This window comes from Spongiibacter sp. UBA1325 (assembly GCF_002306875.1).
Lineage (GTDB): Bacteria > Pseudomonadota > Gammaproteobacteria > Pseudomonadales > Spongiibacteraceae > Spongiibacter > Spongiibacter marinus.
In genome coordinates this window covers 226,274-455,477 of record NZ_DBTD01000006.1, presented here as the reverse complement: position 1 = coordinate 455,477, position 229,204 = coordinate 226,274, and the positions used below count along the sequence as shown (strand labels likewise).

The following is a 229,204-nucleotide window of genomic DNA, read 5'->3' as shown; positions in this document are numbered from 1 at the left end:
CTCATCGGAAATTGGCACCGCTAAGGTATTCACGCGGCCGCTCCGGCTGCTTTGTCATAACCTTCAACTTCGGCGACCAGTTCATCAACGGTCTCTAGATAACGGCGATTGTCGTGATCCCAGGGGTGAAAGCCTGGCTTAAAGAAATCGAGCCAATCCGGAATAACCCGACGCAATGTACCCGGCGAGCCCCACAGAAAATTAAATGCACCCAGCCAGCCCGTCAGGCTAAATAGCTTGCCCTCTCGGGCCACCATGCCAATGTGGATAGGAATCACCATCACCCAGAACACCAGCGTAGCAACGATCAAGGCGAGGCAGCGACGAAAATACGCCAACGGTCCCTTGCCGACCACTTGCTGATAAACATCGAAGGCAACGGCCTTATGCTCGGTTTCTTCCAGGGCGTGCCAGCGCCACATAGCGGCAAAGCGCGGCTCTGAACCCGCCAGTGTGCGCGGCTCTCGCAAGACAATATCAGCTAAGATTGCGGTTAGGTGTTCCAGGGCAATTGTGATTGCCAACTGCCCGGCGCGCCCTTCAATCTTTCGGGTAATGTTTAGCAGGCCAAGCACAATCCGTGAGTTGCGCTTTGCCGGCATGCCCCGCTGCTCCAGGGCATCGTTATAGTCTTCATGTTCGCGGCCGTGCATCGCTTCCTGGCCAATGAAGCCGCGCACTGCCTCTTTCAGTTCCGGGTCGGTCACCTCATCACGATACGCACGCACGCTGTCGATAAAGAAGCGCTCACCGTCGGGAAAAAACAGCGACATCGCATTAAAGAAATGACTGACATGAACCCCTTTGGCATGCCAATCGCCAACCCGGTCTGCGGGGAGATTAAATTCTAAATTACGTCTTACGGGCATCACTGTTGTTTTCATAGTTTGCGCCTCCTGATGAGCCATCAATTTATGTTACACCGATTGATGTATAATTAATGTTACATCAATCTATGTCAAATTAATTTTGACTTATTTTTTGTCTGGCCCGCTGGGCTAGAACGGATTGAAATTCTGGTATTGCGCTTGCTGAACGACAACGCGCAATTGCTTTAAGGTCTCGAACGGATTGTCCACAATCAGGCTATTAACCAGGCCAGAGGGCAAGCCGCCGGCAGGATCCAGATGCAGCTGAAACACCACGTTTGTTGTGCCATCTTCTTGCGGCGTTAACTCAAAGTACCCACGCAACGCGGTAACCCGCTTAACACCTTTGGCCTTTGGAACAGCGTCCCGACTGCTCGCCGGCAGCTCATTCTCGGCGACACTTTCCAGGCTAATTCGCGTCACTCTGGTTGCCGGGTCCTGACTAATTTGATTGCGAATCAGCATTTCGCGATCAGCGGCAGGCCAAGGGAAATCATTTAATAAGTACTGATAGCGATCCAACAGCGACGACTTATGGAGTAATACCGCCTGCCGGCAGTTGTACATCCACTCGGTAAAGGCCTCCGTGTCATCGAGCACTGCCATAATCTGGTTAATCTCCGCGTCCACCTTTGCCTCACCGCGAAATTCCCTGAAAGCGGAGTTCGCCACCTCACGGGTAAATACCGCGATCCCCTGCTCGCGCTTCTCTTCGCGCCACTCTGCGGCGTGGCTGAATGTAGCCAGCATCATCAAACACACTGCGGCCAGCCACTCGGCGCCGGTAAACTTCTTCATCAACGTCATCATTATCTGTCCTCTTTCAGCGTGCGCCGCTCGGCGCTCACAGGCGGTAACTGAATTGCAGGGCAACTGAACGCGGAGCCTCAATAAACCCTGTGTGACTGGTCGTGCCAAACAGTGTCTTGGCAAGTGGGGTATCGGCGGCATAGACGACAATCACCTCATCCGTCAGGTTTTTGCCAACCAGCGCCAGCTCCCAGCTTTGGTCAATGGCCCCCACGCCCAAACGGCCATTGAATTTGTAGAAACCCTCTTGCTCAACGCGCGGGTCAAGGTTGCTGGAAGGGTTGTATTTATCGGTGAAAATGACATCCAGCGAAGCGCCAATGCCGATGGTGGGACTGATAGGTCGAACGTAACCCACAATAAAGGTACCCGACCAATCCGCCACATACTGGTTCGACCACCCGGTATAATCGCAGTCGCGGCCATTGGGTGCGTCGGGCGCTTGGTCCTGGCGACACTGACCATTTTGGAAATCTTTGAATTCAAAATCGAGCAAGGCCAGCGCTCCCCCGAGAGTGAGATAGTCTGTAACCTGCCAGCGACCGTCCATCTCGATACCCATGGTCACAGCTTCCTTGGCATTCCCCACTTGGAAGCCGATGCTGCCATCAAAAATACTGATCTGCAGGTCGCTGTATTCGGTGTAGAACGCGGCAATATTAAACTCTGCCGCACCGTCAAACAGGCCGGTTTTCAGGCCCAACTCATAACTCAGGGCCTCCTCTTCATCGTATTCGAAGGTGCCCTCGAGAATGGTTTGATTCGGTGCAAGTGCGTTGGGGTTGCGATAGGTCAATTCAGCTTCTGGCGTTTGGTTAGAGCGCGCATCAAAGCCCCCTGCCTTGAAGCCTTTTGTCGCCGTGAAATATGCCATGCCCTCATCGGAATAGTCCCACTGCACATTTATCAGCGGCGAAAACTGGCTTTCGCTGCGCTCGCCCTGTAAGTCATGGCGCTCCATCGCAAAGGTGATTGCTGCCACCGTGTCGACCTCACCCTGCGGCAATTCATTGCCATCAAGATCCGTAATAGTCAGCTTTCTGCTTCCCTTCTTGTTTTCATAGGTATAACGGCCACCCAGGGTTAGCCGCAAGGTATCGTGCAGATTGACGGTTGCCTGCAGGAACGCCGAGGCAATTTTGGATTTACTGGTAAATTCCCGGGGGCCTTTAATGTCTCTAATGGCATTGCCCGCATCACCAAAACCCAGGATTTCGTAGGGGTCTGCAGCCAGTGTTAAGGGGTCAAGATCGCCCCTAGCACCGCCCTCTATGAAGTCGGCGGCATTTAACAGCTCTACCACCAGGTTCGAGTCTTGAATTAACTCATCATTGAACAGCAAGTCATTCTGCTGGAAATACACCCCGGCGATATAATCCACAAACTCCCCACCGGGAGAGACCCAACGAAATTCCTGGCTGACCTGACGGTAGTCCTCCTCCATCTCAAACTTAAACAACTCTGCGGCAGTGGCATCGCAGTCGCACAAGTCGTTGTACTGGTAATCGAGAATCCCTGTGATAGACCGAAATTCATGACCATCCGGGCTAACCCAGCTGACATTCAGCGTCAGGTTATTGGTGTCGTTATTGCTGTAATTCCCGTTGGAGTGCCCCTTGTAGTCGAGATAGTTATTTCGAACCGAGTCGTCGGTATCAACGTCCAAAAAAGGAGGATAAAAGCTGCGATCAAGAATTTCCGATTGTGTGCGCCCCGCCAAGACAAAATTGCTCGACGTCGAAGGTTCATCGTTGATGATCTCAGCGTGACGCCCCACGGTGTCAAACTTGCCCCGCTCGTATTTTAATTCGGCGCGCAGCTGGTCAGTCACATCCCAGGTGCCCTTCAAGCGAAACGTGGCCTGGTCGTACTGAGGTCCCTCAATATCTAAATTGAGGTCTTCCATGTAGCCACCAAACTCCCGCAAGCGCGCAGAAAACCGCAAACCAAAATTGTCGGTAATTGGCCCCGACAACATCACATCAACCACTTTCTCATCAAATTCTGGTTCGTAAAGCGCGGAAAACAGCCCCTCAAGCTCATCGCCGGGCGACGCTGTAATAATATTGATCGCCCCGGCAATACTGTTCTTGCCCTGCAGAATATTTTGCGGGCCGCGCAACACCTCAACGCGCGCAAGGTCGAGAAAAGGCGCGCGGGCTAACTGGGCGCGCCCATAATAAATACCGTCTACATACATCCCCACCGACTGCTCGAACCCCTGGTTCATGCCGGTGCCGATACCACGCACGTAGATATCGGTGCTGATACCACTTTCAGTGACGGTAAGATTGGGTACGTAGGCCTGCAGGTCTTCCATGCGGTTGATGCCCGCTTCGAGCATTTTTTCGCCGCCGATGGCGCTCACGGAAACGGGCACATCTTGCAAGCTTTGCTCGCGATGCTGGGCAGTGACTAGCACCTCCTCAAGTTTCGCCGCAAACGAAGACACCGGAACGGCGCAGGCCAGCGCTATGCCGCCCGCGCGTAATATGCTAAAACTACCCATTATGACACGCCCTTATGTTGCAATTTATTATGTTACATTATTTGATGAAACATAAATGGCGGCCGTCGCCTTGTCAACACAGTGACGGTATTTTTGTGCAGTACCGACATGCACCCGGGGCTGAAATTACTCAAGCCTTTGATTAGAATAGATTTTCATGGCAGCTCATGTACGCCTGCCAAGCCTTCAACCCAGTCCGAGCAGCAAAAAGCCAATGCATTTCCCCGAAGACACCATGAACAACATCGCTCAATACCTGCCCCAAGGGGCAGAGGCCAATGCCACAAGCGACAGTGAGCAACGTGAATACAGTGTTGAGGAGTTGGCTTTGGCGGCGAACACCACCGTTCGCAACATCCGCGCCTATCAGGACCGCGGTGTCCTGCCACCACCGGCGCTGCGCGGCCGCAAAGGCATTTACAACAACCAGCACCTCTCGCGACTGCGACTAATTAGTAACCTGTTGGAGCGTGGCTATACCCTCTCCTCAATCAGGGAACTGCTCTCGGCAATGGAGCAAGGCATTGGCCTGAGTGAAGTACTGGGAATGGAGTCGGCGATAAATTCGCCCTGGGGGAAGGAAGACCCAATCAACCTGCCAATGACCGAAATGGTAAAAATGTTTGGCACCAAACTGACGCCGACAGCAATAAAAAAAGCGGCTGAGTTGGACTTATTTTCGGTCAACGGCGCGCAACTGCGGGTGACCAGTATGAACACCCTTAAGGTCGCCCAGGAGTTGTGTAAAACCGGTATTCCACTCGAGGATCTGCTGGAGATCCTCACCCTAATGCGGGGCAAGGTTCAGCCCGTCGCAGACTCCTTTGTAAAACTGGTCACTCAGCATGTGCTCGAGCCCTACGGTGAACAGCCCCTTCCGCCCAAAGAGGAGTTTCCGCAAATTGCCGAGTTAGTATGGCGCCTGCGCCCCCTCGCTCAAATTGTAGTAGATGCGGAACTAGGTCGGGCCATGGACTACGCGGCAAGCCGCTTTTTGGCAGACAAGCTCGAGTCCATATTAAAACAACTACCCAAAGAAGATTGAGCCGCCACGGCGTGGGTTAAAAACAGTACTCACTGGTGGGCTGAACATCGATTTCGTTAAAGTCGATGAACTTCGCGCAACTCTCCAGCATGGCTTGCATACGCTGCTGGCAGAGCTCGGGCTGGCCATCTGCGTTGTAGAACGCCTCTGCACTGGTCATTGCCTCAGCAGGAAAGCACTCTTCGACGATCGCCTGATAGGCGCCACCGTCCTCGTTCAGCCCCGACACCACACGATTTTGCACGTAGCGAAAGGTGGACTGTGTGTCGATGGCAATTTGGGTGTGGGTATTTTTCCAGTAGCCCAACCACTGCTCGTATGTCAGAAATTCGGGACAACGCAGCAGTGCCACCTGACTAAAACCCGGGGTGCGCTGCCCAGCTGCAACCGGATACCGGGTATTTCGTAGAGGCTCTTCTGCCTCCACCTGATACACCGCAACCTTAGCCGCCACGTTTGCGAGCACCGCTATGGCTTGATCAAGCGTTTCATCAGCCTCGCAATAAAAACTACACATTGCATCAAATAGTGCCACGCCGTCGCTGGCGATACGCTTTTCAGCGGCCGCCGCAACGTCGCCATCGGCAAGGTTTAGTTGCAGGCGGCAAAGCCCCTCCAGCGCCAGCAGCGCGGGCGGAACATCCGCCAATACACGGTCAAAAAAGTCCTCGGCAGACCCAGAGGCCCACAAAAAAATTTGTATCTTGCGCATTGGCAGAGAGCCCCTTGCTAAATTAAATACCGATGGGTGGCGTTGCCGTAGCGGCGTTGTCGATCAGCATTTCTGCGGCGTTGACAAAACGAGACTCATCCGAGGCCAGGTAAGTTACCAACGCGGCAATATCCTCGGGCTCACACATTGGGTTTGCCTCGGTAGACAAGGACTCAATCTCCTCGCGGCTAGCGGTCTCAGCACCGGTGGCAACTTTGAATACCATCGGGGTTTTCACGCCATCGGGATGAATGGAGTTACAACGAATACCGTTACGTTTTTCTCGGCAATACAGCGCCACTGCCTTAGTCAATGCGGCCACAGCGCCTTTACTGGCACTGTAGGCGGCAACGAAAGACATACCGTGCAGTGCCGCCACGGAAGACATATTAATAATCGAACCGCCATTGCCGCTGGCTTCCATAGCGGGAATCGCCGTTTTACAACCGAGGAATACCCCTTCGCTATTTACCGAGTTTACCCGGCGATAGTCTTCCAAACTGCACTCTACAATGTTGCCCAGAGCCATCATGCCAGCGTTATTTACCAACACGTCCAAGCGGCCGAACGTCTCCACAGCGGTATTCACAACATTTTGCCAATCCGCTTCACTGCTCACATCGTGCTTGATAAATATCGCTTTCTCACCGATCTGTTCGGCCACTGCTTGGCCATCTTTTTCATTGAGATCGGTCAGCACGACATTCGCGCCCTCAGCGGCCAGCATGATTGCGTCAGCTTTACCCATTCCACTTGCAGCGCCTGTCACAATGCAGACTTTCCCGGCGACTCTACCCATCGTAAAAACCTCTTTCTTCTTAAATTAGTCTCGCCAGTGGAGCGGCCCACTGGCGATGAGTTACACATCTATAACCAGAGCAGTAAATCACGCTATCGTGAAAAAACATAGCGCGACGCAATTACGCTTTGGTAAGAATTCAGTGGCAAAAACACCGCCTGCAAGTCATTTTAATTATCCTTTGTATCGACTACGCTCAGCGTGCTAGCCACCTATTCTGCGACACGGGAGACACAATGCGCATCGTCTATCTGGCCGAGAAGCTCGCCTATTTATCACTGATCATGCTGGTAGCAAGCGCCGTTACCGTGCGCGCCGACCTCGCCCATTTTAGAGTGGGGCTGCTGATTTTTGCCGCTTCGGCACTTTTCTCGCTAAGCGCCATCACACTATCCGCCCTATTTAGCCGTCGCTGCAAAGATGCAAATGATCAAAAAAGGCTTAGCCGCGCCGCCGTTATTGCGCTACCCGCCATCGGTTTTATGGCCTTCAATATCCTTTCCGGCAGTAATCGCCCTCTGATCCACAACATCAGTACTGACCTGGTTTCACCGCCGAGCTTCATTGCAGCAGCGTCGTTACGCAAGCCGGGCGACAACCCGCTGCGCTACACCCAAGAGGTCGCTGACATACAGCGCGCGGCCTACCCAGATCTCGCAGGTATTACCACTGCCTTGCCGCTGGATCGCGCTCAGCAGCTCTGCATCATCACCGCGCAGGACATGGGCTGGGAAATACACTACCAACAACCCGGCCACATAGAGGCGACAAGCCGAAGTTTCTGGTTTGGCTTTACCGACGACATCGTCATCCGGCTGCAAGAAACCGAGGGTGGCAGCAAAATCGACCTGCGCTCCGTATCACGCGTTGGCAAGGGTGATCTCGGCGCGAACGCCGAGAGAATCATGCGCTTCAATGCACAGCTGGCCCAGCGCTTAGACACCATGCAACAACCGTAGTTGCGGTCTATAGTAGGTGGACGAAGGACGTTTATTTCGGTTTACCCTAACAGACGTCCTCGCGAGAATGAGTAACCATCTCCGAAACCGAAATACTCGTGCATGAAGCCAAGGGTCGATGATTCCTCTCCTTAATCGACCCTAACTAATACGGAGGCCACAGCACTGTGGGCATAGGGTCACTGAATCGCCCCCGCTGGCTTGTAGCAACCTTGCTGCTGTGGTCTTTCCTCGCCTGCAACTTTTCATCGGCGGGCACCCCCGTCACGCTCATCGCACACGAAAGCGTGAATCTCGACAAGCTCAACACCAGCACCCTGCGGGCGATATTCTCCTTGCGAAAGCGTAGCTGGGAAAACCAAACACCTATCAAGGTTTTTGTACTACCCGACAACCATCCATTGCATAAAAACTTCTGCAAAACGGTACTGAAAATCTACCCCTATGTTCTTAGAGACCAGTGGGATCGTGTGATTTTCAGCGGCGTGGGGACACCGCCAACCACAGTAAAAGATATTGAGGAGCTGCGGAGGGTTGTTACCTCTACTCCTGGTGCCATTGGATATGCGCCTGGCGAATTATCGGTAAATAAGCAGCAGTACTACGCCATCGTGCCCACCGGACTACAGCCATGAATAAATTTGCAATTGTCTCGCTACTCGCCCTTATTCCAGCTGCGACACAAGCGCTGGAAATCCCGGGTGGGCAAATTCACGGCTTTGCGTCACAAGGTTACTTGCTCAGTGATAGCAACAATTTTTACGGCGACAGCCAACGCGGGTCTACCGAACTGACCGAAATTGGTCTGAACGCGAATTGGCGGCTTAACAACTCTCTCAATTTTGCCGGGCAATTACTTAGCAGAGATGCCGGCGCCACCGACAACGGCAGCCTTCGCGTGGATTTTCTTTTTGCTGACTATAAAGCAATAGAAAATGATGTCACCGGACTGGGTATCCGTGTGGGGCGCGTTCGCAATGCCTACGGTTTTTACAATGAAACAAGGGATGTCTTATTTACCCGGCCCAGCATTCTTATGCCGCAAGCGATCTACTACGAGGGCAACGGCTTAAGAGAGCTGTTGTTTTCATCTGATGGCGCCCAACTCTATAGCTATTGGGACGCCGAAGACTCTACGACCAGCTTTTCGCTGACTGCAGGGCGGAATAAACGCCTGTCGAAAGATGTTATTAAGAACTTGCTCGGCACATCAACCTCTCAGTTAATTGCACAGGGTAGTCTCGATCACCCCATTTTTGCGCAGTTTTCTCACGCGATGTCAGGTGGACGCAGCCGCTTCGCTCTGTCGATGTACAATGTTGGCTTAGACTTCGACACCAACTTTATGGGCGCTGACGGTCTAAATCTTTACGCCAGTGGTTACGTGCTGTCAGCGCAGCACAACCTGCAGGACTGGTCATTTACTGCGGAATACAGCCTCACCACCGTCAAATATGAAGCCGGGCGCTTGGGCAATGCCAAGAACGATATTGAAGCGACCTACCTTCAGGCTGAATACCGGCTTTCACCGAAAATCAGCTTACATAGCCGCGTAGAATACAGCGTGAACGATCGTGATAACCGCAACGCGACGGATACACAACACCTCGTGGTCGGTACCAAATGGTCACCATCGCGAAACTGGACGATTGCTGCCGACCTGTTAGGCATGCGCGGCACCGGAGGCATTCCCGACATAGACAACCCAAATGGCACCCGTGAGCGAACCGAAATGCTCGCGGTCATGGTCGGCTACCGTTTCTAATGAACTCAAAATTGCCGCACTCCGCACAACTGCGGGAGACTGTGAAGGGGCTGAGCCTATTTCAAAAACTGTGCGCCATCATTTTCGTTATGATCACGCTGATCATGTTTGGTCGGGGGGCGCTCACCTACTACAACACCCTAAATGACTATGAAGCCGGTGTGCACAAGCGCCTGCAGCGGCTGGAATCCACTTTTAAAACCCTTGTTGAGCGCTCAAGCCGCGAGCTATTTCGCAGCGCCGATCACTACCAGCTCCCCAGTATCGAAGCAATTAGCAACAACAATGTACCGCCGCCGTCGTTAATGTCGGGCATCGATTCTGTGGTATTCATATCGATAAACGGGGCCATCTTAGCCTCAGCACACCTTGAAGGCACAAGCTACCAGCCCAGTGCGCAGGACATTCAGCTCGCGGTAGCGAGTATTACTGAAAACCAGCGACCGCACGCCTCGATAATCTGTAACCCAAGCTGTACGCAAAGCGTTTTTATTCCACTAATAAACGATGATGGCAACGAATTAATTGTAAACATCAATCGCTCAGCCTCGCTGTTGGTTGAAGATTTTTTTGATATTACTGGCGCTGAACTGGTTATTTTTTCATCGGCAGAAAGCGATGATGTCGCCCAACAAACACTACTCTCCAGTCACGGCAACAAAAGCGCCCAGATGTTGGCGGGCATACTGGCAACGAGCGGCTCAACCCTCCTTTCGAAGGGCACATTCTTTGGGTCGACAAATGGTGCCTACCTTGGGGCACGCTATTTTGAAATGCCGAGTGGCAACCTGCATCTGGCCATTATCTCTGACGAATCAAATATTTCCTCGCTAGCGAGAGCAACGCTGCGCGAGATACTCATTGCCGCCCTCTCCACGTCGGTACTCGTTATTATCGTCGTCTACTTAACGCTGCGGCCTCCTCTGAGCAAGCTCAATACGATTACTGAAACCCTGCCTCTTTTATCTGCATCGCGATTTGACGAGGCACGCAAGGCTCTCAGCACCGTCCCACGACATCGCCACTATGCCGACGAAATTGACCTCTTACACGACACAGCAGAACAGGTAACCGATGCGCTGGAACTGCTCAACAAGGATATCGCCCGCCACCAGTATGAACTTCAAGACAAGGTTCACGCCCTAACAGAAGCCAAGCAGTTTAATGAAATGCTGCTGGAAAACTCGCCGATGGTCGTCGTTACACACCGCTTAGATGGCACGATTCAGAACATCAACGCGATGGGACGCATGCTCAGCGGTTTAAACAGCAACCTACCCGTCAATGCCAATATTAATCAGTGGGTTCGCGATCCGGAGCGCGATGTCACGCTCAGCAATTCACTGCGAAATATGGCCGATAAAAATCAGCGCAAATTTCAAAATGAACTGCCCTTCCTCGCGGCTGACGGGCAAATTCACGACTTCCTTTGGACTCACTCAATTGTTGAGTTAGACAGTACAAAGCTGATCCTGTCTCTGGGCGTAGACATTACCGAAACCCGACGTGCCGAGGAAAGCCTACGTTGGTTAGGCGAACACGACCGAGTCACCGGACTGCTTAACCGAAGTACCTTTATTGAAGAGGCCGACCGTCGAATTCACCTGCTTGAGGACGAGCAAGCCATAAGCCTGATCATGGTCGATATCGACAATTTCTCTGAGTTCAACGACCGCTTCGGCTTTGACTGCGGTGACGACCTACTACGCAAATTCGCGAACCATATTAGTCAGATCCTCGATAACTCGTGCTTGCTAGCGCGCACCGGATCGGGGGAATACTGTGTATTGCTTGCCTCACAGCCTCCGGCCTCACCGCAGCAGCTCGATGCCATCAGTCACTTTGAAATAACCCTCGGCAATCATACCGAGTCTATTAACGCGACGGTCATCGTCGACAAGTACGAACGCGATGCCTGCACTGTGGACGAATTACTCTCCAATGCCACGTCCTTGATGCAAAGAATGAAAAATAAGGCCAAGGGTCATGTCTACTATGCTGATGAAGAGGACAGCCGTGAAAACCGGCAGGAAAAATACTTACTGAAAGAGCAGCTTGTACAAGCACTGAACAATAACCGCCTCGTCCTTTTTTACCAGCCGATCATCGATCTAAAAAGCCAGCGCATTAGTCATTGTGAGAGCTTAGTCAGAATGCTCGATGACGAAGGCAGCTTTATCGCCCCTGCCAAATTCCTGGGCATTGCTACTGAGTCAGGCTTGATGCCACAAATCGACTACTTGGTTATCGAGAAAGCCCTGCGCCAGCTGGCAGCGTGGCAACAAGCGGGGGTAAGTATTCAACTGAGCATCAATATAACGGCGCCAACACTGGAACAGCCCGACTTTTCAGAACGGCTCACGCAAATTATTGATGACACGGGCGTCACACCTGATGCCGTGATTTTCGAGCTCGTTGAGACTGATGCACTGGAAAACATCGACAATGCTCGCACCCTGCTCGAGCAGATCAAGTCGAGCGGTGCACAAATCGCTCTGGACGACTTCGGGGTCGGCTTCACCTCGTTCGAATATGTAAGGGAGTTGCCGGTGGACTACATCAAAATTGATCAGGCGTTTATTCGGTTTATCCATGAGCGGGAAAACGATCAGGCGCTGGTACGGTCCATCATCGAAATGAGCCACAGCCTCGGTAAGAAAGTCATCGCTGAGGGCGTTGAAGAAAAAGCCGCCATGGACGTGTTAAGCAGCATGCAAGTGGATTACATCCAAGGCTACTACATCAGCCGCCCTGTGCCGATAAGCGCCTTGGATCTGAGTATCCGCGTTTAACTGCGAACCCGAGCGACGGCTTTCTTCCAACCGTGATAACGAGTCTCTCGGTCGATCTCGCTCATGGCCGGCATAAAGCTGCGTTCCTCGCGCCACATATCCGCAATTTCATCCAATGAGGCGTACAAGCCTAGCTGTAAGCCAGCCAGGTATGCCGCGCCGAGGGCGGTTGTCTCTGTCACGGCAGGGCGCTGGCAATGACAGGCCAAGGTATCGGATAAGCGCTGCACCAGCCAATCATTCACAACCATGCCGCCATCCACACGCAGGTGCTGAATATCAGCGCCGTCGCCTGCCATTGCCTCAAGTAAGTCGCGCGTTTGATAGCAGACGGATTCGAGTGTCGCTCTGGCAATATGCGCAATACCCGTGTCCCTGGTCAGTCCGAGAATAGCCCCGCGTGCATCGGGGTCCCAATACGGTGCGCCCAGCCCGGTAAATGCCGGCACCATGAACACGCCATTCGCGCTGTCAACGCTCTCAGCAAGCGCCTGGGTTTCAGCTGCCGAACCGATTAATTTCAGACCGTCGCGCAACCACTGCACCGCCGCGCCGGCCATAAATATACTGCCTTCGAGGGCATAGCAGACTTCATTGTTAATGCGGTATGCCACCGTCGTCAGCAGGCGGTTTGTCGAGGTTAATGCGCGGTTGCCTGTATTGAGCATGACAAAGCACCCCGTACCATAGGTGCTTTTTGCCATGCCCGGTTTAAAGCAAGCCTGCCCGACGGTCGCGGCCTGTTGATCACCGATCAACGACGCAATGGGAAGTTCAGCGCCGAGCAGTGAGGCGTCGGCAACGCCAAAGTCGTCGCAGCTGTTTTTCACCGCAGGCAACAGCGACGCAGGAATATTGAACATTTCCAGAAGATCTTCATCCCAGCACTGACGATGAATATTAAACAGTAGAGTCCGCGAGGCATTGCTGGCATCGGTTGCGTGCTCTCGCCCACCGGTCAGACGCCACAGCAGATAACAGTCAACCGTGCCAAAGGCCAACTCGCCGGCATCGGCACGCTGGCGCGCCCCCGGAACATTATCGAGTATCCAGGCAAGCTTACTGCCAGAAAAATAAGGGTCTAACAGCAGGCCTGTGCGCTTGTTTACAGTTCCCTCTAGGCCCTGCTCCTTAAGCTGAGAAATCCAGTCGGCGGTTCGCCGGTCCTGCCAAACGATTGCTGGATAAACGGGTTCACCCGTTTTTCGATCCCATACCAGCGTCGTTTCGCGCTGATTAGTAATACCAATACCGGCAATTTGATCAGCCGTGATTGCCGCTGCGGTGATCGCCGCTTTACAGCTCGCCAGCGTGGTTTGCCAGATTTCCTCGGGATCGTGCTCTACCCAGCCATCCTTTGGGTAATGTTGGGTAAACTCTTGCTGCCCAACACCGCAGATCTTGCCACGATTATCAAAAACAATAGCCCGGGAACTGGTCGTCCCTTGATCAATGGCAAGAAGGTAGGTCGCCATACGTCACTCCGCTGAAGTCATCTACTAAACGCAGCAAGACTAAACAGCAGCGGCCCACCACACAAGGCGATTTGTCGGCAAAATCACGCAAGAATACCGCCATCTACCCGTATTTCTTCACCGGTAATATGAATACCGTCATCACTGGCCAACAATGCGATAGCGCCAGCCACCACTTCCGGCCCCTTCGCGCCGCTCAGCGAGGTAATTCGGTTCAGGAGGTCAAAGTCGGCATCCTCGGGGAAGCTCAGGCCTTCCACCATCCCCGTGTTAATGTCACCGGGGCACACACAGTTCGCCCTGACACCGCGCTTTGCATACTCCACAGCAATACTGCGGGTCATCGCCAGCACGCCGCCTTTGCTTGCACCGTAGGCAACGCCCCAGGGCAACCCCTGCAGCGACGCCGTTGAGGCGGCATTCACAATCGCCCCCTTCGTTTTGAGCAACTCAGGCAATACCGCTTTGCACAGCATAAAGGTCCCGGTCAGGTTTACCGCGATGATTTTCTGCCACACCTCCAGGGGCGTCTCGTGGGCATTACAAAAACGCAAAATACCGGCCATATTAACCAGTGCATCCAGCCTTCCCCATTGCGCGATCAAACTGGCGAGGCAGTCCTCGGCGGCGCCCTCGGCGGAAATATCAAACCGCTGTGCGATGGCTTCCCCGCCCTGTTGTTGAATGTCCGCTACCAGTTCTTCCAAGGCTTCTTCGTTAATATCCGTACAAAAGACCTTGCCGCCCTCCGATGCCACCCTGAGGGCTGCCGCACGGCCAATCCCCGACGCCGCACCAGTCACCATTACCACCTTGTTCTCAAATCGAGTCATAGCTATTCCTAATTATTTTCAATGAACTCGCCGCTCAGTATCGCTGCGCCAACGGCTAACCGACAAGCATCGGCAACTGTCGCGTTGGCGTAAACACCCAAAAGTAGGAGAAGCAAATGAAATTAGTGACCCAATATGTCAGTCGGCATGACGCGTTTGGCTCTTGCCTTGCGCCTGCCTTTCGCTAAGCTGAGCAACCATTGAAACCGCCCGGCACGGCTGCCGCGGCACTGCCATATTCCCAATAAAATAGGAGAGCGACGTGGCCGATCTCGACCAATTCCGCCTCGAAGTCAGACAGTGGCTGGAGGACAACTGTCCCGCCTCACAGCGCCTGCCAATTACCCGCGAAGAACAAGTGTGGGCGGGCAAAAACAAACAGTTCCCCAGCGACGATGCAAAGCTGTGGTTTGAGCGCATGCGCGACAAAGGCTGGACAGTACCCGAATGGCCCAGCGAATTGGGCGGTGGCGGCCTCGATGAGCGCCAAGCCAAAGTCCTGAAAGAAGAAATGAAGGCACTGGGTTGCCGCACCCCGCTTTTTGACCTCGGCATTTGGATGCTTGGGCCCGCCGTACTCGAGTTTGGTAACGACGAGCAAAAGCAGGAACACATTCCCAAAATTGCGCGCGGCGACGTGCGCTGGTGCCAGGGCTACTCAGAACCCGGCGCTGGCTCCGATTTGGCCAGCCTGCAAACCCGCGCCGAAGATATGGGCGACCACTTTTTGGTCAACGGCTCGAAAATCTGGACAACCAATGCCGACAAAGCAGACTGGATTTTCTGCCTGGTCCGCACAGACCCAGACGCAAAAAAACAAGAAGGCATCAGCTTCCTACTCATCGACATGGATGATCCGGGTGTCACCACAACACCGATTGAGTTGATCAGCGGCGAATCCGAGTTTTGCCAAACCTTCTTTGACAATGTGAAAGTGCCCAAGGCCAACTTGATTGGCGAACTGAACAAGGGCTGGTCGGTTGCCAAAGCGCTGCTCAAGCACGAGCGCAAGCTGATGTCAGAAATCGGTGGCGATACCCCTGGCCCCAGCTTTGGCCCCGTTCAAGCGGCTCTGGAATATGTCGGCACAGATGAAAACGGCAAGCTCAAAGATGCGGCGCTACGCGACCAGCTGGTGCGCCATGAAATGGCTTACCGCGCCATTGGCCTGACGCATTTCCGCACCTTTGAAGAGCGCATGAGCGGCCAGGCCGACAGCAATGTACCGCTCATTATGAAGTACGTGGGTACGGAAGAAGGTAAGCGCAAAGAAGAACTGTTACTCGCGCTGCTTGGTCACCAGGCACTCGGTTGGGACGGCGACGGCTTTAACGAAGACGAAAAGCTGACGACGCGCGGCTGGCTGTTCTCAAAAGCACTCTCTATTGCCGGTGGCACATCAGAAGTGCAACTCAATATTATTGCCAAGCGTGTCCTTGGCTTGCCTCAGCAGTAATTAAGGGAGCCCAACATGGCACTGGTACTTAATGAAGAACAACGCCTGCTCAAGGACACCGCCAAGGATTTTTTGAGCGAAAACATGCCGGTAGAAGCGCTGCGCACGTTGCGCGACAGTGACGATCCAACCGGCTACTCCCAGCAGCAATGGCAGCAAATGTGTGAACTCGGCTGGGCCAGCATTGTCCTGCCCGAGCAGTACGATGGCCTGGATTTTGGCTTTATGGGCCTGGGCGCAATCATCGAAGAAAGTGGCCGTACGCTGGCCGCATCCCCCCTGCTAAGCACCGTTGTGCTCGGCGCGTCGGCAATTCTGCTGGGCGGCAATGAAGAGCAAAAATCCTCGTTGCTTCCCAAGGTTGCCAGCGGCGAGCTCACCCTCGCTCTCGCCCTCGAAGAGGGGCACCACCACGCACCACTCGATACCGCAATGGCGGCAGAAGCCCACGACGGCGGTTTCCGCCTGAATGGCAATAAAAGTTTCGTTGTCGACGGGCACAGTGCAGATAAGCTGGTCGTGGTTGCGCGCACCAGCGGAACAGCCGGTAGCGCTGATGGCTTGAGCCTGTTTCTCGTAGACGGCGATGCCAAAGGGCTAACTCGTCAGCGCCGTAAAATGGTCGATAGCCGCGGCGCTGCTGCCCTCAGTTTCGATAACGTGGACGTCTCAGCCGATGCGCTTATCGGCGAGCTGGGCCAGGCCTGGCCAGTTCTGGAGGCGGTACTTGATCGCGGCCGCGTTTGCCTAGCAGCAGAGATGCTCGGTGGCGCGCTCGAATGCTTTGAGCGCACCGTGGAGTATTTAAAAGAGCGTGACCAGTTCGGCGTAAAAATTGGCAGTTTTCAAGCCCTGCAGCATCGCGCATCGCTGATGTATATCGAGCTTGAATTGGCAAAATCGGTGCTCTTTGATGCCTTCTCTGCCATTGATGACAAGCGTGCGGACTTGCCTCAGCTTGCCAGCTTAGCCAAAGCGCGTATGAATGACGTTTTCGAGCTGGTAACAAACGAGGCTGTGCAGATGCACGGTGGCATCGGTGTGACGGACGAGCTCGAAATCGGCTTTTTCCTGAAACGCTCTCGCGTAGCGACCCAACTATTGGGGCACAGCGGCTTCCATCGCGACCGCTATGCCTCACTGTGTGGCTACTAAGGCGCGAAGCAAAAAGGGCATCGAGAGATGCCCTTATCACTACTTAGTCGCCGCAAGCCCTCGTCTTTCCATTCGCCGTAAAAACACCCCAATAACTGCCGCGTAAAGCGAGTCGCCGAGTAGCTTATCCTCTACCCCGCTGTCTATGCTGGGATTATCATTGACCTCAATGACCACCACCCGACTTCCCTGCTGCTTGATATCCACACCATAAAAACTGTTGCCAATAAGCTGACAGGCACTGACCGCTGCACGCAATACGTCGGCTGGGACATCACTGATCGGCACCGCATCAAATCCACCTGATTGGCTTCGCTTGCCGTGACGGTAAATCTGCCAGTGTTTTTTCACCATGTAATAACGACAAGCAAATAACGGTTGGCCGTCTAATACCCCAATACGCCAGTCGTATTCGGTATACATAAACTCCTGCGCAAGAAGCAGCGCCGACTTATCCAGTAGTCGCTGCGCTTCCGCACACAGCGCTGCCAGGCTGTCGACTTTAACCACCCCTTTAGAGAACGCACCATCGGGCACCTTTAACACCAGGGGTAAGCCAAGTGCGTCTATCAAGCGCTGCGCTTCCGACTCACTGCCACTTCGCAAATACTCCGTCTTCGGTACAGCAACCGCGTTCCGCTTTAGTAAATCAGCAATATAGATCTTGTTCGTGCATCGTAAGATCGACTGAGAGTCATCGATAACCACTAGGCCTTCCGCTTCCGCGCGTTTGGCAAAGCGGTAACTGATGTTCGCTACCGACGTTGTGGTGCGGATAAACAAACCGTCGTACTCTGCCAGCCGCGAATAATCCGCTCTTCCAATCAGCTCCGCACAGATACCGTATTTTTCCGCGACACGGATAAATTTCCGCAGGGCGGCGCCGTCGCTAGGCGGCATCGCCTCCTCGGTATCGACCAGAATCGCCAGGTCATAGCGGAAACGCTTTTGCGCGGGTGCCGGCCGCCATAGTTTTTGACTAAAGCGCTCAAAGCACGCCGCGAAGCTGTCTTGCTCAGTGCTCGACGACAAGGCCCGCAGCGACGCGGCCTGTAATTTATCCATACGCCAACCCTGGCGATACACCATGCGCAGCTCAAGAATCGGGCAGGGAAAATGTTGGAATGCCGAGCGCGCAAGGTCGGCATATTCTGGCTCCAAAGTCTCGCCGAACCAGCATCGCAACTGTTTCACCTCGCCCGGCTGCCCCGGTGCAAGCGCGGCAAGCGTCGGCAACATGCCCTGCCACTGAATAGACGACAGCGGCTTTGCCGACAATTCCGTCAGGGTTTTCAGCGATGGAATAACATGATGCCCGCGGGCTTCAGCCAACAGCGAGCAATAGTAGCCGCTACCGAGATAGCGGTAGTTCCGGCACAGATTAACGACCCTGACGCGCTCGCGAGTCGTTCCAAGACAAAGATAATCATCGAAACTGATGACCGAATGGCTGGGATAATAAGGCCCCCAGTCGCGCACATCATCGACAACAATAACTAAACGGGACATCGGCTCCATGCTCCCAAAATGCTCTCCCCATGCGGGATCAGCGACCGTCTATGCGGTGGCAAAAGCTGCGGCATTCTGCGACCAGTGCAACAGCGAAACAAGCACTATTTTATGTTGTAGACGGCAAATAATGCGCAGTATGATCCGCACATGCGCCGCCATCTGCGGTATTTGTCGAGTCTGCCCCATGTCGCCGTGTATTCGCCCCGCTAGCCCCATAGATTTGCCGGCACTGGTCGAGCTGGAACGACACTGCTTTAGTAGTGACCGGATCTCCCAGCGCAGCTTTAAAGCGTTCATCCGCCACGGCGCCCACCAATTGCTCGTCTGTCGTGAAGCTGACAAACTGTTGGGCTATGCATTGCTACTGTTTCGCCGTGGCACCCTTCTGTCCCGGCTTTACTCACTCGCCGTCGCCCCCGACCAACGCGGTAAAGGCGTCGCGATGTTATTACTCGACGCAGCAGAACAACTCGCCCGCGACAGGCAAAGTGTTTTTCTTCGCCTTGAAGTCAGAGAGGACAATGCCGCCGCAATTTCCCTGTACAACCGCCGTGGCTACCGCACTTTTGGCCATGTCAGTGACTACTACGCCGATGGTTGCAGTGCCGTACGTATGGAAAAGCGACTGCTAACACCCGCGCAGCGCCGCGCGCACTCACCCCACTACTACCGGCAGACCACGGGTTTTACCTGCGGCCCCGCCAGCTTGATGATGGCCATGCGAGACCTGGATCCGGCATCGCCCTTTTCCCGGCGCGAGGAGCTGCAAATCTGGCGGGAAGCCACCAGCATCTATATGGGTAGCGGTCACGGTGGCTGCACACCACAAGGCTTAATGTTGGCGGCGCTGCGCCGAAAATTTAACGCCACGCTCTTTATTAGCGATACGGCCCCCGCCTTCATCGACAGCGTTCGCTCGCCCTCCAAGCGCCAGCTTATGCAGCTGGTTCACGACGATTTTATGGCGCAGTTGACGGACTATAAGGCGGATATTCGGGTCAATAAGCTCGACACACCGGCCCTGCAGTCGCTATTGATTGAAAACCGTCACGTTATCGCACTGATCAGCACGTGGGCACTCGACCGCCAACGCATGCCTCACTGGGTATATGTGTACCGAGGAGAGGAAAATACGGTGTATATCAATGACCCCGACAGCAACACCTGTCGTGGCCAATCCTTAGACAGCAGCAAGGGCCACTGGCAGTCTGAGATTGAATACCACCGCGTGCCAATATCACTTGAACAATTCAGCAACATGGCAAGCTTTGGCAAACGTCGTCTACGCTGCATATTAACGCTACAAAAATGAGGCTGTGATGACATCAGACGCCACAAGTTATAAAACAGCGCTGCGCGCGCGCTCGGATGAGCTGATCCGCATTCAAAAGCCAATATTGATACTCGATGCGATCAAGTGGCCCCATGATGTGGAGAAACGTTTTTTTGAGAACGGCGCCAACGCGCTGCCGACCGTGTGCCGTGAAGACTACCTGCGCAACAACCCTCTCAGTTTTAACGCGGCAGAGATTGATGCACAACTGAAAAACTTCCAACAACGGCTCGATAGTGCCCTGGGACACGGCGATGCCCTCGGCCAAATTCTTTGGCAAACCGCCGAACAGTACCGCAGCGTGGTTGACCTACTGGAGCACCGTGGCCAAAAGGCATTCCTGACCGCCAGCCGGCGGCTTTATGGCTCCGCACGCGATCGTCTGCGGGGTGACAGCCTGCCGCTTATCGACATGGGTAAGCGCTTGTGCAGCATTTTTTCCCTTCCCGCCGCCCACCATCTTGCATCCCCCTACCCCAAGGTCATCGATGCGACTGGCGCAGTGGAAATGCTCTCCCAACGACTCAAGCCCTTTTTTCCAGATACCGCTTTCACCGTTCGGGAAACAGATGGCATCGTGTCTGATGCCTCAGCCGGGGGCGACTGCATCAAAATCAATCGCCACGCGCAGTTCTCCCTTCTCGATATACAAGTTTTGGAGGTTCACGAAGGTTGGGTGCATGTCGGCACCACGTTAAATGGTCGCCGCCAGCCATGGGCCAGCTGGCTCAGCGTCGGCTCTCCCCGTATTACTGCCCTCCAAGAGGGCTTAGCAGTGCTTATCGAGACACTGACGTTTAGCTCTTTTCCCGGGCGCGCGCGAAAAATCAGCGACCGTGTAGTGGCCATCGATATCGCAGAACAAGGGGGCGACTTTCTCGATGTATATCGGCACTTTGTTAGCCAGGGCCTCAGCAACAAGGAAAGCTACAAAATTGCCCAGCGGGTATTCCGCGGTGGAATGGTGGAAGGCGGCGCCTGTTTCACCAAAGATTTGAGCTACGTCAGGGGCTTTGTCGAAACGGTAAACTTTATTCGCAGCGCGATCCTCAGTGACGTGCCGGAAATACTACCGATGCTGTTTGTAGGCAAGGTGTCCCTGGAGGACGTCCCCCGTCTCTACCCCTATTGCCAGGAAGGCATCATTGAAGCGCCGCATTATCTGCCGCCTATGTTTCGAGACCTAAATGGCTTGTACGTGTGGTTTGGCTTATCTAGCGGGCTGGCGGATATCAATATTCACAGTGTCCAGGAGCACTTTCAAACACTTTTCGAGCACTTGAAAGCCGCTCCGGACGCTATACATAGCACCAAGTGCGATTAGCCATAAAAACACGCGTAGGCACTGGTCTCTTCCACTTTCAAATCAAACGCGCTGTTGGCCGGTACATCGAAAGATTGCCCGGCGCTAAAGCGCTGCCAATCGCTGGAACCCGGAAGCAATACAACCAGCGCGCCAGTAATGACTTGCATGCGCTCCGCCGCTTCGGTGCCAAAGCGGTATTCACCGGCTTCCATAACACCCACCGAGACCGGCTGGGATTTTCCTTCAAAACCCAATGACTGAACTTTTTCGTCAAAATAGCTGTTGTGCTTGATCACGACACACCCTCTTTTTCAATTAAGGCGCGATCATACCCGTCGCGCCCCGCTTCGGCCAGTACGCCACCCTCAGCGGAAGACGTGGCGCGGTGGTCTCGCCCTATGTAGTGGTACATGGCCGGCACAACGAACAAGGTAAACAGCGTGCCGATGCTCATTCCCGAGGCGATAACCATACCTAGCGAAAAACGCGATGCCGCACCGGCACCACTGGCAACCAGCAGTGGCAACATCGCCATCACCAGCGCCGCCGTGGTCATCAGAATAGGACGCAAACGAATCGACGCGGCCTCTTCTATGGCTTCGCGCTTGGACACGCCCTGCTCCTGCAACCTGTTTGCAAAATCCACCATCAAGATACCGTGTTTGGAGATCACCCCAATCAGGGTGACTAGGCCAACCTGGGTATAGATATTCAGGGTCATACCGGGGAACGTTGTCAGCTGCATACCGTTAGTCAGTGCAAAAATATTAATGCACAGCAACGCGCCACATACCGACATAGGCACGGTCACCAGAATGATCAGCGGGTCCCGGAAAGACTCGAATTGCGCCGCCAAGACGAGGTAAATAATCAGCAGGGCAAAGGCAAAGGTTCCCACCAATGCTCCGCCCTCTTGCTTGAACTGCCGAGAGCTCCCCGCGTAGTCCAGTTGAAAGTTGGCGGGCATAATATCGTTGGCAATACCTTCAAGCAGGGCCAGCGCCTCGCCCTGTGAAACATCGGGGCGCGGCACAGCAATAATCGTATTCGCATTTAATTGCTGGGCATGGGGTATTGATCTTGGCTTGGTTCGCTGCACAACCTCGACGAGTGTGGAGATTGGAATCAGGTCGCCGCTTGCCGCACGCGTGTAGTACCCGGTCAATTGCTGAGGATTCAGGCGCTCCTCGCGCTCAACCTGGGCAATGACTTTGTACGAGCGCCCCATGTACGAAAAACGATTCACCTCTGCACCCGCCATCATCGCACTCAGATCTAAGCTCAGGCTTTGCATGTCAACGCCAAGTAGACCGGCCTTGTCTCTGTCGACGATAATTTCGGCCTCGGGGCGATCGAAATTTAACTGCGAGGCCACGTAGAAAAAGCGCTTACTGGCCATCGCACGCTTAACCAGCTCATCGCCCACTTCCGCCATCAGCTGCGGCTCAGCCGTCGACTTGAGAATAAACTCCACGGGATAGCCCTGCCCTGGAGTTGGCAGCGGTGGCGGCTGGAATGTCGCCAGGCGTAGCGGCGCCACTGACTCCATGCTCATACTCAAGTCGTTAGCGACATCCCCCATTGTCTTGGTCCGAGCGTCCCAGGGTGTGCCAATCAAGCCGATAAAGCCTTTATTGCTTTCACCACTTTCTGAGATGGTGAAGGCAAACGTATGATCCACATTGGGGTGCTCCAACGCCAAATTCTGAGCGGCCAAAAAGGCATTGGTAAAGTACTCTGGCGATGCATAGCCGTCGCCCTCAGCAATGACGCCAGCAAAGCCTAAGTCTTCGGCCGGCGCCAATTCGTTATCACTGCTCTGGTAGAGGAAATAACACGATACCAGCACCACCAAACCGAATACGCCAATCACATTGACCTGATCCATCGCGGAGTGGAGTCGTTGCTTATAGCCCTGGCGCCAGTACTCGAACTTCTCATCTAGGAAACGCTCCAGACGACTGCTACCCGATTCATCGTGCGACTGCAGTATTTTTGCGCACATCATCGGTGTTAACGTCAGGGCAATAACGCCGGAAATCAATACCGCGCCCGCCAGGGTAAAGGCGAACTCGGTAAACAGTTTTCCCGTCATTCCGGTTAAGAAACCAATCGGTGCATACACTGCCACCAGGGTAATTGTCATCGCAATCACCGGCCCCAGAAGCTCGCGCGCGCCGACCAAGGCAGCCTTAGATGGCTCCATGCCCTCTTCAATATGACGATGGATATTTTCCAGCACGATAATCGCATCATCGACCACCATGCCGATGGCCAAGACCATCGCCAATAGCGTTAGCAGATTGATCGAGAAACCCATCGAGTACATCAAAAATAGGGCGCCTACCAGCGACAGCGGTACAGTCACCGCCGGGATCATTGAGCTGCGCAGTGAACCCAGGAACAAGAAGATGACCAGAATAACGATAATGACCGCTTCGATCAGTGTTGCCTGTACATCGCTGATTGCCGCGTTGACATAGACCGTGCTGTCATAGGAAATATTCGCCTCAATACTCTCCGGCAAAGCGCGGTGAATACGCGGCCACATTTCGCGTATCTCCGCAGTCACGTCGAGCAAGTTCGCATCCGGGCGCACCTCAATACCGATAAACAGGCCTGGCTCGGCATCCCAGTGCGCCACATAGTCGTAGCTCTCATCGCCGAACACCACATCGGCGACATCGCGCAAGCGCACTAGCTGCGTTCCTTCACTGCGCAGCACAAGGTCTCTAAATGCCTCTACTGTGCTCAAATCTGTATCTGCAGAAATGCCGACTTTAACGTACTGCCCTTTCGTTTCTCCCACGGCTGATAGAACGTTTTGCCGCTTAACTGCTGAAAAGGCCTCGCCCGGTGTCATGTTGTGCGCCGCAAGACGTTCCGGGTCAAACCAGATCCGCATGGCGTAATTCCTGCCGCCGAGTATCACTGCACGCTCTACACCGCTAAGAGCAGATAGCTCCGGTTCAACAACCCGCGCCACATAATCAGTAATTTGCGCTTTGCTCAGCGTCTCGGAATAAAACGACAGGTACATCGCCGCGTTGTCACCGGCACCCGCTAACTGAATAACAGGGTCCTCACTGCCTTCCGGTAGCTGGCTGCGCAGCTTATTCACTTTTGCGGATATTTCGGTCAGCGCCTCATTGGGGTCCTTGTCAATTTTCAGGTTCGCCGAGATGCTGGACAATCCCTGAGCAGAATTGGAGGTAAGAAAATCAATACCATCTGCTGACGCTATCTCTCGCTCCAGCGGCGTGGTGATGAAACCTTCGACAAGCTCTGGGTCTGCCCCCGGATAAACCACCGAGATACTGATCCGCGCATTTTGAATTTCAGGGTATTCACGCACGGTCAAATCCTGTGCTGCGCGCAAGCCCAGTAGAAAGATCACCAAGCTGACCACAATGGCCAACACGGGTCGTTTAACAAAGATATCTGTGAAATGCATGACGCCTGTCCTTGTTAGTGGCGTGGGAGAGTCATCAACTTCTTTAGAGGCCATCAACCTATTTTATGGCCATCAAGCTATTTATCGCCGATCACCCCTGCGGGGGGGCAGGCATCAAGCTAGGCTCGGGACGAAGCGTGTTATCAATCGTAACCGGCTGACCACTGCGCAGCTTTAACAACCCAGTACTGGCGACTTCGTCGCCTTCTTTAACCCCTGAAATGACTTCAATAAAATCACCGCGAGCCTCTCCCAAGGTAACGAAGCGTTGAATGACATCCAGGGCCTCGGCGTCGCCACCTTCCTGTTGACGAATAACGAAAACGGAATCGCCGTAAGAGCTGTATTGAATAGCGGTTTTTGGCAAAACCAGTACCTGCGTCGGCTCTCCCAGGTTCACCGTAACTTTTGCAAACAAGCCCGGTTTCAGCACTTTTTCAGGATTGGCGAATCGCGCACGCACATCAAAGTTACGCGTTTGTGCATCAATTTTGGGTTCCACGGCGATAATCTCGCCACTGAACTGGCGGCCACCCAACGCGTCGACAACGATCTCGATCGTTCTGCCAGGGTTCACCTTGCCCAACTGCTTTTCAGGCAGTGAAAAATCCAGCTCGATGGGGTCTAAAGATTGCAGGGTAACGATCTTGTCACCAGCGCGGAGGTATTGACCTAATGCAACTCGACGAATACCCAGCTCGCCAGCAAAAGGCGCCCGCAGAGTTTTTAAATTCAAACGTCCGCGCTGCGCCTCGACAGCCGCCTTGGCCACATTCGTTTCTGCCAGCGCGGTATCGTATTCAGACTTAGAAATCGTTCCGCGCTTGTAGAGTTTTTCGCGCCGGCGCTGCTCAATCTCGGCAAGCTTTGCCTGCGCTTCCAAGCGAGCGAGCTCACCGCGCTCGGCGACCGATTCCAAACTCAGTAGTTCGGTGCCCGCCTCAACGCTTTGCCCCGATTCAAAACTAATTTTAGTGATCGTACCGTCAACTTCAGCCGTTAGGTCGGCGCCCTTCACCGCCACCAAACTACCCACCGCGTTCAGACGAGCAGCCCACTGCTGCGGGGTAACCGTAGTGCTTGAAATAGTCACCGGCGGAGTCGGCATATTATCGATGAAGTCATTCATCATCTGGTTGCCAAACCACTTCATACCAAACACGCCACCAAAAACAACGCCGCTGATTGCCAGCATTACGACCATACGCTTAGTCATTTGTATTCCTTGTCGACCATCCAGTAGCTGCGAATCGATATAGCAATGTGCCGAACTCGACAAATGTGCCAAGCTCAACAGCTTCCCTATCGCGAAATCACCGCTGTTACCCCTAGAAACAGTAGTACGAATTTTACACAGAGATAGTAACAGGGATGAGAATGAGAATGCATCAACAATTTAACTGTTTACATTGCGTAAACCATTAATTTTAAAGGGGTTATTGGGAATAACTTTGTTCACAAACTAACGCATAAGTAAAGTCTTAGCGCGGCCAACCACTACGGAGTTGTGAGTTAACGAGGTTATTGGCACCGAATATAAGCGGGATTAACCGGGACTAGACGGGGCTGAATGGGACGGATGGCGCGGGGTTACAGCGTTTCAGCCATTTTTGATAGCCGAAACACTGCTTGCGTTACCTTGCCCGCGCCGCTAAAGAATTGGCGCAATTATTGGCACATTTAGTCGAGCCAGCTTGCTGACCACACTGCCCGGCCGATAACTTCCAGGTCATTTAAACGATCACGCGGCACACTAATTGTGCTGTAAACCTTGTTAGCGCTGATGATATTCACGCCGTCGAGCGTTTTTTGCAGGTGTTTAACATAGAGGTGATCATCCAAGCGCAGCACGTACAGCCCCTCTCGGCTGACATCCCGGCGGGAATGATCCACCAGCACCGTGTCGCCGTCGGCCACCACACCCAGCATTGAATCCCCGGAAACCTGCACCGCCGAAAGGTTGCCAGCGCTCAGACCGGCCTCCTGAAGCCAGTCCTGCCGAAAAGCCAGATGCGACAGCACCCTGGCATTTTCCATTGACGCCCCATGCCCAGCGCTAACCTGCGCATCGTAGAGCGGTATATACGCGAACTCGTCGTCCCCTGGCTGGTAGTCGTCTGCACAGTTTCGCGTGCCTTGTGGCGCCTCCTGGGCCACGGCGTCGCCCAACAACATGGCGCCGTCGCCTGAAAGCAGCCAGTTGGCGTTAATTCCGGCCTCCACCAGCTTCGCTATCATCTCTGACTTTGCCGTGCCGCGCTGCTCTGTATCCTGATACCCCCGGCGTTTCATGCCCACTAGGGCAGCCATTTCCTCCTGACTGAGACCCAGATGGTCGCGGACTAACTTTAGGCGCTCTGACAAACCATTCATTTATGCAAACCTTATATGGCACGTTCTTTTGCGCAACGCGCATCTTTGCGTGCTTATAGATGACTCAGAAAATCCTTTTCTTATCAATTAGATACGTATTTCTGCGCACTTTTCCTTAGTTTTGCACGCTTTCTCGGTTGTATTGCACGTATTTCTGCGCTAAATTTCCTGACAACTCAGCGTGACAACGCATCACGACAACTCAGTAAATTCAGGGCCAAAAAAATGCGCAAGTCTCAACCCAGCACACCTCGCGACATGAACCGCCACGACATACTTGCGGCAATCCGAAAACAAGGCACCTCACTGGCTGCGATTGCGCGGCACCATGGCTACGAGAATGACCGCAGCCTACACACCGTATTCCGGGCACCCTACCCCAAGGCCGAAGGCATCATTGCCGACTTTCTCGGCATGAAACCCGAAGACATATGGCCTACCCGTTACGGGGAGAAACGCGGGTTTAAGTCTATCACCGAAATTACCCCTCGTCGTAACTGCGCCTGACATGACACCAGCCTATCGCCCCCAGTCCTGCTCGCATAGCGGCACAGCGCACATTTTTTTAGATGGACACCGTTCAGGGAACACCCAATGACCAAACGCAATTGGAAACGGCAACGCGGCCAGAGCATTCGGCACGCCATGGAACTGTGCATTCGGTACGCCCGCGACATCCACAACCTGTCCGTTGAACGCATCGCCGAACTCATGGGCCTGGAAAGCCACTACACCCTCTACAAATGGTTAGAAACCGGCCGCATGCCAGCCGTCATGATTCGCCCATTCGAGCACGCCTGCCAGTGCGACTTTCTCTCCATCTACATTGCCCACAGCGCCAACAAACTCGCCCTCGACATGCCCACAGGTCGGCGCGCTGAACACAAAGAACTGAACGAACTCAGCGTCTACACCCACACCGTTATCGGCCAGCTTATTGCCTTCTACCACGGCAAAAGCGAACAGCAAGACGTCATAACCGCCCTCACCACCTTAATAGAAGACCTCGCCCACCAGCGCGGCAACGTCACCAAAGACCAACAACCCGAACTCAGCCTGGAGGCGGCAGAATGAAACAATGGTTCACCGCCCACGACATCGCCGATGCACTCGGCGTTGCCCACTCCACCATCACCCGGCGCGCCCAAAAAGAAGGCTGGGAGCAACAAAAACGCCTTGGCCGAGGCGGCGGTAGCGAATTCAACATCGCCTGCCTGCCCGCAAACGCCCAAAAAGCTCTGGAAGCCAAAGTCGCCCGCGACCTCCTGGCCACCAACCAGCAGCGCGTTATCAAACACGCGCCCGCCCTACCCGAGCAAAACCTTACCCAGCGCCAGCGCCAAGCCGCCGACGCAAGAGCCACCGTTATACACGCCATCGAAGCCATGAACGCCCAAGGCATTACCAAAGAAGCCGCAATGACCACCCTACTTTCACAAGCCACACTTGGCAGCCTCGCTGAGCAAAACCCCGTGCTCGACAAAGCCCTGCGGCTCGCCAAAGACGGACGCGGCCGAGGCAACAGCCCCTACCCCAGCGTAAGGAGCCTAAAGCGCTGGCTCTCGCCCAGCACCAAAAGCCTTGCCCCCAAAAGCAAACAACCGCTCAGCATTCCCGACTGGGCCAACGACTTCCTGCCCCACTGGCAGCTACCCGAAAAACCCAGCGTCGAACACGCCTACCGCAACTTCATAGCCCAATGGCCACACAACGACGCGCCGCCCAGCATCCACGCCGTGCGCCGCCTGCTCAAAAAACTCGGCACCGTCACCCGCGAGCGTGGCCGCATGGGGCCGCGTGAAATTAAAAACATCATGCCCTTCGTGCGGCGCTCCTTCGACCAACTGCAACCCGGCGACATCTACAGTGCCGACGGCCACACCTTCGACACCGAAGTCAGCCACCCCCTGCACGGCCGCCCGTTTAAGCCCGAAATCACCACCTTTATCGACATCGCCACCCGTCGCGCCGTCGGCTACAGCGTCGACCTCGCCGAAAGCAGCCTAGCCGTGCTCGACGCCCTCATCGACAGCTGCAAAAAAGCCATACCCGCCATCCTCTATGTCGACAACGGCTCCGGCTACTGCAACGCCCTGCTTAAAGACCAATCCACCGGCGTACTCGCCCGGCTCGGCGCCAACGTCACCCACAGCCTGCCCTACAACTCACAAGCGCGCGGCGTCATCGAACGCGTGCACCAAACCCTTTGGGTCGACGGCGCCAAAGCCCTGCCTGGCTACCTCGGCAAAGACATGGATCGCGAAGCAGCCCTCATGCACCACAAACTCTCGCGCAAAGCCCTAAAAGAAAACGGCAAAACCCACCTGCTCGCCTGGGACACCTTCATCGCCTTCTGCGACAGCCGCATCAACTACTACAACAGCAAGCCCCACGCCTCGCTGCCAAAATTCACCGACCCCCAAGGCCGCCGTCGCAACATGACCCCAGACGAATGCTGGCAATGGCACCAACACCAAGGCTGGGAAGCGCAAACCCTTACCCAGGAACAAGCCGCACACGTATTCCGCCCCCAAGTCACACGCACCGTGCGGCGCGGCGAAGTGCGCCTGATGAACAACATCTACTTCAGCCACGACCTAACCGAATTCCACGACGAAGAAGTCGCCGTCGCCTTCGACATCCACGACCCCCAATGGGTATGGATCTACGACATTGCCGACCAACGCCTCATCAGTAAAGCCGAATGGAACGCCAACCGTACCGACTACATGCCCATGAGCTACGTCGAACAATCGCGCGACAAGCGCGCCGCAGCCCGCGCCAAACGCCTCGAAAACAAACTCGAAGAAGTCCACGCAGAACGTCGCGGCAACCTCGCCATGCAACACACCAGCGACACCACCATTCCCCTGGTGGGCAACATACAGCAACTGCGTCAGCGCGCTCCCCAGCCCCTTGTCGCCGAGCCACCCGCAGGCCAGCACACCGTATTCAGCACCATGCAACCCAGCCAGCGCTACGCCCTGCACCAGCAATATGCAAACGGTACCCAAGCCATCCCCGACGACCACCAAAGCTGGTACCAGCGCTACCCAAGCACCCGCGAATACCGCGCCATGCAACAACGAGAAAACGAACGCTACGGCTAATTAAACCGGCGTTAAACCGCCACCCACAACGAAAGGAAGCACCAATATGACCCACACCGCCAACGGCATCGCCGACACCGCAAACCTCAGCATTTGCGACGTCGCCCTGGAGCGAGCCATCACCCGCACCCACTCACTGCCCGGCCTCGTATGCATGTTCGGCCCCAGCGGCTTTGGCAAAACCGTTGCCGCCATCTACGCCGCCAACCGTCACCGCGCCTTCTACGTGCAGGCCAAATCCGTGTGGTCAAAAAAAGCCACACTCAAAGCCATCCTCTTTGAAATGGGCATCAAACCCGCCTACACCATCCCCGAAATGCTCGACCAAGTCGCCCAAGAGCTGGCCCAGTCAGGCCGCCCCCTAATGATCGACGAAATGGATCACATCGTAGAGCGCAACAACGTCGAACTCATCCGCGACATCTACGAAGCCAGCCAAGCCCCCATCCTGCTTATTGGCGAAGAACAACTACCCACCAAACTCAAAAAATGGGAACGCTTCCACGGCCGCGTACTCGCCTGGGTGCCCGCCCAACCCGTCACCCTCGACGACGCCCGCAAACTCGTCAGCATCTACGCGCCCGCCATCAACGTCACCGACGACCTCCTCGACATGCTCGTAGACCTTAGCGCTGGCAGCGTGCGGCGCATTGCCGTCAACCTCGAACTCATCAACGAAACCGCCATCGCCGAAGGCATCGACGAAGCCAGCCGCGACACCTGGGGCCGCCGCGAACTCTACACCGGCGAAGCCCCCAAGCGGAGGCTCTAAACCATGCCTGCCATTAACACCCAAATACGCGACGCCAACTTCGGCGAAAAAGTGCTGCTAAGCGAACCCGGCAAACCCTACGCCGTGGAAGTCATCGTCACCAACGAATACTTCCACCACCCCGGCCTAGACCCAGCCCTATACCGCCGCGTCATCTCACCCCTGCCCAACGCAGAAGGCAAATTCGACTTCGGCATTCGCGTCTACCAAAACATCGCCGAGTACTACCGCACAACAAGAGGCCACGCATGAACAAGCCAACCACCAAGCGCGGACGCCGCAAACCCATCCAAATGGAACTCATTGGCGGCAAACCCGCACGCCAACGCATTTGGGAACAAATCCGTGAGCACCGCGACAACTTCACCATCTACACCATCGCACGCCGAGCCGACGCCGACGACGAAACCGTTAAAACCTACCTGCACGCCCTGCTAAAAGGTGGCTACATCGTCCAGCTAACCAACCAACAATTTGTTGAAAACCAATACTCACTCATCAAAGACACCGGCGCCGAAGCCCCCCGGCTAGACCGCCAAGGCAACCCCGTACTCAAAGGCCGAGGCCAGGAAAACATGTGGCGCTGCCTGCGCACCCTCGGCCCCATGGACGCTCGACAACTTGCCGAAAAAGCCACCACCCCAGAAGTGCGTGTTAAAGAAAGCAGCGCCGTTAGCTACGTGCGCTCGCTCAAACGCGCCAAATACCTCCAAGTCGTCGAACCCTGCGACCGCAACCGCGGCCGCCGCGAAGTGATCTGCCTCATCCCCCACATGAACACCGGCCCGCGCCCACCCCAGGTACAGCGCGTTAAAACCGTCTACGACCCCAACCTCAACAAAGTCATGTGCGCCGACGACCCACAGGAGCTGCTATGAAACCCACCATCAACCTAAGCGCCTGGGGCCAAACGCCCCCGCACTTCATCACCGTACTCGCCAACGAAGTACAAGAAAGCAACCAAGCCACCGTTGCCCGGCGCCTTGGCGTGTCGCGCACCGCCATCAGCCTGCTGCTGCGCAACAAATACCCCACGCCCTCACACGCCAACATGGAAAGCCGCATCCTCAGCACCCTCGGTGCCGTGCACTGCCCCAAGCTCGGCGAAATTTCACAAGCCGAGTGCCAAAAACACCGCAACGCCAAATTCATCGGCAGCAACCCCTCGCGCATCGCCCTCTATCGCGCCTGCCAAACCTGCCCAAACAACCAACGCCCAACCCGTAACGGAGTCAAAGCATGACCCTCTACAACGTTAACTACCTCGAACACTACGCCGACCGTTTTATCGAGCTGGGCCTGCGTGCCTATGGCCTAAGCCTGGAACAATACCTGCCCAACCCCCAGCTCATAGAACAACTCTACCTACAGCAAGACCACCGGCCCCTGCTGCCCCAACAACGCCAGGTACAACAACAACTCGACGCCCACCAACCCCAGCGCCAAGTCGAACACCTGCCCCAGCGCAACGGCAGCGTTATCGAACCCCTGCACCACAAACGCCGCAACAAACGTTCACACCACAAAAGCGACTTCAGAAGGAAACTGTCATGTCGATAACCCACAGCCCACAACTGCATGCCCAACGCAAACGCTACCAACAGCGCCTGCAAGGCTGCCAGCAAGAAAACGTAGCCACCGCCACCTACAACTGCCCGCGCTGTCGGCAGCAACTCCATGCCGTGCAACCACCGGCCGACATCGGCCCCTGGCACAGCACCCTCAACTGCCCCTACTGCGGGCAGCCGCACGAGCGCCTCGTTTACAACAACGGCCAAGTACTCCAACGCACACAGAGCCAAACACCATGAGCCAACACAGCCAACAACAGCTAGAGGCACTCGCCCAACGCACCGTCGAATACCTCGCCTTTCACAACCGCCGCATTGGTAGCCACGGCGTGGCGCAGCAGTTCGACATTCCCTACCACACCGCGCAATCCGTTATTTGCAAACTCATCATGCAAAACCGCATTCACTCATCCGGGCGCTGCACTCGCGGCCGCCCCCTTTACCAACTCAGCCAACCCGCCCAAGGAGCCAACCATGAATAAGCCCCCCAACGGCTACCTACTCAACGCCGCAGGTCACCTCGTACCACAAGAGCAAGTGCGCGATCACGACAAACTCCGCGACGCCGTCGCCCGCGACCTCGCCACCGAAGCACAAGAACTCAACCAGCGCCTGCGCGACTTCAAAGCCCGCGCCCTCGCCGATGTTGCCGACGTCGTCAGCATTGCCGCCGAGCGATACAACGTCAAAATGGGAGGCAAAAAAGGCAACGTCACCCTCACCACCTACGACGGCCAATACAAAATTACCCGCACCTATGCCGAGCGGCTCACCTTCACCGAAGAACTCGAAGCCGCCCGCGAACTCATCAACCAATGCATCCTCCGCTGGAGCGAAGGCGCCAACGCCCACATAAAAGCCCTCGTAGACCGCGCCTTCCGCACCGACGGCCAAGGCAAAATCAAAACCGCCGCCGTGCTCGACCTACTCCGCCTCGACATCGACGACGACGGCTGGCGCAGCGCCATGGAAGCCCTCAAAGACTCCATACAAATCATCGGCACCACCGCCTACCTGCGCATCTATAAACGCATCGGCCAAACCGACAACTACCAACCCATTCCACTGGACATCGCCGCACTATGAACGCCATCACCAAAGACCAATGGACAGCCATTGAAAAAAACCTATCCGGCTTGTTCGGGCAGCAAAAATTCCAACTCGGCCCGCATGAAATCAGCGTCGTTAAAAGCCGCGTTTCAGAAAGCAAACTCGCCCTCATCGTCTACATCGACGGCAGCTGGAAAGGTAAATGGATGCTTCCAGAAAACGACGACATCTACAGCCCCATCGTCAAACAGGTATGGCGCAAACGAAGCAGAGCGCTCTACCCGCCCAAAAAGCGCGCCTCCATCGTAAAAAACCTAGGGGTACGCCAAGCCAAAAAACTCATCCCCAAGCTAGACCAAAAAATCGAGCACTACGTGCCCGACTTCAACACCGCCAAAAGCCTCATCCGCCAATTTAAAAAGGTAGAAGGGTTAACACTGCTAGAAGAGGCCAACCATGAGCACTAAACCCCCACGCCAGCGCCTGCTGGCGCAAATCCACATTGCCCGCAAACAGCTCGCACTGGACGACGACACCTACCGGCAGGCCCTAAAAACCCTCACCGGCAAAACCAGCGCCAAGCACCTCTCCCTACCAGAACTCCGCTGCGTAATGGACGACTTCACGCGCAAAGGTTTTGTGCCCAAAAAAGGCGGCAAGCGCCCACGCCCCGCCAAAAACCGCACCGCCCTTATGAACAAAATAGAAGCCCTACTCGCCGACAAAAACCAAAGCTGGCAGTACGCCCACAGCATGGCCGAGCACATGTTCGGCCTAAAACGGGTGGACTGGCTCAACGCCGACCAACTCTGGCGGCTTGTTGCCGCACTCGAAATACAGCGCCGCCGCGACACCCAACGCCAACCCAAGCAGGCCCCACAATGAACCCACTCGCCTCAGCAAACCTGCCCAGCAGCCTTACCGACGTTGTCCATGCCATCGGCCTAAACGCCACCCTCACCCTGGTAGAGCACCTCGGTGGCACCCGCGTTTACGTACCCGAGCAACTGCCCGACAGCCACCTGCTTGCCCGCCTGCTGGGCCACCGCGCCGCCCACGCGTTGGCGGCCACCTTCCCCGGCGAAGCGCTCGACCTTCCCCGCTGCACCCAAGCCCTGCGCCACGCTCGCGACCAACTCATTCGCCAAGCCCGCGCCGGTGGCGCCAGCGTGCGCTCGTTAGCGTTAAAACACGGTTTAACCGAACGACAAATTTACGTCATACTAGCCGCAGGCGAACAGGAAGCGTCGCCCCAGCAACGCCTGCTGTAAACCAACAAGGAAGTCCCATGCTCATTGCACTGCTGCTACTCATCGCCCTTACCCTGCTGCTAGGTGCCAACGCCCTCTTTGCCTTTCTCGGCGCAACCATCAAAGCCCTGCTTACCGCTGCCCTGCTGAGCCTGGCCGTATACACCTTCAACAGCTACCCCATGGCCGTTACCGCACTGCTAGGCCTGAGTGCCCTTGCCCTGCTCGCCACCGCCCTGTACGAACACACCCGTCCTGCCAAAGAACGCCAGCGCCGCAAAGCCCAAAAGCTCGCCGCGCGCCTCGGTGTAGAAGAAAGCGAAAATGGTGGGTACCAACTTCAGGAATGAACCATGATCTCAGACGCCATCGCCCTGTTTGAACTGCTCAGCAAAGCCCGTTCTAGCCTCACCACCAAATCAGCGCTGTTCGACGCCCAAGGCAACCGCCTGCAAGGCGATCCAGACATACAGGTCGAAGCTCATAGCTGGGATAATCAAAAGAGCATCTACTACCGCATTACCCCAATAGAGGGCTACGAATTTCTGCGCTTTCCCGTTAACCCCGGCGGCGTACAAGAACACCTGGCCGCCGACGGCCTGGGCAACCACGACAGCTTTTTTAAATACGTTGCCACCTCGCACCACCCACTGCGGCCAACCCAAACCGCACCACAAGTAATGGTTAAATTCATCGTAGTCGGCTATAAAACAAGTGACCTGCTCGGTTTAATGGAAGGCCAGGCCCCACACTAAGCCCACCCAAAAACACCAGGTCACACCGGGCAGGCAGGACGCCACACCCCAAAAAAATCAGCCAGCACAAGGAACGTGCCATGCTAACCGCCAGCGTAATTACCCTCGTTTGTCTTATTGTTGGGCTAGGTATAAGTGGCCCACGCGAAATATTCAAAAGCCTTGGCATCACCGGCCTTGCCCTGCTGTTAATCGCCGCCCAAAAACACGGCGAGCGCCAGCACACCTTTACCCCGGTGCAGCTGTGTTATGCCGCTGTCGCCACCGTTTACGACCTGCCCCTTAGCAAAGTTAGCCTGCAAGCCAGCAGCGCCGCGCAGCCCCCACCGCAGCGCTTTCAACTACGCACCGGCTCCGCCCACAACGGCACCCTCCAGCTCACCGGCTGCCGGGTACACCGCAACCGCATTACCCTAAGCATACCCACCATGCCCAACCCCAGGCAGCACATCACCTATACCACCGTCAGCCGCATGCTGGAAATCACCCACACCCACAACGGCAAATTCATCGCCAGCGAATCGTTTCACCCCATCGACTTCAACGCCCTCGCCAACCATTAACAGCGCCGCCGTATTGCGCCATACTTACCCAACAGGGAATGGCACAGCGCCACACCGCGCAACAACAAGGAACACGGCAAATGAAGGTTTTTATTAGTTGGTCGGGCGAACGTAGTGGTGCAGTCGCCGAATTGATAAAAGAGTGGATCGAAGGCGTGATTCAAGCCACGCAACCGTGGATGTCAAAATACGACATTGAAAAAGGGTCGTCATGGAACGTCGAAATTCGTAAAGCGTTACACGAATCTTCCATAGGGATAATTTGTTTATCCAAAGAGAACAAAGACAAACCCTGGATACTTTTTGAGTCAGGCGCAATCGCGAAACACCTAAGTGATAGCTTCGCGTGCACCTTTCTCATTGATCTCAAGCCGGAGGAGGTTGTGGGGCCATTGGCTCAAATCAATCACACAATCCCAGTGCGCGAAGATATGTTGAAACTGGTGAAGACCATCAATAATGCGATGGGTGAAGAAGCCTTAAGCGAAAAAAAATTAGAGAAAGCCTTCGATACGTACTGGCCAGATTTTCAAGAGCGCTTTCACCGCATATTAGAAGAAAACCCAACCGACCTGAATACACAGCCATCTAGAACAACTGACGATATTTTATCTGAGTTGTTAAACCTCACCAGAAGTATGGCCAAACGAATAACGCTGCTAGAAAAGCAACAAAACCTTTATTTAAATATGGCAATCGACAACCCATACATCACAAAGAGAAAAATGGGTTTACTCTCAACAGGCGGGTTGCTGGGTAACCTCTCAGATGACGAAAAAGAAATTTTAGATATGTTCAAGGATGAGAAATCTGCGGCAGCAGCTGCCCGCAAATATGGGTTAGGAAACTTTGACCCAAGTGATGATGCAGAGCAAGACTAAGTGGGGAACGCCCCACCCCTGAACCCCTTCACCTAACCCCAGCTCCCTGCCTCCCCTAACCTCTAGTCTCCATACCATCAAACGGAGACAGAGGTGGCCACACAACAACACGACTCCCTTCGCGTTTGGCCCTGGCTGCTAAGCGCTTTACTGGCCACGTGCGTCGTGGCCGTTATCGCCCCTTACCAACTCGGCGTATTAGTCTGGTCGCTATCCAAGCTGTCGCTGGGCGCCTACCTCGGCTACTGGATCGACCGCAGCATTTTTCACTATGCCCGCCCCCATCAACTCGCCATTGAAATCGACGGCGAGCTAATCATTGCCGCCGCACTCGTTCGCCGTGCGTTGCTGGTGGCCGCTGCCATTCTCGCCCTGGGGCTGGGGGTCTAAGCATGCGCTGGCTACTGCTTGCCGTCACCCTGCTCAGCACCGCTGCCGTGGCGCAGATCCCCGCCGCCGCAAAGGGCTACCAACGCCCTCTTACCCGGCTTGCTCAGCAAGAATTTGGCCTGCAGGCGCCGGTTGCATTATTCGCCGCGCAAATCCACCAGGAAAGTAGCTGGCAAGCCACCGCCCAAAGTCCCTACGCCCAGGGCCTTAGCCAATTTACCCCTGCCACCGCGCAGTGGATCACCAGCCGCTACCCCGACCTCGGCCACGCGGCCCCGTACACCCCCGGCTGGGCCATGCGGGCGCTGCTGCGCTACAACCGCCACATTCACCAGCGCGTTAAGCCGTGGCACGCGCGCGACGTTCCACCCTGCGAGCATTGGGCCTTCACCCTCAGTGGCTACAACGGTGGCCCAGGGTGGATCACCCGCGACCGGCGCCTGGCCGAGGCCGCCGGTCAACACCCCGACCGCTGGTGGCACCACACCCAGCACTACTCCGCGCGCAGCCCCGCCGCCATGCAGGAAAACCGCCACTACGTGCAACGCATTATGCGCACCCTGGAACCGCGCTACCGCGCTGCAGGCTGGCAGGGAGGCCCCACATGCTTCGCGCACTAACTACCGCATTGGCTGTTGCCGTTGCGCTGCTTATCGCCACCCTGCTCTACCACGCCTGGCGCACCGGCCAACTGCAACACCTACTGCAAACCAGCCTAAGCGAACGCAGCCAGTGGCAGCAGCTCGCCACCGCCGAAAAAGCCCGTGCCGACCGGCTAGCCAAACAACAGCAGGCCGCCAACGCCGCCGTACAGACTCTGCAAGCCGAACTGGCCAACACCGACGCCCGCTACCGCAGCCTGCAACAGCGCATTGCCAACGCCCCAGCCAGCGACAACGGCGCCGTAGCCCCAGTGCTGCGGCAAGCATTGGAGGGCCTGCCGTAATGCACCGCCTATGCCTGCTGCTAATGCTGCTGAGTGGCTGCGCCGCTGCCCCCGTGCCACCGCCCACCCCCACGGTGCTCTGCCAAGTGCCCGCCGGGTTACTCGCCACACAGCCGCCACCACAACGCCCCCAGGGCAACTACCAGCAACGCGAAGTGGCCCACTACCTCGTTGCCCTACACCAATGGGGCAAACAAGGCTGGGCACGCCTTATCGCCGTTAAACAATGGACACAACAACACTGTGAATGAACGCGACTTCGAACGCGCCGCCGAACTCACCGAGCGCGAGCGCCAACACGCCCTGGCCACCCACCAGCGCCACCAGGCACAGCGCCGCAGCGCCACCGAATGTGAAGACTGCGGCCAGCCCATACCCAAAGCGCGCCAGCTCGCCGTGGTGTCACCGTACTGTGTGGAATGCCAAAGCATTAACGAAGAGTTAAACCGCCATGAACGCCGTTAACTGGGACGGCTACCGCTTCGTCTTCGACCTATTGCAAACCCTGTTCATGGGCGCACTGGGTATCTACGCCTGGTGGACATCACGCACCCGCGCCACCAACAGTGCCATTGCCAAAGTCGAAACCACCACCGAACAACTCAGCCGCCGCATCGAAAAGCTGGAGCATGAAATAGAGCACCTGCCCGACCACGACGACATTGGCGACATACACGAAAAGGTCAACCAAGTGGCCACCGCCATGAGCAACATGCAAGGCGAACTGGTGGGCATCAACCGCACACTAGGGCTGATTAACGAATACCTGTTAAATCAGGGAGGGAAAAAGTGAGCTACGCGAATCTGGTGCAACAGGATATGCGCCTGTCCATATTGCTGGTGCTGGAGCAAGACGCCGGCTACAGCCAAAACGAACACCTGCTGCGGCGCATCCTCGGCCAGGTCGGCCACGAAATGGGCTTCGACCGCCTGCGCACCGAGCTGGCCTGGCTTCAGGAGCAAGGCCTGGTCACCCTGGCTAAACACGGCGACCTGCAAATCGTGAAGCTCACCAACCGGGGCGAAGACGTTGCCCTGGGCCGCAGCACCGTGCCCGGCGTACAGCGCCCAAGGCCCCAGTAATGGCTCGCAACCGCCCCAGCACCATCGAGCAACTGCCGCCCGACATCTTGCAACAGTTACAGGCGCTGCTGCGCGACCCCCGCGTTACCCAACTGGCCGCCACCCACCAGATCAACGCCATTCTGGAGGCAGAGGGCCACCAAGACCGCGTATCCAAAAGCGCTGTTAACCGCTACGCCGTGCGCATGGAACAGGTGGGCGAGCGCCTGCGCCAGTCCCGCCAGGTGTCCGAAATGTGGATCAACCGGCTTGGCGCACAACCCCAGGGCCAGCTTGGCAACCTCGTTAACGAAATGCTGCGCACCCTGTCGTTCGAGCTGGCCGACAAGCTGATGGAAAGCGAGCTGTCGGAGGAGTCTATCCCCGGCGTTATCGACCTGCTCAAAGACCTCTCCCTCACCGCCATGCGGCTCGAAAAAGCCGCCAGCGAGAACGTGAAACGCGAGGCAGAAATACGCAAAGCCTTCGCTGAAGAAGCTGCCGCTGCCACCGAAAGCGTGGGGCGCGAAGCCGGGCTAAGTGCTGAAGGGGTTCAGGCGATCAAAGACAAAATTCTGGGAATCGCGAAATGACCGAGCTGAGCATCGCACAAGCCATCGTAGAAGCCAGCGAAAACCTTGCAACAGGCATCGTAATAGCGGCGTTTATTCAGAGGTTACTTAACAAATGACCACCGACATCGGCTTAGGCAAACTGCTGGGCGGCAGCACCGTTAACAGCCCGGACTGGTACAAGGACTTCGACGCAAACGACGTCCTTTTGCCCTATCAACGCAACTGGGTAGGCGACGAATCCGACCTCAAAATAGCCGAAAAATCTCGCCGTACCGGCCTCACCTGGGCCGAGGCTGCCGACGCCACCCTGTGCGCCGGTGCCCAAAAATCTGCCGGTGGCTGCAACCACTTTTACGTGGGCTCCAACAAAGAAATGGCCCGCGAATTTATCGACGCCGTGGCCATGTGGGCCAAACTGTTTGACCAGGCCGCAGGGGCTATTCAAGAAGACGTCCTGCAAGACGAAGACAAAGACATCCTCACCTTCGTCGTCAACTTTTCCAGCGGCTTCAAAGTGCAGGCGCTCAGCTCACGCCCCTCTAACCTGCGGGGCATGCAAGGCAACGTCACCATCGACGAAGCCGCCTTCCACGAACACCTCGCCGAAGTACTCAAAGCCGCCCTGGCCCTTACCATGTGGGGCAGTAAAGTACGCCTAATTAGCACCCACAACGGCGTTGAAAACCTGTTTAACGAACTCATACAAGACAGCCGCGCCGGTAAAAAAGACTACAGCGTTCACCGCATCACCCTGGAGGACGCTTGCCAGCAGGGGCTGTACAAGCGCATATGCCAAATCACCCGCAAAACCTGGTCACCAGAAGCCGAGGCCAAATGGGTGGCAGGCCTACTTAAAAACACCGCCAGCACCGAAGACGCCCAAGAAGAATACTTCTGCGTGCCCAAGGCCGGTGGCGGCGCCTACCTGTCTCGCGCACTTATCGAATCGCGCATGGCCGCCGCGCCCATCTTCCGCTTTGAGGGCAGCGCCGCCTTTAACGCCCTGCCCGAGCCACAGCGCTACGCCCACATTGCCCACTGGTGCAACCAACACCTGCTGCCCGAGCTAAACAAACTGCACCCCAACACCCCGCACTGCTTCGGCGAAGACTTTGCTCGCTCCGGCGACTTCACCGTGTTCGCCCCAATGGCCATTACCGCCTCGCTTAAACGGGTAGTGCCGTTCCTGGTGGAGCTGCGCAATGTGCCCTTCAAGCAGCAAGAACAAATCATGAAGTTCATCATCGACCGCCTGCCCCGTTTTCAGGCCGGTGCGTTTGATGCGCGGGGCAACGGCCAGTACCTGGCCGAGGCCGCCGTGGATGAATACGGCGCGGGCCGCATTGAATGCGTCATGCTCAGCCAAAGCTGGTATTTGGACAACATGCCCAAGTTCAAAGCCGCCTTCGAAGACGACGACATCCTCATACCCAAAGACCGCGACGTACTCGACGACCTGCGCGCCCTGCAAGTGATTAAAGGCATACCCAAACTGCCCGACGGCAAAACCGGCGACGACAAAACCCGCCACGGCGACGCCGCCATTGCCCTGGCCATGGCCTACTACGCCAGCTTAATGGACGCCGTCGCCATCGACTTTACCCCCATCCCCGCCGCCAAAAGCCACTGGCATGGCAGCACCGACGACCCCGACCAAGACCTAAGCCTGGGCTTGGGCGGCGGCGCGTTTTAACAGAGAGCACCCCATGGCCAAAAAAAAGCGTAAGTCCAAAAAAGGCATCGACACCCGCTCCCCCGCCCTACACGACACCCAAGTTGCTGCCAGTGCCGGTAACGCACAAAGCGCGCAACTCATGCGCGAATTTGCCGAGCACCCCAGCAAGGGCTTAACCCCCGCGCGGCTCTACCAAATATTAGAGGGCGCTGAACAAGGCAACCTAAAAGCCCAGTCCGAACTCTTCGACGACATGGAAGAAAAAGACCCACAAATCGGCAGCGACATGGCCAAACGCCGCCAGCTTGCCGCCGAACTGGAATGGCAAATCAAGCCACCCGAGGGCGCCAGCCGCAAAGAAAAAATGGCCGCCGAACAAGCCGCCGAAGCCTTCGACGGCCTGGAAGTGGAAGACCTCATCATCGACCTCGGCGCTGGGCTGGGGCATGGCTGGGCCAACCTGGAACTAAGCTGGGCACAAGACAACAGCCTGCGCTTTATAGAACAACCCACCCTCCAGCCACACAGCTGGTTTAGGCTCCACCCCGACGACCAACACACCATTACCCTGCGCGACAACAGCAACACCGGCGCCGAGCTATGGCCACTGGGCTGGGCGCAACACCGCCACCGCGCCAAACCCGGCTACGTGGCGCGCAGCGGCCTGTGCCGCATGCTTGCCTGGCCCTACCTGTTTCAAAACTACGCCCTGGGCGACCTCGCCCAACTGCTGGAAATTTACGGCATGCCCGCCCGCGTTGGCCAATACCCCAAAAACGCCAGCGACGCCGAAAAAGCCACCCTGCTACGGGCCGTGGTTAGCCTGGGTAGCAATGCGGCTGGCATCATTCCCGACGGCATGAAAATCGACTACCTCAACGCCGCCAGCGGCGACGAAGGCGTATTCGAAAGCATGATCAACTGGTGCGAGCGCGCCAAAGCCCGCGTTATATTAGGCGGCACCCTCACCAGTGGCACAGGCGAAGGCACCAACACCAACGCCCTGGGCAACGTGCACGAGCGCAGCCTAATGAGCCTGCTACGCAGCGACGTTAGGCAATACGCCAGCACCATAAAACGCGACATCCTCTGGCCCATGGCCGCCATGAACTACGGCGTAGACGACCTGCGCCGTGCGCCGGTGTTCTTCCTCGACACCAGCGAACCCGAAGACTACGAAACCCTCGCCAACTCCCTGCCGGTAATGGTTAACATGGGCATGCGCATACCCATGTGGTGGGCGCACGAAAAAAGCGGCATTCCCCAAGCCAGCAAACAAGAAGACATACTGCAAAGCCCCACTGCTGCACCCGCGCCTGCACCCGCGCCTGCAGCCGCACCCAACACCGACAACGCCGCCCTGCGCGCCAACCTCGCCGCGCTAAAATCGGCCCCGCCAGCCACCGATGCCACCAACGCCCAGCTTAACCGCCTGCAAACCGACGGCGACCTTGCTATAGAAGGCTGGGTGGAGAAAATACGTACCGCCGTTGAGCAAGCCCAAAGCCTTGAAGCGCTTCAGGTCACACTGCTGCAACAACTGCCCAACCTCTCTACCGAACAGTTCGCTCAAGCCATGGGCGACGCCCTGGCCGCTGCACAGCTGGCCGGGCGCTATGACATTTTAGAGGGGGTTTGATTTTGCACGAGCTAATTAGTCCCATACAAAACCATGGCGAAAATAGCGACGAACATTGCGGCCAAAGCATAGCGATACCACTTAAGCCAATAGCGTCTGTGGTACTCGGGGTTCAATGCTTTACCAGGGAGATAAACCCCTTCCACATTAAACTCGAAAGCCTCATTAAGGTTTTGAATGGTGCGAGTAACTTCCTGACGCCGTTCATGCTGATGCCCCAAAATTTTATAGGCAATAAGTGTGATGCTGAAGTCGATGACCAACAGCGAATAGCTTGAACTCACATCGTACAAAACCTCGGAGGAAACCAACCATGCCCCCAGAACCATTTGTAAGCTGGAATAGGCAACAAATATCTTCCAAACATTGTTTGTAAGCATCCTATGCAGCTCAACTTGATCCTGATAGCGCAGGGTAAGCGCCTGAAATTTCTGGTCACTCGACAATTCCATTTTCATTCTCCTTAACGTGAATAGGTACACGATATAACTCATGACCAGCGCCCGCTACGGCTCCCTGCCTTTTCAGCAACAAATCGACATCTACCGATCCAAGGTGCCCATGCCCACCCGCGCCTGGACAGACCTCTACGGTGCCGAGCACGACCACGCTGCCGTGGTGGCCGGGGCCAACCGCATGGCCATTATCGAAGACTTCCAGCAAGCCATTGCCAGCTTTATCGAAGAAGGCAAAACCCTTGCTGATTTTCGCCAGGCGTTTGACGACATCGTTAAACGCCACGGCTGGGCCTACAACGGTGGCCGCAACTGGCGCACCCGCATCATCTACGAAACCAACCTGCGCCAAAGCTACCAGGCAGGCCGGGAGCAACAGATGGCCGATCCAGCGCTGCGCAAGGCGCGACCCTACGGCTTGTATCGCCACGGCGGCAGCAGCGACCCCCGCGAAGACCACCTTAAGCTCAACAACACCGTCGTTCTATTAGACAACCCCTGGTGGGAGGTATGGACGCCACAGAATGGCTGGGGCTGTACCTGCAAGAAGTTCATGGTGTCCGAGCGCGATGTACAACGCCTTGGGCTGAAAGTGTTAGATACACCCCCAGCCATTGAATACGAAACCCGCACCGTTGGCGTGAACGGCCCCAACCCGCGTACCGTGCGCGTACCCAAAGGCATCGACCCCGGCTTTGAATACCGCCCCGGCGCCAGCCGCCTGCGCAGCACCACCGCCACCCCGCTCGATGAACCCGTGCGGGGCTTACCAGAGCGCCTGTTCCCCCCCAACCAAACACCCGAGCCACTGCCAGCGCCGCGCCCTTACCACGGCCAGCTGCTGCCAGCCGGGCAACCCGAGCAAGACTACGCGCGCGCTTTTCTGCAAGAGTTTAACGCCGACCTAAACGCCCCCCGCACGTTTACCGACGTTACCGGCGAACCGTTAATGATCTCGGAAGAGCTGTTTAAAACCCGCAAAGGCACATGGAAAATAGTAAAGCAGGGCCGCGAGCGCTACCTGCCCCTGCTCGCCATGGCCCTGAAAGACCCCGACGAAATCTGGGTAGCCGCCGAATGGCACGGCGCCACAGCAAAGCCCGTGTTGCGGCGGCGCTACGTTGCAGAGTTTGACATTGCCGGGCAAGAACAACCCGGCGTGGCCGTATTTGAATGGGGGCGCGACGGCTGGGCAGGCATTACCACCTACCAGGCAGACCAAAACAGAAAAGACGAACTCGCCCAATTTCGGCAAGGGGTTCGCCTGTATCGGCGAACGCCATAAACACAAAAACCACAGCGCCGTCCTCACCGTGGTCTCTCTGCGCGTAGGATCGGTCGCTAAGGCGGTAGCTGCTCGCGCAATGAGTTACCCCAAGTATAGGAGCCACCCATGGCTGGTGCAACTCTGGAGTTGGTACTCCACGGCAACCAAAACATCGACACCGCGCTACAGCAGCTCATCGATCACATCGCCCACCCGCAACCCGCCCTGCAAGACATAGGCGAATACCTAGACCTTGCCCACCGCCTGCGTTGGGACGCCCAGCAAACCCCCGACGGCAGCGCCTGGGCGCCACTGGCCCCGGCCACACTCGCCCGCAAACAGCAGCGCAACCAGCCGACCGACATCCTGGTACAAAGCACCTTTATGCGCGACACCCTGCGCTACCAACTTACGCCTTTCGGCCTACTGTTCGGCACCGACCGCATTTATGGCGCCAGCCACCAATACGGCCGCGAAGAGGCAGGCATTCCCGCCCGCCCCTGGCTAGGCCTTTCAGGTAACGACCGCGACGAAGTCGTTAGGATTATTGAAGGCCACATTGTGGGGTAGTAGTTGACCATTGGTCTTCATAAGGCCTCTAATCATAAAGCTCAACTATACAAGGACTAGTAGCATGAAATGCTGGGCAAAAGATGTATCGCCATGCTGTGGCACGCAATCAGGAGAACACTATATCTCTCAAGGTTTATTTGAAGACAAGATGATTAAGGTCACCAATGCGCCATTTTTCAGGGATGCAGAGAAGACCGTTTCTAAGAAAGCATTAACCAGAAATTGCTTATGTAAGAAGCACAATGAACTTCTTTCGCCATACGATTCAGAGGCAATTTCATTCGGGCATGCACTAATCTATTGCAGGGATTTAGTTAATAGCCGTACAACATTAAGCGCAAAGAAATTTGCCATACACAAAAAAATAATTTGCTATGAAAAACTATCAAGGTGGGCCATAAAAACTTACTTGGGAGTTGCAGACTTCTTTAGATACGAATCTAATTGTGAAACTGAATTCCTAGCAAATCTCGTCTATTCAAAGACGCCATCACGGAATTACGTCAAAATAGACTTCCTAATGTCTCAAGACGATGAGCTTCAGATAACACAAACTGTTGCAATTGCACCAATTGAAAAAAATGAAAAGTCAGTCGGTATGATGATTGAAATGTACGGCATACAACTGACCGTTATCTTCGCCGACGAGCCAATCTTTGATCAAAAACAGCTCAGGTTAAACTTCATGCAAGGGCGAAAAGTTAAATCCTGTGAACTCGTTATTAAATGAGTTAGCCAATCTCAATATTGCTTAAGTTTAGCTAATCACTAATTAGTCGCTGACGGACTACATCCAATTTATGTTTAAACCCCGTTTAAATCCCCGCCTGCGGGCCGCACGCCCCTTGCTGGCGGCAACGGTAGCTGCCAAGGTGCTGTAAGCCCGCACAAGGCGATTCTCGCGCCAGGCCATTTTGCCTGCACAGGCCGTGTCGTCGTGCGCAAACGCCCCCACACGCTCGGCTGAACCCCTTCACCTTATTCAGCCTGCCGTCAGCTGCCACGATGGCGGCATGAAAAAGACAGCCGCTCTTAAATCCAACGCCGTTTGCGTGGCCGTGTGTGCCCTCCAGGTACAATCCGGCAATGCCCTTCAGCGATTGATCCCCGCCGGAACCTTTACTGCCCCGCGCGGCGCCATGTCGGGTAACGGCCCCTGGCTGCTAACCGAAGACGCCGCCAATCGCCTTATTGCCCGCGCGGCCACCCGCAGCACCGACATCGTTGTCGACTACGAACACCAAACCCTGCTTACCGAAAAAAATGGCCAGCCCGCCCCAGCATCAGGCTGGGTCGACCCCCGCTCGCTTGAATGGCGCGACGACGGTTTATACGGCCGCATCGACTGGAAAACCGCCGCCGCCACCGCCATCAGCAACGACGAGTACCGCTACCTGTCGCCCGTATTCCCCTACGATGCCGCCACCGGCGAAGTGCTCGACCTCTACCACCTGGCATTAACCAACACCCCAGCCATCGACGAGGCAGTAGCTGCAATGGCTGCTGCGCGTGCATCGGCCCACCCTGCAAACGAGGACGACACCGTGAAACGCGAACAACTGATTAAAACCCTCGGCCTGGCAGAAAACGCCACCGACGCCGACATTGAGTCTGCGCTGGCCGCCCTGAAAGCCAACGCCGATGAACTAGCCGCCCTGCGCGAAGGCTTGGATGTAGACGAACAAGGCAATGCCGTGGAAGCCGTCGCCACACTCAAAAGCAAAGCGGCCCAAACCGCCGAGCCCGACCTGAGCCAGTACGTGCCAAAAAGCGTGTACAAGGAAGCCACCCAGCAGCTCGCTGCCCTAAAAGCCTCCGGCGACACCACCGAGGTCGAGGCACTCATTAAAGAAGGTTTGGACGACGGCCGCATTGCTGGCCAGGCCACCGCCAACTGGCTGCGTGAACAAGGCTTAGCCGCCCTGAAGGCCCACCTGCAAGACGCCCCCACCATCGCCGCACTAAAGGGCACCCAAACCCAGGGTAAAAAGCCTAACGCCAACGATGACGAGGGCGAACTCACCGCCGCCGAGCTGGCCGTGTGCAAAAACATGGGCCTAGACCCTGAAACCTACAAAAAGAATAAGGCCGCCGCGTAAACGCGCCGCCCTTCTTTAACGCCTAACAGGAGGCCGTCACCGTGACTGCTGCAACCAAAAATCGCAACACCCCATCCCGCGCGTCAACCTCGCGTGGCTACCCCGTTGCCAGTGGCGTGCATGCCCTGGCTGGCACCATTGCGGTACTCAGTGCCACCGGCTTTGCCGAACCCGCCACCACCGCCACCGGCAAAATTACCCTCGGCTGTTTTGACCACGAATGCAACAACACCAACGGCCCCGACGGCGGTGCCACCGCAAACGTGAAGCGCGGCTACTTCCGGTTTGAAAACAGCCTCGCCGCCGACGAGATCACCCTCACCGACCTTGGCCAAACGTGCTACCTGGTCGACAACCAAACCGTGGCAAAAACCGACGGCACCGGCACGCGCAGCATCGCAGGCATTGTCGACGACATCGACGACCAAGGCGTGTGGGTACTGCTCGACCCCACCAGCGGCGTCGCTCTGTAGCGCTGCCACTCCACTTTACACCAGAGGCCACTCACCATGGATTTAACATCTGCCAATTTACACGCCCTGTTCCAAGGCTATAACACCAGCTTTCAGCAAGGGCTTGCCAGCCTTGGCGACGACGCCATGCTCTACGAAAAATACTGCACGGTTGTGCCGTCAACCACCGCGCTAGAGGTTTACCCCTTTCTTAAAAGCCTGCCTCGCATGCGTGAATGGATCGGCGACCGTGTGGTACACAGCCTGGAAGCTGGCGACTTCTCGATTAAAAACCGCAAGTTCGAACTCACCGAAGGCGTAAACCGCGACCAGATCGACGACGACACCTACGGTGTGTACGCACCCGTATTCCAGGAAATGGGCCGCAGCTCTCGCGAGCACCCTATGGAGTTGTCGGTGGAAGTGTTAGAAGCCAACCCCATTTGCTACGACGGCCAACAGCTGTTCGACACCGACCACCCCGTGCTGGATAAAAACGGCAAGGAAATCTCGGTCTCTAACGACATGGGGGGCAGCGGCGACGCTTGGTACGTTATGGACTTAAGCCGTGCCATTAAGCCGCTGATCTTTCAAAAACGCCGCGAGTACGACTTCCGCTCCATTAACAACCTGAACGACTCACAGGTGTTTACCACCGACGTATTTATGTTCGGCGTAGACGCCCGCGTGAATGTCGGCCCCGGCCTTTGGCAGCTTATTGTGCGCAGCAACCAGCCGTTCACCGCGGCCAACTACGAAGCGGCGCGCACCCGCCTGCAAAAACTCCAAGGCGACCATGGCCGCCCCCTGGGCCTGCGCCACACCCACACCATGGTCAACTCCACCACCGACGCTGCGGCCCGCAAAATCATTATCAGCACCCTCGCTGCAGGCGGTGAAACCAACGAATGGGCCAACAGCTCCACACTGGTTATGAACCCCTGGTTAAGCGCCGCCTAAACGCAGCACCTCCATTCACCCTTGCCCCCACCTGCCCGATGCCGGGTGGGGGCTTTTTAAAGGAGCACACCGTGGCAAACCCCAAAGCCCCCGCAGCCAAGCCGCAGGCAAACGCCAAGCCGCCAGCAAATGCAAAGCCGCCCGCTAAATCCGCTGCGCGCAAACCGGCTGCGGCCAAAACCGCTGCCAGCAAAGCAACAGATACACCCCCCACCCCCCCGGCCACCGAACAGGCCGTTGTGGTCGTGCATACCCGTCGTGGCGTTACCACCCTTCGCCGCGCGGGGCAGCGCTTCACCCGCCAGCCATCAACCCTTTGCCGCACCACCCTTAGCGACGAACAACTCGCCGCCCTGCACAAGGAGCCTCGGCTTGTCGTTAGCGAAACCACACGCCAGGTAGAGGCCAAGTAAGCATGGCCTACCTTAGCCAGCAAGCATTGGCAGACCGCTTTGGCACCTACGAGCTGGAACAACTGGCCCCAGACGGCAGCGGCGGTATCGACCCCACTAAAATCAACGCCGCCATTGCCGACGCCGGTAACGAGATCGATATTTACCTCACCAGTGGCGGCTACCCCCTGCCACTTACCCCCGTGCCGCCAGTCATCGAAGCCTACGCCTGCGACGTTGCCCGCTACCGCCTGTACGACGACGAAGCCACCGAACAAGTGAACAAGCGCTACGAGCAAGCGCTCAAGTTTCTCAAGGCGGTGGCCAAAGGCGAGATCCGCCTCAGCGCCAACCATCAAGACCTTTCCAGCAGTAACGAGGCCGTGGGCGAGGCCGTATTTGTTAGCAACCGCCCCACCTTCCCAGGGGGCAGCTTCTAATGCTGGGCAGCGACGTAGAGGCGCGGCTGGCCAACATCGCCGCCATTAAAGACATACAAGGCGCAGCAGGATTCGCCGCGCTGCGAAAAAACGGCAAGTTAAAAGTGCCAAATATCACGCCAACCGTGTTTGTCGTGCCGCTGCGCGAAGTGCCCGCCGACGACCTGCACGGCACCCAAACCAGCGTGTTGCAAAACAGGGTGTACCACATAGCCGTGATCACCGTGGTACGTGTTGCCAACGACAGCCGCCGCGAACGCACCAACGCCCTTATGGACGAAGTACGCGCCGCAATTAAACACGCCCTCTACGGCTGGACACCGCCGGGGTTCGACACCCCGTTTACCCGAGGCCCGTCGCAGCTTTTCGACTTCTCCGACGCCGCCCACTGGCACCAAGACGAATACCTAACCGACCGCTACGAGGAACCCAGCAGTGACTAAGCCCACCCCAAAAGCAACAACGGCCACGTCCAAAGCGGCCCCGGCCAAGCGCCCCACACCAGAGCAGCTGCAAGCGCTGCGTCGTGGCGGCAGCTACACCTTTAACCCCGCTAACGGCAACTTTGGCAAACACCGCTCGGCCACCAAACCGGCCGCCCAACACCCCACCCAGGAGGCTGAATAATCATGTCAATATTGCTGCGCGAACAAGAGCAAGTGCTTGCCCTAAAACCCGAGGGCAACTATGGCACCGATGCCACCCCCACTGGCGCCGAGGCATTGCTGGTGCACGACATTAGTATTACCGCGCTGGACGGCGACGTTGCCAAACTCAACAACATTGTCGGGTTTTTAGGCAACCAAGGCAGCGTGCGCATTAACTGCTACTGCCGGGTGGAGTTTAAGGTATACCTGGTCGGCGCCGGTGCCGGAAATGTCGATGTACCTCCGCACTTTGCCACCCTATTCAACATTGCCTCCCACGCTAGTGTGGTCACCGCTGGCACCGCCGTGGACTACACCCTCGTCGACACCAGCGTAGACAGCGGCTCGCTGTACTACCTGGCCAAAGAGCACCTGCACGCCATTCTGGGTGTGCGCGGCAGCGTTAAATGGGTGTTCAGCACCACCGGCCTGCCCTACCTGCAATTTACCGGCATGGGCCTGTATGTAGAGCCGGTTAAGCAAGGTGGTGGCCTGCCCGGCGTAAACTTTGCCAGCGTGCCCGAGCCACTAAAGTGGACAAAAACCACCGTGCCCACACTCACCTTGCACGGCCAGGCGCTCGATGGTGAATCGCTGGAAATTGACCAAGGCCAGCCAGTGGAATACCACGGCCTCATTCAAACCGAAGAAGTCATTCACAGCAGCCGCAACGCCACGCTCAAAGTCACCGTGCGCGAGCCAGACATTAGCAGCAAAAACTGGTTTGCCGCCGCCGAGCAAAACGCCTTTGGCGCCTTTGCCATGCAGCATGGGGTCGACGTAACCCACGAGGGCCGCATTATTGAGTTTGCTGCGCCCCGCGCCCAGCTCACCAACTGCGAACGCACGTTTATTAAAGGCCTTGCCCACCTCGTGCTCACCGCCGACCTCGTTGCCACCGCACCAGGGAACGACTACAGCTTTGCCTCCCGCTAAGCCCAACACAGGTAAACCAACACCATGACAGCAAAACTCGGATTCTCTCTCGCCAGCCTCAATACCTACGAATGGCCGGTAGATGTGCAAGTACCCAGCAACGGTGACTTTGTTAGCCACCGTTTTACCGGCGTGTTTAAACACCTCTCCCACAACGACGCCAAAACCATGCTTGAGCGCATGAACGCCAAAGTAGCGGAAATTAAAGCCCAAGAGGCCAGCGACAATAGCGCCCCGCTCGACGCCGCCACACTCATCGCTGACCACCAAATAGAACTCTACAGCGACATTCTGGTGGGCTGGAAAGACGACCTCAGCGACGAAACCGGCAAGCCCCTGCCCTGCACCGAGCACAACAAATGCCTGTTATTGGGCCAGCGCATTATTCGCGATGCGGTGATCAAGGCCCACCGCGACAGCCAGGCAGGCGAGGTAGTGCGCACAAAAAACTCCGAGACCTCGCCAGAGGCTGGGCAAGCAATTGGCGAGAGTTAAACGGTAGCCCACGCCGGGTTAGCAATGTTGAGCGCATTCGCCAGCAATACAGGGCAATGGGCGCTAGCGAAGCCGACCTTGCCTGGCTGGACGAGCAGGCCCAACAGGCCGCAGCAGGCATTGTTATCTACGAGCAAAACTGGCCGGTATTCACGCTGTTTTTGGCCTGTAGCCGCCAATGGCTAACCACCATGACCCCCGACGGCAAACTACTGCGCCTGGGGCTGGACTGGGCGCAAGTGGAGGTGCGCGCCCGCTACTTACCCGAACTACGGGGCCTAAACCAAGCTAACACCGACCAACTGTGGCACGACCTCAACACACTGCAACACCACGCGCTGGAGACCTTTGCCGAGCAACATGAGCAACATTAAGTTTGGCCTACAACTCGAACTGAAAGGCGACCAGGTAGTCATCCGGGGGCTGGATGGCACCCGCACTGCCGTTAGCCAGCTAGAGCGCGAGGTTAACAGCAACACCCGCGCCAGCCAGCAAGCCGCCAGCGCCAATCAGCAGCTCAGTCAGTCGTACAGCTCCCTGCACAGTGTCATTACCACCCTGGGCGTGGGGTACGTGGTTAAACAGTTCGTTGCACTTACCGACCAATTCAACGTGTTGGATCAACGCGTGGTCACCGCAACCCGCAGCACCGGCGACTACCTAAGCACCGCCAATGCGCTCTACCGCATTACCCAGGACAACGGCATTGCCCTGGCCATTACCGCCGGGCAATTCCAAAGTTTTAGCCGCTCCAAAGAAGCCCTGGGCGCCACCAACACCGACATGCTAGTGCTCACCGACACCGTGCAAAAGCTCGGGGTTATTGGCGGCTCCACCCGCGAAGAACTTACCAACGGCCTGCGGCAATTTAGCCAGGCGCTGAACTCGCCCCGCGTTCAGGCCGAGGAAATGAACTCCATCCTCGACCAGCTGCCCGAAGTGGCCAAGCGCATCGAGCAAGGCCTTGGCCTGTTGCCCGGCACACTTAAAGCGGCGGTAAACGCAGGCGATGTCCTCAGCAAAGACATTTTCCAAACCCTGTTGGCACAAGCGCCCGAGATCGCCCGCGAATTCGCCGACATACCCACCTCAGTGGATCGCGCCTGGACATCACTGCAAAACAGTATTGCCCGTACCCTCGGCCTTATCGACGACAACACCGACGCCATGGGGGCGCTGGCACAATCGATACAAGGCGCTGCCCAAAGCCTGGACGCCCTCAGCGCCGACGACCTGGAGCATATTGGCAGCGTTGCCACGCTCGTTGCTGCCACCCTGGTTGGCCGCTTTGCCGGGCCAGTGGTGCAGGCCATTGGTCGCGCCACCGTGGCGCAAGCGGCGTACAACCTAAAGGTGATGGAAGGCAGCGTGGTTACCCTTAACAGCACCGCTGCCGAGCAAGCCCGCTCAGCCGCCGTGTTGCAAAAGGCCCAGGCCCAGCGTGTGGCCACCGCCACCGAGGTCACAGGCTACCGCGCCACCCAGCAATCGATTCGCGCCGAGCTTGCCCTGGAGGCCCAGCGCCTTAAAGCGCAAATTAATGACAAAGGCCGCCAGCTATCGGTGCAGCGCATGGCGACCCTGCGCCTGGAGCTGGCCGCAGCAACCACCGCGCTTAGCCGCGCAGAGGCTGTGCACAGCGCCGCCGTGAATACCGAAACACTGGCCATGCAGCGCTACACCACCGCCGCCAGTGCGGCCACGGTGGCCAACCGCACCCTTGCAGCATCGGGCCGGGCAGTATCCAGTGCGGTTGCCCTGCTCGGTGGCCCGGCCGGAGTGGCCATTCTGGCAGCGGCCGGATTGTATGCCTTTCGCGATGAACTGGGCCTGATCCCCGACCCTGCCCGCGACGCCGAGGCCGCCATTCGCGAGGTAACCGCCGCCATCGAAGGCACCGACAAAGCGGCCACCCAGGCGCGTATTAACGCCCTCACCGCCCAGCTGGCCGACTTCAAAGCCGAGGCCGAAGCCAGCGCCGAGGCCTGGAACACCTTCGACCCTGGCACCGCCATGCTAGATGGCGTAAACATGGCCCAGGCAGGCGCCGCCGCCTTTGCCACCGTTACCGAACACGCCTCGGGCGCCGCTGCCAAGGTAAAAGCCACCGAGCAAGAACTGGCGCGCCTACACAAGCAGCTGGCCGACTTCGACCGCCCCAACAACGACCCAAGCACGCCCCAGAACGAGAGTGCCAGCGACAAAGCCACCCAGGCACTCATGGCAAAAACCGCCTTGCTCGCCCACCAAAACCAGCTGCTGGCACAAGGCTACAGCCTGGAAGAAGCGCGCTTTATCGCCGCCTACGCCCACGCCGACGAACTCACCCAGGCCTACCTTCGCCAACAGCAAGTGCAGCGCAACCTACTCGGTTTGCAACACGAAGAGGCTGAACTGCTTCAGGCGCTGGCCGAGGGCAACGAGCAAAAAATTAACGCGCAAATCGCCAAGCAGCAGGCCTTGGCCAGCACCGTTCAACAGTTTTTAAACACCGACTTTAGCTCCAATGCCTTCGAAGCGTTTGATGAACTGGGGCGCAGCCTTTATGGCGTAGCCGATGCCCTGGACGAACTGGCCGACCGTCAGGATGCCTTCAACCAGTTAAAAGCGCAGGAAGGGTTAACGGCGCAAGACGTCGCCAAGATCAATGCCAAACAAGCGCAAAACCAGATCAGCGCCTACGGCGACATCACTGGTGCCGCCAAAGGGTTTTTTGACCAAGGCAGCAAGGGCTACCAGGCATTGCAAGCGGCCGAGCAAACCTTTCGCGTGTTTGAAATCGCCATGGCAGGCAAAGCACTGGCGGCCAAATTACTGGCCACACAAACCGCAACGGCGGCAACGGTAGCCAGCGTGGCCCCCACAGTGGCGGCCGAGAGTGCCAAGGCAACCGCTGCCGGTACAGCGGCTGCCGCGTCGTCGATGGTGGGCACCCCCTTTCCCGCCAACTTGGCTGCGTTAGCGGCCACACTCGCCGCGCTGGCAGGTATTGGCGTGCTGATCAGTGGCGGCTCTCGCGGCGCCACCGCCCCCACCGCCGACCAAACACACCGCAGCGCTATGGGCCTGGTATCCGGCACCGTGCTGGGCAGCACCGACGCCTCAGACTCGCTATCGGCAAGTATGGACACCCTCGCCACACTGGCCGACTCCCAGCTGGGCTACACCATGCAAATGGCGCAATCGCTGCGCAATATAGAGGCCACCTTCATTGGCTTTAACCAAACCGTCGCCCAGGTTGATAACTTCTTTAAAGGGACTAACTTCGGCGCGGTCACTGAGGGGCTGTTCTCAAACCCTGATGCCCCTTACAGCGTAGATGCCTTTATCACCCCCACTGTAGGCGACGTTATCGCTGGCGCGCTTATCGACCGAATGCTCGCCACCAATAACAGCATTCGCGACGGCAAGTCCGACGACTATAACGCCCGCAACGAGTCACTGTATCGCGCCGACGACGCATTGGCGCAGTTGTATACCCAATCGGTAAACGCGGTAGTCGCCAGCACTGAGGCCGCCATTCAATCGCTGGGGCTTTCCATCGATGGTGCAATTGCCGATATTGAAATACGCCCCTTCGAGATCGACCCCCGCTGGGACAGCGAACAAGTAGACACCTACGTAACGGCCTACTTTAGCGCGCTTGGCGACACCATCGTGGGCGAGGTTGCCCCAGCACTACAGGACTTCCAACAAGGCGGCGAAGGCCTATTTGAAACGCTTACTCGCGTCGCGGGTGAAACATTTGTCCTGCGTGACGCTGTTGACTCACTGGGGCTGGTGGCCGGGCAAACACCGCTGGAGTTAATGTCGATGGCTGACGCCCTTGGGTTGGCAGCTGGCGGCCTTAGCGCGCTAACTGAAAACGTGAACGGCTTTCTCGACTTTGCCCTCACCGAACCCGAGCAATTTACCCGCACCCAAGGCCAGGTAGATGCACTGTTTAACGGGTTAAACCTTGCCCTGCCCGCCATCCGATCAGAGGTGGTTAATTTGGTTCGCAGCCTCGACCTCACCACCGAGGCAGGCCAGCAAGCCTTCACCACACTCACCAGTGCCAGCAAATTACTCGACGACTACTTCAGCCGTATTGAAAACAGCACCCGCGACGCCACCGCCCTGCTGCAAAGCGCCCTGCAAGACACCCTCACCCAGGGTATGCCAGAGCTTGAACGTAAGCTGCTCGAAGAAGGCCAGCGCTACCAAGCCGCACTGAATGAGCTAAACGGCTACATTGCCGCTGGCGCCGACATCCTCGGTGGCGAGGCCAATGCCTTTGCAGCACTGCTCACCGCCCACCAACGCAACGTGGCGGCCATTCAGCAACAACAACTGCGCGACAGTTTGGCCGCGCAAAAAGCCGCCATCACCGAAAACCTGTCTGCCCTGCGCAGCGCGGTAGAGGCCGAACTTGCCGGGCTAAAACGGTGGGCAAACGACGAGCGCGCCCGCCTACAAAGCCAAGCCCAGCAAGCACAAACCGACACCCAGCAGGCAATGGCCCAGGTGGTCGAGCAGGTATCGCAATTAGAGCGCTTAGCCAGTGCACTGGCCAGCTCGGTAGAAACCCTGCAACCTAACCTGGCCGCCTTCGACCGCTATGCCCGCCAGCGCGCTCAACAACAACTTAGCCAAGCGCTCAGCGGCGACTTACCCAGCGCAGAAGCCCTAAGCCCCATACTCGCCACATTGCGGCAAGATGCGGCAGGCCAATTCACCAACCGCACCGATTACCTGCGCGACTTCTACCGTACCCAAAACCAAATGCGCGACCTGCTCGGGCGCACCCGCAGCACCCTCACCGAAGAGCAGCAAACCCGCGCTGTACTAACGCAACAAGCCGCCGCCAACGACGCCTACTACAACGAACAACTGGCCGCGCTCGATGCGCAGCTCGCCGCTGCCCAACAACAGGTGGAGGCCACACTCGGCATCGATAACGGCCTTGCCACCCTACAAAGTTTAACCGCCGCCCTTACCCGCTATGAACAAGCCGAAGAACTGGCCGACGCCGAACTGGAAAAGATCGACCAACAGCTGCAACAGGCCGACGCCCAACACAACCAGCAAATGGCCGAGTTAACGGCCCTGCGCCAACAACACGCACAAGAGCTGGAGGCGCTCTGGGGCGTCAATAACTCAGTGGTTGGTGTGCAAAGTGCGGTGTGGTCATTAAGCGAGGCACTTAGCCACCTGGCCACTAACAACAGTGCCCTTAAGGTGCCCGGCTTTGCCAATGGCGGCCGGTTTGCAGGTGGCCTGCGCGTGGTGGGCGAAGCGGGCCCAGAGCTGGAATTTACCGGCCCCAGCCACATTGCCAACCACACCGACACCCTAAGCCGATTGGACAACCGCCCAATGGTCGACTTGCTGCAAAACATACACGGCCAGCTCGCCGAGATCGCCCACGACACCGACCTAACCGAAAACCACAGCCAACGCATTTACCGCAAACTGCAACTGTGGGAAGGCCAGGGCATTGTTAACGGGAAGGCCTCATGATCCTGCTACGCCCAACGCCCAGCCAACACCCCTACATGAGCGTGGACGACAGCGCCATTATTCACGCCGTGCCGCCGGTAGGCTCGCAACACCCCAACTACCAAAGCGGCAAAAACTACGTGCTGGGCGAAACCGCCTACAGTCCCGTTACCCACTTTGAATACGAAAGCCTGCAAAACAATAACCAGGGCAATAACCCGGACGACCGGGCCAACCACAGCGACAAATGGCTGCGCCTTGGCGCGGGCAATATTCACCGCTTGTTCGACCGACGCACCGGCCAGCTGTGCAGCCACAGCGGCGAGATCAGCGTAACGCTGCGCCCCGGCGCCATTGTCGACGCCATTGCCCTGTTCGGCATGGAGGCCTCCCAGCTCAGCATTACCGTTACCGACCCCATCGAGGGCGAGGTATACAGCATGGCGCAAAACCTGGTTGCGCCGCTGAGCCAAAGCGGTATGTGGCACTGGTTATTTGAGCCGGTGCGCCGTACCAAAAAAATACTGATCACCGGCCTGCCAGCCTACGGCACGGCCGAGGTCACCATTCGGCTTACCGCGCCCAATGACAGCACCGTTAAATGCGGCGAAATTGTGCCCGGCCGTGCCACCGTCATCGGCGATGGCGAATGGGACTTCACCATCGGTGGCGACGACTACAGCGTGATGGAGTTCGACAGTTTTGGCGTGAGCGAGTACGCCCCCGGCGGCTACAACGACTACCTGGACATCGATGCCCGCCTACCCACCCACAGCGCCGAGGCCATTAAAGAGCTGTTTGCCTCAGTGCGCGGCCAACCCATTGTGCTGGCCGGGGAAGACACCGGCCGCTACGGCACCTTGGTTTACGGCCTGTGCCAACAGCCGCGCATTAAATTGCGCAACAGCAAGTTCTCAAAAATGAATATTGAAATGCGAGGCCTGAGTTAATGACTATCCCGAGTATCAGCAAACTCACGGTGGACTTAACCCCACCGAGCCGACAGCTGGCGCCCGACAACTACGACGACGTGGCCGACCAATGGGCGCACGACATACAGCAAGGCAGCCTGGAGCTAAACAGCGTAGTCGACCAGATCAACACCGTTACCTCTGCCATAGACCTTGCTGCCGCCGAAACCCGAGCCGCCGCCGACGTGGCGGGTACCGCCGTTGCCGCCGCCAACTTTGTGGGCCGCTGGAGCGCGCAGTCGGGCGCGGCCTCGGTGCCCTATAGCGCCTTCCACCAAGGCAGCATCTGGATGCTGTTAACCAATGTAGCGGCCGTAGAAGCCAGCGAACCCAACGCCAACAATAGCGACTGGCACGAGATGATTTTAAACGTGTCGATGGTGGTTAACGTGGCGACGCAAAGCATCAACCTGAGCCAGGGCCGGTGGTTTGAAAAAACCATTAACGCCAACACCGTGTTCACCTTCGACAACGTGCCGCCAGTGGGCGGCGTGTTGTGGATCGTAGACCTCACACTAAACAGTGGCGACATCACATGGCCGTCATCGGTTATATGGCCTGGCGACATTACCCCTGTGCTCACCCCCAATAAGCGGCACCAGCTGGTGTTTACCACCCGCAATGGCGGTAACCAGGTGCTGGGCGCGCTGCTGCGAGACTACCCGCTATGAGCCAGCTGCACCTCAGCCGAACGCTGCATATGCAGCCGAAACTGCCCGAGGCTTACCACCCGGCCATCCCCTTTGCAGAGTATTTGTTTGCAGCAGGCCGCCACCAAACCCCGTGGGACATAACCACCGCCACCTTGGTTGAGAGCATTCCGGCATTTGGCCTGTTTGGCTCCCAGGTGAACGGCCCACGGCCAGGCATTTGCCTGAGCCAAGACGGCCAACGGCTGTATTTTTCTAACCGCAAAGAGCTGGTGCAACTGGCGCTGGCGGCCCCCTTCACCTTAGCCGGTGCAACCGAATTAGCGACCAGCGCCGCCTTGGCCACGCCTGGCGACAGCTATTTGCATGGGGTGTGGGTAAGCGCCAATGAACAGCGCCTTTGGTATGTATACGCCGACAATGTGGCCCAACAAAACCAGCTAGTGCAGTGCGACCTGACTACCCCTGCGGCACTGGGCGGCGGCTTTAGTAGCAGTTCCCTGCTCATGCCAACGGTATGGCCACAAGTGGCGGCCCCACAGCTTAGCCCCGACGGTCAGCACCTGTTTTACACCAGCGGCACAGGACAATGGCTACGCAGCCGTTTAAACACTCCAGGCACAATTAGCGGCGGTTTTGGCACACCCGACGAGCTAATCGGCAACGGCGACGGCACAGTAACGGCCGCGTTTGCCAAACCCGATGGCGAGCGCGCCTACGGCTATGTCGACGCCACCACGCCCTTTTTTACCGAGCGCGTTTTTACCACGGCTTTCGAGCCGCCCCTGCCCCCGTTGCGCAACCTGAGTACGGCGCCATCAGGCGGGCACCCTGTCAGCGCAATGTGGATAGACCCATCAGGCCAGCAACTGTTTTTGGTGCGGGCGTTCAGCGCCAACATTGAACGTTGGCAATTAGGAGGTGTGCAGTAATGTTGTCGGCTTTTTCAGGCTTAATAAAAACCAGTGCCAACCTACCCGCAGCGGGCGCCCAAATTACCGTTACCCGCAGCGATGGTAGCCCCGCCACGTTGTATGCCAATGAGTCAGGCAGCTCGACGTTGCAAAACCCGCTCAGCACCGCCAACGATGGACGCCTGGCGTTTTTTGCCCCCGGCGGAAACTACGTGCTAACCGGCACGCTGAACAACGACGAGCTGGCCCCGGTAGCCATTACCTTGCCCAAGAATGGCAGCCGGGCATTCCGCACCATTAACGCGGCGGCCAATGTGGCAATAGATATTCAGCGCGACGAGGTGGTAGACATCACCCTAACCCAAGCCACCACCACGCTGCTGCTGGAGGGCGACCTGCCACTTAACCACAGCGCGGCCACTCTGGAGCTAACGCTGCGCCAGGGCAGCGGCGCCAATGCCGTGGTGTGGCCCAACGGCATTTTATGGCCCAGCGGCCAGCCGCCAGTGCTGGCGTATGAGGCGGGCTATAGCGACGTGGTTACCATTGTTGCCCAGGGCAATGGCCGGTACTTGGGGTTTCATAACGGGGGCTGGCTGTAATGCGTTTACATACCGCCGACGTGGCCGACGCGCTAAGCCTACTACAAGGGCACCGGCGCTTTTTAGAGCGCAATACGGGTACCACCAACGACCCCACGCAAGACTTTTTTGTTATCAACGAAGAAGGGGTGCTGGCGAACAACCGCCACTACCTTTCCAACACCGCCATGGAGTACCACCCCAATGGCGACGCCACCACAGAGGGGCAGTCGTTGCTAATTATTGGCTGCTGCTATGCCTATATGGCCACCGGCGATACCGCCTATTTAAACAAGGCCAAGGCCTATTGGCAGGCGTATGTAACGTATTTTTATCGCGGGCAAGCCATCCCCGATACCCCGCAGCGCTGGATCGCCAACTGGATTGTTAACGGCAAAGAGCCGGTGCTGGCCAACTACCCGCTAAACCCGCAAGACCCAACACACGCGGGCTGGAAAGGGGTAGAACTTACCTTTACCAACGGCCAAACACTGGTGCCCCACGGGGCGCCCTACTGGGGCGAGTATTTAGACAAAGCCACGTTCGCCTTTGACGGTGCGCTCGCTTACGACTCGATAAAAGCCTCGGTGAAGGCCCTAAACCCCGACAACTCAACCGACTGGGACAACGACGGCACGGTATACCCCGTGGACTGGATCATTACCTGGACGGGCAAAAAAGTAGACAGCAACGGCGACGTGGTATCGCAGGGCCACACCCCGGCAGAGTTTGGCACGGTGCAGCTGCAAGACACCGGGGTAAACGGCGTGCACAAGTTTAACTTCGCTACCCGCAACCCCGTGGAGCACGGCGGCTATTTAATTGGCCGCAACGAGGTGCAGCATAACCGCCCGTTGCATGTGCCCCTCACCGGCCCCGTGAACCAAATGGGTAACGCTGCCGACGGTGAAGTGTGGTTTGCCGATGCCTGCTATTTGCTCTGGAAACTCACCGACGACGCCGACTATAAAAAGGCGCTGGACTGCGTGTTGTTTACCGCCCACGAATACACGCTCATCGACTCGCAAGATAAATTCTTCCGGCAAAGCACCTTCGCCAATACGCCGTTTACCGACGGTATTTCTTACGACTACACCTACCCCGGCGACGCGGAGGTTAGCTACATTCGCAATGCGGCCGGTTATGTGGAGGCCACCCTAAGCCGCGACGGCGACCTTACCCTGGAGCAGCAGTCGATATTTTTCAGGGTAGACAGCACAAGCCTGTGTCGCACAACCTTTGGCGGGCTAGACACCAACGGCGCCCCGCTGAGCGCCGAGGTGGTACTAACCATTGGCGACACCAAACACACCGGCGACACCCAGTACGTGGCCACCTTGCCTGCCTCGGTGTCGGCCAGCCCGGTAGCGCACACCATTCCCTTGGCTAAGTTTGCCCGGTTGGCCAATGGCGCGGGCGAGCCATACATTCTGGCCAACGGTTCAGCGGTTACCGAATACGGCGCCGTCACGTGGTTTGACGAGGTGCAAACCAATGTACTCAGCGACCGCGACGCACGGGTAGTGCGCGCTGACTTTGCCGACGATTCCGGCGGCTTCATCATTGGCTTTTGGCTGCTAACCGCTGGTGCCGCCCCCCTAACCAGCATTACCTACACCGCGGATGCCGAGTTCGACCTACGTTTCGAAGACGACGACGGCTGGCGCTGGTACTGGGTGCTGCCCAATACTAACGGCGCGTGGAGCACGTTTACCCTTAACCCAGCGGCGTTGGTGCTTTCCGGGTATCAGCCCAACCACCCCAGCGACCCCGACCCAGCAGGCCCCGTGTTCACCCTGGTGGATCAGCTCACGGTGTTGCTGGAAAACGCCAGCGACACCAACAAAAGCTTCACCTACTACTGTATTAACGATGTGCCGCCCCTGTTTAACAGCAACGACGGCTACACCCGCTACTACACCTTAACGCTAAGCGGCAATGCGGCCTTCACGGCGCACATTGGCGACTGCACCATGCTTAACACCCGCGACGATGCCCTGGCCTATTGCCCCGGCGTTATCCCCTTCAGCAACATTTATCAGGAAGGGTCAGAGCAGTTGGGCGCATGGCATGGGCTGCCCTACCCTGGTTATCAATCCCCGCTGATCTACACCCTGGACTTTGCCGCCAACGATATGCAAAAACTGCTTAACTGCGTGGACTTTTTGTATGACTCGCAGCAGTGGTACCACCAAGAATTTGGCGTGCTGGGGCCGGGTGCCTCGGCCTATATTTGGGACAGGTGGGACGCCGTGGAATACGGCCCCGCCAATACCTGGACAATGTACCACTGGGGCGACGGCACGGCGTGGTCTGGCTACCAGCCCAGGGCGTTTTGTTGGGCAGCGCGTGCATGGCAAGAGCTGGTCAGCCAAGGGAAAACCGTGCCGCCTAAGCTGGTGCAATACGTCGACAATTGGGCGGTATACCTGGCTGACTTTGCCAGCACCCACGGCCGCCTGCCTGAAACCTTCCCCTCAGACCAACCACCCCAAGCCCCCCAGGGGCGCATTACCGCGCACATGACCGGGCTGTGGCTGGCCGGTGCCTGCTTTGCCGCCATGGCAGGCAGCGAGGCGGCTGGACTGTCACGGCTTATTGAGTTGGCTGCCGCAGAGCTAAAGGCCCACTACATTGTGGTGCCAACACCGGGGCACCCTATGTCGGGCAGCTGGTCGCCGTGGGAGTCGCCGTCGGACAACAGCGGCATGTTCTATGGCTTTTGGTCAGGCGAGGTCATGCGCGGTTTAGCGCTGTACGTATTGTGGAAGCGCGGGCGCCGCGCCGACACATTGTTTAACTAACGTTTGTAGTTAACGTTTTCATTCAACAGGAAAAGGGACAGCGAGTAGCAACGTGCGGCAACACGAAGCCACCCGCCCACAGTGAACAGGCACTGTGAACCAAGGCTGCCCCACCCGTCGACGGGCACGGGGAGCCTACCAGATTTATGGAGGTTCGCGTGCAAGAAATTCGCTGCAGTCGCTGTAACAGACTGCTCGGAAAAGGTCAGTATGTTCGCATCGAGATCAAATGCCCTCGGTGCAAGTTCTTTAACAATTTGAGTGCCCCGAGCACCTTGAGCGCCAAGAGCGCCCACAAAGGTGCTCATCATGTACACACTACACAACCGTGACTGCTTGGCCGTGCTGGCCGAGCTACCCAGCAACAGCATAGACCTGGTCGCCACCGACCCACCCTACTTCCGGGTAAAGAAAGACGCCTGGGACAACCAGTGGGCCACCCAGGCCGACTTTATGCACTGGCTGGAGCACGTCGTAAAGGAATGTGCCAGAGTGCTGCGCCCTACCGGCAGCCTCTACCTGTTCGCAGGGCCAAAGCTGGCCGCCGCCACCGAAGCGCTTATTGCCAAACACATGGTGGTGGAAAACCACATCGTGTGGATCAAACCCACCGGCATGCATAAGCGCCAGTGCAAGGCCAGCCTGCGGCGCTACTTCCCCGCCACCGAGCGCATCATTTTTGCCACTCAGCGCGACTGCGCCGAGGCAAGCGCCCAGCACCGCGCCAACGCCGCCGCCTGCGAACCTATCATTCGCTACTTTCGCGAGGCATTGGCGGCCGCCGGTAAAACCCAAAGCGACATCAACCGCGCCCTGGGCAACCAAATGGCGGGCCACTGGTTCGGCCGATCCCAATGGCGCCTACCCACCGCCACCCAGTATGAAGCGCTTCAGGTGCTGCTTCCCGGCCACCTACCCCGCCCCCACACCGACCTGCAACAAGAGGTGCACCACCGCCTTAACACCGCCACCCAACCCGCGCGTCGGCCCTTCAACGCCGACCACCCCAACTGGTACACCGACGCCTGGGTATGCCCACCCGTGCAGCACTACCCCGGCAAACACCCCTGCGAAAAACCCCTCGCCATGATGGAACACATCATCACCGCCAGCAGCCGCCCCGGCGACACCGTGCTAGACCCCTTCATGGGCGGCGGCACCACCGGCATCGCCGCCGTGCGCAACGGCCGACGGTTTGTGGGGTGTGAATTTGATTCGGGTTACCATGCTATTGCGACGACCCGCATCAACAAAGGGAGAAAACTCAGATGAAGAGAGATATGGGGCTTGTAAGGAAAATCCTTTTGGCAGTAGAAGCAAACGAGCCACCTCTGGATGTTCCAGGCTTCGAGAAAGACTTGATCCTGTACAACATGCAATTAGTTATAGAAGCGGGCCTCGCAGAGGGTAGCGTCCAAAAAAACTTATCAAGCACGTCGCAATCGCCTTCAGCAGTGGTAATCCGAAAATTAACCTGGCAAGGCCATGAATTCATCGACTTAATGAAAAGAGAAGAAATCTGGTCGACTATCCAGCGAGAATTCAAAGAAGCTAGCTTCGCTACGATCATCAAGGTTGGTAAAGACCTTGCTGAGGGATGGGCCAAAAAACGAGTTAACCAGCTTCTAAACAACGATTAACCCGCCTGAATAACCGCCGATCAACTCTTTGGTCGGCAGCTACGTCCCACTGGCATAGCCCGCCCACACAGCTGGCTGTGCCGTATTGCTGGCCTATAGGAGTAGTTGCTTTGGAGAAAGAAGAGAAATTAACCAAAACTCTTGCAATGTTAACCTTGTTTGGTTAACATAAGAACTGAGATGGTCATATTGCGGATCACGTTAGTTAATTCAACCGAATAAAACTACATGGAGACCAACTCGGGAGGACTGGATGATGAACACACCCTATGGGAAAGAGATTAGAAAACTGCGCATAGATAAAGGTTTAACACTCAAAGCATTAGCTGATCAGTTAGGTGTAGCCTCTTCTTATGTGTCGGCTATTGAGAAAGGTAGGAAAAAACTAACTAACCCATTTGTAGAGAATGTTGTTAAAGCAATGTGCCTGAGCACAGACGAAGAAAAGCTTATTTGGGACGCAGCTTTTCAATCTCAGTCTGAGTTCACTATTGATGTTTCAAACAGCAATGAACAAGCACGCAGTGCGGTGGCAATGCTTGCAAGAAATTTCGGCTCATTGCCAGCAGAAAAGCTGGATCAAATTAGGAAGCTGGCAGCTGATGTAGATTAACAGGAGACAGACTATTGGCGATAAGAAAACGAGGTTACAGAGTTGAGCCACGCTCAATAAACGATATTAGATCGTTAGCAAATCAGGTAAGAGATCTGCTTCAGATATCGGGTGGCATAAATATGGCGAAACTCATTGAGTTTGTACTGCCAACGGCAATGCCTGATTTCGACTTTGATGTTCAAGAAGACAAAGTTATGCACGGCGACCATGCTAGGACTTATCCGGACTCAAACCTTATCGTCATTAGTGCTTCAACATATGACGGTGCCGTATCAGGTGTAGGTCGAGACAATTTCACGCTCGCACATGAGTTTGGACACCTCCTCTTACACCGCGGCATTGAGCCTAGTTTTGCGAGGTTAAGAGCGGCGAATGAACCAGTTTTCGTCGATTCAGAGTGGCAAGCAGATACTTTTGCCGCTGAATTTTTGATGCCGTATTCAGAGCTTGCTGGCAGACCAAACAGTCTTACGTCAGTTTGTAAGACATACAAGGTTTCTACCTCTGCTGCTGCACTACGGCTGAGGAAAATAAATGCGCCGGTGGTGCTTTAGGAGAGCACCATCGGCGCATTTAGTCACAAAAAGACGTGGGTAACGAAGTAACACACGATCTTCTAGGGGTGACTTTACTACGTTTGATATTTGGCGATATCGCGGCGTAGTGTAGTTCTAACCATTGGTTAGCGCAAGACCCCTAGTTAATACGCTACTTCAATTGATCGGCTGAAAAACTGCCGATGGGGTCTACTATGTCATCTAAAGACGAAGGCGAGTACATCTTCACAAAGACAATCCGCTTGAAAAACGGACGTGTGCTTCACGCTGCAAAGTATGGGAAAAAAGCATTCCGTATTCGAGTGAAGTCAAAAAAGAAGCGCTAAGTTAATTTTGGCGTAACGCATTAATCACGGGGAGGATTTCCTCCCCTAGCCGTCCTATTCACCCGAGCACTCATCCTTTTCCTCAACGGAGGTCGATGGCTCACTCTCAGATCAATGTCTAATTCCTCAAACTCAACATGTGTGGGGGACACCGCCTTCACCCGCAGCAGTTTCCCGTCTGCCACAATGGCCTCCCCTGACCTTCTCATAAGCAGCAACATAACGATCCTCCTTGATCAGTTGTAGTATAGAAGCCCCGCCCGAATTTGCCGCCTACCCAGGCGGCACATCAAACGCATCACCAATCGCTACCGGGTTTCCCGGCCGCTCAATCGGCGTGCAGCGCAGCGGCTCTGGCCAGCTGGGCTGCAGCAACGGCGCAAACTCCTCCACATCGGTCACCGCTGGCGACAGCCAGCGGTCAATAACCGTAGGGTCATTCGGTAAGAACAACGGCGTAGACTTGCTGTGAACATCAGCCAGCGCAGGGTGAGGCGGAAGCGTAATCACACTGCACGAGAGCACCTGCTGGCCCGTTTCAGGGTTTACCCACTCCCTATACAACCCACCCAGAGCAAAAGCCGTATGGCGTGGTTCTATGCGGTGGTAGCGCCTTGCTCCCTTCGCACCCTCACCCTCAATAATGTACGCGGCAGGAATCACACAGCGGCTGCTACGAAAAGGCTTAGCACCCGCACTGCCCGCAACGTTTAACTTATCCGAGCGCGTGTTAAAGCTCGTATAGCGGGAAGGCTTAAGCCCCTCTGAAGGGTTCAACAGCAACCACCACACCGCAGGCGACACCACCCGCCTACCGTCGCGCTCCAACACAATATCAATGCTAGCCGCAGGCCCAGAGCCAGGGTTATTCCGAAACGGATACTCCCCAAAATCCACCCGCAAAATCAACATCAACGCCCGAGTCAACGGCGAATCAATCACATTGCCAAGGTAGCCACACATTGGAGCAACCTCCATCACGACGAAGGCAGGGGGTCTGGCTCAATGCTTTCTATACGAATGCCATAGTCAAGTAGCTGACTTAGGTAACTGTGTTCTTGACGTCTGGGTGCGTCGGGTATCAAACGCTCCAAGAGCTCCTCACGGAGGTGCCCCCAACACTCACGAGCTATCTCTTCTTTCGTGAGTGGCTTTTCAGCCTCAATGACCAGCAAATAGGCGTCTGGCTTATTCTTATCCGAGAGCTGTACACGATACTCTTCCATTACAATTCCTTATGTCTGCTTCTTGGGGTGTTAAAAGCATAGCGGAATTGATGAGAGGTGTGCCAAAAGAAGCGCTAATCAGTGCCAAAAAGCGCGCGCGGTTACAGGAGTGAGCAAAACCCCAAAATGCGAGCATAAAAAAAGCCCCAGTCGTTAGACTGGGGCTTTTATGTATGGCGGAGAAGGAGGGATTCGAACCCTCGATGAAGCTATTAACCCCATACTCCCTTAGCAGGGGAGCGCCTTCAGCCACTCGGCCACCTCTCCGAATTGTTCCAACTTTCTGTTGGAGGTTCGTTGCTAAGGCCTTGTTTTCAAAAGCGTGTTAGCAACGAAACGCGCGGCATAATACCATACTGAGCGAAGAATCAAAGGCCTTTAGGCTAATTTCCCGCTATTCTTTATTACCGTCTTTCTCGCCTTGAATGCGGTCATAAATTTCTTCCCGGTGAACGGCGATATGCTTGGGTGCATTCACACCCAGACGCACTTGATTCCCCTTCACTCCCAATACAGTGACAGTCACTTCGTCACCGACCATGAGCGTCTCACCAATACGACGAGTCAGTATTAACATGTTGCTTTCTCCTATCCAGAGCCAGTATCCGTACCCCGTGCGTATCCGTATGCGCGCAGCAGTTCACGTCTCTGTTTCTACGATGTAGGCGCTTTATCTAGATCAAAAGCTGTATGGAGGGCCCTCACCGCCAGCTCTAGATATTTTTCATCAACGACCACCGAAATCTTAATTTCTGAAGTGGTGATCAGCTGAATGTTGATCGACTCTTCCGCCAAAGTTTTAAACATTTTACTTGCGATGCCAGCGTGTGAGCGCATTCCGACCCCCACGAGCGACACCTTGGCAATTTTATTGTCGGTTTTCACCTCTCGCGCACCCGTTTCTTCAACCAGCTTGCGGACAATTGCCTCTGTTTTCGCGACGTCATTTCGACCGACAGTAAAGGTCAGGTCAGTCGTATTGTCCTCGGCGACGTTTTGAACAATGACGTCCACCTCAATATTTGCGTCACTAACTGGCCCAAGTATCTGGTAGGCCAGGCCCGGTGTATCGGGTACACCGAGTACCGTAATCTTTGCTTCATCGCGCGTGAACGCGATACCCGAAATCGCCGGGTTTTCCATATCTGATTCTTCCTCAAGACTGATCAACGTACCCGGGCCGTCTTCAAAGGCGTGCAATACGCGCAACGGCACATTGTACTTACCTGCAAACTCAACGGCGCGAATTTGCAACACCTTCGAACCCAAGCTAGCCATTTCCAGCATCTCTTCGAAGGTAATGCGCTCAAGCCGACGCGCTTGGCTCTCTACCCTTGGGTCGGTGGTATAAACACCATCCACATCGGTATATATCTGGCATTCATCCGCCTTTAGCGCCGCCGCCAAGGCGACACCCGTGGTATCTGAGCCCCCTCTGCCGAGGGTGGTGATATTACCGCTCTCATCCACGCCCTGAAAGCCAGCCACCACAACCACGTTGCCACCAGCCAGGTCTTCGCGAATACGGTGATCATCAATTTCCCTGATCCGCGCCTTGGTATGGGCCTCGTCGGTGAGAATACGCACTTGGCTGCCCGTGTAGGACTTCGCCCCAACACCGAGCTCATGCAGCGCCATACACAACAATGAAATCGTGACTTGCTCGCCTGTTGCGACGAGAACATCCAACTCCCTTGGGGTGGGGTGCTCCTGCATGGCCTTGGCCATTTCAATCAAGCGGTTAGTCTCGCCACTCATGGCCGACACGACTACCACAACATCATCACCGCGACGCCGAAAGCCTGCAACTTTCTCTGCGACCGCCTTTATCCGGTCAACGGTGCCGACCGAAGTACCGCCAAATTTTTGAACAATCAGACTCATGTTTTCTATCTGCAAATGAACGCCCTGAGCGGAGGGCGCTCATTAAACACCAACTCAAGATTAAAGGAAACGGCAACTATGTCTCTATACGTGATTCACGTAATCTTTGACCGACTGCAAGGCAGCGGGTATCGCGGCAACATCGCTGCCGCCGCCCTGCGCCATATCTGGACGACCGCCGCCCTTGCCTCCGACTGCCGCCGCAGCTTGCTTCATAATATCGCCCGCTTTGCAGCGACCCGTGAGGTCTTTCGTTACGCCGGCGACCAGCGATACTTTTTCGCCCTCGCCACTGGCCAGCAGCACCACACCTGAGCCCAACTTGTTCTTCAGCTGGTCCATGCTATCGCGCAAGGTCTTCGCATCAGCGCCTTCTATATTAACGGCGAGGACGCTAATACCGTTGATCTCTTCCACCTCAGACAATAGATCGCGACTGCCCGCGGTTGCCAGCTTGGCCTTTAGACGCTCAAGTTCTTTTTGCTGTTCCCGGTGGCTAGTCAGCAGCTGTGCAAGTTTGGCATCAAAATTTTCAGGCGTACTTTTCAATGCCGCACAAGCAGACTGCAGACGGCTGCGATCGCGCCCCGCTTCATTTAGCGCTTCGGCTCCGGTTATCGCCTCAATTCGGCGCACACCGGCAGCAATGCCAGATTCCGCAACGATACGCATCACGCCAATATCGCCGGTGCGACGAACATGGGTGCCGCCACACAGCTCAACAGAGAAGTCGCCACCCATGCTCAATACGCGCACGGTATCGCCATACTTCTCGCCAAACAGCATCACCGCGCCCCGCTCTTTAGCAGAGTCGATATCGGTTTCCACGGTTTCAACCGCGGTATTTCGGCGAATCTCGTCATTCACCATCGCCTCTATTTTCTGCAACTGTTCCGCAGTTACCGCCTCACCGTGGGCAAAGTCAAAACGCAGGCGCTCGGCAGTTACCAGCGAGCCCTTTTGCGCTACATGCTCACCCAGTACCTTGCGCAATGCGGCGTGAAGCAAATGGGTTGCCGAGTGATTCAGCGCGGTAGATTGGCGAATACTGGCATCTACTTCGGCATCTACAGCTTGGCCGGCAACAACTGCTCCCGTCGCAACCACGCCAATATGTACAAAGTGATCACCAGCCTTCTGGGTATCGCGCACTTCTATGCGTAAGCCTTCCGCGCGAATAACACCGCAGTCCCCTGCCTGGCCACCGGACTCAGCATAGAAAGGCGTGCGATCCAGCACCACCAGAACATCATCACCCTCTGCAGCGCGCTCACAGGGCTGACCATCACGCAGCAGTGCAATAATCTTGGCGTTGTCGCTCAGCGACTGATAGCCAGTGAAGGTGGTGGCGCCGTCCACGTCTAACCGCAGGTCGGCATCCATTTTGAAATTCGATGCTGAGCGAGCACGCTGGCGCTGCGCCTCCATGGCCGCCTCAAACCCGTCCATATCCAACGTCAGGTCTTTCTCTCGGGCGATATCGGCGGTAAGGTCCACGGGGAAACCATAGGTATCGTATAAACGGAACACCGTTTCACCCGGGATTTGCTGCCCCTTAAGCTCACTCAGGTCTGCCTCGAGAATCTTCATTCCCTGGTCCAGTGTCTTCGCGAACTGCTCTTCTTCCTGGAGCAATGCTTTTTCAATCGCACCCTGCAATTCACGTAGCTCGGGGTAGGCACTGCCCATTTCAACTGCCAGGGCATCAACCAGTTTGTAAAAGAAGGGCTCGGTCGCACCAAGCTTGTTGCCGTGACGCACTGCACGGCGAATTATCCGGCGCAACACATAGCCGCGCCCTTCGTTGGACGGCAGTACACCATCGGCAATCAAAAACGCGCAGGAGCGGATATGGTCAGCAATAACACGCAACGAGGTGTGTTGACGGTCATCAACACCCAGCACCCTGGCCGTCGCGGCAATGAGGTTGTCGAACAGGTCTATCTCGTAATTGCTGTGAACACCCTGCATCACCGCAGATATGCGCTCCAGCCCCATGCCGGTGTCTACTGATGGCGCAGGCAGCTCAGTCATGGTGCCATCGGCATCGCGATTGAACTGCATGAATACGTTGTTCCAGATTTCGATGTAGCGGTCGCCGTCCTCATCCGGGCTCCCCGGAGGACCACCAGCTACATCTTCACCGTGGTCATAAAAAATTTCTGTACAGGGCCCACAGGGACCTGTGTCACCCATCGACCAGAAGTTATCCGAGGCATATTTGGCGCCCTTGTTGTCGCCGATACGCACCATGCGCTCAGCCGGAACACCAACCTCTTCATTCCATATTTTGTAGGCTTCATCATCGTCGGCATAGACCGTTACCCACAGGCGTGAGCTATCGATATTCAACCACTCTTTCGACGTTAAGAATTCCCACGCAAAGAGAATGGCATCGCGTTTGAAATAGTCGCCAAAGCTAAAATTCCCCAGCATTTCGAAGAAGGTATGGTGACGAGCGGTGTAGCCGACATTCTCCAAATCATTGTGCTTACCCCCGGCGCGAACACAACGCTGACTGCTGACCGCGCGGCTGTAATTGCGTTTATCGCGACCGAGGAACACGTCTTTAAATTGCACCATCCCCGCATTCGTAAAAAGCAACGTAGGGTCATTACCGGGTACCAGCGAACTACTGGCCACCGGGGTGTGTCCCTTGCTTTCAAAGTAGCGAATAAAGGCATCGCGGATAGCAGCGCTTTTCATGAACACGGTCTCACTCTGGGGTCTACATAACGACAAACGCCGGAAGACAGCTTCCGGCGGGAAGGAAAAAGTATAGCGAAATCAGCAGGCGATGTATGCGCCAACGCCTGCGACAACGGGTGAATTAGCCAAGTTTTTCATCAGCAGTCAGTGGTCGCGCCTCTGACTCCAGCATTACCGGAATACCGTCGCGCACCGGGTACGCCAAACCGCTGGCGCGGCACACCAGCTCATTGCGCTCAGCGTCGAACTCGACTGGCGCTTTGCTCACCGGGCAAACCAAGATTTCCAACAACTTTTTATCAATCATTCTCAACACTCTAAATCAAAACAACAACGCAGCCCAGGGTGCGCTCATTCACTGACGGGCGCCAGCTCACTGGGCATCGGCCCTACCAATAGCGCTGGATCTAAACGCTGACCATGCCAGTTCATGCGCCAGTCAAGATGCGGCCCTGTCGCCCGCCCCGTTGCACCTACTTCGGCGATGGGCTGCCCAGTCTCCACCTCTTGCCCAGGCGCAACCAAAATTTTACTCAGATGGATGAACGTGGAAGAGATGCCCTGGCCGTGGTCGATGATCAGGGTTCCCCCCGAGTAAAACATATCGTTGTGAACCAGCGTCACCACGCCGCTGTTGGGCGCGATAACAGTTGTCCCCACGGGTCTCGCCACGTCCACACCATAGTGTGGTCGACCGGGGGTGCCATTATAGACACGCTGACTCCCGAAAACACCAGTGATGGGGCCAATTAGCGGCCATTGATAGGTATTTAAAAAATCCTGCCGGTCTTCACTGCGCCGGCGCGCCTTACCCACCATAGCGGATTCCTGACGAATACGCGCCAGCACCTCTGCCGGCGGTGTCACGGTTTTCTGAGGGACCCCATTTACCCGCTGCACGACGTATTCGCGCTGCGCTATCGCAAGCTCCTGGCTGGCACAGTCGCCGTCGTGGCACACGCGCAACGTCATTACTGCGGGCGCATCCCGATCAAAACCGGCAACAAATACGCCATTTTCGGCCACTTTCACCGAGTGCTCTCCGAGCTCCACCCGGCTGCCAGGTGCCACTTTGCCGTGGATAAGCCCGCCCTGTATCAACTGCCCCTGCAGCTCAACAGCCCCGGCCTGCACCGACAATAGCGCGCCTATGAAGAGTATTAACGTGCGCATATTCCCTCCTAACAATTCCTGCCTCACACCATATCGCGATATTATGAGCGATTCAGCATCTCGCTTAAGGTTTTGACAACAAATGAGTCGCTATCGTCCGCCCCGTCAACGAGGCTCTCGGTACATCACCCCCGAGGGCGAGCGCGCCCTTCGTGAAGAGCTGCGTCAACTGTGGAAGGTAGAGCGCCCACAAGTCACCCAAACCGTGCACGAGGCGGCAAAGAATGGCGATCGCTCGGAAAATGGCGACTATATCTACGGCAAAAAGCGGTTGCGGGAAATCGACAGCCGGGTGCGCTTTCTCAGCAAACGGCTCGATGAACTCACTGTGGTCGACGAATTCCCCAGCGACCGAGAACGGGTCTTCTTCGGCGCATGGGTGTCCGTAGAGGATGAAGACGGTAACGAAAGCCATTACCGTATTGTTGGCCCGGATGAGTTTGATGTCAGCAATGGCAAACTTTCCATGGACTCGCCGCTGGCGAAAGCCTTGCTTGGCAAGCGAGTAGATGATGAAATTTCCGTCACAACGCCAACCGGCGAAAAGCTTTATTATATTACCGCCATTCAATACGGGCATTCTCCGCGCTGAGTCGTACACATCAACCGAGGCACATTCGCAATGCTGACACTTTCACTCTTCTGGGCATGGTTTAGCTGGAACGCCTACCACCCCTGGAAAGGTAAACCTGAATTCATGGGCATCGTCAGCTTCATTTTTGGCATGTTAGCGGGCGAACTCGGTCTGCATATCATAGCCATCAATGTGCTGCTTACGGCAGGGATTGTGTTATTCGGCGAACTCGACGGCCTCGCCGATAGCCTCGGACTGCTGATCGCCATGGCAAGCTGGCTTAGCTTGGGTTTGTTTTACTTCAGGGCGCGAAATAATGAGGCAATTATGCGTGCGGCTGTTTGCGAAGCGCTGGAGACTGACGATTATCCGCAGACTCCCGATAACCTGCACTACACCCCCGACAGCGACCGCTTGCTAAAACCCTTCGCGTTCCGCCACCCGCGGGTCGAGCGTTTGAAGGATATTCCCTATTGCGATGTTAATGGCCGCAAGCTTCATGTCGATATCTATCGCCGCCGGGATTGCCCCAAAAATGCACCGGTACTGCTACAAATACACGGCGGCGCATGGATGCAAAACCTGGGCAGCAAAGAGCAGCAGGCCCTGCCACTGATGACACAGCTGGCCGAAAACGGCTGGATTTGCGTTGCCGTTCAATATCGCCTGAGTCCGGCGGCAACCTTCCCCGACCATATTATCGACTGCAAACGCGCGCTGGTCTGGACCAAAGATCACATCGCCGACTACGGTGGTGATCCCGACTTTATCGTTGCCACAGGCGGCTCTGCTGGTGGTCATTTAAGTAGTCTGTTAGCACTGAGTGCTAACGCCGCCGAGTTTCAGCCGGGCTTTGAAGAGCGCGACACTCAGGTGCAAGCCTGCATCCCGTTTTACGGGGTCTATGATTTTCTGAACAGCAAGGCACAGCGGCACAACGAAGGTTTAGAACAATGGCTGGCTGAGCGCGTGATTAAGAAGACGCGTAGCGAGGGCGGCGAACTGTGGCGCAGCGCCTCACCCGTGTCATGGATACATGAAGATGCACCACCCTTTCTTATTATTCACGGCGAAGCGGACACACTTGTACCGGTGAAAGAGTCGCGTGAGCTCTATGCAGAGTTGAAGGCCAGCTCGAAAAACCCCGTGGCCTACGCCGAACTGCCCGATGCTCAGCACGCCTTCGACTTGGTGATCTCGCTGCGAAGCCAAATTGTGGTCAATGCCCTCTGCGACTATTGCCACTGCCTTCACCAGCGCTACCTGGCGCAAGCCGAAAAGACGACCGCAGCGCTCAGCGATGAAACCAGCCCGGCGTAAACCGGGCTTTAGCGCGAGCCCCTAAAACGGGTTCCAGCTGGCTTTTTTGCTGTACTGCAAATACCCAACATTGGCGCCACTACGCAGACCAACACCCGTGCGGATAGGCGCCAATACGATGTCGCCACTGCGCTGGTAATTCACCCCGACACCGGCCGCAACATATATACTCCCTTCCACGCCCGGGAAGCGCTGATACAAACGCTCGACGTCGTCAAGCTGATAAACCAGCGTAAAAACCTTGGAGGCATTTGCCCCGAGATCAAATCCGATGGAAGGCCCCTGCCAAAATATCGCGCGCACCTCCCCACCAAGGGTTTGCAATTCACCGCGGCCGTAGCGCACACCAACCCCCAGCGCTGCAGAGACCTCTTCGCCAACAATAATGGCGTTGGGCTCACCTTGTTCGGCAAAAACCTTTTCGACCGCCTTTGCCAACCCCTCGGTTGTTTCGCCGAAAAACAACCCGGCTTTTTCCATTACCTGCTCGCGACTGAAGCCCTTGGTGGACTCTTCCGCATGGGCACCCGCCAGCGTTGACAGCATGACAACCAACGCAGCAAATACACCCCTGCTCCACCGCATTATCTGTTTCATACGACCTCCTCTTAGGCGCCTATCAAGGGCCCTGTCTTGCCGCCGGCGGCTATTACCGACAACGTTGTTTATATCTCACTGGGCGGCAGGCGCTCAAGCAACGTCCTCCAACAGCCCTCATACTTCAGCAACAAGGCGTGCAGTTTTAGCAGCGCAGCGACGCTGATAGCATCGGTAATCTCACCGGAAAGCGCCATGTCTATTACCTCGGTCAAGGGTAGACGCCGGATTTCAAGCTCCTCGCAGGGCTCCGGCGCGCTTTCGCCAGGCCTTAGGCCCCGCGCAACATAAAGCTCTGCCACTTCATCGGTGCAGGAATTACTGGTGTGCAGCGTCATCAATGGGTACAACGCCGCCGCACGCAGGCCGGTCTCTTCAGCCAGCTCGCGCAGCGCTGCCGCCGGCGCGGAGCTGCCGAGAGGGCAACCGCCCTCAGGTATCTCCCAACTGTAAGCTTGCAGCGGATAGCGATATTGACCCACCAACCAGGTGTAGCCCTGCTCATCTACCGGTATCACGCCCACCGCGCGGTTCTTAAAGCAAACTTTCCCGTAGATGCCCGGCGTGTTTCCCGGCGTAGTCACCTCGTGATGCTCAAGCCGCAGCCACGGATTCTCGTAGACATTCTTACTGTGATGCAGCCGCCAGGGCCCAATGATCACTGACTGTTTTTTATCTCTCACGACGACTCGCTTAGCAGGGGGTGTATTCGGCGCTGAAACGATGGCAGTAGCTGCTCATCAAACCAAGGATTTTGCTTAAACCAACGGATATTTCTTGGCGAGGGATGCGGAAGACTGATAAATCGCCCGTCTAGCGATTGGTTTCGCACGCGCTCGGTGAGGTTTTTCTCGTCATCACCGGCATAGCGTTTCTGAGCATACTGGCCGATCAACAGCACAACCTCTATTTGCGGCATCTGCTGCAATAGGCGCTCATGCCATGTTGGCGCGCACTCGGGGCGAGGCGGCAAATCGCCACTCTTGCCCTTGCCGGGGTAACAAAAGCCCATCGGCAGAATACCGAGGCGCGCGTCGCGATAGAATTGCTCTCGATCGATATTTAACCAGCCGCGAAGGCGATCACCTGAAGGGTCATCCCAGGGCAGCCCGCTATTGTGCACTTTTAGCCCCGGGGCCTGCCCGATAATAAGAATTCGAGCCTCTGGCGCGACCCGCAGAACCGGGCGCGGACCAAGAGGCAGCGCCGATTCACAAAGGCGGCATGCCGCTACTTCATTAAGTAACTGTTGAAGGTTCTCCATAGCCGCATTTTGCAGTCGAATGCATATGGCGGCAAGGGAACAGCATTAGCTAGGGTGCCGCAATATCCAACGCGTCCAGGGTCTCGACTGACAAACGGCCTGTCGCCAATCCCTTCTCCTGCTGAAAACTGTGAATAGCGGTACGTGTGCGTTTACCGAGAATGCCATCGGCATAGCCCGCATCAAAGCCGCGCTCGTTCAGGGCTCGCTGAACATTGCGAATTCTGGCTTCACTTGCGTCGCGTTTGCACAGAATTTGCCGCCACACCAAGGTCTCATCGGCAATTTTTTCACGATAGCTGTAGCGCTCATACACCGCAGGTACCTTAATGCGCTTGACCTTTGCCGGCTCGACAACGTGCTGCACGCGCACCGTTTTGGTTGTTGCAGGCACCTTCACCTCAATGGTGTGTTCTGGCTTGTCGATTACCCGCTTTTTCACCGTCTCGAAAACGGCGGGCTCAACAACGCGGCGGTACACGGCTGGGCGCTTCAACACCTGGCGCTCGACTCGGCGGTACCTGGCAGGCACCTCCACCAAGTGGAGAATCTCGCCGCTGTCTTCATCAATCTTTTCTACCGCACCGCGCCCCGGGCGCCACACCGACTCTGCCGGCTTGCTCAGAATTTTCTCTGTTACTGTCTCGTATACAGCCTCAGACACCAATTCTTGGCGAACCCTGGCGGGAAGCACCTGCGTCTTTTCTTCAACCCATTTATAGGTCGCAGGAACCACCTTTAATTGCGTGTAGGCCTCGCTCACCACAACCTGTTCTTCGCGCCACTCCGTTTTGGCGGGCTGCATCTCCAGTTTTTCACTGGACTCCTTCACCACCCGAGTGGCTTCGCGATCAATAAATTTTGGCGGCAACAGCATTCGAGCATAACAAGCGCCCGTCTGTGCATCGGGCGGCATTGCCGATAGCGCGCTACCACCGTCTCGTGCCTTGAGCTTTTCAATCTGGATCAACGCATCTGCCAGCGCGGTTTCCAGAGAGGCAACACGCTGGCCACCTTGCTCGACGGGTGTGCGGCCACCCCGGTAGTTCGGGGCCATCACACAGGCACTGCAAACAGCGGCGATCAATACGGCAAGCGTGGCACTGCGAATCACTCTATTCTCCTATTGACTAGGGCCCACACACCTAACGAGCGAGCTATGTTTACCGCATTTTATAACGAATTTATTTAGCTTATCGACCGCAATTTCCACAATTCGCTAAACCACACAATAAACCGCCTGAATGCGGCGATCTCCAAGGAAAATATCGCAGCTGGCGGCAATAATGCCGGGGAAATTTCAACCACAATATGCTTTAATGAGCGCGCTTTTTTTGAACGCAGGCGCCTTGCAATAATGACCCACTCTCTCAAGCAACTTAGTGACTCAGGTGAATTTCAACAGCGGCACATCGGCCCCAACGAAGAGCAAGTTCGCGCTATGCTCAACAGCTTGGGCAGCAGCTCGCTAGAGACATTAATCAGCGAAACTGTTCCCGCCTCCATCTTGCGTGACTCACTGCCGCTACCCGACGGGGTCAGCGAACAAGATGCACTCAATGAGTTGGCCAGTATTGCCGCCAAGAACACGATTGCCCGTTCTTATATTGGTATGGGCTACTACGACACCCATACTCCCAAGGTCATTCTGCGCAACGTACTGGAAAACCCGGGTTGGTACACCGCGTACACACCCTACCAGCCGGAGATCGCACAAGGGCGCCTAGAGGCGTTGCTGAATTTCCAACAAATGGTGATCGACCTCACCGGACTGGATCTCGCCAACGCATCGCTGCTGGACGAAGCTACCGCTGCCGCGGAAGCCATGGCGATGTGCAAACGCGCTGCGCGGAAAAACAAAAGTGATGTATTTTTCGTCGACCAACACTGCCACCCACAAACTATCGCGGTACTTAAAACGCGCGCCGACGCGCTCGGCCTCGAAATCGTCGTCGGCGACGCCTTTAGCGATCTGGAAGCGCAGCCCTGCTTCGGCGTGCTAGTTCAATACCCACAGACAGGTGGTGAAATTCGTGACTTGCGGGGACTTTGCCAGCTCGCGCAGGAGAAAGACTGCCTTAGCGTGGTCGCTGCCGACCTTCTCAGCCTGATGCTACTCACACCCCCAGGCGAACAGGGTGCCGATATTGTCGTTGGCAGCGCTCAGCGCTTTGGCGTCCCCATGGGCTTTGGCGGCCCCCACGCAGCCTTCTTTGCAACCAAAGACAAGCATAAGCGCTCCGTACCTGGCCGCATCATTGGTGTGTCGGTAGACAGTCGCGGTAAACCGGCACTGCGCATGGCCATGCAAACCCGCGAGCAACATATCCGCCGCGAAAAGGCCACTTCCAATATCTGCACCTCGCAGGCACTGCTGGCCATTATGGCGGTGTTTTACGCCATTTATCATGGTCCTGAGGGACTTCGCCGGATCGCACTTCGCGTCAATCGCTCTACCGCCATACTCGCATCGGGCCTCAAGCAGCTCGGCTTCGACTGCAACACCCATTTTTTCGACACGCTAACGGTCGCCTGTGGCGAGCGCAGCAGTGAGTTGGCCGACAAAGCTGAGGCACTGGGCCTTAACTTCCGGCGCAACCGCGACAGCCTCGGCATCAGCCTGGATGAAACCACTCGCGGTGAAGATATCGAGCAAATTTGGTCAGTATTTGCAGCAGACCAAGCACTACCCAGCGTAGCGGATATCGACAGTCAGCTCGGCGAATTGCCGGGAATACCGGCGGATATGCAACGCCACACCAGCGTTCTTGAGCACCCGGTCTTTAATAGCTACCACTCCGAAACGGAAATGCTGCGCTATATGAGCCGCCTGGAGCGCAAGGACATTGCACTTAACCACTCAATGATCGCCCTCGGCTCCTGCACTATGAAACTCAATGCCAGCAGCGAGATGATCCCGGTTACCTGGCCTGAGCTGGGGCGCATTCACCCCTTTGCCCCCGCAAATCAGATAACGGGCTACCTGCAGCTGGTTGATGAATTAGAAAAACAACTGGTGGAATGCACAGGCTACGACAAGTTTTCCATGCAGCCGAATGCGGGCTCTCAAGGCGAATATGCCGGACTGCTTGCCATCCGCCGCTACCATGAAAGCCGCGGCGATGCGCAGCGCGACATCTGCCTGATCCCGAGCTCAGCACACGGCACGAACCCCGCGTCAGCAGCGATGGCAAGTATGCGTGTGGTGATCGTCAACTGCGATGAACTGGGCAATGTTGATGTCGCGGATTTGCGGCAAAAAGCCGAGCAACACCGCGACGAGCTCGCCGCACTGATGGTGACCTACCCCTCTACTCACGGCGTTTTCGAAGAAGGCATTCGCGAAATTTGCGACATCGTTCACGAGCACGGTGGCCAGGTTTACGTGGACGGCGCCAATATGAATGCCCTGGTCGGCCTTGCCGCTCCAGGCCATTTTGGTGCCGACGTATCGCACCTCAATCTACACAAGACCTTTTGTATTCCCCACGGTGGTGGCGGCCCAGGCATGGGACCTATCGGTGTTAAAGCCCACTTGGCTCCCTTTCTGCCCAATCACCCTGTACAGCCGATTGATGGCCTGGATAGCGAAAACGACACTGTATCGGCAGCCACCTACGGCAGCGCCAGCATCCTGCCTATCTCCTGGATGTATATCCGCATGATGGGCGGCGCCGGACTTCGCCGCGCCACGGAAGTTGCGATTCTTAACGCCAACTACATGGCCAAGCGCCTGGCTGACCACTACCCCATCCTTTATACGGGCAAACGCGGTCGCGTCGCCCACGAGTGCATTATCGACCTGCGCCCCTTAAAAGAAAGCAGTGGCATCAGCGAAGAAGACGTTGCAAAACGTTTAATGGATTATGGTTTTCACGCCCCAACCATGTCCTTCCCGGTGCCCGGCACACTCATGATCGAGCCGACTGAAAGCGAAGCCAAGGCCGAACTCGATCGCTTCTGCGATGCCATGATTCACATTCGCAAGGAAATTGCGCGCGTGGAAGCCGGCCAGCTTCCCGCTGACGACAACCCTCTCGTTAATGCACCGCACACGCAAGCCGATATCATCAGCAGTGACTGGGCGCGCGCCTACAGTCGCGAAGAAGCCGCATGGCCCGTTAACGACTTGAGAGAGTCGAAGTATTGGCCAACGGTCAATCGTATCGACAATGTCTACGGCGACCGCAACTTGATCTGCTCCTGCCCGCCGGTAGAGAGCTATCGATAAACCCCTTCCTCGCCCCACTCAAAAAGCCAAGAGTGGGGCGAACTCCCCATACCCACTCTCTGCAATACCGCGATAGGACGAGCCAAAACCACACACGGTAAGGCAAACTCTCCATCAGCTTGCGACATTGCCTAAAATCGCTTTTGTAACAGCGACATAGCAGTCGTTTAGCCCTAAAATAGCGCCAATCAAGAGTCTAAACGTGCATAGGTCACAGAAATTTTTGGCCTTTTTGCTCTAACATCTCACTTTAGAGGTGACGACTGTTGTTTTTACCTACAACATCCGTAAAACTACGTAACCTTAAGCGCACACCCATTTCCTGTTGTACCAGCTTGACTCTCCGGGAGGGGAATACATGAAAAGCATAAAAATAGCGATGTCGCTCGTTTTCGCATCGTTCTTACTCGCAGCGTGTGGAGGCGGTGGCGATGCCCGCAGCCCCGACCGCCCGGGATTAACCATAGACCCTGAAACCCTCCGCATGGAGTTCGTCAACAACGTCTCGACCTTACCGGGCACCGGTAACAGTCGCATTTCTGTACGCATGCTCGCGCTGCGCTCCGACGGTATTAACAAGAACGTCGGCCCAGAAATGGTTATTACCGACCAGGTTCGCTGGCAGTTGAGTGCGAATCTTGGCTCTCCCGAAAAAGCTGAGCTCGACGTCAATGACGATGGCTCTCCGAAATTCCGCGACACCGTTAGAGACGGCAAGGTACAGGATATTCTTAACCGGGTGCAGATGGGCGTTGACGATGCGACCATCAATGCAACGGTAACCGGTATCTTTACTAAATCCGGCAAAACCTTCAGCAAGACCCTGCCCTTCACCGTGGTTCCACCCACGCCGGCAGGCAGCCCCAAGATTGTGGGCAAAGAGCTAATTTTGCTCGACCCGCTGATTGAAAACGATTCGGAAACAACGAACTACCGCTTACTGCAGTACTTCACCAATACGCCGATTCCCGAAAATATTACCGATACCGTCTATATTTGCAGCAGCGATACAACGCTGGCTGAACCATCAGCCGACCAACCTGTTGCGCTCAATGGTTCGGTTCCCGTTACTTACAAAAGCCCCTTCACCAGCGATGGCAATAATGCCGAGCGTCAGGTAACCCTGTTTGCCGTTGACGCCGACAGCAATCCCAATGGCTGTGTCGGTGCAACATCGGATGGCATTCGTGAGCTAACGGTAACGATGAAGCCAGCAACCTTTGCCAAGGTGGATATCTGTGCAATCATCAACCCAGATACCGCGGCCTGCGATGCGGGCGGTGTATTAGCACAGGATTCAATTGCCAGCTGTAAAGGCCTGGATTCAAACAGCATTAGCGTGCCTGCGGCACAGCGCCTGCAGTTCGTAGCGCGCCTCACCTACAACAACGTGCAAAACCCAGGTCAAACCCTGCAGGTTTACCAGTGCAGCGACAACGGCAATGACGTTTGGAGCGCACGTGACGGTGACCTTATTTACAGCACCGACCCGAAAGTCGATCCCAAAGAAGGCTTTGCGGTAACCGTTGACGGCGCCACCTATGACGACCTGAAAGCGTCTGGCGGTATTGCCCTGACCAGCGTGGTAACCGGTAACTTTGGCAACAACGTTCCCGACCTGGCTGACACGCTCGAGCTGAATCTGGTTGGTCCACGTGTTGATGAACTGAAAATCGAACGTGTAGACGGCCTGAATAATGACACCAATGGCCCAGATACGCTGTATGTGAACAGCTTCCTGGACGGAATCGAGTACCGCGCACTGTGTAAGTTCACCGAACTTGCCGGCGGCACCGGCGCCTTTGAGGCCTGCCCCAACGGTCTGATCGAGTGGGAGTCTAGCGTTCCCACAACGGCGCTTCCTGTGCCCGACACCTCAGTTAACACCACGCTTACTGCCCAAGCTGGCGCCGCAGAGGGCCCACTGGAACTCAAGCTGACCTACTTTGGCAGTGATGAGCCGGTTTCCGTTACTCGCCCCGTGAACGCTGTTGACCCCGGCGCATTGACTGAGCTGCGTCTGTTCATGGTTCCCAATGCGACTGAACCAGACACCCTTGCAGACGACGAATTCGCCTGTGTCGGTCGCGATGACCTGGTTGAGTCTCTGGAAGACGGCGAACAGTTTGTTCGCGGCGGCCAGCAATTCGAGGCCTATGCCAACTTCAGCAATTTGCAAGCCTCGACAGCGCTGCCCACCGAGGGCGATCTGCTTGGCGCAGGCAATGACTCAACAACCCGCCTGCTGCGAGTCACCGATCAAAGCCGCATTGCATTTACCGCTATCCCCGGTTTCTGGAGTGGCGACTTTGCAGATCCCGCAGCCTGCCAGACAGCGGTGACCGACAGCGTTCCTCTCGAAGATATTACCGACGCGACGGGTGGCTTTATTCTGACGCCCGCTGCTGCGGCGGCAAGCTTCGACCCGAACCAGAAAGGTCGTTTGCGCTCCGACGGTTTGCTGCGTCTCAGTACTGTCTGTGTTCAGGCCCAGGCCGATACCGACTCAGATAGTACATTCGAAACGCAATCCGTCGATGGCGCGAGCGTTTTGGTACTGCCAGCGGCTGATGACAATCTGCTCACTTTCTCGAATGAGCTGTGTAGCGTCCTGGAGCCCGTACTGACCCTAAGCTCGCTTCCCGGTGTTGGCTTTGAAACGCCAGGAATCATTTTGCCTGTTATCTACGGCGTTAGCTTAGTAGCTGATCCGTTGCTTGCTACGCTTATTCAAAATGATGACGGCGGCACCATCCCTGCCGAAGCCATTGTGGAAGCTTTGATAACCGGTGATTTCAGTACGCTGGATCCCTCGGCACCCGACCTCGGCGCAGGCTTAGGCACACTGACCAATGCCCTGTTGACTGGCGGCCCACTGCCTGTAGGCCTTGGCGACCTTGTTGACGTTGTTGACGCCTGCTTGGTTGCTCCTGTTACCTCCGTAGTCGGCGGCCTTTTGGATACATTGCTTGGCTTCAACATCGAAGATTTCCAAAACTTCGATGAGACGTTCTACGACGATTGCATAAACCTCTTCGGAGATTTGGCACCATAATAAAAAAGGATGAAGCGCGGCCTCTGGGCCGCGCTTTGCCATTGGGTAGTTACTAGGAGAAACTAAATGAAACTGCGTACTCTTGCGCTTGCGATGGCTGCTACGGCGTTGACCTCGCCCCTGCTCGCCGACAGCAGTGATGAAGAATCGGTGTATGATGACCGCTGGCGTGGCCACGTTATGCTCGGCGCAACCGTTGCCGACGACGAAGATTACGACAATGGCGGTATAGGCAAGATTGGTATCGGTAAACCGATCAACCGCTACATCATGATCGACGCCCACATGAACTACGGCGAGCTTAAGACCAGCAAGAACGATGTCTATGAGCGCGCCGCCGCTGGTGTCGATATTCTCTTTTTCCCCTTCGGCGCCTTCGAGCTGGATGCCAGTGCCCTGCAGCCCTACTTCGGCGTTGGCGCGACCTACCACGAAATTGAATTCGTTGGGGACATCGAATCCGACTTCGGCAACGATGCCGTTGCAGGTTTTACTTATGACCTAGGCGGCGCGGCACTGCGTGCAGAAGCCCGCTACCAGATCGACAAAATCAACGAGAAAGACATCCTCGTTGACGATTACTTCTACACCTACGCCTTTATGCTGGGTGTCTCGGTACCCTTTGGCGACGAGCCACTGCCCTACAACTATGATAGTGACGGCGATGGTGTGCCCGATCGCATCGACAAATGCCCCAACACACCGCGCGGCACGCCCGTTGACTCTAACGGCTGCCCGTTAGATAGCGACGGCGATGGTGTTCCCAACTTCCGTGACAAGTGTCCAAACACCCCACGTGGCGCCAAAGTAAATGTCCACGGCTGCTCTATCGACGATGACCGCGATGGCGTGCCCAATGATATTGACCAGTGCCCAGGCACTCCCCTTGGCGTACCCGTTGATGTTCGCGGTTGCCCGCTCGACAGCGACAACGATGGCGTACCCAACAAGATCGACCAGTGCCCAAGCACGCTGCCCGGAATGAAAGTGAATTCCCGCGGCTGTGTGATCTCACAAAAAGTCGATATCGATGGCGTACACTTCGAATTTAACAAAGCTCGTCTGATGCTTGATTCGAAGACCGTACTGGATAATGTCGCCAAGGCCCTGAACAACGAGCCAGACGTTAGCATTATCATTGCGGGCCACACTGACTCTGTGGGTAGCGATGCTTACAATAAGCGCCTGTCGCAAGAGCGCGCCCAGTCAGTGGTCGACTACTTGATTAGCAAAGGTATTGAAAGCAGCCGCCTGCGCGCGGTGGGTTACGGCGAAAGCAAACCCGTTGCCGACAACTCCACCGACGAGGGCCGTGAGCGCAACCGTCGCGTAGAGCTACAGGTGAATAGCCCGAACCGCTAATCGCAGCAGAAGCAATATTGTAAGGGGCCCCAGGCCCCTTTTTTTGTGTCCCTAACCGCCCTATCTGAAAATTTTATCCACTCGCGTTACACTGCGCGCTGCCGTATTCAAGCTACACTCTAAGAGTATTGCGCAGACAGCCATTGTCAGTCATCGGCAATATCAATACGCGACACATCAGCTCGCGCGAAACCGTCTCGGTGAATACCTGTTCGCCAGGCATCCGTGGAAAACCGAACAAGGAGCCCGCTCCCCATGTCAGAACCAGGACGCCGTGTTGACCTCTCCCAAATTAACCCCCCGGTTTTTTTCGGTTCGGTCATTCTAATTTTTGCCATTGTTATCTTTGGCGCTAGTACTCCCGATATAGCCGGGAAAGTGTTCAGCAGCACCCAAAGCTGGATTGTTGATAGCTTCGGCTGGCTTTACCTCTTGGCCGTGGCAATCTTTTTATTCTTCTCTTTGTATCTGGCGCTTAGCCGCTACGGCAGTATTCGTCTCGGGCCAGAACACTCCCTGCCTGACTTCAGCTACGGCTCGTGGTTCGCCATGCTATTTTCCGCAGGCATGGGTATCGGCTTACTGTTTTACGGCGTAGCCGAACCCGTGCTGCACATGAGCTCGCCACCACAAGGCGAGGGGCAAACCATCGAAGCCGCTCGCGAAGCGATGGCAACCACCTTCTTTCACTGGGGGCTGCACGCCTGGTCGATTTACGCGGTAGTCGGTTTGTCACTGGCCTATTTTGGTTTTCGCCACCGCTTGCCACTCACATTACGCTCCGCGCTATTTCCAATTATCGGCGAGCGCATGAACGGACCATTGGGCCACGCTGTCGACATCTTCGCAGTGCTCGGAACCATGTTTGGCGTGGCAACATCGTTGGGGCTCGGTGTGATGCAGGTAAACACCGGGCTCAACTACCTCTTTGGGCTCACTATCTCAACCCCGGTACAAATTGGCCTGATTGTCGCGATTACCGGCTTCGCGACTGTCTCGGTTGTTGCCGGTCTTGATGCCGGCATTCGCCGGCTCAGCATACTCAATGTGATGCTGGCCGCCGTGCTAATGGTCTATATGGCCGCGAGTGGCCCGACACAGCACCTATTCCAGGCGCTCGTTCAAAATACCGGCCACTACCTCGACACCCTGGTCAATAAAACCTTTAACCTCTATGCCTATGAGCCCACCGACTGGATGGGGGCATGGACACTCTTTTACTGGGGTTGGTGGATCGCGTGGTCCCCCTTTGTCGGCATGTTCATTGCTCGCGTATCTCGAGGGCGAACCATTCGCGAATTTGTGATGGGTGTGCTCTTCGTGCCAGTCGGTTTCACATTCGTGTGGATGACGCTGTTTGGCAACACCGCAATCGCACTGGACTTTGGCATTGCCGACGGCGCCATTTCGGCAGCCGTCAATAGCGATGTCACAACTGCCGTCTTCAAGGTTTTTGAATACCTACCACTGGGCACTGTGGCGTCGCTGCTGGCCACATTGCTGGTAATCACCTTCTTCGTGACCTCTTCTGATTCCGGCTCATTGGTCATCGACATCATCACCTCAGGCGGCAATCACGAACCGCCGGTCTGGCAGCGGGTATTCTGGGCGGTAACGGAAGGGGTCGTAGCGGCTGTGTTACTGCTGGCTGGAGGGCTATCGGCCCTGCAAAGTGCGACCATTGCCAGCGCCCTGCCCTTCACCTTTATCATGCTGATTATTTGCTATGGCCTGTTCAAAGGCTTGCGACTGGAAGCCCTAAAGCTGGACGCCCGCAACCAATCCGACCTCAGTGTGACCAATGGCGAAGTCCCCTGGCAGGTTCGCTTGAAGCGTATGGTGACCTTCCCAGGAAAAGAGAAAGCCAAAGCATTTCTCAATTCAGAGGTTTTGGATGCCTTCAGTGCTGTGAGTAAAGAGTTGGCAAAACACGACCGTGAATGTCGAGTCCAACGCGAGGCCGATAGTATTCAACTCAAGGTCTACCACGGCGATGAGGAAACCTTCCGCTACGGTGTATTTCTCAGCAGTCATATCGCGCCGGGGTTTGTGGTTTCCGATCTCCATATGGATGAAAGCAAGCAGCGCCATTTCTACCGCCTGGATGTTCACCTGACAGAAGGTGCTCAGCACTACGACATCATGGACTACACACGCGAGCAAATTATTAGCGACATCCTCTCGCAATATAACTCTCACCTGCTGTATCTAGATATGGCCCGCGCGGATAACACAACCATCGACCCCAAAAGTCAGGAGACACTCACATGAAAAAGCGCTTAGCGAGTGCCGCTTTATGCTGCGTTCTGCCACTAATGGCGACAGCGGAAAGTGATATTACTGTTGGCGGCGCGGTGCGCTTCCAATACAGCTTTGAAGACTACGACGACGGCAACCGCCAACGTGTGGGCGACATCGACCTGGACACGGTACGCATCAATTTTGATGGCAGTGTCGACAATATCCTGCTTTCCGCCGAGCTGCGCTACTACGAGTATATGGAAGTGGTCCACCACGCCTGGCTCGGTTATCAAATAAACCCTGAGTGGCAAGCACAGCTGGGTGTTACTCAGCTACCTTTCGGCAACCTTCCCTACAACTCCCACAGTTTTTTCTTCAGCAGTAATTACTATTTGGGGCTGGAAGATGACTACGACTTCGGCATTAAATTTCTCTACCAAGGCGAGCATCTAGAAAGCCAAATTGCGCTGTTTAAGAATGATGAACAGGGCGGCATTGACGGCTACGTTGACAATCGCAGTGACCGCTACTCCTACGACATTGTCGGCAGCCGCCAGGCCGGCCAGGGCATCTATGACGCCCCCAGCGCTTCGGGTGCACTGGCCGAAACCAACACGCTGGTGTGGCGGGTCGCGAGCGACCTGCTGGATCAGCCTAACGATAGCCTGCAAGTCGGATTCTCTGCCCTGCACGGCCAGCTCCATGACGACCAGGAGACCTCTGCAGGCGACTACAGCGCCTTCGCTCTGCATATGAATGGCCAGTTCGGAGCGTGGAATCTGCAGCTCAGCAGCGGTCATTATGAATACAACCCGGACGATGGATCGGAGCTTATGGTGGTGGGTGCCTACTCCTTCTTTGATACTATCGCCGCGTCGGCCGACATCCACAGTGCTAATATCGCCTATCGCTTTGATGCGCCTGTCGACGGCATTGACGCTATCACGGTCTACTTAGACAACAGCGTCGTCAGTGGTAAGTCCGCCGACCTCGACGACACGCGCATGCATGTCCTGGGAGCCTCAGTTAGCAAGGGCAGCCTATTCACCTACATCGACTTGATACACGGTGAAAACCAGCCGTTTATTGGCAGTAGCATGGCCGCCAATGCCGGCAACAGCAACACGCGCTTTAACATCAACGTCGGCTTCTATTTTTAGCCGCCACGCGAACAGCTGCCCGAAATAAAAAAGCCCCGCGGTGACATCACCGCGGGGCTTTTTTTCAAGGCGTGTAATTAGCCTTCGATCTGATAGTAGTCCATCAGAATCTGAGCAACTTCAGGGCGTGAAAACTCTGGTGGTGGCGCAATGCCATTGCCCAGCATTTCACGAACCTTAGTGCCGGAGAGCAATACGAAGTCCTCTTTATTGTGATCCGGTGCATCGCGCATCATCACTACTTTATTCAACTTCTTCGAGTAAGCTGTGTGGTCGGCGCGGTAGATATCAATTTCCAACGCCCCTTCAGGTACTTTCTCATCGAAAATTGTCTGCGCATCGAAACCACCGTAGTAGTCACCCACACCGGCGTGGTCGCGGCCAACAATCAAGTGCGTACAGCCACAGTTCTGGCGGAACACCGCGTGCAATACCGCCTCGCGTGGGCCGGCGTAGAGCATGTCGAAACCGTAGCCGGTAATCATTACCGTGTTCTTGGGGAAGTAAACTTCAACCATTTTGCGGATCGCCGCATCACGCACGTGAGCGGGGATATCTCCGGCCTTCAATTTACCGAGCAGCATGTGAATAAGGATGCCATCGGTACCCAGGTCTTCCATCGCCATGCGGCACAGCTCTTCGTGCGCGCGGTGCATTGGGTTACGCGTTTGGAAAGCAACCACTTTTTCCCAGCCACGCTCTGAAATCTCGTTACGAATTTCAACTGCCGTGCGGAAAGTATCCGGGAAGTCAGCCTGGAAGTAGCTGAAGTTAAGCACTTGGATCGGGCCTGACAGCAAGGTATTGCCCAAAGACTTGAAGGTCTTCACACCGGGGTGCTCAGCATCCAAGGTGCCAAAGATGTTCTCAGCCATGAAGTCGATCTGCTCGTCGCTAACCGACTCAACAGCGTCTACATCCATAATCGCCAATACGGGATTGCCCTCAACATTGGGGTCGCGCAGCGCGATTCGGCTTCCCGCTTCAATGCCTTGCGCATCTTGCACCAGGTTAACAACGGGCACGGGCCAAAACAGGCCTTCTGCGGTGTGAAGCTTCTCAGCCACACTTAGAGAGTCTGCCAGGTTCATGTAGCCAGTCAGCGGGGTGAAGTACCCGGCACCCAGCATCACCGCGTTAGCCGCAGCGGCAGAGCTTACAATAATAGAAGGCAGGGTTTCCGCCTCGGCATTGAGTGCGTGGTGTTTCTCGGTGTCGTAAACAAACAGCGGCTTAAGTTCATCAGCGCCATGGGGCTTAATCATCATAAAACTCCGTAATTTGGTGGTGTCTTCTCGTTCAGTTGCTGATCAAATTGGGCTTAAATAATGCCGCGCTCTTTCAGCATATTCAGCAGAACCTCTACTTCTTCGTCTAGGCTCAGCTCGTGGCTATTGAGAACCAGTTCTGGGCTTTCCGGTGCCTCGTAGGGGTCATCAATACCAGTGAAGTTTTTGATCTCACCTGCACGGGCTTTCTTATACAGGCCTTTGGGGTCGCGCTCTTCAGCCACTTCCAACGGCACGTTCACGTATACCTCGATGAACGCCATATCGCTCTCGTCATGCAGCGCGCGCACCGCATCGCGATCTTCGCGGTAAGGGCTGACAAAACTGCTCAGTACGATTACGCCTGTGTCGACAAATAATTTCGACACTTCACCAATGCGGCGAATATTTTCTGCGCGATCTTCTGCACTAAAGCCCAGGTTCTTGTTAATACCCATGCGGATATTGTCGCCATCCAGGCGATAGCAAAGGTGACCCTGCTGCATCAGCGCTTTTTCCAACGCCACGGCAACAGTACTCTTGCCGCTGCCAGACAAGCCGGTGAACCACAGCGTGGCACCTTTTTGCTTCAACAGTGCATTGCGGTCTTCACGGCTAACTTCGCCGTCGTGCCAGTGAACATTCGTAGCCTTCACTTCGGTCATAGTGATCTCCACACTTGAGATAGCGTCAAAAGTAGACCAGCCGAACCGGCCAGTCAGAATTGGCGGCAATGATACGACTGCCCCACCAACAAGTAAAACGGCTTATTGCTATACTCAGTATCGATTTTTTCGATAGCGGGAATAGCGCGAACACGCTACGCTTAGCCTATGAACTACAGTCTGCGCCAACTCAGTATCTTCCTCGCCGTCGCCCGCCATGAAAACGTATCCAAGGCCGCGGCTGAGCTTAGCCTGTCTCAATCTGCGGCCAGCGCAGCGCTGCAAGCCTTGGAGCGAAACTACGGCGTGTCGCTGTTTGAGCGCCAGGGCAACAAACTGTCGTTAAACCCGGTCGGCCACAGCCTGCGCAAAGAGGCGGAAACACTGTACGCGCACGCACAGCAGTTTGAGCAACTGCTGCAACGCCACGGCGAGTTCGGGCACTTGAAGGTCGGCGCCAGCTTTACCATTGGCAACCATCTGGTGGTGCGCTATCTCGCCGACTACCTGAGCCACTACCCCGATGCGGATGTTGAACTCGACACGGCCAATACCCCCGAGATCGTTCAGAAGGTCCTCAATTACGAGGTCGACGTTGGCATGATCGAACGGGAGGTTCAGCACAGAGAGCTGGAGTTGATCCCCTGGATGGAGGATGAGCTGATCGTTTTCTGCAGCGCCGCGCATCCCCTTGCCAAGCAGCAAAGCCTTAGTAACAAAGACATAAAAAGTGCTCGGTGGATTTTGCGCGAACCGGATTCAGGCGCGCGACACACCTTCGACAGAGCACTGGCAGGGCTGCTGCCGGAAATTAATATTTACCGGGAATTTCGCCACAACGAGGCGATAAAAAGCGCCGTGGAGTCGGGCCTGGGTATTGGCTGCCTATCACAGGTGGTACTGCAAAATGACTTTCGCAACGGCACCCTGGTGCCACTTAAATTGGCGCGTCGGGATATGCGCCGCCGCTTTTACTTCGCCCTGCCAAAAAAGCGGCACGACAAAGCGGCAGTGAACTACTGGATAGAACTCTGCCGCCGCCAACGCTAGTCGCCGCGTTAAAGGTATTTGGCGCGGTAGTCGGCAAACATCTCTTTCAACTGCGACTCGGTAAAACCGAATTGCGCTAGCGTGTACTCATGGGCGGGACGTGCGTCGCGTTTATTGTCCTCACGGTAACGCTCCATGGCATCGCGTGCCTCATCGGTGAATGCCATACCAATAAATTGATACACCGACTCCATGCTCTTCAGCGGGTCGCTAATCGTGTCTTTGTACCACACGTCGAGAAAGGCGTCGGGATATTGCTCCCGTGTTGCCATCGTGTGCAACGTACCCCGGGCGTATTTCTTCGCCCATTGTTCGCCTACCACGGTTGGGTCCACATCGTCGCTACCCATAATCCACAGGTTGTAGTTCATACTGGCTGCCGACGGAATGGTTTGCAGCGGGTCGCGGTGGGTCTGCACGATTTTGGCGTCGGGAAAAACCTTCAACAAGACGGCGATATGATGCAAGTGGTGGGGTGTTTTCAGCAACCAGCGTTCAGCCTGTTGGCCGTTGCGTTTTTTCTGCCACTGCAAAAACTGCAGCATGCGCTTCAAATATTCATAGGCTGGGGTGTTGTCGTGGCTGTCGTTCCACTCCCCGTAACTGGGAACATTGCAAAACGCGTCGGGGATTGTGCTGTAAAAGCTGTGCTCCAGCAGCAAAATATCCTCATCGGCACCCACCGGATCCATGGGGTGAATGGCCGCGATCTCTGGGTTAGCCTCCAGCATCGCCGCAATCTCCTGCTCTGCCGAGGTAATCCTTGGATCCTTGCCGCTAAAATCCCAATCCAGCGCTGGCGCGGGGTTACGCACTTCATACCAAAGTGGCGCATAGAAACGCTGGTCACTGGCCAAAATGCGATGGGTGTATGTCGATCCCGTGCGCTGCAAACCGATAATCACCACCGGTGACAGCACTTTCTCGTCGAGAATTTCCGGGTGCTTGCTAATCCAGGCTTCCATTCTCAGACGGTTAATCAAAATATTCAGAATGCGTTGATACTGCCCGAAGCGACCGGCAGCATTGAGCTTGGCTTCTTCGTTTAACGCCTTTACCAACACCGCCATTGGCTCGCGAAATGACTCGTCGCCAAAATCGCGTAAACCGCCCGTTGCCTCGGTGGCTGCTTGTAAAAGCGAATCAACACTGAGATCCACCTGCGGAATTGCCTGCTCTGTCATGGTGCTTTCCTTACTCGTTTCGCGATTGTTATTGTAGTGTGTCGATTTTTACCACGCTGCAGCGCGGGTCGGTGATGTGTGCTGCGCCAATCCAGCGAAAGGCCATGGTGCCCTCACGGTGCCCCGTGGTATCTAACCAATTCGCGCAGCCCGGATCGCGAGCCGCGACGACTATGCGCACGCTGCCATCGTCGCGATACTGCGCGGTATGTTTATTCACATGGATATCGACGTAGCGGTATTCCAGCGACTCCATCCAGTAATTGTTGAGCTGGAAATTCCAGTTGTCGCAATCGGGAATATCGTCGACTTCGATCACAAGCGCTTCATCGTCTGCCAGACAAAAATAGCCGTGGTAGTAATAGATATTGGGGTCGCCACCCAGTTTTTGGCAGTAGGCTTGGTCGGCGGCAGGAAGGCTATTGGGCTGCGCTTTAAAGCCCTCGGCCCAGTCGGCGAACAGGGTAGCGGTGCCCTTGACAAAGGCCGCCGTGCTGCGCAGTTTTCGAGCAAATTCTGCAGCATCCAGGGGCGCTGGCTTAACGCCGTTGCGGTCGAGGCGCTCAATAATCAGATCTGCCGCGACTTCGGTTTTCCGGTCAAGAAACGTCTGGCGCACCAGCACTGCCACGGTGTCCTCGGTGATTGCCAACCAATTACCGGGGTGAGGTTTACGGGACAGAATAATGTCGATGCTGCCATCGTCATTCACTTCCAAACCGCCATGGGTATCCAACGCTGCGACCGAGCGCATATTGCCGTCTTCTTCCTCATAGCCGCCAGCAATCGCGATGAAGCCCAGATACGCGACACTGCCGCGGCTTCCGCGAATTCGATAGTCGTGAGCGCCATTGATCTCAGCACGTTGATAGTAGTTATCCGGGTTGTCCGCACCAATTTTGGCGGTTTCGTGCGAGGGGCGATAAAAGTCGGGGAAGTCCGGATCACTGCACTCGACAAACATATCCAGTGCAATGCGCGTTAAGCGCGTGAGGTAGCGCCATCCTTCGGCACGGTGCAGGGCATCTTGCGGGGCTTCAGGGCGCAAAATTTGCTGGCCAGCGTCTTTGAGTTGATCGCAGAACTCCGCCCAAAGCTCTCCGCTCATTACCGCATCCATCTCAGCGTTTACCGGGCTACCATTCGCCTTAGCATTATCAGTCATCGTGCTCTCCCATTATTATGGCAGGCACTATGGCGTTAAATGGCAACGGTAGGCATCACCCAGAGGGATGAAAATCAGCCTTCACGAATGCGCTTATACCACTGCGCAGGCTCGGCGATTTCACCATCTTCCTCGCGCAACGCTGGGTACTCCAAGCCATTCTCACGACAAAAGTCGCGAACTTGCGGATGAGCCCATTCAAACAGGGTTTGCCGGTAGGTCTGTTCATCCAGTCGGGGTCGATCGTACAAACCCTGCTGGTCGCGCTGATACTGCGCCTCCGAAAGGATAATGCCAGCCGCCACTGACACATTATACGACTGCACCATGCCCATCATCGGAATCGTGATGTGCGCATCAGCCAGGGCGCACGCTTCAGCGCTTACGCCCCGCTTTTCCGCCCCCAGTAATATCGCCGTGGGCCGGGTGTAGTCGGGTTGGCGGTAATCCACCGAGTCTGCGTCAAGGTGGGCGGCAAGGACCTGATAACCATCGCCCTGAAGCCCTGTAATCAACGCCGCAATATCGCGGTGGCGGCGCACCGCTACCCAGCTGTGGCTGCCCATCGCGGTGCCGCGGAAAGCCTTGTAGTCCTTATCGTCAATTACTGCGTGCATCTCCGCGATGCCCGCCGCATCGGCGGTGCGTACTATCGCCGATAAATTACGCCCTTTGTGGACATTGTCGGTGATGACCGTCAAATCAGGCTGGCGACGATCCAGCACGGCTCTGAGCCGTTGGTAGCGTTCCGGGGTCATGGTAGATACACGTCAAAAACCGCCATTATACCTGCATATCAATCACGGCCATGGTCAACCGTGAGATACAGATATCACGCTGTTGCTCGTCGCAGATGCGAATATCCCAAACGTGGGTGGTGCGGCCAATATGAATGGGCTTGGCAACCGCCGTTACGCGGCCGCTTACCACCTTGCGCAGATGGTTGGCATTGATATCCAAACCGACGCAGGCCTTACCGGGTTCTGCAGCCATCATCGCGGCCATACTCCCGACCGTTTCGGCTAGTACCACGGACGCCCCGCCGTGAAGAATACCCATTGGCTGGTGGGTTCTGTGGTCCACCGGCATGCTGGCTGTCAACGAGTCTTCTGCAATCGCCTCAATGCGAATATCCAACACCTCGGCAATGGTGTTTTTCATCATCTCATTGGCTTTTTCAACATCACTATTTTGCTTCCACAAGGTCACGTTTTTCTCCTTTTGTACTACATCCAAGCCCTTTTCCTGCGCGTATGCGGAGCTAGTGGCTTTTAAAGTTTTCCCTGTTAACATGTAGGAAAATAAGGTCAAAATCTATCACAAAGGAGGTCAGCCATGAGCGGCATGCCACGATATATTTACGAAGAAGAACATGAAATGTTCCGCAACTCGGTGCGTAAATTTTTGGAAACTGAGGCAGCGCCCTACCACGCCCAGTGGGAAAAAGATGGCCATGTCGACCGTCAGTTGTGGATTAAAGCCGGCGAGCAAGGCTTCCTTAGCCCCACCGTGGCAGAGGAATACGGCGGCGTCGGCGCAGATTTCCGCTACAACGCCATCGTCGACGAAGAAGTGGGCCGCAGTGGCCTGACCGGTATTGGCTGGGGCTTGCACTCTGATATCGCCGTTCCCTACATCATCAGCTACGGCAACGAGGCACAGAAAGAGAAGTATTTGCCCAAATGCGTGAGCGGCGAAATCATTACCGCCATCGCCATGACAGAGCCCGGTGCCGGCTCCGACCTGCAGGGCATTAAAACCACTGCCGTAAAAGATGGTGACGACTACATTATCAACGGCTCCAAAACCTTCATCACTAACGGGCAGCTCTCTGACCTAGTGATTGTGGTTGCCAAAACCGACCCCAGCGCTGGCGCCAAGGGCGTTAGCTTGTTTTTGGTGGAGTCGGGAACACCCGGATTTAGCAAAGGTGCAAACCTAGAGAAGGTGGGCATGAAGGCTCAGGACACCTCCGAGCTGTTCTTCCAGGATGTGCGCGTCTCCAAAGACCAGCTGCTTGGCGAAGAAGGCATGGGCTTTGTGTACCTCATGCAGGACCTGCCTCAGGAACGCTTGAGCGTTGCCATTAACGCCGTTGCCAATGCTAAGTCAGTGTTGGAACAAACTGTCGAGTACGTAAAAGAGCGCAAAGCTTTCGGCAAGAGTATCGCCACCTTCCAGAATACCCAGTTCAAGCTGGCGGAAATGGATACCGACATTACGGTGGCCGAAGCCTATATGGATCGCTGCCTGGAGCTTCATATCAACAAGCAGTTCGACTCCGTCGCTGCCGCAAAATGCAAGCTGATGGCCACTGACCTGCAATGCAAGGTCATTGATGAGTGCCTGCAATTGCACGGCGGTTACGGCTTCATGTGGGAGTATCCAGTGGCGCGTGCATTTGCCGACTCGCGCGTGCAGCGCATCTATGCGGGCACCAATGAGATTATGAAGCTCATCATCGGTCGCGAGCTCGTTAAATAACAGCCTACCGCTCGGGGCTGCACCAGTGGCCCCGAGCGGTATTTGCCCTTCGCGATAAGATAACCCACACTTTGACGATGCGCTCGTCAATCACATCACTCCCTCCCCAACTGATTCACGCATTTACCGGCCCCAACTGTGCCGGAAATCCAGCCTGGGTCGTACCCGTTCAGCCAACGGCAGACATTCACGCAACGGCAGCGCAATATCTTGCTCGGCCCGGCGCGACGGCGTGTGCGCTTTTGCTGCCGACTACACACCGCAACAGCTCTATCACGCTTCGCAGCTTCGGCCCTTCTGGGGAAATTCAGCTCTGTGGGCACGCCCTGCTCTGTGCTGCCCACTGGCTGTGGTCACTCGGTAAGCAAGAGCCATTGCATTTCGATCTCCCCGCCTGTCAGCAACACATTCGCGCCACGCGATTACGCGATGAAACGTGCCTGGCGCTGCCCAGTAATAATTACCGGCTTTGCAACCCACCTGAGGGACTGGCTGCGCTGATCGGGCAACGGATATTGCGGTGCGCACGAAGCACTTCTCTGCCCGGCAGCCTTATCGTCGAGTTGCACAGTGAATCAGCCGTGCAAGACGTGCAGCTCAATGCCGCGGCACTTATGCAGCTGACAACAGACTGCGTACTGATAACGGCCAGAAGTCATCGACCGGGCATTGATGTCGTCAGCCGCTACTTCACACCCGCATACGGCGCCCTTGAGGACCCTGCCACAGGTTCAGCTCACTGTTTAATTGCCAATTGGTGGCGCGGACGATTGGGCTCGCGCCAACTACGCTGCTGGCAGGCATCGCCACAGGGCGGCTGGCTGCAAGCCCAACATATGGGTAGTTCAACACGCATATGGGGAAAGTGCTCTACACTGTAACCAATGTGTAGCCTTGGCAGGTGACTATTTAGAAAGTGGTTATTTAGCAAGTGGCTAGTTGTAAGTGTTGCAAGTGACTAGTGGCTATTTGGCGAGTAACTAAGTTACCCCTATAACAGAAGAGCGACCCCGCGGGAGCAACGAATGCTCGATCACCCTAGGTCGGATCACGGCGACCTTGCAGAACCTACATCGCTTGAGCACCGGTACCAGCAATGCCGCGACGAAACCCTTGCGCTCGTTGCGAGCTTGAGTGATGAAGACTGCCAGTTGCAATCCATGCCCGATGCCAGCCCGGCCAAATGGCATCTGGCACACAGCAGTTGGTTCTTTGAAACCTTTATCCTGCAAGCCCAATTACCGGATTATCAGTCTTTCCATCCCAGTTACGCCGAACTGTTTAATAGCTACTACAACGCGATTGGCAAACAGTTTAGTCGCCCCCATCGCGGCCTGCTGTCGCGGCCTTCACTCGCTGACATTACGCGTTATCGCGCCCACGTTGATCGGCATATACGTGCCCTTATACGCCGTCCTCAGCACGACCCCGGCCCCTTGCTGATCTTGGGCATCCAGCACGAAAAGCAGCACCAGGAATTGCTGCTTATGGACATCAAACATGCCTTTCATCAAAACCCGTTGTACCCGGCCTATCAGCCAATCCCAACCAACACTGGGGAGTCGCAACACACAGCGCTCAGTTGGTCATGTTTTGACGGCGGGCTGGTCTGTATCGGCGACACCGGCAGCGAATTCAGCTTCGACAACGAGCGCCCCCAGCACAAGGTTTGGCTTAACCCCTTCGAGCTTGCTAACCGGCCGGTAAGCAACGGTGAATTCGCCGAGTTTATTGCCGATGGGGGCTACCAACGACCAGAGCACTGGTTATCCGACGGTTGGGCGCAACTGCAAGACACCGGGCGAGGAGCACCGCACTACTGGCATCTGCGTGATGGCCAGTGGTGGGAGTTCAGCCTGGCAGGCCTACACCCTCTGCAAGCCGCCTCTTCGGCCTGCCACCTGAATTTTTATGAAGCCACCGCCTACGCTCACTGGGCGGGCGCCCGCCTGCCTACCGAGCAGGAATGGGAACATGCCAGTCGCGCCCTTCCAGTAGCAGGACACTTTGCAAACCGCGCCCGCTATCACCCAGAGGCAGCTCAGCACACCCCATTGGCGCAAATGTTTGGCGATGTCTGGGAATGGACAAACAGCAGTTACCTACCCTACCCGGGGTTCACGCCCTTTGCTGGCGACGCGGGGGAATACAACGGCAAATTCATGTCTGGCCAATTCGTATTACGCGGGGGCTCCTGCCTCAGCCCCGACGACCATCTTCGCCACAGCTACCGCAATTTTTTCTACCCACACCAATATTGGCAATGCGCGGGCCTACGACTCGCTCGCGACCTGACATAAACCATAATGACAACAGGAACTGCTATGCCTTCTACACTCGCCAAAGAACGCACGCTGGACGACCAATACCACACCTTTTTACACGACGTTATTCACGGCCTGCGACAAGCTCAGAAGACGCTGCCCTGCAAGTATTTTTACGACGCTCGCGGCTCGCGCCTATTCGAAGAAATTTGCCTGCTTGACGAATATTACCTAACCCGCACCGAATACAGCATCCTGCGCAGTAGCGGTAAGAGTATCGCCGAGGCGCTAAGCACCTACACCGAAATCATTGAGCCTGGCGCCGGCAGTTGCCAAAAAGTACAGCTGCTACTCAAACAGTTACCGACTTTACCTCGCTACATTCCGCTGGAGATATCCGTCGACGCCTTGGAGCACGCGATCACAACCTTGAAAGAGCGCTTCCCGGCATTGCGGGTTCACCCAGTTGCCGGAGACTTCACCGCCCAGGCCTGCCTCGATGAAGTCAGCACGCTTTGCCAGTCTGGCCGCCGCCTCGTGTTCTTTCCCGGCTCGACCATCGGCAACTTTAACCGCACTGAAGCACTGGGCGTACTTCGCTCACTAAAAGCCCTGGCCGGCCCAACAGGTGCATTGCTGTTAGGCGCCGACCTGATAAAAGATCGACAGCGGCTGCTGGCCGCCTATGACGACAAGCGCGGTGTCACGGCAGAGTTCAACAAGAATATTCTGCGGCGCATTAATCACGATTTGAACGCCAACTTCGATGTTGACGATGGCTTTAAACACCGGGCCATCTTCAACGAAGGACTCAGCCGTATCGAAATGCAGCTGGTTGCCTGCCGAGAGCAAACCGTTAACGTGGCAGGTGAAAAGATGGACTTCCACCGCGGCGAGGTCATCCATACGGAAAATTCGCATAAGTACAGCGAACAAAGTATTGCCGAGTTGGCATCAGCGGCAGATATGGAAATTCACCGGGCCTGGAAAGACCCTCAAGGTGACTTTGGCGTATTCTTACTCGGCCAGAAATAAGCGCACAAATCCTTGAGACGCTGTGCGCCTTCACTGACAATACCTGCCTCAAAATATTCGGCAGGTTAATCTTGGAAACACCCAGCGACAATTGGCAGTCTCACACTAGCTCGGCTCACTTTACACTTCAGTGGCCCGAGCCACGACCGTGTTTAAGCTCAGCAGTATTGAATGGTGGACTGGTCAGCGCGCGGTCACTTATCAACTTGCGCGTCGAGCGCGACGCCAATGCCCCTTTGCACACCCCGGAACAAAGTCTCCAGCAAGCTCAGCAGCGCCTTCAACTTCCCGACACCTGTGTCGGTATGATGACCGCAGCCTCAATGGCGTCACTGCGCCAGTCACACAGCCACATCTACGGGGAAGCGCTTGCTGTTTATGTTAGCTGCGGACTGAGCAACGCACGCCGCGCCGGCGACCCCTGCGACTGGAAGCCCACCCAAGCCATGCCGGTCGGCACTATCAACAGCGTTGTTATCGCCGACCTGAGTTTTTCAACGGCGGGCATGGTGGAGCTCCACAGCTTGATCAGCGAAGCCAAGGCTGCGGTGCTGCAAGACATGAATATTCGCAGCCCGGTATCAGGGCAAATTGCCACAGGAACCGGCACCGACGCCTGCGCAATAATTAGTGGTTGCGGCGCCCCCGTGCGTTGGCTGGGAAAACACACTGACATTGGCGAGCACATTGCCCGCCAGTATATGGATGCACTGCGCAGCAGTATCGACGCCTTCTATTGCTAGCAATCGTAATTGTTCGCACACGGAACTGCCCGATTACTCGCCGCTACTTGCCTTCGCCGCGCGCTTTGCTATTTTTTTCTCTTCGCGGCGGCGCGCGAAAAAAGCCTGCACCTGCGCGCTCGCCTGCTCAGCCAGCACGCCGCCCTGCCACTGAACCCGGTGATTCATTTGCGCCTGATCAAATAACTGCAAATGGCTACTCACCGCCCCTGCCTTAGGCTCACTGGCGCCAAACACCAGTCGCGCCACCCGGCTGTGAATGATCGCGCCCGCGCACATAGCGCAGGGCTCAATGGTGACGTATAGGGTCGCGCCCGGCAGGCGGTAATTTTCAACGTTAGCGGCGGCCTGGCGCAGGGCAATAATCTCCGCATGGGCGCAGGGATCATGCCCGGAAATCGGGCTGTTATAGCCCTCACCCAAGACAACGCCGTCGCGCACCACCAACGCACCAACCGGCACCTCATTGAGTTTTTCCGCACGCTCTGCCAATAACAGGGCTTGTCGCATCCAGTATTCGTCGTCGTGCAAAGCTTCTAACACCCTTTATATTTATCGCGACAACACCGCTACAACCAGCGGCGAACCCGGCGTTTGTAGTCTAAGAATTCACTGCCAAAAATCCCTTCTAAAGCGCGCTCTTCCGGGCGAATTTGGAAATGCTGAATATAGGCAATAAACAGCGGCAGTCCCAACAGGGCCCACAGCGACGACAAAAACACTGCCCACGCCAACAAAAATAACGCAAAGCCAACATACATTGGATTGCGGGTGTAGCGGTAAATGCCTGTGTCGACCAGTGCCGAGGCCGATTCAGGCTTCAAGGGGTTCACCGTCGTTTTTGCGCGCCGGAATGACATCACCCCACCGAGAGAGAATCCAGCGCCCAGCAAATAACACAGAGCCACCAGAGCAAGCCTCGTCGTGTTATCAACGGGCATATTCGGCGTCGCCTCAGCGAGCCCCCACATAGCAGTGGCCACCAATAGGGCCACTGCTGGCGGCGGTATCTTATTCTCTAAGCCTTTCACTCAATATCATACTTCGTGATAGAGATTATGGCGACGTATTCTACCCCGGCAGCGTCTCGAACGCCTGCAACTGTTCTAAATCGGCATCCCAGGACGCGCGGCTACGCGTAAACAAATGGGCATTGGGGCGCTGTTGTAGCGGCTCATCTACGCTTCCCGCTGGTACCACCAACAGCTCCCCCTCAAGCTGCAGCGATGGCAGCGCCGAGCCACAACGACTGCAAAAACTTTTACAATGACGACTCCCCGCTAAGGTGAAGCTCGTTACCAATGCCTCTCCCTGACGCCACGTTAGCTGCCCGCCATGGGAAAACAGATTTGCCGCGTGGGCTGACCCGGTATCCTTTTGGCAATGGCGACAATGGCACAGGAAAAAATGGTCGAATTTTCCCTCGACTGTGTACTGCACTTCGCCACACAGGCACGACCCACTTATCATCACAACACTCCCTTTGTTATGGCGGGGCGGGGGCACATAAATACCGCCGGCTCCAATACTCGGCGCAAGACCGTTCATTTCAAGGCCAATTAGTTCAAGGCCACCCAGTTCAACTTAAGCGCAGCCACTCTTTCAATTGGTCGGCAACGCGAGCGTCACTGAGCATACTCAAATGATCCAGCTGACAAAACACCCGCTGCCGGTCTGCGGCAAAGCCTAGCGTTTTTGCCCCCAGCGGGTGTCTCCCCAAAGCGCTATCGGGGTGCACCAAACCATCACTGCGCTGCAGGTAGCCCGCCGACGACCGAGACAGTGTCCCGGCAATCGCGTAATGGTCAATGCCTGGTGGAAGCATGAGCGGCACCCGATGATCGGCATTGTCCTGATGTTCGTCATACAACTGCCAATCGGCGTCGACAATATTTCCATGGCGCAAGTCTGTAATACCGTCGCTGCGAATGCGGCCCAGCGCAGCAAGCGGCGCAGTATAGGGACTGAATGCCATTGCTCTCTGCAGCCAATAGCCGCCCCGCTCCAACGCAGAGCCGTGGTGAGGTGTACCTATGTACACCACCTTATCCAAAAGCTGTGGCCACCGCTGCGCGTGTTCAAGAGCGCTGTGCATTGCGCTGCGCAGTACTAGCCCGCCCATGCTGAAGCCCAAGGCGGTTATCGACTGAACCGGAACAGGCCAGCGCTCGACAAGCCCCTCAAGGTGTTGGGCAAGCTCACGCCCATTTTGTGAAATATGTTTACCGCTGTTGTAACGCACAAACACCGGACTGTAGCCATACTCCTTAGCCAGCATATGTCCGTGGTTGTGCTGCTTCGCTGTCCACTCCAATTCATTCATGCACAGGCCATGGGCCAGCAATAAAATATGGCCACCCGCGGTAAACTCGCTGTCGCTCAGGGCCGCGGCACTGGGGTATATCTCAACGGATCTGCGGCAGGTTTCAAATAATGCCGCGCCAGGGACATCACTTGGCGGTGCGTCCGGGCCCAGCATCACTCTCAGCGTCATTGGGGTCGCTAAGGGGTTGCCACTGCGATGCAAGTGGTCACCGCATACGCCGTTAAGCGCCGCAATCACTGCCGCTCGATGCGGCCCGGGGGGAAAGTGTCCATCTAAATAATTTGTCAGTGGTGACAGCGCCACATCAGTGGTGCTGCGAACCCCGCCGTTAACGCCGCGAATCACTCGATGCACCAAGCCCGCAATACCGGGAGCAGGCCCCTCTGGCGCGCGACCAAATGGCAGCGGTGTCGCGCTGATATTACGGTACATCTGCTCTACGATGGTATTCACACCGTCTACGCTATCAAAAGCGAGCCGCGCCGCGCCGTGGAGGACTTTTCCTGTTTTCATTGCCTGCTCTCTTCAGTGGTCACTTGCATGGTTTGCTACACCACTTTGCTCAATAATTGACCACTGCGACTATACGCCTTGACCGACAAGTGTCAATACATTTGTATATACACTCGTATATTATAAGTCAGCCTGTAAAATATACTGCACATCCGTCAACTCACCTTGCCAAACCTCTTCCACCCCTTGAGGGACGTGCCAAGCGGCACTGGCAGACGTCGGCACCCACATACCTGACCGGCGTTGGTAATGGCAAAAGCGTCCCTCCCAGGGGCGTTTCTCATAGCCATCGTTAACCCAGCAAAACCGTTCGGGGGTGGACACCCGCGCGACCTCCCCTTCAGAATTAAAGTGAAAGCGCATGCTCACCGTGTGGCTGCCATCACTGAGTACTGCGACAGCCGAGCCCTTTTCCCCCTCCTGCCACACCAGACAATCGCTTGGTAAAAGCGCCTGTGGGTACCAAACCGCTTCAGCCAAATACCGTTGAAGCGCTGCTTCGGCGTGCTCATTGCTACCGCCGGCGTGGGCCAAAGGCAGCCCTATAAAATTCAGCTTGGAATAGGCCGCGCCGTCGTAGTAGCTATCGCGAATTTTTAGTGTCAACCCGAAGGCCAATTGCAATGTTGCCTGCCAGTCAAAGCCCGGAAACACCAATGTGGAGTGCTGCTGTGCAGAGAATACCCACCAACGTTGACGGTTCACATCGCTGCGCAAACGCCCACGCTGTTGTAATCGCACTGCGGCGTAGTCGCGGGATGCAGTCCCAAAACAGCGATCAAAATAGCGCTCGACAACCGCAGGCAAGGCCGCGTCTACTGGTCGCGAGTGCGGCATTTTTTTATGAGACGCAGCGGCATTTAACAGCTGCCGACGGCGGGCATTCGCTGTAAAAGCAAACATACTCTCAAGCCTCCCGGCAGCCTCTAGCCCATAATAATCGAAACGGCAAATACCAGCGGCGTCAGCAGACTCAACGCCACATTCATTGCCAGTATTCGCGTTAAACCGGCTGGCGTTGGCAAACCATGCCGAAGTCCGTGCAGTACCGGCAGCGCAAGCAGTAGAGGAATCACACAAAGCAGCGACGCAAACGGCAGGCCGAGGTGAGTGACGCCGGCCAGAACCGTTATCAGGCTAGCCGCAATGAATGCCCCGTACGCGCCAATACTTGCCTTCACACCATAGACCGACGGAAATTGCCTGCGGCCCACAGACTCATCGGCGCTGATATCCGGCAGCTGATTGAGTAAAAGTAGATTGTTGCTTAGAAAAAACGGCAACAGCGAAAGGTAAAAAGCCGTGTAGGAATATTGCCCTGTTAAAACATAATCCGTTCCCATCACCATAAGCGGGCCAAACGCCAAGCCAGGTGCAAGCAAGCATAACCAAGGGTGGCGATTAATCCACTGGGTATAGCTGATAATTGTGGCAACTCCCACAAGGCCAAGTGGCAGCAGCGCAAAGCCAGTTACCGCAACAAAATAACCACCGATCAATACTGTCAGGGCCAGGCAGAAACACGCGGCATACAACACGGCTGCTGCCGCTTCAGGCTGGACGACTAGCGAACCACTGCCGCCACTGAAGGGCGTTCGCTGAGTTTTTGCATCCAAACCACTTTTGAAATCAAAAAACTCGTTGAAGAGATTTACGCTGATATGTGCGGCCAGTCCCGCGACCATTACTAGGCTAAAATCGAAGTAGTCGACGCGCGCCAACCGGAGGCTCGCACTCGCGTAGCCCAGCAGTAGGCACACCGGCGTGAGAACCAGAAATGGCAAGCGCATTGATTGTCCTACCGCCTGAAATCGTTGATGCATCGTCACTCCCTAACCTCGCTAATTCCAAAAGCTGCGCAACGAAAGCTCGTCACATCACCTCAGCAATGTGCGCTGCTGCACAGCCTTTAGCATAACTTGTATTAGGGGTTTGAAGCAGCAAACCATACACGTTAGCCTCCTCGCGCTCGCCACTACGACTACCGTTACACGCTCCACAGGAGACAACATGACACTCACCCTGCGATTATTCGCCGCTGTTTTTGTTTTGCTACTCAGTGGCTGTGCTACGCACACCCCTCTCAACCTAATGGGTTACCACCCACACTACGAAGCGAATGTGGCCCCCCTGCCGCAAGCCAAAGCGCTAATTATTACCACTAGCCAAGCAACCCTTGGCGAGGGTGGCAAAGCCACTGGCGTATTTGGCTCAGAAATGACCGCGCCTTACTACCGCTTCACTGAGCATGGCCTCTCTGTGGATATGGCGAGTATTGACGGTGGCGAGGTTCCCATCGACCCGATTTCCTTTAAGTGGTACATCATCTCTGAAGATGACCAACGCTATCTTCACGATGCCGAGTTCCAACAAAAAGCTAAGCACTCCATCGCGATCGCCGACGTCAATATTAGTGACTACGATATTGTCTTTTTAGCTGGGGGCTGGGGCGCTGCATATGACCTGGGTTACTCGGAGGTACTCGGTGAAAAAATCACACAAGCTTACGCCGCCGCAACGCCCATTGGCGCAGTGTGCCACGGTCCGCTTGGCCTGCTAAAGGCACGGCGCCCTGATGGCAAGCTGCTGGTAGAAGGCTTGTCGCTCACCGCCGTTACCGACAAACAAATCGAAGAGCTCGGTATCACCGAAACGCCACAACACCCAGAGTCTGCATTACGAGCTGCTGGTGCGGCCTTTGAATCCAGCACAAGATTCTACGACCTGCTCGCCAATCACGTTGTGGTCGACGGTATAGTGGTTACCGGGCAGAACCAAAATGCCGGTTCAGAGGTCGCATTTGCCTTAATGGAATTGCTCCACAAACAGCGTCAAATGGACTCGAAATAGCCTTTACTGATAGGTCACCCCGCGGTGTTTCAACCAACCGTGGGGGTGCTTGCCTCTCGGGTCCTGATGCGTCCAGTGAATGACCCCGCCACGCCGATTCCATTCATACTCGCCATAAAAAGCGACCATATCACCGACCTTAAGGTCGTTTATGCGCGGTGCAAGATCAATATTGTGTGCGACGAGCAGAGTCTGCCCGGAAGCTAGACGTAAAATGAACCGTTGATGGCGACTGCCGTCGAGATCATCGCTTAACAACTTTTCTACCACGCCCTGCCCAGACAGTTGCAAATTCGACTGGCGATTCTCATAGGCGTGAAGAAATCGCTCATCGCTACCCTGTGCAACGTCATTGGTGTTGTTAGAAAAGCCAAAGGCCAGTGCAACCGTCGCGAACACCAGCACCCATATCAAACGCATGTGCTCTCCCCCTACGAATCCATCCTCTCGGGCTAGCCCTGGTGGCTAGAAGTCTGTCAAAACGCAGTATACACAGCCGCAAACGCCACAATTATCACCGTACTCACTTAGCGATGCCGATATTGACTTGGGCAGTACGCACGAGTCACCGCCGGTGATCGCAAACTAGCATGCTTGGTTTTACGACCGGAGACACGCTTGCGCCAGAGACGAAACGAAGACTGCTTCAGGGAGCGCCGCATCAGCTGTATTACCGCCGCCTCTGATAAACCGTAGTCGTTTTCTATCGCCTCGAAGGGAGTCCGATCCTCCCAGGCCATTTCGATAATACGCGATAAATCTTGAGGGCTCATAGTAGCAAAGACCAACAGACAGGTTTTGCTTATAAGCTGTTTAGCAACAAATGGATTTCCGAGCTAACGAAACCGCGGCACTAGCGGAACAGCCCGCCCGTGCCGCCATCACAAAACGAACTTACTCCCACTCAATCGTTGCAGGAGGCTTGCTCGACACATCGTAGGCCACGCGAGAGACATGGGCGATTTCGTTAATGATGCGATTGGAAACCGTCTCCAGTAGCTCGTAAGGCAGGTGCGCCCAGCGGGCGGTCATAAAGTCGATGGTTTCCACTGCTCGCAGTGCAATCACCCATTCGTAACGACGCGCGTCACCGACGACACCCACCGATTTCTGGGGGATAAATACCGCGAAGGCTTGGCTGGTTTTGTGGTACCAGTCGGCTTTGTGAAGCTCTTCCAAGAAGATGGCATCAGCTTCGCGCAGCACATCGGCATAGTCTTTTTTAACTTCGCCGAGAATACGTACGCCGAGGCCAGGGCCGGGAAATGGATGGCGATAGACCATGTCATAGGGCAGGCCCAGCTCCAAACCGATGCGTCGCACCTCATCTTTAAACAGCTCACGCAGCGGCTCGACTAACTCCATTGCCATATCATCGGGCAAGCCCCCGACATTGTGATGAGATTTAATGACGTGGGCTTTACCGGTTTTTGATGCCGCCGACTCAATAACGTCGGGATAGATGGTTCCCTGAGCTAAAAACGGTACGTCTTTAAGCTTGGCCGCTTCTTCGTCAAAAATTTCGATGAAGGTATTACCGATAATTTTACGTTTTTTCTCGGGGTCGGCCTCGCCCTGCAATTTGCTTAAAAAGGTTTGTTCGGCGTCAACACGGATGACCTTAACACCCATATTGTTGGCGAACATTTCCATGACTTGGTCGCCTTCATTTTTACGCAGCAGACCGTTGTCAACAAAGACACAGGTCAGCTGTTCACCGATCGCTTTGTGGAGCAGCGCCGCGACCACCGAGCTGTCGACACCGCCAGAGAGGCCAAGCAGGACCTTTTGGTCGCCCACTTGCTCACGTACGCGCTCAATGCCGTCCTGAATAATATTTGCCGGCGTCCACAAGGCCTCGCATCCACAAAGCTGGAGTACAAAGTGCTCAAAAATACGCTGGCCCTGCAGGGTATGCGTTACTTCCGGGTGGAATTGCACACCGTAAAACCGCTTCTCTTCGCACTGCATGGCGGCAATGGGGCACGATGGTGTCGACGCCAATACTTCAAACCCGTCGGGAAGCGCCACCACTTTGTCACCGTGGCTCATCCATACATCCAACAGCGCCTTACCCGACTCGCTGTCCATGTGGTCGGCAATATCAGCCGTTAACTGGCCGCGCGTTTCCACTCGAATTTGTGCGTAGCCAAATTCATGAACCGGCGACGCTTCGACCTTGCCACCCAACTGCTCGGCCATGGTTTGCATGCCGTAGCAGATCCCCAGTACTGGGATTCCCAGCTCAAATATTTTCTGCGGCGCACGCGGCGAGCCTGCCGCGGTCACCGACTCGGGGCCACCGGCCAGGATCACACCCGATGGACGAAATTCATCGATCTCTGCGTCTTCAATATCGAAGGCGCGAATCTCACAGTACACGCCGATTTCGCGGATACGGCGCGCAATTAACTGCGTGTACTGAGAACCGAAATCAAGGATCAGAATTCGGTGGGCATGAATATCGGGGCTGGACACGGCGTTCTCTCTATTCAGACTGAGGGGTAGTGTAAAAGGTGGGACGGGGACGCCGCAGGCGGCGCCCCATTACGACACTCAGGTCGGGTAGTTTGGTGCTTCTTTGGTGATACTAACATCGTGAACGTGGCTCTCATTCATGCCTGCAGCCGTCACACGTACAAACTGTGGTTTGCTGCGCATGGTCTCGATGTCCACGCTGCCGGTATAACCCATGGCGCTGCGCAAACCGCCCATCAGCTGATGCACGATAGCCGCCAGCGGCCCTTTATAGGGAACGCGACCTTCAATACCTTCGGGAACCAGCTTTTCCGCGCCGTCTTCAGCGCTCTGGAAGTAACGGTCACTGGAGCCTTGGGTTTTGGTCATGGCGCCCAGCGAGCCCATACCACGATAAGACTTGTACGTGCGGCCCTGGAAGAGCTCCACTTCGCCCGGCGCTTCTTCTGTGCCGGCAAACATTGAGCCCATCATCACCGCATTGGCGCCCGCCGCGACGGCTTTTGACAGGTCGCCACTAAAGCGGATACCGCCATCGGCAATCAGCGGCAGTCCGCTGTCTTTAAGTGCCGCCGCCACATTGGCAATAGCGCTGATTTGCGGAACGCCAATGCCGGTGACAATTCGCGTGGTACAAATTGAGCCAGGACCAATGCCGACTTTCACGGCATCGGCACCGGCTTCCAGCAGGGCTAAAGCCGCTTCGCCAGTGGCGATATTGCCGCCAATCACATCTACTTGAGGGTAGTGTTGTTTAATCCACTTAACCCGGTTAAGTACGTTCTTCGAGTGCCCGTGAGCGGTATCTACCACGAGTACATCCACGCCCGCAGCAACCAACGCCGCCACGCGGTCGTCAGTATCAGCACTGGTTCCTACAGAGGCGCCCACCCGCAACTGGCCAGAGCTGTCTTTACAGGCCAGGGGGTAGGTTTGCGCATTGTTCATATCTTTAACGGTGATCATCCCGGTCAGCTTGCCGGCATCGTTCACAACCAGAACTTTTTCAATGCGATGCTTGTGCAGTAACTCCCGGGCCACCGACATATCGTCGTTTTCATTAACCGTTACCAGCTTGGCCTTGGGGGTCATGATGGTTGAGACCGGCACATCCATTTGCTCTTGGAACAACACGTCACGGCTGGTGACGATACCTACCAAGTCGCCCTTATCGAGCACCGGTACGCCGGAAATTTTGTGACGGCGACGCAGCTCAAACAGTTCACTGATGGGAGCCGCCGCATCGATAGTAATCGGGTCTTTAACCACACCACTTTCATGTTTTTTCACCGCTCGAACTTCGTAAGCCTGCTGTTCGATGGTCATGCTCTTGTGGATGATGCCGATACCACCTTCTTGCGCCAGCGCAATGGCCAGACCACTTTCGGTGACCGTATCCATTGCAGCAGAAAGCAGAGGAATATTGAGGGTAATATTGCGAGTGAGTCGAGTGCGTAGACTGACGTCTTTGGCGGTTACTTCGGAGTAGCCGGGAAGAAGCAAAACATCGTCGAAGGTCAGTGCTTCTTGTGCGATACGTAACATAGAATGATTCCAATGCCGGTGGCTAGAATCTTGGCAATTTTAAGTGATGACAGCCCCCGAGTAAACCAATTTGACCCCGCAATAGCGCTATATCTTGATATGATTGCGCAATGACTACACAAGAACCCCCACAACAGCTCAGCGTCAGCCAACTCAACCGCCTCGCCAAGCAACTTTTAGAAGATTGCTTCGCTCAGGTGAGTGTTACTGGCGAGCTCTCCACCCTGTCGCGCCCCAGTTCCGGTCACTGGTATTTCACGCTAAAGGATGAGCGCGCACAGATCCGCTGCGCCTTCTTTCGCAACCGCAATATGCGGGTGAATTTTCAACCGCAACCGGGCCAGCAGGTGGTCGTTCGCGGTAAAGTCAGCCTCTATGAAGGGCGCGGCGACTACCAGCTTATTGTCGAGCACATGCAGCCCGCCGGTGCCGGTGCGCTGGCAGCGGCCTTCGAAGCACTCAAGGCAGAACTGCAGGCAGCCGGCTGGTTCGACCCGGCGCTGAAAAAGCCCCTGCCGCCGGCTATCAAGCACATTGCCATTATCACCTCACCCACAGGCGCCGCCCTGCAGGATATTGTCGCAGTGCTCAACCGGCGCTGGCCGGCAATGAAGGTCACCCTGCTGCCTGTGCTGGTGCAGGGCGAGCAGGCGGCCGGTCAAATACAACGTGCCATCGCGCACGCGAATCAGCTCGCCCGTTCAGCGTCGCATAACTTCGACTTGATCCTGCTGACACGCGGCGGCGGTTCACTGGAAGACCTCTGGCCCTTTAACGAGCGGGTGGTGGCCGAGGCCATCTACCAATCGGAACTGCTTGTGGTGAGCGCCGTGGGGCACGAAGTGGACTTCAGCATTGCCGACTTTGTCGCGGATGTGCGCGCCGCAACGCCGTCGGCTGCGGCGGAATTACTCAGCCCTGATCAAAGCGAGATCAATTCGAAGGTCCAGCTGCTGCGCGGCCGCCTGGTTCGGGCGCAGCGGCGACGCCTTCAGCATCAGCGTGAACAATTACAACAGTTGAACCGACGCATTCGCGACCCACGGAGCCGACTTAGAGAGCAAGCGCAACGGCTGGATGAACTTGAAATGCGACTGCGACGCCAGTGGCAAAGTAGCCAGCGCCAACGCCTGGCGCGTCTCGCGGGCCTACAACAACAAATGCTGCTGCTCAGCCCCGATCGGCAACAAGCGACACGGCTCAATGCCCTGACACAACTTCAAGCAAGGCTGCAGCGCAGCGTACAAGAGCAAATGCGACGCCGCGCACAACAATTACAGGCACTGCAGTCCCAGTTACGACAACTGGGCCCCGAGCAGACGCTTAGCCGTGGCTATGCGATTGTTCTCGACCAACAAGGCCGGGCAGTACGACGCGCCGCCGATCTTCAGCAAGGGCAGCGCTTGCGCGGGCGTTTCGCCGAGGGGCAAGTCGCCCTCACCGTGGATGATAGCGAGTGAGCCGACGGGGGTTACTCGCCGCTCCCGCATAACAAACGGATATCTTCACAGGACTCCCTTTCACCGCTGCGCAAAGGGAAGTCGCGGGCGGAAGCAAAGTGAAAACTCATTCGTTCAGCCCAGCGCGCGTCATCTAACAGGCGCGCCTCCGCCTGGGCATAGCCCGGCTCTCCCCGCTTTTTCAGCCATCGATCAAACCACGCAACAGTGTATTCGGTAATCATCGGGCGCGCCCAACCGCCCTCACAGCGATTATTATCCGTACTTGGGCACCAAGAACTTGCGGGCAAGGTCGGCCCCAATGAGTAATCCAAGTGCGTCGTACCGGCAATAGTGACACTCACCACAGGAACAGACGCCGCCTGCCATTGTTTAAAGGCATTTTTATGCCCATCCCGATCCGGATCGGTGACCAATGGTATCGGCGTAAAGCCGTATTCCGACTTAAAACTCAGCGCAGGCTTGTGGGCAACCACTGCCGGGAAGTCACTACCACCGAAGGCGTCGGTAATGGCATTGGTACTGCCAGGCGGCAGCTGCACACTGGTGATGGTGGCGTTATTGCCAGTGTCGGTATAACCCAGGGCATCCCAGGCCACCACCACATCGACCGGGTTTTCCGAGCTCAGCAGACCCGGCCAGTTTTCAGCACCCGGCGCGCCGTAGGCCTGCACCCAGGTCACACCAGCAGCGCCGTAGGAGTGTCCAGCTATCCCAATGCGCTCACGGTCGACAAAGGCGTGAAAGGGGTTAAACGCGCGAGTCTCGGTTGGGTAACTACCCGCGCAACGCACTTCATGGGGGTAGTGCAGCGCTGGGCGCGATAAAATAAAGTCGATATCGTTGACCAGGCCCTGGTAAAACACATGGCCATTAATGTTGCCGCCCTGCTCCGCCGAATTTGGCGTTGCCATGTCCGACGCGCCCTGCCCGCGAGGATCGCTGGTCAGTACAACATACCCCGCTCGCACTAGGGCCTGCGCCGCCCACCAGTAAAGCTGCTCGCCTGCCTGCACGGAGCCATTTTTAATCACGACAACAGGCGCCCGCTCTCCAGCCTGCAGCGCGCGTGGCCGCCACACCCGCCCGCTGATGCGTGCGCACCCTTCATCGTAATAGACGACGGGCTCGACAACGGCTTCTTGCTCGTAGAAGGTCCGACCATCCGGGCCATCGACACCGGGGTAGCGGAACGGGTCACCAACGCAGGGCCCCGTTCCTGCAGAACAAAGCGGCGTAAGCGGCGTGGTGCCCTGAGTGGGTGGCAAGCTCCAGCTCGGGTCCTCGGCAATGCGGGCTAGCATCGCCAAGCGGTTAGCGTTTTCCTGCGTTTGAGAACGAATAACAAAACCTGGGGCGAGCTGCTCGACATTGGCCTCCAGCGTTCGCGCATGATTTTCCAGCTCGCACTGCAACCAGTCAGCCGACGGATAGGCCGCAAGATCGCAGCGTGTATCAACACTGTGGCGCTGTATAAGATTCGCCGCCCCCTGCTCAGCCTGGCTGGGCGACGACCCACTGTTGCCACCGCCGCAGGCACTGACAATCACCACGATTAAAGCGAGCGGTATTGCTCCTAAGCCCCGCATATTACCCCCTGATTATTATTTGTTTTACTGCAACAGAAACGAAAACGGCGCCACTATGGGCGCCGCTGGCATCGAGCTCATCATCCTGGTGAATATGAGCAGACCCTAGTAGCTCTCTGGCAGCCTCTTCTTGAGAATGATATGTCGACCTTCCACTTCGATATAGTCACCGATGGTCAGGTCTTTGAGAATACGCGCCACCATTTCCCGTGACGAGCCCACTCTGTCGGCGATCTCTTGTTGGGTGAGTTTCTCATTAATCTTCATTTGCCCTTCTTCACCGTGGGGCTCGGCCAATCCGGTGAGCACCTTCACCACGCGGCCATAGACGTCCTGCAAAGCCAGACTTTTCACATCATTGGTTAACTTGCGAATACGGCGCGTCAGATTCTTGTTCAAAATACGAGTGATGTTCGGATGCATATCCATAATGGCTTTGAAATCTTCCTTGTAGATAATGCGCACCTGCGTTGCATCCATGGCACGTACCGACGCCGACCGGCGATCATCGTCCAGCAGGGCCAGCTCACCAAAATAGTCGCCCGACTCAAGTATATTCAGCACAAAGTCTTTACCACTTTTGTCGCTGCAGTAGACTTTTACCCGGCCGGTTTCGACGACATACAGAGAGTCCGCCACGTCACCTTCGTGAATCAGTACGGTGTTTTTTGCAAACTCACGAAGAATACTGGTATCGCGCAAAAGCTTGAGTTCATCTGGCGACAAACCGTCAAACAGATCTACGTTTTCGATACTCATTGCCACACTCCAGGCCCAAAATTTTTATTGGCAACACTATAGCATAGCTGCGCAAGTTGCTGTCTAGCTTGAAGTTATCGCTGAGAATCAGGTCGCAAAGTGCAAGCAATGGGAAGGAGTGGGTGCCGGCAAGCCGGCACCCTAGGGCTTAGCCTTGTGATTCCGGACGCATGTGGGGGAACAATAAAACGTCGCGAATTGACGGCGAATCGGTAAACAGCATCACCAGTCGGTCGATGCCTATCCCCTCTCCAGCGGTCGGTGGCAGGCCGTATTCCAAGGCGGCGATATAGTCAGCATCGTAGTGCATTGCTTCGTCGTCGCCGGCATCTTTCTCGGCCACTTGCGCCATGAATCGCTCAGCTTGATCTTCTGCGTCATTCAACTCGGAGAAGCCATTGGCGAGCTCGCGACCACCCACGAAAAACTCAAACCGGTCAGTCACAAAGGGATTGTCGTCGCTGCGACGGGCCAGCGGCGATACCTCGGTGGGGTATTCGGTGATAAACGTGGGTTGATCCAGCTTGTGTTCAACCGTTTCTTCAAAGATCTCAATTTGGATCTTGCCCAGCCCCCAGGAGTCCTTAACCTCGATGCCAAGGCCTTTGGCAATGGCTTTGGCCTGCTCCATATCGGCTAACTGCTCGGCGCTGATCGACGGGTTGTATTGCAGCACGGCATCAAAGACCGACAGTCGGGTGAACGGCTTGCCAAAGTCGTAGTCGCTGCCCTGGTAATGCAAGCACGTGGTGCCCAATACTTCCTGAGCAACGTGGCGCAACATTGCCTCAGTCAGGTCCATCAAGTCTTTGTAGTCAGCATAGGCCTGATAAAACTCGATCATAGTGAATTCGGGGTTGTGGCGCGTCGACAAGCCCTCATTGCGGAAGTTACGGTTGATTTCAAACACCCGCTCGAGCCCGCCAACCACCAAGCGCTTGAGATAAAGCTCGGGCGCAATACGCAGGTACATATCGAGGTCGAGCGCATTGTGATGCGTCACAAACGGCCGCGCAGTGGCACCACCGGGAATCACCTGCATCATCGGGGTTTCAACTTCGACAAAGTCTTTCTGCTGCAAAAAATTACGGATCGAGCTGATCATCTTAGAACGAATCGCGAAGGTGCGACGCGACTGCTCGTTCATAATCAGGTCGACATAGCGCTGCCGATAGCGCATTTCCTGGTCTTGAAGGCCGTGGAATTTGTCGGGCAGTGGACGCAACGACTTGGTTAGCAATCCGCCGTCTTCCATATACACATACAGATCGCCCTTACCAGATTTGTGCACCGGCCCCTTGGCAAAAATAATGTCGCCGATATCCCAGCTTTTAATCTCTTCAGTCAGCGCTTCAGGCAGTTTTTTCTTATCGATATAAGTCTGGATTCGGCCAGACATATCTTGCAGCACCATAAACGGGCCACGCTTGGCCATAATACGACCGGCAATCGCGGCATGCCTGTCCAGCGCTTCAAGCGCCGCCTTGTCGTGCTCACCCAGCTCTTCTTGCAGTTGCTGGGCGTAAGCATCGCGTCGGAAGTCGTTAGGAAAGGCATTGCGCTTTTCGCGAATCGCCGCCAACTTGGCGCGGCGCTCAGCAATCAGGCGATTTTCTTCCTGCCCGGCTTCCTGGGCTTGCGTGTCGTTCTGCTGTTCAGACATCTGTGTTTCCTTTGGTCGGGCCCGCAATCGGGCCGCGTCATCTCATTGGCTAGGGTGCCGGCCTTATAAGCCAGATTTCAGGCTCGCTTCGATAAACAGGTCAAGGTCGCCATCGAGCACATTGTTGCAATTGCTGGTTTGTACATTGGTGCGCAGGTCTTTAATACGCTGGTCGTCGAGCACGTAGGAGCGTATCTGGCTGCCCCAGCCAATATCTGACTTGCTGTCTTCCAGTGCCTGGGCCTCGCTATTGCGTTTTTGCAGCTCCATTTCATAGAGCTTGGCCTTCAACATTTTCCAAGCGTTGTCGCGGTTTTGATGCTGGGAGCGCTCGCTCTGACACTGCACAACGGTATTAGTAGGCTCGTGCGTTAGGCGAACCGCAGAGTCGGTCTTGTTAACGTGCTGACCACCTGCACCACTGGCGCGGTAGGTATCCGTGCGCACATCCGAAGGATCGATATCAATTTCGATATTGTCGTCGATCTCCGGCGAGACAAACACCGAACAAAACGATGTGTGGCGGCGGTTGCCCGAATCAAAGGGCGACTTGCGAACCAGGCGGTGAACGCCGGTCTCGGTGCGCAGCCAACCGAAGGCATATTCGCCCTGAATATGGATAGTTGCACTTTTGATCCCCGCCACTTCGCCGTCAGAGACCTCAACCAGTTCTGCTTTGAAGCCTTTGTCTTCGCACCAGCGCAAATACATGCGCAGCACCATATTGGCCCAGTCTTGGGCTTCGGTGCCGCCGGAACCTGACTGAATATCCAAATAACAGTTGTTGGGGTCCATTTCACCGGAGAACATACGGCGGAATTCCAGTTTGGCTAGCACCCCTTCCAGGCGTTCTATATCGCCCTGCACGGCCTCAATGGTGTCTTCATCGTTCTCTTCCGCTGCCATATCGAGCAGTTCAGATGCGTCGCCAATGCCTGCATCTAACTCATCGATGGCGCCCACCACTCCCTCCAGGTTGGCGCGCTCGCGGCCAAGCTCCTGGGCACGGGCAGGGTCGTCCCACACCGCGGAATCACCGAGCTCCAGCTCGACCTCAGTTAGGCGCTCTTTCTTGTTAGCGTAGTCAAAGATACCCCCTAAGCGTATTGGTACGCTCAGTCATATCCTTAAGGGCATTGCGCAGGGGATTAATTTCTAGCATGGATAGTATCCGGACCACGTGAAAAGGCGGGCATTTTACCCGATGCGTCGCGCGGCGGAAAGCTGGCCGGCATTATGCGCCAGCGCAGGGGCGCAGATGCTCAACCAGTAATTGCAGTGACAGGCGATCACGCCAGAGATTGCTATCTAGCTTGTACACCACCTCCACCTCCGTTACCGCCGGGTCTGGCCACAGGTTGAGGTCGACATTAAACGCAATGGCGTCAATGATCGCCTGCTTGTCATGGCGAGGTGCGAGCGTCATTTTTAAATGCCGCTCGCCGACAAGGCGCTGCTGAACCAGGGTAAATACACCGTGAAACAATGGCTCGGGAAAGCCCTGACCCCACGGCCCGGCACTGCGCAGCAGCTCTGCATTTTCGAGTTTAAGTTCTGTCGGGCCCAGCTCGCCGTCGCTGTGAACCACCGCCTCGAGCTGATCGTCACTAAGCTGCTCACGAACGGCGTCAACAAAGGCATCGCTAAAGGCGTCAAAGTCTTTTTCCGCCAAGCTCAACCCCGCCGCCATGGCGTGGCCACCAAACTTACTTAACATCTGCGGGTGACGTTTTGCGACCCTGTCCAAAGTATCGCGCATATGCAGGCCGGGAATAGAACGGGCAGAGCCTTTGATTTCACCGTTGTCGGCCTCGGCAAAGGCGATTACCGGACGGTGAAACTGCTCTTTGATCCGCGAGGCCAAGATCCCCACAACGCCCTGGTGCCACGTTGGATCATACAAACACAATCCCGCCGGAACCTTACTGGCGTCTAGCTGCAAATGCGCCAATGCGCGCATGGCGTCGTCTTTCATGCTCTGTTCTATGCTGCGACGCTCTCGATTGAGGTCATCCAGTTCGGCGGCCAAGTTCAGGGCTTGCGTCGCATCGTCGGCCAGCAGACAGCGAATGCCCACCGTCATATCATCCAGCCGGCCCGCCGCATTCAAACGCGGCCCAACGGTAAAACCGAGGTCACTGGCGACCAAGCGCGCGGGCTCCCGCCCGGCAACTCGGAGTAAAGCACTAATTCCCGGGCGGCAGCGCCCGGCGCGAATTCGCCGCAAGCCCTGCTCCACTAAAACCCGGTTTGCCTGACTCAACGGCACCACATCAGCGACCGTGCCCAGCGCCACGAGGTCGAGCAGCTCAGCAAGATTGGGCCCCTTGCCATCGCGAAAGTTACCGCGCTCTCGCAGCGCCGCCCGCAATGCCAGCAGCACGTAAAACATCACACCGACGCCAGCCAATGATTTATCTGGGAAGTCACAGCCGGGTTGATTGGGGTTCACAATCGCCAGTGCGTCTGGCAGCTGGTCGCCGGGCAGGTGGTGGTCGGTCACGATAACGGGAATACCGGCCTGCGCCGCCGCGGCAACACCGTCGATACTGGAGATGCCATTGTCGACGGTGATGATGATATCAGGGCGGCGCTCGGCTGCGACAGCAACAATCTCCGGGCTCAGGCCATAGCCGTATTCAAAGCGATTGGGGACCAAAAAATCGACGTCGGCGGCGCCCAACATTCGCAAGCCGAGCAACGCCAAGGTTGTACTGGTGGCGCCGTCGCAGTCGAAGTCACCAACCACTAACAAGCGCTTACCCTCACTGATTGCCTCAACCAGCGCTGATACAGCCGCGTCCATGCCCTTCATAGTGGGTGCAGGCAAGGCATCCAAACCGAGCTTGGCCTGCTCGTCGGACACTACGCCGCGCACGGCATACAGCCGAGACAAAAGGGGCGGTAATGATGGCAGCGCCACCGTCGCATCTGCGACGGCGGCTCTTTCAACGATACGCGGGAAGCGACTCACGTTTAGGCGCGAATATTCTTTGCCATAAAGCTGTGAACGCTCGACATGTCGTTGTCGATCACTTCGTAACGCTCATCAAGGTCGAAAAGGTCTGCCATATGATGCGGCAACGCGGGCGCACTGGGATAACCGGCTTTCATTACCGCTTCAGGGAATTTCGCTGGGTGCGCAGTAGCGAGCGTCACCATTGGTACGCTGAGGTCGCGCCAGCAATCGCGCGCGGCTTTAACACCAATTGCCGAATGCGGGTCAAGCAGGTACTCGCTGTCGTCGTAGACGCTGGCGATGGTGGCCACGGTTTCTTCATCGCTGGCACTGGCACTGGCGAACAGTTCGCGCACGCGCTCAAACGCGGCGGCGGGAAGAGATACCGTCTCGGTATTCATTCGTTGCATCAGGTCGGCGATGGCCGCACCGTCGCGGTCAAAGCAGTCGAACAGCATCCGTTCGAAGTTGCTGGATACGACAATATCCATACTGGGCGACAATGTGTGCTGCAAATCGTGCTTTTCAAACTGATTGCCGCTAATCACCCGGTGCAGAATGTCGTTTTGATTCGTTGCCACCACCAATTGGTCGATGGGCAGTCCCATCTGCTTGGCGAGGTAGCCGGCATAGATGTCGCCAAAATTACCCGTCGGCACAGAGAAACTGATTTTGCGATCTGGCGCGCCCAATGCAAAAGCGGCGTAGAAGTAGTAGACGATCTGCGCCATGATGCGCGCCCAGTTAATGGAGTTCACCGCTACCAGCTGGCGCCCCTCAGGCAAAAAGCTCTGATCCGCAAAACTCGCTTTCACCATGGCCTGGCAGTGATCAAAGTGCCCTTTCAGGGCGATGTTGTGAATATTGTCGCCCTGCACTGTTGTCATCTGGCGGCGCTGCACCTCCGACACGCGTTGGTAGGGATGCAGAATAAAAATGTCGACGTTTTCACAGCGTTTTACACCCTGAATCGCCGCCGAACCGGTATCACCTGACGTGGCGCCCATTACAACGACTTTTTGCTGGCGCTTCTCCAGCACATAATCCAGCAGGCGTCCCAACATCTGCAATGCAAAGTCTTTAAAAGCCAGGGTCGGCCCCTGGAACAGTTCCAACACCCATTCGTTTTGACCCAGCTGCACCAGTGGCGCTACGGCCGGGTGCCTGAAGTCCGAATAGCTATCGTCGATAATCGCTTTGAGATCGGCATCGGGAATGCTGCCCGCAACAAAGGGCTGAACAATTTCAAAGGCCAGCTCGGTGTAGCTTAACGACGACCACGCCGCAATTTGCTCGCGGCTATAGGTCGGCAGGGACTCCGGCACGTAAAGACCGCCATCCGGCGCCAAGCCGGTAAGCAGTACGTCTTCAAAATTGAGGGCGGGCGCCTGGCCACGGGTGCTGATGTATTTCACGTTACTAACTCTTCATGGAATGTGGGGACTGCGCCCGAAGGCGCAGTGTAGCGGCGATACTTAGCCTGCCAGTGACTCAACGCGAATACGCGTTACTTCACCAACAATACCTTCCAGTCCTTCAATACGGCTGACTGCGGCAAACAACTTGCTCTCTACGGTGCGGTTGGTAAGGATAATCACCGGAACTAAATTCGCGTCCTCGGCTGGCTGCTTTTGAATCAGCGCTTCAATGCTAATGCCGTCGTCGCTGAGAATCTGCGCCACTTTAGACAGTACGCCGGGCTTATCGAGGGCCGACATGCGCAAGTAGTAGGCGGTTTCCACATCGTCTATCGGCAGCACAGGATGATCGCTCAATGACGTGCGCTGGAATGACAGGAAAGGCACCCGGTGGTGTGGTTCGGCGCTGAGTGTACGCGCGACATCCACAACATCGGCGACAACCGCTGATGCCGTGGGTTCGCTACCGGCACCCGCACCGTAATACAAGGTTGGACCAACGGCATCCGATTGCACCAGTACGGCGTTCATTACACCGTTTACGTTCGCGATCAGGCGCTTTTCTGGAATCAGTGTGGGATGAACGCGCAGTTCAATGCCTTTTTCGGTATCGCGGGCAATACCCAAATGCTTGATGCGATAACCCAGCTCTTCGGCGTAGACCACATCTTCCTGGGCGATCCGGCTAATTCCCTCGGTATATACCTTGTCAAATTGCAGCGGGATACCAAAGGCCAGAGACGCCAAAATCACCAACTTGTGTGCGGCATCTATGCCCTCAACGTCGAAGGTCGGGTCTGCCTCGGCGTAGCCCAGGGCCTGAGCCTCGGCCAGTACGTCGTTGAAGTCGCGCCCTTTGTCGCGCATTTCAGTGAGAATAAAGTTTCCAGTGCCGTTGATAATGCCCGCGAGCCACTGCACTTTATTCCCTGCCAAGCCTTCGCGCAGTGCTTTGATAATGGGAATACCGCCGGCAACTGCGGCTTCAAAGGCAACCGTAACGCCCTGTTGGGCAGCCGCTTCAAAAATTTCGTTCCCGTGCTCGGCAATCAAGGCCTTGTTGGCGGTCACCACGTGTTTGCCATTGGCAATGGCTTTCAATACCAATTCCTTGGCAACAGTGGTCCCGCCAATCAACTCAACCAAAATATCGACATTGGGGTTTTCTGCAACGGCAAAAATGTCGCGGTTAATGGCCACATCACCCGTATCACAATTGGGGTTGTCGCGACGCGCACCAATTTCAGTTACCACAATATCGGCACCGACACGGGCAGCAATCTCCGCTGCGTTGCGCGTTAATACTGCGTAAGTACCGCTGCCAACGGTACCCAGACCACATATACCTACTCTGACCGGACTCACCGCCACTCCTTTTAAAACTCAATTATTAGCGCGCCGCACATAAGCGCGGCGCTACGAACTGCCCATTTTATGTCAGGATGGGGGCCTAGCGCCATGCTGAAGCGCCAGAGATACGACCAGAGCCCCTCTATTCCTACTTATTGACGATTTCTCAGCGCAGCGCTTGGGGAATCAGCTGATCAGCCGGGCGGTAGCCGGGAATCAGGGCGCCGTCCTCAGTGACGATCGCCGGTGTCCCGGTCACGCCAAGCTGCTGACCCAATTCATACTGGCCAATGATCGGCGTTTGGCACTGCTTATTCGCAATGGGGCGGCGGGCCTTGAGGGCATCCATCGCCGCGACGCGGTCGTCGGCGCACCAGGCGGATACCATTTTGTTGAATGTTGGCGTGCCAACACCCTGACGGGGATAGGCAAGATAGCGCACCTCGATACCACTGGCATTCAGGGCGGGCACCTCTTTATGCAGCTTTTGGCAGAAGCCACAATCCACATCGGTAAATACATACAGCGCGCCTTTTGTTTCCCCTTCCGGGCTAAATATAATCATATCTTCCCGCGGCACTTTGGAGAGCAAGGCCTTGCGCTGGGGCTGCAAGCGGCGCTCGGCGATATCCTCAATGCCATTCGCCGTCAGCTCATACATTTTACCCGCAACAATATACTTGCCGTCGGCGCTCGCATAGACCGTCGGCCCATTGGTCATTTCAACGCGATACACCCCGGGCATCTCGCTACTTTCTACGCCGCTGACCTGTAAATCGGGGCGAGAACTCTTAAACGCACTGCGAATCGCTTGCTCAGCCGCCTTATCAATAAAGGTCGCGGTCTTGGCAGGCTCGGCGTAGGCCACCCCAAAAAAAGTTGAAGCAGCTATTACTGACGCGAATAGAGCGCGCGAAATCAATACTCGGGGGCTATACATAGTCAACGAAAAATCTCCGTACGGAAGGTGTGAAGGCGGTCATCATATACCATTGAGAACCCAGAGAAAGCGCCAAGTTCAACCGCGCGGGTGATGCGCGCGATGCAAAGCCTGCATTCGCTCTCTGGCAACATGGGTGTATATCTGCGTGGTGCTCAAGTCACTGTGACCGAGCAGCAGCTGAACAACCCGCAGGTCAGCACCATGATTCACCAGATGTGTGGCAAACGCGTGACGCAGCGTATGCGGTGAAATACTTGAGCGAATGCCGGCGCGCTGCGCGTAAAGCTTCACGCGGTGCCAAAACGTTTGTCGGGTCATCACCTGACCCCGGCGACTGGGGAACACCACGTCCGACTCGCCATCCGCCAACAACTGTGGCCGTCCGCCACGCAAATATGCTTGTAAGCAGTGCAGAGCCTCCTCCCCCATTGGCACCAGGCGCTCCTTGTTGCCCTTGCCGGTCACTCGCACCACGCCCTGCTCCAGGCCCAACTGCGAAAACCGCAAGCTCACCAGCTCGCTGACTCGCAGGCCGGCAGCATACAGTAGCTCCAGCATTGCCCGGTCACGCTGCTCGATCGCAATATCGTCGTCGGGCTGCGCAAGCAAGGCCTCAACATCAGCCTCACCCAAGGATTTAGGTAGCGGCCTCCCTAACTTGGGCGCTTCAATATTGACAAGCGGATCTTCCTGAAGGCGCCCCTCCCGCAGCTGATAACGGTAAAACCCCCGCAGGCAAGAAAGCAAACGTGCAGTACTACGGGCAGATTTGCCCTTGCCGCGCTGCTCGGCCAAATAATCCAGCGCATCGGCGCGACCACATAGCAGCACGCCACTGCCCCGCTGAGCGAGCCAATAGGACCATTGGTATAGGTCGCGGCGGTAAGACTGCAAGCTGTTATCGCTAAGCCCTTTCTCTAGCCACAGCGCGTCAATGTAGCGGTCTATGGTTGGCTGATCCTGATCACTGGCCTGCTGCGCCATGAACTCCTCCTCGGTCGTCAGCCAGATTCTATCTCGCCAATGGACGGCGCCACCAGCCAGACACAAAAAAGGCAGCCAGTGGCTGCCTTTTCGGAGATGCGAAAACCGTATTACGACTTGGTTGCCAGCTTCTCTTTGATACGAGCTGAACGACCGCTGCGCTCACGCAAGTAGTACAGTTTAGCTTGGCGAACATCACCGCGACGCTTAACCTGAATGCTGTCGATCAGCGTGCTGTAAGTTTGGAAAGTGCGCTCAACGCCAACACCGTGAGAAATCTTGCGAACGGTGAAAGAAGAGTTTAACGCGCGGTTTTTCTTGGCGATAACAACACCTTCAAAGGCCTGCAGACGCTCGCGGTTACCTTCTTTAACCTTTACCTGAACGACAACGGTGTCACCGGGGCTGAATTCCGGCAGCTCTTTGGCGGTCTGCTCCGCTTCCAGCTCGGCGATAATTTTGTTGGTGCTCATGGCATGCTCCTGAAATAAAAGTTGGTAGCTTCACAGCTAGCTGTCAATTAGTCGTTACGCTCGCGAAGGTACTCCGCCAGCAGTGTGTTTTCCTCGTCGCTCAGCTCTCTCGATTCGAGCAAGTCCGGGCGCCGTACAAACGTTCGACCCAGCGCCTGCTTTAAGCGCCAGCGTCGTATGGCTCCGTGATTGCCGCTAAGCAATACCTCTGGAACCACATCTTCCCCATACACCTCGGGTCGGGTGTAATGTGGGCAATCTAACAACCCCTCTGCGAAGGAGTCCTGTTCCGCCGACTGCTGATGGCCCAACACGCCCGGCAGCAAACGACTCAAGCCGTCTATCATCACCATCGCAGCTAGCTCGCCACCGCTGATGACATAGTCACCAATAGACCACTCTTCGTCGATCTCACGTTCAATCAAGCGTTCATCAACGCCTTCATAACGCCCGGCTAATAGGATCAACGCATTTTCTTGCGCCAGCTCCTGCAAGCCGCTTTGATCTAACTTTCTACCCTGCGGCGACAGATATACCGTCTTCGCCGGCTTGGCAACCGTTTCGCGCGCTGCCTGCAACGCCTTGCTTAACGGTTCTGGCATCATCACCATACCTGGGCCGCCACCGTAGGGGCGATCATCAACCGTTTGATGGCGATCTTCCGTAAACGACCGCGGGTTGATGCAGCTAAGGTTTAACACCCCTTTTTGTACTGCTCGTCCGGTGACACCATAATCGCTGATCGCGCCGAACATTTCTGGGAACAGGGTTACCACTGCGATATCCATTCTGCCCCCATCACGCGCCACGTTCACTGCGCGTTAGAACTCCGGGTCCCAATCGACAGTAATCGTGCCGCTTTGCAGGTCTATATCCTGCACAAAATCACCCGGCAAGTAAGGGATCAACCGTTCTCGATCGTCGAGGCTTCCCTCACACCGTCGCACCACCATTACATCATTGGCGCCGGTTTCGATCATATGATCCACCGCACCCAACAGTTGCTCCGAAGCGATAACCTTCAAACCCACTAATTGGTGCCAGTAAAACTCATTTTCAGCCAGGCTTGGCAACTGCTCTGCCAAAATCCCCAGCTCAAGCCCGCAATACTCCCGAGCCAACTCGCGGTCGTCGACACCCTTAATATGGGCTACGATGCCCTTACCATGACGCCGACATTCGTCGAGTTCGATCTCCTGCCACCGGCCCTTTTTGCGCAGCTGGTAGTCAGAGAAATCCAGAAAATTCTCAAGCGGGTCGGTAAAGGAATGTATCTTTACCCACCCTTTTACCCCGTATACCGTCGAGATTTTCGCTATGACGACTGGTGAAGACGAGGTAGACACCCAGCTTACTCGGCTGCAGGTGCTTCTTTGATCAGCTTAGCAACGCGGTCAGACAGCTGAGCGCCTTGAGCAACCCAGTGCTCAACGCGAGCGGTGTCTACACGCAGACGCTCTTCGTTACCACGGGCAACAGGGTTAAAGAACCCAACGCGCTCAATGAAACGACCGTCACGTGAAGTGCGGCTGTCAGTGACTGTCAGGTGGTAGAAGGGGCGCTTTTTAGAGCCGCCACGTGCCAAACGAATAGTGACCATTCTTGTATCAGTTCCTAGCTTTTGGGCAGCGGCGTTGACCGCTACTGCGAATTTTTGATCCTGTTAACGACCCGGAGCCGTAAAGGCGCGGAATTATAAGGGAAAGTGTATGCATTTGAAACAGCTGATACACTTTTTTCCCTCTGCGGTGATGATCACCCCACCACCCTGCCAGGCCGTCACCGTAAAATGCGGGCAAGCGCTTGATTATAGTGCAGTTCTCGGCAGCTCCGGACTACATTCCGGGGAAGCGGCCACCGCCACCGGGGGGCATCATCCCGCCCATACCGCGCATCATATTGGTCATGCCGCCCTTTTGACCCATTTTTTTCATCATCTTGGCCATTTGCTTGTGCTGTTTAAGCAGGCGGTTCAGATCCTGGATCTGGGTGCCGGAACCCGCCACGATGCGCTTCTTGCGCGACCCATTGAGAAGATCCGGATTGCGGCGCTCGGCTGGCGTCATCGAATTGATGATGGCTTCCATGCGCGTAAACATTTTGGTATCGATCTGGCTTTGCGCCATCTGCGCCATATTGCCCATCCCAGGCAACTTATCCAGCATGCCGGTAAGGCCGCCCATGTTTTGCATTTGCTGCAGCTGGTCGCGAAGATCCTCAAGATCGAACTTCTTCCCTTTTTTGATCTTCTTCGCCAATTTTTCGGCTTTCTGCTTATCGAGCTTGGCTTCCGCCTCGTCGATCAGGGAGAGAATATCCCCCATTCCCAGAATTCGTGATGCCACACGATCCGGGTGGAAGGGGTCCAGAGCGTCGGTTTTCTCACCCACCCCCAAGAATTTGATGGGCTTGCCGGTAATATGTCGCACCGAAAGCGCCGCACCACCGCGGCTATCCGCGTCGGCCTTGGTGAGAATAACCCCGGTAAGCGGCAGCGCTTCGCCGAAGGCCTTGGCGGTATTGGCCGCATCCTGACCGGTCATGGCGTCAACCACGAACAGCGTCTCTGTGGGCGTAATCGCCGCGTGCAACTCTTGAATCTCTGTCATCATGTCGGTGTCGACGTGCAAACGACCCGCCGTATCGACGATCACCACATCGTAGAAGCGCAGCTTTGCCTCGGCGAGCGCTGCCTTGCCGATATCCACGGCTTTTTGCTCGGTGGTGCTCGGAAAGAAATCGACACCAACATCTCCGGCCAGGGTCTCCAGCTGCTTGATGGCCGCCGGCCGATAGATATCGGCACTCACGACCAATACTTTCTTCTTCTCTTTTTCCTTTAAGTATTTTGCCAACTTACCAACCGAGGTGGTTTTACCCGCACCCTGCAGGCCCGCCATTAGGATGACTGCCGGCGGCTGAGTGGAAAAATCCAAGCCTTCGTTTTTATCGCCCATGATGTGTTCCAGCTCTTGCTGGACGATTTTCACGAACATTTGCCCCGGGCTCAGGCTCTTGCTTACCTCCTGACCCACCGCGCGTTGTCGCACCGCCTCGACAAAGTCCTTCACCACAGGCAGCGCGACATCAGCCTCAAGCAATGCCATGCGCACATCGCGCATCGCATCTTTTATATTGTCGTCGCTAAGGCGAGCCTGACCGGTAACATGGCGCAGGGTTTGCGATAAACGTTCGGTGAGATTTTCAAACATGCCATCAACTCTCTGAAGTCGGAAATGCGCTTGTACTGTAAGCCGTATCGACAGGCTGCAGTGAACACGCTTACAATCAGCCCACGCATAGAACGCAGCGGGCCGACAGAAAGACGCGGAAGTATAACCGAGTCACTGCCCAGACCCAAAACGCAGACAGGGAATCCGGCAAAGCCGAGTACATGAACATTGCAAGCAGCCTGATAGCAGTCCTTCTATACTTCTTTGCCACTGGCGCGCAGGCGAGGCGCCTTCGCCTTGGCAACGGCCAACAACTCAGCCGCGGCGCACTGTGCTTCGGCGCGATAGCTATTACAGCCCATTTTGTGGCAGCGGTAAGCGCCATTGCCACCCCCATGGGCGCAGACCTGGGGCTGTCGCAGCTGTTTTCGCTCCTCACCGGCCTGATTTGCGCGATCACTCTCGGGGCCAGTCTTCGCCGACCAATACACAACCTACTGCTGGCGCTGTTCCCCCTGGCCATTCTCGCCATTACTCTGGAGTTACTTCTCCCGGGTCAGCAAGTTGGCGAAAAGCACTCTGCAGGCATGTACAGCCACATTATTTTATCAATATTGGCGTACAGCATGCTCACCATCGCCGCCGTTCAGGCGCTGGTGCTGGCCAGCCAGGACCGCATGCTGCGCCAGCACCAGCTTCGCGGCTTGCCCAGCTTTATGCCGCCACTGCAAACCATGGAGAGCATGTTGTTTGAGCTGGTTGCCGCGAGCTTCCTGCTGCTAACGGCGGCCATTGGCACCGGCGTGGTATTCGTCGATGACCTGTTAGGTCAGAACCTTGCCCATAAAACGCTGTTTTCCATCATGGCATGGCTGCTGCTCGGCGTGCTTATTGGTGGGCGGCTCGCCCTCGGCTGGCGTGGCCGCACAGCGATTCGCTGGACACTGTGGGCCTTCGCCTTCCTGCTACTGGGTTATCTTGGCACCAAAATCGCCCTGAGCTTGATTACCAGCCCCTAACTTATGAGCCTGGCGGCTTGTGCTGCAGGCGGTTTTTCTTCAAGATTGGCACTGATTTTTTTCTCGGGAGTTTAGGGCTTTTTGAACGAGGCACCGCTGGGTCTTTTATTTGGAATATTGGCCGCGCTGATCTTCTTTTCTGGTTTCTTCTCCGGTTCTGAAACTGGAATGATGTCCCTGAACCGCTACCGCCTGCGCCACAAAGTGAAAACTGGCCACCGCGGTGCCCGGCGCGCTGCACGCTTGTTGGAAAACCCCGACAGCCTGATCAGTACAATATTGATCGGCAACAACCTCATCAACAATCTTGCCGCTGCGCTCGCCACCGTGCTCGCGATTCGTCTCTATGGCGACAACGCCGTTGTTCCCGCGTCTATTTTGCTGACCCTGGTCTTCCTGATTTTTGCCGAGATCATCCCCAAGACTATTGCCGCGTATAAATCTGAAATGGTGGCCTATACCGTCAGCCATATCTTGCTACCGCTGCGCAGCCTGCTGTTCCCGGTAATCTGGTTAGTTAGCCATATCACCCATATGGTGCTGCGCATGACGGGCGTTGAGAAGAATGACGGCAGCGAACACATCGGTATGGAGGAGCTGCGGACCATCGTCGGCGATGCCGGCCACCTGATCCCGAAACACCACCGCGGCATGCTCCTGAATATTTTGGACCTAGAACTCATCACCGTGGACGACATTATGATCCCGCGCAATGAGGTCTACGGCATTGATATTGAAGCCGACACGACGGCTATCATCGAAAAGCTGCGCGACGCCGAGTTTACCCGCATTCCGGTGTATCAAAACGACATTGATAATGTTGTCGGCATTCTCCATCAGCGGGACATCATTAACAGCGTTGATGAGCACGGCAAAGTACAGCGCGACCGCCTGCTACGCGCCCTCCGCGCGCCCTACTTCATTCCGGAAGGCACGCCCCTGCACACCCAGCTATTTAACTTTCAAAAACAAAAGCGGCGCATGGGCATTGTTGTCGACGAGTACGGCGTGATGCAGGGCATTGTCACGCTAGAGGATTTGCTTGAAGAGATTGTCGGCGAGTTCACGTCCAACCTCAGCACTGACACCGACGACATCACCCACCAAAGCGATGGCACATTTGTGATCGACGGCACCACCACCGTGCGGGACATTAATAAAACCCTCAAGTGGGAGCTGCCCACCGACGGCCCTAAAACACTGAACGGCCTGCTATTGGAAACGCTGGAGAGCTTCCCAGAGGCAATGGTAGGGGTTACGGTTGAGGGCTACTGCTTTGAAATTATGGAAATGAAGGGCAACCTGATTCAGCTGGTAAGAGCCTACCCGAAAGGTCGCAACCGTCGGCGCGCATAGCGCCGACAATTAGCCGTAGCGTTCCTTACAGCGCGCATTGGCCATACGGATAATCTCTCGGCGCTGCGCATCATTTACCGACGACCACTCGCGAATTTCGTCCACCGTTCGGTAACAGCCCAGACAGACATCTTGCTCATCCAGTGCGCACACCGAGACACAGGGCGACTTGACTGGGGCTTCTGATGGTTCAGAACTCATCGTTAAATTCCTCGCCGTCACACTTTGCCGACGCCAAGCTCTGGGGCCGCAACTCGCTGAGAAAACGCTGACCATTCTCCACATAATGCTGAGCCGAGAGCGCCAGGGTTGCCTGCTCCACGTCGCTCAGTGCGCGCTTAACCTTCGCCGGCATTCCCATCACGAGCGAACCGTCGGGTATTTCCATACCCTCTGTCACCAGCGCATTGGCACCAATCAGGCAGTTTTTTCCGACTTTGGCGCCGTTGAGAACCACTGCATTCATGCCGATTAAACTGCCATCGCCAATCGTGCAGCCGTGCAACATGACCTTGTGGCCAACCGTCACATCCTTGCCAATACTCATCGGAAAACCGTGGTCGGTGTGCAGAATACTGCCATCTTGAATATTGCTGCCAGCACCAATGCGAATCTGTTCGGTGTCTCCGCGGATCACCACATTGAACCAAATGCTTACATTATGGCTCAGCACAACATCGCCAATCAGCGATGCATTGTCCGCCACAAAGTGACCATTACCGAGCATTTTGACTCGACGGTCACCCAGTTCATACAACATAGCTACTCTCTCGGCCCACTACAGGCCATCCACTGTTTCGGTGACATCAAAGGCCGGCTCTTCGTATGGGTGAGCACGTCGCAAGGCGTGAACCACATTCTTAAGCGCCGAGGCCTCGCACACCATTTCTACGCGATATTCGGGTACAACCTCTAATTTCCCCGACTCGCCGATATACGGCTGGGCAGCGCTACCAGGCTTGAATTGACCATAGCCCAGCGTCTGCCAACAGCAGTGTTCATACTCGCCCTGGCGCCCCGCACCGGCAGCGAAAACCGCGTCTTTCACCCCCTCCAAATGCGAGACGGGGACAAAAAACACCAGCTTATACATCCGCCCTACCATCCTGACTTGCGTAGAATTCCTCGGCAAACTCGGCCAAGCGGCCTTGCTCTATTGCCTGGCGAATTGCCGCCATATGGTTTTGATAGTACCGCAGGTTATGAATGGTGTTGAGCTGGGCGCCCAATATTTCCCGGCATTTATCCAAATGATGAAGGTAGGCTCGGGAAAAATTTTGGCAGGTATAGCAGTCACAATTCGCATCGAGCGGCTGGTCGCTGTGGCGATGAACCGCGTTGCGAATCTTAATGACTCCCGTTGAAGTGAACAGGTGGCCATTGCGGGCATTGCGGGTTGGCATCACACAGTCAAACATGTCGACACCGCGCATCACGGCTTCAAGAATGTCGGAGGGCTTGCCAACGCCCATCAGGTAGCGGGGCTGCTGCTCTGGTAGATGATCCGCAAGACTATCCAAGACTTTGAGCATTTCCTCTTTGGGCTCGCCAACCGACAGCCCGCCGATGGCATAGCCATCAAAGCCAATGTCCTGAAGACCCGCCAGGGATTCGCGGCGCAACTCGGGGTACATGCCACCCTGGATGATCCCAAATAAGGCGGCATCATTGCCCTCGTGGGCGCTTTTACTGCGCCCTGCCCAGCGCAATGACAGCTCCATAGAGCTGCGCGCTTCCGCTTCTGTTGCAGGGTACGGCGTGCACTCATCGAAGATCATGACGATATCGGAGCCCAACTCGCGCTGCACTTCCATTGAGCGCTCCGGATCCATGTACACCTTGCTGCCATCGACTGGCGACTGGAAAGACACGCCCTCTTCACTAATTTTGCGCAGCTTGCCCAAGCTCCATACCTGAAAGCCACCCGAGTCAGTCAGTATCGGCCCTTCCCAACCAATAAAGTCATGCAAATCACCGTGGGCTTTTACCACCTCTGTACCGGGGCGCAGCATCAAGTGAAAGGTATTGCCTAATATGATTTCCGCACCGATTTCATGGATATCCCGCGGCAGCATTCCTTTTACCGTGCCGTAGGTACCTACCGGCATAAAGGCAGGCGTTTGCACCTTGCCGCGCGGAAAGCTTAATTCGCCGCGTCGCGCCAGGCCATCTTGCGCACTGCGACTAAACTGCATTCGGCAGTCATCGCGACCGCTGCCAGCATCAGAGGGAGAAGAGGCATCAGTCATTTAGGGACTCCTGCTGCAAAGTGGGGAAAACCAGCATGGCATCACCATAACTGAAAAAGCGATAACGCTCGGCCACCGCTTCGCGATAGGCCGCCATCACCGGCGCCTGACCAGCTAAGGCGCTGACCAGCATAATGAGCGTGGACTCCGGAAGGTGGAAGTTGGTAAACAAGGCATCCACGCTCTTAAACTGATAGCCAGGGTAGATAAAAATTCGGCTATCACCGGAAAATGCCGCAATTTCACCACCCTGGGAAGCGCTCTCTAAGCTGCGCACGCTGGTGGTGCCCACGGCGACCACACGCCCGCCGCGGGCGCGAGTTGCCCTGACCTGCTCGGCGACGGCGGCCGACACTTCAATATACTCGGCGTGCATTTCGTGATCGCGAATGTCATCTGCGCGCACCGGCTGAAAGGTTCCCGCCCCGACATGCAGCGTCACAAAGGCTTGTTCAACGCCCTTTGCCTTACATGCCGCGAGAAAGTCCTCGGTAAAATGCAGACCCGCCGTCGGCGCGGCTACCGCACCATCGCGTTTAGCGTACACCGTCTGGTAGCGCTGCTGATCCTCTGCGTCGTCCGCACGGTCGATATAAGGCGGCAACGGCATGTGGCCATAGGTATTGAGTTGCTCTAACAACGGCGCATCAAAGCACAACTCAAACAAGGCACCTTGGCGGCCAAGCACCTCAACCGCATCACTGCCAACTGGCGCCTCCGCATCCTCAGCCAGGAACAAGCGGCTGCCCGCCTTCGGCGATTTGCTCGCCCGTATATGGGCCAGGGCATGGTGTTCATCGATCAAGCGCTCGATCAATATCTCAATGCGCCCACCTGATTCCTTTGCGCCAAATAGCCGCGCGGGAATCACTCTGGTGTCGTTAAATACCAGCAAATCCCCCTCGCGCAGATAGTCGAGTAAATCAGGAAACTGCCGGTGCTCGAGCCTGCCGTCACCCTGTAACACCAACAGGCGACTCCCGTCGCGCTGCTGGGCAGGATAACGCGCAATCAGTTCATCAGGCAGATCAAAATAAAAGTCGCGGCGCTGCATACTCTCGATCACTAAAAATAAAGGCCGCAAGATTAACGGAAATCGCTGTCGGACTCCATTCATCGACATTTAGCGCGAAAACCGCAATTTTTTTAGTCGATGGATTGACCGATTAAACAAGGCTGCTATAATCCCGCCTCCTCAATGCCAGAGTGATGAAATTGGTAGACATGAGGGATTCAAAATCCCTTGCCTTCACGGGCGTGCCGGTTCGAGTCCGGCCTCTGGTACCATCTCTTCCTAAGTTAGCTAATAAACATAGCCAACTTATTCATAAGTAGAAAAAACCAAGAAAGATTCGGCCTTTGCTTTCGCTGCTTTGCGAATCTTCTTTAACCCTCTAGTCCGATCACTACGTACTTGATTTGTTTTCTGCTCTCCTATCAAGAAGTAGCCACTAGTCGCGTCGTAAAAATATAGAGGCAGATTGTCCACTGGCGTGTCCTCAGAAGCGAACACTTGAAGTCGCTCTGTGCCAAACGGCGGCGAAACTTCGAACTCGCCCAACGACACCCACCTGTTCACTTGCTCGGCAGATACATATTGAACAAATTGCTCGCGACCATTGCCATAAGAAACCGGCAATAAATACTGTATGTCTCTGCCACTTTCGGCACTATAACCGACCACATAAAAATAACCGGGACGATTTAGCTTCACTAAAAGCTCCAGCGAGTCCCCTGCCTCAAAAGCCAAATTCCGCATACCTTTATTTGTGGCCACCGCAACCGAAAAATCGCCAGAGACAGCTAAACCTTTGCGCAATAGCTGGTCGAAATCTATTGAACTGGGCTCGGTCTCATAGGTGGAATACGCCGCTGGAAGCAGATGAATTTGCTTTACTTGCACAGTGCTATTGCCCTGCAGATCGACTAGTTCGTAACTAAGGTCCATACCCTTATCGGTCACCATATAACTGCCAAGCAGTTTATAGCGCGGTGCCTGCTTTTTTAGTCTGGCGCCTAGCTGCGTCTCAAGCTCCTTGAGAAATGCGCGCCCAAATGGGGTCAACTCTTGCGAATCCGGCGTAAACGGCGGCGCGACGCTCACATTCGCTTCTGCAACGTCGTCAACAATCAGCGCAGCGGCAGCGCGCAACGACGAGACATTAAAGCGCGCTGACGACTGCCATTTTTCCACAACCGAGGCGATATCACGGTGGTTGAACTCGGAGCCCAAGCCCAGAAATCCAGCGACGCGGCGAAGCTTTTGATAATTATTCAAGGCTGTGGCCAAAGCTTTTCCAGCGGGGTACTTCGCATCGGCGCTTGCTGATTGATAGCGGACGAAGTCATCACGTAGCCCAATTTCAGATTGCGCCAGGGCGCTTTGGTAGCGTGGCCGTGCGGCCTCAGAGTCAAATACTGCGTGACACTCGTACTCCTTACTCGTGGCCTCGCAGCTAACGGGAACCTGCAAAAGGGGAATATCCGTCTCTGAAATCGAGCGTTGGGAAAAACTACTACCCTCATAGCTTTGCCGAACTTCGGTTGTGGACTCCACTCGCACAAAGAGCTGCTGAGCCAAATCAACATATGCAAGCTGCACCGCCCTCTCCCGGGAGTCGCTATAACCGACCCCAACCATCTCTTGTGCATAGCTGCCATGAACGCAGAACAGCGTGATCCATACTGATATAAAAGAAATCTGTTTACGCCGGTCAGCCATCATCATTGCTATCACCTTAAAATCAGTCATATTGCCCCGTTAGCTGGAAGGCTGCCCAGTAGTATGGGTGCCTATACTCTCCACCCTTCAATGCCAACTGCGCCTGCCGCAACGCTGCGCTCTTCCCCTGCTCCGGCAAACTTTGATAAAAGGCCTGCATCAGCTGATTGGTCGCCGCATCGCTTACCTTCCACAAACTGGAGACGATCGACTCCGCCCCCGCGTACAGAAAACCGCGGGTAAAACCGATCACATCGTCGCCGCCAGTAACTTCTCCGAGCGCAGTCTCGCAGGCCGAGAGCGTGACCAGATCCGCATTTAGCCGCAAATCAAATAACTCTGCGACCGATAACAACCCATCGTCCCGATCACTCGCCGAAAGCAGTAAAGCCGAAGCCATCGGGTCTTCGGCGTTAAAAATACCGTGGGACGCGATGTGTAAGTATCGATAATTTCCAGCATTAGCCTTCAGCAGGGTCTCGCTGGCGTTTTTACGCAGCAAAACATTGGTATCGGGGCGCATCTGACCGAGATTAATAGCCTCAACCTCGGCTCCTGGCAGGTCCATCGAGGCATCGTCTAGATCAGGGTTACCCAGCACCAACATACGACGGTTTTCGCTTTGCGAGTCTTTATTCAAAAATTGGAGAACCGAGGCACTTGGCAAGACGCGAACTTCAAAGTGCTCGAGCAAATAACGCTCACCGTCGTACAAGGCTGCAAAAGGCAGGTAATGCAGTGTTCCATGAGGGACAACTGTAAGGCGTTTAAAACCTTGTATAGCATCTTCTACGGGCTGCACTAGGCTGACGTACAACTGGTGGCTGCTGCGCTCAAACTGGGTGGAGTTGGGGTTTTGCAAATCACTGCGCAGCGCCGCTACTTGGGTGTCGAGGTTAGTGACCGGCAGCTTGGCCGCAGACACACCTTGACGGCTAAGGATAAACACCCAGAGATCGTCACCCTCGCCAAAGTATTCCAACAGGCCTTCGCCCTCCTGCAAGGAGGATTGCAGTTGGGCAATACGCGGCGAGGTCACAGTCCGCAATGAGGTAAATTCCGGCGCCATTTCTTGAAGGCTGTTCTGGTATTTACGCAGCAATCCTCGGGTGACTGAACGCTGACTATCATCATTCAGATTAATCGCCGTGAGAGAGGTCTCCGCATCGTTAATAGAGGCGAGAAGTTCTTGCAGTTGATCGCTACCTTGCAGCTCAGGTTGTGCGTCACGGGAGGCCAACAAATCAATGAGCGCCCGTGCCTTTGCACGCTCCGCATATTCTATTGCGCGATCAGCTCGGTCTCGCGTTACATACAGCGCGACCAAATCGCGATACACCGAGAGCTTGTCATTGACGAAACCCAGTTTGGAGGTATCCAGCGATAGACTCGAGCGCTGCGCTTCAAGCAGCTCAACCGCTTCGCTCAGTACGCTGATGGCAATGTCGTCGTTGCCTGCGGATAACTGTAGCCGACCGTATTCTTGCAGTGCGGCAAATTTCAGACCGCCAAATACATCAATAAATTCATGCTGCAATAATTGCTGATAGCAGGACTCAGCACTTTTTGCCTTCAACTTGTACAGGGTGTGGCACATCATCGCTTCGCTTTCCAAGCTGAAGTACCGATCCCACTTATCGGTTGATGCACCCGTCAACGCGCCCACTAAATAGTAGGCTGGATTGAGCTTCATCATTGCCTCGTAGAGCAGTTTATCGGTCTTGGCCTCCTCATTGGTTAGCGTATTAAGCGCCGAGATATAATCCCCAATCGCAATATACCCTCTGGCCAACCAAGCACGTTTTTCAGGCTCCATATAGCTAACTAACATGCCGCTCACGTCAACCGCTGATAGCTCTTGCAAATACTCCCGCGCGGCACCAGTGGAGCCATACAGCCCCTCATAGACGGCCGCAACACCGAGTACGAGCGGGGCTAGTTGGGCACGCCCGTGGTCGATATACTTAACTTCATTGAGGATAAAAGCACCGGGCTGACCACGCACAGCATTGACGGCAGGTTCTAAGTACACCGGCACCATCGCAATCTGGGCACGACTCAAAGCCGCTTCGGCTTTAAGGCCACTAATAAGCGCAGTCGTATAATCACGAGAACTCTGGTCATATCCCATAGGATTCCTAGACATCAAGCGACCATCAGCAACATGATGCATTTCCATCTGAGCAATACAATGATCAAAGCCTTTGAAGTTATGGACCTTCACTAAATTCATGCATAAATTTCGTACACCATTCATATGCAATTCAGCATAATCATGCTGATAATTTCCGGCGATCGCATTTTCGCGCCCCCACTGACCGGACAAATCAAAGCCCGCACAGCCGCCTATAGCAATTACCGGCAACAAGAGCAAGGGTTTGAATAAATTCCGTGCAAAGTTATGCATAAAGATGCCTTATTGTCTGCGCCCAACGAACTACCATCAGCAGTTTACCCTAGCGGCGTTATTGCGCGTTTGTTAAAAAAACGGCTCTCATCGACGCGACATGATGCAGCGAGCCATCGCTTCCCCTTGGTCGCACCATTAAGTACGCCTCCACCTACTAACAAGCCCCGATATAGCAACCGATAAAAACAACCGCTCACTAGATACGCCTCGCAAGGACTTTGCAAGCATAACGGTGGCTATTACACTGCGGCTCTTGTTTTATTTAGTCATTACAATAAGGAACGACGGACACATGTCGGCCAATACTGCCTCATCGCAATTGCTTCGCCTAAGTCGGGCGCTACAGGAAAGTCTAGAACTCAGCATTGACGTTAACGCCGATGCGGAGCGGCTCGCTGAACTTGCCAGCCAGGTGGAAGCGCTGAACGATCAGCTCAGTGCTCACCAGGGCGAGAAGATCATGCCCTATTTCAATATGGAGTTTGGTGATGAGCTGCGCGAGGCCCTGCCCTACGGCCCCGCCACCGGCCGCTACAATGCGTACTCTCCCGATATGGAAGTTGTGGTAGAGAATGACCGCGTAGTCAGTGATATCTGCTTTGGCAAACGTCACGAGGGCCCGCCAAATAGCGTGCACGGCGGCGTGACGAGCCTGGTTTTCGACCAATTGCTGGCCTTTGCCTGCCTGCGCAATGGCACCCCGGGCTATACCGCATCGCTGAAGGTCAATTACCGGCGCCCTGTCCCGCTATACAAAACGCTGCGCTTCGACACGTGGCTGGAAGATATCGGTGAGCGCAAAATTATCGCCCACGGTGAGTGCCGTGATGGCGACGACGTACTTGCCTCATCTGAAGGCTTGTTTATCCGAATCGTGTAATATTCACCCTGCTACTAGCCACCCTGACACTAACGGGATCGAACCGAATGAATCTTGTAAGACTGCGCCCACTAAGCCTGCTGCTGGCAGGCATGAGCCCTCTACTCTGGGCGGATCAGGCACCAAGCACCAGCACAACGATGGAGCAAGTGTCCGTTACGGCTAGCCGAACCGAGCGCGACCCGCAGGATTTAAGCGTCGCTATCAGCGTGATAGACCAAGACAGCCTCGACCGAATCGGTCATACCCACATTAGCGAGCTACTGAGCCGTGCGCCGGGGGTGTGGATAAGCCGCGGCAACGGTCAGGAACACCTCACCGCGATTCGCTCCGGGGTGCTCACAGGCGCGGGAAGTTGTGGCGCGTTCTACTTCGCTGAAGACGGTATCCCGCTGCGCGGCCCTGGCTTCTGCAACGTCAACCAACTTTTTGATGTAAACAGCGAACAAGCGGCCCGCATTGAGGTGATTCGCGGCCCCGGTACTGCCGTGCACGGCAGCAACGCCCTCAATGGCGTTATCAACGTTGTCAGCCGGGCGCCCAGCGATACACCAGAAACGCAGATCGCCGCGGAAGGCGGTCCCAATGACTACGGCCGTCTCAAGTTTAGCCATAGCAACACCGTGGGCAAGCACGGCTATCGCATTAGCGCACACGGCAGCAGCGATGGCGGTTACAAAGATGATTCTGGCTATGACCAGCAAAAGCTGTCGCTACGCCACAACTACAGCGGCGCAGTCTGGTCGGTGCAGTCGCTGCTATCCGCGGCAAACTTGCAACAAGAAACCGCGGGATACGTGCTCGGCAAAGACGCCTACAAAGACGACAGCCGCAAGCGTGAAAACCCCAACCCCGACGCATACCGCAATAGCAAAAATGTGCACTTTTACAGCCGTTTTGAACGCGATGGCACCCAGGACAGCCACTTTGTAGTCACGCCGTATCTGCGCTACACCGATATGAGCTTTCTACAGCATTTTCTTCCCGGCACCCCGCTTGAAGAAAATGGCGAGCGCAGCGTCGGTGTGCAAACGGCGTTCTACCAGCAAAGCAGCGACAAACTTACCCTGCACAACGGCTTTGACATGGAACTGAGCCAAGCCTACCTGGAGCAGCAGCAGGACAGCGCCGGCTTTGGCCCTTTCCCCCAGGGAAAACACTACGACTACGAAGTCGATGCCCGCTATTTCGCTTGGTTTGTTGGCGGTGACTATGAGGTCAGCGATACAACTCGCCTGAACTTCGGCGGGCGTTACGATATTCAGTTTTACGACTACGACAACCGCATGATTAGCGGCAACACCGCCGACGATGGCACCCCCTGTGCAACGGGCAACGGTGCCTGTCGCTACGCGCGGCCAGACGACCAAAGCGAACGTTTTAGAAATTGGTCTTTCCACGGCGGAGTGGTCCACCAGTTAAACGCCCATCACAGCTTTACCGCCAACCTCGCCCACGGCTTTCGGGCGCCTCAGGCCAGTGAACTCTATCGCCTGCAAAATCAGCAGCTCACATCCAAACTGGAGGAGGAGCTGCTGAATAGTGCAGAGATCGGACTGCGCGGCGAGTGGCAGAATTTCAGCTATCGAAGTGCGGTGTACTGGCTGCAAAAAGACGACGTCATTATTCAAGACAGCAACCGCCAGAATATAAACGGCGGGCGCACAGAAAGCCGAGGCCTGGAACTTGAAGTGAACTGGGCGCTCACCGAGCAGCTGCTTTGGCGCCTGCAAGGCAGCTACGGCAAGCACCAGTACGACAACGATGCACTGACCAAAGCCGGCAACGAACTCGACACTGCCCCACGTCAGCTCGCCAGCACACAACTCATCTGGCAGGCCACCCCAAGCACGGTGCTCAGCCTTGAAGCCGTGCACCAGAGTGAGTACTTCCTCGAAGCCGACAACCGCTTCCGCTACCCCGGGCATACACTGCTTCATGCTCGCTGGGTGCAGCACTACGGTGAGCACGTCTACAGCGTGGTACGGGTAAATAACATTGAGGATGTCGACTACGCAGAGCGCGCCGACTATGCGTTTGGCAACTACCGTTACTTTATCGGCGAGCCCCGCAGCGTCTTTGTTGAGCTTGGCGTCAATTTCTAGCCCCAATAGCCTGGGCAGGGTCTTACCCTGCCTAGGTATAACTCCATAGCTACGCTGCGGCTTACCCAAACACAGCGAGACCCAGGTCACCTTCCCGCGCTTCCCGTATTTTCTCTGTTCGGCAATTTCGCAATAGTCAGTAACCAGCGACACCGCGAATTCGGAGAGCAGCGATGACATACACCGCCATATTTACAGCCCTGTTAATACTACTGCTCAGTAGCGCAGCCAGCGCTCAGACTGAACGCGATTTTGCCGGCCAGTCGCTCGATCAGGTTATCGTGACCCCGGAGACCGTACGCTCAGCGATTGTGCCCGCGCAGCGGCTGCCAAAGTTGCAGCTTCGGTCCGACTCGGAGCGCTTCGAGCTCTCGCTGCGCCATCGCAATGGCACAACACTCACCCTCGGCCCCCTGGGCATCTCGCTGTCTGCACGTTTTTAGTGTTGATTTGAGAGCGTCAAGGCGCTGTCCCAGGCCGGGTTTTCACCAATGTGCTCCAACATAAAATCGATAAAAACACGTACCTTCGGAGGCAGGTAGCGCCGCACCGGATACACGGCAAAGATTGACAGCTCCGGGCATTGATAGCCCGCCAATACTGCTTGCAAACGGCCTTCGCAAATATCCTGGGCAACGGCAAAGCTCGGCATTCGCGCAATGCCTCCCCCCTGCACCGCCATCTGTTTGATAGCAAGGCTGTTATTCAGCTCTGCTACCGGGCGCAAACGCACACTCTGGTGACCGTGCTCAGGGTGGGTAAAGTGCCACTCGGTTGACGACTGTTGATGGCGATAACTTAGAATTCGATGCTCTGCTAATCCAGCCACGTCACTCAGCGGGTTCGCTTTTACATACTCTGGAGAAGCCACCAACAGGTGCCGACAGGGCCCCAAGCGCCGTGCCACCATGCTGGAGTCTGCAAGATCGCTAATACGGATAGACACATCAAAGGCCGGTTCAATGAGTTCGACCTTTCGATCATCTAAATTGACCTCCAGATCGAGCTCAGGAAAGCGCTGCTGTAACGCCGGCAGCAAGGGCGAAACATGCATCACCCCAAATGACATTGGCAGGTTTATGCGCAGCAAACCCGCCGGCTCGTCGCGCATAAGCGCGAGGTCTTCTATGGCGGCATCAATCTCCTGCAAACCACCTCGGCACCGTGAATAAAAGCGGCGCCCGGCGTCCGTTAGGCTCAAACTGCGCGTACTGCGATTGAGTAAACGAAGCTGCAAGCGCGCTTCTAGGCGACTCACCTGCTTGCTGACCAGCGACTTGGATATATTCAGCCGTGTTGCCGCTTCGGTAAAACTGCCAGCATCGACCACCTGAGCAAAAACATGGATGTCATCCAGCATAGGCCACCAATTATATTTAATTTGGAAACAATATTATTCCAATAAGGCGGATTATAAAAACAATTGAGCGCGCTAGGCTGGCCACCTGTTTTTACGTCAGGAGACCAAAGCATGAAACGCCTCACCCTACTGCTGCTGTTCGCCGGGTTGCTAAGCCACGCCCACGCAGAACGAGATGTGGGCATAAGCCCATGGGGCGCAACAGATGAAATAGGCCAGCTCAACACCATGAATGCCGAGCAGCGCGCCGCTATTTTTATGCGCCTGACCAGCCAGCGCATCTACGACCTATCGGTGGACTATTACATCGGCATGCCCAGCTGGCAGGCCGCCGGCGACCCGCACTACCGACTGTGGATGACCCACACCCCAGGCGGCACCGTCATTGACGACCCGCTTGAGCAAGGAAAGCAGAAAAACCGCCACGTCAGCTACAGCGGCTCGGCTATTTCCATGTACAGCCACACCGGCACACATATCGACGCACTGAGTCACTTTGGCCTCAATGGCAAAATATGGAACGGTTTCCCCGCGGCGAAATACCTTGGCGATCGCGGCTGGCAACGTGGCGGCGTTGAAAAATTCCCACCCATCATCGCCCGCGGCGTAATGCTGGATATCGCCGCTCTGCACCAACAGGCTGTGCTGCCAGACGGCTACCGCATTACGAAAGGCGACATCCTCGCTAGCCTTGCTCGCCAACGCCTGCAACTGCAGCCAGGCGACGTTGTGCTACTAAGAACCGGCCGCATGCAACGTTACGAGCGCGCCGCGGCCTACATGGACTCTCCGCCCGGACTCGGCCTGGAAGCGGCCAAGTATCTCGCCGAAGACGCCGGCGTAATGGTGGTCGGCGCCGATAACCTCAGTCTGGAAGCCTTTCCCTCTGAGCTCGACAGCGACTATGTCCCCGTGCACACCTACCTGCTTGCACAACGCGGGGTTCCCATTATCGAACTCGCCTACCTTGAGGAGTTGGCAAAGGACCGGGTGTACGAGTTCGCATTCATCGCGGCCGGGCTGCGACTGCGCGGCGCCGATGCGGCCCCTCTTCGCCCCATCGCGATCCCTCTACTGCCCCAGAGCAAGGAGCACTGATATGTCCACCCCCTCTCTCAACACCCCAGCGGATATGCTGCCCGCCATTGAACGGCGCTGGTCTCCGCGCGCGTTTTCAGACCGCGGCGTGGACCATAAGCAAATACTGTCGATGATTTCAGCGGCTGCCATGGCCCCGTCGGCCTATAACAGCCAGCCCTGGCGGTTCGTCTACAGCCTGCGCAACGACGAATACTGGCAAAGCTTTGTTTCGGTGCTCGACGAATTCAATCGCAGCTGGGCGCAACAGGCCTCCGCACTGATCCTGATCGCATCAACACCTGAGCATCAAAGTGGCGGGAAAACTCGCGCTCTGCCCTACCACCAATTTGACTGTGGCGCGGCATGGATGCAGCTGGCACTGCAAGCGGAGCACCTTGGCCTGCAAACGCATGCCATGGCAGGTATCCACCGCGAGCGGGCCGTTTCTGCACAGTTGCTCCCCAATCACTGGCAGCTGCAGGTCGCGGTAGCAGTAGGCTATTTAGGTCAAGCTAACGACTTACCCGCGACGCTGCGCAACCAGGAGACACGGCGCCCGCGCTTACCCCTGTCAGCAATCGCCTACGCCGGACGCCGCGCTACGGAGGTGTCCTGAAATGGAAGGGGCCCAACAGTCGCCGCAAAAATTGGACGCCTCGCGGCTACTCCTGATGTCCGGATCCTTGATTGGCCTCAGCTTTCCGATGGCAAAGATGGCATCGGCTAACGGCTTGAGCCCGCTTTTTTGGGCCATGCTCACGTCCCTTGGCGCCGTCATAGCCCTGCTTCCTGCGCTCTGGTTACAGGGCCGTTTACAGCGCCCACGCGGCCAGCACCTGCGCTACTGCCTTATCGCCGGGCCACTCAGTTTTGCTGCACCGAACCTATTGCTGGTAATCAGTGTGCCGCACAGTGGGGCGGGCTATACAGGATTGATGTTTGCCCTGTCACCGCTGTTCACACTCGTTTTTGCCGCGCTATTGCGCCAGCAAACCACTAGCGGTCTCGGCGTATTGGGCGTGGTGTTAGGTTTGTTGGGCGCCGCGGTGGTCAGCATCTCGCGCGGCAGCGCCGTCGATGCGCCCGAGCTGGGATATATGCTGCTGGCATTGTGTATTCCGATGCTTCTTGCCGCGGGAAATATCTACCGCAGCTGGGACTGGCCACCCGGCGCCGCGGCAGACGAGCTCGCTCTGTGGAGCCACGGTTTTGCCAGCCTCAGCTACTTGCTTCTACTTATCACTACCAGTGGACCACAAAGCCTTTTTCAGTTTGGTTTGGCACCGGCACTAAGCAGCGCGCAGTTACTGATTGCTGCAGCAACTGCGCCGCTGATATTCCGATTGCAGCAACGCGGCGGCCCCGTACTGCTCAGCCAGCTGGGCTACGTGGCGGCCTCAGTCAGCATGCTGATATCCGCCTCGTTACTTGGCGAGCAATACCCGCCAGGGGCGTGGGCAGGTGCCGCTGCAATCGCGCTGGGCATTGTCATCAGCAGCGCAGCGGCTAAACGCCACGCATCATTAGCCGAAGCGTGACAAACCCACCGCACCGCGCACTTTATCGAGCATCATTGCCGCCTCGGCGCGGGCTTTCTCTGCGCCTTTGGCCAGCTCAGCATCGAGGTAACTGCCGTCGTTGAGCATGGCATCGTAACGCTCGCGCGCCGCAGAAATTTGATCGTTGATCAATTCAAATAACTGCTTTTTGGCCTCGCCCCAGGCAATACCGTTTTCAAACTCGCGGCGCATGTACGCCGTTTGCTCGGCATTGGCAAAGGCCTGCCAAATTTGAAAAACCGTTGAGTCATCTGGGTCTTTGGGCTCACCCGGCTCCAGCAGATTGGTTTTGATTTTATTGATGTGTTTTTTGAGTTTTTTCTCAGGCAAAAACAGCGGAATGGTATTGCCGTAGCTCTTACTCATTTTTCTGCCATCCAAGCCACTGAGCACCGCCACGTCTTCATCGACAACGGCCTCTGGCAGGGCAAATGTTTCACCGTAAATATGGTTAAAACGCTGAGCGATATCGCGCGCCATTTCCAAGTGCTGGGTTTGATCACGCCCCACCGGCACACGCTGCGCGTTAAACATCAGGATATCTGCCGCCATTAACACCGGGTAACAGAACAGCCCCATGGTGACACCGAAATCGGCGTCCTCGCCTTTTTCCTGATTGTCCTGCACCGCCGCCTTATAGGCGTGGGCGCGGTTCATCAACCCCTTGCTCGCCACACAGTTGAGCACCCACATTAACTCCGTGATTTCCGGCACATCAGACTGGCGATAGAAGGTAGTGCGATCCGTATCCAGGCCCAACGCCAGCCACGTAGCCGCAATCTCACGGGCAGACTGATGTACCGCCGCCGGATCCTGGCATTTGATCAACGCGTGATAGTCGGCCAGAAAGAAAAAACTGTCTTGCTCGGTGGACTGACTCTCTGCAATTGCAGGGCGAATTGCCCCAACATAGTTGCCCAAATGCGGCGTGCCAGTGGTGGTAATACCGGTGAGAACCCGGGGCTTGGCCATGATGCTGTCCTGTATTCACGGAAAACGAAAAGCCGCCTATGATACTGACTGCTAGATGCGCTGTCACCGCCGCTTAGCGGCAAAGCGCATCGAAATGACGCTGATACTCCGCGGCGATATACGGCCAATATAAGTCGGAAATATCGGGCGTCTGTAGCGCCCCACTGTGCTTCTCGGCCAGCAATGCAGCCAGTGCCTGACCGGCCGACTCCGCTTCGGCAGCGGGCGCATCCAGGGCGCTGTCGTATAAATACGGCGCATCAAACCACTGCGGGTAACACAAGCGCGCTGGCAACAATGGTCGGCAACCCGCCGCGACAGCCTCCATCACCGCCAAACCCTGAAAATCGTGCAGCGCCGTCGACAGCACCACATCACTGGCGGCCAGAAGTTTTTCGTACTGATCACGGCTTTCCACGTAGCCAAAATGCTCGCAGGCCAGGGACTGGCTGCGGGTAAGCAAGCGTTCAATGTCACTGAAAGCCTTGGGGCGTTTGCGAAACTGTTGGCCAATAATGTGTATATCGATAGGCAAGGCGGCGCGCTCGCAAGCCTGCAATACCAAGAGCAATTGCTCCGGGCCTTTATCGTATTCCCAGCGGTGATTCCACAACACCGACAAGCGCTCGCTCGGCAAGCGCGGCGCGGCTGGTGCTGGCGGCGCAATACCCACTGGCAGCACCTCGCTGTCGCTAAGCCGGGTCATCACCTCACTGCGCGGGCTGAAGTCCGGCAACTTAGCCAACAGCCTATCGGCGCCCTCGATAAACGTTTGGCGGTTATAGTCGCTATTGAACAGCACCTTGTCTGCCGCCAGGGCGGTGTACAAATTTAGCATCTGAGGTTCAACGCCCTGTCGCTGCTGCGCGCTCACAGGGTAGGCGAACTGGTTCTCGTGGAAATACACCAGCGTCGGTAAGCGGCAAAGCGACGGGCATAAGCCTCGCAGAGCAGATAAATCGGTCATCGATGTGGCGACCAGCAGATCGTAGTCAGCATTTAGCAGTTCACTTTGCAGCATTGCCCAACTCAGGCTATTACCGCGTAATCGCCAACTAAAATGGCGTGGCGGCAGCGTCAGCACCGTCCACTGATGTGCTGGCATCGCCGTCACCAGGCCGTCAGCCCAGGCTTTGTGGCTATTCGCGTGGTAGGCCGACAATAGCAAGATCCGCACAGTTTCCCCTCACATTACAAAATCGTCGAAAGTATACTCGTTGACCCGACTACAGTGCTGCACTACCCTTCTTTCCCCACTATCTGGCCCCGCGCCACGTTCATTCACAACAATAGGCAAGCACTGACATGAGCCAATTTGACACCCTGCGCTTCGAACTTGAAAACGGCATCGCTCGCATTTCGCTAAACCGCCCCGACGCGGCACACAGCCTAAATCTACAAATGGCTCAGGAGCTGGCGCAAGCGGCCATTTTATGTGACAGCAATTCCGATGTGCGCGCGGTCGTGCTCACTGCTGATGGCAAAATGTTTTGTGCCGGCGGCGATGTACAAAGCTTTCATCAAGCGGGCGATGAGGCACCGCAACTGATTAAAGAAATTACCGCCAACCTGCACGCCGCCAACTCGCGTTTTGCCCGTATGCGCGCGCCGCTGATTATCGCGGTAAATGGCACTGCCGCCGGCGCCGGTTTTAGCTTGGCGATGTCTGGCGATATTGTGCTGGCTTCCGAAAAGGCGAAGTTCACTATGGCCTACACCGGCATCGCGGTCAGCCCAGATGGCGGCTCGACCACTTGGCTGCCGCGCTTGGTCGGCCTGCGCCGCGCGCAGGAATTGATTTACACCAACCGCGTTCTCAGTGCTGCCGAGGCACTGGACTGGGGACTGCTCACCAAGGTGGTTGCCGACGAGGACCTCGCTACGGAAACTGACAAGATTGCCGCGCAACTCGCAGCGGGCCCTACCGAAGCCTATGCGCGCGCACGCGCACTGCTGCTGAGCAGCTACGAAAACGGACTGGAATGCCAGCTCGAACAGGAGAGCCGCGGAATTTCACACTGTGTGGGCAGCGCGGATGGTCAAGAGGGCTTGGCCGCATTTGTAGAGCGCCGCAAGCCAAGCTTCAAGGGCGAGTAACACATTTGCGCCATGGGGCGTTCTGCGCGCAGCACTATTGCCGCGCGTAGAACGCTGCCAGTACCTGACTTAATCCAACCGCATCATCGGCGCCGGCAAGCTCACGTATTGAGTGCATAGCAAAGGTCGGCACACCGATATCCAGCGTTGCCACACCCAGTGCAGAGGATGTAATCGGCCCGATCGTGCTCCCACAAGCCATGTCGCTGCGCACCACAAAACTCTGCACCGGCTGCTGACACTGCTGGCATAGATGTCGGAAGGCCGCGCTGGTTTCACTGTTGGTGGCGTAGCGCTGATTGACGTTAATTTTTATTACGGCGCCGCGGTTCAGCAGCGGCCCATGATTCGCGTCGTGGCGGTCACTGAAATTGGGGTGAACACCGTGCGCATTGTCTGCCGAGATCATTAAAGAATGAGCAATGGCCCGCTGCCAGCGGCTTTCATCTCCGGCAATACGGCGCAACACCGACTCCAACATGGGCCCCTGAGCACCACTGCTCGACATACTGCCAACTTCTTCATGGTCGTTGCTGACAAGCACACTGTGTTGATCGGAGGGTGCCGACAGCAAGGCTTGCAAGCCGATAAAACAAGACAGCAGATTGTCCAAACGCGCACTGGCAATAAACTCTTGCTCAAGCCCGATTAGGGCAGCGCCCTGCACGTCGTAAAAGCTCAGTTCGTAGTCTAAAACCGTGTCGACATCACTACCGCCCTGCTCAATCAGCAACTGTTTGAGCAGAGCGTTGAAGTCGGGGGCTTTCTCAGGCTGACTGATCAATACCGGCAGATCGGTCTGGGCATTAATACTACGGTTACTGTTGGCCTCTCGGTCCAAATGAATCGCCAAGCTGGGAATACAACCAATCGCTCGCTCGGTGTTAATCAGGCGATTACGTAACTCGCCATCCTGGCTGCGGTAGCTAATGCGGCCTGCTAGGCCTAGGTCGCGATCAAACCAGGGGTTGAGCAGCGCGCCGCCGTACACATCCACACCGAGCTGAAAATACCCCTTCTTGTGCAGTACCGGGTTGGGCTTCACCTTCAAGCAGGGGCTGTCAGTGTGGGCACCGACCATCTTCCAGCCCTGCTGGGCAACATCACCCAGACCCACTCGAAACGCCACAATTGAAGCGCCGTTGCGCAGGGTATAGTAGCCCTTGCCCGCTTCAAGCGACCAATCATCACGCTCATCCAGCGCGATAAAACCCGCAGCATCCAGCGCTGCAGCCATATTGCTCGCCGCGTGAAACGGCGTCGGGCTGGCATCTAAAAATGCCATCAACTGCTGGTTAAACGTTTGTTTATCCATATTCAATCCGATCACTCGCTAACCCTTGTCGCTGGAAGAACGTGCATGTTGCTGCGATGCCTGCAGTGCTAACAGCAAACTTGATGTGTCTTTCCTACCGCCGCCCAGGCTTTGCACCTGTGCGTAAAATTGATCGACCAAGGCCGTCACAGGTAGGCTGCTGCCTTGCCGACGCGCCTCGTCGAGTACATACGACAGGTCCTTGCGCATCCAGTCCACGGCAAAGCCAAAGTCAAATTCCCCGGTCAGCATGGTCTCCGCTCGATTATCCATCTGCCAGGACTGGGCGGCACCGGCGCTGATCACATCCACAACCGCCGACATATCCAAGCCCGCGCGCTGACCAAAGTTCATTCCTTCCGCCAACCCCTGTAGCAGGCCGGCAATGCAGATCTGGTTGACCATTTTCGCCAACTGACCACTGCCAACCGCGCCAAGAAGACGGTACCGCGCCGCATAGCACTGTAATAACGGCTCAGCCTTGGCGAAAGCTGCCGGCTCACCGCCCGCCATTATTGTGAGCTTGCCGGACTCCGCTCCCGCTTGGCCACCCGATACGGGTGCATCAACAAACTGCAGGCCGGCATGTGCAGCGGCCTGCGCCATCTCTCTTGCCAGCTCGGCAGAGGTGGTGGAATGGTCGACCACAACACCGCCACGCGGCATATGGGCAAACACGCCTTGTTCGCCACACAGCACCTCGCGCACATCAGCGTCGGCGCCCAGACAGACTGCGACAACGTTCCGATCTGCCACCGCGTCCGCGACGCTCGCGGCAACGCAGTCGGAATAAGTCGCTTGCCAGCGTTGGGCTTTTTCCACACTGCGGTTGTATACGCGCAGATCTACCCCGGCCTTCGCGGCATGCCCCGCCATCGGGAAGCCCATCACCCCCAAACCTAAAAATGCTGCCTTCATCACCGTCACCCGTCTTGTTTCACCGCGTTGCTATGCTGCTCGATCAGGCTAGCACGACAGCGTAGATAATTATCGCCAGTACCACTCGGTATATGGCAAAGGGCATCATGCCGACTCGCTCCACCCACTTCATAAATACGCTGATACAGGCGTAGGCTGTTACCGCCGAAACGGCCAGGCCAATTGCCAGCAGCTGCCAGGCGACATCACTGCCATGCTGCAGTAATTCCAGTAATTTATAACTACCCGCCGCCGCAATAATGGGCATGGACAACAAGAAGGAGAAGCGCGCGGCATCGCTGCGTCCCAAGCCTAATAACAGTGCCGCGGTCATGGTGATCCCCGATCGCGACGTGCCCGGCACCAACGCCAGCGCTTGTGCGAAGCCAACTAACAACGCAATGCGCAGGCCGATATCAGCAATACTGCGGCTGTGGCTCGAGTAGCGATCAACCAAACCGAGAATCACGCCAAACACTAACGTCGTTGTTGCCAGCACCACCCCGCCGCGCAGGTGTTGCTCGATAATATCGTTAAAGATCAGCCCGGCAACCACGGCGGGCAGTGTTGCCACAATCACCATCCATGCAAGCCGGCTGTCGGCGCTGTGTTGCCGTGCCACCACACTTTGCGTCCAGGCGGTAAGCAGTGTGCTAACGTCTTTACGAAAGTACGCCAGCACCGCCAACAGCGACCCCACATGCACGGCAACATCAAAAGCAAGGCCCTGATCTTCCCAGCCCAGCAAGGTTTGCGGCAGGACTAAATGCCCGGAACTGGAGATCGGCAAAAACTCCGTTAAGCCTTGAATTGCCGCTAATATCACCGCTTGCAGTGCATCCATTACACGCTTTCCTATCTATCGAATTTGCTTGAGGCTGTTTATGCCAGTGCAATTGTAGTGTGAGCAGGGCCTCGGGCCGGCCCACACTGTGACTGATTTTCTATTGTTTATAAGGTACTGATTATTGCTTCTTCCATGCCACGCTTTCGCGTAAATAAACCGGCTGGGCCTGCTCGGCAGGCAACACCTTCCCTGCCAACACATCTGGCTTTGCCAGCTGCAGCGCGGCGGCGGCACTCGGTAGGATCGTTTGGTCAACAGTGGCTGGCGGGGCATCGCCAAAGCGCTCTGCATAGGTCCAGCCATCGCCGATACCCGCTGCGCCCGCAGCCGTATTGTCGACTTGCTCAGGTGGCAGCAACTGATCGGCGTTTAGCGGTGCAACCACGCCATCGCGGTACTGATAGCGACCGAAATACACCTCGTCCATGCGCGCATCCAGCGCCGGTAATATCATTGTGCCTTCGGCCACGCCCTCTCGCTCAGCGTAGAACTGCGCCATCGCCGCCAGGGTTGAAATCGGCACTACTGGCAATTCCGCCGCAAAGGCCAAACCCTGCACCGTGGCAATGGCCACCCGCAAGCCCGTAAAAGAACCCGGGCCCGCCGTAAAAACCAGTGCATCCATCTGCGCGAGCGGCAGTGAATGCGCAGCTAACATCTCATCCACCATGGGCAGTAAAAATCGCGTGTGGGCGCGAGGCAGCATACGAAAATCTTCGTACACCTGCCCTTCATGCATCAGCGCAACAGAACACGCCGATGTTGAAGCATCGATGGCAAGCAGGGTTGTCATAGGGAGAGTATCCGACAGCGCTAAAAAACGCTGGCATGATAGCACAGCACAGCTCTAACATAGTCAGCGAACACGCCGAACTCATGGATAAAACAGGGTTTTCCCCAATGCCTGAAACCAATGCCGCCCAACCCTATAGCCTGTTAATTCTGGCTGGCGGACAGGGGCGCCGAATGCAGGGCAAAGACAAGGGCCTGCTGGACTGGCAAGGCCGACCGCTCATCGCCCACATTGTCGATGCGCTTGCCGAGAATGCCCATGAAGTGTTGGTAAGCTGCAACCGCAATAGCGACCGCTACCGGGACTATGGACGCCCCCTGCCCGACACGCTTCCCGACTTCCCCGGTCCCTTGGCAGGAATCCTGGCCGGGCTTGAGGGCGCATCCCACACGCAGGTTTTGGTGGTGCCCTGCGACAACCCCTGCCCGCCCACCGACCTGTATCAGCGACTGAGCGAGCAAAGCAGCAACGCGATTCGTTTTGCCTTTGACGGAGAGCAGGACCAGGTGTTGTACGCACTTATTCCTGCGAACCTCCGCGCAAGCCTGCACGGCTACTTACAGCGAGGCCGGCGCAGCGTTAAAGGCTGGTTCGAACAATGCCATGCTGAAAGAGTGGATTTCTCCGATCAGGCCGAGCGCTTTAAGAATATGAACCGGCCAAGCGATGCCGGACGCAGCAATAGCTAGGCCGCACAAGCCGCAGTACTGTGAGCAACAAAAAAGACGCGCCGGGGCGCGTCTTCAAGCCAAAGCATGGGTCTAGCAGCAGTTATTGCAGATCAAATCGATCCGCATTCATCACCTTCACCCACGCCGCGACAAAGTCGCGGACAAATTTTTCCTTGGCATCGTCCTGGGCATAAACCTCGGCATAGGAGCGCAGAATCGAATTCGAACCGAACACCAAGTCAACGCGTGTCGCCGTCCACTTCACCTCGCCACTAGCGCGGTCACGCAGCTCGAACAGGTTGTCGCTGACCGGCTTCCAGGCGTAACGCATATCGGTTAGCGTGACAAAGAATTCGTTAGTTAAACTGCCCACGCGGTCGGTAAACACGCCGTGCTGGCTCCCACCGGCATTCGCGCCCAACACACGCATCCCGCCGATCAAGACCGTCATTTCCGGTGCACTGAGCCCCAGCAACTGACTGCGGTCCAACATCAACTCTTCGGCGGACACCGTGAAGTCAGCTTTCAGCCAATTTCGGAAAGCGTCGTGCAGCGGCTCCAATACCGCGAAAGACTCAATGTCTGTCATCTCTGCGGTGGCATCACCGCGCCCGGGTGAAAACGGCACAGTGACTGCCACCCCGGCGTTTTGTGCGGCTTGTTCAACAGCCGCGCTACCGGCCAGTACAATGAGGTCTGCCATGCTCACCGATACGCCCTGCGCTTCGCGAACCTTCTCGAGGGTAGTTAACACTTTGTTAAGGCGCTCTGGCTCGTTGCCCGCCCAGTCACGCTGAGGTGCCAAGCGAATACGGCCACCATTCGCCCCGCCGCGACAATCCGAGTTTCGGAAGGTGCGCGCACTGTCCCAAGCGGTGGCGACCAACTCAGATACTGTCAAGCCACTGGCAAGTACAGCGCGCTTCAAGGCTTCCACGTCACCTTCAGACAAGCGGGTTTCTGACGCCGGAATTGGGTCTTGCCAAATCAAGTCCTCTGCAGGCACGTCAGCGCCCAGATAACGGCTTTTTGGCCCTAGATCGCGGTGCGTTAACTTAAACCAAGCGCGGGCGAACACCTCGGAAAAATACGCCGGGTCTTTGTAGAACCGCTCGGCAATAACGCGATAGGCGGGGTCTTTAATCATCGCCATATCGGCATCAGTCATAATCGGATTATGGCGCTGCGACGGGTCGTTGGCATCAACCGGCTTGTCTTCTTCCTTGATGTCTATTGGTTCCCACTGCCAGGCGCCAGCCGGGCTCTTTTTCAGCTCCCAGTCGTAGGTAAACAGCAGGTAGAAGTAGCCGTTGTCCCACTGGGTGGGGTTGGTTGTCCAGGCCCCCTCAAGACCACTGGTCACAGCGTCACGGCCTACCCCGCTTCCATTGGGGTTACGCCAGCCCAAGCCCTGCTCAGCAACATCGGCACCTTCCGGCTCGGGGCCGAGGGCTTCCGCGTCGCCATTGCCGTGACATTTACCCACCGTGTGACCGCCAGCGGTGAGTGCTACGGTCTCCTCGTCGTTCATTGCCATGCGCGCAAAGGTGAGGCGAACATCTTCAGCAGTTTTTAGCGGGTCGGGCTTGCCATCAACGCCCTCTGGGTTCACGTAAATCAGGCCCATTTGCACTGCCGCGAGGGGATTGTCGAGCGCGCCGCGCTCATCACTATTCATACGGTCTTGGCCCTTGCCAAGCCATTCGCTCTCAGACCCCCAATTAATATCCTTTTCCGGGTGCCAAATATCTTCGCGCCCGCCGGCGAAACCATAGGTCTTCAGCCCCATCGACTCATAAGCCATATTGCCGGCCAAAATCATCAGGTCTGCCCAAGACAGCTTGTTGCCGTATTTCTTCTTGATTGGCCACAACAGGCGCCGAGCCTTATCCAGATTGGCATTATCAGGCCAGCTATTTAGGGGGGCGAAGCGCTGGTTACCGGTAGCCGCACCGCCACGTCCATCGGCAATGCGGTAGGTGCCAGCAGCGTGCCAGGCCATGCGAATCATCAGACCACCGTAGTGCCCCCAGTCGGCAGGCCACCAATCTTGCGAGTCCGTCATCAATGCCTTGAGGTCACTCTTAACCGCCTCCAGATCCAGCTGCTTAAACGCCTCTGCATAGTTGAAATCCTCAGCCATTGGATTGCTCTTGCGGTCGTGCTGGTGAAGCAAGTCCAGATCCAGCGAATTGGGCCACCAGGATGCAACCTGCGTTTCTTGGCGTGTATTCGCGCCGTGCATTACCGGGCATTTACCGCCCGAGGTAGAAGAACCAGTCATCGTCGATCTCCATTATTTAAGTCAGCGTATTCATTTTTTTAGCAACACCACCTGCCCTTGAACCTAGCACAGCTTTCTGACCAAGGTCGTCAATCAGCGTTCAGCAGCATTCTTTCCCTATTCCGCAAAACGCGACAACGCGCTTTTCGGTCCAGGCACGACTAGTAAGCCTGCAGACAGAAAAAAGATGAAATCGATTATTAATATTAAAATGATAGGTTTTGGCTATGAATACCCAGGCTGAGCGTCCAGTTAGTCCCGAAGAAAAGCCAGAAATGAAAAAGGCCCGCCATAGGCGAGCCTTTAAATTTGGTACGACCGAGTGGATTCGAACCACCGACCCCCACCATGTCAAGGTGGTGCTCTAACCAACTGAGCTACGGTCGTATTGTTGAGAGCCGCGCATTATAAGCAGGCAATTCGGGGAAGACAAGCCCGGCCGCCAATTAGCTAATAAACATGCGCTCCTTAATCTCGTGAAGCTTGTCGCGCAGTTTGGCCGCCGCTTCAAACTCGAGGTTTTTAGCGTGTTCCTGCATCTGCTGTTCCATCGTTTTAAGCATTTTCGCTAGTTCATTCGGCGCCAGGCTCTCTGCATCGAGCAGATAATCACCGGCGGGCTCAGCTACTTTGCGCTGGTCACGTCCACGACGATTGGCTTTTGACCCCGGCGCCGCCGCCGCTTCTAAAATATCCTCAACGGATTTGTGCACGCCCTTGGGCACAATGCCGTGTGCCTCGTTGTGGGCAAGCTGCTTCTCGCGACGGCGTTCGGTCTCGTCAATAGCGCGGCGCATGGATCCGGTAATATTATCGCCATACAAAATTGCCTTGCCGTTCAAGTTTCGCGCCGCGCGGCCAATTGTCTGTATTAAAGAGCGCTCAGAGCGCAGAAAGCCCTCTTTGTCTGCATCGAGTATCGCCACCAGCGACACTTCCGGCATGTCCAAGCCTTCTCGCAGCAAGTTGATACCGACAAGCACGTCGAATTTGCCGAGGCGTAAATCCCGGATGATCTCTACGCGCTCGACCGTGTCGATGTCGGAGTGCAAATACCGGCAGCGAATATCGTGCTCGTCGAGGTACTCAGATAAGTCCTCGGCCATGCGCTTGGTTAAGGTAGTGACCAACACCCGCTCTTTCTTTTCCACTCTCACGTTGATTTCTGACAGCAGATCATCAACCTGGGTACTGGCCGGACGGACCTCAACGGCGGGATCAACCAGCCCTGTGGGGCGCACGACTTGCTCAACGACACGCGCCGCGTGCTCTTCTTCATAGGGCCCTGGTGTTGCTGACACCAGAATTAACTGCGGCACAAGGCGCTCCCACTCCTCAAAGCGCATCGGTCGATTATCCAGCGCCGACGGCAGGCGGAAACCATACTGCACCAGCGTTTCTTTACGGGAGCGGTCACCTTTATACATCGCGCCAATTTGTGGAATGGTCACGTGAGACTCATCGATGACGACCAAGGCATTTTCAGGCAAATAATCAAACAAGGTTGGCGGCGCCGCCCCGGGCTCTCTGCCAGACAAATACCGAGAGTAGTTTTCGATGCCGTTGCAATAGCCCAGCTCGCGAATCATCTCCAGGTCGTAGCGGGTGCGCTGCTCCAAACGCTGCGCCTCGACGAGCAGCTCATTACTGCGCAGTTGTTCCAAACGGTCCTTAAGCTCTAGCTCGATTTTATCAACTGCAGACAGCAGCGTTTCTCGCGGCGTTACATAGTGGCTTTTTGGGTAAATAGTGACCCGCGGCATCTTGCCGTAAGACTCGCCCGTCAGCGGATCAAAACCGCTGATGCTGTCGATCTCGTCGTCAAACAATTCGACCCGCACCGCATCCTTTTCACTCTCGGCAGGAAAAATATCAATCACATCGCCACGAACGCGGTAGGTGCCGCGCTGGAAGGCCATATCGTTGCGGGTGTATTGCAACTCGGCAAGGCGACGCAGCAGCTTGCGCTGGTCGATACGTTCACCACGCACCAGGTGAAGCACCATTTTAAAATACAGCTCGGGGTCCCCCAGGCCGTAGATCGATGATACCGACGACACAATAATGGCATCGGAACGCTCCATCAGCGCCTTTGTCGCCGACAAACGCATTTGTTCAATATGGTCGTTTACCGACGCGTCTTTCTCTATGAACGTGTCTGACGCCGGCACATAGGCTTCGGGCTGGTAGTAATCGTAGTAGGAGACGAAATACTCCACCGCATTATTCGGGAAAAACTCTTTAAACTCGCCGTAAAGCTGAGCCGCAAGGGTTTTATTGGGCGCCATTACGATAGTCGGCCGCTGCAGTTGTTCCACCACATTTGCAATGGTGAAGGTTTTACCCGAACCGGTTACCCCCAGCAGCGTCTGCGCATGCAGACCCGCGTTCACCCCTTCCACCAAGCCCTTAATTGCAGAAGGCTGATCTCCGGCCGGAGCAAACTTGGAAACAACTTGAAAGGGCTTAGCCATAACTCTCCTCAACACTGGAATTGCTGGCAAAGCGGCCAGTTTACACCATTGTTAAGGGAGTACGCAGAAGCGCGTTCAAGCGATGGCTAAGCAGAGGAAAACGCTAGAAAAAATGCTTTTTAAAATTTTCTTGGCCAAAAGCTTGACGCCCCAAAGAATGGCCTTTAATATGCGCGGCCTCAGCTGTTGAGACAGCTATTCCGCCTTAGCTCAGTTGGTAGAGCAAATGACTGTTAATCATTGGGTCGCTGGTTCGAGCCCAGCAGGCGGAGCCAAACAAATAAAGGGGTTGTACGGAAGTGCGACCCCTTTTTTGTATCAGAAAAACTCAGGGTGTAAGCACATTTCCGAAAAGCCTGCGCCGTCCAGACACAAAAAAAACCGAGAACATGCTCCATGCGCTCGGATTATCAATCTCATCAAAGTGCTGTGTGCACTGAACTGGCTAGCCTTTCACGGTGCTTTGGGAACACCAAATCAGGAATCCTAGGCAACCCCAGATAATTCCTGTCCTTGGGTATCCTATATCGAAAGCCACGACGCCAAAGCGACTTCCTGACAAGAACCTCCATTTTGGTAGTCCGTCCACGTATACCTGACATCATCCGAGAACGAGTAGACTTGTCGACGATATCAACCATGATTCTCCTAGATTTTAGCTGGTGTCCTGGTATGCTTCACCATCATTAAATCTACAAGCTACTCACCGATGGCCAACAAGATCAACGTAATAGACCTTTTCGCTGGACCCGGCGGTCTAGGAGAAGGCTTCTCAGCTTTCACTCCTAGCGGTTCCAAAAGTAACGCATTCAATATCCGGATGTCTGTCGAAAAGGAAGCAAACGCGCACAAGACGTTAACTCTCAGAGCACTCTTCCGCAGCATCAGGCACAAGCCTCGGAAGGTTGAGCACTATTTTGATTATGTATCTCAGAATATAGGCAAAGATGAACTGCAATCCACCCTGAAGACTGAGTGGGCTGAGGCTTGCTCCGAAACCCTTGGGGCTCCGAAAGCCCTTGGAGAAGACAACCAGGAAATCCACTCCAGACTCAAGGAGCTGAAAAAAGCTCATCATGGCGAGAAGTGGGTAGTCATTGGCGGACCACCTTGCCAAGCCTACTCACTGGCAGGTCGATCCCGTAATAAGGGCATCAAGGACTACAAACCGGAATCAGATCATCGGCATTTTTTATATCAGGAATACCTTGAGGTGTTGAGCATCATTGAGCCTGACGTCTTCGTGATGGAAAATGTCAAAGGCATCCTGACCTCTAGGGTTGGAGGACAGCGGATATTCCCCGCAATCCGCGATGACCTACGGAATCCTCGGAAGGCTGCGGCGGACAAACAACAAGCAGCTGGCAGAGAATACAGAATTTACTCTTTCGTTTGCCCTCCAGGCGACTCAGGTCTATTTGGGAACGAATACGAGGACGAAACGGATTTTGTTATCAAAGCTGAGCAGTTTGGCATCCCTCAGGCCCGACACAGAGTTATCTTGCTCGGAGTAGCGACTGACATCCATACAGAACCGAGTTTCCTTGAAAAACCACTAACCAAAGCCCCATCAACAGATCATGTTTTAAGTAGTCTTCCTCGGCTCAGAAGCCGATTATCTAAAGAGAAGGACAGCGATACTTTGTGGTTGGACTGCCTCAAAGTACAATCCAACCGAATCAAATCCGAAATCAAGGGTGTAAAATACAAGCACTTGCGTTCGGAGCTGGATCGAGCCATTGAATCAATGCCTTCTCATGCAAAAACCAGCTCAACGACTTATCCGAAGCGCACTATCAACAAACGCATCCACACCGATTTGAGTGATTGGATTCTAGCCGACCGACCACCCTCTCTTCTTAATCACGAGACGCGAGGACACATGGCAACTGACTTAGGCCGGTACTTATTCGCTTCGTGCTGGGCCAACGCCTTTCAGGGCAGCGAAAACGAAATACCAAAAGCAAAAGACTTCCCCGAGTGCTTAGCGCCAAACCATGCAAACTGGCGTTCAGGAGACTTTGCAGACCGTTTCCGTGTACAAGCAAAAGGACGACCGGCAACCACGATAACAAGTCATATATCGAAGGATGGGCATTACTACATCCACTACGACCCGACCCAATGTCGAAGCTTGACCGTTCGTGAAGCGGCACGTATTCAGACCTTCCCCGACAACTACTTCTTTGAGGGAGGACGCACGGCCCAGTACGTACAGGTAGGCAATGCCGTCCCACCATTTCTGGCGCATCAACTGGCTGAAATTGTCTACCAACTAGTTAAGAACCTCTGAGGAAACCCCTATCCCGAGTATTCACGAGTCGGTCTATGAATTACCTTCAGCTGATGCTCGCAAGGCCGCTATTTCCACAAGCTCACGAAGGCCCGCAATATCAAGCATTCCTACGTCGCGATAACCGCTTATCAATGTCAAATACTGCATTACACGTTGCAGATACTTGTCACTAGCCCGGGCACCTAGCGAAGCTGCATGATCTAGGACTGCTTTCATCACTGTAGGAAAAGCACCCACCTCTCGATCAAAAATCGCATTCAATCGATCTTCTCTTCTGAAGACCTCTTTGGTGTACGCGTATGGGTCATCTTTAGCTATCCCATCTTCAGCACCAAGCGTGAAGGTCAGATGAGAAACCCACCAGAGCCTAGCAATCCCGTGACGAACAAGACGCCCCCTCGTCACAAAACCATTTGGGAGTAACCACCTGTCTTTGACACGGCCTTTCCAGTTACCAGCGTCGACCAGCGGCCACCGTTTCTCCATGTAATCCCGATATGTGCCAAACGCCAGATATGTCCACAAACGTGCATCAGATGCATTTGCTCGGTCAATCTCCCCAAGATAATCGTGTACACGGGGCGCGTTGTCTATATCTTTTGCCCTGCTGCCCTCTACATTCAAAGTATCTGGCACGCCGAGACTCACCGGAAGCGGCAAAAGGTTATCTGGTTTTACAATGATGGCATCTGCACTAGCCAAGAAAGCCACTGGAGTTGAAGCCTCTTGAAGTGCACTAGCAAGGTCCAGGAGCGCAGACTCCGAAAGCGCTCTTGCCTCAGGAATTGGTTTCGTCATTAATCATCCTCCTCAAACGCCAGGCCTGCGCGAATCGCTGTATCTATAGGGCTCTCAAGGATTTTCTGAGCAAGCTCCAGATTGCTCAGATCCCAGCCACCACGATCGGTCGCTAATTTATCAATTGCAACAAACCAAGCTTTGTCATCCAGTGGCTCTTGATCCCTAGTACTTTTAATAAAGTCCAGCGTCTCCATTAGAGCAGGCAGAACAACCAACGCAACCTGGAGATCAGGACGATGACTAAACAACTTGAATTCATCGAAAGTTTTCGGAGGAATTTGAACACTGACAAATTCGTTACTGTCGAACGCCAGTTTAATTCTCTTGTGAAGGCTCGAGCTTCGAACGAACTTGAAGCAACTGCCAATCGGCGGATCTAGGGGGTCATAAAACTTTTCCGCATTAAATCGGAAAGATCCTGCATCGGCCAGGACATCTCCAGGCTTAAGGTCAAAGGTCGCCCCAGCGTAGTCGGCATGCTGCCTCTGCCAACTATGCCCCGGAACATCTTTTGCGACAATTAATCGCACATCGGCAACGACGTCCCCTCTTACTCGCTCCTGATCAAGCCAAGCTCGAAGACGAAATCCCTGCGGCGTACGCTGAAATTCCTGAGGAGACATTTCGCCAGTAGAGATAGTTGAAGAGCATCGCCATCTCAAGCTATGAATTGCAGAACCGCTGTCGATTAGCTTTACAACATCCGGATCATCAGTACGAATTTCGTAACTTATCTCAATGTCTTGCTGGCTTGGATCAACAAGCACATTAAGCACTTCAAAACTTGACGAAACGTCATCGGCCCCATCAATAACGGGGTGGGGATAAGAGCCACGATTTGCCATTACGCCACCCCCAGACGATAGCGCTCACCCGCTGGCATATAGACATCAATACGTGTCATTTGTCCGGCCTGCAGTGAAAGCTTGGTTATCGTATTTTCCGAAAAGCTCAGTTCAGTAGTTTTTCCTACGCCATGAAGTACGACCCGTGATATCGGGAGTTTAAAACCTTCCTCTGGCTCGCCTCCCGGGCCAAGTGCCAGCAGTTCTAGGTCTCCGCATTCGTCTTCGTGGGAGGTAATTGCCAAGGCCATTACTGCAGTGTCCGGATCACTGCTCTTGGTGCTCCAGCTTCGAAACTGCAACTCATTGCCATTAATGCGTGATGTGCCTACACCTGCAGTACCTTTGCCGGGCAGCCCAGCATCCTTAGTCTTCCGTTCCCCGGTTCCACCTGTTGGTTTACCTTGCTGGACTTCTGTTTCACCACCACTTGTCGCTGGCCGCTGAATCTTCACCTGAATTTTGGTGTTCGGGGGAATCACCGTCGGACTTCCAGATCTCACTCTTCCAGTCACCGTACTGGATTCAGTTTCAGACCCTTCGCTGTCTGGTTCTGACGTAGGAGCTGCAGCAGCACCAGATACCTTTGTATCGATACTCTCTGTTGGAAGAAAACGCGATAACCCTTCAATTTCTACAACGTCTCCAATTTCCGTTGTAATCCTCTCTCTGAGAGAATCGCGCACGAAAGTCTTCATGTCCCGAATCACCGCAGCGCCACTGACCGGATCTCTAGCAGCATCCCAGACATGATGCTGCGGAGGCTCCAACCGCCTGAGATACTTATTGCCCTCCTCGCTGTCGCATACAAGCACTGCGGCATACTTTGCTGAAATTGAATTGTGCTTGAACAAGTCAATTTTCATGAGAGGCCTACGCATCGTTATGGTATGCAGCTTCTTCTCAAGGCGATCATCGACATTAATATACAGCCTAACTTTCCCTACCTTCCTTAGCGTGGCCTCGGCTGGTTCAGGGTCTTGAAGTGCCTCATAGAATGCCCTGGCCTCTGGACGATTTCTAACAAACCTCTCCAATGAATCGGCATCCAGCGTCCACTCATTTTCTTTCGTGATTCCCTTAACGACCAAGCGCCCTCGATCTATCGCAGCCATGAAGTTGTCAATTACTGCATCACGTACTCTTTCTAAATTTGGATCGCTATCAGCCATCCGGTACCCCAGCACATAGGTATCTGTACCGGGCTCCGTTCGCTCGGAGAAGGGGCCTACTCTGATAGCGGGTCTCTGGTACTCGAAGTCGGATTCACAAGCCAACTTTGTAAAGTAACCCTCCGCTCGATAGCTCGTTTTTCCCAGCGTATGAGTCGCAAGTCGGGTGTACCCTGCCAAGACTGTATCGCGAGTATCCTCAGGCATTGTTGTATAAAGCACGGTGCACAGATTAGAAGCCATTGGCCCCACCGCCGACCCTATACCAAATGAGCCCCCACGCTCATCATCACTCGAACCACCTTTCCCACGAGTCAAACGGCTTAAAGGAGAGCCACTCGATGAAAGCGCCTCACTCCCGGTAAGTCCTGTCGTGTTGTAGTCGGAAATCCGGAGCACCGGTATGGCTTCCTCTTTTGCAAGCCGTGCTGCCGCCTCCATCCTGTCGTGGCCTTGCTGGTTTACAGTTTGCTCGGCAACCGCATCAAGATGCTCGCGCAACCCTTCTATCCCAGGAATGTCGCGAGTCGCCATAGTCGTGAGCTCAAACTCCATCTGGATTGGGCCTACAGCGCTAGTACCCCGATTATCCAGGGTGTTCTGCCCTGTCTCGCGCACAACTGCGTGATCGGCATGAGCCCCCTCAAAATACTGTTGAGACGGATCGATTGGGCCTTCTTCGCCCGACAACCCCTGCTTTTCAAAGTAGAAACCGTATTCGCTTGCCGTCATTAGAAGTTCACCTTCCTAGCTGATGTAGACTCGTTATCAAACAGTGCACGAACTTCTTTCAGCTCGTGCAGGATCGGATCGAATAGCCTCTCAACTTCTTCCGCCGTATAGGCGTAATTCTTACGGTTCGCCAGATTCCCCAGCAAGGAGATCTCTCGAATCAGTCGATTCCCCCTAGACTCAGCGAGCCTCCGAAAGCGTTCATTTTTGGTTTCAGAGCTCATATCAATCCTGCGCGCAATCGCTACAAATAAGATATATATCAACTATATTCCCCATATGTAGAATCAGCAAGCTCTTTTTTTACTGAATAACCACTGGGAAAGGACTACACATGCAAGGTGCTCGGAGCACACACCGAGCACATTCACTAACAGTAACACCCTGAATTATGCAAAACCAAACTCATTACATCTCATCGATAATAAAAGTATTCTAGTGCCAACTAACCGTACAAACACGACTGTTAATCATTGGGTCGTTGGTTCGAGCCCGGCAGGCGGAGCCAAACAAGTAAAAGAGCTACATCGAAGGATGTAGCTCTTTTTTGTTTCCCGCTGTTTATGCCGCCCTCACCAATGATAATTCGCCTGCAAGGCAATGCTGCGGGGTGATTCGAGAAAGGCGTAGTGCCCCTTTGAACCGAATATTGTGTAGGACGTGGGGGTATCGCTGGCATAGGTAATAATGGTTTCATCCGTGAGGTTTTTACCCACGAGGGCGACATCCCAGGTTTCATCAATAGCGCCAATACCAATGCGCCCATTCCATTTCACATAGCCCTCTTGGTCTACTGCAGGATCGAGGTTTTGCGCCGGGTTGTAGTCGTCGGTAAATATCGCGTCCAGGCTAATTGCCATACCCAGCGTATCGCTGATGGGCACCCGCCATACCGCTAGCAGATTGCCAGCCCAATCGGCAACGTACTGGTTAGTCATGCCGCTGTAATCACAGTTAATACCGTCAGCAGCGGTGGGAGCCTGGCCCGCCAAACACTGACCGTTTTCGTAGTCTTCAAACTCGAAATCAAGCAGTGCCAGAGCGCCGGCCAACATCAGAGTCTCGGTCACCTGCCAGCGCCCGTCGAGCTCTATGCCCTGAGTTACCGCACTGGCGGCATTACCGACATTAAAGCCGAGTGTGCCGTCAAAGATGCTGACTTGAAGGTTGTCGTAGCGGGTATTGAACAGTGCGATATTAAACTCTGCGGCGCCGTCAAACAGTGACATTTTTGCGCCAAGCTCAATACTTTCCGACTCTTCTTCTTCGTACTCAAAGGTACCAATCAATACCGGACGAGGACTCGGATCCGCCGGAGCATTGGGGTTGCGCGGAACCGGCTCTGCACTTGGCGAGGCGTTGGAACGAGCGTCGTATCCACCAGATTTGAAGCCCCGGCTCCAGGTGATGTAGGTCATCACATCCGGGGTGACGTCGAACTGGAGGTTAATGGACGGCGATAGCTGGGACTCCGTTCGCTTGCCGCTAAGGTCATGGCGCTCGGCGGCAAAGCTGATCGCCGCAACGGTATCGGTCTCGCCGAAAGGGCGGTCGCTATAGTCTAGGTTGCCGAAGCGAAACTTGCGGCTACCGGTCTTGCGCTCATAGGTGTATCGCCCACCAAACGTTAGGCGCAGGTCGTCGCGCAGCTTCCAGGTCGCTTGCATAAAGCCTGAGCCCAGCAGGGAGTCGCTGTTAAAATCACGTGGAGAGGTTAAACCCGCTATCGCATTACCGGCATCACCAATGCCGAGAATTTCCTCCGGCGAGCCACCCAAGGGGTTGGGGTCGCGATCACCCCGAGCGCCCCCTTCTGTGGCATCAGCAGCGTTGAGCAGTTGCACGATCAGGTCTGAGTCAACGATGATGCTGTCGAAAAAATACAGCGAGTTCTTCTGAAAATACAAGCCAGCGATGTATTCCCAGTTGCCGTCGATGGGGGACATCCAACGAAACTCCTGACTGAACTGCTCATAGTCTTCCTGTAGCACCAGCTTAAAGCCCTCGGCGGCGGTAAAGTCACAGTCGCAGAGATCGTCGTATTCATAGGCAACGTAGGCCGTCGTCGCAGTAAACTGATGACCACCGCGAAACCAATCGGCGTTGACGGTCACATTGATGGTGTCGTTGTTGCTGTAGTCACCGTTTGAAGAGCGCTTAAAGTCCTGGAAGTTATTGCGTACAGAGTCGTGACTATTGATATCCAACACTCCCGGCACTTGGGTGCTATCGGCAATCTCAGCGTAAGTACGCCCGGTAAACAGCGGGTTAGTGCTTTCGGAAGGCTGGTCGTTAATGATCTCCACTTGGCGACCGAGCACATCAAAACTACCAATCTCGATTTTCGCACTCAGGCTCAGTTCGTCTGAGGCTTCCCACAGCACTTTGAGGCGGACGGTTTCTTCTGAATAGTTAGGCTCGTCTCGACCCAAGGTGAGATTTTCTATATACCCACCAAACTCGCGTTTTCGCGCTGCAAAGCGCAAGCCTATCGCGTCACTGATGGGCCCGGACAGGGCAAGATCGATAACCTCCTCATCAAACTCCGGCTCGTAGACCGCGGACACAAAACCCTCGAATTCGCCTCCCGGGCTGGCTGTGATAATGCTAATCGCCCCGGCAATACTGTTTTTTCCGTACAGGATATTCTGCGGGCCTCGCAGCACTTCAACGCGGGCAAGGTCCAAAAACGGCGCTCTCGCTAACTGGGCGCGGCCGTAATAAACGCCATCCACATACATGCCCACCGACTGTTCAAACCCCTGATTAATTCCAGAGCCGATACCGCGAATATATATGGCTGTGCCAATACCGTTCTCTGACATGGTCAGATTTGGCACATAGGCTTGGAGGTCTTGAATCTTATTCAACCCTGCCTCCAACAGTTTCTCGCCGGATACCGCATTGACAGAAACAGGCACATCTTGAAGGCTCTGCTCTCGCAGCTGCGCTGTCACGATGACCTCTTCCAAGGTCGCGGAATGCAAGCTAAATGACAGAGGAAACAAAATAGCGGCGCAGGCCAAGCCCTGCACGGCCGATAGCAATCTAGGAGACATAGTCACTCCACAACGGTTTATTGTTATTGTTCAGTGGTGGGGATCAGTATAACGACACAACAAAAGCAATCAATGCCATAGCAGCCCTGGACTAGTCTCCACTGTGGAGGCTCCCGGTTCAGGCATTAACGCGGTACACTGCCCATGGCAATGAGCTGCTGAGGTAGGAATGAAATATTTGATAATAACGATGGCGCTGCTTCTGCCGTATTCAGGAATGGCAGAGCCCACCTTTAGCGACGGCCATACGGCGATGCAACGTTACTTTGAGAACACCCCGGCCTTTGCTACTCACAAGGCCGTATGGCTCCGCTACAACCGGCTGATGCTCAGCGCGAATACCGAGCGCATCAAAGCCAAAAGCCTTGCCAAAGCGGCCTGCCAGCTACTGGTACAAAATGGCTTCACGAATATTGATGTCGCCGTTGCCGTGACCAACCATCGTACACTCGAAAAAAACAACAACGTTACGGGCGTTACTGAGCGATACTGCCAGCGCTGAACAGCGATTAAAACGGCCAGACGAGTGGGACGATCAGCAGCGTCATTGCGCCTACCAGCGCCGTTAACGGCACCCCCATTTTGAAAAAATCGGTAAAGCGATAGTTCCCAGGGCCGTAGACCATCAGGTTAGTTTGATAACCAATCGGCGTGGCAAAACTTGCCGATGCGGCCATCATCAAGGTTACCGCAAAAGGTAATAGACTGACCTCTAGCTGCTGACTGGCCGCCAGGGCGATGGGGAACACAATAACCGCGGCAGCAAGATTGGAAATCACCGCGGAGAACAACGCTGTCACGAGAAAAATTGCCGCCAATGTCGCGACCGGCGAACCCGCAGCGATGTTAACGAGGCCTTCCGCTATGGCTGACGCCGCGCCGGTTTTCTCCATCGCCCCACCCAAAGCAATCGAAGACGCGATTACCAATAGCACCTGCCAATCGATACTGCGGCGGGCTTCATTCGCCTGTATGCATCGTGTCAGGATCATTAAACTCGCTGCCAAAAATGCGGCTTTAAGCATCGATAACCAGCCAAATGCGACACTGAGGACCATCCCCAACATGATCAGCGAAGCACGCAGGCGATGCTCATGACGAACAGGGCGAGAATTTTCAATGGCGCTCACCAATAGAAAATCGCGCGAATAACGCTGGTTACTAACAAAGTCCTCATGGGCTTCGAGCAAAAGCGTATCGCCCGCCTCCAGCTCGATATCCCCTAACTTTCCCTTTAGTTGCTCGCCATTGCGGGACACCGCGATAACAACGGCACCATAATGATTACGAAAGCGCATATCACGCACGCGCCGGCCAAGCTGGGGGAAGTTGTGTGAAATCACCACCTCAACCAAGCAGCGGTTTAGATTGCCGGCCTCAAGCTTAAAGACCTGTTTCTCCGCCAGTTTTAAACCGTGAACATTTTTTAAGTCAACGACGGAACGGACGTCTCCAGCAAATACCAACTGATCATTCGCAAGCAATTTTTCATTAGGCGAAACAGCGGTGATTATTTGCTGAGCACGCACGATCTCGACGAGAAACATACCCGGCAGTTGCCGCAGTCCCGCTTCTTCGATGCTTTGCCCCACCACTGGACTGCCCGGCTCGACCAACATTTCGACTATGTATTGACGAGTATCGCCAAAGCGCTCGTCCTGGCCACCACGATCAGGCAGTAACCGCCTAGAAAATAACAGTATGAACAGAATCACCAGCACGGTGCAGGGCACACCGATCCAGGCCAGTTCAAACATGCCCAGCCCTTGCTCAGGGAGTACCTGCAGCATCATGCCGTTCACCACCAAGTTGGTACTGGTGCCAACCAGGGTACAGGTACCGCCAACAATGGCAGCGTAACTCAGCGGCATCATCAATTGTGAGGCCGACAAGCCATTGCGCTTTGCCCAGTCCCGCACCGCGGGGATTAACATCGCGACTACCGGCGTGTTATTCAAAATACTGCTAAATACCGCCACCGGCGTCATCAAACGCAGCTGTGCAGCACCGGCCGATTTGGGGCGCCCCAGCACGTTGTTGGAAATCCAGCTCACCACACCGGTCTCTGACAGGGCTTGGGCGACAATAAACAACACGCCCACCGTGACCATACCCTCATTGGACATGCCCGCCAGCGCTTCTTCCGGCGTTAGGACGCCCAGCAGCAACAGCACGGTGACACCACCACACAGCACCATGTCAGCGGGTCGCCGGCTGAAAATCAGTGCCGTCAAACAGGCGGCGATCACTGCCAGTGTCAGCCAAGCATCTAGGGTGAGCATTTTAGTCAGCTAGGCTCCGGTAGAATGTCTCGAACTGCTCGCAGAAATGTTCGAGCGTATCACCGGCCAAGTCGTTAATCCCCGCTGCCGCGGCTCGTCCGCCGCCTGTTGGGAATTGACGGCAAAACTCATCAGCGCCGCGTTTGTTGTTGAGCGGCGCGCGAATGCTAACCAGATAGTTACCATCGGCTTTTTCAGTGAGCACCGCATGGGCCCGGTCCGGGTGAGCGTTGGCAAGGTCATTGCTGTATACACCACTCACGCGGCGCGCCCAGCGCTCATTGGGTAATACGTAAACCGCCGCAATATCACTGCTGCGAACCGGCGGCAATTGCGCGGCGGCGGTCATATCACTGTGGTAGCCCGACTCCAGCTTGCTAAACGTGCCTGCCGAATCGGCTATAAAGTCGAGGGGATTGCTGAACGGCAGCAACTCTGCAAACAGCTCTGTGGGTGTGAAATGGAGATCATCCAAACTGGCACCGTAGCCGTTGTAGTTGAGATAAATTCCCAGATTCTCAAGTTTTTCGAGGTCCGCCTCGGCAACATTTTGCTGTGCAGCCAAGGTTTGCGCGCTCTTGCGCAGGTTGTCGCCATAAGCGCCGACAATTGCCCACAGGGCGTATTCACCTTGCAGATGCCCGTTTACCAGTAAGCTCGTGCAGACGTCTGCAGCAGTATTGATTTTTGTAGACAGCTTCGCGTGCTCCGGAATATCTCCAGCAAAGTGGTGGTCGACGTAGAACACCTCTGCCCCATTGGCCAGCAATGCCGTTAACCCTTCCCGGTTTTTATCAAGCGACACGTCCAACACGGTTACCCGGTCCCCCTCACCAGCCTCTACTCGATCGAGCAAGGCGATATCCCGCTTAACACCGCTGACGAGTTGGCTTTCCTGGGGGTCGGCTAACCTTAACTGCACCAGCGCACACAGTCCGTCAGCATCGCCATTAAATACATCAATTACCGCCATTACTGCTCTATTCCCTGTATTCGTAATTCAATTTGAAAAGGCATTATCACCGATCGACGTCCGAGTGAGCTCAGACACCGAGTGCTCGGTTAATATCACGTAGCGCGGCCAAAGGCTCGGCGGCGCGACTAATTGGACGACCAACAACCAAATAGTTGCTGCCCATTCGCACGGCGTCCTCCGGCGTGGCAATGCGTTGCTGATCATCGCTAGCACTATCGCGGGGGCGAATACCCGGCGTAACCAGCAAGAAACCATCCCCACGCTCTGCTCTGAGTTTCTCGGCTTCCTGTGCAGAGCAAACCACACCGTCCATGCCACTGTCTTGGGCCAAACGGGCGAGATGGCTCACTTGCTCAGCGGCGCTGCGCTCGACGCCCAGCTCTGACAGCTCATTCTCACCCATGGATGTCAGTACCGTCACCGCAATAAGAATCGGCGCCTTGTCACCATAGGGCTGCAAGGCCTCGCGCGCCGCCTTCATCATTGCCGAGCCGCCGCTGGCATGAACATTGACCATCCACACACCGCGCTCAGCCGCCGCTCTCACAGCCGCCGCCACAGTGTTGGGAATGTCGTGGAATTTCAGATCCAGGAATACCTCGAAACCGCGTTGGTGCAGGATATCCAAGACCTTAGGTCCAAATAGGGTAAACAGCTCTTTACCCACCTTGACGCGACACTCGCTGGGGTCAAGCTGATCAACAAGTTTAAGAAGCTCTTCTTCCGTTGCGACATCGAGTGCAACCAGTACAGGAGAATGCGTGGTCATGGAAAGTTAATCGCCTTGGCTACTACGGATGGGCGCAATAGTACCCCACTGCTCGCAGCTGGGACACAGCCAGTGTTGTTTCCGACCCGAAAAGCCGCAATGTCGACAACAATAACTGGGCCGACTTGCACATAAACTATGTAACTCGGACACAATTTCTCGCCCGGATTCGCTTGCATCCAATTCCCGCTCAAGCAGCGCCAACAGTAATTTTATCGTCGGCCGCTGAGACACCGCGTCTTTAAGGTAGGCTCGCGCCGCCTCAAGGCTCTCGAATTCTTTCGCCACCTCGTTGTGCAAGGTAGAGCTCTGCGTCACCTGTGCCAGCGCACGCAGCGCCTGAGAGTATGACGGCGCATCGGCAAGACGACTGAAAGCATCGCGAAACAGAGGCAGTATTTCGCTGGCATAAGCGGGTTGCCCCTCCGCGACAGCGTGCAATAAATTCAGCGCACACTCGGGCTGTTCGTCCATTACTAACTTCGCCAATGACATTGCCGCCCGCGGGTTTTCGGCGTCGGCCTCCCGCGCTTTTTGCAATATCGATTTCGCCTGAGTCCAATCTCCAGCAGAGGCGCGTTCGTCGGCGAGCTCACAATAATAGTGACTCAATGCCACCGAAACTTGCGGATCGCTGTCAGCTTTTTGTTTAAGTAGCCAACCACGCTTGGGCAAGCGTCGTCTCGCAACGGCGATCGCCTTTTCCCAGTCTTTCTCGGCCTGATAGATTTGCTGGAGGTAGTCGAGTGCCTCGGCCTCGTTCTCACTCGCCTCCGCCACCAAGTCCCGCAATAGTCGCTCAGCCCGGTCGTGTAAGCCTGCGGATATGTAATCCTTAGCCAGCTCCAGATGCACCTGCTGCAAGCCACTTTTGGGAAGGTTTGGTCGCGCCAACAGGTTCTGGTGAATCCGCGTAGCCGCTTCCAATTCGCCCTTGCCACGCATTAATCGCGCCAAGGAAAGATGGGTATCCAGGGTCTGCTCATTGACGGCAATGGCCTGAATGAATTCATCAACAGCGGTGCCAGGCTGCTCACTGAGCAGAAAGCGCAGGCTGTGGTAATAGGCGTCATCACGACCTTTTCCCGCCCCCCCCGAACGACTCTGCGAGCGCCTCCCCAACAGCCAACCCAGCGCTGTGGCAAAGAACAATAAGGTAAAGGGTAGCAATAGCTCCATTGCTGCTAGCGGCTAGGACCGGCCTCCACAGGCGGGGTTGAAGGCTGCCGCAAGCTGCGACGCAAACGCATTCTGCTCGCCTGCAAGCGCAACACTAACAGCGATGCAGATAACATCCCGCAGACACCGCCGGTGAAAAAGGCGGCGATCATCCAAGTCGATATACGCTGTTCCGGCAACTCCATAATGAGGATATTGAGCGGGACCAACGCTGTGTTCTCGATGCTAAAAAGCAGTCCAAATGCAATAACAGCAACGATGAGCAGCAATAGGAAGATGGACTTAAGGATCTGCATCTGACATGACACCCATAAAAAAACGGTATGGCCAAAGACCATACCGTTTCTGTTTAGAGAAGGCTAGCTACGCTGCCTTAGCTCGAGATCAAACTCTGGTTTACTCGCTCACGAAGCTCTTTACCCGGCTTAAAATGTGGAACATATTTTCCCGGTAACTGAACCGTTTCGCCCGTTTTAGGGTTACGGCCCATGCGAGGCTCGCGATAATGCAGAGAGAAGCTACCAAATCCCCGAATTTCAATCCGGCTGCCAGTCGCCAATACTTGAGACATATGCTCAATCATGGTCTTCACAGCCAGTTCAATATCCTTGTGAGATAACTGCGGCTGACGCTCAGCCATCAGCTCTATCAACTCAGATTTGGTCATTGCTTAATCCCGTCAATTCCGACATCAAGCCTAGCTTAGCACTTTTTTGCTTATAAGCCAGTATGTTACGGGCATTCACAAGAGAATGCCCGCAGCATTAGGACTTAGTCCTTGCTTTCCATCTGAGCTTTGATCAGGTCACCGATAGTTGCAGGGGCAGCTTCAGTTTCCTTCTCGCGCAGGGCTTTAACCGCTTCTTTCTCGTCTTCCATGTCTTTCGCTTTGATAGACAGGCTCAGAGCGCGGTTCTTGCGATCTACGCTGATGATCTTAACTTCAACTTCTTCGCCTTCTTTCAGCACATTGCGCGCATCTTCAACGCGGTCACGGCTGATTTCAGACGCTTTCAACACACCTTCAACTTCTTCGGCCAGCACAACAACTGCGGCTTTGGCGTCAACTTCTTTAACAGTACCGGTCACGATGCTACCGCGATCGTTGACGGCAACGTAGTCAGAGAAGGGATCTTCTTCCAGCTGCTTGATACCCAGAGAAATACGCTCGCGCTCGGGGTCGATAGACAGGATAACAGTCTCGATCTCGTCGCCTTTCTTGAACTTGCGAACCGCGTCTTCGCCGCTCTCGTTCCAAGAGATGTCTGACAGGTGAACCAGACCGTCGATGTTGCCGTCCAGACCGATGAAGATACCGAAGTCAGTGATCGACTTGATGGCACCGCTGATGCGATCGCCTTTAGTGAACTGAGAACCGAAGGCATCCCATGGGTTCTGCTGGCACTGCTTGATACCCAGAGAAATACGACGACGCTCTTCGTCGATATCCAGGATCATCACTTCTACTTCGTCGCCTACTTGTACGACTTTAGAAGGATGGATGTTCTTGTTGGTCCAATCCATTTCAGAAACGTGAACCAGACCTTCAACACCCTCTTCGATCTCAGCAAAGCAACCGTAGTCAGTCAGGTTAGTGACCTTGGCTTTCACGCGGCTGTTTTCTGGGTAACGGGTTTTGATTGCCACCCAGGGATCTTCGCCCAGTTGCTTCAGACCCAGTGATACGCGGTTGCGTTCACGGTCGAACTTGAGGATGCGAACATCAATTTCATCGCCAACGTTAACGATTTCGCTTGGGTGCTTAATGCGCTTCCAAGCCATGTCAGTGATGTGCAGCAGGCCGTCGATGCCGCCGAGGTCTACGAATGCACCGTAGTCGGTCAGGTTCTTAACGATACCTTTAACAACCATGCCTTCTTGCAGAGATTCCAGCAGTGCTTCGCGCTCTTCGCTGTTAACACTTTCCAGAACCGCACGACGAGAAACAACAACGTTGTTGCGCTTCTGGTCCAGCTTGATCACTTTAAATTCGAGTTCTTTGCCTTCCAGGTGAGCGGTGTCGCGCACGGGGCGTACATCAACCAATGAGCCGGGCAGGAACGCGCGGATGCTGTTGATGTCGACGGTGAAACCACCTTTTACTTTGCCGTTAATGATACCGGTTACTGTTTCTTCCGCCTCGTAGGCAGCTTCCAGTGCGGTCCATGCTTCGGCGCGCTTTGCTTTCTCGCGAGACAGACGGGTTTCACCGAAACCATCTTCGACAGACTCCAGTGCAACCTGCACCTCGTCGCCAATTTGCAGAGAGAAATCGCCGCTTTCAGCAACGAATTGATCGCGAGGGATAACCCCTTCCGACTTCAGACCAGCGTGTACGGTTACCCAGTCGCTGTCGATATCGATAACTACGCCGGTTACGATAGAACCGGGCTTCATATCGATCGTTTTTAAACTTTCTTCAAACAGTTCAGCAAAGCTTTCGCTCATTAGTCATTACCTGAAATTAGCAGTGGTATAACCACCATATCGCCGCATTACCAGCTAACGCGGGTCAGTTTTTTAAAGTCCTTCCGACGACTAGCTGGCTTTAACACCGCCGGAAACACCCTTAGAAACAACTACTGCGCTCAACACGCAGAAAAACGCGCACTCACTTCCGTGAGTACCCGCTCAAAAACTTGCTCGATCCCCAGTGAGCTGCTGTCTATCAGCACCGCATCGTCCGCTGGCTTAAGCGGTGAATGCTCGCGCTCAGAGTCACGCCGATCACGCTCTTGGATCTCTTTTAAAAGGGTCGCGAGGTTAACACTATCGCCCTTGTCTTTCAACTGCTTGTAGCGACGACGTGCGCGCTCCTCGGCACTGGCAGTGAGAAACACCTTCAATGGTGAGTCCGGGAAAACAACGGTTCCCATATCACGGCCATCGGCAACCAGGCCTGGCGCTTGCACAAAGTCACGCTGGCGCTGCAGCAATGCCTGTCGAACAGCGGGCAGCACCGCAACCTTCGACGCCAGCAGTCCAGTGGTTTCAGTACGAAGCTCACCGCTGACATCCACACCCTCTAGCATCACTCGACTCGGCTCACCGGCTTGGCCAGGCAGGAAGGCAACATCTAAATCCGCCGCCAAAGCCGCCACCGCCTGTTCATCGGAAAAATCCAATTGATGTTTATCAGCCGCCATCCCCACCAGGCGATACAACGCGCCACTGTCGAGTAAATGCCAGCCCAACTTGAGTGCCAGCATCTGACAGAGCGTGCCTTTGCCCGAACCACTGGGGCCATCAATACAAATCACGGGAAGGGTCATTTGCACACCTCAATCCGCATACCGACTTGCGTCGCCAACTCAACAAAGTTGGGGAAGGAGGTAGCGACGTTGTCGCAGTCTTCGATATGAATGGTATCGCTCGCTCGCAGCGCAGCGACAGAGAACGACATAGCAATGCGGTGATCGTGATGGCTATTCACGCGGCCACCGCCTATCGGACCACCATCGATAATGATGCCATCTGGCGTCGCCTGCGCATTCACCCCCAAAGAGACCAAGCCATCGGCCATGACTTGAATGCGGTCACTCTCTTTTACCCGCAACTCTTCCGCGCCGCGCAGCACGGTACGCCCCTCGGCGCAGGCCGCGGCGACAAACAGCACGGGGAATTCGTCGATGGCTAAAGGCACTTGCTCTTCCGGAATGTCGATGCCCTTGAGCGGTGCGTAGCGAACACGTATATCGGCAACCGGCTCACCGCCTACCTCGCGCTCATTGCTCAGGGTAATGTCGCCGCCCATCTCCCGCAGAATATTAATAATACCGACGCGGGTAGGGTTAATACCCACATGCTGCAGCGTTAAATCTGCACCGGGAGCAATACTGGCCGCCACCATGAAAAAGGCCGCAGAGGAGATATCGGCAGGCACATCTATATGTACCGCCTTCAAGCGATGCCCCCCGCTCAACGTTGCCGTGGAACCGCTGACTGCCACCGGATAACCAAAGCCTTTCAGCATACGCTCGCTGTGATCACGGGTTGGCGCAGGTTCGGTGGTACGCGTTTCGCCCTCAGCATACATACCGGCAAGCAAGACACAGGATTTCACCTGGGCGCTGGCCATAGGCAACACATAGTCTATCGCCTTAAGCTGTTGGCCACCGCGCAGGGTTAAGGGCGGACGCCCGCCTTCTGCGGTTTCAACCACCGCACCCATTTCACGCAGCGGCGCCGCCACACGCTCCATCGGTCGTTTACTTAACGACACATCGCCGGTCATCGTCACGTCAAACGGTTGCCCCGCCAGCAGGCCCGCCAATAGGCGCATGGAGGTACCGGAATTACCCATATACAGTTCGCCCGCTGGCGCCTGAAGGCCGTCTCGGCCGACACCGTGGATCGTCACGCGACCGGCATCAGGCCCCTCTATCTCGACACCCATCGCTTGAAACGCCTTCAGCGTGGACAGCGCATCTTCACCCTCAAGAAAGCCTTCAACGGTGGTTGTGCCGTCGGCGATAGCACCGAACATAATGGAGCGATGGGAGATCGATTTATCACCAGGAACCCGAACGGTACCGTTCACCGTACCACCGGGTTGAGCTAGAAATTCCACAAGTATTGTCTCTGCTGTACGTTAAGATTTAGTTTGCTTGCGCCCGACCATGTACTGCCCGAGAAAGTGCTCATCTCGCGCCTGTTTGGCGCGACTAAAGACTTGTTTAATCGCGGGGCCATCCGAGTCCGCAATAAGCTGGCGAACCTCGGTCAAATGATCGGCAAAGGTATCCAGACCGTTAAGAATCGCTTGGCGGTTCGCCAATACAATATCGTGCCACATCGTTGGGTCGCTGGAGGCGATGCGCGTAAAGTCGCGAAATCCCCCGGCGGCGAAACGGAAGATATCGGCGGCGCTGCCACTGGCAGCCAGCGCGTCAACCAGGGTATAGGCCAGTACGTGAGGCAAATGACTGGTCGCCGCCAGCACGGCGTCGTGCTCATCAACCGCCATATCGACAACTTCTGCCCCGGCGTGTTGCCACATTTCGCGAACCGTCGCGACGGCATCAGCATCATTACTGTCCAGCGGCGTGAGGATCACCCGATGATCGACAAAGAGATCCGTCTTTGCCGCCTCCACCCCGCTTTGCTCAGACCCGGCAATCGGGTGAGCCAATACGAAACGCGCCGGCAGTTCACCGAACACTGACTCCGCCGCGCGAAGAATATTTCCTTTCACACTGGCCACATCAGTAACAATGGTGCGCTCGCTGAGCAGCGGCGCGAGGTCGGCCATCACTTGCTCGGCAACCAGCGTAGGCGTAGCAATCAGTACCACATCGGCATCGTGAACCGCCTCGGCTAAATTCAGCGTCCAGTGATCAATCACACCCAGGGCCAAGCCGCGCTCTAATGAGGCAGCGCGCCGCCCCGTTGCCCAAACATGTTCGACAACACCCTTGGCCTTCAATGCCTTGGCCAACGAGCCGCCCATTAAGCCAAGGCCAATAATGGTTAACTTGCCAATCTTCACGCCGGAGCCAACACCTCTTTCAGGGCACTAATAAAGCGCTGATTTTCTTGCTCTAGGCCGATCGACACCCGTAAGTGCCTCGGCATACCGTAAACACCAATCGGACGCACAATCACGCCCTTCTCAAGCAAGGCCTGGTAGTACGGCATAGCATCGCTGGGCATTTCCACGGTAATGAAATTACCCACCGAAGGAATATAAGGCAGGCCGAGCTCATCAAAAGCGGCGACAAGCTGCTCTCGTCCCGCGGTGTTTACCTGGCGGCTTTGCTGCAGATACTCGTGATCGCGGTAAGCAGCGGCCGCGGCTGCCATTGCCGGCACACTAACGTTGAAGGGTGCGCGCACACGGTTCAGTAAATCGGCAATATCGGGGTGACTAATTGCATAACCTACCCGCAATCCGGCCAGCCCATAGGCCTTTGAAAACGTCCGAGTGACAACCAAATTTGGGTAGTCCGCCAGCATCGCAATGCTATCTGGGTACGCCGCTTCATCCACGTATTCGCAGTAGGCTTCATCCAACACCACCACAACGTTCTCGGGAACCGCTGCCATAAACCCGCGCAGGGCTTGCTCATTGAGCCAAGTGCCTGTCGGATTATTCGGATTGGCGATAAAAACCAGCCGCGTTGTGTTATCGATCAACGCCGCCATCGCGTCAAGGTCGTGCCCCCAGTCTTTGGCAGGCGCAATTCGCGCTTGGGCACCAGCCGCCTGCACCGCAATGGGGTAGACAATAAAGGCATACTGCGAAAACACAGCGCTGCTCTCGGCATCCAGAAATACTCTGCCGAGCAGGTCCAACACGTCATTTGAACCGTTGCCCAGGGTCAGCTGCGCGGACTCCACACCGAGGGACTCCGCCAGCAGCGACTTTAAAGCAAAACCGCCGGCATCCGGATAAAGGTGGAGCTGTGCTGCCGCCGCGGCATAGGCAGACAGCGCCGAGCCAGGCGCACCGAGCGGGTTTTCGTTGCTGGCCAACTTTACTACGTCGCTCAGACCGAGCTCGCGCTCCAATTCCTCTATCGGCTTGCCAGGCTGATAGGGCTGTAAACCCTGAATACCTTCGTTGGCCTGGGCAATAAAATCGCAGGTCATGCTAGTGCCTCTGTAAATCGAGTGCCAAGGCTTACAAAGCCGCCTTGGGGTATGAGCCAAGAATTTTACACATCACCGTTTGCTGGGCGATGGTATCGAGAATATCGGCCACTTTCGGGTCATTCTGATGGCCTTCAAACTCGATAAAAAAGACGTAAGTCCAGGTTTCCGTCCGCGACGGGCGGGTGTCGATGCGGGTTAACATGACATTAGCCTGCTCGAAGGGTTCGAGCAGTTTGAACAGGGCGCCGGGGCGGTTGTGGGCAGACACCACAATCGACGTTTTATCCCGGCCGCTGGCAGACACATCTTCCTTGCCAATCACCAAGAACCGCGTGGTGTTGTCAGGCTGATCTTCAATATTTACCGCCAGCTTGTTCAGGCCGTATTGTTGCGCCGCCAGGTCGCCAGCTATCGCAGCAATGCCTTTTTGCTCAGCAGCCATTCTTGCGGCTTCGCCATTGCTGCTGACCGCGACCCGTTCAACATTCGGGAAATTTGCATCCAGCCAGCGACGGCTTTGTGCCAATGCCTGCTGGTGCGCACAAATTCGCGTAATCGCTTGTTCGCTGCCACCTTCACCGACCAACAAATTGAGCCGAACCCGCAGTTCCACTTCACCACAAATCTTCAACGGCGAATTCATGAAGGCGTCGAGGGTATGAGACACCATCCCCTCAGTCGAGTTTTCCACAGGGACAACGCCGTAATGGCACTGCCCGGATTCCACCTGTGAAAACACACCGTCAATGGTCGCCTGGGGGACGCTAATTACCGCATGGCCGAAGTGCTTGAGCGCCGCCGCTTGGGTGAACGTGCCTTCCGGCCCCAGATAGGCCACTTCCATGGGTTTTTCTAAGGCCAAACAAGCCGACATAATCTCCCGAAAGATATAGGCAACAGTATCGTCTGCCAGCGGCCCCTGATTTGCTTCTTTAACCCGCGCCAACACCTGCGCCTCGCGCTCGGGCCGATAAAACAGCAGCTGCTGGGCACTGCTGCTGCCCTTGTCTGACTCGAACTGCTTCGCGGCCTCAAACTCACGCTGTTTTACTTCGGCGACTTGTTGCGCGCACCGTGCTCGTCGATTGAGTAAGGCGTGAATCTGACTGTCGATGCTGTCGATGTCTTGACGCAATGAGTTCAGATCAACCGGCTTATCTTCGGGCGTAGTCATGACCTTAGCCGTTCTCTCTGGCGAAATCTTTCATGTAATCGATCAATGCATCAACTGCGGCCTCGGGCACAGCATTGTAGATGCTCGCGCGCATACCACCGACCGAGCGGTGGCCCTTCAGGTTCAGCAAACCAGCGTCGTCTGCACCAGCTAGGAACGCTTTGTCGAGACCGCTATCCGCCAGCACAAAGGGCACGTTCATCAACGAACGACTCGCCACTTCAACAGGGTTACTGTAGAAGCCACTTCCATCGATATAGCCATAGAGCTTTTCGGCCTTGCGGCGATTCACCGCTTCCATTGCTTCCAAGCCACCCTGTGCCTTGAGCCATTTAAAGACCAGGCCCGACAAGTACCACGCCAGCGTAGGCGGCGTGTTGTACATGGAGTCGTTATCGGCGGCGGTTTGGTAATCCAGCATGGTTGGCGTGATCGCACGTGACTTACCGAGTAAATCTTTGCGCACAATCACAATGGTCAGGCCTGCCGGACCGATGTTCTTTTGCGCGCCGGCATAGATAACACCAAACTGATTCACATCAATGGGACGAGACAGGATGGTCGATGACATATCCGCAACCAGCGGTACTTGCACCTCAGGCGTCCAGAAGAACTCGACACCACCAATGGTTTCGTTCGGGGTGTAATGCAGGTATGCCGCGTCGTCGCTGAGCTGCCAACTGTCGAAAGCCGGAATGCTGGCAAAATTATCCGCCTCTGAGCTGGCAACAACATTTACGTTGGCATAACGCTTGGCTTCTTTAATGGCTTTTTTCGACCACTGCCCGGTGTTCACATAGTCAACCGTGGCCCCCTCTTCGCACAGGTTCAGCGGCACTGCTGAAAACTGCGAGCTGGCGCCACCTTGCAGGAATAACACCGCATAGTCGTCGCTGATCCCCATCAGCTCACGCAAATCTGCTTCTGCTTCACTGGCAATAGAGACCATTTCTTCTGAACGGTGACTCATTTCCATCACCGATAAGCCGCGGCCTCTCCAATCCAGCAATTCATCCTTCGCCTGGCTCAACACTGCCTCGGGAATTGCCGCAGGTCCTGCGCAAAAATTATAAACACGCGCCATTGTTTACTTCGCTCCAACCATGTTTAAAAAAATGTGTAATCCGCTTTATTCGGCAGCCGGGCTGTTGTTGTCGGCGTCATCAGCAGCAGGGGCCTCACCAGCGGACACCTCAGCACTGAGTTCAACATCGTCAACGACATCGTCTACGTCTTGCTCTGCGACACGCTGTACGCCGACTAAATGCTCGTCGTCACGCAAACGAATCACCTTCACGCCCTGAGTATTACGGCTGAGCAAGGAGATCTCATCGGTGCGGGTACGCACCAAGGTTCCCTGGTCGGTGATCAGCATCAGATCATCACCATCAAATACCTGTACGGCGCCAACCAGTGCTCCGTTGCGGTCGCTCATCGTCATGGCGATAACGCCGCGATTTCCTCGGCCTTTACAGGGGAAATCCTCTACATCGGTTCGCTTACCGTAACCGTTTTCTGACACCGTCAGCACCCGTCCACCGGGCTTGGGAATGATCATCGCGATGACCTGCTGATCCTCGTCCATACGCACGCCGCGCACACCTCGCGCAGTACGACCCATGGCCCGCACGTCGCCCTCGGCAAAGCGCGCCGCTTTACCGCCGCTGGTCAGCAACATGACATCGTTGCTGCCGTCGGTGATCTCAGTGCCGATCAGTACATCACCTTCATCCAGCGCTAGCGCGATCAAACCAACGCTACGCGGGCGGGAAAAGGCCTCTAGAGGCGTTTTCTTTACGGTGCCGTTGGCGGTCGCCATGAAGATAAAGTAGCCCTCGGTATACTCGTGAACCGGAAGGATAGAGGTAATGCGCTCATCCTCACCCAGCGGCAACAGGTTGACCATCGGGCGCCCGCGGGAATTGCGGCCTGCAACCGGAATTTGGTAGACCTTCAACCAATACACTTTGCCGATATTACTGAAGCACAAGATAGTGTCGTGGGTATTGGCCACCAATAGGTGCTCGACAAAGTCCTCTTCTTTTACTGCCGTCGCCGACTTACCCATCCCGCCGCGACGCTGCGCCGCGTAGGCATCAAGCGGCTGCGACTTGGCATAACCGCCGTGGGAGATAGTCACCACACGGTCTTCTTCAGGGATCAGATCTTCGTGGGTTAAATCGAGCTGAGAGGCAACAATTTCGGTGCGGCGCTCATCGCCAAAATCCGCAACAACTTGCTCTAACTCGCCGCGAATAACGTTCAGCAGCACCTGCGGATCGGCCAAAATACTCAAATACTCGGCAATTTCTGCCAGCTTTTCCTGGTACTCGGCCAACAGTTTTTCATGCTCAAGCCCGGTGAGTTTTTGCAGACGCAGCTCAAGGATGGCTTGAACCTGCGCCGGCGACAGCCAATAGTTGCCATCGCGAACGCCGTACTGCTCTTCCAGCTCATCGGGGCGGCAGGCATCTTCGCCGGCTCGCTCGAGCATGGCACTTACTTCACCGAGCGCCCAACCGCGGGAGATCAGGTTTTCTTTGGCTTCTTGCGTCGTCGCCGACGCCTTGATCGTGGCAATCACCTCGTCGATATTCGAGATCGCTACCGCAAGACCTTCCAACACATGACCGCGCTCACGCGCTTTGCGCAGCAAGTACACAGTGCGCCGCGTTACCACCTCACGGCGGTGGCGAACAAAGTACTCCAGCAACTCCTTGAGGTTGAGAATGCGCGGCTGATTGTCCACCAAGGCGACAATATTGATGCCAAAAACATTCTGCAGCTGCGTTTGTGCATACAGATTATTCAGCACCACCTCACCGCTTTCGCCGCGCTTCATTTCAATCACAACGCGCAGGCCGTCTTTGTCAGACTCGTCGCGCAGCTCGGCAATACCTTCAATTTTTTTGTCTTTTACCAGCTCGGCAATTTTCTCGATCAAGCGCGCCTTGTTGACTTGGTAGGGCAGCTCGGTAATGACGATGGTGTCTTTGTTGGTTTTTTCATTGCTGATTACTTCAGCGCGAGAGCGCACATAAATCCGGCCGCGGCCGGTTCGGTAGGCATCTACAATGCCCGCTCGACCGTTGATGATCGCCGCCGTTGGGAAGTCCGGCCCTGGAATATGCTCCATCAATTCATCAATCGAAATGTCGGGATTGTCCAACAGCGCCAAACAGCCGTTAACCACTTCGGTCAGGTTGTGGGGGGGGATATTCGTCGCCATACCAACGGCGATACCCGAGGAACCATTGACCAACAGACTGGGAATTTTGGTGGGCAATACGGCAGGGATTTGTTCAGTACCGTCGTAGTTAGGCACCCAGTCGACCGTTTCTTTATCGAGGTCGGCAAGCATCTCATGGGAGATTTTCTGCATGCGAATCTCGGTGTAACGCATTGCCGCCGCGTTATCACCGTCAATCGAGCCGAAGTTACCCTGGCCATCCACCAGCATATACCGCATGGAAAATGGCTGCGCCATGCGGACAATCGTGTCGTAAACCGCCGAGTCGCCGTGTGGGTGGTACTTACCGATCACGTCACCAACGACACGAGCAGATTTCTTATACGCTTTGTTCCAGTCGTTGCTCAGCTCGCTCATCGCGAACAACACCCGACGGTGCACCGGTTTGAGGCCATCGCGCACATCGGGCAAGGCGCGCCCAACAATTACGCTCATTGCATAGTCGAGGTAGGACTGTTTCAGCTCATCCTCGATATTTACCGGCAGAATTTCATTTGCATTGTCAGCCATGAATAGCAAGCATCCTTATTGTCAGCGACCCTTGAGCGGCAGCAGCGCCGCCCAATGCGCGTTTTTACTGCCCTGCCGCCCAACCAATCTGGCGGTGGCCAAGCGGGAAACAAAGCGAGAATATTAGCATATTCCAAGTGTGCATAGACAGCGTATAAAGGCCGAATATCAGCGTCTTATCGTCACAACTGCACACAGGAACAGGTATACTTGCCGCTTTCACGCTAGGAATGTCTTACACCATGAGCCGTGCCGCCCTCGACCGCATTGACACCCTGATCTCCGCTCGCTGGATATTACCCATGAGTGAAGGCTGCCCTCTGCTTGAAAACCACGCACTGGCTATTACCGACGGCTGCATCAGCGGCATTCTCCCAGAGGCCGAGGCACGTGGCCTTTCCGCACATGAACACATTGCGCTCGGCGACCAGCTGCTGATGCCCGGCCTCATTAATGCTCATGGCCACACCGCCATGAGCCTGTTTCGCGGCATGGCGGATGACCAACCCCTTCAGCAGTGGCTCAACGAGCATATATGGCCGGCCGAAGGCCAATGGGTGGGCGAGGAATTTGTTCGTGACGGAACGGCACTGGCAATTGCCGAGATGCTACGCGGCGGGACAACCACGTTTAGCGACATGTACTTTTTTCCTGAAGCCGCCGCCGAAGTCGCACGGCGCGCCGGAATACGCGCGCAACTGTGCTTTCCCATCTTCGACTTCCCCAGCGCCTGGGGTAGCGGCCCCGACGAGTATTTTCGCAAGGGTTTGGCCTTGCGCGACGACTACAAGCACAGCGACCTTATCAACATTGCCTTTGGCCCCCATGCCCCCTACACCGTCGGTGATGAGGCGATGAGCAAGGTGGTGATGTTTGCCGAAGAACTCGACTGCGCTATACAGATCCACCTCCATGAAACACAGCACGAGGTTGACGACGCACTCAAACAAACCGGCCTGAGACCTATCGAAAGGCTAGCCAAATTGGGTCTATTGGGGCCGCGCAGCCAGTGTGTGCACCTCGCCTGCCTCAACGATGACGATATCGCCCTGCTAGCCGAGCACCGCAGCCACGCGATTCATTGCCCCGAGTCCAACCTCAAGTTAGCCAGTGGCTTTTCACCGGTGGAAAAAATGCGCAATGCCGGCATTAATGTCGCCCTCGGCACCGATGGCGCGGCCAGCAACAACGACCTGGACATGTTCGGCGAATTGCGCACCGCCGCCCTGCTTGGCAAAGCAGTCGCCGCAGATGCCGCTGCAGTGCCGGACCACTACGCTCTGCAAATGGCCACTATCAACGGCGCCCGCGCACTGGGCATCGACCACATTACCGGCAGCCTGGAACTCGGCAAACACGCCGATGTGATCGCAATCGACCTGACCGACCTGCCACAGCAACCCATTTACACACCCGTTTCGCAACTGGTGTACACCAATATTAGCCATTGCGTGCGCCACAGCTGGATCAAAGGCCGACGTATGCTGGATAATGGCGAACTAACCACGCTGGACAGCCGCGAAGTTATCGAAAAAGCGCAGTACTGGCGGCAAAAAATCAGTGGAGAGTAGCATGCAAGCATCATCACAACACAGCAATGTCGATCCGTCAGAAATCGCCAAGTTCGAGGAACTGGCTCATCGCTGGTGGGACCGCAACAGTGAGTTTAAGCCACTGCACGACATCAACCCGCTGCGGGTAAACTACATTGATGAACGCTCGCCGCTCGCAGAGCAGCGCGTGATAGACATCGGCTGCGGCGGCGGCATACTCTCGGAGTCAATGGCCTTGCGTGGCGCCAAAGTCACCGGTATCGATATGGGTGAGGCGCCGCTGAGCGTTGCACGCTTGCATCAACTGGAGTCGGGCGCCAAGGTTGAATACTTCCAGGCCACCGCAGAAGAAATCGCCGAAGACCAGGCCGGCCACTACGACATCGTCACCTGCCTGGAAATGCTTGAACACGTGCCGAACCCAGCATCGGTCATCCGCGCCTGCGCCAAACTATGCAAACCCGGTGGCAACCTCTATTTTTCAACCATAAACCGCAACCCCAAAGCCTTTGCGCTCAGCATTGTCGGCGCTGAGTATATTCTCGGGCTGCTCCCCAAAGGCACCCATGAATACAGCAAGTTCATACGGCCCTCTGAACTGGCCGACTGGCTGAGAGAAAATGATCTTCAGCTACAGCACATGACCGGGCTGACCTACAACCCGCTGTTCAAGCGCTATCGCCTGAATGAAAACGATGTCGATGTGAACTATATGGTTCACGTTAAGAAGTCGCTGTAATGCTAAAAGCCGTTTTATTTGACCTTGATGGCACCCTGCTCGACACCGCGGCCGATTTTACCCGCGTTCTCAACGGCCTGTTAGCCGAGCATCAGCGACCGCTGCAAGACTACAATTCAGTGCGGTGCTGCGTCTCTGAAGGCGCGCGCGCGGTGGTACGACTGGGCTTTGGGCTCGAGCCAGAAGACCCGGCTTTTGCACCACTTCTGAACGCCTTTCTAGACCGCTATGAGGCCTCTCTGACAGAGGAAACCAGCCTTTTTCCCGGCATGGAGGGCCAGCTCCAAAAATTAGAGAGCCGCGGCATCGCCTGGGGCATTGTTACCAACAAGCCCGCGCGCTTTACCACGCCGCTACTGAAACAGCTGGCCTTGACCAGTCGCTGCGCGACCGCGGTTTGCCCGGACGATGTGAGCAACCGTAAACCTCATCCAGAGCCGATGTACCTGGCCTGTAAGCACCTCGGTATTCGCCCCTCAGAAGCCATCTATGTCGGCGACCACCGCCGCGATATTGATGCGGGACGCAATGCCGGCATGAAAACGATCGCCTGTCGCTATGGCTATGTCCCTTTGGGAGAGGATATTGGCGACTGGAAGGCCGATATTATTATCGACCACGCCCAACAACTTGATGACGCCCTTCAGCAACTGCAAGCCTAAGAGGACAATCCGTGCCACAACGCCTACCTGTAAATTTCACTGCCGATGCAGCGTGTTTGAAAGATAAAGTTATTTTGGTCACAGGTGCCGGCGACGGCATCGGGCGCGCGGCAGCACTGAGTTTTGCAAAGCACGGTGCCACGGTCATCTTGCTTGGCAGAACCATAGAAAAACTCGAAGCGGTGTACGACGAAATCGAAGCCATGTCGGCGCCACAAGCCGCCATTTACCCCATGCACCTGCGGGGCGCCGCTGCACACGACTACCAGGAGTTGGCCGACACCATAGAGCGGGAGTTCGGCCGCCTGGATGGCCTGCTTCACAATGCCAGCATTCTCGGCCAGCGGCGCTCACTTGCCCAAACCACGCTGGACAGCTGGGAAGAAGTTATGCAGGTCAACGTGAACGCGCAGTTTATGATGACGCAAGCATTGTTACCCGTACTCGCAGCATCGAAAAATGGATCGCTGGTGTTTACCTCATCGAGCGTGGGGCGCAAAGGGCGCGCTTTCTGGGGCGCGTACTCGGTTTCAAAATTTGCCACCGAAGCGATGATGCAAATTCTTGCCGACGAGGAATACGACTTAAATGGCACTCGGGTGAATAGTATTAACCCAGGGGCCACGAACACCGAAATGCGCCGCAGCGCCTATCCCGGTGAAAACCCGACCGATAACCCCTCCCCCGAGGCCATTATGCCGCTCTATCTCTATTTGATGAGCGACGACAGCCGCGAGGTGAACGGGCAACAATTCGACGCCCAGCCAAAAGACTAGGCCAAGGTAGCATTAAGCCCTAAGCAGGTCCTGCATTTGCTCGATCTGCTGTTGGTAGCTCTCGTCCATCTCACCGGGATTGACCGGTAGTCCCAAGCGCTCAAAGGCGGCAACGCCCGCCCATTCAACTTGACCAAAGGGGTGCTCTGTACCGGCGTAGGTGTGCAAATTGGCAACCGTGACGAGGTCAGCGTAGTCGGGCCGCTCCAAGTGACGGCTAAAATCCAGGTGCGCCTCGGGGACAATCACCAGCTCGTCGGGAAAGCCCCACGACTCAAGAATGACCCGCCCCAATTCCGGTGTCAGCGCAATCAACACCTGGTCGAGCAACTGCGGATGGTCACGGATCACCCCCCGCCCCACGGCGTAGGAAAGAATAGGCAATGCACCAATCTGGTGGATCACACCGGCAAGCGTGGCAAGTTCTGGTTTCAGGTGACGCTGTGTTTTCGCCAGGGTATGGCAAATGGCGGCAACATCTGCGCTGTGCACCCACACTGCGCGCATCCGCTTGTTCAATGCATCTTTGTTCGACAGGAAGATTTGCTGCATCGCCAGGGTCGTAACCATGGTCGAGGTATAGGCCAGACCGATTCGCGAAATCGCACCCTTCACATCGTAGGTGGGCTCAAGGCCCCTTAGCAATGAGCTATTCGCAACCCGGATAAGACGCGCGGCGATGGAGCTGTCATGCTCGATGATCGCCGCCAGGATCGGAATCTCAACGTCTGGGTCACTGGCCGCTTCACGAATTTCCAGCGCGACCTCGGGAAGCGTAGGCAGGCTTACCGCATCGTCTTCGATGGCGCGGAGCAGATCTGCGCGAATTTGTTCGATAAATTGTCCGCTAGTGCTCAAGCGACAAACTCCTGTAGACCGATTTTTTCACCTCAAGCCTAGCAGAATCTGTGTTGAGCACTATCGGCATAAACCGAGACGAATTTAGGCCTGCGCGCGTGCTGCCGCGAGCGCTGCCTGGGCGTCACAGTCGTAACCCTGGGCTTGCATGGCCTCGGCCAATGACGCCAGCAGCAGTTCGATGTTCTCCATCCGTGCGCTGTAGCCCATCAGGCCAATTCGCCATACTTTGCCTGCAAAGTCACCCAGCCCGGCGCCGATCTCCAGGTTGTGGTCGGCGAGCAATTGCTGACGCACAGCCGCATCATCCACCCCTTCTGGGATGTACACGCTGTTCAGCTGCGGCAAGCGGCTGTCGGCATCCACAACAAAACGCATACCGAGACTCTCCAAGCCCGCAGCGAGTGCATTGTGCATGCGGCGGTGGCGAGCCCACGCGTTCTCCAGCCCCTCTTCCTGCAGCATGACCAACGACTCGTGCAGGCCATACAGCGCATTGACAGGCGCCGTGTGGTGATAGGCGCGCTTACCGCCTTCTCCCCAGTAACCCAGAATCAGGTTCATATCCAGGAACCAGCTCTGCACGGGGTGCTTGCGAGCCTTGATGGCCGCAATGGCAGCGTCACTAAAACTGACTGGGGACAAACCTGGCGTACACGACAGGCACTTCTGGCTGCCGGAATAGATGGCGTCGATTCCCCAGTCGTCAACGCGCAATTCCACGCCGCCGAGAGAGGTAACCGCATCGACAATACTCAGGCAGTCATACTGACGCGCCAGGGCACAAAGTGTTTTGGCATCACTCAGGGCGCCAGTAGACGTCTCTGCGTGAACAAATGCCACGACTTTTGCTTCGGGATGCGCTTTCAGCGCTTCTTCGAGCTGGGCCGGATCAACAGGCTTCCCCCACTCGCCGTCAACGGTTACCGCCGTCGCGCCGATGCGGGTCACGTTCTCGCGCATGCGGGTGCCAAATACACCGTTGATACAAACGATAACGGTATCACCTGGCTCTACCAAGTTAACAAAACACGCCTCCATACCGGCAGAACCCGGAGCGGAAATCGGCAAGGTTAATTCGTTTTCGGTGTTAAAAGCGTATTTAAGCAGGCTCTTCAGCTCGTCCATCATTCCGACGAATAATGGATCAAGATGCCCCAGAGTCGGGCGGCCAAGTGCCTCAAGAATGCGTGGGTGAACGTCTGAGGGCCCCGGACCCATCAACGTGCGCACAGGGGGGTGGAAAGAAGAAATGCTCATAATCGGCCTTTTCAAAGTCAGTCAAAAATTCAGGAGCACCCCAGCAGGGCGACCAAGGCAAAAACATGGCGCTATTGTAGGGCATCCGCGCACGCGCTTCACGGCTTTAGCGACTGCCATGTCAAACGCTGACGAAAAGACTGCAAAATGCGGTAGTGATCGTAGTCAAAGGGCTGAGCCGCGAGCACGCGTTGTTCGCAGTCATCGCTCTCCGGGCGGCAATCGCTGAAAGTACCGAAATAACGCCAGCGATCAACCAGATGCCAGTCGACACGACTATCATCGCTACTCGGCTCAACAATAAGTACGGGGCCGTCGTAGGGCCAACTCTCCACACAACGCAGGGCAAGCTTCTTTTTAAGCAGCGCATTGTATTGCTCTGGCGATTGCTCGCCACAGCAGGCGCCAGCGCAGTGGCCCAGCTGGTATGAAAAGCAGCTGCCGCCTCGCTCCAAGCCCAGGCGCTGTGGGCACAAGCCATCGCTTTTGACAAAGTCACGAAGCAACTGCTGCGCCTGCTTGCGGTGCTTAAAAAGACAGAATTCCGTCTCTGGTAACGGCTGATCTGCGGCTAAAAACTGCAGGCCGATATAACCATCCTCGTCTGGCTGCAGGCTCGCAGCACAGAGCTCACGCTGGCGGCGCAGCTGGCGGTTGTGCAGCGGCATTGTCGTTTTTATCTCTGCACTTTCCTGAAGCAATGCCCCCAGTTCACCTGCTGTCTCGCTACACTCAATGCGGCGCAATTGCTGAGCCATGCGCATGGCCTTGCCTTGACGGCCGCCCACACTAAAGTGCGATAACACCCGGCTGCGCATAGCGATACTTTTCCCCACATACAGCAGCGCGTCATTTTCGCCAAAGAAGCGGTACACACCAGGCCGATCAGGGATCTCATCCAGCATTTCAGCGGTGATATGCACAGGCAGGGACGGTATTTTTAACTGAGCGTGCACTTCCGCCGTCACCCGCTCCTCCCCCAGGTCGGCGATCGCAAATTCTAAAAATGCCTTCATGGCAAGCACATCTGCCATCGCGCGATGGCGACAGTCCCGCTCGTAGCCAATTTGGCTGCACAACGCATCCAAACCATGCTTCGGCCAATCTGGGTACAAACTGCGGGCCAGCTTCAATGAGCAAAGCACTTTGGGTTTGTAGTCAAAGCCCAAGCGTCGAAATGCCTGTTTAAGGAATGCAGCATCAAAGCGCGCGTTGTGGGCTATCAGCACAGCCCCGTCAAGGTATTCCATCAGCTGGGGCGCCAGCGACTCAAAGCTGGGCGCATCGACCAGCATCTCGGGCGTAATGCCAGTGAGTCGCTGGATAAAAGAGGGAATGTCGCGATCAACACGCAGCAGCGATTGCCAAGCATCTTGCTCTTCAGCGTCGCGAATAATCACCGCAATCTCGGTGATTTCATCACGCGAAGCAGACGCACCCGTTGTTTCTAGGTCCAGCATAGCCAGGCGCATGTTTGACAGCATAACCCTCCCCACGGTGATCGGCGGCGCCACCTTACATCGCAATTACACTAACTTCCGTACACCTCTACGTAACAACTCGCAAACCGATAGCAAAGAGGTACACAATGATTAATAGATTATGCGACTATTTTATCCGATTGTGGCAAGCGGCCCAGCCGGTTAAGCCCGCGGTTGTACCGGTGCCAATCAAGTCGCAGACTGCAGCGAAGAACTGCCATCGCAGCATCGACGAAGATGCCGAATTTTAAGGAGCGAGCAATATGCTAGCCTGCCCAGGGAGACTTCTCACTACCATCGTACTGCTGCTGGGCAGCCTAGCGGTGCAGGCCAAGCCCTCCGCAGAGGAACATTGGCAATGCCCGGCCAGTTTGAACAGCGAATTGGCAACACTCGAAGCGGGGACATTGCAACTTTGCGACACACTTCGTTCTGCGAAGGCGGTCGTCATCGTCAATACCGCCAGTTTGTGCGGCTACACACCTCAATTTAAGGGCCTGGAAGCGCTATACCAGCGCTACAAAGACCAAGGGCTACTTGTACTCGGTGTACCAACGGCGGACTTCGGTAATCAGGAGTATTCAGACAGCAAACGCACAGCGAAAGTCTGCCACGCAAATTTTGGTGTGAGTTTCCCTGTTTTCCATCGCGGTTGTATACGCTGCGATTCGCCCCACCCGCTGCTAAAGCTCGCGCAGGAAAGTAGTGGAATCTCGCCAAGCTGGAACTTCTTCAAGACCGTATTCGACCCGCGAACCGGTATTGGCCAAACCTTTCCGTCGGCCGTGACGCCGCTTTCAGAGGAACTCGTCAATACCGTCACCGCCATTTTGGGTCAATGAGGGCGGTCCTTCGCGGCCTCGTGGCCGCGACCTTTTCTATTGTCGCCGCATGCAGCAGCCACGACGACCCCCATGCCGCCGCATGGCAGCGCTATATTGACGGATTACAGCGAGTGCTTGAGCGGGAGGCTGAGGCGCTTAGCGTTAGTCGCCCTCGCTACCCTCACCCGGCATCGGTAAAGCTGCCGATCAATGGCGACGACATCAACCTGCTGGAGTTTCTGCGTTTACGCCGCTGCGCACTGTCGCAAACGCTAGCTGAACAGAATAGTATTTTGGGTCGACACCGCGATAGCGCCACCGACCTGGTGTTTAGCTTGCGATTTCTCGACGAGGTAGAACCCTGCATTGCCTATCTGAAATCGGAAGACGATAACGACCTCGCCAACACCCTGGCAGCGGTGAGAGATCACAAACAGCAGCAACTCGCCCACCGGCTTGCCAACGCACTGCTCGGCGGCGGTGAATACCGCCAACTTTGGAGCAGCTCACCAGACCAGCGCCAGGCTTACCCAGATGCGACTCAGGATCAGGCCACTCGCGCTTTGCAGCGCTGGCAGCACCTGCAACAGCAGTGGTTGAGCGGGCAAGGCTTCGACGCGCACACCGACGTTGTCGCCATACTGGAAACGCTACGCGCCGGGCTCGGCGGTGAAATGCTGCACTTCCAGGCCCAGGCACTGGCCGGCCTGCAACAGGCCAATGCACTCCTTCAGCAACGTATTGATGGGAGACCACTGTGCTTGCAAGGCTCACCGACGCCGCGCGCTCAGCGCTACGCCGCGGTGCTGCACAGGCAGTTTATCGGCTCGATTCAAGTGCTCGCAGCGCAGAGCTATCGTCATCAGCACGCGCTGCTAACGGCAACGCGGGCTATCGAGACCACGCTAGCCGAGCATCTTGGCGACACCGCCCTGCCCGCCGCCTACCGTCAGTGGCAAACCGAGCGCGACGCGCTGCTCAAGGCGGTGACAGCCAGCCACCGTGAGCATGTTTCGCTAAGCTCGCAACTCCTTAACCAATGTGGGCTTTCTGCAAGCGACTAGCCGCCCGCATAACGATCAATCCCTTACAAACGCAGCGTGAAGTCCTTCCCGTTGCGCGGGCGTCCGAACATCTGGCTGAGGCTGCGATAAATATCACTCTGCGGTGGTGGCGTTAAACTAATTTGACCGCGAGGTACGCCGCGCGCATCAAGCGTTACGGTGCCACGTAGGCGGTGAGGATTCGCCTCATCGATGACGATCCGCAGTCTACCGGCATCGCAACTGACCTCGGCCCGAATCTGCCCCAGGCTTTCCAAACCGTCGATATCACCGCTTAGCTGCCCTATTTCCACATTCCCGGTAAGCGACTGACACCCCTGAGCAGTCAGACTTGCCTCAGATGCCTGCGCATTGAATACGCCGTCAAAACCCATCGCAGGTACCTGTATCGCCTCGAGCACAGGCGCCAAACGCCCTGTGGCAGTCAGCCCCGAAATCAGTAAGGCATCCCCCTTCACACCTGCCGTTAACGCCACGTTGGCGGGCTCAGCAATAGATAGAGCAAGAGGCTTGCCGGAAAAACTCTGCAGAGGAGACAGCTGCCAACTTACGCCGCGAAGCGTGACACCCTGAACACCAACATGACTGAATTCCCCTCGCCAAAGCGAGCCCTTGGCAACACCCAGCTCAACGCCAGCTAACTGCTCACCCGCTACATCGCTTAGCAGCCAAGCAGGCGCTCGCCAAACAACGCCGACGATAAAAAACAGTATGCAAACAACAATTATCGCTAAGCGCTTCAAGCCTCGCCTCCTAATACCACTCGCAGCGACACTTTACCCGGCACATCTAATCGGCTCATTGAGACGGTGTGCAAGGGCATGCCCGACGAGACCAGAGCATCGATAAAACGCACAATATTGTTGTAGTCGCTATTGCTAACCTGCACCGCATAGCGGCCGCCGCTCTGCGGCTCAATGCGGCTGATGGCAACTGTATATTGCCTGGCAGCGCTGGTGATTTGTTGCTGGGTGGAGCCAGTTACCGTTGTGACCTTACGACCACTGCGTTGCGCCGCGCGCACTTTTGCTGCCGCATCTTGCATCCATAAATACGCCTCTCGACGCTGCTCTAATCGCTCAGACGACTGCTGCTTGGCACTGATCAGAGGCTGCCAAACGGCCAGCCAAATAAGCAGTGGGACACCCGCAATCAGCCCCGCCAGCAGAATTGTGCGCTCTCGCTCGTTGCGGCTTTCAAACCAATTCATCAACGCGTTCATTGCGCTGCCTCCCGCAGTTCAAGCTGCCCACTAATCCCCTTATCCAACTGCCCAAAGGCGCCCCGCTCCACCTCAAAACCCTGAGAGGCGAGTGCCGCTACCCAGCGATCGACGCCGTCGTAGCTGTCTGCTTCGACGAGAATTTTGATCGCGCTATTGGCATAGGTCATTTGCTGAATACGCAGGGATACATTGCCTTTACTGGCACTGGCAATCCGCTCCAGCCAGGGAAGGAAGTCACTGTCGCTGCGCACGCCCTCCAGAGCATTCAACTGACTGCGCATTTGACTACGCGCGTTCACGACTCGAGCACCAGGGAAAACATCGCGATAAATATCCACCATGCCTTGCTCATACAGTTCGATCTGGCGACGGTTATCACGAACGTCCAAGGCCAACTGAATAAAATGGGTGAACAGCACCGTTAATAGCAGTAGCACTGGCCAGCGAAATTGCTTCCATTGCGCCGCACTCTCATCGCGCAACGCGTATGCGCCGCTGAACAAGTTAATTGGCCAGGGCTGCCACAGTTTGGCAATCATCGCTAAGCGATGTTCAAAGACCTGTTGGCCTTGCTCATTCAAACCCGCAGGCAGTTCAGTACCCTGCAGGTGGTATATTTGCGCGGAGGTATCTTGACCTGCCGCCAGTTGCCACCAGTAGCTGAGGTTATCTTTGGCGATGGCAATTGCCTGCTGCCCAATATGGGCAACTGCTCGCGTGTCATCGATCAGCGCAACATTGGCGGGCAGCGCGGCGTAATCGGGTACCACCGATTTAATTTTCAAACCGCTGTTGGCCAGCAGGCCGTGCCAGAGATCCATGTATTGCCGGTCAACCACCAGCACATCGGTGGATTCATTGGCACGGATCGCGCCACAGGCCAGGTGAACGTTTTCCAGGTCACTGCACAGCTGCTCTTCCAGCAAAAATGGTAGCGCCGATAAGCCAACACGGCCCCCTTTTGGCAGCACAACCTGTTGCCAGCTCACCCACTCGCCCGGCACCACGACAAAGCAAGGCAGCGAAGCGAAGCGCTCGGCCAGTGCGGCAAGTGCGCTGGCTTGCGCATCGACAACACCACTGTCGAGCACTTGCTCGGCCTCGGTGTCCCACTGGAGCCATTGCACTGTAGGCTCATTGGGCGCCGGCATTGATAGCAGTAATCGTTCGCTCAAAAAACTTCTCCATATTCCCGCGCATAGGCATAGGCTTTGCCATTGCGAAGTACAAAGCGACTGTATAAGCGCAGTCGGCGCTGCTCGTAAAACACATCGGTCAGCCCGAGAAAGTAACTGGACTTCACCCCCAGCCCCGCCTGGAACTCCGCGGCGACCTGTTGCCCCTCTGGAAGACCCAAGCTGGCAATAAAACTCTCAACGGATGCCCACCCTTCCGCAGGACGCTCAGCAATAAGTCGCTGTATCTGCTCCACGGCCAGCAGGTTGCCAATAGCTGCCGCCAATAATGGGGCATCTTCCTCGCCCAGCGTATTAATATTCAAGCGGGTATCAAACTCGGGCAGCGCGCATAAAAAGGGCCGCAGTGCCTCCTGCTCCTCCGCGTCAAAATCGGCGAATAAGCCCAGTTCACTCACCGAATCAATGGCCTGATTGGGCGGTAGGTAGGGATAATCCTCACCACTGTAGCTCAAATCTTCCGCCCCAAAAGGGCCCTCGGGCGAGAAGTCACTATCCACCCAGTCGCTTAAGCGCTGGCCGATATACTCAGCGCGCTGCACATCGACGTCCACATTCAACAGCAACAACTCAAACACTTGTTGCGCGCCGCTCTTCTGGCCACTCTGTTCGCTGCCATCAGGCCGGTGCAGGCGATTGACATTAAAGCAAGCCTGCTGATCGTCGATAAGCCCTGCGATAGAGCCGCCCTCCACGGGGAAGACAACATCGCGGCGCGCCCAATTCTGATTCAGAGCGATAACGTCCTCGCCCGCCACATCTTCCAGCGACTTCGCAGCGATGTACTCGCCGCCCAACGCATACCAATAGGCCTGATCCATGTAGCGTTGATTCAACAGCCGCTGACTGCTGTAGCGCACTGATTCCACCAGGTTCACTGACAACACCAACATAATGGCGACCATCAGCAATACCATTAGCAGCGCCGCACCGCGCTGCGTCGACGGCAGATTCATGGCACCAGCTCCGGCAGCACAACATTCATCTCGATGCCTGGCCACGGGCCAACATCCAACTCGACGCGCAGACCCTTGGGCTGCAAGGCATTTAACTGCGTGCTGGGCGGCCAGAAATTGGTCCAGCGACTGCCGTCATAAAAACTGACAACAAAGCGATCCACCCCCTCCAGCATCACGCGTTTTTGCCAGGGGCTATTCTGTGTTGGGTCGGCAACGCCCGCGCTGTGGCGCTGCAACTGCCCGTCTTCAAGCCGGTATTGCACACGCTCCAGGGTGCTGGCTAAACGCTGCCCCGGCAATACACGGCGGCCACCGTGAACAAACTCCAACTCACTGTCTTCACCAATCTGTTCAGCGACGATTCTTGCCCCCATCGCGTCACCTTGTTCATCCCGGGGAATCCGCGGCGTAAGTTGCTCCAAATCCCGGCGCATCATCTGCAGGGCCAGTGCAAGGCGCTCCAGCTGGTATTGGCGCTTAGCGACCTGTTCTTGATTCGACAGTGCGCCATTCAGCATGGCGCTGGCCATCGCGCCCAATAAGGCCATGATGCCGATGGCAATCAGTAGCTCGACAAGGGTAAACCCGCCCTGCCTGCGCATTACTGGTCCACCTTTTTCGGCATATAGGCGCTGCGGCTGGCTAAGGTGTCTTCGTCGCCAGAGAGCTGAACACTGATATCCACTCGGCGAATAGCGGGGTCCGGTGTATCACTCAAGCGCCGACGCCAAACAAAATCGTAACCCGCAAGGCTTTTCTCCCCCAGATTACGGTTCCCGTAACCCTCCCGAAGAATGTCTATCAGCAGGTTTTGTGCGAGCAGGTCGGCAAATTGGCGCTTCTCCAACTCACCGGTGCTTAGGGTCGCTTCGCTCAGGCTCTTGCTCAAGGCCACCGCCGCCGTAGCAAAAATCATCAGCGCAACCATAATCTCAAGGAGTGTAAACCCGCGTTGATTCCTCACCGCGCCGCCTCCGGTCGCAAGCGGTCATCAACACTGATAGAGCCGCCATCGGCAGATAATAAGCGCCATTGAAATGGACTGGTCTGGCCGTCGCCCAAAAACAGTATCTGGGGTGTCAATACGCGCCGGTCATCACCCTCAGGCAGATTTAATGGCTCGCCTGCTAACAGGATTTCACTGCGCAAGTCGTCGTCTATCTCCAAAGGCTTGGCCAATGGCCCCTGGGTAATGGCTGACCAGCCGTCGGCATTGCGGCTCAGAAAGCGGCCTTTATCGCCATCCCACAACAAGCCCAAACTGCGGCCACTAAACACCGCTTCTGCCCTTGCTGTGCGCAGCGCCAGCAGAATTACCGCGCGATTCTCTCGCAGCAGTTCTTCGCCACCTCTGCTGGGCAGAGTCAGCACGGCAACACCGCTCATCAGGCCAATAATAAAGATAACGACCAACAGCTCCAGCAGAGAGAAGCCGCGTTGACTACTCCTGCCAGTTGACGATGTCACGGGCTAACTCCTCACCGCCCTCTTCACCATCAGCGCCGGTGGAATACAGGTCGTAGGGGCCGTGCTCACCAGGCTGGATGTAATTATAGGGGTTACCCCAGGGGTCCTCAGGCAGGCGCTTAATATAGCCATTGCTGCGATAATTTTTCGGCGAGGGGCCCGTTTCAGGCCGTTTAACCAGCGCCATCAATCCTTGATCGGTGGTTGGATAAACATGGTTGTCCAGCTTGTACATATCCAGTGACTGTTCCAACACCGCTATATCCGCGCGGGCCTTCTCCACCATCGCTCGATCCTGGTTTTGCAGTACGTTCGGAGCAACAACGGCCACCAAGAGTCCCAAGATGACGATAACGACCATGATTTCCAACAGTGTGAAACCCTGTTGGCGGCGAGAACTCAATGCACGCGACTCCACGTCGACCTCCTAAAACTGAGTAAGGTTATTCAATTGCAGTATCGGCAGCAGAATTGCCAGCACGATCGCTAAGACTACCAGCCCCAAAACCACGATTAACAGGGGTTCAAAAAGGCTGACAAACATTTGCACACGAGCCTGAAGCTCGCGCTCCAGATTGGCGGCGGCGCGCTGAACCATCTGCTCCAACTCGCCACTGGATTCGCCACTGGCGATCATATACACCGCCATTGGGGGCAATTCCGCTTCATCCTGCAAGCACCGGCTAAAGCTCTTGCCCTCGCGCACCTGCTCGCGCACGCGATCCATGCTTTGTTTCAAATGCTCATTGCCCAGCGTTGCACAGGCCACTTTCAGCGTTTCCAAAAACGGCACCCCCGACGACAGCAAAATCGCCAGCGTACGCAGCATGCGCGCCGCGTCCAGCTCCAGCATCAGCAGTCCCCAAAGCGGCACCTTCAATACCCAGCGATGAGCTCGCAAGCGCCGTTGCGGATCGCGCATCCATAGATAAACGCCCGACGCGACGGCCGCTATCGCAAGAATCATCACATACCAGTAGCTGGCGAGGCCGTCGCTGATGCTAATCAGTGCCCGTGTTAAAAACGGCAGCGTCTGATCGTAGTGTTCAAACTGCGCGGTGACCTTTGGAACAACATAGGTCATTAGCGCGGTAATGACGCCGATGGCGACAAAACACAATACCACGGGATAGAGCGCCGCCTGCACAATCACACCCCGCAGCTTTTGGCTGTCTTCGGTGTATTCTGCAAGCTGATTTAACACCTCTGCCAAATCACCGGATTTTTCGCCAGAGCTGACCAGTGCACGGTAAACAGAATTAAACACGTGGGGGTGATCGTTCAGGCCATCGGCAAGCGAGTGCCCCTCCAATACCCGCGAACGCAATTCCAGAATTATACGCTTGAGCGCTTCTTTGCGACTGTGCTTTGCCGTTGCCGCCAAGGCCTCTTCAACCGGTATTCCGGAATGTATCAGTGTTGCTAAGTGGCGGGTGAACAGCGCCAGATCGGCAATACCGATGCGCGGCCGCGACAACGACAGACCGCCCTTACCGGAAGATTTATCGCGCGTGGCTTTTACTTCTACCGGAAATAACTGCTGATCCCGCAGGGCTTGCCTTGCCATGCGGATCGAATCGGCTTCGACGATGCCCTTGCGACTGGCGCCGCCAGCGTCGAGTGCTCGGTACTCAAAGGCCGGCATCGGCACCCTCGCGAACGCTGCGCAACAATTCGTCGAGGCTCGTTTGGCCTTCGAGTACCAACCGCCGCCCCTCTGACATCAGCGTTGTCATTCGGGCACTGGCATAGCGCTGAATCTCCTGCTCGCCGGCGCGATTGTGGATCATTTCCGCCAGCTCCCTGTCGATCACCAACAATTCATAGACGCCCTGGCGGCCGCGATAACCAGAGTGCTGGCACGCTTCGCAGCCACCGGCATTGTAAGCTTGCTGACCCTCTAACTGGGTATCGCCCAGCAGGCGCGCTTCCGTCGCATCCAGCGTTATTGGCTGGCGGCAGGACTGACACAAACGACGCACCAGGCGCTGTGCCAATACACCTTTTAAGCTCGACGCAATCAAGTACGGCTCTACACCGATGTCGACCAGACGCGTAATGGCGCCAATGGCGGTGTTGGTGTGCAGGGTCGATAACACCATGTGACCGGTTAGCGATGCCTGTACGGCAATTTCGGCCGTCTCTTGGTCGCGGATCTCGCCGACCATCACAACATCGGGGTCTTGGCGAAGAATCGCCCGCAGGCCCCTCGCGAAGGTCATACCCACTTTGGCATGCACTTGCGTCTGACCGATTCCTTCAATGTCGTACTCCACCGGGTCTTCCACGGTGAGAATATTCCGCTTGCGGTCGTTCAAGGCCATCAACCCGGCATAAAGCGTGGTGGTTTTACCGGAGCCGGTCGGCCCGGTCACCAGGATAATACCGTTGGGCTGATGCAACAGGTCGGTCAGTTTCGCCAGCGTTCTCTCGGGCATACCCAAATGAGAAAGATCGATTCGCGCAGCCTGTTTATCCAGCAAGCGCATCACCACACGCTCGCCGTAATTCGATGGAATGGTCGACACCCGCACATCCACCGACCGACCGGCGATCCGCAGTGATACGCGACCATCCTGGGGCACGCGTTTTTCCGCAATATCGAGGCGAGACATCACCTTTATGCGCGACACCAACAAGGGCGCGAGGCGGCGGTTGGGCGTTAATACTTCTTGAAGAATGCCGTCCACTCGCAAGCGAACCGACATGGTTTTCTCGTAGGTTTCAATATGAATATCGGAGGCATCGCGCTTTAGCGCTTCGCCGAACAAGGCATTAATCAGACGGATAACAGGGGCATCATCCTGCGCGTCCAACAGGTCCTGAGACTCGGGGATCTCCTCAGCCAAGCGGTCAAGGTCCACTTCGTCGCTGATATCGCCCATCGCCGACATCGCATCGCCCTGCTGGCGCTGAAAAGCCTCGTTAATCTTCTCTTGCAGCGCGTCCTCATCACATAGCGCCATTGAAAAAGACGTATTCAGTGCGCGCTGAACCTCTGCTAAGGCAGACGCTGGCGTGGTGCGGCAAACCAGCACCTGAGGGCCGTGCTCGCCGTCCTCCACTAACAGGCGATTAGTGCGTGCAAAAGCGTAACTTAACGGGCGCGACATCAGGCTTGGCCATCCTCAGCGCCGTCGCAGCGGCGCGGCATCTTCGAGCCAGCGCGTACCCGCCGACTGCATTCGTCCTTGCGCCACTCTATGGGCTCGGCCGTAACCGGCGCTTCCTCTGCTGGGCTGGCAGCGGCGCCCTGCTGCGCAGGTGGTTGCGGCGCTGGTGAATTCTGCGGTGCGGGTTCAGTGTCGGCGGCTGGCGATGCCTTAACCGGCGGCTCAGCCAGGGTTTCGCGAGGCAGCAAATCTACCGGCGACGGCTCCAGGCCGGACCATTCTGGTAACACCGATAGCTCGGTGAATGGGAACAAGGAAATACCGGATGCAGCTTTAGCTAACTGCTCGGTGCGAATAAAGTTGTACTTTCTGCCACTGAGTTCAGAGAGTGTTGCCTGGTCACGGACGATCGTTGGCCGGATAAACACCATCAAATTGCGCTTGGACATGCTGGTGTTGTCCGCGCGAAACAATCTGCCCAACAGGGGGATATCGCCCAACAACGGCACCTTCGCCGTCTGCTCATTGACCTGATCATCAATAAGGCCGCCCAGCACGATTGTTGCGCCGTCGTTCACCAGTACTGTCGTTTTAATGGTGCGCTTATTGGTAATAACATCGGCAGCATTGGTTGCCGGGCTGAGCGAGGACACCTCCTGTTCGATGGTCATTTGCACAGCATCGCCATCGTTAATCTGCGGCGTCATCAGGAGCTTGGTCCCCACTTCTTGCCGCTCGATGGTCTGGAAAGGGTTGGTATTTGTGGAACTGGCGGTTGAACCAGTGATCACCGGAATTTCCTGCCCCACCAGAATAGATGCCTCTTCATTGTCCAAGGTGAGCAGGCTGGGCGTAGAGAGAATATTTGACTCTGAGTCACTCGCCAACGCCGAGACCAGGGTAGCAAAGCTAAAGCCATCCGACAGTTTCCCCAGACCGATGGCAGCGCCCTTGACCGTCGATGCCGCTGCCGCCGCAGCATCGCTGCCAGCCAACAGACTAATGATTCCCGGTGTGCCGCTGGTACCGGATGCACCGCCGCCGAAATTAATGCCGCCTGCGGGTGTGCTGCCCTCTTGAGACCCTCTGAACAACCACTGCACCCCTAACTCTTTGGCCTTGCTGTCCGTCACTTCAATAATGATGGCTTCGACCAACACCTGGGCACGACGGATATCCAGGTCGCGAATGATTTTTTCCAAGTCAGAGATAATATGTGGGCTACCCGACATGACGATGGAGTTCGTCTGCTCGTGGGCTTCAATGTTAATTGACGAAGATACACCCGGCGCCGCATTTCGGCCCGCGCTTTGCTCATCTTTAACAATGGTGTCGCTTATGCTTTTCAGAACTTTTGCCAGTTCCTCCGCTTTGGCGTACTTCAGGTACTTAACACGGATATTTGACTGGCTGGACACCTCGCTATCCAGGTCAGCGACAAGCCGGCGCAAGTAACTGCGCGCCTCGTCGTCACCAAACAGAATAAGCGTATTCGTCCGTGGATCTGCCGCGACAACAGGCTTGGATGATCCCCGTTTGCGCGTTTGTTGCGACAGCACTTTGTTTAAAACGCGCTCCACCTCTTCCGCCGATGAATTACGCAACACCACGGTCTCCATCAACTGGGAGTCGACAGAGTTAACGGCCGAGATGATCGACATCAAACGGCGAACATTGGATTCGCGATCGGTAATCAAGATGATATTGGCATCGGAGTAACTGGTGATTACCCCGACTTTATTGTCGACAAGCGGCCGTAATGACTTAACCAGCTCGTCGGAATCCGCATTTTGCAGCTGCGCGATGCGGGTAATGATGGACTCACTGCGACCCACTGCGGCGGAGGAACGCTGAACCTCAATGCCTTCTATTTTCGCCGCCTGATTTGGAATAACTTTGAGCACACCGTCGCCGGCCTCAACCGCAGAGTAACCCTCTACCCCGAGCTGCAACAGGAAGATTTGATACAGTTCATCGGCGTCGAGTTTTCTGTGGCTCTGAACGCTGACCTTGCCCTTCACTCGGCTGTCTACAACAATGGTCTTGCCCGTCAATTTGGCAACCGTGTCGATAAATTCACCGATATCCACATTTTGCATGTCGAGTTCGAAGCGTTCGGCATAAGCGGCTTGCAGCGGCGCGGCCAGTACCACCAGCAGTGATAGGCTCAGGAGAAAAGTTTTCATATATCCAATCTTTTGCTCAAAATCGTATTGTTGCGCTGCACAAGCAGCTCGAAGGATTGCGTGGTTTCCATCAGCTTCATTAATTCGGTAGTCGGCAACTCAGACAAAGACTGGCCATTCACCGACAAAACGACATCGCCTGGTTTCAAATCAAGCAGTTTAAAAAGGCGTGGATCGCGCCCCGGCTTCATCTCGTAGCCAATCAGCTGCTCGCCCTCCATTACCGGGCTCGCGGCAAAAAAGCGCGCCAGACGCAGCGGGCTATTTTGAATTGTCTGTCGCGGGTCGCCGATAAGATCGCGAATTTCAGCACGATTCAGGTCGATCACATCGCCGTTCGCCGCTGAGGGAGTGGCTGTCGCGCTAATCCCCTGGCTCACGCGGCGTTTTTGCAGTTCAATTTTTTCCTGCTTGCGGTTGTTCTCAATCACAATGTGGTCAGGCATTACCGCCAACAGTTTCACGGCCCCGGCGACTTCTATCTTTTCTCCCACACCGTAGGCTTTAGTCTTGCTGCCGTGGCGCAGAATCGCCACGCCGCTGTCTTTGCTGCCGGCAACAACACCAAGCACGGTAATTTTCAGACGGCTGCGCTTGATATCCTTCTGGATCGTTTGTTCATCCACCGCCGCCTTGGGTGGCTCGCCAAACAGGGGGACGGCTAGCAAAGACTGGACACTGTAGTCAGGGCCATTGCCTGTCGCAACATCAACCGTGGCAACGCTGGCCGGGGGCAACGTTGGCGTGCGCAAGATACTGGCGACACTCCAAAATAGCTCGGTCAGCAACACAATCAACAACACTAAAAGCAAGGCGCTGATGGCGGAGCGCAACTGGGAGCTACGCAAAATTTTTACTACCGCCAATTTATCCACAGTTGTACATCATCCCTACCGTTGTAGCTAAGCGACGCATAGTAGAGAAACAGTGTGACATTTTTCTTACCACGAACGACGCTTTTGCAAGGTTTTAGCCTGAGTCAGCCAGGCTTGCAATGCCCTTTTCATCAAACCGTCATCAAAACCGGGCAAAGCTACCCGGCCCGGACAGGCTTATCACTATTTAAATACGCAGTGTTTGGTGTAGTCGCTTGCTTCGTTGACACTCCAATCACCTTTGGGCTTTTCCTTCATCGCCGCGCACCATGCCTCGGAACCCACTTCGGGAGCACAGGCGGCCGCCAACAACAGTGAAGATAATAACAAGGCTTTTTTTATCATTTGCATAGTTACCTCTGGTCTTGGACAGTTGAACGACGCTTTTGCGCCAAATCCGGCCTAGTGTAACAGAGGCAATGTGCGAGGCGCACAGTGGAAGGTAATTTTTGAGGGGTGCTGCACTCTGCTGAAAATCAGCGGCAGAGTGCAGTGTCGGTGATGCAGGTGGCTAAGCCTCAACCATATCGAAGTCGAACTTACTGATACCACAATCGGGGCACTCCCAGTCCTCGGGAACATCGTCCCAGCGTGTGCCAGCGGGAATACCGTCATCGGGAATACCCTCTGCCTCATCATAAATGAAGCCACAGATAACACATTCCCATTTTTTATAGTCGCTCATCGTTCTCTCCGTACAGTGCTGCGGGGCAGCTGAGTCGCCGCTATTGTTTGGCTCAGTATACTACCCGAGAGGCCGACAAAATATTAAGGAAAGTCAATCATTTCGCAAGAAAATGCGCACTGAATTCTGCGAAGCAACTACTCGGCTGCGAGACGAATCATTGCCTGAACAGTCGCCGGCAAGGACACCAATACTATCTTGGTGCTCTGTTGATTCTGCGCCAAAGTAATGGTGATCGCCTCCACCTCGTCGAGACGCTCATACAAGTCGCTCAACGCCTCGCTATCGCTCAGCGCAATGCCATTGACGGCGTGCAAGCGATCGCCGCTACGAAGCGGCAGCTGGGAAAAAAGGCGTTCATCTTTGCCCGGGTAAAGGTAGTACTCCCGCTCACCGGAGTCCGACTTCTTACGCTCTACTTTCACCGCCCCGCGCAGCGACAGTGGCGAGGTATAAAAGCGCTCAAGGTATTCAGCAACCAATGTGGTGACAGCATTGTTGCCACGCAGATCAATGGTCTCCACCCTCGCTGCTGGCTGGGGCCTGCCAGTCGCCAGCGGCTTATAGTGGAAGCCACTGCCGCCAATGGGCAACAACTGGTACGCCCCACAACTGTCCAGCAAGAGGCTCGCGTCCAGAATTTCTGCAACGCGCAGACAGGGCGCCGCCAAGGTATCACCCGACCGCACAAAGCGCTCCTGCCCGTCAACCGCAACCAGGGCCTGTTCGCCCCCCTGCGCTTGTTGCACGGCCAAACCCACGACGACTCTGCGGGTCTCGGGCTCCTCACCAAACCACTGCGCGTCGTCGGCGTTAAAGATTTCTGACTCTTCGGCCAGCGCCTCGGGATCCGGCGCTATCGAGTAGGCCTGAACCACAGCCAGCACTACGCCGGCTATAACGGTCAGTAGCAATATCGACAATATGCCGGAACGTTTAGTCACTGCCATGGTAAATTCCCCAAAGATGCCGGCAAGCTCGCTATAATGCGCCGACATTGATCACCTATTTTACGTTTCTCAGAGCATCCACGCCATGCAAATTCATCTTGCCCCGATGGAGGGGGTCGTCAACGCACGCATGCGCGCACTGCTGACCAGCGCAGGCGGCATCGACCGCTGTATTACCGAATTTGTTCGCGTCACCAACCAACTGCTGCCGCCAAGGGTGTTCCATCGCCTCTGCCCTGAACTGCAACACGACGGCAAAACCCCCAGTGGCGTTCCAGTGTACGTTCAACTGCTGGGCAGCGAGCCGTTACCGATGGCCGACAACGCCGCGCGCGCGGCGGAGCTGGGCGCACTGGGCGTCGATCTAAACTTCGGCTGTCCGGCTAAATGCGTCAATCGCCATCGAGGCGGTTCTGTGCTGCTGGACGAGCCCGAGCTGATCCATAACATCGTGGGTGAAATCCGAGCGGCTTTGCCCAAGCACTGTCCTTTGACCGTAAAAATCCGCCTGGGTTACCGCGACCGCAGCCGCTTTTTGGATGTCGTCGCCGCCATTGTGGACGGCGGTGCCCAGCAGCTGACAGTGCACGCTCGCACGCGCGACGACGGTTACACGCCGCCCGCCCACTGGCATGAAATCGCCCCGGCAGGCGAGCGTTTCGCAATTCCCATTGTCGCAAACGGTGAAATATGGAGCCCTACAGATGCCGAAAAATGCCTAAAAGACAGTGGTTGCAACGATATTATGCTGGGCAGGGGAATTCTGTCGCGCCCAGACCTCGCCCTGTCGATTAAAGCCGCGCAGACCGGCGATGGCTACCAAGACAAAGACTGGCAGCAGGTATTTCCAATGGTGCGCGAGCTATTTCAGGACAGCCTGGTCAACTGTGCGCCGCGCCATGTTGGCGGGCCCGTGAAGCAGTGGCTGGGATATTTGCGCCGCCACTACCCAGAGGCCGCAGGGCTATTCGAAGAGATTAAACGCCTGCGCGCGCCGCAGGATCTGCAGGCTGCATTACTGGATCACCAGCAAGCAGCCTGAGAAGGCCTCAGCCAAGATCTGACTTGAGGTAGTTCAACTCATCCACCGCACCGCTATCGGTCTGGGACAAGACGAATTTCTCAACTTTACCGCCAACCAGGGGGATCTTTGCCTTGCAGCGATGGCTGACGCGGTATTCACAACCACTACCTTTTGGCTGAAGCGACATTTCTGCAGACAGCACCACTGGCTGGCCATCTACGGTAATCTGAATAGTACCGGACCATCCGTCACCATCGGCCTGCCACTCTTCGACAAATTTGAGCGTTTGCTTCGGGTTAAAAACCTTAGCCAGCACTGACGGCAACTCCCTCGTCACTTCACGCGTCATATGCACGGTAAGCGTGTCACCGTGATCCTCAATTTCGCAATCGGCGCTGAGTTCACCCAGCGCTAAACTGCGTTCCACACGAAAATCAGGGTCTTGAAGCCGGTTCCATACCGTTTCCAGATCCTGCTCAAATTGCAAACTTACCGTCATGAGCACTCCCATCGCGCTAGGCGCTTATTTTTTTAAGAGCCTGCAGTTTACACTCAATCCGGCACTTTCCACAGGCGCTATCGCGACATAAACTGCCGCTGAAGGATCATGCCGGCAAGCATTGCCAGGGCAAACACAACAAAGTGACCAATACCGCTGAGTATCGCTACCAGTGCCGGAGCGGGACAAAGACCACTCAAGCCCCATCCCATGCCAAACAGCACGGCTCCGGCCACAAGCTTGCGGTCAATATCCTTGCGTTCGGGCAGGTGAAAACGCTCAGCAAATTTCGGTTTACCCGCTTTAAAAACGAAAAAATAGGCGGGTGTTGCAACAACAAGCGCTGCGCCCATAACAAAGGCTAAACTCGGATCCCACACCCCGAAGAGGTCGAGGAAATTCTGTACCTTGGCCGGATTGGCCATGCCAGAAATCGCAATACCGGCGCCAAACAAGGCCCCCGCCAACACTATGACAATATTCTTCACAGGCCTTCTCCCAGTACGTGGCGCATCACAAATACCGTAACAAAGCCGCTCAACATGAATAGGCACGTGGCGACAATCGAGCGCCAGGAAAAACGCGAGATGCCGCATACGCCGTGACCAGAGGTGCAGCCTGAGCCCATAGACGTACCGACACCAACGAGTACGCCTGCGGCAACCAGCACCGGCGTCGACACCAGGGGCTGAATATCGTCTAGTGCCCCACTTAGCGCCGCTGTTGCGCCCGCGCCAATGAATAACCCCAGCAGGAACATCAGTCGCCAGTTACGCTCCTCACCGTGTTCCAAGGCCGCCCCGGCAACGATTCCGGATATCCCGGCAATACGGCCCACAGACCACATAAGCAAAACGGCTGACAAGCCAATTAAGGCGCCACCAAAAGCTGATATATAGGGGGTAAAGGTTGTAGCTTCGACCATACTACTCTCCGTTGTTAGGCAGGCCTGAGGAGAGCAAATAGTACGAGCAGCCCCGCTGCGGTTCAAGCTCAAGCGGGGCTTAGCGGGAGATTAATTACTTAGGCGCGACGGCTTCGCGGCATCTCTGCGCCGAGGTGGTGTTGATGATTCTTACCCAGTCGCACCATCTCTTCATCTTCATAGCGTTCCAAAATATCTGCCAACTTCCGGCTGATCTTGGTACTGGTACGAATCATTTCAATTTTCGGCCAGGTCGCTCGCTCCCCTTCTTTGATAAAGAAGCGCAATTGATCCTCTGTCAGCTCATTGAGAAGCTTGCGCGGATCAAAAAAGCGGTAGCGCGGGATAATATTAATGTCCCCTGTGTACTCTTGACTGATGACCGCATTGGCCATATTCGCCAGCCGTCGCACCTTTGGTGAGGACTTAAAGTATTTTTGAATCAGGCCGTTGCTAACCTTGTACCACTCTTTAAGGCTACGCATTGTGAAGTGCCGCAGTGACTTAACGACACCCGCCTGATCCGACTTCGCATCGTGCAACATCCACAGCACAATGGGATTGGTTTGGCTGACAATAAAGTGGTTCACGCCGTACAGGCGGGATAAACGCTTAGCAGGCAAGTCGTCACTGAAGGAACCATCGATCCAACGGCGCGTCGCCAAATAGGGCTGGGGATGTCCGTGGACGTTTTTCGCTTCCAACATCACTGGCGGAAATACGCCGGGTACTGCACACGATGCGAGAACCGCTTTGCGAATATAGACGTTGGGCGAGGCAACCGCATTGAGTAGGCGAGAAGTCTGGTGAACATCAGACGGCGAGACCGAAATGTTAATGTGGCGACCGGTTTTTTCAAAGGCCTCCTGGAAGGTCATATCCGGTACCAGCTTGGCGATCTTCTCCTTGAGCATGCGGTGATTGATGCGAGGAGTCGTGCTGGACAGGTCGTTGTTGACCAGCTCCATTTCTAAGCGCAATTCCTGCAACAAGTTATCGGTATCGAGGAAATACCCCAACTCTTCGTCAGTTTTTGTGCCGAGCACGGCAGCGATCAGCGAGCCGGCACTGGCGCCGGAAATAACGTCGGGCAAAAGGTCTTGTTCGATCAGCGCCTTAACCACGCCAACGTGGAAATTGCCCAGTATCGCCCCGCCACTGAGCATCAAGGCTGATTTTCCGTAACACTTATTCGCGCGACGGAAAAAGTCCAAGCGCTCCACAAAGCCGGGCTGATCACAGTCCAAATTACTCAGGTGATCCAGGGCATCGACAATGGCATCGACGTAGTCGCCAATCAGCTCCTTGGTGCCAAATTTTGCACGGGAGTACAGCACAGGCTTACCCATGCCACCCATATTGCCGTGTATCCCTTCATTGAGGGTGAACAGCAGCCCAATATTGTCGTTGTTCTCGCGAAAATACCTGAGGCGCTCAAGTCGAGAACGAATCGAGGCGTAATCGTACAAGCTAGTCTTGTCGATCTTCTTCCAGTGAGCCCGACCAGAGCTGCGATCGTGTTCCTGAGCCAGCGACTTCCACTCATCAAAGCTGGAGGCTTCCTGCAATTTCTTGTCGAGCTTCTTAATTGTAGAGGGCATGGTCTTCCTGTTTTGGCCGTGTACCAGGGCAATCACACATCACCGTAGCAGCTTGTGTGCGAACCGAGTATCAGCACTGATGCTTAGTTCACTAGTGCCAGTTAGTTATACAATAATAACAGAGTCGGTGAACAATAAAATGACTAGGTGTTCAACGAAAATCGCGGCATTTTACTGTTCAATATCTCCATGTTCTTGCATGGCGCGCAACGCGTGCTGATTCCGTCCACCAAGCCCAGCAAGCTCAGTATATGATTGCCCACAACGGGCTTGCCGGTATTGAGAATGGACACCGCGATATCCCGCTGGGGGTCTGCCCAACAAAGGATATTAGAAAATCCTAAGTGCCCGTAAGCGTAGGGTGTATTACGTCCGTACACGCCAATGTGACGGCCACCTAACATGGCACCAGCACTATATCGCATGGGAATAATCAGCGAGCGATCAAATTGTGGGCGCGCCGCCTCCCGTGTAAGGCGGTTGACTGTCAGCGGCGATAACACCTGCTTACCCTGCCATTCCCCTTGTTGCACCAGCATTTGGAAAAAACGACTGGCTTCTTCAGCCGTTGCGTACAGGTTGCCCGCTGGGATTTGCGCGTTTAAGAAGTCTGCAGTGTTGGACAAATGCACAACGGAATCGACATCCGTTCCCAGCACCTTCTCTAAATGCCGGCCTACCGGGCCGATATTCGCCATACCGCTAATATAATTTTCAGCGACGTGATGGTGGTCCGCTTCCTCTAGGCCGTAACGGAAAAAGCGCATGCCCATGGGCTTGCGGATCACTTCATCCAGGTAGGTATTAATGTCTTTGCCCGTGCATATCCGAATAAGCTCGGCGAGCACAAAACCACCGGTAATTGCATGGTAGGCAACGACCCTGCCGTCTTCACATAAGGCCGGTTCCGCGCAGATTTTCTCCAGCGCGGCCTGCGGATCAAAAAGAATCTCCGTTGGCGTGCCCGGTGGCACACCCGGAACGCCCGCGCGATGCGCCAATAGCTGGTAAATGGTGATATTCGCCTTCCCGCCCTGAGCAAATTCGGGAATGTAGTGGCTGACCGGATTGAGGAGGTCAATCAGTCCATCTTCAGCAAGCTTGTGGATCAGTACCGCCGTTACCACCTTGGAGGCGGAAAATAAGCACACGGGGGTATTTAGCTCGGCAACCTCGGGTTCGCCGCTTTCCAAGCCGCGCGCGTAGCCAATACTGCGATTAATCAAAAGCTTACCGTTGCGACGAAGGGTCATGCTAACCATCGGGTGCATACCGCTGCGGTGTAAAGCCTCGGCTTTCTGCCATATCGCATCGACATCGCCTGCTTCCATTCCCGTCCCTTCGGGAGAAACTTCAGCGCTATCAATAATCGCTTTGCTCGTGGCGAGGTACTCGGTACCCGGCGCACGAAAAATCTTGTTACTCAATGACTTGCATTGCTTGGAAAGCAGCATAACTACACTCTTTGGTCGACACAGCGCCCCGGAAATCAGGTTACTGCACAATAACGCACAGTTATAGCATGCCAAAAGAGTGTGAACTAGAGCCGAAATGGAGTAGAAATCCGGGCATTTGAGCAAACTGTGACAGGAAATTCAGGCAAACCGGGCTTATCAGGAATTGGCCTGTGCCCTGCCATCTAGCAGCGGCGCTGGGCGACCGTGCAAATACCCCTGACTAAAATCGACACCTAAGTCACGCAGCTTGTCTTGCACTGACTCTCGCTCGACAAACTCTGCAATAGTCCGCTTGCCCAGCACATGACTGATGTCATTGATAGATCGAACCATGGCCTCGTGCACGGGGTTGGTGTCCATATCGTGGACAAAGAGCCCATCTATTTTGACAAAATCCACCGGCAGCTCTTGCAGATATCCGAAGGACGACATGCCCGTACCAAAGTCATCGAGTGCGAATTGCCCTCCCAATTCATGCACGCGCTCAATAAAGCGTGTCACTACTGAGTAATTGGTGATCGCAACCGTTTCAGTAATTTCGAAACAAATCAGCCCCGGATCAACATGACCACGGCGAAGTTTTCTATAGACAAACTCAAGGAAGGCTTCCTGACACAGTGACTGCCCGGAGATATTAACCGAAAACATATTTTCGCCAGGCTTTAACTGTGGATTCGCGCGAAGGTACGCAATGGCGGCATTGACAACCCATCGGTCCACCTGCGGCATAAGGCCAAAGCGCTCCGCCGCTGGCATGAATTGCCCCGGGCTGAGCAGCTCGCCTTTGTACTTCATGCGAAGCAACAACTCACTATAGCTTAGCGCTGAGGTGTCATCACCCAGCGATACGATGTGCTCGCGCACCAGACAAAAGTCGTCGTTGCTCAGGGCTTCGTTTATACGGTGCACCCAATCCATCTCGTCATGCAGGCGACTAAGGTTTTTATCTTGTACATCGTATATGTGAACGCGATCTCGACCATTATCCTTAGCGGAGTACATCGCCACATCGGCCTGACTCATCACGGTCTGACGTTCCAGGGAATACTGGTCAATAAGGACAACGCCAATACTTACCGATACGCGGTGGCTGATATTGCCCCAGTTGAAATTGATGCGCTTAACGGCCTTAACCAAGCGCGTGGCAATAGCGCGTGCTTCAAACGCGTCAACATTGCTCAACAGCACACCAAACTCGTCGCCCCCTAAACGGTAAAGTAGGTCGCCGGTAAACAATTCATCTTGAATACACTCCCCAACCACCTTAATCAGGTTGTCACCCGCGCCATGCCCACTGGTGTCGTTGATCAGCTTAAACTGGTCAATATCGATGTAGAGCAATGCATGAGTGCGGGAGCTGGTGGCAGCATCATTCACCAAGTTATCAATGCGGTGCTCGAATTCCTTTCGCCCCTCCAAAGAGGTTAATGGGTCGAGGTGGCTCACCGCACCGGCGTTGTCGAGATTCGACAAGGTATGAGATGCAAGCATGAGACTGTAACCCACTTGCTCTCCCGCCCCATCGTGGACGGGCGACACACCCGCCGCTAGCTCGGCTTCGTGCGCACCGCCATCTGCCAATAAACGCAGTCTCGCCTCATGACCCTGCGAGCACAGGTCTTTCAGCGAGGCCGCCGTTAACATGCCGCCGGCCTCATCCTTTAACCCGAGCGCTTCGCTGACCGGCTTGCCACACACATCGCTACTCTTTACCGCCAATAGCTGCTCAGCCGCGGGGTTGAGATAACAGATATTAACCTCGCTATCCGTGCACAGTATCGCCTGTGAGAGGCCCGAAACGATCCAGTCAGCACGCATCGCTCGCCCCTTACTCGCTCAGAGGGATGGTGAAATAAAATGTCGACCCCTTGCCGACCTCAGATTCCAACCAGATTTTCCCACCGTGCCAGCGCACGATTTTTTCGCATATCGCCAGCCCCACACCAGATTCCTTGGAGACACCCTCGGTGCTATCGCGATGGAACAGGTTAAACAAGCTACTGTGCTGCTCAGGGCTGATACCTCGACCGGTATCCGTCACCGAAAACAACCAGTTCCGCTCGTGGGTAACGGCATTGATATAAATGTCCGGTGCATGACCTTCTGTGAAGCGAATGGCATTGCTGATCAGGTTCTGGAATAGCTGAACCATTTGCCGGTGGCAGGCGTGAATCGTGGGCAATGTTTCACAGTGGAGATTGGCGCTGCTAGCGCGAAACTCAGCATCGAGATTCACCAACACCTCGTGGATCACCGCATTGCAGTCTACGGTTTCGCGGCTCTCGTTGAAACGCCCAACCGACGTCAGGGCAACGAGCTTATTCAACGCCGATTGCATCGCATAAATATTTTCCCGCATATCCATGACATCCTCGGCAATCGCAGCAGGCAATGCCTCCTGTTTTTGCGAGGACAAGCGGCGGATCGTACCGACTACTTCGTTTAACGGCACCTGCAGGTCTCTTGCAGCCAAGTGAGACAACTGCTCAATTTCATTGACTAAGCCGATAAGCTGGTGACGACTTCGCGCCAGGGAAACCAGGTCGCGATAGGATGACAACGCCGTGTAAATGACCGAGAACAAACGGTCTTGAGTGAGCTCGGTTTTCGCGCGGTAGTCATTGATATCATAGACTTTCAGCACCCGCCTTTCCGGAGCCAGACCAGGCTGCCCGGTTCGCAGTACAATGCGAACAAAATGGTTGCCAAGGTCCTGGCGAATATATTGCGCCACATCCAAACCGGCACTGTCCGTCTCCATCACAACGTCCAGCAAAATAATTGCCACATCGGGATTGTCGCGAACCATGGTCTTCGCTTCAGCACCCGAATAGGCGCTGATAAACTCCAATTGCCGACCGCCGAAGGTAAAATCATGCAATGCCAAACGCGTCACCACATGGATTTCTTCTTCATCGTCGACAATCAGGATTTTCCACGTTTTTGATGCCTGATTGGGTGTCTGGTTCTCACCCTGTATCGCGGTGTCTGCCGCCAGCATTAGGGGGTCATCGATAGCCACTGTTATCTCCCACTCCCGTCATCGCCCTTTCCATCTCGCAGGCTGTCTATTAATTCCACGTTATCGTGCGCGATAGCGACGTTCCTTACAAATAATTCAATCATTTGGATATCGGGAACCGAAAAATTATCTCGCGCGGAAACGTACAATAATTGTTCGGTTCCTGCCTGTGTTTGGTAATAACTCACCCAGTAATTGTCGCCATAGTTATTGGACTTTTTCTCAAACGCTGCACGCAAGCGCTCACGAGTCACCTCATCAAATTCAGTGCAGCTCACTTCGCCTTCAAAATCTGTGAATTTACCTGCCGAGGCCAGTATCTGCAGTTTACGTGCATTGGCTTCGGCTACGATTCCCGACGCACGAATCAGCATCGCATCACGATTTAGGTATAACAAAGCGATCATCTGCTCAAGCACACCGTCGTAAAAGGCATGCATTTGCCTGCGCTCAAAAATTGCCGCAGATGCCTCAATGACCCGCAATAATCCGCGTCGATTATTATCTAACGCGCTGAGGTCCCTGAAGGAGCGCAGGGCGGTATAGACGGTGGAAAATAATTTCTGTCGGGTAAGTTCGGTTTTTTCCTTGTAATCATTGATGTCGTAGCGCGTAATCACCTCGTGCTCAGGCGCCTGTCCCGCTTGCCCCGTACGCAGGATGATTCGCACCAAGTTATTGCCGAGCTCTTCACGAATATAGCGTGCCAACTCCAGCCCGGCATGATCAGTTTCCATGACCACATCCAACAAGATCACGGCGATATCGTCGTGTTGTTGAAGTAGCGTCTGCGCTTCGGCAGCCGAATACGCGCTGATCATCTGCAAACCGCGCCCGCCTAGCTCAAAATCTTCCAGGGCGAGCCGCGTGACTGAGTGCACGACTTTTTCGTCGTCCACTACCAGCAACTTCCAGGGGTCACTATGTCTGCTGCTAGCCGCAGGACTATCGGCCGCCAGTTGTAATTTATCGTTTTCTTGCGACACGCTTTTATCCATTTTCAGTTTGCGCTCCCGGGTGGATATTCGCGGGGAAGCGGATTTTCACCTCCACACCACAACCAGGCTCGCTGTGCAATTCAATGCTGCCTAGCAATTGCCCAGTTACCAAATTGTAGACGATATGCATGCCTAAGCCGCTTCCGCCCCTGCCTCGCCGGGTGGTAAAGAATGGTTCAAAGACCTGCCCCAAGTGCTCTGGAGCGATTCCCCGTCCATCATCGCGATAGACCAACTCGACCTCCCCGCCATCGTGGCGAACATCCAGCTGCAGGTGACCCTCCTCCCCTCTTTCATAGCCATGGGTAATGGAGTTCATCACTAAGTTAGTCAGTACCTGAGACAAGGCGCCCGGATAATTAAACACCCGGATATCATCATTAACTGACATGTCGTAGCGCAGCGAGGTGCCCTTAAGCTGGGGGCTCAAACTGCGCCAAACCTCAGACAAATACACCCCCAAATCAAATTCACGCAGATCATCCGCACTCTGATCAACAGCAACCTGTTTAAAGCTGCTGACAAGTTCCGCCGCGCGACTGAGATTACTGAGCAGCAATTCACAGTGCTGCTGGGTATTGTCGAGAAAGTCATTCAGCTCCCGGTGTCCCAGCTCGCCGGCCTGGTATTTATTTCGCACGTCGATGATTCGGCTACTCATACTGGACACTGCCGTAACACCAACACCTACCGGCGTATTGATCTCATGCGCAACGCCCGCAACCAGTCCACCCAAGGACGCCATTTTCTCCGTTGTTACCAGCTGCTCCTGCGCCGCCTTTAAACGCCGCAGCGTCGCCGCCAGTTCAGCATTACTTACCGCAACCTCACTCACCTTTAGTTCGAGCTCACGCTGCGCAGCAACAAATTTGGCTTCTCTGGAGGCCATTGCGGCAAGCATCGCGCCCAGCCCCTCACCCAGCTCCTTTAACTCGCCCTTCGGGACCTCCAAGCTAGGTGCCACGCCATTTTCCTGCTCAATATTTCGCAAGGTGTTGGCCAAACGCAGCAACGCAGAGAAATGGGGACGACTCAAAACGTAAAAAGTGGCGTAACCGAGAGCCAAAGAAAGAAGGGAAAAAACGGTGATTTGCGCCGGATCGACATGCTGCTTTGCTAACACGAGCAAAATCGATAGCACGGCGACAGTGACAAGCAGAGCGATTAATGCCGATGCTCTCAACGTGAGGACTGGATAGCCGCGACTCAATCCACATCCTCCCTTCCGTTAACTCGTATGACTGCCCGCAAAGCCTATCTGCTTCGGCCTTTTATGTGACGTAGTTAACAGCGGCGGCAGCGCAAAAAATATCGTGTGTACTACCTACCCGATAATAGCCTTACCGTTAGCTAGCGGCACTACATGTTGAACATCATATCCACGCGTTCATCGCGAAATAAATCAACACCGGGTGCCAACAACTCCATATATCGATCAAAATACAGGAACTGCTTTAATAGCATCGTGAATGAACGCGGGAAACGAATTCCGTAGTTTCTGGCGATACCACCTAAGTCACTCAACAACGCGTTCACACCATCGCCCGTGTTGTTCTCCAATACCCGCACGGGGTCCAGCGCATTCAGGTTGGTAAATAGCGCGGTAATATCCTGCGTGAGCGCCTCTACATCCACCTCGTCGCGTGTGATACCAACGGCCACCATCGCCTCGGCCATCATTCGGTAGTTCTGCGAGCTTACACCGTTAAATAGCGCAAACATCGCCTGCCATGCCTCCGGCTGGATACGGCCCACCATACCAAAATCAATGAAGCCGACACGGCCGTCGTCAAGCAGCAGTAAATTTCCACTGTGCAGATCGGCATGGAAGAATGAACACTGAGTCAAACTGGCAAACCAGGTATTGAGGGCATTAAATAGCCCTTCACTGGGGTCTCTCCCGCCCAGAAGGCCTTGATCGGTTAGCGCACAACCATATAGCCGTTCCATGGTCAGCACGCGCGCAGAAGATGCCTTCGGATAGGGTTTGGGCGCGGTCACCCGGTCATTGCCTGTTTCTACTAGAAAACGCCGAAAAACGTTAAGGTTCTCCGCTTCCTTGACGAAATCGCATTCATCGATCATCGACTGGTACATCTCTGCAACCAGCCCCGCCACCGCATCGCGATCTGTATTGGGAACAATCAGTTCGAGCACCCGCGTGAGCACATATACCGTATTCATGTCAGTCGTCAGTACAGCCCGAACGCCTGGCTTTTGCACTTTAACAACGACATCTTCGCCCGTTTTCAGGGTTGCCGCATGGACCTGCGCAATGGACGCAGACGCCAGCGCTGTTTCATCAAAACGCTGATAAACCTCCTCCAGCGGGCAACCCAGCTCCTGTTCAACGATCTGCCTGATCTTCGTGAATGGGATCGCCGGGGTTTGATCCAGGCAGGCCTGGAACTCATCGACATAATCTTTCGGGAAAATGGACGGTGAACTCGCAATGAACTGACCAAACTTTATGTACGTAGCGCCCAACGCTTCGAACAGCTCGCGCAACTCCGCCGGTTTCGGCTGGCGCCACTGAAGCAACCATTTCAGCGCCTGAGGGCACACGGTAGCGACCGTTTGCGCAAACCGCAGTGATCCGCGAAGCCCCAATTCCGCGATACCAATATTGCGGCCAGCGGAAAGCTCGGGAATCAGTGGTTTAAACCGTGGAATTGTAGCCATCAATGCATCCTCTCTACCTGTGTGAGCACAGGACTCTCGGCACTATTATCGCCTATTGCACTGCTGCGGCATAGCGAACAGCCTCCGACAATGTGCCATTACAGCACTGTAATGTCGTAACACTCATCGACTGGCTACAATCTAGCCATCGAAATAACAATAAACTGGGCTAAGACATGCAAGACACCGCTATCCACGCAACCGAACAAGAGGTTGAGGGCAAACACACCGACGATGTATGCAAGCACATTAGCGACGGCTGCTACGACATTGACGGTAAGCAGGTCGACCTGCCTGTGCTGGTTAACGACGCCGCTATGTTGATGAACATCTATACCGTAGACAGCCAAAAAGCGCAGGCATTGATAGCAGATACCGGTTTCAAAGTGGTGGAGCTCTGGCCTGGCAAAGCACTCATGCAGCTTCTTGCCGTGGATTATCGGGAAAACGATCTGGGGGACTACAACGAGGCGGCCATTGTCTTCCCGGTGCTAACGCCAGGAGAGTCGCAGCCACTGCCGGTTTTCGGCGCAATGTGGCGCGTTATGCGCGGCAAACTCGCCAACTACGTCTACAGAATGCCGGTAAACCAAGGCTTTACCACCCATGCCGGGCGCTATATTTGGGGCTTTCCCAAATGGGTTACCGATGTTGATGTGCACTTCAATGAGCACGAGGCACGCGCGCGCTTTAACGACGACGATCAACTGGTCTTCGAAATCAGTGCAAAAGCCGGTGGAAAGAGCAAAGCGCCGGCACAAGAAGCGCCATCGCTAGCCGTGCGCAACGGCAAAGCCTGGAAGACCGTGGGCATTACCGAAGGCGAAGGCCTGCGATTCAGCATGGGGGGAAACCCGCCTAGAATTGGCGAGGAGCACTCATTGGCGAAGACTTTGCGCGCGCTGGGCTTACCGAAAAAACCGCTGTGTAGTGTGTCGATGGCACGCGCCAAACTTCGCTTTGAGGGCCCTGAGGCAGTGGCGATCGGCCAGCCTTTCAGCCGCTAATCTGCTGGGGCGCTGACACAGCGCCCAACAGACCACTTTGGGCAATGCCGTCAAATAGAAACTGCATTGCCAAGGCACACAACAAAACCCCAAACACACGGCTCACCATGTGCATACCGGTGACGCCAAGCAGTGTTTGCAAACGGCTCGCCAGCAATAGCGCCGCCAGCGTCACCAGTAACACCAATAGTAGCGCGAGCGCCACCGCCCCCTGCTGGAGATAATCTCCCTCGGCGTGGGCCATTAGCAGAATCACCGCGCCAATTGCTCCAGGTCCGGCAATTAATGGTGTTGCCAGGGGGAACACGGCAATATCTGCCTTCGCTTCCGCCTCTTTCCGCTCTTCTCGCGTTGTTGTGGTGGCGCCGCTGCCATTTGCCGCCACCATATCAATACCAATCAGCAGCAATAGCACACCACCGGCAGCCCGCAGCGCGGCAAGAGATATGCCGAGAATACTCAGAATCCACTCACCGAGCAGCGCGAAAAGAAACAAAATGACCGAGGCCACTAACACGCCTCGCATGGCCGTCAGGCGGCGTTCTTTCGCATCCAGGTCCCCAGAGAAAATGGCGAACATCGCCGCGACATCAATGGGGCCGATTGTTGCGAAAAAGGTGGTAAACGCAACACTGAATGCTTCCAACACACCACTAGGCACGAGTGATCGCTCGCTTGGCGCCGCTCACCGCATCGCGAATCAATGCGGGGCCGCGGTAGATAAACCCGGTATACACTTGCAGCAGGGACGCACCCGCCGCCACTTTTTCGGCCGCCGACGCATCGTCACTAATACCGCCTACCCCGATGATGGGCAGACGTCCGGCCAACTCGTCGCTTAATATTCTCACCACCGCGGTGGATGCCTCACGCACGGGTGCGCCGCTCAAACCACCCGCCTCATCACCGTGGGGCAGCCCAGCCACACGCTCACGGGCGATCGTGGTGTTTGTGGCGATCACCGCGTCGATGCCCGCTTCAACAAACGCCTTGGCAACATCTCGAACATCACCCTCAGCCATATCCGGTGCGATCTTCACCGCGATCGGCACATAGCGACCGTGCTCTGCTGCCAGCTCAGCTTGCGCACTCTTTAGCGCCTTCAACAGCTCGCGCAGGGGTTCACCAAATTGAAGGTCTCGCAGCCCGGGTGTATTCGGGGACGACAAGTTCACCGTTACATAACTGGCCAATGGATAGACTTTGCGCAGGCAATGCAAATAGTCATCTACCGCTTGCTCGGCAGGCGTATCTTTGTTCTTCCCAATATTAATACCGAGCACACCGTCATAACGGCTGGCCTCGACGGCGTTAACCAGCGCATCGACACCGTCGTTATTAAAGCCCATACGATTGATAATGGCCTGGGCGGCGGGCAAACGAAATAACCTCGGCAAGGGGTTACCGGGCTGGGCACGCGGGGTGACCGTACCCACTTCAATAAAACCAAAGCCCAGTGCCGCCAGTGCGTCGATATGGCGAGCATTTTTATCGAGACCCGCCGCAAGGCCAACCGGGTTGGGGAAGCGAATACCCATAACCTCAACAGGACACGACTCCGGCTTAGCGCTCAGCACCGCGGTAAGACCCAGGCGGTGGGCAAGGTCTAACGACTTTAGGGAAAAATTGTGGGCAGTCTCCGCTGACAGGCGGAACAACAGGGGGCGAATCAACGAATACATGTGGGGGCCCTTATAAAATTTGGCGCCAGCATAGCGAAATGCGGCGCCGGGAAAAAGCCCGAGCCTCGATCACGCCGAGGTATGCAGACCACACTCGCGGTTTTCCGCGACCTTGGTGGGGTCAAAATAATGCTTGCAGCTGGGCAGCTGGTGCTCGGCCATATAGGCCTGAACGTCGTCTTCTGTCCAATAAAAAATTGGCGCCACTTTCAAGATGCCCCGCCCGTCCCAGGACAAAACGTCCAAACTTTGACGAAACGCCGTCTCTTCTTTTCGAATTCCGGTGAGCCAAATTTTCGGCTTAATCTCTTCGAAAGCACGATTAAACGGTTCAAGCTTCACCTGTCGCGTAAATTCGCGATGTAGCTCGGGATTATCGTCCGGGTGTGGAATGCCCCCCATCAAGGCGTTGCGGCGCTCTGCCGTCATTTCAGGGATATACACCTTCAAGTTGGGCTTTAGCAGCTTGATCAATTTTTCCGCCACGCGATAGGTGTCCGGCACGTTGTAGCCACTGTCGGCCCACACAATCGGCATGCTCGGATCCACATCGGTGATCAGCTTCAGCATCACAGCGGCATTCGGCGAGAAGCTCGTAGACGACATCGCCGGCTGCCCCAGCGATACCGCCCAGCGGATAATCTCTTCCGCGGGCCGGTCGCGCAGCTCTGCATTCAATGTGTCTATATCAATGTCCATGATCGTCTTCACTGCCAATATTACGGTTGGCAACTTTACCACATGATTGCAGAAAAACAATAAAAAGCTATAAAAATCAGTCAGTTATAACAAATGAGAATATTGTTATAACAAAATCAATTTTTATAGCGTACTAGTCTTTCAGGCTTTTAGACACAACCTCATAGACATCGCTGCTCAGTTCCGGCTCCGCCAGAATACGCTCCAGCTGGCCCCTCATACGTTGTTGTACCTCAGGCGTATATTTCCGCCACTTGCTCAGTGGCCCCAATAACCGCGAGGCGATCTGTGGGTTACGTTGATTGAGCTCGATGACTCTGTCGGCGAGAAAGGCATAGCCTGCGCCGTCTTCGCTGTGGAAATTCACCGCATTTTGACCACAGAACGCCCCCACCAATGCCCGCACTTTATTGGGATTGGCGGCATCGTAGGCGGGGTGTGACATCAATTCGACTACCCGCTCAAGGGTGCCGGGCAGGCGGCACATCGCCTGTACCTGGAACCACTGATTAATCACCAAGGGCTCGTGCTGCCAGTCTTGATAAAAGCGCTGCAAGGCGTCTGACTTGTAGGGCATATCGCTGTTTACAATCGCATTTAATGCCGCACTTCGGTCGGTCATATTACGACTGGTTTCAAATTGCTCGCGCGCCATTTCTGGCCCATGCGAGGTATACATCAAATAGGACAGCGCCGCATTTTTCAGGCTTCGACGAGCAATTTGCTCAGCACTTGGTCGATAGGCCTCATCACTTGCACAACGGCGATAGGCCGCCTGCAGCGGTTCAACAAGCGCGGTAGCAATACCCTTGCGCAAGGCTTCACGGGCCTGGTGGATAGCATGCACATCGACCGGCGAAATCAACTCTGCCAAGTACGCTTCCGAGGGCAACTGCAACATCAGCGCTACCATTGCGGGGTCGAGCTGTGCGTCCTCTAAAAGTTGCTGGCAGGCATCCAGATAATCTTGCGCAACCTCAGCGGCCTCTCCAGCAGCTTGCGCCGCAAGGGCATTGCGAATTTCCGCCAACCCGAGCTGCTGGCTGGCGTCCCAACGACAAAAACCATCGCTGTCGCTCTGCATGATACGCAACAGGTCAGCACGCTGATAATTCATGCTTAACTTCACTGGCGCCGAGAAACCGCGCAATAAACTGGCAACCGGCGACTCGATGACATTCTCAAAGACAAACTGCTGTTTGGCCTCGGTAACATCGAGCACCATCTCAGTGTTGTCCGCCGTCTCAGTATCTTGTGGCTGCCCCTTAAGCTGCAGTGGAAGCTGCCCTGCTTCGCCGAGTAAGGCCACTTTAAGAGGGATATGAAAAGGCGCCTTTTCCGCCTGCCCGGGCGTGGCAGGGCAGGACTGCGTAACGCTGAGCGTGTAGCGTTGGGCCTGCGCATCATAGTCGCCCTGCACTGAAAGCTGGGGAGTACCCGCCTGAGAATACCAAAGGCGGAATTGGCTTAGGTCCACGCCACTGGCATCTTCCATTGCCTTAACAAAGTCTTCGCAGGTAACCGCCTGGCCGTCGTGGCGCGCAAAATACAAATCACTACCTGCGCGGAAGCGCTCAGGTCCCAGCAAGGTATGAATCATGCGAACGACTTCGGCACCCTTCTCGTAGACGGTGACCGTGTAGAAATTGGAGATTTCAATAAAGGAGTCGGGGCGCACGGGGTGGGCCATCGGGCCCGCATCCTCGGCAAACTGGGCGGTACGCAGCAGCGTAACGTCTTCGACGCGTTTTACGGTCGGCGATCCCATGTCAGCGGAAAATTCTGCATCCCGGAAAACGGTGAAGCCTTCCTTCAAACTAAGCTGAAACCAATCCCGGCACGTCACGCGATTCCCAGACCAATTGTGGAAATACTCGTGGGCAACAACCCCTTCCACACGCTGAAAGCCTGCGTCGGTCGTCGTTTCCGGCTTTGCCAACACGCAGGAAGTGTTGAAGATATTCAGGCTCTTGTTTTCCATCGCGCCCATATTGAAGTCATCGACGGCGACGATATTAAACAGCTCGAGATCGTACTCCCGGCCATAGACCTCCTCGTCCCAACGCATCGCATTTTTCAGCGACTGCATGGCGTGATCGCACTTATCGAGGTCTTTCTCTTCTACATAAATGTGCAGGGCAACATCACGACCACTCATGGTGGTGAAACTGTCGCTGATACGCAACAGCTTTCCAGCCACCAGGGCAAACAAATAGGCGGGTTTCGGAAACGGGTCGTGCCACACACTGCGGTGAAGGCCGTTGTCGAGTGTTTCGGTAGCGGTGCAGTTGCCGTTGGACAGCAGCACGGGGTAGGCATCCGCGTCAGCAATAATTTCTACATCGAACACCGACATCACATCGGGTCGATCCAGATAATAGGTAATTTTGCGAAAGCCCTCTGCCTCGCACTGTGTGCAAAACATACCGCTGGATTTATACAGCCCCTCCAGCGAGGTATTTTTTTGGGGGTATATTCGCGTTTTGCACTCCAGCTCAAAGGCCTCGGGCACACGATGGATACAAAGCAGCTCGCCCTGTTGCTCCCAGTCGCCCTCGGGTAAAACGTCCCCATTAATCGCCAGTGACAATAACTCCAGCTCAGCACCGTGCAACTCCAGGCTCTGCGAAGCCGTCTCCGCGGCGGGGTTGCGCCGCATTGTCAGGCGCGATGTTACCTCGGTAGAGCGCTCACCCAAGTGAAAACTGAGGGACGTTTTGTCGATCAGATAGTCGGGAACGCGATAGTCTTTCAGGTAAATCGTACTGGGCTGCGCGTCGCGCATACTGCTCTCCTCAAAGGCGGATGATCTACAGAGCCGGACTGCTCAACTCCAGCTGGTAACCGCCGTATTTACGAATATTAATCACACCGGTATCAAAGATCAGATACTGACCTTTAATTCCCATTAGGGTGCCTTCTGCAAGGGGGACTTTGTCGAGATTAAATGACTTCACCTTGGTGGGATATTCCACCACGGGATAGCGAATATGCTGAACGTCCGCATCATCGATGGTTTGGATAGCCTGCAGACCGAAGCGCTTCTGCAATGCGTCGATCTCGTCGCTACAGACTTCCGCGAGCTGGTCGCGGCGCGCGTACAGATCCTGTTCAGGAGGGGTGCCCTTGAGCATCGCCTGCCAGCTGGTTTTATCGGCCACATGCGCCTTGTAAGCGCTTTCGACCAGGCCGGACTGCAATCGATTGCTCACCCGAAAAATCGGCAGCGCCGCCACTGCACCTTGATCGATCCAGCGCGTCGGTAGCTGAGTACCACGGGTGATTCCCACCTTCACCCCCGACGAATTCGCCAAGTACACAATGTGGTCGATCATGCAGTGCGCTTCGCCCCACTCAGGCTCTCGGCAACTGCCTTCAAAATAGTGGCACTTTTCGGGGCTGACAATACAGCTGTCGCACTGCGCCAGGCGCTGAAAACAGGGATAGCAGTACCCCTGGCTGAAACTTTTCTTGGACAAGCGGCCGCAGTGCACACAGTGAATTTGCTGTTGGTAGGCCAGCGTCAAACGACTGCCAATAAGCGGATTCATTGGCACCGACTGCTGCCCCAGCGTCAGCGTGTACTGGGCTTCGTTATCTTCCAGAGCGGTACGCATTTTCGATGCGGCCCCGGCTACATTCGATAAAGCCATCAGGAGTCGGCCCACTTTATCGGCTTTTCAGCGCCATTATCGCCGTGTCCGTCGCAGCTATCCCCCTCGGATTTACTGCCTTTATCAATGTACCCCACCCGCTGCTCTTCGGGCTTGCGGCGGTGGTCGTAGGCGATAACCGCATCCATACAATGCGCTCGCTGCTCGTCGGTTAACACGCGGCCATCCGGCCATTTGCCAATTTCCAGCGCGCGCTTAAGCGAGGCATAAATTGCCGGATCCAAGTTATCGATGAGTTTTTCAAAATCCATAGCGCCCTCCACAGGCCGCTCGTGAAAGACGAGAATTATAACAGAGTGAGTAGTGCTGGCTTATACGCTTTTGCGACGCAAAAACGATGCGCCAATGCCGAGCAATACGCCCATAATCAGGCCGGAAAGGTGAGCAGTGTTGGCGATTTCCCCCAGCCCGAGCAGGCGGGTAAAGCCTGCCATACACACCACAAGCCACACCAGCATGACCACGGCAACGCCCTTTACCAGTGGCAGTGACTCAGCTGGCCGCAGTCGATTCCAAACAATGATATAGCCAAGCAAGCCGTAGATAACGCCCGACATACCGCCAAATAGCGACACCGACATCATCGCCTGCGCCATGTTTGAAGCCGCTGCAATAAGTATCACTATCGCCAGCAGCGTCACACTGCCCTGCCGCTGCTCAATCATCCCGCCCAATTCCCATAGCCACAGGCCATTAAAGGCAATATGCAGCAGGCCGAAATGAAGAAACATCGGGGTTAACAGCCGCCACCACTGCCCAACTGGCCAGTCGGCGACAATCTTACCCGCGCCGAGATCCAAGGGGTAAAAGCTCAGCGAAGACACCGCACGAAAGCTGCTATCCACAACCGGTAACAGCGCCCCAAGAATACTGAGTAACAACAACACCGCCACCGCAGGCCGCTGGCGAAGTGAGCGCGACTGCACTGGCTGAGGCGCTGCCACTGAGTGGCGAGTAATGTGCAGCTCGCCACTGCGCAACTTTTGGTAGAGCTCTGCCACAACGGCAACCTGCTCCTCATCACCGACGCGAAGAATTTGACTCCCTCCCTCTTCAGCAATGTGGTGAGCAACGCCCTGTTGCCACAGCAAAGCAGAAAAGTCGGCTAAATTCTCATCGAGAGGAAGGCGTAGCGCGATATAGTACTCAGTCATCGTCATCCCCGGCAGGCAGATGCGCCCCCCAGCCCAATTTATCGCGACAACTGGCATAAAAGCTGTGATCAAGGGGATGGATGAGCTTCATACGGTGCGGCTTTTTACGCACCGTAATCACATCGCCCGGCTGACTGGTCATGCGCAACTGGCCGTCGCACGTCACCGGTGGCTGCGCGGTGTTGCAGTCGCACACCACCATGCTTATTTCGCTTTTACCATCAATGACGATAGGGCGACTGCTCAGGGTGTGCGGGAACATTGGCACGATGACGATAGCATCCAAACGCGGGTGCATAATGGGGCCACCGGCAGACAGCGAGTACGCGGTAGACCCCGTGGGTGTTGAGATAATTAAACCATCGGAGCGCTGGCGGTAGACAAACTCGCCGTCGACAAATAGCTCGAACTCCATCATATGGCCGCTGGTGCCCGAGTTGAGCACCACATCGTTGAGGGCGTCGCCTTTACCTACGCGCTCACCACCGCGCATCAGTTCCACGTCCAACAGGAAGCGCTTTTCCAGGCGGTAATGGCCATCCAATACCGCGCCAACTTGGCTCTCTATTTCATCGGGTGAAATGTCGGTGAGAAACCCCAAGCGGCCGCGGTTCACGCCAAGCACCGGGGCATTGTGTCGCGCCAAGGTCCGCGCGGCGCCCAACAAGCTACCGTCGCCGCCCACCACAATGATCAAGTCGCAAATTTCACCGATCATCCGGCGACTGCAAACCCGGAGGCCATGACCAGACATTAAACCGGCGATTTGCTCGTCAAGTACGGCGCTGAGCTCTCTCTGCTGGAGATAGTCCAACAGGCGTTTAAGCGTGACGGCGACACCGTTGCCTTCTCGGCCGATGACCCCTATATTGCGGAACTGTTCCATAATTACTGCTGCCATGCGCGGGGCCGCCATTATAACCAGCCCACGTGAATACAATGCAAACCTTGTGTGCGTCTGAGCAAACCAGGATACCGATCTATCAAACCATTAGACCTACAGCACTTCGTCTCGCCCTATACTCGCGCCCTGGCATGGGCTTGTTTTTCAGCGCCGCTGGTCAACATCGGCGACCACCCAGCGCTTGCGATCACCCCCGAGCGAATGGCATGGCTGCAGTCGCTGGACAACGACGACCAACCACTGCGAAAACACCTACAAGAGCGCTGCAAAAGCCCACGCTTAGGGCTGGTCTTCGAGTCCTTGTGGCACTTTTTTCTCGAACAGGATCGCAGCACCGAACTGATCGCTCACAACTTACCCGTCCGAAATGCCCGCGGCAGAACCCTGGGCGAGTTCGATATCCTCTATCACGACCACACCCTGCAGCAGAGCTTCCACCTGGAGCTGGCGGTTAAGTTCTTTCTCGCCACGCGCCCGGGTGACATTCCGCTATCGGCGTGGCTGGGGCCCAATAGCGCAGATCGCCTCGACCGCAAGCTCGAGAGACTGCAAACACACCAGCTACCGCTAGCTAACAGCCCGGAGGGGGCGTTAGCCATGTCAAATGTCGGTATCGAGCACTGCAAAGCGCAACTGAGGGTGGCTGGCGTCCTGTTTTATCCACAAGGGAAACGCGCAACAAGCGCCTGTCTCAATAACGACCACCCCAAGGGAACGTGGTTTTCGGTTCAGCAATTCACCACGCAGAAAACCGAAAAAGAGCAGGCAACATGGCGCCTATTAGAAAAGCCTCACTGGCTATCGGCAGACTACCAGCAAACCCAGGGCATCGAGAAAGCGCTCGCGCTGGCGACCAAGCGCCCGCAAATGTTGATAAATCAAAAGTTAGAGCGCTGCTTCGTTGTCCCCGAGCATTGGCCGCTAATCCCCAACACAGATTGATTAAAGAGTGCTGGGTGGCCACTTCTCCCCTGCAAGCCCCCCGAGTGAATAACCAGCACCCGGGACTCCCCCGCTAACTCACCGCGCTTATGCATCGCGTCGACGGCAAAGCAAAGCTTTGCGGTATAAACCGGATCAAGGGGCACGCGCTGCTGTGCTTCAAAGCGCAGAATAAACTCGCTCAGCTCATCACTGACACGACCAAAGCCCTTACCCGCAAAACGATGGTCCAGATGCCAGTTTTTTCGCGGCGAACCTAAGTCGTCAAGTATTTGCGCAATATCGCGCGCCATAAAAGCCTCGGCCTTGAGAACGGGTATACCCAATATACGTGTCGAGCCCGCAACCGCCGACGCCAATCCCGCAAGCGTTGCGCCCGTTCCACAGGCCGTAACAATCAATGAATAGTCAGCACCACAGTCTGGCAGCAGCGCCGCGATATCCGCGCAACCCGATGCGCCGAGCGCATTGGCACCGCCCTCAGGAATAAAATACGGACGATCAAAGCCGCGCAGGAGACTGGCGATATATTCAGGATCATGCCGTCGACGGTAGTCACTGCGGCTCAGATGAACCAGGCGCATACCCCAGCACCGAAGGTCTGCCATGCAGGGCGTCACTTGAGCCTCATCCGCGCGAATGAATGCCGCCGTCGGCCAGCGATTGTGGTGCCCCCATGCCGCCAGGGCATGCAAATGATTGGAATACGCGCCACCCAGGCTCACCAAACACCGCGCACCCTGCTTTCGGGCTACGGCAATATTTTCGCGCAGCTTGAACCACTTATTCCCAGGGGCCAGCGCATCAAAGCGATCCAGACGCAGCATATCCACTTTGGGAGAGTGATAAGCATCAAGCGGTTGAATAAGGGGCTCAGCCACCGCGATGATCTTTGCAGCGGTCGCTCTCCCCTTCGCGGAATAACTTGGGGCGCATTACTTTAATCAGCGGTTGCCCACAGTATTCGCCGGCGGGATTTTGGTGGCGACAAATCGGCAGCCGGTAATGCTGCAACCAACGCTGATAGCGCTCCACACTCACCTCGCAGCGGTGGGCGGCAAATGACTGCGGGTCGCGCAAATACGATGGCATTTCTTCTCGGTCGATCACCAGGTGCTCAATACCCGGGTGATAGGCAACAAACACAACGCCTTTCTCAGCCATATCTTGCAGCATTTTGCTGTCGTCATTGAGCAACAGCTCTCGATTCTGCTCTCGCAATCGGCTCAGCTCACTGCGCAGCTCCACAATCTCCGTGGAGCGCTGATAGAGCTCATTTTCACGGCGATTCAAGCGCTCTTCAAATTCCACCGCCTGCTGCTGCAGTTTAAGCTTTAGTTCCTTCTCATAGCTCTTGCGCAATTTTTCTAATTCTTCGGAATAAGCACCCTGGCTGCCTGCCGACTCCAGTAAACCTTCATATTCGGTTTTTTGCTCATCGAGCAGCTGTTGCTGCTTATTTAGGCTGGCCTCAAGTTGACGCCGCTGCGCCACCTCGCCCGCTAGCATCTCTTTTAACGCCGCAAGCTCGTCATTTTTTTCCGCTAGTTGGCGACTGAACTCCTCTTCAGCGGTCTCAAAACGTGACTGATGCTTTTGCTGCACTGTTGCCAGGCGCAACTGCTCCGCGCTCTTTAAGGCCTTGAGTCGCTCCCGATAGCGACGATGGAAGATGGGGGTAGCCGAGTCCGCCGCCACGGAAACCGACGGCTCCGCATCCCCCCCCTGCGGGGGTACATGACGGCGAAAAAAATCCGATACCGTTGTTTGCTCGGGCCCGGTGTTCAGGACATCGCTGACAATACCCAAGCGGTTGCGCTGCACCGCGGCGACCAGAGCCGAAAAGGTCTGGTGCCCTTCCATTACTGGATCCCAGAGTTGATTGCGATACCAAGACACCGGGCAAGCGCTGTGACAAGCAACTTTCGTTACACCCCCACCCAGGTCGGGGCCGAAACTGGCATGATCAAGTAAGTGGCGAAGCGGGATGTTCCAATTTCCGGTGATACGGCCGCGCTTGTCAAAGCTGATGACAAAAAAAACCGCTCCGGTAATTTTCATTTCTGTGTTGATTTGTACGAACACCGCCTGCAATTGCTGGCCGGCAAAATCCGGCACACCGACAACGTCGTCCAGCACCGCTTCGAACTCGGCGAAGAACATCTCCTTAACAACCTCGCCGTCGCGAATAAACATAATGGCTTCGGTAAGTGCCGACACAGAACTCTCCACAACAAATCTTCACTAGCAGTAATATAGCGCTAAATCGGCGACACAAAGGGCACACGACATAGAATTGTGACACAACAGATTGCGGAGTTTACAACTTGAAAAAGAAGATAGGTATAGAAGAAAGGAGGTCTTTTACATGGCGCTAAAGAGAGGCTTTAGCGTGTTAAAGTTGGCGGACCGGACGGGACTCGAACCCGCGACCTCCGGCGTGACAGGCCGGCATTCTAACCAACTGAACTACCGGTCCGCATACTTTAAACAACCTCGATTTGGTGGGTGATGACGGGATC

At 55.6% G+C, this 229,204-nt stretch carries 225 protein-coding genes and 5 tRNA genes; 100 read left to right on the top strand and 130 right to left on the bottom strand.

Annotated elements, in window-relative coordinates; genetic code table 11:
- Positions 1–29: 29 nt before the first annotated feature.
- The 3 genes from B3K78_RS08005 to B3K78_RS07995 form a co-directional block, all read right to left on the bottom strand.
- On the bottom strand, positions 30–884 hold the full coding sequence (locus B3K78_RS08005) for a metal-dependent hydrolase (RefSeq protein WP_286695032.1): 855 nt from the start codon (positions 882–884) through the stop codon (positions 30–32).
- Between the two features lie 114 nt (positions 885–998).
- Positions 999–1,679 carry an START domain-containing protein gene (locus B3K78_RS08000; RefSeq protein ID WP_286695031.1) on the bottom strand — a complete coding sequence of 227 codons (681 nt, stop codon included), beginning with the start codon at positions 1,677–1,679 and terminating at the stop codon, positions 999–1,001.
- A 34-nt stretch (positions 1,680–1,713) separates the two neighbouring features.
- On the bottom strand, positions 1,714–4,188 hold the full coding sequence (locus B3K78_RS07995; protein ID WP_286695030.1) for a TonB-dependent receptor: 2,475 nt from the start codon (positions 4,186–4,188) through the stop codon (positions 1,714–1,716).
- 157 nt (positions 4,189–4,345) lie between these two features.
- Between B3K78_RS07995 and B3K78_RS07990 the strand changes: the two genes are divergently transcribed.
- Complete coding sequence (locus B3K78_RS07990) at positions 4,346–5,233, top strand: MerR family transcriptional regulator (protein ID WP_286695029.1); 888 nt, start codon at positions 4,346–4,348, stop codon at positions 5,231–5,233.
- A 16-nt stretch (positions 5,234–5,249) separates the two neighbouring features.
- On the opposite strand, the gene B3K78_RS07985 is transcribed toward B3K78_RS07990, so the two are convergent.
- Together B3K78_RS07985 and B3K78_RS07980 are read right to left on the bottom strand one after the other, a co-directional pair.
- Positions 5,250–5,945, bottom strand: coding sequence for an EthD domain-containing protein (locus tag B3K78_RS07985; RefSeq protein WP_286695028.1), 696 nt, complete (start codon positions 5,943–5,945; stop codon positions 5,250–5,252).
- A gap of 22 nt (positions 5,946–5,967) precedes the next feature.
- Positions 5,968–6,744, bottom strand: coding sequence for an SDR family oxidoreductase (locus B3K78_RS07980; protein WP_204995604.1), 777 nt, complete (start codon positions 6,742–6,744; stop codon positions 5,968–5,970).
- A 236-nt stretch (positions 6,745–6,980) separates the two neighbouring features.
- Here B3K78_RS07980 and B3K78_RS07975 point away from each other — a divergent pair, with 236 nt between their 5' ends.
- The 4 genes from B3K78_RS07975 (at position 6,981) to B3K78_RS07960 (ending at position 12,260) form a co-directional block, all read left to right on the top strand.
- Positions 6,981–7,703, top strand: coding sequence for a DUF1499 domain-containing protein (locus B3K78_RS07975; RefSeq protein WP_286695027.1), 723 nt, complete (start codon positions 6,981–6,983; stop codon positions 7,701–7,703).
- A gap of 167 nt (positions 7,704–7,870) precedes the next feature.
- Positions 7,871–8,338, top strand: a complete 468-nt coding sequence (locus B3K78_RS07970) for a hypothetical protein (RefSeq protein WP_286695026.1) — start codon at positions 7,871–7,873, stop codon at positions 8,336–8,338.
- Positions 8,335–9,468 (top strand): hypothetical protein, encoded by a 1,134-nt coding sequence (locus B3K78_RS07965; RefSeq protein ID WP_286695025.1) that lies wholly within the window; start codon positions 8,335–8,337, stop codon positions 9,466–9,468. Before B3K78_RS07970 ends, B3K78_RS07965 begins: the two co-directional genes overlap by 4 nt.
- Positions 9,468–12,260 carry a putative bifunctional diguanylate cyclase/phosphodiesterase gene (locus tag B3K78_RS07960; RefSeq protein ID WP_286695024.1) on the top strand — a complete coding sequence of 931 codons (2,793 nt, stop codon included), beginning with the start codon at positions 9,468–9,470 and terminating at the stop codon, positions 12,258–12,260. Before B3K78_RS07965 ends, B3K78_RS07960 begins: the two co-directional genes overlap by 1 nt.
- On the opposite strand, the gene glpK is transcribed toward B3K78_RS07960, so the two are convergent.
- Both glpK and B3K78_RS07950 read right to left on the bottom strand, forming a co-directional pair.
- Positions 12,257–13,735 carry a glycerol kinase GlpK gene (glpK, locus tag B3K78_RS07955; RefSeq protein WP_286695023.1) on the bottom strand — a complete coding sequence of 493 codons (1,479 nt, stop codon included), beginning with the start codon at positions 13,733–13,735 and terminating at the stop codon, positions 12,257–12,259. The two genes, B3K78_RS07960 and glpK, sit on opposite strands and share 4 nt — an antisense overlap.
- Positions 13,736–13,818: 83 nt before the next feature.
- Positions 13,819–14,568: an SDR family NAD(P)-dependent oxidoreductase gene (locus B3K78_RS07950; protein ID WP_286695022.1), complete on the bottom strand. Its 750-nt coding sequence runs from the start codon at positions 14,566–14,568 to the stop codon at positions 13,819–13,821.
- A gap of 262 nt (positions 14,569–14,830) precedes the next feature.
- On the opposite strand from B3K78_RS07950, the gene B3K78_RS07945 reads away from it, so the two are divergent.
- Both B3K78_RS07945 and B3K78_RS07940 read left to right on the top strand, forming a co-directional pair.
- Positions 14,831–16,024, top strand: coding sequence for an acyl-CoA dehydrogenase family protein (locus B3K78_RS07945; RefSeq protein WP_027872714.1), 1,194 nt, complete (start codon positions 14,831–14,833; stop codon positions 16,022–16,024).
- Between the two features lie 15 nt (positions 16,025–16,039).
- Positions 16,040–17,179, top strand: coding sequence for an acyl-CoA dehydrogenase family protein (locus B3K78_RS07940; protein ID WP_286695021.1), 1,140 nt, complete (start codon positions 16,040–16,042; stop codon positions 17,177–17,179).
- 39 nt (positions 17,180–17,218) lie between these two features.
- On the opposite strand, the gene B3K78_RS07935 is transcribed toward B3K78_RS07940, so the two are convergent.
- Positions 17,219–18,688 carry a RimK family ATP-grasp domain-containing protein gene (locus B3K78_RS07935; RefSeq protein WP_286695020.1) on the bottom strand — a complete coding sequence of 490 codons (1,470 nt, stop codon included), beginning with the start codon at positions 18,686–18,688 and terminating at the stop codon, positions 17,219–17,221.
- A gap of 130 nt (positions 18,689–18,818) precedes the next feature.
- On the opposite strand from B3K78_RS07935, the gene B3K78_RS07930 reads away from it, so the two are divergent.
- Complete coding sequence (locus tag B3K78_RS07930) at positions 18,819–20,003, top strand: GNAT family N-acetyltransferase/peptidase C39 family protein (RefSeq protein WP_286695019.1); 1,185 nt, start codon at positions 18,819–18,821, stop codon at positions 20,001–20,003.
- 7 nt (positions 20,004–20,010) lie between these two features.
- A complete protein-coding gene (locus tag B3K78_RS07925) occupies positions 20,011–21,348 on the top strand; it encodes a flavohemoglobin expression-modulating QEGLA motif protein (RefSeq protein WP_286695018.1) in 1,338 nt (445 codons plus the stop codon).
- Here the strand turns inward: B3K78_RS07925 and ppnP are convergent.
- The 4 genes from ppnP to B3K78_RS07905 all read right to left on the bottom strand — a co-directional run bounded on the left by ppnP (position 21,345) and on the right by B3K78_RS07905 (position 27,157).
- Complete coding sequence (ppnP, locus tag B3K78_RS07920) at positions 21,345–21,626, bottom strand: pyrimidine/purine nucleoside phosphorylase (RefSeq protein WP_027872718.1); 282 nt, start codon at positions 21,624–21,626, stop codon at positions 21,345–21,347. The two genes, B3K78_RS07925 and ppnP, sit on opposite strands and share 4 nt — an antisense overlap.
- Positions 21,623–24,784: an efflux RND transporter permease subunit gene (locus B3K78_RS07915; protein WP_286695017.1), complete on the bottom strand. Its 3,162-nt coding sequence runs from the start codon at positions 24,782–24,784 to the stop codon at positions 21,623–21,625. Before B3K78_RS07915 ends, ppnP begins: the two co-directional genes overlap by 4 nt.
- 91 nt (positions 24,785–24,875) lie before the next feature.
- Positions 24,876–26,000 (bottom strand): efflux RND transporter periplasmic adaptor subunit, encoded by a 1,125-nt coding sequence (locus tag B3K78_RS07910; protein ID WP_286695016.1) that lies wholly within the window; start codon positions 25,998–26,000, stop codon positions 24,876–24,878.
- A gap of 464 nt (positions 26,001–26,464) precedes the next feature.
- Complete coding sequence (locus B3K78_RS07905; RefSeq protein ID WP_286695015.1) at positions 26,465–27,157, bottom strand: XRE family transcriptional regulator; 693 nt, start codon at positions 27,155–27,157, stop codon at positions 26,465–26,467.
- Positions 27,158–27,382: 225 nt separating this feature from the next.
- On the opposite strand from B3K78_RS07905, the gene B3K78_RS07900 reads away from it, so the two are divergent.
- From B3K78_RS07900 to B3K78_RS07765, 28 genes are all read left to right on the top strand, one after another.
- Positions 27,383–27,664 (top strand): helix-turn-helix domain-containing protein, encoded by a 282-nt coding sequence (locus B3K78_RS07900; protein ID WP_286695014.1) that lies wholly within the window; start codon positions 27,383–27,385, stop codon positions 27,662–27,664.
- Between the two features lie 87 nt (positions 27,665–27,751).
- Positions 27,752–28,231: a hypothetical protein gene (locus B3K78_RS07895; protein ID WP_286695013.1), complete on the top strand. Its 480-nt coding sequence runs from the start codon at positions 27,752–27,754 to the stop codon at positions 28,229–28,231.
- Positions 28,228–30,267: a Mu transposase C-terminal domain-containing protein gene (locus B3K78_RS07890; RefSeq protein ID WP_286695012.1), complete on the top strand. Its 2,040-nt coding sequence runs from the start codon at positions 28,228–28,230 to the stop codon at positions 30,265–30,267. The genes B3K78_RS07895 and B3K78_RS07890 overlap by 4 nt, the downstream gene beginning before the upstream one ends.
- A 46-nt stretch (positions 30,268–30,313) precedes the next feature.
- On the top strand, positions 30,314–31,039 hold the full coding sequence (locus B3K78_RS07885) for an AAA family ATPase (RefSeq protein ID WP_286695011.1): 726 nt from the start codon (positions 30,314–30,316) through the stop codon (positions 31,037–31,039).
- Positions 31,040–31,042: 3 nt separating this feature from the next.
- A complete protein-coding gene (locus tag B3K78_RS07880) occupies positions 31,043–31,291 on the top strand; it encodes a hypothetical protein (protein ID WP_286695010.1) in 249 nt (82 codons plus the stop codon).
- The gene (locus B3K78_RS07875; protein ID WP_286695009.1) at positions 31,288–31,917 is read left to right on the top strand and encodes a helix-turn-helix domain-containing protein; all 630 of its coding nucleotides are present in this window, start codon (positions 31,288–31,290) and stop codon (positions 31,915–31,917) included. Before B3K78_RS07880 ends, B3K78_RS07875 begins: the two co-directional genes overlap by 4 nt.
- Entirely contained in the window at positions 31,914–32,282 is a 369-nt protein-coding gene (locus B3K78_RS07870; protein ID WP_286695008.1) for a hypothetical protein, read from the top strand. Before B3K78_RS07875 ends, B3K78_RS07870 begins: the two co-directional genes overlap by 4 nt.
- The gene (locus B3K78_RS07865) at positions 32,279–32,599 is read left to right on the top strand and encodes a hypothetical protein (protein WP_286695007.1); all 321 of its coding nucleotides are present in this window, start codon (positions 32,279–32,281) and stop codon (positions 32,597–32,599) included. The genes B3K78_RS07870 and B3K78_RS07865 overlap by 4 nt, the downstream gene beginning before the upstream one ends.
- Entirely contained in the window at positions 32,590–32,850 is a 261-nt protein-coding gene (locus tag B3K78_RS07860) for a hypothetical protein (protein ID WP_286695006.1), read from the top strand. The genes B3K78_RS07865 and B3K78_RS07860 overlap by 10 nt, the downstream gene beginning before the upstream one ends.
- On the top strand, positions 32,847–33,092 hold the full coding sequence (locus tag B3K78_RS07855) for a hypothetical protein (protein ID WP_286695005.1): 246 nt from the start codon (positions 32,847–32,849) through the stop codon (positions 33,090–33,092). Before B3K78_RS07860 ends, B3K78_RS07855 begins: the two co-directional genes overlap by 4 nt.
- Positions 33,085–33,696, top strand: coding sequence for a DUF3164 family protein (locus B3K78_RS07850; RefSeq protein WP_286695004.1), 612 nt, complete (start codon positions 33,085–33,087; stop codon positions 33,694–33,696). The genes B3K78_RS07855 and B3K78_RS07850 overlap by 8 nt, the downstream gene beginning before the upstream one ends.
- Positions 33,693–34,127 (top strand): hypothetical protein, encoded by a 435-nt coding sequence (locus B3K78_RS07845; protein ID WP_286695003.1) that lies wholly within the window; start codon positions 33,693–33,695, stop codon positions 34,125–34,127. The genes B3K78_RS07850 and B3K78_RS07845 overlap by 4 nt, the downstream gene beginning before the upstream one ends.
- The gene (locus B3K78_RS07840) at positions 34,117–34,545 is read left to right on the top strand and encodes a gp16 family protein (RefSeq protein WP_286695002.1); all 429 of its coding nucleotides are present in this window, start codon (positions 34,117–34,119) and stop codon (positions 34,543–34,545) included. Before B3K78_RS07845 ends, B3K78_RS07840 begins: the two co-directional genes overlap by 11 nt.
- Entirely contained in the window at positions 34,542–34,931 is a 390-nt protein-coding gene (locus B3K78_RS07835) for a Mor transcription activator family protein (protein ID WP_286695001.1), read from the top strand. Before B3K78_RS07840 ends, B3K78_RS07835 begins: the two co-directional genes overlap by 4 nt.
- 17 nt (positions 34,932–34,948) lie before the next feature.
- Entirely contained in the window at positions 34,949–35,260 is a 312-nt protein-coding gene (locus B3K78_RS07830) for a hypothetical protein (RefSeq protein WP_286695000.1), read from the top strand.
- 3 nt (positions 35,261–35,263) lie between these two features.
- Positions 35,264–35,665, top strand: coding sequence for a hypothetical protein (locus B3K78_RS07825; protein WP_286694999.1), 402 nt, complete (start codon positions 35,264–35,266; stop codon positions 35,663–35,665).
- Positions 35,666–35,745: 80 nt separating this feature from the next.
- Positions 35,746–36,228, top strand: a complete 483-nt coding sequence (locus B3K78_RS07820; protein ID WP_286694998.1) for a hypothetical protein — start codon at positions 35,746–35,748, stop codon at positions 36,226–36,228.
- Between the two features lie 80 nt (positions 36,229–36,308).
- Positions 36,309–37,109 carry a toll/interleukin-1 receptor domain-containing protein gene (locus B3K78_RS07815; RefSeq protein ID WP_286694997.1) on the top strand — a complete coding sequence of 267 codons (801 nt, stop codon included), beginning with the start codon at positions 36,309–36,311 and terminating at the stop codon, positions 37,107–37,109.
- 93 nt (positions 37,110–37,202) lie between these two features.
- Positions 37,203–37,499, top strand: coding sequence for a putative holin (locus tag B3K78_RS07810; RefSeq protein WP_286694996.1), 297 nt, complete (start codon positions 37,203–37,205; stop codon positions 37,497–37,499).
- Positions 37,500–37,501: 2 nt separating this feature from the next.
- Positions 37,502–38,119, top strand: coding sequence for a transglycosylase SLT domain-containing protein (locus tag B3K78_RS07805; RefSeq protein ID WP_286694995.1), 618 nt, complete (start codon positions 37,502–37,504; stop codon positions 38,117–38,119).
- Positions 38,104–38,445, top strand: coding sequence for a hypothetical protein (locus B3K78_RS07800; protein WP_286694994.1), 342 nt, complete (start codon positions 38,104–38,106; stop codon positions 38,443–38,445). The genes B3K78_RS07805 and B3K78_RS07800 overlap by 16 nt, the downstream gene beginning before the upstream one ends.
- Complete coding sequence (gene lysC / locus B3K78_RS07795; protein WP_286694993.1) at positions 38,445–38,696, top strand: Rz1-like lysis system protein LysC; 252 nt, start codon at positions 38,445–38,447, stop codon at positions 38,694–38,696. Before B3K78_RS07800 ends, lysC begins: the two co-directional genes overlap by 1 nt.
- Positions 38,689–38,910: a TraR/DksA C4-type zinc finger protein gene (locus tag B3K78_RS07790; RefSeq protein ID WP_286694992.1), complete on the top strand. Its 222-nt coding sequence runs from the start codon at positions 38,689–38,691 to the stop codon at positions 38,908–38,910. The genes lysC and B3K78_RS07790 overlap by 8 nt, the downstream gene beginning before the upstream one ends.
- Positions 38,897–39,238, top strand: coding sequence for a DUF2730 family protein (locus B3K78_RS07785; RefSeq protein ID WP_286694991.1), 342 nt, complete (start codon positions 38,897–38,899; stop codon positions 39,236–39,238). The genes B3K78_RS07790 and B3K78_RS07785 overlap by 14 nt, the downstream gene beginning before the upstream one ends.
- Complete coding sequence (locus B3K78_RS07780; protein ID WP_286694990.1) at positions 39,235–39,528, top strand: VpaChn25_0724 family phage protein; 294 nt, start codon at positions 39,235–39,237, stop codon at positions 39,526–39,528. The genes B3K78_RS07785 and B3K78_RS07780 overlap by 4 nt, the downstream gene beginning before the upstream one ends.
- Positions 39,528–40,100 (top strand): DUF3486 family protein, encoded by a 573-nt coding sequence (locus tag B3K78_RS07775; protein WP_286694989.1) that lies wholly within the window; start codon positions 39,528–39,530, stop codon positions 40,098–40,100. Before B3K78_RS07780 ends, B3K78_RS07775 begins: the two co-directional genes overlap by 1 nt.
- Positions 40,101–40,194: 94 nt before the next feature.
- Positions 40,195–41,775 (top strand): terminase large subunit domain-containing protein, encoded by a 1,581-nt coding sequence (locus B3K78_RS07770; protein WP_286694988.1) that lies wholly within the window; start codon positions 40,195–40,197, stop codon positions 41,773–41,775.
- 13 nt (positions 41,776–41,788) lie between these two features.
- The gene (locus B3K78_RS07765) at positions 41,789–43,396 is read left to right on the top strand and encodes a DUF935 domain-containing protein (RefSeq protein WP_286694987.1); all 1,608 of its coding nucleotides are present in this window, start codon (positions 41,789–41,791) and stop codon (positions 43,394–43,396) included.
- Positions 43,397–43,407: 11 nt separating this feature from the next.
- Here the strand turns inward: B3K78_RS07765 and B3K78_RS07760 are convergent, their stop codons facing one another.
- Positions 43,408–43,848: a hypothetical protein gene (locus tag B3K78_RS07760; protein WP_286694986.1), complete on the bottom strand. Its 441-nt coding sequence runs from the start codon at positions 43,846–43,848 to the stop codon at positions 43,408–43,410.
- A 40-nt stretch (positions 43,849–43,888) separates the two neighbouring features.
- On the opposite strand from B3K78_RS07760, the gene B3K78_RS07755 reads away from it, so the two are divergent.
- The 24 genes from B3K78_RS07755 to B3K78_RS07645 all read left to right on the top strand — a co-directional run bounded on the left by B3K78_RS07755 (position 43,889) and on the right by B3K78_RS07645 (position 66,323).
- Positions 43,889–45,136 carry a PBECR2 nuclease fold domain-containing protein gene (locus B3K78_RS07755; protein ID WP_286694985.1) on the top strand — a complete coding sequence of 416 codons (1,248 nt, stop codon included), beginning with the start codon at positions 43,889–43,891 and terminating at the stop codon, positions 45,134–45,136.
- 108 nt (positions 45,137–45,244) lie between these two features.
- Complete coding sequence (locus B3K78_RS07750) at positions 45,245–45,688, top strand: phage virion morphogenesis protein (RefSeq protein ID WP_286694984.1); 444 nt, start codon at positions 45,245–45,247, stop codon at positions 45,686–45,688.
- Positions 45,689–45,752: 64 nt separating this feature from the next.
- Positions 45,753–46,421, top strand: coding sequence for a hypothetical protein (locus tag B3K78_RS07745; protein ID WP_286694983.1), 669 nt, complete (start codon positions 45,753–45,755; stop codon positions 46,419–46,421).
- Positions 46,422–46,704: 283 nt separating this feature from the next.
- Positions 46,705–47,790 carry a phage protease gene (locus B3K78_RS07740; protein ID WP_286694982.1) on the top strand — a complete coding sequence of 362 codons (1,086 nt, stop codon included), beginning with the start codon at positions 46,705–46,707 and terminating at the stop codon, positions 47,788–47,790.
- Positions 47,791–47,831: 41 nt separating this feature from the next.
- Positions 47,832–48,263, top strand: coding sequence for a hypothetical protein (locus B3K78_RS07735; protein WP_286694981.1), 432 nt, complete (start codon positions 47,832–47,834; stop codon positions 48,261–48,263).
- Positions 48,264–48,299: 36 nt separating this feature from the next.
- Positions 48,300–49,202 carry a Mu-like prophage major head subunit gpT family protein gene (locus tag B3K78_RS07730; protein ID WP_286694980.1) on the top strand — a complete coding sequence of 301 codons (903 nt, stop codon included), beginning with the start codon at positions 48,300–48,302 and terminating at the stop codon, positions 49,200–49,202.
- A gap of 71 nt (positions 49,203–49,273) precedes the next feature.
- Positions 49,274–49,615, top strand: coding sequence for an HI1506-related protein (locus B3K78_RS07725; protein WP_286694979.1), 342 nt, complete (start codon positions 49,274–49,276; stop codon positions 49,613–49,615).
- 2 nt (positions 49,616–49,617) lie between these two features.
- Complete coding sequence (locus B3K78_RS07720; RefSeq protein WP_286694978.1) at positions 49,618–50,034, top strand: gp436 family protein; 417 nt, start codon at positions 49,618–49,620, stop codon at positions 50,032–50,034.
- Positions 50,034–50,477: a phage tail terminator protein gene (locus B3K78_RS07715; RefSeq protein WP_286694977.1), complete on the top strand. Its 444-nt coding sequence runs from the start codon at positions 50,034–50,036 to the stop codon at positions 50,475–50,477. Before B3K78_RS07720 ends, B3K78_RS07715 begins: the two co-directional genes overlap by 1 nt.
- Positions 50,470–50,661 carry a hypothetical protein gene (locus tag B3K78_RS07710; RefSeq protein ID WP_286694976.1) on the top strand — a complete coding sequence of 64 codons (192 nt, stop codon included), beginning with the start codon at positions 50,470–50,472 and terminating at the stop codon, positions 50,659–50,661. Before B3K78_RS07715 ends, B3K78_RS07710 begins: the two co-directional genes overlap by 8 nt.
- Before the next feature lie 2 nt (positions 50,662–50,663).
- Positions 50,664–51,617: a phage tail tube protein gene (locus B3K78_RS07705; RefSeq protein ID WP_286694975.1), complete on the top strand. Its 954-nt coding sequence runs from the start codon at positions 50,664–50,666 to the stop codon at positions 51,615–51,617.
- Between the two features lie 24 nt (positions 51,618–51,641).
- On the top strand, positions 51,642–52,112 hold the full coding sequence (locus tag B3K78_RS07700) for a hypothetical protein (protein ID WP_286694974.1): 471 nt from the start codon (positions 51,642–51,644) through the stop codon (positions 52,110–52,112).
- A gap of 56 nt (positions 52,113–52,168) precedes the next feature.
- Positions 52,169–52,486, top strand: a complete 318-nt coding sequence (locus tag B3K78_RS07695) for a DUF1799 domain-containing protein (RefSeq protein ID WP_286694973.1) — start codon at positions 52,169–52,171, stop codon at positions 52,484–52,486.
- Positions 52,473–57,614 carry a tape measure protein gene (locus B3K78_RS07690; RefSeq protein ID WP_286694972.1) on the top strand — a complete coding sequence of 1,714 codons (5,142 nt, stop codon included), beginning with the start codon at positions 52,473–52,475 and terminating at the stop codon, positions 57,612–57,614. The genes B3K78_RS07695 and B3K78_RS07690 overlap by 14 nt, the downstream gene beginning before the upstream one ends.
- A complete protein-coding gene (locus B3K78_RS07685; protein ID WP_286694971.1) occupies positions 57,611–58,543 on the top strand; it encodes a hypothetical protein in 933 nt (310 codons plus the stop codon). The genes B3K78_RS07690 and B3K78_RS07685 overlap by 4 nt, the downstream gene beginning before the upstream one ends.
- Complete coding sequence (locus tag B3K78_RS07680) at positions 58,543–59,235, top strand: hypothetical protein (RefSeq protein WP_286694970.1); 693 nt, start codon at positions 58,543–58,545, stop codon at positions 59,233–59,235. The genes B3K78_RS07685 and B3K78_RS07680 overlap by 1 nt, the downstream gene beginning before the upstream one ends.
- Complete coding sequence (locus tag B3K78_RS07675) at positions 59,232–60,146, top strand: TolB-like translocation protein (RefSeq protein ID WP_286694969.1); 915 nt, start codon at positions 59,232–59,234, stop codon at positions 60,144–60,146. Before B3K78_RS07680 ends, B3K78_RS07675 begins: the two co-directional genes overlap by 4 nt.
- Complete coding sequence (locus B3K78_RS07670; protein ID WP_286694968.1) at positions 60,146–60,730, top strand: hypothetical protein; 585 nt, start codon at positions 60,146–60,148, stop codon at positions 60,728–60,730. The genes B3K78_RS07675 and B3K78_RS07670 overlap by 1 nt, the downstream gene beginning before the upstream one ends.
- Positions 60,730–63,513, top strand: coding sequence for a hypothetical protein (locus tag B3K78_RS07665; protein WP_286694967.1), 2,784 nt, complete (start codon positions 60,730–60,732; stop codon positions 63,511–63,513). The genes B3K78_RS07670 and B3K78_RS07665 overlap by 1 nt, the downstream gene beginning before the upstream one ends.
- A 146-nt stretch (positions 63,514–63,659) precedes the next feature.
- Entirely contained in the window at positions 63,660–63,845 is a 186-nt protein-coding gene (locus tag B3K78_RS16875) for a Com family DNA-binding transcriptional regulator (RefSeq protein WP_414711286.1), read from the top strand.
- Positions 63,823–64,785, top strand: coding sequence for a DNA-methyltransferase (locus B3K78_RS07660; RefSeq protein WP_286694966.1), 963 nt, complete (start codon positions 63,823–63,825; stop codon positions 64,783–64,785). Before B3K78_RS16875 ends, B3K78_RS07660 begins: the two co-directional genes overlap by 23 nt.
- Positions 64,782–65,153 (top strand): DUF2513 domain-containing protein, encoded by a 372-nt coding sequence (locus B3K78_RS07655; protein WP_286694965.1) that lies wholly within the window; start codon positions 64,782–64,784, stop codon positions 65,151–65,153. The genes B3K78_RS07660 and B3K78_RS07655 overlap by 4 nt, the downstream gene beginning before the upstream one ends.
- A gap of 253 nt (positions 65,154–65,406) precedes the next feature.
- Positions 65,407–65,766 carry a helix-turn-helix domain-containing protein gene (locus tag B3K78_RS07650; protein ID WP_286694964.1) on the top strand — a complete coding sequence of 120 codons (360 nt, stop codon included), beginning with the start codon at positions 65,407–65,409 and terminating at the stop codon, positions 65,764–65,766.
- Between the two features lie 122 nt (positions 65,767–65,888).
- A complete protein-coding gene (locus B3K78_RS07645; RefSeq protein ID WP_286694963.1) occupies positions 65,889–66,323 on the top strand; it encodes an ImmA/IrrE family metallo-endopeptidase in 435 nt (144 codons plus the stop codon).
- Between the two features lie 602 nt (positions 66,324–66,925).
- On the opposite strand, the gene B3K78_RS07640 is transcribed toward B3K78_RS07645, so the two are convergent.
- The 8 genes from B3K78_RS07640 to B3K78_RS07605 form a co-directional block, all read right to left on the bottom strand.
- On the bottom strand, positions 66,926–67,615 hold the full coding sequence (locus tag B3K78_RS07640; protein WP_286694962.1) for an SOS response-associated peptidase family protein: 690 nt from the start codon (positions 67,613–67,615) through the stop codon (positions 66,926–66,928).
- A 14-nt stretch (positions 67,616–67,629) separates the two neighbouring features.
- Complete coding sequence (locus B3K78_RS07635; protein WP_286694961.1) at positions 67,630–67,878, bottom strand: hypothetical protein; 249 nt, start codon at positions 67,876–67,878, stop codon at positions 67,630–67,632.
- A gap of 174 nt (positions 67,879–68,052) precedes the next feature.
- A tRNA-Ser gene (locus B3K78_RS07630) sits at positions 68,053–68,145 on the bottom strand.
- 127 nt (positions 68,146–68,272) lie between these two features.
- Positions 68,273–68,455, bottom strand: a complete 183-nt coding sequence (gene csrA, locus B3K78_RS07625; protein WP_027872724.1) for a carbon storage regulator CsrA — start codon at positions 68,453–68,455, stop codon at positions 68,273–68,275.
- A 77-nt stretch (positions 68,456–68,532) separates the two neighbouring features.
- Positions 68,533–69,762: an aspartate kinase gene (locus tag B3K78_RS07620; RefSeq protein WP_204995618.1), complete on the bottom strand. Its 1,230-nt coding sequence runs from the start codon at positions 69,760–69,762 to the stop codon at positions 68,533–68,535.
- A gap of 84 nt (positions 69,763–69,846) precedes the next feature.
- Positions 69,847–72,468: an alanine--tRNA ligase gene (gene alaS, locus B3K78_RS07615; protein WP_286694960.1), complete on the bottom strand. Its 2,622-nt coding sequence runs from the start codon at positions 72,466–72,468 to the stop codon at positions 69,847–69,849.
- 124 nt (positions 72,469–72,592) lie between these two features.
- Positions 72,593–72,778, bottom strand: coding sequence for a Trm112 family protein (locus B3K78_RS07610; protein ID WP_027872727.1), 186 nt, complete (start codon positions 72,776–72,778; stop codon positions 72,593–72,595).
- A 44-nt stretch (positions 72,779–72,822) separates the two neighbouring features.
- Positions 72,823–73,644 (bottom strand): M23 family metallopeptidase, encoded by an 822-nt coding sequence (locus B3K78_RS07605; RefSeq protein ID WP_286694959.1) that lies wholly within the window; start codon positions 73,642–73,644, stop codon positions 72,823–72,825.
- An 82-nt stretch (positions 73,645–73,726) separates the two neighbouring features.
- Between B3K78_RS07605 and greB the strand changes: the two genes are divergently transcribed.
- On the top strand, positions 73,727–74,236 hold the full coding sequence (greB, locus tag B3K78_RS07600) for a transcription elongation factor GreB (protein WP_286694958.1): 510 nt from the start codon (positions 73,727–73,729) through the stop codon (positions 74,234–74,236).
- A 30-nt stretch (positions 74,237–74,266) separates the two neighbouring features.
- Positions 74,267–75,538, top strand: a complete 1,272-nt coding sequence (locus tag B3K78_RS07595; RefSeq protein WP_286694957.1) for an alpha/beta hydrolase — start codon at positions 74,267–74,269, stop codon at positions 75,536–75,538.
- A 21-nt stretch (positions 75,539–75,559) separates the two neighbouring features.
- Here the strand turns inward: B3K78_RS07595 and B3K78_RS07590 are convergent, their stop codons facing one another.
- The 4 genes from B3K78_RS07590 to B3K78_RS07575 form a co-directional block, all read right to left on the bottom strand.
- Positions 75,560–76,135: a DUF1134 domain-containing protein gene (locus tag B3K78_RS07590; RefSeq protein WP_286694956.1), complete on the bottom strand. Its 576-nt coding sequence runs from the start codon at positions 76,133–76,135 to the stop codon at positions 75,560–75,562.
- A 68-nt stretch (positions 76,136–76,203) separates the two neighbouring features.
- Positions 76,204–76,818, bottom strand: coding sequence for an NUDIX domain-containing protein (locus B3K78_RS07585; RefSeq protein WP_286694955.1), 615 nt, complete (start codon positions 76,816–76,818; stop codon positions 76,204–76,206).
- Positions 76,815–77,399 carry a uracil-DNA glycosylase family protein gene (locus B3K78_RS07580; RefSeq protein WP_286694954.1) on the bottom strand — a complete coding sequence of 195 codons (585 nt, stop codon included), beginning with the start codon at positions 77,397–77,399 and terminating at the stop codon, positions 76,815–76,817. The genes B3K78_RS07585 and B3K78_RS07580 overlap by 4 nt, the downstream gene beginning before the upstream one ends.
- Positions 77,400–77,448: 49 nt before the next feature.
- Positions 77,449–78,513 (bottom strand): peptidoglycan-binding domain-containing protein, encoded by a 1,065-nt coding sequence (locus tag B3K78_RS07575; protein WP_286694953.1) that lies wholly within the window; start codon positions 78,511–78,513, stop codon positions 77,449–77,451.
- A 243-nt stretch (positions 78,514–78,756) separates the two neighbouring features.
- Between B3K78_RS07575 and gcvP the strand changes: the two genes are divergently transcribed.
- The 5 genes from gcvP to B3K78_RS07550 all read left to right on the top strand — a co-directional run bounded on the left by gcvP (position 78,757) and on the right by B3K78_RS07550 (position 89,448).
- Entirely contained in the window at positions 78,757–81,630 is a 2,874-nt protein-coding gene (gcvP, locus tag B3K78_RS07570; protein WP_286694952.1) for an aminomethyl-transferring glycine dehydrogenase, read from the top strand.
- A gap of 358 nt (positions 81,631–81,988) precedes the next feature.
- The gene (locus B3K78_RS07565; RefSeq protein WP_286694951.1) at positions 81,989–84,685 is read left to right on the top strand and encodes a hypothetical protein; all 2,697 of its coding nucleotides are present in this window, start codon (positions 81,989–81,991) and stop codon (positions 84,683–84,685) included.
- Between the two features lie 66 nt (positions 84,686–84,751).
- Positions 84,752–86,047, top strand: a complete 1,296-nt coding sequence (locus tag B3K78_RS07560; RefSeq protein ID WP_286694950.1) for an OmpA family protein — start codon at positions 84,752–84,754, stop codon at positions 86,045–86,047.
- 255 nt (positions 86,048–86,302) lie between these two features.
- On the top strand, positions 86,303–88,318 hold the full coding sequence (locus B3K78_RS07555) for a BCCT family transporter (protein WP_286694949.1): 2,016 nt from the start codon (positions 86,303–86,305) through the stop codon (positions 88,316–88,318).
- The gene (locus tag B3K78_RS07550; protein WP_286694948.1) at positions 88,315–89,448 is read left to right on the top strand and encodes a carbohydrate porin; all 1,134 of its coding nucleotides are present in this window, start codon (positions 88,315–88,317) and stop codon (positions 89,446–89,448) included. Before B3K78_RS07555 ends, B3K78_RS07550 begins: the two co-directional genes overlap by 4 nt.
- A 77-nt stretch (positions 89,449–89,525) precedes the next feature.
- On the opposite strand, the gene sat is transcribed toward B3K78_RS07550, so the two are convergent.
- Entirely contained in the window at positions 89,526–90,713 is a 1,188-nt protein-coding gene (gene sat / locus B3K78_RS07545) for a sulfate adenylyltransferase (RefSeq protein WP_204995743.1), read from the bottom strand.
- A gap of 56 nt (positions 90,714–90,769) precedes the next feature.
- The gene (cysC, locus tag B3K78_RS07540) at positions 90,770–91,381 is read right to left on the bottom strand and encodes an adenylyl-sulfate kinase (RefSeq protein WP_027872737.1); all 612 of its coding nucleotides are present in this window, start codon (positions 91,379–91,381) and stop codon (positions 90,770–90,772) included.
- A gap of 168 nt (positions 91,382–91,549) precedes the next feature.
- Here cysC and B3K78_RS07535 point away from each other — a divergent pair, with 168 nt between their 5' ends.
- Positions 91,550–92,431 carry a LysR family transcriptional regulator gene (locus B3K78_RS07535; protein WP_027872738.1) on the top strand — a complete coding sequence of 294 codons (882 nt, stop codon included), beginning with the start codon at positions 91,550–91,552 and terminating at the stop codon, positions 92,429–92,431.
- A gap of 8 nt (positions 92,432–92,439) precedes the next feature.
- Here the strand turns inward: B3K78_RS07535 and B3K78_RS07530 are convergent, their stop codons facing one another.
- The 4 genes from B3K78_RS07530 to B3K78_RS07515 form a co-directional block, all read right to left on the bottom strand.
- The gene (locus B3K78_RS07530; RefSeq protein WP_204995642.1) at positions 92,440–93,615 is read right to left on the bottom strand and encodes a sulfotransferase family protein; all 1,176 of its coding nucleotides are present in this window, start codon (positions 93,613–93,615) and stop codon (positions 92,440–92,442) included.
- A 28-nt stretch (positions 93,616–93,643) separates the two neighbouring features.
- Entirely contained in the window at positions 93,644–94,780 is a 1,137-nt protein-coding gene (locus tag B3K78_RS07525; RefSeq protein ID WP_286694947.1) for a DUF1214 domain-containing protein, read from the bottom strand.
- Between the two features lie 74 nt (positions 94,781–94,854).
- Positions 94,855–95,538 (bottom strand): tRNA (guanosine(18)-2'-O)-methyltransferase TrmH, encoded by a 684-nt coding sequence (gene trmH / locus B3K78_RS07520; RefSeq protein ID WP_286694946.1) that lies wholly within the window; start codon positions 95,536–95,538, stop codon positions 94,855–94,857.
- 25 nt (positions 95,539–95,563) lie between these two features.
- Entirely contained in the window at positions 95,564–96,016 is a 453-nt protein-coding gene (locus tag B3K78_RS07515) for a hotdog fold thioesterase (RefSeq protein WP_286694945.1), read from the bottom strand.
- Positions 96,017–96,115: 99 nt separating this feature from the next.
- On the opposite strand from B3K78_RS07515, the gene B3K78_RS07510 reads away from it, so the two are divergent.
- The 5 genes from B3K78_RS07510 to B3K78_RS07490 all read left to right on the top strand — a co-directional run bounded on the left by B3K78_RS07510 (position 96,116) and on the right by B3K78_RS07490 (position 101,306).
- Positions 96,116–97,264, top strand: coding sequence for an acyl-CoA dehydrogenase family protein (locus B3K78_RS07510; RefSeq protein WP_027872743.1), 1,149 nt, complete (start codon positions 96,116–96,118; stop codon positions 97,262–97,264).
- A 77-nt stretch (positions 97,265–97,341) separates the two neighbouring features.
- The gene (locus tag B3K78_RS07505; protein WP_286695038.1) at positions 97,342–98,145 is read left to right on the top strand and encodes a PhzF family protein; all 804 of its coding nucleotides are present in this window, start codon (positions 97,342–97,344) and stop codon (positions 98,143–98,145) included.
- 144 nt (positions 98,146–98,289) lie between these two features.
- Complete coding sequence (gene egtB, locus B3K78_RS07500; RefSeq protein ID WP_286694944.1) at positions 98,290–99,564, top strand: ergothioneine biosynthesis protein EgtB; 1,275 nt, start codon at positions 98,290–98,292, stop codon at positions 99,562–99,564.
- 24 nt (positions 99,565–99,588) lie between these two features.
- Complete coding sequence (egtD, locus tag B3K78_RS07495; RefSeq protein WP_286694943.1) at positions 99,589–100,563, top strand: L-histidine N(alpha)-methyltransferase; 975 nt, start codon at positions 99,589–99,591, stop codon at positions 100,561–100,563.
- 71 nt (positions 100,564–100,634) lie between these two features.
- The gene (locus tag B3K78_RS07490) at positions 100,635–101,306 is read left to right on the top strand and encodes an adenosylcobinamide amidohydrolase (protein ID WP_286694942.1); all 672 of its coding nucleotides are present in this window, start codon (positions 100,635–100,637) and stop codon (positions 101,304–101,306) included.
- Between the two features lie 33 nt (positions 101,307–101,339).
- On the opposite strand, the gene tadA is transcribed toward B3K78_RS07490, so the two are convergent.
- The 6 genes from tadA to B3K78_RS07460 all read right to left on the bottom strand — a co-directional run bounded on the left by tadA (position 101,340) and on the right by B3K78_RS07460 (position 105,935).
- Positions 101,340–101,849 carry a tRNA adenosine(34) deaminase TadA gene (gene tadA, locus B3K78_RS07485; protein ID WP_286694941.1) on the bottom strand — a complete coding sequence of 170 codons (510 nt, stop codon included), beginning with the start codon at positions 101,847–101,849 and terminating at the stop codon, positions 101,340–101,342.
- A 26-nt stretch (positions 101,850–101,875) separates the two neighbouring features.
- Complete coding sequence (locus B3K78_RS07480; protein ID WP_286694940.1) at positions 101,876–102,247, bottom strand: methyltransferase family protein; 372 nt, start codon at positions 102,245–102,247, stop codon at positions 101,876–101,878.
- A gap of 130 nt (positions 102,248–102,377) precedes the next feature.
- Positions 102,378–102,776: a GFA family protein gene (locus B3K78_RS07475; protein WP_286694939.1), complete on the bottom strand. Its 399-nt coding sequence runs from the start codon at positions 102,774–102,776 to the stop codon at positions 102,378–102,380.
- A gap of 109 nt (positions 102,777–102,885) precedes the next feature.
- Positions 102,886–104,145 carry an esterase/lipase family protein gene (locus B3K78_RS07470; RefSeq protein WP_286694938.1) on the bottom strand — a complete coding sequence of 420 codons (1,260 nt, stop codon included), beginning with the start codon at positions 104,143–104,145 and terminating at the stop codon, positions 102,886–102,888.
- 120 nt (positions 104,146–104,265) lie between these two features.
- Positions 104,266–105,048, bottom strand: a complete 783-nt coding sequence (locus B3K78_RS07465; protein WP_286694937.1) for a DUF6920 family protein — start codon at positions 105,046–105,048, stop codon at positions 104,266–104,268.
- A 23-nt stretch (positions 105,049–105,071) separates the two neighbouring features.
- Positions 105,072–105,935: a prenyltransferase gene (locus tag B3K78_RS07460; RefSeq protein WP_286694936.1), complete on the bottom strand. Its 864-nt coding sequence runs from the start codon at positions 105,933–105,935 to the stop codon at positions 105,072–105,074.
- A 220-nt stretch (positions 105,936–106,155) separates the two neighbouring features.
- Here B3K78_RS07460 and B3K78_RS07455 point away from each other — a divergent pair, with 220 nt between their 5' ends.
- Positions 106,156–106,995 (top strand): type 1 glutamine amidotransferase domain-containing protein, encoded by an 840-nt coding sequence (locus tag B3K78_RS07455; RefSeq protein WP_286694935.1) that lies wholly within the window; start codon positions 106,156–106,158, stop codon positions 106,993–106,995.
- Between the two features lie 3 nt (positions 106,996–106,998).
- Here B3K78_RS07455 and B3K78_RS07450 read toward each other — a convergent pair whose 3' ends face one another.
- From B3K78_RS07450 to guaB, 4 genes are all read right to left on the bottom strand, one after another.
- Positions 106,999–107,415 (bottom strand): DUF3465 domain-containing protein, encoded by a 417-nt coding sequence (locus B3K78_RS07450; RefSeq protein WP_286694934.1) that lies wholly within the window; start codon positions 107,413–107,415, stop codon positions 106,999–107,001.
- A gap of 107 nt (positions 107,416–107,522) precedes the next feature.
- Positions 107,523–107,768, bottom strand: a complete 246-nt coding sequence (locus B3K78_RS07445) for a TIGR03643 family protein (protein WP_204995747.1) — start codon at positions 107,766–107,768, stop codon at positions 107,523–107,525.
- Between the two features lie 121 nt (positions 107,769–107,889).
- Positions 107,890–109,473 (bottom strand): glutamine-hydrolyzing GMP synthase, encoded by a 1,584-nt coding sequence (guaA, locus tag B3K78_RS07440; RefSeq protein WP_286694933.1) that lies wholly within the window; start codon positions 109,471–109,473, stop codon positions 107,890–107,892.
- A gap of 78 nt (positions 109,474–109,551) precedes the next feature.
- Entirely contained in the window at positions 109,552–111,018 is a 1,467-nt protein-coding gene (gene guaB, locus B3K78_RS07435; protein WP_204995692.1) for an IMP dehydrogenase, read from the bottom strand.
- A 110-nt stretch (positions 111,019–111,128) separates the two neighbouring features.
- Between guaB and xseA the strand changes: the two genes are divergently transcribed.
- Positions 111,129–112,478 carry an exodeoxyribonuclease VII large subunit gene (xseA, locus tag B3K78_RS07430; protein WP_286694932.1) on the top strand — a complete coding sequence of 450 codons (1,350 nt, stop codon included), beginning with the start codon at positions 111,129–111,131 and terminating at the stop codon, positions 112,476–112,478.
- 11 nt (positions 112,479–112,489) lie between these two features.
- On the opposite strand, the gene B3K78_RS07425 is transcribed toward xseA, so the two are convergent.
- The 14 genes from B3K78_RS07425 to ffh all read right to left on the bottom strand — a co-directional run bounded on the left by B3K78_RS07425 (position 112,490) and on the right by ffh (position 127,828).
- Positions 112,490–114,067, bottom strand: coding sequence for an acetylxylan esterase family protein (locus tag B3K78_RS07425; RefSeq protein WP_286694931.1), 1,578 nt, complete (start codon positions 114,065–114,067; stop codon positions 112,490–112,492).
- A 105-nt stretch (positions 114,068–114,172) separates the two neighbouring features.
- Complete coding sequence (locus tag B3K78_RS07420) at positions 114,173–114,826, bottom strand: Crp/Fnr family transcriptional regulator (protein WP_286694930.1); 654 nt, start codon at positions 114,824–114,826, stop codon at positions 114,173–114,175.
- A 148-nt stretch (positions 114,827–114,974) separates the two neighbouring features.
- Positions 114,975–116,489 carry a lysine--tRNA ligase gene (gene lysS / locus B3K78_RS07415; RefSeq protein WP_286694929.1) on the bottom strand — a complete coding sequence of 505 codons (1,515 nt, stop codon included), beginning with the start codon at positions 116,487–116,489 and terminating at the stop codon, positions 114,975–114,977.
- Between the two features lie 63 nt (positions 116,490–116,552).
- Positions 116,553–117,651, bottom strand: a protein-coding gene (gene prfB / locus B3K78_RS07410; protein WP_286694928.1) for a peptide chain release factor 2 whose coding sequence is annotated in 2 segments (ribosomal slippage) — positions 116,553–117,575 and positions 117,577–117,651 — 1,098 coding nt in all. Because the reading frame shifts where the segments join, the coding sequence is not laid out codon by codon here.
- A 72-nt stretch (positions 117,652–117,723) separates the two neighbouring features.
- Positions 117,724–119,463: a single-stranded-DNA-specific exonuclease RecJ gene (gene recJ, locus B3K78_RS07405; protein ID WP_286694927.1), complete on the bottom strand. Its 1,740-nt coding sequence runs from the start codon at positions 119,461–119,463 to the stop codon at positions 117,724–117,726.
- Between the two features lie 2 nt (positions 119,464–119,465).
- Positions 119,466–120,863 carry a threonine synthase gene (gene thrC / locus B3K78_RS07400; protein WP_286694926.1) on the bottom strand — a complete coding sequence of 466 codons (1,398 nt, stop codon included), beginning with the start codon at positions 120,861–120,863 and terminating at the stop codon, positions 119,466–119,468.
- A gap of 60 nt (positions 120,864–120,923) precedes the next feature.
- On the bottom strand, positions 120,924–122,231 hold the full coding sequence (locus B3K78_RS07395; RefSeq protein ID WP_204995697.1) for a homoserine dehydrogenase: 1,308 nt from the start codon (positions 122,229–122,231) through the stop codon (positions 120,924–120,926).
- 151 nt (positions 122,232–122,382) lie between these two features.
- A complete protein-coding gene (locus tag B3K78_RS07390; protein WP_275587316.1) occupies positions 122,383–123,156 on the bottom strand; it encodes a DsbC family protein in 774 nt (257 codons plus the stop codon).
- Positions 123,157–123,234: 78 nt separating this feature from the next.
- Positions 123,235–124,143, bottom strand: coding sequence for a site-specific tyrosine recombinase XerD (xerD, locus tag B3K78_RS07385; RefSeq protein ID WP_286694925.1), 909 nt, complete (start codon positions 124,141–124,143; stop codon positions 123,235–123,237).
- 110 nt (positions 124,144–124,253) lie between these two features.
- Positions 124,254–124,616 carry a 50S ribosomal protein L19 gene (rplS, locus tag B3K78_RS07380; RefSeq protein ID WP_027872763.1) on the bottom strand — a complete coding sequence of 121 codons (363 nt, stop codon included), beginning with the start codon at positions 124,614–124,616 and terminating at the stop codon, positions 124,254–124,256.
- Between the two features lie 47 nt (positions 124,617–124,663).
- Complete coding sequence (gene trmD / locus B3K78_RS07375; protein WP_204995700.1) at positions 124,664–125,404, bottom strand: tRNA (guanosine(37)-N1)-methyltransferase TrmD; 741 nt, start codon at positions 125,402–125,404, stop codon at positions 124,664–124,666.
- A 33-nt stretch (positions 125,405–125,437) separates the two neighbouring features.
- Positions 125,438–125,962, bottom strand: coding sequence for a ribosome maturation factor RimM (gene rimM / locus B3K78_RS07370; protein WP_286694924.1), 525 nt, complete (start codon positions 125,960–125,962; stop codon positions 125,438–125,440).
- Between the two features lie 5 nt (positions 125,963–125,967).
- Positions 125,968–126,216 (bottom strand): 30S ribosomal protein S16, encoded by a 249-nt coding sequence (rpsP, locus tag B3K78_RS07365; RefSeq protein ID WP_027872766.1) that lies wholly within the window; start codon positions 126,214–126,216, stop codon positions 125,968–125,970.
- A 235-nt stretch (positions 126,217–126,451) separates the two neighbouring features.
- Positions 126,452–127,828, bottom strand: a complete 1,377-nt coding sequence (gene ffh, locus B3K78_RS07360; RefSeq protein WP_286694923.1) for a signal recognition particle protein — start codon at positions 127,826–127,828, stop codon at positions 126,452–126,454.
- A 182-nt stretch (positions 127,829–128,010) separates the two neighbouring features.
- Here ffh and B3K78_RS07355 point away from each other — a divergent pair, with 182 nt between their 5' ends.
- Both B3K78_RS07355 and B3K78_RS07350 read left to right on the top strand, forming a co-directional pair.
- Entirely contained in the window at positions 128,011–128,808 is a 798-nt protein-coding gene (locus tag B3K78_RS07355) for a cytochrome C assembly family protein (protein WP_286694922.1), read from the top strand.
- Positions 128,809–128,889: 81 nt separating this feature from the next.
- Positions 128,890–130,164 (top strand): HlyC/CorC family transporter, encoded by a 1,275-nt coding sequence (locus B3K78_RS07350; RefSeq protein ID WP_286694921.1) that lies wholly within the window; start codon positions 128,890–128,892, stop codon positions 130,162–130,164.
- A 9-nt stretch (positions 130,165–130,173) separates the two neighbouring features.
- Here the strand turns inward: B3K78_RS07350 and B3K78_RS07345 are convergent, their stop codons facing one another.
- Genes B3K78_RS07345 through queA form a run of 5 tightly spaced genes read right to left on the bottom strand, consistent with a single transcriptional unit; the run spans position 130,174 to position 133,467 of the window.
- On the bottom strand, positions 130,174–130,365 hold the full coding sequence (locus B3K78_RS07345) for a DUF1289 domain-containing protein (protein ID WP_286694920.1): 192 nt from the start codon (positions 130,363–130,365) through the stop codon (positions 130,174–130,176).
- On the bottom strand, positions 130,355–130,924 hold the full coding sequence (locus tag B3K78_RS07340) for a gamma carbonic anhydrase family protein (protein ID WP_286694919.1): 570 nt from the start codon (positions 130,922–130,924) through the stop codon (positions 130,355–130,357). The genes B3K78_RS07345 and B3K78_RS07340 overlap by 11 nt, the downstream gene beginning before the upstream one ends.
- A gap of 18 nt (positions 130,925–130,942) precedes the next feature.
- A complete protein-coding gene (locus tag B3K78_RS07335; RefSeq protein ID WP_286694918.1) occupies positions 130,943–131,257 on the bottom strand; it encodes a YqfO family protein in 315 nt (104 codons plus the stop codon).
- On the bottom strand, positions 131,250–132,359 hold the full coding sequence (gene tgt / locus B3K78_RS07330) for a tRNA guanosine(34) transglycosylase Tgt (protein WP_286695037.1): 1,110 nt from the start codon (positions 132,357–132,359) through the stop codon (positions 131,250–131,252). The genes B3K78_RS07335 and tgt overlap by 8 nt, the downstream gene beginning before the upstream one ends.
- 46 nt (positions 132,360–132,405) lie before the next feature.
- Complete coding sequence (queA, locus tag B3K78_RS07325; RefSeq protein ID WP_286694917.1) at positions 132,406–133,467, bottom strand: tRNA preQ1(34) S-adenosylmethionine ribosyltransferase-isomerase QueA; 1,062 nt, start codon at positions 133,465–133,467, stop codon at positions 132,406–132,408.
- 146 nt (positions 133,468–133,613) lie between these two features.
- Between queA and B3K78_RS07320 the strand changes: the two genes are divergently transcribed.
- Positions 133,614–133,700, top strand: a tRNA-Leu gene (locus B3K78_RS07320).
- 34 nt (positions 133,701–133,734) lie between these two features.
- On the opposite strand, the gene B3K78_RS07315 is transcribed toward B3K78_RS07320, so the two are convergent.
- A complete protein-coding gene (locus tag B3K78_RS07315) occupies positions 133,735–135,165 on the bottom strand; it encodes a DUF4384 domain-containing protein (protein WP_286694916.1) in 1,431 nt (476 codons plus the stop codon).
- Positions 135,158–137,542 (bottom strand): CHAT domain-containing protein, encoded by a 2,385-nt coding sequence (locus tag B3K78_RS07310; RefSeq protein WP_286694915.1) that lies wholly within the window; start codon positions 137,540–137,542, stop codon positions 135,158–135,160. The genes B3K78_RS07315 and B3K78_RS07310 overlap by 8 nt, the downstream gene beginning before the upstream one ends.
- 295 nt (positions 137,543–137,837) lie before the next feature.
- Between B3K78_RS07310 and B3K78_RS07305 the strand changes: the two genes are divergently transcribed.
- The 3 genes from B3K78_RS07305 to B3K78_RS07295 all read left to right on the top strand — a co-directional run bounded on the left by B3K78_RS07305 (position 137,838) and on the right by B3K78_RS07295 (position 140,973).
- Entirely contained in the window at positions 137,838–138,425 is a 588-nt protein-coding gene (locus B3K78_RS07305) for a PaaI family thioesterase (protein WP_204995710.1), read from the top strand.
- A 47-nt stretch (positions 138,426–138,472) separates the two neighbouring features.
- On the top strand, positions 138,473–140,530 hold the full coding sequence (locus tag B3K78_RS07300; protein ID WP_286694914.1) for a TonB-dependent receptor: 2,058 nt from the start codon (positions 138,473–138,475) through the stop codon (positions 140,528–140,530).
- A gap of 173 nt (positions 140,531–140,703) precedes the next feature.
- Positions 140,704–140,973, top strand: coding sequence for a hypothetical protein (locus B3K78_RS07295; protein WP_286694913.1), 270 nt, complete (start codon positions 140,704–140,706; stop codon positions 140,971–140,973).
- On the opposite strand, the gene B3K78_RS07290 is transcribed toward B3K78_RS07295, so the two are convergent.
- Positions 140,970–141,890, bottom strand: coding sequence for a LysR family transcriptional regulator (locus tag B3K78_RS07290; RefSeq protein WP_286694912.1), 921 nt, complete (start codon positions 141,888–141,890; stop codon positions 140,970–140,972). The two genes, B3K78_RS07295 and B3K78_RS07290, sit on opposite strands and share 4 nt — an antisense overlap.
- A gap of 111 nt (positions 141,891–142,001) precedes the next feature.
- Here B3K78_RS07290 and B3K78_RS07285 point away from each other — a divergent pair, with 111 nt between their 5' ends.
- Genes B3K78_RS07285 through B3K78_RS07275 form a run of 3 tightly spaced genes read left to right on the top strand, consistent with a single transcriptional unit; the run spans position 142,002 to position 144,508 of the window.
- Positions 142,002–142,988: a cyclase family protein gene (locus B3K78_RS07285; protein ID WP_286694911.1), complete on the top strand. Its 987-nt coding sequence runs from the start codon at positions 142,002–142,004 to the stop codon at positions 142,986–142,988.
- 1 nt (position 142,989) lies between these two features.
- Positions 142,990–143,586, top strand: a complete 597-nt coding sequence (locus B3K78_RS07280) for a nitroreductase family protein (RefSeq protein ID WP_286694910.1) — start codon at positions 142,990–142,992, stop codon at positions 143,584–143,586.
- Between the two features lies 1 nt (position 143,587).
- Positions 143,588–144,508 carry an EamA family transporter gene (locus tag B3K78_RS07275; RefSeq protein ID WP_286694909.1) on the top strand — a complete coding sequence of 307 codons (921 nt, stop codon included), beginning with the start codon at positions 143,588–143,590 and terminating at the stop codon, positions 144,506–144,508.
- Here B3K78_RS07275 and B3K78_RS07270 read toward each other — a convergent pair.
- Entirely contained in the window at positions 144,494–145,501 is a 1,008-nt protein-coding gene (locus B3K78_RS07270) for a tryptophan--tRNA ligase (protein ID WP_286694908.1), read from the bottom strand. The genes B3K78_RS07275 and B3K78_RS07270 overlap by 15 nt on opposite strands.
- Before the next feature lie 73 nt (positions 145,502–145,574).
- Entirely contained in the window at positions 145,575–146,678 is a 1,104-nt protein-coding gene (locus tag B3K78_RS07265; protein ID WP_286694907.1) for a tRNA-queuosine alpha-mannosyltransferase domain-containing protein, read from the bottom strand.
- A gap of 128 nt (positions 146,679–146,806) precedes the next feature.
- Here B3K78_RS07265 and B3K78_RS07260 point away from each other — a divergent pair, with 128 nt between their 5' ends.
- Positions 146,807–147,598 carry an enoyl-CoA hydratase/isomerase family protein gene (locus B3K78_RS07260; protein ID WP_204995719.1) on the top strand — a complete coding sequence of 264 codons (792 nt, stop codon included), beginning with the start codon at positions 146,807–146,809 and terminating at the stop codon, positions 147,596–147,598.
- A gap of 34 nt (positions 147,599–147,632) precedes the next feature.
- On the opposite strand, the gene B3K78_RS07255 is transcribed toward B3K78_RS07260, so the two are convergent.
- The 4 genes from B3K78_RS07255 to tsaB form a co-directional block, all read right to left on the bottom strand.
- Positions 147,633–148,913: a M18 family aminopeptidase gene (locus B3K78_RS07255; RefSeq protein ID WP_286694906.1), complete on the bottom strand. Its 1,281-nt coding sequence runs from the start codon at positions 148,911–148,913 to the stop codon at positions 147,633–147,635.
- Between the two features lie 18 nt (positions 148,914–148,931).
- Positions 148,932–149,831, bottom strand: a complete 900-nt coding sequence (locus B3K78_RS07250) for an NAD(P)-dependent oxidoreductase (protein WP_286694905.1) — start codon at positions 149,829–149,831, stop codon at positions 148,932–148,934.
- Positions 149,832–149,874: 43 nt separating this feature from the next.
- Positions 149,875–150,675 carry an undecaprenyl-diphosphate phosphatase gene (locus B3K78_RS07245; protein WP_027872785.1) on the bottom strand — a complete coding sequence of 267 codons (801 nt, stop codon included), beginning with the start codon at positions 150,673–150,675 and terminating at the stop codon, positions 149,875–149,877.
- Between the two features lie 121 nt (positions 150,676–150,796).
- The gene (gene tsaB, locus B3K78_RS07240; RefSeq protein ID WP_286694904.1) at positions 150,797–151,471 is read right to left on the bottom strand and encodes a tRNA (adenosine(37)-N6)-threonylcarbamoyltransferase complex dimerization subunit type 1 TsaB; all 675 of its coding nucleotides are present in this window, start codon (positions 151,469–151,471) and stop codon (positions 150,797–150,799) included.
- 107 nt (positions 151,472–151,578) lie between these two features.
- On the opposite strand from tsaB, the gene mobA reads away from it, so the two are divergent.
- Complete coding sequence (gene mobA, locus B3K78_RS07235) at positions 151,579–152,160, top strand: molybdenum cofactor guanylyltransferase MobA (protein WP_286694903.1); 582 nt, start codon at positions 151,579–151,581, stop codon at positions 152,158–152,160.
- 82 nt (positions 152,161–152,242) lie between these two features.
- Here mobA and katG read toward each other — a convergent pair whose 3' ends face one another.
- From katG to uvrB, 3 genes are all read right to left on the bottom strand, one after another.
- Positions 152,243–154,426, bottom strand: coding sequence for a catalase/peroxidase HPI (gene katG / locus B3K78_RS07230; protein ID WP_204995724.1), 2,184 nt, complete (start codon positions 154,424–154,426; stop codon positions 152,243–152,245).
- A gap of 310 nt (positions 154,427–154,736) precedes the next feature.
- Positions 154,737–154,813, bottom strand: a tRNA-Val gene (locus B3K78_RS07225).
- Between the two features lie 59 nt (positions 154,814–154,872).
- The gene (uvrB, locus tag B3K78_RS07220; protein WP_286694902.1) at positions 154,873–156,900 is read right to left on the bottom strand and encodes an excinuclease ABC subunit UvrB; all 2,028 of its coding nucleotides are present in this window, start codon (positions 156,898–156,900) and stop codon (positions 154,873–154,875) included.
- Between the two features lie 199 nt (positions 156,901–157,099).
- On the opposite strand from uvrB, the gene B3K78_RS07215 reads away from it, so the two are divergent.
- Positions 157,100–157,175: transfer RNA gene (locus tag B3K78_RS07215), tRNA-Asn, on the top strand.
- A gap of 144 nt (positions 157,176–157,319) precedes the next feature.
- Here the strand turns inward: B3K78_RS07215 and B3K78_RS07210 are convergent.
- Entirely contained in the window at positions 157,320–157,541 is a 222-nt protein-coding gene (locus B3K78_RS07210; protein WP_286694901.1) for a PDDEXK family nuclease, read from the bottom strand.
- A gap of 68 nt (positions 157,542–157,609) precedes the next feature.
- Here B3K78_RS07210 and dcm point away from each other — a divergent pair, with 68 nt between their 5' ends.
- Positions 157,610–159,193 carry a DNA cytosine methyltransferase gene (gene dcm / locus B3K78_RS07205; protein ID WP_286694900.1) on the top strand — a complete coding sequence of 528 codons (1,584 nt, stop codon included), beginning with the start codon at positions 157,610–157,612 and terminating at the stop codon, positions 159,191–159,193.
- Between the two features lie 33 nt (positions 159,194–159,226).
- Here dcm and B3K78_RS07200 read toward each other — a convergent pair whose 3' ends face one another.
- The 4 genes from B3K78_RS07200 to B3K78_RS07185 form a co-directional block, all read right to left on the bottom strand.
- Positions 159,227–159,994, bottom strand: coding sequence for a DUF6339 family protein (locus tag B3K78_RS07200; protein WP_286694899.1), 768 nt, complete (start codon positions 159,992–159,994; stop codon positions 159,227–159,229).
- Positions 159,994–160,842, bottom strand: coding sequence for a hypothetical protein (locus B3K78_RS07195; protein ID WP_286694898.1), 849 nt, complete (start codon positions 160,840–160,842; stop codon positions 159,994–159,996). Before B3K78_RS07195 ends, B3K78_RS07200 begins: the two co-directional genes overlap by 1 nt.
- On the bottom strand, positions 160,842–162,746 hold the full coding sequence (locus B3K78_RS07190; protein ID WP_286694897.1) for a hypothetical protein: 1,905 nt from the start codon (positions 162,744–162,746) through the stop codon (positions 160,842–160,844). The genes B3K78_RS07195 and B3K78_RS07190 overlap by 1 nt, the downstream gene beginning before the upstream one ends.
- 572 nt (positions 162,747–163,318) lie before the next feature.
- A complete protein-coding gene (locus tag B3K78_RS07185; RefSeq protein ID WP_286694896.1) occupies positions 163,319–165,805 on the bottom strand; it encodes a TonB-dependent receptor in 2,487 nt (828 codons plus the stop codon).
- 169 nt (positions 165,806–165,974) lie between these two features.
- On the opposite strand from B3K78_RS07185, the gene B3K78_RS07180 reads away from it, so the two are divergent.
- Positions 165,975–166,307 (top strand): hypothetical protein, encoded by a 333-nt coding sequence (locus B3K78_RS07180; protein ID WP_286694895.1) that lies wholly within the window; start codon positions 165,975–165,977, stop codon positions 166,305–166,307.
- 7 nt (positions 166,308–166,314) lie between these two features.
- Here the strand turns inward: B3K78_RS07180 and B3K78_RS07175 are convergent, their stop codons facing one another.
- The 14 genes from B3K78_RS07175 to gyrA form a co-directional block, all read right to left on the bottom strand.
- The gene (locus B3K78_RS07175) at positions 166,315–168,087 is read right to left on the bottom strand and encodes an SLC13 family permease (RefSeq protein WP_286694894.1); all 1,773 of its coding nucleotides are present in this window, start codon (positions 168,085–168,087) and stop codon (positions 166,315–166,317) included.
- 1 nt (position 168,088) lies between these two features.
- A complete protein-coding gene (locus B3K78_RS07170; protein WP_286694893.1) occupies positions 168,089–169,060 on the bottom strand; it encodes a DHH family phosphoesterase in 972 nt (323 codons plus the stop codon).
- A gap of 70 nt (positions 169,061–169,130) precedes the next feature.
- Positions 169,131–169,832, bottom strand: coding sequence for an orotidine-5'-phosphate decarboxylase (gene pyrF / locus B3K78_RS07165; RefSeq protein ID WP_204997053.1), 702 nt, complete (start codon positions 169,830–169,832; stop codon positions 169,131–169,133).
- A 6-nt stretch (positions 169,833–169,838) separates the two neighbouring features.
- Positions 169,839–171,011: a lipopolysaccharide assembly protein LapB gene (locus tag B3K78_RS07160; protein ID WP_286694892.1), complete on the bottom strand. Its 1,173-nt coding sequence runs from the start codon at positions 171,009–171,011 to the stop codon at positions 169,839–169,841.
- A 5-nt stretch (positions 171,012–171,016) separates the two neighbouring features.
- Positions 171,017–171,307, bottom strand: a complete 291-nt coding sequence (locus tag B3K78_RS07155) for a lipopolysaccharide assembly protein LapA domain-containing protein (RefSeq protein WP_204997051.1) — start codon at positions 171,305–171,307, stop codon at positions 171,017–171,019.
- 77 nt (positions 171,308–171,384) lie between these two features.
- The gene (locus B3K78_RS07150; protein WP_027872800.1) at positions 171,385–171,678 is read right to left on the bottom strand and encodes an integration host factor subunit beta; all 294 of its coding nucleotides are present in this window, start codon (positions 171,676–171,678) and stop codon (positions 171,385–171,387) included.
- Positions 171,679–171,782: 104 nt separating this feature from the next.
- Positions 171,783–173,459: a 30S ribosomal protein S1 gene (gene rpsA, locus B3K78_RS07145; RefSeq protein WP_286694891.1), complete on the bottom strand. Its 1,677-nt coding sequence runs from the start codon at positions 173,457–173,459 to the stop codon at positions 171,783–171,785.
- A 140-nt stretch (positions 173,460–173,599) separates the two neighbouring features.
- On the bottom strand, positions 173,600–174,283 hold the full coding sequence (gene cmk / locus B3K78_RS07140) for a (d)CMP kinase (RefSeq protein ID WP_286694890.1): 684 nt from the start codon (positions 174,281–174,283) through the stop codon (positions 173,600–173,602).
- Positions 174,280–175,581, bottom strand: coding sequence for a 3-phosphoshikimate 1-carboxyvinyltransferase (gene aroA / locus B3K78_RS07135; RefSeq protein ID WP_286694889.1), 1,302 nt, complete (start codon positions 175,579–175,581; stop codon positions 174,280–174,282). Before aroA ends, cmk begins: the two co-directional genes overlap by 4 nt.
- Before the next feature lie 21 nt (positions 175,582–175,602).
- Positions 175,603–176,499: a prephenate dehydrogenase/arogenate dehydrogenase family protein gene (locus B3K78_RS07130; protein ID WP_286694888.1), complete on the bottom strand. Its 897-nt coding sequence runs from the start codon at positions 176,497–176,499 to the stop codon at positions 175,603–175,605.
- Positions 176,496–177,602: a histidinol-phosphate transaminase gene (gene hisC, locus B3K78_RS07125; protein WP_204997047.1), complete on the bottom strand. Its 1,107-nt coding sequence runs from the start codon at positions 177,600–177,602 to the stop codon at positions 176,496–176,498. The genes B3K78_RS07130 and hisC overlap by 4 nt, the downstream gene beginning before the upstream one ends.
- Before the next feature lie 31 nt (positions 177,603–177,633).
- The gene (pheA, locus tag B3K78_RS07120) at positions 177,634–178,779 is read right to left on the bottom strand and encodes a prephenate dehydratase (RefSeq protein ID WP_286694887.1); all 1,146 of its coding nucleotides are present in this window, start codon (positions 178,777–178,779) and stop codon (positions 177,634–177,636) included.
- A gap of 4 nt (positions 178,780–178,783) precedes the next feature.
- Positions 178,784–179,863 carry a 3-phosphoserine/phosphohydroxythreonine transaminase gene (gene serC, locus B3K78_RS07115; protein WP_286694886.1) on the bottom strand — a complete coding sequence of 360 codons (1,080 nt, stop codon included), beginning with the start codon at positions 179,861–179,863 and terminating at the stop codon, positions 178,784–178,786.
- 45 nt (positions 179,864–179,908) lie between these two features.
- Positions 179,909–182,539, bottom strand: a complete 2,631-nt coding sequence (gene gyrA / locus B3K78_RS07110; RefSeq protein ID WP_286694885.1) for a DNA gyrase subunit A — start codon at positions 182,537–182,539, stop codon at positions 179,909–179,911.
- 242 nt (positions 182,540–182,781) lie between these two features.
- Between gyrA and B3K78_RS07105 the strand changes: the two genes are divergently transcribed.
- From B3K78_RS07105 to B3K78_RS07090, 4 genes are read left to right on the top strand one after another with little or no spacing between them, the layout of a single operon-like run.
- Positions 182,782–184,110 carry a TRZ/ATZ family hydrolase gene (locus B3K78_RS07105; protein WP_286694884.1) on the top strand — a complete coding sequence of 443 codons (1,329 nt, stop codon included), beginning with the start codon at positions 182,782–182,784 and terminating at the stop codon, positions 184,108–184,110.
- 1 nt (position 184,111) lies between these two features.
- Positions 184,112–184,831 (top strand): bifunctional 2-polyprenyl-6-hydroxyphenol methylase/3-demethylubiquinol 3-O-methyltransferase UbiG, encoded by a 720-nt coding sequence (gene ubiG, locus B3K78_RS07100; protein WP_286694883.1) that lies wholly within the window; start codon positions 184,112–184,114, stop codon positions 184,829–184,831.
- Positions 184,831–185,493 (top strand): HAD-IA family hydrolase, encoded by a 663-nt coding sequence (locus tag B3K78_RS07095; RefSeq protein WP_286694882.1) that lies wholly within the window; start codon positions 184,831–184,833, stop codon positions 185,491–185,493. Before ubiG ends, B3K78_RS07095 begins: the two co-directional genes overlap by 1 nt.
- 11 nt (positions 185,494–185,504) lie before the next feature.
- Complete coding sequence (locus B3K78_RS07090) at positions 185,505–186,269, top strand: YciK family oxidoreductase (protein ID WP_286694881.1); 765 nt, start codon at positions 185,505–185,507, stop codon at positions 186,267–186,269.
- A gap of 12 nt (positions 186,270–186,281) precedes the next feature.
- On the opposite strand, the gene B3K78_RS07085 is transcribed toward B3K78_RS07090, so the two are convergent.
- The 3 genes from B3K78_RS07085 to B3K78_RS07075 all read right to left on the bottom strand — a co-directional run bounded on the left by B3K78_RS07085 (position 186,282) and on the right by B3K78_RS07075 (position 189,871).
- A complete protein-coding gene (locus B3K78_RS07085) occupies positions 186,282–187,127 on the bottom strand; it encodes an HDOD domain-containing protein (protein ID WP_286694880.1) in 846 nt (281 codons plus the stop codon).
- A gap of 84 nt (positions 187,128–187,211) precedes the next feature.
- A complete protein-coding gene (locus B3K78_RS07080) occupies positions 187,212–188,387 on the bottom strand; it encodes a pyridoxal-phosphate-dependent aminotransferase family protein (protein WP_286694879.1) in 1,176 nt (391 codons plus the stop codon).
- 98 nt (positions 188,388–188,485) lie between these two features.
- Positions 188,486–189,871 carry an exonuclease domain-containing protein gene (locus tag B3K78_RS07075; protein ID WP_286694878.1) on the bottom strand — a complete coding sequence of 462 codons (1,386 nt, stop codon included), beginning with the start codon at positions 189,869–189,871 and terminating at the stop codon, positions 188,486–188,488.
- Between the two features lie 104 nt (positions 189,872–189,975).
- Here B3K78_RS07075 and B3K78_RS07070 point away from each other — a divergent pair, with 104 nt between their 5' ends.
- The 3 genes from B3K78_RS07070 to B3K78_RS07060 are packed head-to-tail and all read left to right on the top strand — an operon-like array spanning position 189,976 to position 191,756.
- Positions 189,976–190,119 (top strand): hypothetical protein, encoded by a 144-nt coding sequence (locus tag B3K78_RS07070; protein ID WP_204997037.1) that lies wholly within the window; start codon positions 189,976–189,978, stop codon positions 190,117–190,119.
- Positions 190,120–190,131: 12 nt separating this feature from the next.
- Positions 190,132–190,710 carry a glutathione peroxidase gene (locus B3K78_RS07065; protein ID WP_204997036.1) on the top strand — a complete coding sequence of 193 codons (579 nt, stop codon included), beginning with the start codon at positions 190,132–190,134 and terminating at the stop codon, positions 190,708–190,710.
- A gap of 20 nt (positions 190,711–190,730) precedes the next feature.
- Positions 190,731–191,756: a DUF3080 family protein gene (locus tag B3K78_RS07060; protein ID WP_286694877.1), complete on the top strand. Its 1,026-nt coding sequence runs from the start codon at positions 190,731–190,733 to the stop codon at positions 191,754–191,756.
- Between the two features lie 23 nt (positions 191,757–191,779).
- Here the strand turns inward: B3K78_RS07060 and gspN are convergent, their stop codons facing one another.
- The 15 genes from gspN to B3K78_RS06985 form a co-directional block, all read right to left on the bottom strand.
- Positions 191,780–192,499, bottom strand: a complete 720-nt coding sequence (gspN, locus tag B3K78_RS07055; RefSeq protein WP_204997034.1) for a type II secretion system protein N — start codon at positions 192,497–192,499, stop codon at positions 191,780–191,782.
- Positions 192,496–192,978, bottom strand: a complete 483-nt coding sequence (locus B3K78_RS07050) for a type II secretion system protein M (protein WP_286694876.1) — start codon at positions 192,976–192,978, stop codon at positions 192,496–192,498. The genes gspN and B3K78_RS07050 overlap by 4 nt, the downstream gene beginning before the upstream one ends.
- Positions 192,975–194,156 (bottom strand): type II secretion system protein GspL, encoded by a 1,182-nt coding sequence (gspL, locus tag B3K78_RS07045; protein WP_286694875.1) that lies wholly within the window; start codon positions 194,154–194,156, stop codon positions 192,975–192,977. Before gspL ends, B3K78_RS07050 begins: the two co-directional genes overlap by 4 nt.
- A complete protein-coding gene (gspK, locus tag B3K78_RS07040; protein WP_286694874.1) occupies positions 194,153–195,133 on the bottom strand; it encodes a type II secretion system minor pseudopilin GspK in 981 nt (326 codons plus the stop codon). The genes gspL and gspK overlap by 4 nt, the downstream gene beginning before the upstream one ends.
- Positions 195,130–195,738 (bottom strand): type II secretion system minor pseudopilin GspJ, encoded by a 609-nt coding sequence (gene gspJ, locus B3K78_RS07035; protein ID WP_286694873.1) that lies wholly within the window; start codon positions 195,736–195,738, stop codon positions 195,130–195,132. The genes gspK and gspJ overlap by 4 nt, the downstream gene beginning before the upstream one ends.
- Positions 195,738–196,100, bottom strand: a complete 363-nt coding sequence (gene gspI / locus B3K78_RS07030; RefSeq protein ID WP_286694872.1) for a type II secretion system minor pseudopilin GspI — start codon at positions 196,098–196,100, stop codon at positions 195,738–195,740. Before gspI ends, gspJ begins: the two co-directional genes overlap by 1 nt.
- Complete coding sequence (gene gspH / locus B3K78_RS07025) at positions 196,097–196,603, bottom strand: type II secretion system minor pseudopilin GspH (RefSeq protein WP_084497864.1); 507 nt, start codon at positions 196,601–196,603, stop codon at positions 196,097–196,099. Before gspH ends, gspI begins: the two co-directional genes overlap by 4 nt.
- Entirely contained in the window at positions 196,578–197,021 is a 444-nt protein-coding gene (gene gspG, locus B3K78_RS07020; protein WP_286694871.1) for a type II secretion system major pseudopilin GspG, read from the bottom strand. The genes gspH and gspG overlap by 26 nt, the downstream gene beginning before the upstream one ends.
- Positions 197,022–197,030: 9 nt before the next feature.
- Positions 197,031–198,248, bottom strand: a complete 1,218-nt coding sequence (gene gspF, locus B3K78_RS07015; protein WP_286694870.1) for a type II secretion system inner membrane protein GspF — start codon at positions 198,246–198,248, stop codon at positions 197,031–197,033.
- Positions 198,235–199,716 carry a type II secretion system ATPase GspE gene (gene gspE / locus B3K78_RS07010; RefSeq protein WP_204997027.1) on the bottom strand — a complete coding sequence of 494 codons (1,482 nt, stop codon included), beginning with the start codon at positions 199,714–199,716 and terminating at the stop codon, positions 198,235–198,237. The genes gspF and gspE overlap by 14 nt, the downstream gene beginning before the upstream one ends.
- The gene (gspD, locus tag B3K78_RS07005) at positions 199,716–201,902 is read right to left on the bottom strand and encodes a type II secretion system secretin GspD (RefSeq protein WP_286694869.1); all 2,187 of its coding nucleotides are present in this window, start codon (positions 201,900–201,902) and stop codon (positions 199,716–199,718) included. The genes gspE and gspD overlap by 1 nt, the downstream gene beginning before the upstream one ends.
- The gene (gene gspC, locus B3K78_RS07000) at positions 201,899–202,777 is read right to left on the bottom strand and encodes a type II secretion system protein GspC (protein ID WP_027872825.1); all 879 of its coding nucleotides are present in this window, start codon (positions 202,775–202,777) and stop codon (positions 201,899–201,901) included. The genes gspD and gspC overlap by 4 nt, the downstream gene beginning before the upstream one ends.
- A gap of 183 nt (positions 202,778–202,960) precedes the next feature.
- Complete coding sequence (locus B3K78_RS06995) at positions 202,961–203,128, bottom strand: DUF3012 domain-containing protein (protein ID WP_204997026.1); 168 nt, start codon at positions 203,126–203,128, stop codon at positions 202,961–202,963.
- Between the two features lie 160 nt (positions 203,129–203,288).
- Entirely contained in the window at positions 203,289–203,462 is a 174-nt protein-coding gene (locus B3K78_RS06990; protein ID WP_027872826.1) for a rubredoxin, read from the bottom strand.
- A 137-nt stretch (positions 203,463–203,599) separates the two neighbouring features.
- Complete coding sequence (locus tag B3K78_RS06985) at positions 203,600–204,460, bottom strand: hypothetical protein (protein ID WP_286694868.1); 861 nt, start codon at positions 204,458–204,460, stop codon at positions 203,600–203,602.
- A gap of 37 nt (positions 204,461–204,497) precedes the next feature.
- Here B3K78_RS06985 and B3K78_RS06980 point away from each other — a divergent pair, with 37 nt between their 5' ends.
- Positions 204,498–205,454 carry a tRNA dihydrouridine synthase gene (locus B3K78_RS06980; RefSeq protein ID WP_286694867.1) on the top strand — a complete coding sequence of 319 codons (957 nt, stop codon included), beginning with the start codon at positions 204,498–204,500 and terminating at the stop codon, positions 205,452–205,454.
- 7 nt (positions 205,455–205,461) lie between these two features.
- Here the strand turns inward: B3K78_RS06980 and B3K78_RS06975 are convergent, their stop codons facing one another.
- The 10 genes from B3K78_RS06975 to B3K78_RS06930 form a co-directional block, all read right to left on the bottom strand.
- Positions 205,462–205,935, bottom strand: a complete 474-nt coding sequence (locus tag B3K78_RS06975) for a DUF2505 domain-containing protein (protein ID WP_027872829.1) — start codon at positions 205,933–205,935, stop codon at positions 205,462–205,464.
- A 77-nt stretch (positions 205,936–206,012) separates the two neighbouring features.
- Positions 206,013–206,423 carry a YeeE/YedE family protein gene (locus B3K78_RS06970; RefSeq protein ID WP_204997023.1) on the bottom strand — a complete coding sequence of 137 codons (411 nt, stop codon included), beginning with the start codon at positions 206,421–206,423 and terminating at the stop codon, positions 206,013–206,015.
- Positions 206,420–206,860 (bottom strand): YeeE/YedE family protein, encoded by a 441-nt coding sequence (locus B3K78_RS06965; protein WP_286694866.1) that lies wholly within the window; start codon positions 206,858–206,860, stop codon positions 206,420–206,422. Before B3K78_RS06965 ends, B3K78_RS06970 begins: the two co-directional genes overlap by 4 nt.
- Positions 206,861–206,958: 98 nt before the next feature.
- Positions 206,959–208,461, bottom strand: a complete 1,503-nt coding sequence (locus B3K78_RS06960) for a DUF3336 domain-containing protein (protein WP_286694865.1) — start codon at positions 208,459–208,461, stop codon at positions 206,959–206,961.
- 143 nt (positions 208,462–208,604) lie between these two features.
- Entirely contained in the window at positions 208,605–209,915 is a 1,311-nt protein-coding gene (locus B3K78_RS06955) for a serine hydrolase domain-containing protein (RefSeq protein ID WP_286694864.1), read from the bottom strand.
- A gap of 159 nt (positions 209,916–210,074) precedes the next feature.
- Complete coding sequence (locus B3K78_RS06950) at positions 210,075–211,736, bottom strand: sensor domain-containing protein (protein ID WP_286694863.1); 1,662 nt, start codon at positions 211,734–211,736, stop codon at positions 210,075–210,077.
- A gap of 10 nt (positions 211,737–211,746) precedes the next feature.
- Entirely contained in the window at positions 211,747–212,940 is a 1,194-nt protein-coding gene (locus B3K78_RS06945) for a sensor histidine kinase (protein WP_286694862.1), read from the bottom strand.
- Positions 212,941–212,942: 2 nt separating this feature from the next.
- Entirely contained in the window at positions 212,943–213,926 is a 984-nt protein-coding gene (locus tag B3K78_RS06940) for a DUF3369 domain-containing protein (RefSeq protein WP_286694861.1), read from the bottom strand.
- 4 nt (positions 213,927–213,930) lie between these two features.
- The gene (locus B3K78_RS06935) at positions 213,931–215,148 is read right to left on the bottom strand and encodes a sensor histidine kinase (RefSeq protein ID WP_286694860.1); all 1,218 of its coding nucleotides are present in this window, start codon (positions 215,146–215,148) and stop codon (positions 213,931–213,933) included.
- A 149-nt stretch (positions 215,149–215,297) separates the two neighbouring features.
- Positions 215,298–216,620, bottom strand: coding sequence for an ABC1 kinase family protein (locus tag B3K78_RS06930; RefSeq protein WP_286694859.1), 1,323 nt, complete (start codon positions 216,618–216,620; stop codon positions 215,298–215,300).
- Positions 216,621–216,796: 176 nt separating this feature from the next.
- Here B3K78_RS06930 and B3K78_RS06925 point away from each other — a divergent pair, with 176 nt between their 5' ends.
- Positions 216,797–217,627: an acetoacetate decarboxylase family protein gene (locus tag B3K78_RS06925; protein WP_286694858.1), complete on the top strand. Its 831-nt coding sequence runs from the start codon at positions 216,797–216,799 to the stop codon at positions 217,625–217,627.
- Here B3K78_RS06925 and B3K78_RS06920 read toward each other — a convergent pair.
- The 8 genes from B3K78_RS06920 to B3K78_RS06885 all read right to left on the bottom strand — a co-directional run bounded on the left by B3K78_RS06920 (position 217,617) and on the right by B3K78_RS06885 (position 225,722).
- Entirely contained in the window at positions 217,617–218,288 is a 672-nt protein-coding gene (locus B3K78_RS06920; RefSeq protein ID WP_286694857.1) for a MarC family protein, read from the bottom strand. The genes B3K78_RS06925 and B3K78_RS06920 overlap by 11 nt on opposite strands.
- Positions 218,281–219,309: a quinone-dependent dihydroorotate dehydrogenase gene (locus B3K78_RS06915; RefSeq protein WP_286694856.1), complete on the bottom strand. Its 1,029-nt coding sequence runs from the start codon at positions 219,307–219,309 to the stop codon at positions 218,281–218,283. The genes B3K78_RS06920 and B3K78_RS06915 overlap by 8 nt, the downstream gene beginning before the upstream one ends.
- Positions 219,310–219,378: 69 nt before the next feature.
- Positions 219,379–220,008 (bottom strand): phosphoadenosine phosphosulfate reductase domain-containing protein, encoded by a 630-nt coding sequence (locus B3K78_RS06910; RefSeq protein WP_286694855.1) that lies wholly within the window; start codon positions 220,006–220,008, stop codon positions 219,379–219,381.
- Between the two features lie 133 nt (positions 220,009–220,141).
- The gene (gene pepN, locus B3K78_RS06905) at positions 220,142–222,793 is read right to left on the bottom strand and encodes an aminopeptidase N (RefSeq protein WP_286694854.1); all 2,652 of its coding nucleotides are present in this window, start codon (positions 222,791–222,793) and stop codon (positions 220,142–220,144) included.
- Positions 222,794–222,818: 25 nt separating this feature from the next.
- A complete protein-coding gene (locus tag B3K78_RS06900) occupies positions 222,819–223,625 on the bottom strand; it encodes a DUF2797 domain-containing protein (protein ID WP_286694853.1) in 807 nt (268 codons plus the stop codon).
- Between the two features lie 35 nt (positions 223,626–223,660).
- Positions 223,661–223,933 (bottom strand): YeaC family protein, encoded by a 273-nt coding sequence (locus B3K78_RS06895; protein ID WP_027872841.1) that lies wholly within the window; start codon positions 223,931–223,933, stop codon positions 223,661–223,663.
- A gap of 60 nt (positions 223,934–223,993) precedes the next feature.
- The gene (locus tag B3K78_RS06890) at positions 223,994–224,836 is read right to left on the bottom strand and encodes a rhomboid family intramembrane serine protease (RefSeq protein WP_204997011.1); all 843 of its coding nucleotides are present in this window, start codon (positions 224,834–224,836) and stop codon (positions 223,994–223,996) included.
- Positions 224,829–225,722 (bottom strand): NAD(+) kinase, encoded by an 894-nt coding sequence (locus B3K78_RS06885; RefSeq protein WP_027872843.1) that lies wholly within the window; start codon positions 225,720–225,722, stop codon positions 224,829–224,831. The genes B3K78_RS06890 and B3K78_RS06885 overlap by 8 nt, the downstream gene beginning before the upstream one ends.
- A 66-nt stretch (positions 225,723–225,788) precedes the next feature.
- Between B3K78_RS06885 and B3K78_RS06880 the strand changes: the two genes are divergently transcribed.
- Positions 225,789–226,682, top strand: coding sequence for a DUF1853 family protein (locus B3K78_RS06880; protein WP_286694852.1), 894 nt, complete (start codon positions 225,789–225,791; stop codon positions 226,680–226,682).
- Here B3K78_RS06880 and B3K78_RS06875 read toward each other — a convergent pair.
- From B3K78_RS06875 to B3K78_RS06865, 3 genes are all read right to left on the bottom strand, one after another.
- Positions 226,619–227,563, bottom strand: a complete 945-nt coding sequence (locus B3K78_RS06875) for a 1-aminocyclopropane-1-carboxylate deaminase/D-cysteine desulfhydrase (RefSeq protein ID WP_286694851.1) — start codon at positions 227,561–227,563, stop codon at positions 226,619–226,621. The genes B3K78_RS06880 and B3K78_RS06875 overlap by 64 nt on opposite strands.
- On the bottom strand, positions 227,556–228,902 hold the full coding sequence (locus tag B3K78_RS06870) for a hypothetical protein (protein ID WP_204997008.1): 1,347 nt from the start codon (positions 228,900–228,902) through the stop codon (positions 227,556–227,558). Before B3K78_RS06870 ends, B3K78_RS06875 begins: the two co-directional genes overlap by 8 nt.
- A gap of 182 nt (positions 228,903–229,084) precedes the next feature.
- Positions 229,085–229,161 (bottom strand) — tRNA-Asp (locus B3K78_RS06865).
- Positions 229,162–229,204: the final 43 nt, after the last annotated feature.

Coding starts and splice junctions, on each gene's coding strand:
- B3K78_RS08005 (WP_286695032.1), bottom strand. CDS start 884: ATGAAAACAACAGTGATGCCCGTAAGACGTAATTTAGAATTTAATCTC.
- B3K78_RS08000 (WP_286695031.1), bottom strand. CDS start 1,679: ATGATGACGTTGATGAAGAAGTTTACCGGCGCCGAGTGGCTGGCCGCA.
- B3K78_RS07995 (WP_286695030.1), bottom strand. CDS start 4,188: ATGGGTAGTTTTAGCATATTACGCGCGGGCGGCATAGCGCTGGCCTGC.
- B3K78_RS07990 (WP_286695029.1), top strand. CDS start 4,346: ATGGCAGCTCATGTACGCCTGCCAAGCCTTCAACCCAGTCCGAGCAGC.
- B3K78_RS07985 (WP_286695028.1), bottom strand. CDS start 5,945: ATGCGCAAGATACAAATTTTTTTGTGGGCCTCTGGGTCTGCCGAGGAC.
- B3K78_RS07980 (WP_204995604.1), bottom strand. CDS start 6,744: ATGGGTAGAGTCGCCGGGAAAGTCTGCATTGTGACAGGCGCTGCAAGT.
- B3K78_RS07975 (WP_286695027.1), top strand. CDS start 6,981: ATGCGCATCGTCTATCTGGCCGAGAAGCTCGCCTATTTATCACTGATC.
- B3K78_RS07965 (WP_286695025.1), top strand. CDS start 8,335: ATGAATAAATTTGCAATTGTCTCGCTACTCGCCCTTATTCCAGCTGCG.
- B3K78_RS07960 (WP_286695024.1), top strand. CDS start 9,468: ATGAACTCAAAATTGCCGCACTCCGCACAACTGCGGGAGACTGTGAAG.
- glpK (WP_286695023.1), bottom strand. CDS start 13,735: ATGGCGACCTACCTTCTTGCCATTGATCAAGGGACGACCAGTTCCCGG.
- B3K78_RS07950 (WP_286695022.1), bottom strand. CDS start 14,568: ATGACTCGATTTGAGAACAAGGTGGTAATGGTGACTGGTGCGGCGTCG.
- B3K78_RS07940 (WP_286695021.1), top strand. CDS start 16,040: ATGGCACTGGTACTTAATGAAGAACAACGCCTGCTCAAGGACACCGCC.
- B3K78_RS07935 (WP_286695020.1), bottom strand. CDS start 18,688: ATGTCCCGTTTAGTTATTGTTGTCGATGATGTGCGCGACTGGGGGCCT.
- B3K78_RS07930 (WP_286695019.1), top strand. CDS start 18,819: ATGCGCAGTATGATCCGCACATGCGCCGCCATCTGCGGTATTTGTCGA.
- B3K78_RS07925 (WP_286695018.1), top strand. CDS start 20,011: ATGACATCAGACGCCACAAGTTATAAAACAGCGCTGCGCGCGCGCTCG.
- B3K78_RS07915 (WP_286695017.1), bottom strand. CDS start 24,784: ATGCATTTCACAGATATCTTTGTTAAACGACCCGTGTTGGCCATTGTG.
- B3K78_RS07910 (WP_286695016.1), bottom strand. CDS start 26,000: ATGACTAAGCGTATGGTCGTAATGCTGGCAATCAGCGGCGTTGTTTTT.
- B3K78_RS07905 (WP_286695015.1), bottom strand. CDS start 27,157: ATGAATGGTTTGTCAGAGCGCCTAAAGTTAGTCCGCGACCATCTGGGT.
- B3K78_RS07900 (WP_286695014.1), top strand. CDS start 27,383: ATGCGCAAGTCTCAACCCAGCACACCTCGCGACATGAACCGCCACGAC.
- B3K78_RS07895 (WP_286695013.1), top strand. CDS start 27,752: ATGACCAAACGCAATTGGAAACGGCAACGCGGCCAGAGCATTCGGCAC.
- B3K78_RS07890 (WP_286695012.1), top strand. CDS start 28,228: ATGAAACAATGGTTCACCGCCCACGACATCGCCGATGCACTCGGCGTT.
- B3K78_RS07885 (WP_286695011.1), top strand. CDS start 30,314: ATGACCCACACCGCCAACGGCATCGCCGACACCGCAAACCTCAGCATT.
- B3K78_RS07880 (WP_286695010.1), top strand. CDS start 31,043: ATGCCTGCCATTAACACCCAAATACGCGACGCCAACTTCGGCGAAAAA.
- B3K78_RS07875 (WP_286695009.1), top strand. CDS start 31,288: ATGAACAAGCCAACCACCAAGCGCGGACGCCGCAAACCCATCCAAATG.
- B3K78_RS07870 (WP_286695008.1), top strand. CDS start 31,914: ATGAAACCCACCATCAACCTAAGCGCCTGGGGCCAAACGCCCCCGCAC.
- B3K78_RS07865 (WP_286695007.1), top strand. CDS start 32,279: ATGACCCTCTACAACGTTAACTACCTCGAACACTACGCCGACCGTTTT.
- B3K78_RS07860 (WP_286695006.1), top strand. CDS start 32,590: ATGTCGATAACCCACAGCCCACAACTGCATGCCCAACGCAAACGCTAC.
- B3K78_RS07855 (WP_286695005.1), top strand. CDS start 32,847: ATGAGCCAACACAGCCAACAACAGCTAGAGGCACTCGCCCAACGCACC.
- B3K78_RS07850 (WP_286695004.1), top strand. CDS start 33,085: ATGAATAAGCCCCCCAACGGCTACCTACTCAACGCCGCAGGTCACCTC.
- B3K78_RS07845 (WP_286695003.1), top strand. CDS start 33,693: ATGAACGCCATCACCAAAGACCAATGGACAGCCATTGAAAAAAACCTA.
- B3K78_RS07840 (WP_286695002.1), top strand. CDS start 34,117: ATGAGCACTAAACCCCCACGCCAGCGCCTGCTGGCGCAAATCCACATT.
- B3K78_RS07835 (WP_286695001.1), top strand. CDS start 34,542: ATGAACCCACTCGCCTCAGCAAACCTGCCCAGCAGCCTTACCGACGTT.
- B3K78_RS07830 (WP_286695000.1), top strand. CDS start 34,949: ATGCTCATTGCACTGCTGCTACTCATCGCCCTTACCCTGCTGCTAGGT.
- B3K78_RS07825 (WP_286694999.1), top strand. CDS start 35,264: ATGATCTCAGACGCCATCGCCCTGTTTGAACTGCTCAGCAAAGCCCGT.
- B3K78_RS07820 (WP_286694998.1), top strand. CDS start 35,746: ATGCTAACCGCCAGCGTAATTACCCTCGTTTGTCTTATTGTTGGGCTA.
- B3K78_RS07815 (WP_286694997.1), top strand. CDS start 36,309: ATGAAGGTTTTTATTAGTTGGTCGGGCGAACGTAGTGGTGCAGTCGCC.
- B3K78_RS07805 (WP_286694995.1), top strand. CDS start 37,502: ATGCGCTGGCTACTGCTTGCCGTCACCCTGCTCAGCACCGCTGCCGTG.
- B3K78_RS07800 (WP_286694994.1), top strand. CDS start 38,104: ATGCTTCGCGCACTAACTACCGCATTGGCTGTTGCCGTTGCGCTGCTT.
- lysC (WP_286694993.1), top strand. CDS start 38,445: ATGCACCGCCTATGCCTGCTGCTAATGCTGCTGAGTGGCTGCGCCGCT.
- B3K78_RS07785 (WP_286694991.1), top strand. CDS start 38,897: ATGAACGCCGTTAACTGGGACGGCTACCGCTTCGTCTTCGACCTATTG.
- B3K78_RS07775 (WP_286694989.1), top strand. CDS start 39,528: ATGGCTCGCAACCGCCCCAGCACCATCGAGCAACTGCCGCCCGACATC.
- B3K78_RS07770 (WP_286694988.1), top strand. CDS start 40,195: ATGACCACCGACATCGGCTTAGGCAAACTGCTGGGCGGCAGCACCGTT.
- B3K78_RS07765 (WP_286694987.1), top strand. CDS start 41,789: ATGGCCAAAAAAAAGCGTAAGTCCAAAAAAGGCATCGACACCCGCTCC.
- B3K78_RS07760 (WP_286694986.1), bottom strand. CDS start 43,848: ATGGAATTGTCGAGTGACCAGAAATTTCAGGCGCTTACCCTGCGCTAT.
- B3K78_RS07755 (WP_286694985.1), top strand. CDS start 43,889: ATGACCAGCGCCCGCTACGGCTCCCTGCCTTTTCAGCAACAAATCGAC.
- B3K78_RS07750 (WP_286694984.1), top strand. CDS start 45,245: ATGGCTGGTGCAACTCTGGAGTTGGTACTCCACGGCAACCAAAACATC.
- B3K78_RS07745 (WP_286694983.1), top strand. CDS start 45,753: ATGAAATGCTGGGCAAAAGATGTATCGCCATGCTGTGGCACGCAATCA.
- B3K78_RS07740 (WP_286694982.1), top strand. CDS start 46,705: ATGAAAAAGACAGCCGCTCTTAAATCCAACGCCGTTTGCGTGGCCGTG.
- B3K78_RS07730 (WP_286694980.1), top strand. CDS start 48,300: ATGGATTTAACATCTGCCAATTTACACGCCCTGTTCCAAGGCTATAAC.
- B3K78_RS07720 (WP_286694978.1), top strand. CDS start 49,618: ATGGCCTACCTTAGCCAGCAAGCATTGGCAGACCGCTTTGGCACCTAC.
- B3K78_RS07715 (WP_286694977.1), top strand. CDS start 50,034: ATGCTGGGCAGCGACGTAGAGGCGCGGCTGGCCAACATCGCCGCCATT.
- B3K78_RS07705 (WP_286694975.1), top strand. CDS start 50,664: ATGTCAATATTGCTGCGCGAACAAGAGCAAGTGCTTGCCCTAAAACCC.
- B3K78_RS07700 (WP_286694974.1), top strand. CDS start 51,642: ATGACAGCAAAACTCGGATTCTCTCTCGCCAGCCTCAATACCTACGAA.
- B3K78_RS07695 (WP_286694973.1), top strand. CDS start 52,169: ATGGGCGCTAGCGAAGCCGACCTTGCCTGGCTGGACGAGCAGGCCCAA.
- B3K78_RS07690 (WP_286694972.1), top strand. CDS start 52,473: ATGAGCAACATTAAGTTTGGCCTACAACTCGAACTGAAAGGCGACCAG.
- B3K78_RS07685 (WP_286694971.1), top strand. CDS start 57,611: ATGATCCTGCTACGCCCAACGCCCAGCCAACACCCCTACATGAGCGTG.
- B3K78_RS07680 (WP_286694970.1), top strand. CDS start 58,543: ATGACTATCCCGAGTATCAGCAAACTCACGGTGGACTTAACCCCACCG.
- B3K78_RS07675 (WP_286694969.1), top strand. CDS start 59,232: ATGAGCCAGCTGCACCTCAGCCGAACGCTGCATATGCAGCCGAAACTG.
- B3K78_RS07670 (WP_286694968.1), top strand. CDS start 60,146: ATGTTGTCGGCTTTTTCAGGCTTAATAAAAACCAGTGCCAACCTACCC.
- B3K78_RS07665 (WP_286694967.1), top strand. CDS start 60,730: ATGCGTTTACATACCGCCGACGTGGCCGACGCGCTAAGCCTACTACAA.
- B3K78_RS16875 (WP_414711286.1), top strand. CDS start 63,660: ATGGAGGTTCGCGTGCAAGAAATTCGCTGCAGTCGCTGTAACAGACTG.
- B3K78_RS07660 (WP_286694966.1), top strand. CDS start 63,823: ATGTACACACTACACAACCGTGACTGCTTGGCCGTGCTGGCCGAGCTA.
- B3K78_RS07655 (WP_286694965.1), top strand. CDS start 64,782: ATGAAGAGAGATATGGGGCTTGTAAGGAAAATCCTTTTGGCAGTAGAA.
- B3K78_RS07650 (WP_286694964.1), top strand. CDS start 65,407: ATGATGAACACACCCTATGGGAAAGAGATTAGAAAACTGCGCATAGAT.
- B3K78_RS07645 (WP_286694963.1), top strand. CDS start 65,889: ATGGCGAAACTCATTGAGTTTGTACTGCCAACGGCAATGCCTGATTTC.
- B3K78_RS07640 (WP_286694962.1), bottom strand. CDS start 67,615: ATGTGTGGCTACCTTGGCAATGTGATTGATTCGCCGTTGACTCGGGCG.
- B3K78_RS07635 (WP_286694961.1), bottom strand. CDS start 67,878: ATGGAAGAGTATCGTGTACAGCTCTCGGATAAGAATAAGCCAGACGCC.
- csrA (WP_027872724.1), bottom strand. CDS start 68,455: ATGTTAATACTGACTCGTCGTATTGGTGAGACGCTCATGGTCGGTGAC.
- B3K78_RS07620 (WP_204995618.1), bottom strand. CDS start 69,762: ATGAGTCTGATTGTTCAAAAATTTGGCGGTACTTCGGTCGGCACCGTT.
- alaS (WP_286694960.1), bottom strand. CDS start 72,468: ATGAAAAGCGCTGCTATCCGCGATGCCTTTATTCGCTACTTTGAAAGC.
- B3K78_RS07610 (WP_027872727.1), bottom strand. CDS start 72,778: ATGATTGATAAAAAGTTGTTGGAAATCTTGGTTTGCCCGGTGAGCAAA.
- B3K78_RS07605 (WP_286694959.1), bottom strand. CDS start 73,644: ATGCGCACGTTAATACTCTTCATAGGCGCGCTATTGTCGGTGCAGGCC.
- greB (WP_286694958.1), top strand. CDS start 73,727: ATGAGTCGCTATCGTCCGCCCCGTCAACGAGGCTCTCGGTACATCACC.
- B3K78_RS07595 (WP_286694957.1), top strand. CDS start 74,267: ATGCTGACACTTTCACTCTTCTGGGCATGGTTTAGCTGGAACGCCTAC.
- B3K78_RS07590 (WP_286694956.1), bottom strand. CDS start 76,135: ATGAAACAGATAATGCGGTGGAGCAGGGGTGTATTTGCTGCGTTGGTT.
- B3K78_RS07580 (WP_286694954.1), bottom strand. CDS start 77,399: ATGGAGAACCTTCAACAGTTACTTAATGAAGTAGCGGCATGCCGCCTT.
- gcvP (WP_286694952.1), top strand. CDS start 78,757: ATGACCCACTCTCTCAAGCAACTTAGTGACTCAGGTGAATTTCAACAG.
- B3K78_RS07565 (WP_286694951.1), top strand. CDS start 81,989: ATGAAAAGCATAAAAATAGCGATGTCGCTCGTTTTCGCATCGTTCTTA.
- B3K78_RS07560 (WP_286694950.1), top strand. CDS start 84,752: ATGAAACTGCGTACTCTTGCGCTTGCGATGGCTGCTACGGCGTTGACC.
- B3K78_RS07555 (WP_286694949.1), top strand. CDS start 86,303: ATGTCAGAACCAGGACGCCGTGTTGACCTCTCCCAAATTAACCCCCCG.
- B3K78_RS07550 (WP_286694948.1), top strand. CDS start 88,315: ATGAAAAAGCGCTTAGCGAGTGCCGCTTTATGCTGCGTTCTGCCACTA.
- sat (WP_204995743.1), bottom strand. CDS start 90,713: ATGATTAAGCCCCATGGCGCTGATGAACTTAAGCCGCTGTTTGTTTAC.
- cysC (WP_027872737.1), bottom strand. CDS start 91,381: ATGACCGAAGTGAAGGCTACGAATGTTCACTGGCACGACGGCGAAGTT.
- B3K78_RS07535 (WP_027872738.1), top strand. CDS start 91,550: ATGAACTACAGTCTGCGCCAACTCAGTATCTTCCTCGCCGTCGCCCGC.
- B3K78_RS07530 (WP_204995642.1), bottom strand. CDS start 93,615: ATGACAGAGCAGGCAATTCCGCAGGTGGATCTCAGTGTTGATTCGCTT.
- B3K78_RS07525 (WP_286694947.1), bottom strand. CDS start 94,780: ATGACTGATAATGCTAAGGCGAATGGTAGCCCGGTAAACGCTGAGATG.
- trmH (WP_286694946.1), bottom strand. CDS start 95,538: ATGACCCCGGAACGCTACCAACGGCTCAGAGCCGTGCTGGATCGTCGC.
- B3K78_RS07510 (WP_027872743.1), top strand. CDS start 96,116: ATGAGCGGCATGCCACGATATATTTACGAAGAAGAACATGAAATGTTC.
- B3K78_RS07505 (WP_286695038.1), top strand. CDS start 97,342: ATGCGCTCGTCAATCACATCACTCCCTCCCCAACTGATTCACGCATTT.
- egtB (WP_286694944.1), top strand. CDS start 98,290: ATGCTCGATCACCCTAGGTCGGATCACGGCGACCTTGCAGAACCTACA.
- egtD (WP_286694943.1), top strand. CDS start 99,589: ATGCCTTCTACACTCGCCAAAGAACGCACGCTGGACGACCAATACCAC.
- B3K78_RS07480 (WP_286694940.1), bottom strand. CDS start 102,247: ATGCCCGTTGATAACACGACGAGGCTTGCTCTGGTGGCTCTGTGTTAT.
- B3K78_RS07475 (WP_286694939.1), bottom strand. CDS start 102,776: ATGATAAGTGGGTCGTGCCTGTGTGGCGAAGTGCAGTACACAGTCGAG.
- B3K78_RS07470 (WP_286694938.1), bottom strand. CDS start 104,145: ATGAAAACAGGAAAAGTCCTCCACGGCGCGGCGCGGCTCGCTTTTGAT.
- B3K78_RS07465 (WP_286694937.1), bottom strand. CDS start 105,048: ATGTTTGCTTTTACAGCGAATGCCCGCCGTCGGCAGCTGTTAAATGCC.
- B3K78_RS07460 (WP_286694936.1), bottom strand. CDS start 105,935: ATGCGCTTGCCATTTCTGGTTCTCACGCCGGTGTGCCTACTGCTGGGC.
- B3K78_RS07455 (WP_286694935.1), top strand. CDS start 106,156: ATGACACTCACCCTGCGATTATTCGCCGCTGTTTTTGTTTTGCTACTC.
- B3K78_RS07450 (WP_286694934.1), bottom strand. CDS start 107,415: ATGCGTTTGATATGGGTGCTGGTGTTCGCGACGGTTGCACTGGCCTTT.
- B3K78_RS07445 (WP_204995747.1), bottom strand. CDS start 107,768: ATGAGCCCTCAAGATTTATCGCGTATTATCGAAATGGCCTGGGAGGAT.
- guaB (WP_204995692.1), bottom strand. CDS start 111,018: ATGTTACGTATCGCACAAGAAGCACTGACCTTCGACGATGTTTTGCTT.
- xseA (WP_286694932.1), top strand. CDS start 111,129: ATGACTACACAAGAACCCCCACAACAGCTCAGCGTCAGCCAACTCAAC.
- B3K78_RS07425 (WP_286694931.1), bottom strand. CDS start 114,067: ATGCGGGGCTTAGGAGCAATACCGCTCGCTTTAATCGTGGTGATTGTC.
- B3K78_RS07420 (WP_286694930.1), bottom strand. CDS start 114,826: ATGAGTATCGAAAACGTAGATCTGTTTGACGGTTTGTCGCCAGATGAA.
- lysS (WP_286694929.1), bottom strand. CDS start 116,489: ATGTCTGAACAGCAGAACGACACGCAAGCCCAGGAAGCCGGGCAGGAA.
- B3K78_RS07390 (WP_275587316.1), bottom strand. CDS start 123,156: ATGTATAGCCCCCGAGTATTGATTTCGCGCGCTCTATTCGCGTCAGTA.
- xerD (WP_286694925.1), bottom strand. CDS start 124,143: ATGGCGCAGCAGGCCAGTGATCAGGATCAGCCAACCATAGACCGCTAC.
- rplS (WP_027872763.1), bottom strand. CDS start 124,616: ATGAGCACCAACAAAATTATCGCCGAGCTGGAAGCGGAGCAGACCGCC.
- trmD (WP_204995700.1), bottom strand. CDS start 125,404: ATGGATATCGCAGTGGTAACCCTGTTCCCAGAAATGTTCGGCGCGATC.
- rpsP (WP_027872766.1), bottom strand. CDS start 126,216: ATGGTCACTATTCGTTTGGCACGTGGCGGCTCTAAAAAGCGCCCCTTC.
- ffh (WP_286694923.1), bottom strand. CDS start 127,828: ATGTTTGAAAATCTCACCGAACGTTTATCGCAAACCCTGCGCCATGTT.
- B3K78_RS07355 (WP_286694922.1), top strand. CDS start 128,011: ATGAACATTGCAAGCAGCCTGATAGCAGTCCTTCTATACTTCTTTGCC.
- B3K78_RS07345 (WP_286694920.1), bottom strand. CDS start 130,365: ATGAGTTCTGAACCATCAGAAGCCCCAGTCAAGTCGCCCTGTGTCTCG.
- B3K78_RS07340 (WP_286694919.1), bottom strand. CDS start 130,924: ATGTTGTATGAACTGGGTGACCGTCGAGTCAAAATGCTCGGTAATGGT.
- B3K78_RS07335 (WP_286694918.1), bottom strand. CDS start 131,257: ATGTATAAGCTGGTGTTTTTTGTCCCCGTCTCGCATTTGGAGGGGGTG.
- tgt (WP_286695037.1), bottom strand. CDS start 132,359: ATGCAGTTTAGTCGCAGTGCGCAAGATGGCCTGGCGCGACGCGGCGAA.
- queA (WP_286694917.1), bottom strand. CDS start 133,467: ATGCAGCGCCGCGACTTTTATTTTGATCTGCCTGATGAACTGATTGCG.
- B3K78_RS07315 (WP_286694916.1), bottom strand. CDS start 135,165: ATGACTGATTTTAAGGTGATAGCAATGATGATGGCTGACCGGCGTAAA.
- B3K78_RS07310 (WP_286694915.1), bottom strand. CDS start 137,542: ATGCATAACTTTGCACGGAATTTATTCAAACCCTTGCTCTTGTTGCCG.
- B3K78_RS07305 (WP_204995710.1), top strand. CDS start 137,838: ATGTCGGCCAATACTGCCTCATCGCAATTGCTTCGCCTAAGTCGGGCG.
- B3K78_RS07300 (WP_286694914.1), top strand. CDS start 138,473: ATGAATCTTGTAAGACTGCGCCCACTAAGCCTGCTGCTGGCAGGCATG.
- B3K78_RS07295 (WP_286694913.1), top strand. CDS start 140,704: ATGACATACACCGCCATATTTACAGCCCTGTTAATACTACTGCTCAGT.
- B3K78_RS07290 (WP_286694912.1), bottom strand. CDS start 141,890: ATGCTGGATGACATCCATGTTTTTGCTCAGGTGGTCGATGCTGGCAGT.
- B3K78_RS07285 (WP_286694911.1), top strand. CDS start 142,002: ATGAAACGCCTCACCCTACTGCTGCTGTTCGCCGGGTTGCTAAGCCAC.
- B3K78_RS07280 (WP_286694910.1), top strand. CDS start 142,990: ATGTCCACCCCCTCTCTCAACACCCCAGCGGATATGCTGCCCGCCATT.
- B3K78_RS07275 (WP_286694909.1), top strand. CDS start 143,588: ATGGAAGGGGCCCAACAGTCGCCGCAAAAATTGGACGCCTCGCGGCTA.
- B3K78_RS07270 (WP_286694908.1), bottom strand. CDS start 145,501: ATGGCCAAGCCCCGGGTTCTCACCGGTATTACCACCACTGGCACGCCG.
- B3K78_RS07260 (WP_204995719.1), top strand. CDS start 146,807: ATGAGCCAATTTGACACCCTGCGCTTCGAACTTGAAAACGGCATCGCT.
- B3K78_RS07255 (WP_286694906.1), bottom strand. CDS start 148,913: ATGGATAAACAAACGTTTAACCAGCAGTTGATGGCATTTTTAGATGCC.
- B3K78_RS07250 (WP_286694905.1), bottom strand. CDS start 149,831: ATGAAGGCAGCATTTTTAGGTTTGGGGGTGATGGGCTTCCCGATGGCG.
- B3K78_RS07245 (WP_027872785.1), bottom strand. CDS start 150,675: ATGGATGCACTGCAAGCGGTGATATTAGCGGCAATTCAAGGCTTAACG.
- tsaB (WP_286694904.1), bottom strand. CDS start 151,471: ATGACAACCCTGCTTGCCATCGATGCTTCAACATCGGCGTGTTCTGTT.
- mobA (WP_286694903.1), top strand. CDS start 151,579: ATGCCTGAAACCAATGCCGCCCAACCCTATAGCCTGTTAATTCTGGCT.
- katG (WP_204995724.1), bottom strand. CDS start 154,426: ATGACTGGTTCTTCTACCTCGGGCGGTAAATGCCCGGTAATGCACGGC.
- uvrB (WP_286694902.1), bottom strand. CDS start 156,900: ATGGCTAAGCCCTTTCAAGTTGTTTCCAAGTTTGCTCCGGCCGGAGAT.
- B3K78_RS07210 (WP_286694901.1), bottom strand. CDS start 157,541: ATGGTTGATATCGTCGACAAGTCTACTCGTTCTCGGATGATGTCAGGT.
- dcm (WP_286694900.1), top strand. CDS start 157,610: ATGGCCAACAAGATCAACGTAATAGACCTTTTCGCTGGACCCGGCGGT.
- B3K78_RS07200 (WP_286694899.1), bottom strand. CDS start 159,994: ATGACGAAACCAATTCCTGAGGCAAGAGCGCTTTCGGAGTCTGCGCTC.
- B3K78_RS07195 (WP_286694898.1), bottom strand. CDS start 160,842: ATGGCAAATCGTGGCTCTTATCCCCACCCCGTTATTGATGGGGCCGAT.
- B3K78_RS07190 (WP_286694897.1), bottom strand. CDS start 162,746: ATGACGGCAAGCGAATACGGTTTCTACTTTGAAAAGCAGGGGTTGTCG.
- B3K78_RS07185 (WP_286694896.1), bottom strand. CDS start 165,805: ATGTCTCCTAGATTGCTATCGGCCGTGCAGGGCTTGGCCTGCGCCGCT.
- B3K78_RS07180 (WP_286694895.1), top strand. CDS start 165,975: ATGAAATATTTGATAATAACGATGGCGCTGCTTCTGCCGTATTCAGGA.
- B3K78_RS07175 (WP_286694894.1), bottom strand. CDS start 168,087: ATGCTCACCCTAGATGCTTGGCTGACACTGGCAGTGATCGCCGCCTGT.
- B3K78_RS07170 (WP_286694893.1), bottom strand. CDS start 169,060: ATGGCGGTAATTGATGTATTTAATGGCGATGCTGACGGACTGTGTGCG.
- pyrF (WP_204997053.1), bottom strand. CDS start 169,832: ATGACCACGCATTCTCCTGTACTGGTTGCACTCGATGTCGCAACGGAA.
- B3K78_RS07160 (WP_286694892.1), bottom strand. CDS start 171,011: ATGGAGCTATTGCTACCCTTTACCTTATTGTTCTTTGCCACAGCGCTG.
- B3K78_RS07155 (WP_204997051.1), bottom strand. CDS start 171,307: ATGCAGATCCTTAAGTCCATCTTCCTATTGCTGCTCATCGTTGCTGTT.
- B3K78_RS07150 (WP_027872800.1), bottom strand. CDS start 171,678: ATGACCAAATCTGAGTTGATAGAGCTGATGGCTGAGCGTCAGCCGCAG.
- rpsA (WP_286694891.1), bottom strand. CDS start 173,459: ATGAGCGAAAGCTTTGCTGAACTGTTTGAAGAAAGTTTAAAAACGATC.
- cmk (WP_286694890.1), bottom strand. CDS start 174,283: ATGACCCTTCCCGTGATTTGTATTGATGGCCCCAGTGGTTCGGGCAAA.
- hisC (WP_204997047.1), bottom strand. CDS start 177,602: ATGACCTGCGATTTTATTGCCCAGGCCAACGAAGGTATTCAGGGTTTA.
- pheA (WP_286694887.1), bottom strand. CDS start 178,779: ATGACTACGCCCGAAGATAAGCCGGTTGATCTGAACTCATTGCGTCAA.
- serC (WP_286694886.1), bottom strand. CDS start 179,863: ATGGCGCGTGTTTATAATTTTTGCGCAGGACCTGCGGCAATTCCCGAG.
- gyrA (WP_286694885.1), bottom strand. CDS start 182,539: ATGGCTGACAATGCAAATGAAATTCTGCCGGTAAATATCGAGGATGAG.
- B3K78_RS07105 (WP_286694884.1), top strand. CDS start 182,782: ATGAGCCGTGCCGCCCTCGACCGCATTGACACCCTGATCTCCGCTCGC.
- ubiG (WP_286694883.1), top strand. CDS start 184,112: ATGCAAGCATCATCACAACACAGCAATGTCGATCCGTCAGAAATCGCC.
- B3K78_RS07095 (WP_286694882.1), top strand. CDS start 184,831: ATGCTAAAAGCCGTTTTATTTGACCTTGATGGCACCCTGCTCGACACC.
- B3K78_RS07080 (WP_286694879.1), bottom strand. CDS start 188,387: ATGAGCATTTCTTCTTTCCACCCCCCTGTGCGCACGTTGATGGGTCCG.
- B3K78_RS07075 (WP_286694878.1), bottom strand. CDS start 189,871: ATGCTGTCAAACATGCGCCTGGCTATGCTGGACCTAGAAACAACGGGT.
- B3K78_RS07070 (WP_204997037.1), top strand. CDS start 189,976: ATGATTAATAGATTATGCGACTATTTTATCCGATTGTGGCAAGCGGCC.
- B3K78_RS07065 (WP_204997036.1), top strand. CDS start 190,132: ATGCTAGCCTGCCCAGGGAGACTTCTCACTACCATCGTACTGCTGCTG.
- B3K78_RS07050 (WP_286694876.1), bottom strand. CDS start 192,978: ATGAACGCGTTGATGAATTGGTTTGAAAGCCGCAACGAGCGAGAGCGC.
- gspK (WP_286694874.1), bottom strand. CDS start 195,133: ATGAATCTGCCGTCGACGCAGCGCGGTGCGGCGCTGCTAATGGTATTG.
- gspJ (WP_286694873.1), bottom strand. CDS start 195,738: ATGCGCAGGCAGGGCGGGTTTACCCTTGTCGAGCTACTGATTGCCATC.
- gspF (WP_286694870.1), bottom strand. CDS start 198,248: ATGCCGGCCTTTGAGTACCGAGCACTCGACGCTGGCGGCGCCAGTCGC.
- gspE (WP_204997027.1), bottom strand. CDS start 199,716: ATGTCGCGCCCGTTAAGTTACGCTTTTGCACGCACTAATCGCCTGTTA.
- gspD (WP_286694869.1), bottom strand. CDS start 201,902: ATGAAAACTTTTCTCCTGAGCCTATCACTGCTGGTGGTACTGGCCGCG.
- B3K78_RS06995 (WP_204997026.1), bottom strand. CDS start 203,128: ATGCAAATGATAAAAAAAGCCTTGTTATTATCTTCACTGTTGTTGGCG.
- B3K78_RS06990 (WP_027872826.1), bottom strand. CDS start 203,462: ATGAGCGACTATAAAAAATGGGAATGTGTTATCTGTGGCTTCATTTAT.
- B3K78_RS06985 (WP_286694868.1), bottom strand. CDS start 204,460: ATGTCGGCGCATTATAGCGAGCTTGCCGGCATCTTTGGGGAATTTACC.
- B3K78_RS06980 (WP_286694867.1), top strand. CDS start 204,498: ATGCAAATTCATCTTGCCCCGATGGAGGGGGTCGTCAACGCACGCATG.
- B3K78_RS06975 (WP_027872829.1), bottom strand. CDS start 205,935: ATGACGGTAAGTTTGCAATTTGAGCAGGATCTGGAAACGGTATGGAAC.
- B3K78_RS06965 (WP_286694866.1), bottom strand. CDS start 206,860: ATGGTCGAAGCTACAACCTTTACCCCCTATATATCAGCTTTTGGTGGC.
- B3K78_RS06960 (WP_286694865.1), bottom strand. CDS start 208,461: ATGCCCTCTACAATTAAGAAGCTCGACAAGAAATTGCAGGAAGCCTCC.
- B3K78_RS06955 (WP_286694864.1), bottom strand. CDS start 209,915: ATGCTGCTTTCCAAGCAATGCAAGTCATTGAGTAACAAGATTTTTCGT.
- B3K78_RS06950 (WP_286694863.1), bottom strand. CDS start 211,736: ATGCGTGCTGACTGGATCGTTTCGGGCCTCTCACAGGCGATACTGTGC.
- B3K78_RS06930 (WP_286694859.1), bottom strand. CDS start 216,620: ATGGCTACAATTCCACGGTTTAAACCACTGATTCCCGAGCTTTCCGCT.
- B3K78_RS06925 (WP_286694858.1), top strand. CDS start 216,797: ATGCAAGACACCGCTATCCACGCAACCGAACAAGAGGTTGAGGGCAAA.
- B3K78_RS06915 (WP_286694856.1), bottom strand. CDS start 219,309: ATGTATTCGTTGATTCGCCCCCTGTTGTTCCGCCTGTCAGCGGAGACT.
- B3K78_RS06910 (WP_286694855.1), bottom strand. CDS start 220,008: ATGGACATTGATATAGACACATTGAATGCAGAGCTGCGCGACCGGCCC.
- pepN (WP_286694854.1), bottom strand. CDS start 222,793: ATGCGCGACGCGCAGCCCAGTACGATTTACCTGAAAGACTATCGCGTT.
- B3K78_RS06900 (WP_286694853.1), bottom strand. CDS start 223,625: ATGCGTACCGCTCTGGAAGATAACGAAGCCCAGTACACGCTGACGCTG.
- B3K78_RS06895 (WP_027872841.1), bottom strand. CDS start 223,933: ATGGATTTTGAAAAACTCATCGATAACTTGGATCCGGCAATTTATGCC.
- B3K78_RS06890 (WP_204997011.1), bottom strand. CDS start 224,836: ATGACTGAGTACTATATCGCGCTACGCCTTCCTCTCGATGAGAATTTA.
- B3K78_RS06885 (WP_027872843.1), bottom strand. CDS start 225,722: ATGGAACAGTTCCGCAATATAGGGGTCATCGGCCGAGAAGGCAACGGT.